Source organism: Micromonospora sp. WMMC250, assembly GCF_027460215.1.
Lineage (GTDB): Bacteria > Actinomycetota > Actinomycetes > Mycobacteriales > Micromonosporaceae > Micromonospora > Micromonospora taraxaci.
The window spans coordinates 1542027-1772712 of record NZ_JAPZBJ010000002.1 but is presented as its reverse complement, the minus strand read 5'-3'; the positions used below and the strand labels follow the sequence as shown (position 1 = coordinate 1772712).

General features: G+C 71.8%; 208 protein-coding genes and 1 pseudogene (2 of these 209 only partly in view). 118 read left to right on the top strand and 91 right to left on the bottom strand.

Translation table 11 applies throughout. The features are described from left to right. The 4 genes from O3438_RS07685 to O3438_RS07670 all read left to right on the top strand — a co-directional run. Positions 1-482, top strand: the 3' end of a protein-coding gene (locus tag O3438_RS07685; protein ID WP_269679277.1) for an N-acetylglutaminylglutamine amidotransferase. It extends 1297 nt beyond the left edge of the window; 482 of the gene's 1779 nt are visible here — the last part of the coding sequence; its start codon lies off the left edge, out of view; the stop codon is at positions 480-482. Next, positions 483-2324, top strand: a complete 1842-nt coding sequence (locus tag O3438_RS07680) for a S9 family peptidase (RefSeq protein ID WP_269679276.1) — start codon at positions 483-485, stop codon at positions 2322-2324. It abuts the gene before it with no gap. A gap of 17 nt (positions 2325-2341) precedes the next feature. Next, on the top strand, positions 2342-2896 hold the full coding sequence (locus O3438_RS07675; protein WP_269679275.1) for a hypothetical protein: 555 nt from the start codon (positions 2342-2344) through the stop codon (positions 2894-2896). 75 nt (positions 2897-2971) lie between these two features. Then, a complete protein-coding gene (locus O3438_RS07670) occupies positions 2972-3526 on the top strand; it encodes a dihydrofolate reductase family protein (protein ID WP_269679274.1) in 555 nt (184 codons plus the stop codon). Positions 3527-3533: 7 nt separating this feature from the next. Here the strand turns inward: O3438_RS07670 and O3438_RS07665 are convergent, their stop codons facing one another. Both O3438_RS07665 and O3438_RS07660 read right to left on the bottom strand, forming a co-directional pair. Beyond that, positions 3534-6575 (bottom strand): BTAD domain-containing putative transcriptional regulator, encoded by a 3042-nt coding sequence (locus O3438_RS07665; RefSeq protein ID WP_269679273.1) that lies wholly within the window; start codon positions 6573-6575, stop codon positions 3534-3536. A 66-nt stretch (positions 6576-6641) separates the two neighbouring features. Next, positions 6642-7586 (bottom strand): GlxA family transcriptional regulator, encoded by a 945-nt coding sequence (locus O3438_RS07660; protein WP_269679272.1) that lies wholly within the window; start codon positions 7584-7586, stop codon positions 6642-6644. A gap of 53 nt (positions 7587-7639) precedes the next feature. On the opposite strand from O3438_RS07660, the gene O3438_RS07655 reads away from it, so the two are divergent. Next, a complete protein-coding gene (locus O3438_RS07655) occupies positions 7640-8233 on the top strand; it encodes a DJ-1/PfpI family protein (protein WP_269679271.1) in 594 nt (197 codons plus the stop codon). Positions 8234-8257: 24 nt separating this feature from the next. Here the strand turns inward: O3438_RS07655 and O3438_RS07650 are convergent, their stop codons facing one another. After that, entirely contained in the window at positions 8258-8716 is a 459-nt protein-coding gene (locus O3438_RS07650) for a hypothetical protein (protein WP_269679270.1), read from the bottom strand. A gap of 165 nt (positions 8717-8881) precedes the next feature. Between O3438_RS07650 and O3438_RS07645 the strand changes: the two genes are divergently transcribed. From O3438_RS07645 to O3438_RS07635, 3 genes are all read left to right on the top strand, one after another. Beyond that, positions 8882-10735, top strand: a complete 1854-nt coding sequence (locus O3438_RS07645; RefSeq protein ID WP_269679269.1) for an adenylyl cyclase — start codon at positions 8882-8884, stop codon at positions 10733-10735. Positions 10736-10913: 178 nt separating this feature from the next. Beyond that, a complete protein-coding gene (locus O3438_RS07640) occupies positions 10914-13301 on the top strand; it encodes a galactose-binding domain-containing protein (RefSeq protein ID WP_269679268.1) in 2388 nt (795 codons plus the stop codon). Between the two features lie 758 nt (positions 13302-14059). Beyond that, a complete protein-coding gene (locus O3438_RS07635; RefSeq protein WP_269679267.1) occupies positions 14060-14911 on the top strand; it encodes an alpha/beta fold hydrolase in 852 nt (283 codons plus the stop codon). A 90-nt stretch (positions 14912-15001) separates the two neighbouring features. Here O3438_RS07635 and O3438_RS07630 read toward each other — a convergent pair whose 3' ends face one another. Together O3438_RS07630 and O3438_RS07625 are read right to left on the bottom strand one after the other, a co-directional pair. Beyond that, positions 15002-16018: a methyltransferase gene (locus O3438_RS07630; protein ID WP_269679266.1), complete on the bottom strand. Its 1017-nt coding sequence runs from the start codon at positions 16016-16018 to the stop codon at positions 15002-15004. A gap of 89 nt (positions 16019-16107) precedes the next feature. After that, positions 16108-16503, bottom strand: coding sequence for a hypothetical protein (locus O3438_RS07625; protein ID WP_269679265.1), 396 nt, complete (start codon positions 16501-16503; stop codon positions 16108-16110). A gap of 318 nt (positions 16504-16821) precedes the next feature. Between O3438_RS07625 and O3438_RS07620 the strand changes: the two genes are divergently transcribed. From O3438_RS07620 to O3438_RS07590, 7 genes are all read left to right on the top strand, one after another. After that, complete coding sequence (locus O3438_RS07620; protein ID WP_269683596.1) at positions 16822-17124, top strand: urease subunit gamma; 303 nt, start codon at positions 16822-16824, stop codon at positions 17122-17124. After that, entirely contained in the window at positions 17121-17456 is a 336-nt protein-coding gene (locus O3438_RS07615) for an urease subunit beta (RefSeq protein WP_332367452.1), read from the top strand. Before O3438_RS07620 ends, O3438_RS07615 begins: the two co-directional genes overlap by 4 nt. Further along, positions 17453-19156 (top strand): urease subunit alpha, encoded by a 1704-nt coding sequence (locus O3438_RS07610; protein ID WP_269679264.1) that lies wholly within the window; start codon positions 17453-17455, stop codon positions 19154-19156. The genes O3438_RS07615 and O3438_RS07610 overlap by 4 nt, the downstream gene beginning before the upstream one ends. Further along, complete coding sequence (locus tag O3438_RS07605) at positions 19156-19941, top strand: urease accessory protein UreF (RefSeq protein WP_269679263.1); 786 nt, start codon at positions 19156-19158, stop codon at positions 19939-19941. The genes O3438_RS07610 and O3438_RS07605 overlap by 1 nt, the downstream gene beginning before the upstream one ends. Beyond that, positions 19931-20704, top strand: coding sequence for an urease accessory protein UreG (ureG, locus tag O3438_RS07600; RefSeq protein ID WP_442929576.1), 774 nt, complete (start codon positions 19931-19933; stop codon positions 20702-20704). The genes O3438_RS07605 and ureG overlap by 11 nt, the downstream gene beginning before the upstream one ends. Continuing rightward, entirely contained in the window at positions 20704-21420 is a 717-nt protein-coding gene (locus tag O3438_RS07595; RefSeq protein WP_269679262.1) for an urease accessory protein UreD, read from the top strand. Before ureG ends, O3438_RS07595 begins: the two co-directional genes overlap by 1 nt. Before the next feature lie 118 nt (positions 21421-21538). After that, positions 21539-21913, top strand: a complete 375-nt coding sequence (locus O3438_RS07590; protein ID WP_269679261.1) for a cupin domain-containing protein — start codon at positions 21539-21541, stop codon at positions 21911-21913. A 21-nt stretch (positions 21914-21934) separates the two neighbouring features. Here the strand turns inward: O3438_RS07590 and O3438_RS07585 are convergent, their stop codons facing one another. Further along, a complete protein-coding gene (locus tag O3438_RS07585; protein WP_269679260.1) occupies positions 21935-22396 on the bottom strand; it encodes a MarR family winged helix-turn-helix transcriptional regulator in 462 nt (153 codons plus the stop codon). Between the two features lie 96 nt (positions 22397-22492). On the opposite strand from O3438_RS07585, the gene O3438_RS07580 reads away from it, so the two are divergent. The 6 genes from O3438_RS07580 (at position 22493) to urtE (ending at position 28863) form a co-directional block, all read left to right on the top strand. Then, positions 22493-23575: a substrate-binding domain-containing protein gene (locus O3438_RS07580; RefSeq protein WP_269679259.1), complete on the top strand. Its 1083-nt coding sequence runs from the start codon at positions 22493-22495 to the stop codon at positions 23573-23575. A 434-nt stretch (positions 23576-24009) separates the two neighbouring features. After that, entirely contained in the window at positions 24010-25254 is a 1245-nt protein-coding gene (gene urtA, locus O3438_RS07575) for an urea ABC transporter substrate-binding protein (RefSeq protein WP_269679258.1), read from the top strand. Between the two features lie 75 nt (positions 25255-25329). Continuing rightward, positions 25330-26217 (top strand): urea ABC transporter permease subunit UrtB, encoded by an 888-nt coding sequence (urtB, locus tag O3438_RS07570; protein WP_269679257.1) that lies wholly within the window; start codon positions 25330-25332, stop codon positions 26215-26217. Beyond that, complete coding sequence (urtC, locus tag O3438_RS07565; RefSeq protein WP_269679256.1) at positions 26214-27398, top strand: urea ABC transporter permease subunit UrtC; 1185 nt, start codon at positions 26214-26216, stop codon at positions 27396-27398. Before urtB ends, urtC begins: the two co-directional genes overlap by 4 nt. Next, on the top strand, positions 27395-28171 hold the full coding sequence (urtD, locus tag O3438_RS07560) for an urea ABC transporter ATP-binding protein UrtD (protein WP_269679255.1): 777 nt from the start codon (positions 27395-27397) through the stop codon (positions 28169-28171). The genes urtC and urtD overlap by 4 nt, the downstream gene beginning before the upstream one ends. Beyond that, positions 28171-28863, top strand: a complete 693-nt coding sequence (gene urtE, locus O3438_RS07555; RefSeq protein WP_269679254.1) for an urea ABC transporter ATP-binding subunit UrtE — start codon at positions 28171-28173, stop codon at positions 28861-28863. The genes urtD and urtE overlap by 1 nt, the downstream gene beginning before the upstream one ends. A 15-nt stretch (positions 28864-28878) precedes the next feature. Here urtE and O3438_RS07550 read toward each other — a convergent pair whose 3' ends face one another. Further along, positions 28879-29913, bottom strand: a complete 1035-nt coding sequence (locus O3438_RS07550) for a LacI family DNA-binding transcriptional regulator (protein ID WP_269679253.1) — start codon at positions 29911-29913, stop codon at positions 28879-28881. 134 nt (positions 29914-30047) lie between these two features. Here O3438_RS07550 and O3438_RS07545 point away from each other — a divergent pair, with 134 nt between their 5' ends. The 3 genes from O3438_RS07545 (at position 30048) to O3438_RS07535 (ending at position 33811) form a co-directional block, all read left to right on the top strand. Continuing rightward, positions 30048-30995, top strand: a complete 948-nt coding sequence (locus O3438_RS07545; RefSeq protein WP_269679252.1) for a LamG-like jellyroll fold domain-containing protein — start codon at positions 30048-30050, stop codon at positions 30993-30995. Between the two features lie 37 nt (positions 30996-31032). Then, positions 31033-33120, top strand: coding sequence for a PQQ-dependent sugar dehydrogenase (locus O3438_RS07540; protein ID WP_269679251.1), 2088 nt, complete (start codon positions 31033-31035; stop codon positions 33118-33120). 208 nt (positions 33121-33328) lie between these two features. Continuing rightward, positions 33329-33811 (top strand): molybdenum cofactor biosysynthesis protein, encoded by a 483-nt coding sequence (locus O3438_RS07535; RefSeq protein WP_269679250.1) that lies wholly within the window; start codon positions 33329-33331, stop codon positions 33809-33811. 42 nt (positions 33812-33853) lie between these two features. Here the strand turns inward: O3438_RS07535 and O3438_RS07530 are convergent, their stop codons facing one another. The 4 genes from O3438_RS07530 to O3438_RS07515 all read right to left on the bottom strand — a co-directional run bounded on the left by O3438_RS07530 (position 33854) and on the right by O3438_RS07515 (position 36274). Next, complete coding sequence (locus O3438_RS07530) at positions 33854-34231, bottom strand: nuclear transport factor 2 family protein (protein WP_145781014.1); 378 nt, start codon at positions 34229-34231, stop codon at positions 33854-33856. A gap of 103 nt (positions 34232-34334) precedes the next feature. Continuing rightward, the gene (locus O3438_RS07525) at positions 34335-34754 is read right to left on the bottom strand and encodes an ATP-binding protein (RefSeq protein ID WP_269679249.1); all 420 of its coding nucleotides are present in this window, start codon (positions 34752-34754) and stop codon (positions 34335-34337) included. Between the two features lie 214 nt (positions 34755-34968). Then, entirely contained in the window at positions 34969-35805 is an 837-nt protein-coding gene (locus O3438_RS07520; protein WP_269679248.1) for an oxidoreductase, read from the bottom strand. Between the two features lie 31 nt (positions 35806-35836). Then, entirely contained in the window at positions 35837-36274 is a 438-nt protein-coding gene (locus O3438_RS07515) for a nuclear transport factor 2 family protein (protein WP_269679247.1), read from the bottom strand. 73 nt (positions 36275-36347) lie between these two features. Between O3438_RS07515 and O3438_RS07510 the strand changes: the two genes are divergently transcribed. After that, positions 36348-36734, top strand: coding sequence for a DUF2267 domain-containing protein (locus O3438_RS07510; protein ID WP_145781023.1), 387 nt, complete (start codon positions 36348-36350; stop codon positions 36732-36734). 119 nt (positions 36735-36853) lie between these two features. Here the strand turns inward: O3438_RS07510 and O3438_RS07505 are convergent, their stop codons facing one another. Continuing rightward, positions 36854-39259, bottom strand: coding sequence for a ricin-type beta-trefoil lectin domain protein (locus tag O3438_RS07505; RefSeq protein WP_269679246.1), 2406 nt, complete (start codon positions 39257-39259; stop codon positions 36854-36856). A 297-nt stretch (positions 39260-39556) separates the two neighbouring features. Between O3438_RS07505 and O3438_RS07500 the strand changes: the two genes are divergently transcribed. Next, positions 39557-40324 (top strand): nucleotidyltransferase domain-containing protein, encoded by a 768-nt coding sequence (locus tag O3438_RS07500; RefSeq protein ID WP_269679245.1) that lies wholly within the window; start codon positions 39557-39559, stop codon positions 40322-40324. Positions 40325-40331: 7 nt separating this feature from the next. Here the strand turns inward: O3438_RS07500 and O3438_RS07495 are convergent, their stop codons facing one another. The 3 genes from O3438_RS07495 to O3438_RS07485 all read right to left on the bottom strand — a co-directional run bounded on the left by O3438_RS07495 (position 40332) and on the right by O3438_RS07485 (position 45537). Next, complete coding sequence (locus tag O3438_RS07495; RefSeq protein WP_269679244.1) at positions 40332-41726, bottom strand: FAD-dependent oxidoreductase; 1395 nt, start codon at positions 41724-41726, stop codon at positions 40332-40334. Positions 41727-42014: 288 nt separating this feature from the next. Continuing rightward, entirely contained in the window at positions 42015-43685 is a 1671-nt protein-coding gene (locus O3438_RS07490; RefSeq protein ID WP_269679243.1) for a DivIVA domain-containing protein, read from the bottom strand. A gap of 241 nt (positions 43686-43926) precedes the next feature. Beyond that, entirely contained in the window at positions 43927-45537 is a 1611-nt protein-coding gene (locus O3438_RS07485; RefSeq protein ID WP_442929575.1) for an FAD-dependent oxidoreductase, read from the bottom strand. A gap of 38 nt (positions 45538-45575) precedes the next feature. Between O3438_RS07485 and O3438_RS07480 the strand changes: the two genes are divergently transcribed. The 12 genes from O3438_RS07480 (at position 45576) to O3438_RS07425 (ending at position 54624) form a co-directional block, all read left to right on the top strand. Next, on the top strand, positions 45576-46172 hold the full coding sequence (locus O3438_RS07480; protein ID WP_269679241.1) for a helix-turn-helix domain-containing protein: 597 nt from the start codon (positions 45576-45578) through the stop codon (positions 46170-46172). A gap of 107 nt (positions 46173-46279) precedes the next feature. Further along, the gene (locus O3438_RS07475) at positions 46280-47143 is read left to right on the top strand and encodes an alpha/beta hydrolase (RefSeq protein ID WP_269679240.1); all 864 of its coding nucleotides are present in this window, start codon (positions 46280-46282) and stop codon (positions 47141-47143) included. 253 nt (positions 47144-47396) lie between these two features. After that, on the top strand, positions 47397-47687 hold the full coding sequence (locus tag O3438_RS07470) for a hypothetical protein (protein ID WP_269679239.1): 291 nt from the start codon (positions 47397-47399) through the stop codon (positions 47685-47687). A gap of 194 nt (positions 47688-47881) precedes the next feature. Then, on the top strand, positions 47882-48865 hold the full coding sequence (locus tag O3438_RS07465) for a zinc-dependent alcohol dehydrogenase (protein ID WP_088991627.1): 984 nt from the start codon (positions 47882-47884) through the stop codon (positions 48863-48865). A 2-nt stretch (positions 48866-48867) separates the two neighbouring features. Continuing rightward, entirely contained in the window at positions 48868-49266 is a 399-nt protein-coding gene (locus tag O3438_RS07460; protein WP_269679238.1) for a 6-pyruvoyl trahydropterin synthase family protein, read from the top strand. Then, a complete protein-coding gene (locus O3438_RS07455) occupies positions 49266-50345 on the top strand; it encodes a glycosyltransferase family 4 protein (RefSeq protein WP_442929710.1) in 1080 nt (359 codons plus the stop codon). The genes O3438_RS07460 and O3438_RS07455 overlap by 1 nt, the downstream gene beginning before the upstream one ends. After that, positions 50342-51160: a class I SAM-dependent methyltransferase gene (locus O3438_RS07450; RefSeq protein ID WP_269679236.1), complete on the top strand. Its 819-nt coding sequence runs from the start codon at positions 50342-50344 to the stop codon at positions 51158-51160. The genes O3438_RS07455 and O3438_RS07450 overlap by 4 nt, the downstream gene beginning before the upstream one ends. Before the next feature lie 66 nt (positions 51161-51226). After that, complete coding sequence (locus tag O3438_RS07445; protein ID WP_269679235.1) at positions 51227-52165, top strand: lysylphosphatidylglycerol synthase transmembrane domain-containing protein; 939 nt, start codon at positions 51227-51229, stop codon at positions 52163-52165. Positions 52166-52222: 57 nt separating this feature from the next. After that, positions 52223-52906, top strand: coding sequence for a GTP cyclohydrolase II (locus O3438_RS07440; RefSeq protein WP_269679234.1), 684 nt, complete (start codon positions 52223-52225; stop codon positions 52904-52906). Beyond that, positions 52903-53619 carry a RibD family protein gene (locus O3438_RS07435; RefSeq protein WP_269679233.1) on the top strand — a complete coding sequence of 239 codons (717 nt, stop codon included), beginning with the start codon at positions 52903-52905 and terminating at the stop codon, positions 53617-53619. The genes O3438_RS07440 and O3438_RS07435 overlap by 4 nt, the downstream gene beginning before the upstream one ends. Positions 53620-53755: 136 nt before the next feature. Then, complete coding sequence (locus tag O3438_RS07430) at positions 53756-54310, top strand: DinB family protein (protein ID WP_269679232.1); 555 nt, start codon at positions 53756-53758, stop codon at positions 54308-54310. Continuing rightward, positions 54310-54624 carry a hypothetical protein gene (locus O3438_RS07425; protein ID WP_269679231.1) on the top strand — a complete coding sequence of 105 codons (315 nt, stop codon included), beginning with the start codon at positions 54310-54312 and terminating at the stop codon, positions 54622-54624. The genes O3438_RS07430 and O3438_RS07425 overlap by 1 nt, the downstream gene beginning before the upstream one ends. A 221-nt stretch (positions 54625-54845) precedes the next feature. Here the strand turns inward: O3438_RS07425 and O3438_RS07420 are convergent, their stop codons facing one another. Beyond that, a complete protein-coding gene (locus O3438_RS07420) occupies positions 54846-56375 on the bottom strand; it encodes an FAD-binding oxidoreductase (RefSeq protein WP_269679230.1) in 1530 nt (509 codons plus the stop codon). Between the two features lie 83 nt (positions 56376-56458). Here O3438_RS07420 and O3438_RS07415 point away from each other — a divergent pair, with 83 nt between their 5' ends. The 4 genes from O3438_RS07415 (at position 56459) to O3438_RS07400 (ending at position 61182) form a co-directional block, all read left to right on the top strand. Continuing rightward, positions 56459-57304, top strand: coding sequence for a TetR/AcrR family transcriptional regulator (locus tag O3438_RS07415; protein ID WP_269679229.1), 846 nt, complete (start codon positions 56459-56461; stop codon positions 57302-57304). Then, positions 57279-57731 carry a GNAT family N-acetyltransferase gene (locus O3438_RS07410; RefSeq protein WP_269679228.1) on the top strand — a complete coding sequence of 151 codons (453 nt, stop codon included), beginning with the start codon at positions 57279-57281 and terminating at the stop codon, positions 57729-57731. Before O3438_RS07415 ends, O3438_RS07410 begins: the two co-directional genes overlap by 26 nt. 102 nt (positions 57732-57833) lie before the next feature. Next, complete coding sequence (locus O3438_RS07405) at positions 57834-60572, top strand: Hsp70 family protein (protein WP_269679227.1); 2739 nt, start codon at positions 57834-57836, stop codon at positions 60570-60572. Between the two features lie 37 nt (positions 60573-60609). Continuing rightward, the gene (locus tag O3438_RS07400) at positions 60610-61182 is read left to right on the top strand and encodes a nucleosidase (RefSeq protein WP_269679226.1); all 573 of its coding nucleotides are present in this window, start codon (positions 60610-60612) and stop codon (positions 61180-61182) included. Positions 61183-61185: 3 nt separating this feature from the next. On the opposite strand, the gene O3438_RS07395 is transcribed toward O3438_RS07400, so the two are convergent. After that, positions 61186-62370, bottom strand: coding sequence for a low temperature requirement protein A (locus O3438_RS07395; protein ID WP_269679225.1), 1185 nt, complete (start codon positions 62368-62370; stop codon positions 61186-61188). A 121-nt stretch (positions 62371-62491) separates the two neighbouring features. After that, on the bottom strand, positions 62492-63673 hold the full coding sequence (locus O3438_RS07390; RefSeq protein WP_269679224.1) for a low temperature requirement protein A: 1182 nt from the start codon (positions 63671-63673) through the stop codon (positions 62492-62494). Positions 63674-63845: 172 nt separating this feature from the next. Here O3438_RS07390 and O3438_RS07385 point away from each other — a divergent pair, with 172 nt between their 5' ends. The 4 genes from O3438_RS07385 to O3438_RS07370 all read left to right on the top strand — a co-directional run bounded on the left by O3438_RS07385 (position 63846) and on the right by O3438_RS07370 (position 70322). Next, positions 63846-64700 carry a S1 family peptidase gene (locus tag O3438_RS07385; protein WP_269679223.1) on the top strand — a complete coding sequence of 285 codons (855 nt, stop codon included), beginning with the start codon at positions 63846-63848 and terminating at the stop codon, positions 64698-64700. 84 nt (positions 64701-64784) lie between these two features. After that, positions 64785-65810, top strand: coding sequence for a sugar kinase (locus tag O3438_RS07380; protein ID WP_269679222.1), 1026 nt, complete (start codon positions 64785-64787; stop codon positions 65808-65810). A gap of 63 nt (positions 65811-65873) precedes the next feature. Continuing rightward, positions 65874-66491, top strand: coding sequence for a bifunctional 4-hydroxy-2-oxoglutarate aldolase/2-dehydro-3-deoxy-phosphogluconate aldolase (locus tag O3438_RS07375; RefSeq protein ID WP_269679221.1), 618 nt, complete (start codon positions 65874-65876; stop codon positions 66489-66491). A gap of 117 nt (positions 66492-66608) precedes the next feature. After that, positions 66609-70322 (top strand): S8 family serine peptidase, encoded by a 3714-nt coding sequence (locus O3438_RS07370; RefSeq protein WP_269679220.1) that lies wholly within the window; start codon positions 66609-66611, stop codon positions 70320-70322. 62 nt (positions 70323-70384) lie between these two features. On the opposite strand, the gene O3438_RS07365 is transcribed toward O3438_RS07370, so the two are convergent. From O3438_RS07365 to O3438_RS07345, 5 genes are read right to left on the bottom strand one after another with little or no spacing between them, the layout of a single operon-like run. Then, complete coding sequence (locus O3438_RS07365) at positions 70385-70936, bottom strand: GNAT family N-acetyltransferase (RefSeq protein ID WP_269679219.1); 552 nt, start codon at positions 70934-70936, stop codon at positions 70385-70387. Beyond that, complete coding sequence (locus O3438_RS07360; protein ID WP_269679218.1) at positions 70926-72980, bottom strand: penicillin acylase family protein; 2055 nt, start codon at positions 72978-72980, stop codon at positions 70926-70928. Before O3438_RS07360 ends, O3438_RS07365 begins: the two co-directional genes overlap by 11 nt. Beyond that, positions 72977-73789 carry an ABC transporter ATP-binding protein gene (locus O3438_RS07355; RefSeq protein WP_269679217.1) on the bottom strand — a complete coding sequence of 271 codons (813 nt, stop codon included), beginning with the start codon at positions 73787-73789 and terminating at the stop codon, positions 72977-72979. Before O3438_RS07355 ends, O3438_RS07360 begins: the two co-directional genes overlap by 4 nt. Before the next feature lie 29 nt (positions 73790-73818). Further along, a complete protein-coding gene (locus tag O3438_RS07350; protein WP_269679216.1) occupies positions 73819-74877 on the bottom strand; it encodes a FecCD family ABC transporter permease in 1059 nt (352 codons plus the stop codon). Next, entirely contained in the window at positions 74874-75824 is a 951-nt protein-coding gene (locus O3438_RS07345) for a FecCD family ABC transporter permease (protein ID WP_442929709.1), read from the bottom strand. The genes O3438_RS07350 and O3438_RS07345 overlap by 4 nt, the downstream gene beginning before the upstream one ends. Before the next feature lie 236 nt (positions 75825-76060). Between O3438_RS07345 and O3438_RS07340 the strand changes: the two genes are divergently transcribed. The 6 genes from O3438_RS07340 (at position 76061) to O3438_RS07315 (ending at position 83037) form a co-directional block, all read left to right on the top strand. After that, positions 76061-77092: an ABC transporter substrate-binding protein gene (locus O3438_RS07340; protein WP_269679215.1), complete on the top strand. Its 1032-nt coding sequence runs from the start codon at positions 76061-76063 to the stop codon at positions 77090-77092. 80 nt (positions 77093-77172) lie between these two features. Next, entirely contained in the window at positions 77173-78711 is a 1539-nt protein-coding gene (locus O3438_RS07335; RefSeq protein ID WP_269679214.1) for a pyridoxal phosphate-dependent decarboxylase family protein, read from the top strand. A 52-nt stretch (positions 78712-78763) separates the two neighbouring features. Further along, positions 78764-80041, top strand: coding sequence for a lysine N(6)-hydroxylase/L-ornithine N(5)-oxygenase family protein (locus O3438_RS07330; protein ID WP_269679213.1), 1278 nt, complete (start codon positions 78764-78766; stop codon positions 80039-80041). Next, positions 80038-80646, top strand: a complete 609-nt coding sequence (locus O3438_RS07325) for a GNAT family N-acetyltransferase (protein WP_269679212.1) — start codon at positions 80038-80040, stop codon at positions 80644-80646. The genes O3438_RS07330 and O3438_RS07325 overlap by 4 nt, the downstream gene beginning before the upstream one ends. Beyond that, positions 80643-82487 (top strand): IucA/IucC family protein, encoded by a 1845-nt coding sequence (locus O3438_RS07320; protein WP_442929574.1) that lies wholly within the window; start codon positions 80643-80645, stop codon positions 82485-82487. Before O3438_RS07325 ends, O3438_RS07320 begins: the two co-directional genes overlap by 4 nt. Before the next feature lie 49 nt (positions 82488-82536). Beyond that, positions 82537-83037: an anthrone oxygenase family protein gene (locus tag O3438_RS07315; protein ID WP_332367450.1), complete on the top strand. Its 501-nt coding sequence runs from the start codon at positions 82537-82539 to the stop codon at positions 83035-83037. Positions 83038-83049: 12 nt separating this feature from the next. On the opposite strand, the gene O3438_RS07310 is transcribed toward O3438_RS07315, so the two are convergent. Further along, on the bottom strand, positions 83050-83523 hold the full coding sequence (locus O3438_RS07310) for a MarR family winged helix-turn-helix transcriptional regulator (RefSeq protein ID WP_269679210.1): 474 nt from the start codon (positions 83521-83523) through the stop codon (positions 83050-83052). A gap of 138 nt (positions 83524-83661) precedes the next feature. On the opposite strand from O3438_RS07310, the gene O3438_RS07305 reads away from it, so the two are divergent. Continuing rightward, the gene (locus tag O3438_RS07305) at positions 83662-84222 is read left to right on the top strand and encodes an NADPH-dependent FMN reductase (protein ID WP_269679209.1); all 561 of its coding nucleotides are present in this window, start codon (positions 83662-83664) and stop codon (positions 84220-84222) included. A gap of 82 nt (positions 84223-84304) precedes the next feature. After that, positions 84305-85612, top strand: coding sequence for an MFS transporter (locus O3438_RS07300; protein WP_269679208.1), 1308 nt, complete (start codon positions 84305-84307; stop codon positions 85610-85612). A gap of 155 nt (positions 85613-85767) precedes the next feature. On the opposite strand, the gene O3438_RS07295 is transcribed toward O3438_RS07300, so the two are convergent. Genes O3438_RS07295 through O3438_RS07285 form a run of 3 tightly spaced genes read right to left on the bottom strand, consistent with a single transcriptional unit; the run spans position 85768 to position 88393 of the window. Then, positions 85768-86253 (bottom strand): GNAT family N-acetyltransferase, encoded by a 486-nt coding sequence (locus O3438_RS07295; protein WP_269679207.1) that lies wholly within the window; start codon positions 86251-86253, stop codon positions 85768-85770. 53 nt (positions 86254-86306) lie between these two features. Continuing rightward, a complete protein-coding gene (locus O3438_RS07290) occupies positions 86307-87323 on the bottom strand; it encodes a phosphotransferase family protein (protein ID WP_269679206.1) in 1017 nt (338 codons plus the stop codon). After that, positions 87320-88393, bottom strand: coding sequence for a LacI family DNA-binding transcriptional regulator (locus O3438_RS07285; RefSeq protein ID WP_269679205.1), 1074 nt, complete (start codon positions 88391-88393; stop codon positions 87320-87322). The genes O3438_RS07290 and O3438_RS07285 overlap by 4 nt, the downstream gene beginning before the upstream one ends. Positions 88394-88486: 93 nt before the next feature. Between O3438_RS07285 and O3438_RS07280 the strand changes: the two genes are divergently transcribed. The 9 genes from O3438_RS07280 to O3438_RS07240 all read left to right on the top strand — a co-directional run bounded on the left by O3438_RS07280 (position 88487) and on the right by O3438_RS07240 (position 97098). Further along, positions 88487-88831, top strand: a complete 345-nt coding sequence (locus O3438_RS07280; protein WP_269679204.1) for a cupin domain-containing protein — start codon at positions 88487-88489, stop codon at positions 88829-88831. Continuing rightward, on the top strand, positions 88824-89540 hold the full coding sequence (locus O3438_RS07275; RefSeq protein WP_269679203.1) for a cupin domain-containing protein: 717 nt from the start codon (positions 88824-88826) through the stop codon (positions 89538-89540). Before O3438_RS07280 ends, O3438_RS07275 begins: the two co-directional genes overlap by 8 nt. 276 nt (positions 89541-89816) lie before the next feature. Beyond that, positions 89817-90776 (top strand): ABC transporter permease, encoded by a 960-nt coding sequence (locus O3438_RS07270; protein WP_269679202.1) that lies wholly within the window; start codon positions 89817-89819, stop codon positions 90774-90776. 23 nt (positions 90777-90799) lie between these two features. Next, positions 90800-91804, top strand: a complete 1005-nt coding sequence (locus O3438_RS07265) for an ABC transporter substrate-binding protein (protein ID WP_269679201.1) — start codon at positions 90800-90802, stop codon at positions 91802-91804. Positions 91805-91847: 43 nt separating this feature from the next. After that, on the top strand, positions 91848-92603 hold the full coding sequence (locus O3438_RS07260; RefSeq protein ID WP_442929708.1) for an ABC transporter ATP-binding protein: 756 nt from the start codon (positions 91848-91850) through the stop codon (positions 92601-92603). 38 nt (positions 92604-92641) lie between these two features. Next, complete coding sequence (locus O3438_RS07255) at positions 92642-93793, top strand: Gfo/Idh/MocA family protein (RefSeq protein ID WP_269679199.1); 1152 nt, start codon at positions 92642-92644, stop codon at positions 93791-93793. Continuing rightward, positions 93790-94965 carry a dihydrodipicolinate synthase family protein gene (locus tag O3438_RS07250; RefSeq protein WP_269679198.1) on the top strand — a complete coding sequence of 392 codons (1176 nt, stop codon included), beginning with the start codon at positions 93790-93792 and terminating at the stop codon, positions 94963-94965. Before O3438_RS07255 ends, O3438_RS07250 begins: the two co-directional genes overlap by 4 nt. A 140-nt stretch (positions 94966-95105) precedes the next feature. After that, positions 95106-95945: a sugar phosphate isomerase/epimerase family protein gene (locus O3438_RS07245; RefSeq protein WP_269679197.1), complete on the top strand. Its 840-nt coding sequence runs from the start codon at positions 95106-95108 to the stop codon at positions 95943-95945. Further along, positions 95938-97098: a hypothetical protein gene (locus tag O3438_RS07240; RefSeq protein WP_269679196.1), complete on the top strand. Its 1161-nt coding sequence runs from the start codon at positions 95938-95940 to the stop codon at positions 97096-97098. Before O3438_RS07245 ends, O3438_RS07240 begins: the two co-directional genes overlap by 8 nt. A gap of 6 nt (positions 97099-97104) precedes the next feature. Here O3438_RS07240 and O3438_RS07235 read toward each other — a convergent pair whose 3' ends face one another. Both O3438_RS07235 and O3438_RS07230 read right to left on the bottom strand, forming a co-directional pair. Beyond that, complete coding sequence (locus O3438_RS07235; RefSeq protein WP_269679195.1) at positions 97105-97686, bottom strand: GNAT family N-acetyltransferase; 582 nt, start codon at positions 97684-97686, stop codon at positions 97105-97107. Positions 97687-97856: 170 nt separating this feature from the next. Next, positions 97857-98819: a DUF4034 domain-containing protein gene (locus O3438_RS07230; protein ID WP_269679194.1), complete on the bottom strand. Its 963-nt coding sequence runs from the start codon at positions 98817-98819 to the stop codon at positions 97857-97859. A 286-nt stretch (positions 98820-99105) separates the two neighbouring features. On the opposite strand from O3438_RS07230, the gene O3438_RS07225 reads away from it, so the two are divergent. Beyond that, positions 99106-102186, top strand: coding sequence for a S8 family peptidase (locus O3438_RS07225; RefSeq protein WP_269679193.1), 3081 nt, complete (start codon positions 99106-99108; stop codon positions 102184-102186). A 184-nt stretch (positions 102187-102370) separates the two neighbouring features. On the opposite strand, the gene O3438_RS07220 is transcribed toward O3438_RS07225, so the two are convergent. The 3 genes from O3438_RS07220 to O3438_RS07210 form a co-directional block, all read right to left on the bottom strand. Next, the gene (locus O3438_RS07220; protein WP_269679192.1) at positions 102371-105613 is read right to left on the bottom strand and encodes a caspase, EACC1-associated type; all 3243 of its coding nucleotides are present in this window, start codon (positions 105611-105613) and stop codon (positions 102371-102373) included. A gap of 5 nt (positions 105614-105618) precedes the next feature. Further along, complete coding sequence (locus O3438_RS07215; RefSeq protein ID WP_269679191.1) at positions 105619-105999, bottom strand: hypothetical protein; 381 nt, start codon at positions 105997-105999, stop codon at positions 105619-105621. 458 nt (positions 106000-106457) lie between these two features. Continuing rightward, entirely contained in the window at positions 106458-109919 is a 3462-nt protein-coding gene (locus O3438_RS07210; protein WP_269679190.1) for a ThuA domain-containing protein, read from the bottom strand. Positions 109920-110088: 169 nt separating this feature from the next. On the opposite strand from O3438_RS07210, the gene O3438_RS07205 reads away from it, so the two are divergent. The 3 genes from O3438_RS07205 (at position 110089) to O3438_RS07195 (ending at position 111809) form a co-directional block, all read left to right on the top strand. Continuing rightward, positions 110089-110325 carry a hypothetical protein gene (locus tag O3438_RS07205; protein ID WP_269679189.1) on the top strand — a complete coding sequence of 79 codons (237 nt, stop codon included), beginning with the start codon at positions 110089-110091 and terminating at the stop codon, positions 110323-110325. A gap of 101 nt (positions 110326-110426) precedes the next feature. Then, entirely contained in the window at positions 110427-111248 is an 822-nt protein-coding gene (locus O3438_RS07200; protein WP_269679188.1) for an SAM-dependent methyltransferase, read from the top strand. Between the two features lie 84 nt (positions 111249-111332). Further along, positions 111333-111809 (top strand): hypothetical protein, encoded by a 477-nt coding sequence (locus O3438_RS07195; protein ID WP_269679187.1) that lies wholly within the window; start codon positions 111333-111335, stop codon positions 111807-111809. Between the two features lie 48 nt (positions 111810-111857). On the opposite strand, the gene O3438_RS07190 is transcribed toward O3438_RS07195, so the two are convergent. The 3 genes from O3438_RS07190 to O3438_RS07180 all read right to left on the bottom strand — a co-directional run bounded on the left by O3438_RS07190 (position 111858) and on the right by O3438_RS07180 (position 115387). Beyond that, positions 111858-112853 carry a DUF1152 domain-containing protein gene (locus tag O3438_RS07190; protein ID WP_269679186.1) on the bottom strand — a complete coding sequence of 332 codons (996 nt, stop codon included), beginning with the start codon at positions 112851-112853 and terminating at the stop codon, positions 111858-111860. Positions 112854-113056: 203 nt separating this feature from the next. Next, positions 113057-114274 carry a cellulose binding domain-containing protein gene (locus O3438_RS07185; RefSeq protein WP_269679185.1) on the bottom strand — a complete coding sequence of 406 codons (1218 nt, stop codon included), beginning with the start codon at positions 114272-114274 and terminating at the stop codon, positions 113057-113059. A 171-nt stretch (positions 114275-114445) separates the two neighbouring features. Beyond that, the gene (locus tag O3438_RS07180; protein WP_269679184.1) at positions 114446-115387 is read right to left on the bottom strand and encodes a PaaX family transcriptional regulator; all 942 of its coding nucleotides are present in this window, start codon (positions 115385-115387) and stop codon (positions 114446-114448) included. Positions 115388-115475: 88 nt separating this feature from the next. Here O3438_RS07180 and O3438_RS07175 point away from each other — a divergent pair, with 88 nt between their 5' ends. Further along, the gene (locus O3438_RS07175; protein WP_269679183.1) at positions 115476-115973 is read left to right on the top strand and encodes a YcxB family protein; all 498 of its coding nucleotides are present in this window, start codon (positions 115476-115478) and stop codon (positions 115971-115973) included. A 4-nt stretch (positions 115974-115977) separates the two neighbouring features. Here the strand turns inward: O3438_RS07175 and O3438_RS07170 are convergent, their stop codons facing one another. The 3 genes from O3438_RS07170 to O3438_RS07160 form a co-directional block, all read right to left on the bottom strand. Continuing rightward, a complete protein-coding gene (locus O3438_RS07170; RefSeq protein WP_269679182.1) occupies positions 115978-116445 on the bottom strand; it encodes a hypothetical protein in 468 nt (155 codons plus the stop codon). Next, positions 116442-116960 carry an RNA polymerase sigma factor gene (locus O3438_RS07165; protein ID WP_269679181.1) on the bottom strand — a complete coding sequence of 173 codons (519 nt, stop codon included), beginning with the start codon at positions 116958-116960 and terminating at the stop codon, positions 116442-116444. Before O3438_RS07165 ends, O3438_RS07170 begins: the two co-directional genes overlap by 4 nt. A 118-nt stretch (positions 116961-117078) precedes the next feature. Beyond that, positions 117079-118638, bottom strand: coding sequence for an NAD(P)/FAD-dependent oxidoreductase (locus tag O3438_RS07160; RefSeq protein WP_269679180.1), 1560 nt, complete (start codon positions 118636-118638; stop codon positions 117079-117081). 175 nt (positions 118639-118813) lie between these two features. On the opposite strand from O3438_RS07160, the gene O3438_RS07155 reads away from it, so the two are divergent. The 4 genes from O3438_RS07155 (at position 118814) to O3438_RS07140 (ending at position 121620) form a co-directional block, all read left to right on the top strand. Beyond that, positions 118814-120040 carry a hypothetical protein gene (locus O3438_RS07155; RefSeq protein WP_269679179.1) on the top strand — a complete coding sequence of 409 codons (1227 nt, stop codon included), beginning with the start codon at positions 118814-118816 and terminating at the stop codon, positions 120038-120040. A 33-nt stretch (positions 120041-120073) separates the two neighbouring features. After that, a complete protein-coding gene (locus tag O3438_RS07150; RefSeq protein ID WP_269679178.1) occupies positions 120074-120514 on the top strand; it encodes a hypothetical protein in 441 nt (146 codons plus the stop codon). An 80-nt stretch (positions 120515-120594) separates the two neighbouring features. After that, entirely contained in the window at positions 120595-121167 is a 573-nt protein-coding gene (locus O3438_RS07145) for a GNAT family N-acetyltransferase (RefSeq protein ID WP_269679177.1), read from the top strand. A gap of 39 nt (positions 121168-121206) precedes the next feature. Next, positions 121207-121620, top strand: coding sequence for a type II toxin-antitoxin system Phd/YefM family antitoxin (locus O3438_RS07140; protein ID WP_269679176.1), 414 nt, complete (start codon positions 121207-121209; stop codon positions 121618-121620). Positions 121621-121702: 82 nt separating this feature from the next. On the opposite strand, the gene O3438_RS07135 is transcribed toward O3438_RS07140, so the two are convergent. The 5 genes from O3438_RS07135 to O3438_RS07115 form a co-directional block, all read right to left on the bottom strand. After that, complete coding sequence (locus tag O3438_RS07135; RefSeq protein ID WP_269679175.1) at positions 121703-122770, bottom strand: ABC transporter ATP-binding protein; 1068 nt, start codon at positions 122768-122770, stop codon at positions 121703-121705. Beyond that, positions 122767-123594 carry an ABC transporter permease gene (locus O3438_RS07130; protein WP_269679174.1) on the bottom strand — a complete coding sequence of 276 codons (828 nt, stop codon included), beginning with the start codon at positions 123592-123594 and terminating at the stop codon, positions 122767-122769. The genes O3438_RS07135 and O3438_RS07130 overlap by 4 nt, the downstream gene beginning before the upstream one ends. Positions 123595-123641: 47 nt before the next feature. Next, entirely contained in the window at positions 123642-124421 is a 780-nt protein-coding gene (gene modA, locus O3438_RS07125) for a molybdate ABC transporter substrate-binding protein (protein ID WP_269679173.1), read from the bottom strand. Beyond that, positions 124421-124840: a TOBE domain-containing protein gene (locus O3438_RS07120; RefSeq protein WP_269679172.1), complete on the bottom strand. Its 420-nt coding sequence runs from the start codon at positions 124838-124840 to the stop codon at positions 124421-124423. Before O3438_RS07120 ends, modA begins: the two co-directional genes overlap by 1 nt. 163 nt (positions 124841-125003) lie before the next feature. Beyond that, positions 125004-125444, bottom strand: coding sequence for a winged helix-turn-helix transcriptional regulator (locus O3438_RS07115; RefSeq protein ID WP_269679171.1), 441 nt, complete (start codon positions 125442-125444; stop codon positions 125004-125006). A gap of 141 nt (positions 125445-125585) precedes the next feature. Here O3438_RS07115 and O3438_RS07110 point away from each other — a divergent pair, with 141 nt between their 5' ends. Beyond that, positions 125586-126452 carry an aldo/keto reductase family oxidoreductase gene (locus O3438_RS07110; RefSeq protein ID WP_269679170.1) on the top strand — a complete coding sequence of 289 codons (867 nt, stop codon included), beginning with the start codon at positions 125586-125588 and terminating at the stop codon, positions 126450-126452. A 47-nt stretch (positions 126453-126499) separates the two neighbouring features. Here the strand turns inward: O3438_RS07110 and O3438_RS07105 are convergent, their stop codons facing one another. The 3 genes from O3438_RS07105 to O3438_RS07095 form a co-directional block, all read right to left on the bottom strand. After that, positions 126500-126892 carry an SCO5389 family protein gene (locus O3438_RS07105; protein ID WP_269679169.1) on the bottom strand — a complete coding sequence of 131 codons (393 nt, stop codon included), beginning with the start codon at positions 126890-126892 and terminating at the stop codon, positions 126500-126502. 213 nt (positions 126893-127105) lie between these two features. Beyond that, positions 127106-127597, bottom strand: a complete 492-nt coding sequence (smpB, locus tag O3438_RS07100; protein WP_269679168.1) for an SsrA-binding protein SmpB — start codon at positions 127595-127597, stop codon at positions 127106-127108. Positions 127598-127640: 43 nt separating this feature from the next. Beyond that, positions 127641-129878 carry a hypothetical protein gene (locus O3438_RS07095; RefSeq protein WP_269679167.1) on the bottom strand — a complete coding sequence of 746 codons (2238 nt, stop codon included), beginning with the start codon at positions 129876-129878 and terminating at the stop codon, positions 127641-127643. A 148-nt stretch (positions 129879-130026) separates the two neighbouring features. On the opposite strand from O3438_RS07095, the gene O3438_RS07090 reads away from it, so the two are divergent. The 3 genes from O3438_RS07090 to O3438_RS07080 all read left to right on the top strand — a co-directional run bounded on the left by O3438_RS07090 (position 130027) and on the right by O3438_RS07080 (position 135220). Continuing rightward, on the top strand, positions 130027-131685 hold the full coding sequence (locus O3438_RS07090) for an FAD-dependent oxidoreductase (RefSeq protein ID WP_269679166.1): 1659 nt from the start codon (positions 130027-130029) through the stop codon (positions 131683-131685). 58 nt (positions 131686-131743) lie between these two features. Further along, positions 131744-133201, top strand: coding sequence for an ATP-binding protein (locus O3438_RS07085; protein WP_269679165.1), 1458 nt, complete (start codon positions 131744-131746; stop codon positions 133199-133201). Positions 133202-133276: 75 nt separating this feature from the next. Then, on the top strand, positions 133277-135220 hold the full coding sequence (locus O3438_RS07080; RefSeq protein ID WP_269683591.1) for an ABC transporter ATP-binding protein: 1944 nt from the start codon (positions 133277-133279) through the stop codon (positions 135218-135220). Between the two features lie 23 nt (positions 135221-135243). Here O3438_RS07080 and O3438_RS07075 read toward each other — a convergent pair whose 3' ends face one another. From O3438_RS07075 to O3438_RS07050, 6 genes are read right to left on the bottom strand one after another with little or no spacing between them, the layout of a single operon-like run. After that, entirely contained in the window at positions 135244-135759 is a 516-nt protein-coding gene (locus O3438_RS07075; RefSeq protein WP_269679164.1) for an NUDIX domain-containing protein, read from the bottom strand. Positions 135760-135812: 53 nt separating this feature from the next. Next, positions 135813-136454 carry an SRPBCC family protein gene (locus tag O3438_RS07070; protein WP_269679163.1) on the bottom strand — a complete coding sequence of 214 codons (642 nt, stop codon included), beginning with the start codon at positions 136452-136454 and terminating at the stop codon, positions 135813-135815. Further along, complete coding sequence (locus O3438_RS07065; RefSeq protein ID WP_269679162.1) at positions 136454-136819, bottom strand: ArsR/SmtB family transcription factor; 366 nt, start codon at positions 136817-136819, stop codon at positions 136454-136456. Before O3438_RS07065 ends, O3438_RS07070 begins: the two co-directional genes overlap by 1 nt. A 28-nt stretch (positions 136820-136847) precedes the next feature. Further along, entirely contained in the window at positions 136848-138929 is a 2082-nt protein-coding gene (locus tag O3438_RS07060) for a xanthine dehydrogenase family protein molybdopterin-binding subunit (RefSeq protein WP_269679161.1), read from the bottom strand. A 50-nt stretch (positions 138930-138979) separates the two neighbouring features. Then, a complete protein-coding gene (locus tag O3438_RS07055; RefSeq protein WP_269679160.1) occupies positions 138980-139963 on the bottom strand; it encodes an FAD binding domain-containing protein in 984 nt (327 codons plus the stop codon). Then, positions 139960-140457, bottom strand: a complete 498-nt coding sequence (locus O3438_RS07050; RefSeq protein ID WP_269683590.1) for a 2Fe-2S iron-sulfur cluster-binding protein — start codon at positions 140455-140457, stop codon at positions 139960-139962. The genes O3438_RS07055 and O3438_RS07050 overlap by 4 nt, the downstream gene beginning before the upstream one ends. A 108-nt stretch (positions 140458-140565) precedes the next feature. Here O3438_RS07050 and O3438_RS07045 point away from each other — a divergent pair, with 108 nt between their 5' ends. Next, complete coding sequence (locus O3438_RS07045) at positions 140566-141174, top strand: nucleotidyltransferase family protein (RefSeq protein WP_269679159.1); 609 nt, start codon at positions 140566-140568, stop codon at positions 141172-141174. On the opposite strand, the gene O3438_RS07040 is transcribed toward O3438_RS07045, so the two are convergent. From O3438_RS07040 to O3438_RS07020, 5 genes are all read right to left on the bottom strand, one after another. Next, a complete protein-coding gene (locus O3438_RS07040; RefSeq protein WP_269679158.1) occupies positions 141148-141816 on the bottom strand; it encodes a TMEM175 family protein in 669 nt (222 codons plus the stop codon). The genes O3438_RS07045 and O3438_RS07040 overlap by 27 nt on opposite strands. A gap of 103 nt (positions 141817-141919) precedes the next feature. Next, a complete protein-coding gene (locus tag O3438_RS07035) occupies positions 141920-143287 on the bottom strand; it encodes a GH1 family beta-glucosidase (RefSeq protein ID WP_269679157.1) in 1368 nt (455 codons plus the stop codon). A 29-nt stretch (positions 143288-143316) separates the two neighbouring features. Continuing rightward, on the bottom strand, positions 143317-144156 hold the full coding sequence (locus tag O3438_RS07030; RefSeq protein ID WP_088989328.1) for a carbohydrate ABC transporter permease: 840 nt from the start codon (positions 144154-144156) through the stop codon (positions 143317-143319). Beyond that, positions 144149-145141, bottom strand: coding sequence for a carbohydrate ABC transporter permease (locus O3438_RS07025; RefSeq protein ID WP_145781200.1), 993 nt, complete (start codon positions 145139-145141; stop codon positions 144149-144151). Before O3438_RS07025 ends, O3438_RS07030 begins: the two co-directional genes overlap by 8 nt. A 70-nt stretch (positions 145142-145211) precedes the next feature. After that, the gene (locus tag O3438_RS07020) at positions 145212-146510 is read right to left on the bottom strand and encodes an ABC transporter substrate-binding protein (RefSeq protein ID WP_269679156.1); all 1299 of its coding nucleotides are present in this window, start codon (positions 146508-146510) and stop codon (positions 145212-145214) included. Positions 146511-146746: 236 nt separating this feature from the next. Here O3438_RS07020 and O3438_RS07015 point away from each other — a divergent pair, with 236 nt between their 5' ends. Then, positions 146747-147949 carry an ROK family transcriptional regulator gene (locus O3438_RS07015; protein ID WP_269679155.1) on the top strand — a complete coding sequence of 401 codons (1203 nt, stop codon included), beginning with the start codon at positions 146747-146749 and terminating at the stop codon, positions 147947-147949. Positions 147950-148523: 574 nt separating this feature from the next. Next, on the top strand, positions 148524-150749 hold the full coding sequence (locus O3438_RS07010; protein ID WP_269679154.1) for a discoidin domain-containing protein: 2226 nt from the start codon (positions 148524-148526) through the stop codon (positions 150747-150749). A gap of 98 nt (positions 150750-150847) precedes the next feature. Here the strand turns inward: O3438_RS07010 and O3438_RS07005 are convergent, their stop codons facing one another. Further along, positions 150848-152173, bottom strand: a complete 1326-nt coding sequence (locus tag O3438_RS07005) for a flavin monoamine oxidase family protein (RefSeq protein ID WP_269679153.1) — start codon at positions 152171-152173, stop codon at positions 150848-150850. A 531-nt stretch (positions 152174-152704) separates the two neighbouring features. On the opposite strand from O3438_RS07005, the gene O3438_RS07000 reads away from it, so the two are divergent. Beyond that, a complete protein-coding gene (locus tag O3438_RS07000) occupies positions 152705-153064 on the top strand; it encodes a YciI family protein (RefSeq protein WP_145781211.1) in 360 nt (119 codons plus the stop codon). 2 nt (positions 153065-153066) lie between these two features. Beyond that, entirely contained in the window at positions 153067-154275 is a 1209-nt protein-coding gene (locus O3438_RS06995; RefSeq protein ID WP_269679152.1) for an RNA polymerase sigma factor, read from the top strand. A 12-nt stretch (positions 154276-154287) separates the two neighbouring features. Here O3438_RS06995 and O3438_RS06990 read toward each other — a convergent pair whose 3' ends face one another. Beyond that, positions 154288-155016: a hypothetical protein gene (locus O3438_RS06990; RefSeq protein ID WP_269679151.1), complete on the bottom strand. Its 729-nt coding sequence runs from the start codon at positions 155014-155016 to the stop codon at positions 154288-154290. Between the two features lie 165 nt (positions 155017-155181). On the opposite strand from O3438_RS06990, the gene O3438_RS06985 reads away from it, so the two are divergent. Then, positions 155182-156315, top strand: coding sequence for a carboxylate-amine ligase (locus O3438_RS06985; RefSeq protein ID WP_269679150.1), 1134 nt, complete (start codon positions 155182-155184; stop codon positions 156313-156315). A gap of 22 nt (positions 156316-156337) precedes the next feature. Here the strand turns inward: O3438_RS06985 and O3438_RS06980 are convergent, their stop codons facing one another. Together O3438_RS06980 and O3438_RS06975 are read right to left on the bottom strand one after the other, a co-directional pair. Further along, complete coding sequence (locus O3438_RS06980) at positions 156338-158122, bottom strand: N-acetylglutaminylglutamine amidotransferase (RefSeq protein WP_269679149.1); 1785 nt, start codon at positions 158120-158122, stop codon at positions 156338-156340. A gap of 145 nt (positions 158123-158267) precedes the next feature. Next, complete coding sequence (locus O3438_RS06975) at positions 158268-158687, bottom strand: MarR family winged helix-turn-helix transcriptional regulator (protein WP_269679148.1); 420 nt, start codon at positions 158685-158687, stop codon at positions 158268-158270. A 98-nt stretch (positions 158688-158785) separates the two neighbouring features. Here O3438_RS06975 and O3438_RS06970 point away from each other — a divergent pair, with 98 nt between their 5' ends. Then, complete coding sequence (locus O3438_RS06970; protein WP_269683589.1) at positions 158786-160564, top strand: ABC transporter ATP-binding protein; 1779 nt, start codon at positions 158786-158788, stop codon at positions 160562-160564. 46 nt (positions 160565-160610) lie between these two features. Here O3438_RS06970 and O3438_RS06965 read toward each other — a convergent pair whose 3' ends face one another. Next, positions 160611-161387: a TetR family transcriptional regulator gene (locus O3438_RS06965; RefSeq protein WP_269679147.1), complete on the bottom strand. Its 777-nt coding sequence runs from the start codon at positions 161385-161387 to the stop codon at positions 160611-160613. Positions 161388-161496: 109 nt separating this feature from the next. Between O3438_RS06965 and O3438_RS06960 the strand changes: the two are divergent. The 4 genes and pseudogenes from O3438_RS06960 to O3438_RS06945 all read left to right on the top strand — a co-directional run. Then, positions 161497-162405 (top strand): annotated as a pseudogene (locus O3438_RS06960) (ABC transporter ATP-binding protein); the annotation flags it as partial. 125 nt (positions 162406-162530) lie between these two features. After that, on the top strand, positions 162531-164156 hold the full coding sequence (locus tag O3438_RS06955; RefSeq protein WP_269679146.1) for an ABC transporter permease: 1626 nt from the start codon (positions 162531-162533) through the stop codon (positions 164154-164156). A 132-nt stretch (positions 164157-164288) separates the two neighbouring features. Then, a complete protein-coding gene (locus O3438_RS06950; protein ID WP_269679145.1) occupies positions 164289-165806 on the top strand; it encodes a hypothetical protein in 1518 nt (505 codons plus the stop codon). A gap of 51 nt (positions 165807-165857) precedes the next feature. Beyond that, positions 165858-166196, top strand: a complete 339-nt coding sequence (locus tag O3438_RS06945) for a hypothetical protein (protein ID WP_269679144.1) — start codon at positions 165858-165860, stop codon at positions 166194-166196. A 122-nt stretch (positions 166197-166318) separates the two neighbouring features. On the opposite strand, the gene O3438_RS06940 is transcribed toward O3438_RS06945, so the two are convergent. Further along, positions 166319-167059: a Crp/Fnr family transcriptional regulator gene (locus tag O3438_RS06940; RefSeq protein WP_269679143.1), complete on the bottom strand. Its 741-nt coding sequence runs from the start codon at positions 167057-167059 to the stop codon at positions 166319-166321. 114 nt (positions 167060-167173) lie between these two features. Beyond that, complete coding sequence (locus O3438_RS06935; protein WP_269679142.1) at positions 167174-167701, bottom strand: hypothetical protein; 528 nt, start codon at positions 167699-167701, stop codon at positions 167174-167176. A gap of 170 nt (positions 167702-167871) precedes the next feature. Here O3438_RS06935 and O3438_RS06930 point away from each other — a divergent pair, with 170 nt between their 5' ends. The 7 genes from O3438_RS06930 to O3438_RS06905 all read left to right on the top strand — a co-directional run bounded on the left by O3438_RS06930 (position 167872) and on the right by O3438_RS06905 (position 174446). Further along, on the top strand, positions 167872-168660 hold the full coding sequence (locus tag O3438_RS06930) for a hypothetical protein (protein WP_269679141.1): 789 nt from the start codon (positions 167872-167874) through the stop codon (positions 168658-168660). Between the two features lie 146 nt (positions 168661-168806). Continuing rightward, a complete protein-coding gene (locus tag O3438_RS06925; protein ID WP_269679140.1) occupies positions 168807-170927 on the top strand; it encodes a hypothetical protein in 2121 nt (706 codons plus the stop codon). A gap of 13 nt (positions 170928-170940) precedes the next feature. Further along, the gene (locus tag O3438_RS06920) at positions 170941-171816 is read left to right on the top strand and encodes a hypothetical protein (protein ID WP_269679139.1); all 876 of its coding nucleotides are present in this window, start codon (positions 170941-170943) and stop codon (positions 171814-171816) included. A 75-nt stretch (positions 171817-171891) separates the two neighbouring features. Beyond that, positions 171892-172152 carry a hypothetical protein gene (locus tag O3438_RS06915; protein ID WP_269679138.1) on the top strand — a complete coding sequence of 87 codons (261 nt, stop codon included), beginning with the start codon at positions 171892-171894 and terminating at the stop codon, positions 172150-172152. Between the two features lie 32 nt (positions 172153-172184). Continuing rightward, a complete protein-coding gene (locus O3438_RS34310; RefSeq protein WP_442929573.1) occupies positions 172185-172535 on the top strand; it encodes a DUF3024 domain-containing protein in 351 nt (116 codons plus the stop codon). Positions 172536-172651: 116 nt separating this feature from the next. Continuing rightward, on the top strand, positions 172652-173176 hold the full coding sequence (locus tag O3438_RS06910) for a peroxidase (protein WP_269679137.1): 525 nt from the start codon (positions 172652-172654) through the stop codon (positions 173174-173176). Positions 173177-173486: 310 nt separating this feature from the next. Beyond that, positions 173487-174446 (top strand): DUF559 domain-containing protein, encoded by a 960-nt coding sequence (locus O3438_RS06905; protein WP_269679136.1) that lies wholly within the window; start codon positions 173487-173489, stop codon positions 174444-174446. 48 nt (positions 174447-174494) lie between these two features. On the opposite strand, the gene O3438_RS06900 is transcribed toward O3438_RS06905, so the two are convergent. Next, the gene (locus O3438_RS06900; RefSeq protein ID WP_269679135.1) at positions 174495-175319 is read right to left on the bottom strand and encodes a hypothetical protein; all 825 of its coding nucleotides are present in this window, start codon (positions 175317-175319) and stop codon (positions 174495-174497) included. A gap of 448 nt (positions 175320-175767) precedes the next feature. Here O3438_RS06900 and O3438_RS06895 point away from each other — a divergent pair, with 448 nt between their 5' ends. The 15 genes from O3438_RS06895 to O3438_RS06825 all read left to right on the top strand — a co-directional run bounded on the left by O3438_RS06895 (position 175768) and on the right by O3438_RS06825 (position 193244). After that, a complete protein-coding gene (locus O3438_RS06895; RefSeq protein ID WP_269679134.1) occupies positions 175768-176733 on the top strand; it encodes a hypothetical protein in 966 nt (321 codons plus the stop codon). Between the two features lie 33 nt (positions 176734-176766). Continuing rightward, the gene (locus O3438_RS06890) at positions 176767-177936 is read left to right on the top strand and encodes a hypothetical protein (RefSeq protein WP_269679133.1); all 1170 of its coding nucleotides are present in this window, start codon (positions 176767-176769) and stop codon (positions 177934-177936) included. 17 nt (positions 177937-177953) lie between these two features. Continuing rightward, positions 177954-178382 carry a hypothetical protein gene (locus O3438_RS06885; protein ID WP_269679132.1) on the top strand — a complete coding sequence of 143 codons (429 nt, stop codon included), beginning with the start codon at positions 177954-177956 and terminating at the stop codon, positions 178380-178382. 28 nt (positions 178383-178410) lie between these two features. Continuing rightward, positions 178411-178665, top strand: coding sequence for a hypothetical protein (locus O3438_RS06880; protein ID WP_269679131.1), 255 nt, complete (start codon positions 178411-178413; stop codon positions 178663-178665). Positions 178666-178667: 2 nt separating this feature from the next. Further along, entirely contained in the window at positions 178668-181907 is a 3240-nt protein-coding gene (locus O3438_RS06875) for a hypothetical protein (RefSeq protein ID WP_269679130.1), read from the top strand. After that, entirely contained in the window at positions 181904-183382 is a 1479-nt protein-coding gene (locus O3438_RS06870) for a hypothetical protein (protein WP_269679129.1), read from the top strand. The genes O3438_RS06875 and O3438_RS06870 overlap by 4 nt, the downstream gene beginning before the upstream one ends. A 2-nt stretch (positions 183383-183384) precedes the next feature. Continuing rightward, a complete protein-coding gene (locus tag O3438_RS06865; protein WP_053659787.1) occupies positions 183385-183885 on the top strand; it encodes a hypothetical protein in 501 nt (166 codons plus the stop codon). Then, complete coding sequence (locus tag O3438_RS06860) at positions 183885-184535, top strand: hypothetical protein (RefSeq protein WP_269679128.1); 651 nt, start codon at positions 183885-183887, stop codon at positions 184533-184535. The genes O3438_RS06865 and O3438_RS06860 overlap by 1 nt, the downstream gene beginning before the upstream one ends. Then, positions 184532-186559 (top strand): hypothetical protein, encoded by a 2028-nt coding sequence (locus O3438_RS06855; protein WP_269679127.1) that lies wholly within the window; start codon positions 184532-184534, stop codon positions 186557-186559. The genes O3438_RS06860 and O3438_RS06855 overlap by 4 nt, the downstream gene beginning before the upstream one ends. A gap of 10 nt (positions 186560-186569) precedes the next feature. After that, positions 186570-186893 (top strand): hypothetical protein, encoded by a 324-nt coding sequence (locus O3438_RS06850; protein WP_269679126.1) that lies wholly within the window; start codon positions 186570-186572, stop codon positions 186891-186893. 1 nt (position 186894) lies between these two features. Continuing rightward, positions 186895-187398 carry a hypothetical protein gene (locus O3438_RS06845; protein WP_269679125.1) on the top strand — a complete coding sequence of 168 codons (504 nt, stop codon included), beginning with the start codon at positions 186895-186897 and terminating at the stop codon, positions 187396-187398. Continuing rightward, positions 187391-188827: a baseplate J/gp47 family protein gene (locus O3438_RS06840; RefSeq protein WP_269679124.1), complete on the top strand. Its 1437-nt coding sequence runs from the start codon at positions 187391-187393 to the stop codon at positions 188825-188827. Before O3438_RS06845 ends, O3438_RS06840 begins: the two co-directional genes overlap by 8 nt. An 11-nt stretch (positions 188828-188838) precedes the next feature. Continuing rightward, positions 188839-191184: a hypothetical protein gene (locus O3438_RS06835; RefSeq protein ID WP_269679123.1), complete on the top strand. Its 2346-nt coding sequence runs from the start codon at positions 188839-188841 to the stop codon at positions 191182-191184. Between the two features lie 13 nt (positions 191185-191197). Further along, positions 191198-192325: a hypothetical protein gene (locus tag O3438_RS06830; protein WP_269679122.1), complete on the top strand. Its 1128-nt coding sequence runs from the start codon at positions 191198-191200 to the stop codon at positions 192323-192325. A gap of 136 nt (positions 192326-192461) precedes the next feature. Then, positions 192462-193244 (top strand): AfsR/SARP family transcriptional regulator, encoded by a 783-nt coding sequence (locus tag O3438_RS06825; protein WP_269679121.1) that lies wholly within the window; start codon positions 192462-192464, stop codon positions 193242-193244. Positions 193245-193481: 237 nt separating this feature from the next. Here the strand turns inward: O3438_RS06825 and O3438_RS06820 are convergent, their stop codons facing one another. The 8 genes from O3438_RS06820 to O3438_RS06785 all read right to left on the bottom strand — a co-directional run bounded on the left by O3438_RS06820 (position 193482) and on the right by O3438_RS06785 (position 204136). After that, entirely contained in the window at positions 193482-194969 is a 1488-nt protein-coding gene (locus tag O3438_RS06820; RefSeq protein ID WP_269679120.1) for an FAD-binding oxidoreductase, read from the bottom strand. Positions 194970-195115: 146 nt separating this feature from the next. Further along, positions 195116-195841 (bottom strand): HD domain-containing protein, encoded by a 726-nt coding sequence (locus O3438_RS06815; RefSeq protein ID WP_269679119.1) that lies wholly within the window; start codon positions 195839-195841, stop codon positions 195116-195118. An 82-nt stretch (positions 195842-195923) separates the two neighbouring features. Next, positions 195924-197267 (bottom strand): pectate lyase family protein, encoded by a 1344-nt coding sequence (locus tag O3438_RS06810; protein WP_269679118.1) that lies wholly within the window; start codon positions 197265-197267, stop codon positions 195924-195926. Positions 197268-197316: 49 nt separating this feature from the next. Further along, positions 197317-198495 carry a Gfo/Idh/MocA family protein gene (locus tag O3438_RS06805; protein WP_269683588.1) on the bottom strand — a complete coding sequence of 393 codons (1179 nt, stop codon included), beginning with the start codon at positions 198493-198495 and terminating at the stop codon, positions 197317-197319. Between the two features lie 69 nt (positions 198496-198564). Further along, positions 198565-200058, bottom strand: a complete 1494-nt coding sequence (locus O3438_RS06800) for a mannitol dehydrogenase family protein (RefSeq protein ID WP_269679117.1) — start codon at positions 200056-200058, stop codon at positions 198565-198567. After that, on the bottom strand, positions 200049-201353 hold the full coding sequence (locus O3438_RS06795; protein ID WP_269679116.1) for an enolase C-terminal domain-like protein: 1305 nt from the start codon (positions 201351-201353) through the stop codon (positions 200049-200051). The genes O3438_RS06800 and O3438_RS06795 overlap by 10 nt, the downstream gene beginning before the upstream one ends. Further along, positions 201350-202783 carry a glucuronate isomerase gene (gene uxaC, locus O3438_RS06790; RefSeq protein WP_269679115.1) on the bottom strand — a complete coding sequence of 478 codons (1434 nt, stop codon included), beginning with the start codon at positions 202781-202783 and terminating at the stop codon, positions 201350-201352. Before uxaC ends, O3438_RS06795 begins: the two co-directional genes overlap by 4 nt. Positions 202784-202807: 24 nt before the next feature. After that, positions 202808-204136, bottom strand: coding sequence for a Gfo/Idh/MocA family protein (locus tag O3438_RS06785; protein ID WP_269679114.1), 1329 nt, complete (start codon positions 204134-204136; stop codon positions 202808-202810). Positions 204137-204373: 237 nt separating this feature from the next. On the opposite strand from O3438_RS06785, the gene O3438_RS06780 reads away from it, so the two are divergent. The 6 genes from O3438_RS06780 to O3438_RS06755 all read left to right on the top strand — a co-directional run bounded on the left by O3438_RS06780 (position 204374) and on the right by O3438_RS06755 (position 210364). Further along, positions 204374-205504 carry a LacI family DNA-binding transcriptional regulator gene (locus tag O3438_RS06780; RefSeq protein WP_269679113.1) on the top strand — a complete coding sequence of 377 codons (1131 nt, stop codon included), beginning with the start codon at positions 204374-204376 and terminating at the stop codon, positions 205502-205504. 19 nt (positions 205505-205523) lie between these two features. After that, positions 205524-206873 carry an ABC transporter substrate-binding protein gene (locus O3438_RS06775; protein WP_269679112.1) on the top strand — a complete coding sequence of 450 codons (1350 nt, stop codon included), beginning with the start codon at positions 205524-205526 and terminating at the stop codon, positions 206871-206873. A 72-nt stretch (positions 206874-206945) separates the two neighbouring features. After that, positions 206946-207929 carry a carbohydrate ABC transporter permease gene (locus O3438_RS06770; protein WP_269679111.1) on the top strand — a complete coding sequence of 328 codons (984 nt, stop codon included), beginning with the start codon at positions 206946-206948 and terminating at the stop codon, positions 207927-207929. Continuing rightward, complete coding sequence (locus tag O3438_RS06765; protein WP_269679110.1) at positions 207929-208810, top strand: carbohydrate ABC transporter permease; 882 nt, start codon at positions 207929-207931, stop codon at positions 208808-208810. The genes O3438_RS06770 and O3438_RS06765 overlap by 1 nt, the downstream gene beginning before the upstream one ends. Continuing rightward, complete coding sequence (locus O3438_RS06760; RefSeq protein ID WP_269679109.1) at positions 208794-209516, top strand: hypothetical protein; 723 nt, start codon at positions 208794-208796, stop codon at positions 209514-209516. The genes O3438_RS06765 and O3438_RS06760 overlap by 17 nt, the downstream gene beginning before the upstream one ends. Beyond that, a complete protein-coding gene (locus O3438_RS06755; RefSeq protein ID WP_269679108.1) occupies positions 209513-210364 on the top strand; it encodes a PmoA family protein in 852 nt (283 codons plus the stop codon). The genes O3438_RS06760 and O3438_RS06755 overlap by 4 nt, the downstream gene beginning before the upstream one ends. Positions 210365-210377: 13 nt before the next feature. Here O3438_RS06755 and O3438_RS06750 read toward each other — a convergent pair whose 3' ends face one another. From O3438_RS06750 to O3438_RS06670, 17 genes are all read right to left on the bottom strand, one after another. Beyond that, positions 210378-212594, bottom strand: coding sequence for a hypothetical protein (locus tag O3438_RS06750; RefSeq protein ID WP_269679107.1), 2217 nt, complete (start codon positions 212592-212594; stop codon positions 210378-210380). 50 nt (positions 212595-212644) lie between these two features. Then, positions 212645-213400 carry a hypothetical protein gene (locus O3438_RS06745; RefSeq protein WP_269679106.1) on the bottom strand — a complete coding sequence of 252 codons (756 nt, stop codon included), beginning with the start codon at positions 213398-213400 and terminating at the stop codon, positions 212645-212647. 20 nt (positions 213401-213420) lie between these two features. Further along, the gene (locus tag O3438_RS06740; protein ID WP_269679105.1) at positions 213421-213882 is read right to left on the bottom strand and encodes a hypothetical protein; all 462 of its coding nucleotides are present in this window, start codon (positions 213880-213882) and stop codon (positions 213421-213423) included. Then, positions 213879-214802 carry a hypothetical protein gene (locus tag O3438_RS06735; RefSeq protein WP_269679104.1) on the bottom strand — a complete coding sequence of 308 codons (924 nt, stop codon included), beginning with the start codon at positions 214800-214802 and terminating at the stop codon, positions 213879-213881. The genes O3438_RS06740 and O3438_RS06735 overlap by 4 nt, the downstream gene beginning before the upstream one ends. Beyond that, positions 214799-215314, bottom strand: a complete 516-nt coding sequence (locus O3438_RS06730; RefSeq protein ID WP_269679103.1) for a phage tail protein — start codon at positions 215312-215314, stop codon at positions 214799-214801. The genes O3438_RS06735 and O3438_RS06730 overlap by 4 nt, the downstream gene beginning before the upstream one ends. Beyond that, positions 215295-217955, bottom strand: coding sequence for a putative baseplate assembly protein (locus tag O3438_RS06725; protein WP_269679102.1), 2661 nt, complete (start codon positions 217953-217955; stop codon positions 215295-215297). Before O3438_RS06725 ends, O3438_RS06730 begins: the two co-directional genes overlap by 20 nt. Then, the gene (locus O3438_RS06720) at positions 217952-218386 is read right to left on the bottom strand and encodes a GPW/gp25 family protein (protein ID WP_269679101.1); all 435 of its coding nucleotides are present in this window, start codon (positions 218384-218386) and stop codon (positions 217952-217954) included. The genes O3438_RS06725 and O3438_RS06720 overlap by 4 nt, the downstream gene beginning before the upstream one ends. Then, the gene (locus O3438_RS06715) at positions 218383-218721 is read right to left on the bottom strand and encodes a hypothetical protein (protein WP_269679100.1); all 339 of its coding nucleotides are present in this window, start codon (positions 218719-218721) and stop codon (positions 218383-218385) included. Before O3438_RS06715 ends, O3438_RS06720 begins: the two co-directional genes overlap by 4 nt. Beyond that, on the bottom strand, positions 218721-220313 hold the full coding sequence (locus O3438_RS06710) for a contractile injection system protein, VgrG/Pvc8 family (RefSeq protein WP_269679099.1): 1593 nt from the start codon (positions 220311-220313) through the stop codon (positions 218721-218723). The genes O3438_RS06715 and O3438_RS06710 overlap by 1 nt, the downstream gene beginning before the upstream one ends. Then, positions 220310-221197 (bottom strand): CIS tube protein, encoded by an 888-nt coding sequence (locus tag O3438_RS06705; protein WP_269679098.1) that lies wholly within the window; start codon positions 221195-221197, stop codon positions 220310-220312. The genes O3438_RS06710 and O3438_RS06705 overlap by 4 nt, the downstream gene beginning before the upstream one ends. Next, on the bottom strand, positions 221197-222705 hold the full coding sequence (locus O3438_RS06700; RefSeq protein ID WP_269679097.1) for a hypothetical protein: 1509 nt from the start codon (positions 222703-222705) through the stop codon (positions 221197-221199). Before O3438_RS06700 ends, O3438_RS06705 begins: the two co-directional genes overlap by 1 nt. Next, positions 222680-223165, bottom strand: a complete 486-nt coding sequence (locus O3438_RS06695) for a phage tail protein (protein ID WP_269679096.1) — start codon at positions 223163-223165, stop codon at positions 222680-222682. The genes O3438_RS06700 and O3438_RS06695 overlap by 26 nt, the downstream gene beginning before the upstream one ends. A 1-nt stretch (position 223166) precedes the next feature. Beyond that, positions 223167-224414, bottom strand: coding sequence for a phage tail sheath family protein (locus O3438_RS06690; RefSeq protein WP_269679095.1), 1248 nt, complete (start codon positions 224412-224414; stop codon positions 223167-223169). A gap of 23 nt (positions 224415-224437) precedes the next feature. Next, positions 224438-225136 (bottom strand): carboxypeptidase-like regulatory domain-containing protein, encoded by a 699-nt coding sequence (locus tag O3438_RS06685; RefSeq protein WP_269679094.1) that lies wholly within the window; start codon positions 225134-225136, stop codon positions 224438-224440. Further along, on the bottom strand, positions 225133-225741 hold the full coding sequence (locus tag O3438_RS06680; RefSeq protein WP_269679093.1) for a glycine zipper family protein: 609 nt from the start codon (positions 225739-225741) through the stop codon (positions 225133-225135). The genes O3438_RS06685 and O3438_RS06680 overlap by 4 nt, the downstream gene beginning before the upstream one ends. 11 nt (positions 225742-225752) lie before the next feature. Then, positions 225753-226097 carry a hypothetical protein gene (locus O3438_RS06675; RefSeq protein WP_269679092.1) on the bottom strand — a complete coding sequence of 115 codons (345 nt, stop codon included), beginning with the start codon at positions 226095-226097 and terminating at the stop codon, positions 225753-225755. A 146-nt stretch (positions 226098-226243) separates the two neighbouring features. Next, positions 226244-227020: an LppM family (lipo)protein gene (locus tag O3438_RS06670; protein ID WP_269679091.1), complete on the bottom strand. Its 777-nt coding sequence runs from the start codon at positions 227018-227020 to the stop codon at positions 226244-226246. Between the two features lie 168 nt (positions 227021-227188). On the opposite strand from O3438_RS06670, the gene O3438_RS06665 reads away from it, so the two are divergent. Further along, positions 227189-227653 carry an NUDIX domain-containing protein gene (locus O3438_RS06665; protein WP_269679090.1) on the top strand — a complete coding sequence of 155 codons (465 nt, stop codon included), beginning with the start codon at positions 227189-227191 and terminating at the stop codon, positions 227651-227653. Here the strand turns inward: O3438_RS06665 and O3438_RS06660 are convergent. Beyond that, positions 227623-228786 carry an FAD-dependent oxidoreductase gene (locus O3438_RS06660; RefSeq protein ID WP_269679089.1) on the bottom strand — a complete coding sequence of 388 codons (1164 nt, stop codon included), beginning with the start codon at positions 228784-228786 and terminating at the stop codon, positions 227623-227625. The genes O3438_RS06665 and O3438_RS06660 overlap by 31 nt on opposite strands. Positions 228787-228853: 67 nt before the next feature. Here O3438_RS06660 and O3438_RS06655 point away from each other — a divergent pair, with 67 nt between their 5' ends. Next, positions 228854-229483 carry a TetR/AcrR family transcriptional regulator gene (locus O3438_RS06655; RefSeq protein ID WP_269679088.1) on the top strand — a complete coding sequence of 210 codons (630 nt, stop codon included), beginning with the start codon at positions 228854-228856 and terminating at the stop codon, positions 229481-229483. Between the two features lie 423 nt (positions 229484-229906). Next, on the top strand, positions 229907-230686 hold the 5' portion of the coding sequence (locus O3438_RS06650; RefSeq protein ID WP_269683587.1) for an FUSC family protein. 342 nt of this gene lie beyond the right edge of the window; the window shows 780 of its 1122 coding nt (coding positions 1-780); the start codon lies at positions 229907-229909; its stop codon lies beyond the right edge, outside the window.

The window sequence follows — 230686 nt, the reverse complement described above, 5'->3', positions numbered from 1 at the left end:
GCGCACCCGGCGCGGACACCGCCCTGGACGCGGCGCTGCGTCAGGACAGCCTGGTGATGCTCGTCGACGACCCGGTCAAGCGGGTCGACAACATGACCATGGCGTGGGGGTTGGAGGCCCGGGTGCCGTTCCTCGACCACGAGGTCGTCGAGCTGGCCGCTGCCTGCCCACCCGCGCTGAAGTTGGCGCACGGGGGCAAGGGCGTGCTGAAGGCCGCGAGTCGGGGGATCGTGCCCGACGAGGTGATCGACAGGCCGAAGGGCTACTTCCCGGTGCCCGCCATCCGGCACCTCTCCGGGCCGCTGCTCGACGACGTCCGTGACGCGTTGACCGCCCAGTCGGCCCGCGAACGGGGTCTGTTCCGCAAGGATTACCTGGAGGAGTTGCTGGACGCGCCGAACGCCCGGCGGACCACGCTGGGCTCCAACGCGCTCTGGCAGCTCGGGCTGCTGGAGCTCTGGTTGCAGCGGATCGGGGTTTAGATGAGCGTACGGATCGAGGCGCCGCGGACCACCCGTCGGACCCGCCTCGCCGGTCGTCCGCCGGCGCCGATGCCCGTCGTCGAGGATTTCGCGCCCGCGCCGTCCCCGGACGGCACTCGGGTGGCGTACCTCTCCGACCGGTCCGGGACGCCCGGCATCTGGATCCGCCAGGTCGGCGCGGACGACGCCATCGCGCTGCCCACCGGTGACGATCCGGTGCTGGCGGTGAGCTGGTCCCCGGACGGGCGGTGGCTGGCCTGCGTCATCGCTCCCGGCGGCGCGCCCCGCACCGAGGTGTGGCTGCTCCGACCGGACGGCAGCGCACGTCACCAGGTCGCCGGCTTCGGACGCCACAGCGCGACACCGGCCGGTTGGCTGGCGGCCGGCGCGGTCCTGATGGTCACCGAGACCGCCGAGCGTGGTGCCGCCCTCCTGGTCGACGCGGACACCGGCCACCGGCGGGTACTCGCCGAGGGTGACCTGCTCACAGTGCTGGACGTCAGCCCGGACGCCCGCAGCGCCCTGCTGCGCCGTGGCCCCCGAAACGCCCGCTGGCTGGAACTGCTCGACGTGGCGACCGGGGAGCGGCGGCGGTTGTCGCCGGACACCGGGCGGGGCAGCACCGACCAGGGCTGGTTCGGCCCCGGCGGGACGAGCGTGCTGGCCCGCACCGACGCGTACTCGGAGCTCGCCGCGCTGGTGCGGATCGACCCGGCTCGCCCGGACGTGCCGCCGACCCGGCTCGCCTGGCGGCCCGACGCCGAGCTGGAGCAGGCCGCGCCGAGCGCCGACGGACGCCGGGCCGCCCTGCTGTGGAACACCTACGGGGGCCGCAGCGAGGTCAGCCTGCTCGACCTCGCCAGCGGAGTGCAGCGGGCCGTCGCCGCCCCCGGTGAGGTGCTCGACGACGCCGTCTTCGCCGCCGGTGGTGACCTGCTCTGCCTCACCGCGCAGGGGCCGGTGCAACCCCGGGAGGTCTGGCTGGTCGACCCGGCGACCGGGGCGGCGCGTCCGCTGCGGCCGGACAGCGGCGTCGCGCGTACGGGCGGTGGCGGTGTCGCCCCGCAACTGGTCGACCTGCGTGCCCGCGACGGTCTGCCGCTGTCCGGTTGGCTCTACCGCCCGGCCGGGCCGGGGCCCTGGCCCACCGCCATCAGCCTGCATGGCGGCCCGGAGGCGCAGGAGCGTCCCCGCTACAACCCGCTGTTCCAGGCTCTCGTGGCGCAGGGCGTCGCGGTGTTCGCGCCGAACGTGCGGGGCTCCTCGGGCTTCGGTCGGTCCTTCGTCACCGCCGACAACCTGGCCGGCCGGTACGGGGCCATCGCCGACGTCGCGGCGTGCGCCGACCACCTGATCGACAGCGGCGTGGCACGCCCCGGGCAGGTCGGCTGCCTCGGCCGCTCCTACGGCGGTTACCTGGTGCTCGCGGTGCTGGTGAACTTCCCCGGGTTGTTCGCCACCGGGGTGGCCGAGTGCGGGATCTCCGACTTCCACACCTTCTTCGCCGGCACCGAGCCGTGGATCGCCGCCGCCGCCGTCAGCAAGTACGGCCACCCGGTACGCGACGCCGACCTGCTGCGTGACCTGTCGCCGATGACCCACCTCGACCGGCTCGACGTGCCGGTTCTGCTCATCCACGGCGCCAACGACACGAACGTGCCGGCGGGCGAGTCGGCGCAGGTCGCGCAGGCCCTGGCGGCCCGCGACGCCCCGTACGCCCACCTCGTCCTGACCGGTGAGGGGCACGACTTCCTGGCCCGCGACAACGCCGAGGCGGCGCGCTCGGCCACCGCCGCCTGGCTCACCCGGCACCTCGCCGCGACCGCGGCCACCGTCGGCTGAGGCGCTATCCTGCGCCGGTGGACGTGACGGCGCAGGGCGAGCGGTTGGCCGCCGACCTGGGCCGCTGGCTGACCGACCTGACCTTCGTCGACCTGAGCACCGACGAGGTCACCGCACTGGTGATCGACGCCGTGGTGCGGTGGGCGGAGGCCCAGGGTTGGCGGGTCTACCGGCGCGCGCCCAGCGTGCTGCCGTTGCCGCCGCCACTGCAGCAACGACACTCGGTCCTCGACGTGGCGTGCGCCCGCCCGGACGGCCCACCGGTCGTCGTCGAGGTCGACCACACCGACCGCGCCCGTACGGTGCAGAAGCTGGGCGCGGAGGCGGACGCCGGCCGGATCCCGATCTGGGTGCGGTGGGGTGTCGGGCGCTTCACCGCGCCGCCACCACCGGTGCGGATGGTGACCGTCGAGGTGACCAGGCGTGCCGGGCCGGCCGGGCAGGGACGGTTGCACAGCCGCACCGGTGACCGCCCCGCCCCGGCGCACTCGACCGGAGGGGGCGCGGTGGCCGCGCAGGCACTGCCCATCCCGCTGACCGACCCGCTTTCGGGGCCGGGCAAGAGCACCTGAAGCGGATCGTAAGCGGCAGTCGGCAGAGTTCTGGGTGTCACCGAAGCACCTGACCCACACACCCAGGAGATTCCGATGCGCAAGATCATCAACTCGACCTACGTCACCCTCGACGGCGTCATCGAGAACCCGATGTGGACCTCGCCGTACTTCGACGAGGAGGCGATGGGCCTCGCCGGCGAGCAGACCGACGAGGCGGACGCGATGCTGATGGGCCGGGCCACCTACGACGGCATGTCGGTCGCCTGGCCGAGCATGGACGAGAGCGACCCGAACACCGGCGCCGCGTACTTCAACAACGTCAAGAAGTACGTCGCCTCGACCACCCTCACCGACCCCACCTGGAAGAACACCGAGGTGCTCCAGGGTGACCTGGTCGAGGCGGTCACCGCGCTCAAGGCCCAGCCGGGCAAGAACATCATCCAGTACGGCTTCGGCTCGGTCACCGCGCAGCTGATCCGGGCCGGGCTGGTGGACGAGGTCCGGTTCTGGATCCACCCCGTCCTGGAGGGTGCCGCGAACCTGACGGCACCGCTGACCGACTTCAAGGCGTCGTTCGACCTGGTCGACACCCGGGTGCACAAGAGCGGCGTGATCGTCGCCTCGTACCGGCCGAAGACGACGGCCTGACCGACACTCAGAGCTGGGCTCGGGCCTCGCCCGGGCTCAGCTTCGCGCCCTCGGCGAGCAGCGCCTCGAACCGCTCCGACCCGAGTTCGGCCCGCAGGCGTCCGGCCACCCGTTCCACGTCGTCGCGTTCGGCCGGCGCGGCCGGGGACTGCGTGGCGAGCCGGGCGGCGGCCGCGGCACCGAGCAGCCGGGCGGCGACCTCGGGGGAGCGCACCGCCGCGGCCATCCCCTCCAGGGGGCCGACCGCGTCGCGCATCGTGGCCATCGCCTCGGCGGCCTCGAACGCCTCGATGTGCAGGGCCAGCGCGGCGTCCGGGTCTCCGCCCTGTTCGACCGCGTAGCCCAGCTCGACCAGGACCATCGGCAGGTACAGCGCCGGCTGGCTCTCGCCCCGGCCCAGCTCGACGAGGTGACTGAGGTGGGTGACGGCCAGGTCGAGTTTCCCGTCGCGGCGGGCGGCCAGCCCGAGGCTCATCTCCGCGAAGACCAGCGCACCGGGCGAGCCCTGCTCCACCGCCAGGCCGTACGCCCGTTCGGCCAGTTCCCGGCCCTGGGTGTAGTCGCGGGTCTGCACCGCGAGCCAGGCCAGCCAGGACAGCTCGGCGCAGACCTGCGGCCACAGCGCCAGCTCCTCGGCCCAGCGCAGCCCTTCCCGGTGCAGCGCGGCCGCGCGCTCGTGCTCGCCGCGCATGTCGGCCAGCCCGCCCACCCACTCGGTCGCCCGGAGCCGGCCCCACCGGTCGCCGATCTCGGCGAACAGCGCCGCGCCGCGCGTCGCGGTGCGTTCCAGGGTGGCCTGGTCACCGTTCGCGTGCGCGATGTGGGCCAGGGAGGTGAGCACCGCGGCCTCGGTCCACCTGTCGACGGGTGCGGTGGGCAGCAACTCCGACGCCAGGGCCAGGTCGCCGTGTTCGATCACCGCGTTGGCCGCGAACCAGGCGGCGTGGCCGTTCGGGTCGGCGGCCACCGCCGCGCGTACGTCGTCCGGGGCGACCGACTCACCCAGCGACAGGGCGAAGCCGACCCGCCACGGGGCCGCCCGGGACTCCTGCTCCGGCTCGCCGGGCACGGCCAGGGCCCGCCGTGCCTCGGTGAGCCGGCCGCGTAGGTGCCAGTACCAGCTCAGCGCGACCGCCAGACGCAGCCCACCACCGTGATCGAGCGCCGACCGCAGGTTCGCCATCTCGGCGTCCAGCAACGCCAACCACCGTTGCTGGTCGGCCCCGCGCAGCCCGGGGTCGGCACGCTCGGCCAGCTCGGTGTAGTAGGCGGCGTGCCGTGCGCGTACCTCGTCGGCGTCGGTCAGGCGGTCCAGGCCGAAGGCGGCGACCGATTCGAGCAGCCGGTAGCGGGGGTCGGGGCCGGAGTCGTCGAGCACCACCAGCGACCGGTCCACCAGTCGGGCGAGGGTGTCCAGATCGGTGCCGCAGACGTGCTCGGCGGCCTCCGGGCTGCAACCGTCGCGGAACACCGCCAGCCGGGCCAGCACCGCCCGGTCGGTCTCGTCAAGGAGGTCCCAGCTCCAGCCGATGACCGCGGTGAGGGTCCGTTGGCGGGGTGGCACGTCGCGCTGCTGGGTGGTGAGCAGCCGGAAACGGTCGTCGAGCCGGTCGACCACCCCGCGTACGCCCAGCGCCCGCACCCGCGTCGCGGCCAGCTCCAGCGCCAGCGGCAGGCCGTCGAGGCGACGGCAGAGCTGGGCGATCGCCGCGGCGGTGTCCCGGTCGAGGCGGAAACCGCGCTGCTGCGCGGCGGCGCGGGCGGCGAACAACCGGGCCGCCGCCGAGCGCCGGACCGCGTCCAGGTCGCCGTCGTCCGGCACCGACAGCGGGGGTACCTCCCAGAGCAGTTCACCGGTCAGCCCGAGTGGCTCCCTGCTGGTGGCCAGCACCCGCAGCCCGGGTACGTCGCGCAGCAGCCGGGCGACCAGCGTGGCCACCGGCTCGATGACGTGTTCGCAGTTGTCCAGCACCAGCAGGAGCTGACGGTGTCGCAGGGCCGCGACCAGCCGGTCGGCGGGGGACAGGCTCGTGCCGGCGGTCTCGTAGGTGCCCAGAGCGGCGAGCACCGACTCGGCGACGAGCGTGTCTCCGGCCGGTAGCGGGGCCAGTTCGACCAGCTGGACGCCGTCCGGAACGGACTGTGCGCGGGCGGTCTCGACGGCCAGCCGGGTCTTTCCGACGCCACCGGGCCCGACCAGCGTGACCAGCCGCTGCCGCGGCAGCAGCGCGCCCAACTCGGCCAACGCCTCGCCCCGCCCGACCAACTCGTCGAGCGGGGCGGGGAGGCTGGTGCGGGCGACCGCGGCCCTTGGTGGGGCGCTCAGGCCGGCGTCCTGTTCGAGGATCCGGCGGTGCAGCGCGACCAACTCCGGCCCGGGGTCGAGGCCCAATTCGTCGGCGAGCCGGTCGCGCAGATCCGCGTAGCTGTCCAGGGCCTCGGACTGGCGCCCCGCCGCGTACAGGGCGCGTAGCTGCACCGCGCGCAGGCCTTCGTGCAGCGGATGCCGGGTGACCAGGTCGGCCAGGTCGGCGGCGACCAGGTCGTGTTCACCCCGGGCGACGCGCGCCTCGGCCAACCGCTCGTGTACGGCGAGGCGCTGCTCGGCGAGGCGGGTCGCCTCGGCGCGGACGAACTCGGCGTCGGCCACGTCGGCGTACGCCTCGCCGCGCCACAACGCCAGGGCCTCGCGCAGCCGGTCGACGTCGGTGCTGAGCGCCAACTCGCCGAACCGGTCCGCGTCGACGGCATCGGCCCGCAGCAGGTAACCGGGCGGGCGGGACTCCACCAGGTCCCGGGCACCCGGCTCGGCGTCGTTGAGCGCCTTGCGTAGTTGCGACACTCGCACCTGGAGGGCCCCGGCGGGATTGGCGGGGGAGTCCTCGCCCCACAGGTCGTCGATGAGGCGGTCCGCGGAGACCACCAGGTTGCGGTTGGTCAGCAGGTCGGCCAGCAACGCGCGGACCTTCGTGCCGGGCACGACCACCGGCTCGCCGGCGTCCGTGGTCACGGCGAGCGGCCCGAGCACCCCGAACTGCACGGCGGCCATCCTATCGCCGGTCGGGCGACCGGACGCCGACCGTGAACGTGGCGGCGCGCGAGCGACGCGACGCGGTCAGGGGTTGAACGCCCTGCGGTAGGCGGTCGGGGTGGTGGCGAAGGCGCGGCGGAAGTGGGCTCGCAGGTTGGTGGCGGTGCCCAGTCCGGTTCGCCGGGCGACCTCGTCGATGGTGACGGCGTCGTCCTCGAGCAGGGTGCACGCGGCACGGAGTCGTTGCTGGGTCAGCCATGCCTGCGGGCTCATCCCGAACTGGTGCCGGAAGTTGCGGTGCAGCGTACGGGTGGATTGCAGGCCCTGCCGGGCGAGGTCCGCGACGGTGATCGGCAGGTGCAGTTGAGCGACCGCCCACCCGGTGACAGCGGCGAGGTCGGCGTCGTCGGTGACCCCCTGGACGGGGATGAACTGGGCCTGGCCCCCGGCGCGGTGCAGTGGGGTGACCATGACGCGGGCGCGTTCGATGGCTGCGGTCTGGCCGTGGTCCCGGCCGATCAGGTAGAGGCACAGGTCGAGGCCCGCGGCCAGTCCGGCGCTGGTCAGCACCCGTCCCTCATCGATGTACAACGCGTTCGCGTCCACGGTGACCTGGGGGTGTTCGCGGGCCAGCGCCTCGGCGTGGATCCAGTGGGTGGTGGCCCGTCGGCCGTCGAGCAGCCCGGCCTGGGCGAGCGCGAACGCGCCGGTGCAGATCGACGCGACACGCGCGCCCCGGCGGTACGCGTCGACCAGGGCGTCGAGCGCTCGGACCGGCGCGGGTCCACGGGCGAAGCCGGGCACGATCACGGTGTCGGCGCGGCTCACGGCGTTGAGGGTGGCGTCGACGGTCACGCCGAGTCCGGGGGTGGTGGTCGGGACGGGGCCGCCGTCGGGGGAGCAGACGGTCGTTGCGTACCGGCCCTGGCCCTCGTGACCGAAGACGTGCGTCGCGATGGTCAGGTCGAAGGCGACGACAGGTGGCAGGGCGAGGACGGCGACCCGGTGCGTGGCGGATTGCTTGTGCACAGTGGCAAGAATGCCACTCGTGATGCCCGTTGACCGGGCGAGATCCTGACCGGGTGCGAATAGAGATCGTGGTTTTCGACGGCTTCGACGAGTTGGACGTGTTCGGACCCTTCGAGGTGTTGGCGATGGCGGGCTTCGCCGTCGAGCTGGTCGCGGTCGAGCGGCCGGGACCGGTACGCAGCATGCGCGGCGTCCAGCTGCACGTGCCGGCGGTACTCGGACAGGCCGACGGTGTCGTCGTACCGGGCGGGGGTTGGCTGAACCGGGCCGCGGCGGGGACGTGGGCGCAGGCGCAGCACGGGGTGCTGCCTGCCCGACTGGCCGAGCTGGCACCGTCGACGCGGTGGCTGGCCTCGGTGTGCACCGGCAGTCTCCTGCTCGCCGCCGCCGGGCTGTTGACCGGCCGTCGTGCGACGACCAACCGCAACGCGTACGAGGAGCTGCGAGCGTACGGGGTAACCGTCCTCGACGAGCGGGTGGTCGACGACGGTGACCGCATCACCGCGGGTGCGCTCTCCGCCGGGCTGGACCTGGGCCTGTGGATCACGGAACGCGAAGTCGGCGCGGCGGCCGCCGAAACAGTCGCCGCGACGATCGAGTACCCGCGCTCCACCGGACCCGACCGGCGCGCTGACGGTGGACGGTGACCGTCGGCTCAGCGGCGGGGACGGTCAGCGTTGTCGTTCGGCGCTGCGGCGGACCGCCGCGAGCATCCGTCGTACGCCGAGCACGTGACCGCCGGACCGGAGGAGCAGCTGTCGGTAGAGGCCGCCGGCCAGGCCGGGGAAGACCGCCCGGGTCTCCGCCCGGAGGCGGGATCGGCCCGGCCCGGCCTGTTCGAGCCGGAAGACCAGCGCGTAGGTCGAGAACCGGTGACTGCCCCGCAGTGTCAGCTCCCGTCCGGGGATCGCGGTGGCCACCCGGAACCCGGGGATCGTGGACCCTTCGGTGAGCGGTCGGTGCCCGGACGCGACGGTGTCGGCGGCGCCGACCAGGCGGGCGTAGGCGCCGGTGCCGGGGCCGCCGAACGTGGTCTCGGCGACGCGCACGAGGTGCGGCCAGGCTTCCTCGGGCTCGGCCTCGATGACGGTGACGTGTTCGTCCACGTGCGGCAGTGCGTCGATTCGCATGGGTGCCTCCCCGTTCTGCGCTCCATTCTCACCGACCGACCGAAGTTCGCCGATCCCGGCAATGGCGTGGGGCCGGTTCGCCAGGTAGAAACAGGGGCGAGAGAGCGCTCTCACCGCCCTAGACTGCGCCGGAGTCCGCTCCGGCCAGCGGAGAGGACGAACCGCATGTCAACCCCGTCCCGTCGTACCCTCATATTCGCTCTGGTGGTGGCCACGACCGTCACCGTGAGCGGCACGGCGGCAAGCGCCGGCCGCCCCACGTACGGCGCACCCGACTTCGGCCCGAACGTGACGATCTTCGACCCGTCCATGCCGGTCGGTGCGATCCAGCAGACCCTCGACGCGGCACACGCCCGCCAGGTCGACAACGAGATGGGCACCCAGCGGCACGCCTACCTGTTCAAGCCGGGCACGTACGGCACCGCGGAGCAGCCGTTGCAGGCCAAGGTCGGCTACTACACCGAGGTGTCCGGCCTGGGCGCCTCGCCCACCGACGTCACCGTCAACGGCAAGCTGGAGGTCTACAACCGCTGCCTCGCCGACGGCGGCACCGGCAACTGCCTGGCCCTGGTGAACTTCTGGCGCACCCTGTCCAACCTGTCGCTCACCATCAACGCCGCCGGCCAGGACGACTGCCGGTCGTCGGCGAACTTCTGGGCGGTGTCGCAGGCGGTGTCGATGCGCCGACTGAACATCGGCGGCGGCGGTCTGTCGCTGATGGACTACTGCACCGCCGGCCCGCAGTACGCCAGCGGTGGCTTCATCGCCGACTCCCGGCTGCCCGCCACCACCAACGGCTCACAGCAGCAGTGGCTGACCCGCAACAGCGAGGTCGGCGGCTGGTCCAACGCGGTGTGGAACCAGGTCTTCGCGGGAGTCGAGGGCGCACCGGACGACGCCGCGTTCCCCGACCCGCCGTACACCACGCTGGAGACCACTCCGCTCAGCCGGGAGAAGCCGTACCTCTTCGTCGACGGCAAGGGTCGTTACCAGGTGCGGGTGCCCGCCGCGCAGCGGGACAGCCGGGGTGTCTCCTGGGCGGACGGCATCACGCCGGGTCGGACCATCCCGATCGGCGACTTCTTCGTGGCGAAGCCCTCCGACCCGGTACGCGTCATCAACGCCCAGCTCGCCCGCGGCAAGCACCTGCTGCTCACCCCCGGCGTGTACGACGTGGCGCGCAGCATCGAGATCCGGCGTGCCGACACCGTCGTGCTCGGCATCGGGCACGCCACCCTCACCGCGGTGAACGGCGCCGTTCCGCTGGACGTCGCCGGTGTCCCCGGTGTGATCGTCGCCGGTGTCACCATCGACGCTGGCACCGTCGAGTCGCCGGTCCTGCTGCGGGTGGGTCGAGAGCACGGCCACAACACCAGCAGCCGGCACAACCCGACCACCCTGTCCGACGTCTACTTCCGCGTCGGTGGCCCGCACATCGGCCGGACGGACACGGCGCTGGAGGTCAACAGCGACAACGTGCTCATCGACCACACCTGGGTCTGGCGTGGTGACCACGGCGTCGAAGGCTTCACCGAGGGCGTCAACGGCGACACCGACCGCTGGCGGACCAACACCGGTCGCTACGGCGCCGTCATCAACGGCGACCACGTGACAGCGACCGGCCTGTTCGTCGAGCACTTCCAGCGCTACAACACGGTCTGGAACGGCGAGCACGGCACCACGATCCTCTACCAGAACGAGCTGCCGTACGACCCGCCGACGCAGGCCGACTGGATGAACGGCCCGGTCGAGGGCTGGGCCGGGTACAAGGTGGGTGACCGGGTGCGGCACCACACCCTGCACGGCGGCGGGGTGTACGTCTTCAACCAGAACAACCCGTCGATCCACACCGAGAACGGCTTCGAGGTGCCGAACCGGCCGGGTGTGAAGCTGCACCACATCATGACCGTGAACCTCAGTGCCGGGACCATCGACCACGTGGTCAACGGCGTCGGCGACGCGGCCGACATGACCAAGGTCGGCGCACCGGTCTACCTGAAGCAGTACCCGACCCCGTAGGGATTTCGGGCGTACCGGCGGGGCCGGAGCCGACTGTGGCTCCGGCCCCGCCGTCCGTTGCGCGACTCCTTCCGATTCACTGGCAAATATTTCCATTGATCAGTCGCACTCTTGCGGGCTGGCATCCACTGCTGCCACGATGGCCGTCAATGCCTTCCGTCCCGAAGGAGTGGTCGTCATGGCGGTCTCCCGCCGCAGGTTCGTCACGTCCGTGATGGCGGGGTCCGCCCTCGCCGCCGCCTCCAGCACCGAACTGCTCGCCAGCATGTCCAGCCCCGCACACGCCGCCAGCCCCCCCGGGGACGTGGTCGGCAAGGTGACGGTCGGCTACCAGGGCTGGTTCAGCGCCCCCGGCGACTCCGCGCCGATCGGGGGCTGGTGGCACTGGAGCCGCGACAGGTTCCAGCCGCCGTCGCCCGCCAACACCACCATCGTGTCCTGGCCGGACATGCGCGAGTACACCCGCACCTATCCCACCGCGTACCCCAACCTCGGCAACGGCCAACCGGCCACCCTGTTCTCCTCCTACGACCAGCAGACGGTCGACACCCACTTCCGGTGGATGCAGGAGTATGGCTGCGACACCGCTGCGCTGCAACGGTTCAACCCGACGGGCGACGAGGGCCCGACCCGCGACGCGATGACGCAGAAGGTGCGCTCCGCCGCCGAGCGCTACAACCGCAAGTTCTACATCATGTACGACGTCACCGACTGGCTGACGTTCCAGTCGGACATCAAGACCGACTGGACGACGAAGATGGCCGCGCACACCGCGTCCAGCGCGTACGCCCGACAGAACGGCAAGCCGGTCGTCTGCATCTGGGGCTTCGGCTTCAGTGAGCCCAGCCGTCCCTTCACCCCGGGCCCCTGCCTGGAGGTCGTCAACTGGTTCAAGGCGCAGGGCTGCTACGTCATCGGTGGTGTCCCCACCTGGTGGCGGCAGGGCATCGAGGACTCCCGCCCCGGCTTCCTCGACGTCTACCACGCGTTCCACGCGATCTCGCCGTGGATGGTCTACCGGGCCAGGACCGTCGAGGAGTTGGACTCGTACTACAACAACGTCAACGTCGGCGACATGGCCGACTGCGCGGCACGGGGCATCGACTACCTGCCCTGCGTCATGCCCGGCGACCTGGCCGGGGGGCACCGCAAGCACGGCGACTTCTACTGGCGGCACATCTACAACATGGTCCGGCTCGGCTCCCAGGGCCTGTACGTGTCCATGTACGACGAGTACAACGAGGGCAACCAGATCGCCAAGACGTCCGAGACCCAGGCCACCACCCCGGCCGGCGCGAACATCCGGGCATTGGACGAGGACGGCGTCGCCTGCTCCTCCGACTACTACCTGCGGATCACCGCCGACGGCGGTCGGATGCTCAAGGGGCAGCTCGCGCTCACAGCGGTCCGGCCCACCCCGCCGATGGTCGGCACCCCACCCCCGACCGGCGGCGACCTGGCGGCCGGCCGGTCCACCTCGGCCAGCAGCCAGAACGGCCCGTTCGTCGCGTCCAACGCGGTGGACTCCGACGCCGGCAGCTACTGGGAGAGCGGCGGCGGCGCGTTCCCGCACTGGTGGCAGGTCGACCTCGGCGCAAGCCAGCAGGTCAGCCGGCTCGTGGTGCGGCTACCCGCCGGCTGGGGTGCGCGTACCCAGACCATCACCGTGCAGGGCAGCGCCGACGGCAGCTCCTTCTCGACCATCGCCGCGGCCTCCGCGTTCACCTTCGACCCGGCCACCGGCAACACCGTCACCCGCACCCTGACGACCACCACGGCCCGCCACATCCGGCTCAGCATCGCCGGTAACACCGGCTGGCCGGCGGGCCAGCTCGCCAAGGTCGAGGTGTACGGCGCCAGCGGCACCACTGACACCCCGCCGACCGCCCCGAGTGGTCTCACGGTGACCGGCAAGACGTCGAGCAGCGTGTCGCTGGCCTGGACGGCGTCGACCGACGACAAGGGGGTGACCGGCTACCAGGTGCGCCAGGGCGGCACCGTGGTCTCCACCGTCACGGGCACCACGGCGACGGTCAGCGGGCTGAGTCCGTCCACCGCGTACACCTTCACGGTCGTCGCCCGCGATGCCGGCGGCAACACCTCCGGCGCGTCTTCGGCGGTCACCGTCACCACTGACGCCGCAGCGAATTCGGACCTCGCCCGGGGTCGACCCACGTCGGAGAGCGGCCACGTCCAGAGCTACGGGTCGGGCAACGTGGTCGACGGTGACGCGAACAGCTACTGGGAGAGCGCCAACAACGCGTTCCCGCAGTGGGTTCAGGTCGATTTGGGTTCCTCGCGCACGGTCGGGAGGGTGGTGTTGAAGCTTCCGCCGTCGTCTGCCTGGGGGACCCGGACGCAGACGCTCTCCGTGCAGGGCAGTGTCGACGGGTCGAGCTTCGGCACGCTGGTCGGATCGGCGGGGAGGGTCTTCGACCCGGCCAGCGGCAACCAGGTGAGTCTCACCTTCACCGCTGCTCAGGCCCGTTTCGTGCGGATTACCGTCACCGGCAACACCGGCTGGCCGGCCGGGCAACTGTCGACCCTGGAGGTCTACGCCAGCTGACAGCGGCGGAGGGTAGCCAGCGCAAGACGTGCGCTGGCTGCCCGGGTTGGCCTCTGCCTGGGTTTGGCGTCTGTCTGGGTTGGCGTCTGCCCGGTGCGACCGCTATCGGGTTGGCCTCTGCCCGGTGCGATGGCTATTCCGGTGCGATGGCTATCCGGTGCGGGCGGCTGTCTGGTGCGGCCGCTGCTCGATTCTGTGGTTGCTCGTACGGTGGCTGCCTGTCCGACGGCCCTGCCTGTTCGCTGCCCGCTCCCTGATTGCCCGACGTCTAATCCCGTTATTCGGAATTCTCCTCCTGCCAGACGGGATTCCGGGGGTGATCGACTCGGTTTTGGCGAAGTGGGGGTATCAACCCCAACGGGATACCGCGACTTCGCCGAACTGGTGTTGATCATCGGATGGCGCGGCGCGGCGCGGCGCGGCGCGGTGCGGTGCGGTGCGGTGCGGTGCGATGCGGCGCGATGCGGTGCGGTGCGGCGCGGTGCGGTGCGGCGCGATGCGGTGCGGTGCGGCGCGGTGCGGTGCGGCGCGGTGCGGTGCGGTGCGGTGCGGTGTGCCCGCCCCGGCGCGGGGGGCGGCTTGCGTCGTGTGGGCGGTGGGGCGGCTTGCGTCGTGTGGGCGGTGGGGCGTGGCGGGCTGGGCTCGGCTGATCAGTGGCTTGGTCATGGGTCGCGGGGGAGGTTGACGACCGGCATATCCCGCGACCGGGCGGGAAAGCGCGGGGCGTCCGACAGCCCAGACCGGAGCAGGAGTCAAACATGCCTTTCATCACCGTGGGTACGGAAAACTCCGCGCCCATCGACCTGTACTACGAGGATCACGGTTCTGGTAAGCCGGTGGTGTTGATCCACGGCTTCCCGTTCAACGGCGCGACCTGGGAGAAGGAGACCACCGCGCTGCTCAACGCCGGATACCGGACGATCACCCTTGATCGACGCGGTTACGGCAACTCCGCCCAGCCGGCGTTCGGGTACGACTACAACACGTTCGCCGCGGACCTGGACGTGTTGATGACCGAGCTGGACCTGAACGATGCGACCCTGATCGGTCACTCGATGGGCACCGGCGAGGTGGTCCGCTACCTGGGTAACTACGGCTCGCAACGGGTCAGTCGAGCGGTGCTGCTCAGCCCGCTGCAACCCATGCTGGCCAAGGCGAACGACAACCCGGAGGGCGTCGAGCGGAGCCTCTTCAAGGGCTTCCAGGACGCCATCCTCAAGGACCGCTTCGCCTACCTGACGTCCTTCTGCGACGCGTTCTTCAACCCGGACCAGAACATGGGTAAGCGGGTCAGCGAGGAGGCGTACCGGGCGCACTGGCAGATCGGCGCGATGGCCTCCGGCAAGGCCACCCACGACAGTGTGGACGCCTGGCAGGAGGACTTCCGCCAGGACCTGCCGAAGATCAACATTCCGGTGTTGATCGTCCAGGGTGACCAGGACCGGGTGCTGCCCTACCCGGTGACCGGTCAGCGGCTCGGGCCGATGATGCCGACCGCCCAGCTCGTCACGCTCAAGGGCGCGCCGCACGGCATCCCGTGGACCCACGCCGACGAGGTCAACAAGGCGATCATGGACTTCATGAAGCAGCCGGCCAAGGCTCGCGCCTGACCCGTCCCGGTAGCCGATCGGACGCCAGCGCCAGCACGGCGCTGCGACACCCGGCCCACGGTTCGCACCGGGGCCGGGTGTCGTCCGCGTTCAGGCCCGGCGGGCCACCACAGCGCCGTTCGCCCCCGGCGCGTCGAACGGCACGGTACGCACGTCGACGAAGCCGGCGTCGGTGAGCCAGGCGGCGTACTCGGCGCCCGAGTAGTTCCGGCCGCCCTCGGTCTCGACCAGCATGTTCATCCCCATCAGGGCCGCCTCGGGTGGCCCGGTGCGCTCGTCGTTGAGCAGCAGCTCGCAGACGACGATCGCCCCGCCCGGTGGCAACGCCGCGTGGCACCGCGCCAGCAGAGCCCGGTTCGTCGGCTCGTCCCAGTCGTGCAGGATCATGCTGAGCAGGATGACGTCGTGCCCGTCCGGCAGCGCCGGGTCGGCGAGAAAATCACCGGCCACCGCGTCGATCCGCCCGGTCAGGCCGGCCTCCGCGATCCGCTCCCGGGCCCGTACGCACACGTGGGGCAGGTCCAGGACGGTGGCCCGCAGGTCCGGCAGGCGGCGGCAGAACTCGATCGGAAACGCGCCGGCCCCGCCGCCGACGTCGAGCAGCCGGCGGTACGCCGAGAAGTCGTACGCGTCGGCCAACGCGCTGGCGGTGAAGCTGGACGTGGAGAACATGGCGTCCCAGAACTGCGCCAGCATCTCCGGGTCGGCGGTGTCGAACATCGACTGCTGGGCCTCCGGGTCCCAGGTCAACGGCCGATCCGTGCGCAGCGCCTCGCCGATGCGGTGCCAGGGAAGGTAGGTACGCAGGTCCGAGTAGCGCACCTGGGCTCCGAAGTAGTACGGGCGACCCTCGACCAGGAACTGCTCGGCCAACTCGGAGTTGCGGTAACCGTCGCCGGCCTTCTCCAACAGGCCGAGCGATGCGCTGGCAGCCAGCAGCAGGTCCGCGGGCCGGTCGGGCAGCCCGAACTCGGCGGAGGCTTCCTCGACGGTCATCGTCCGCCCGCCGGCCAGCCGGGTGAACAAGCCCAGCTCGACGCCGACCGCGAGGGTCTTGAAACCCCACACACCGGCCACCAGACGCATGAGGGGAGTCGGAGAGATCATACGGTCATCAGATCACGATTCGTGTCCGTCCACGATGGTCGGTCACGCCCACAGCAGGCTGATTTGCCCTACGGTCGGCGCTATCCGGGTCAGGCGGCGGGCCGTCGGCCGACCCGCCGTGCGGCGAGGCTCACCGCCGTGCTGCCGGCCGCCGTCCCGACCAGCACCAGGACCGCCCCGACAGCCCACAGGCCGCTGTCGTCGGTGGACGCCGCCTGCCACGTCCAGGCCGCCGTGAAGGCGACTGTCATCACCGGCACCACCAGCCACGGGCTGAGTCGTCTACCGGCGAGCGCGGCCAGCAGGACGAGCGTCAACACACAACCGATCACCTGCCATGCCTCGTACGGGCCGCTCGTCGCACCGGTCTCCGCGTCGACCGTGTACCCGTTGTCCCAGCCCAGCCAGAGCAGCCAGGCCCCGACCGTGGCCGCCGCCAGGAACAGGACACCGAGCAGTGCGCGCGTACCCCTCGTCGCCGTCATCGGACGATCATGCCCGGCGCGGCGCGGCAGCGGAATGAGCCCCGGTACCCAGACCCCGGCGCGATTCCGGTCGGACTGTTGCCCCGGCCGGTGGTGATCCTCTACGGTCGGCTCAGCGGTGGGCGGTGCGGTCCGCATCCGACCGGACACCGCCGGTTGCCCGTCGCGCGGGCCGGGATGGTGGAGTCCCGGGTCGCCCCGTCGGCGGGAGACTCGGCGGTCGTGTGACTCCAGCTCGTACCCCGGGTGTTGCTGCCCGGCGCGGCTCCCTGCGGGGCCGACGGCGAGCCGGGCACGCCGATCCACCGGGAGAAGCCCGTGTTCCTCAGCCCGCACGAGCAGGACCGTCTGCTCGTCCATGTGGCGGCCGATGTCGCCCGCGCCCGCCGCGAGCGCGGCCTGCGCCTCAACTACCCCGAAGCCGTCGCGATCATCACCGCGTTCCTGCTCGAAGGGGCCCGCGACGGCCGGTCCGTGGTCGAACTGATGGCGGCCGGCCGGACCGTGCTCGGCCGCGACGACGTCCAGGACGGCATCCCCGAGCTGCTGAGGGAGGTGCAGGTGGAGGCGACGTTCCCGGACGGCACCAAGCTGGTGACGGTGCACCACCCGATCCCGTGATCCCGGGGGAGATCCTGCCGGCGTCCGACCCGGTCGAGATCAACGTGGGCCGCCCGGTGACCACGGTGCTCGTCGTCAACACCGCCGACCGGCCGGTGCAGGTGGGCTCGCACTACCACTTCGCCGAGGCCAACCCGGCGTTGTCGTTCGACCGGGGCGTCGCCTGGGGGCAGCGGCTCGCCGTGCCGGCGGGCACCTCGGTCCGGTTCGAGCCGGGCATCAGCCGCAGCGTCGACCTCGTCCCGTTCGGCGGAGCCCGCGTCGTGCCGGGGCTGCGCGGCGAGTGCGCCGGCCCGCTGGACCGGTCACCGGCCGAGGGGTCGTCGCGGTGAGCGCCGTGCGGCGCGACCGCTACATCGACCTGTACGGGCCCACGACCGGTGACCGGATCCGGCTGGCCGACACCAACCTGCTGATCGAGGTGGAGACGGACCACTGTGTGGGCGGCGACGAGGCGGTCTTCGGCGGCGGGAAGGTGATCCGCGAGTCGATGGGTCAGTCCCGGGCCACCCGCGCCGAGGGGGCGCTGGACACCGTCATCACCGGTGCGGTGGTGCTCGACCACTGGGGTGTGGTCAAGGCCGACGTCGGGTTGCGCGATGGACGCATCGTGGCGCTCGGTCGGGCCGGCAACCCGGACACCATGCCCGGTGTCCACCCCGACCTGGTGATCGGCCCGGCGACCGAGGTGATCGCCGGCAACGGTCGGATCCTCACCGCCGGCGCGGTGGACACCCACGTGCACTTCATCTGCCCGCAGATCGTCACCGAGGCCCTGGCCAGCGGCATCACGACACTCGTTGGCGGCGGCACCGGGCCGGCCGAGGGGACGCGGGCGACCACCGTCACGCCGAACGGCTGGCACCTGGCCCGGATGCACGAGGCGCTGGACACGATGCCGGTGAACGTGCTGCTGCTCGGCAAGGGCAACACCGTCTCGGAGGAGGCGCTGTGGGAGCAGTTGCGGGCCGGCGCGGGCGGTTTCAAGCTGCACGAGGACTGGGGCACCACACCGGCGGCGATCGACGCCTGCCTCCGGGTGGCGGACGCGTCCGGGGTGCAGGTGTCGATCCACACCGACACGCTCAACGAGGCCGGTTTCGTCGCCGACACCCTGCGCGCGATCGGCGGCCGGGCCATCCACTCGTACCACACCGAGGGGGCCGGCGGCGGGCACGCGCCGGACATCATCACAGTCGCCGGCGAGCCGAACGTGTTGCCGTCGTCGACCAACCCGACCCGGCCGTACACCGCCAACACCCTCGCCGAGCACCTGGACATGCTGATGGTCTGCCACCACCTCAACCCGTCCGTGCCGGAGGACCTGGCCTTCGCGGAGAGCCGGATCCGGCCGTCCACGATGGCCGCCGAGGACCTGCTGCACGACCTCGGCGCGATCTCCATCATCGGCTCGGACGCGCAGGCGATGGGCCGGGTCGGCGAGGTGATCCTGCGGACCTGGCAGAGCGCGCACGTGATGAAGGACCGGGTGGGCGCGCTGCCCGGCGACGGCGCCGCCGACAACCACCGGGCCCGGAGGTACGTGGCGAAGTACACCATCTGCGCAGCCATGGCGAACGGGCTGGAACGGGAGATCGGCTCGGTCGAGCCGGGCAAACTCGCCGACCTGGTGCTCTGGGATCCGGCGTTCTTCGGCGTACGACCACACCTGGTGATCAAGGGCGGCATGATCGCGTACGCCCAGATGGGTGACGCGAACGCCTCGATCCCCACGCCGCAGCCGATGCTGCCCCGGCCGATGTTCGGGGCGTACGGTGCCGCGGCGGCGGCCACCAGCCTGGCGTTCGTGGCACCCGCGGCACTCGACGCGGGGCTGCGCCTGGACGTACGACGGCGGGTCGTGCCGGTCAACGACGTGCGCTCGCGGGGCAAGGCCGACCTGCCGGAGAACAACGCCATGCCGCGCATCGAGGTGGAACCGGACACCTTCACCGTGCGGATCGACGGTGTGGTGGTGGAGCCGGACCCGGTGACCCGCCTGCCGATGGCCCAGCGGTACTTCCTGTTCTGATGGCGACGCCGAGCCTGCTGTTGCTGGTGGCCGACGGGCGCTTCCCGGCCGGGGCGCACGCGCACTCCGGAGGTCTGGAGGCGGCCGTCGCCGCCGGACGCGTCACCGACCTGCCGACGCTGGAGGAGTTCCTCGCCGGACGGCTGGCCACCGCCGGCCTGGTCGGTGCGGCGTTCGCGGCCGCCGCGCACCGCGCCGCCGTGGCCGGAAGCGCCGGCGCGGACAAGGCAGCCGGGAGCGCCGGCGCGGACAAGGCAGCCGGGAGCGCCGGCGCGGACAAGGCAGCCGGGAGCGCCGGCGCGGACGAGGCGACCCGGTCGCGCACGTTGGCCCGGCTCGACGCGGAGCTGGACGCGCGTACCGCCGCACCGACCCTGCGGGAGGTCTCCCGCCGGCAGGGCCGGGCGCTGCTGCGTGCCGGCCGGACCATCTGGCCGGACGCCGGGTTCGGGGACCTGCCCACGACACCGTGCGGGGTGCACCAACCGTTGGTGCTCGGGCTGCTCTGCGCCGCGGCCGGGCTATCCCGCCTCGACACCGCCACGGTCGCCGCCTACGGGACGGTGACCGGGGCGGCCAGCGCCGGCGTACGTCTGCTCGGCCTCGACCCGTACCGCGTCCAAGCCCTGCTGGTCGGCCTCGCCGACGCCTGCGACGGCACCGCCGCCGACGCGGCGCGGGCCGCCGACGGTCCACCGGAGCGGCTGCCGGCCGCCGCCGCTCCACTCGCCGACATCCATGCCGAAATCCATGCCACCTGGGAGGTGCGTCTCTTTGCGTCCTGACACCGCTGTGCCCACCGCCGAGTCGACCACACTGCTGTCGACCGCCGCGCCGCACGACGAGACCGTTCCACACACCCATCCCGAGCCGGGGGTGGATCCACACCCGCCGCTGCCGCGTCCAGGCCGTGCCCTGCGCGTCGGCATCGGCGGCCCGGTCGGGTCCGGCAAGACGGCCCTGGTGGCCGCGCTCTGCCGTGCCTTCGCCGACGAGCTGCGGCTCGGGGTGGTGACCAACGACATCTACACCACCGAGGACGCCGACTTCCTCCGACGGGCCGGAGTGCTGGACCCGGCGCGCATCCGCGCGGTGGAGACCGGCTGCTGCCCGCACACGGCGATCCGTGACGACATCGGCGCGAACCTGGACGCCGTCGACGAGCTGGCCGAGGCGGTCGGCCCGTTGGACCTGGTCCTGGTGGAGAGCGGTGGGGACAACCTGACCGCGACGTTCAGCAGAGGGCTCGTCGACCGGCAGATCTTCGTGGTGGACGTGGCCGGAGGGGACAAGGTGCCCCGCAAGGGTGGCCCGGGCGTCACCGCCGCCGACCTCCTCGTCATCAACAAGACCGATCTGGCGCCGCTGGTGGGCGCCGACCTCGCCGTGATGGACCGGGACGCCCGGGCGCGGCGCGGCGACCTGCCGACCGTCTTCCTGTCCATCGTGGGAGACCCGACGGCGAGCCGCGTCGCCGACTGGATCCGGCACGAGTTGGCCCACCACGCCGCCCTGCACCCGCTCGCCGTGCCGGCGGAGCCGGTCTGATGCGTGCGCTCGCCCGGCTGGTCGCCCAGGCCGACGGCCGGGGCGGCACGACACTGGTCGAGCTGCGCGGCGAGACACCGCTCCTGCTGCGGCAGACCCCCGCCGACGGTGGTGTCGCCACTGTGCACCTCGTCGGCGGGGCGGCCGGCCCCCTCGCCGGGGACGATCTGCGGCTGGAGATCGAGGTGGGAGCGGGCGCTGCGGTGCGGGTGCACACCGTCGCCGCGGCGATCGCCCTGCCGGGCCGACCGGGTGCGGTGTCAAGGATGACGGTACGGGCGGTGGTGCACGCCGGTGCCACCCTGCACTGGCTTCCCGAGCAGCTGGTCGCGGCGGCCGGCTGCGCGCACCTCGCCGAATCCCGGGTCGAACTGGCCGCCGGGTCGCGCCTGCGGTGGCGCGACGAGCTGGTCTGCGGTCGGTACGGCGAGTCGCCCGGCGGCGCGGTCGTGCACACGCAGGTCGACTACGCGGATCGGCCGCTGCTGCGTCAGTCCCTGGCGGTGGGACCGCACGCGCCCGGTTGGGCCGGCCCCGCGGTGCTCGGTGGGGCGGCGGCCACCGGTTCGTTGCTGGTGGTCGACGAATCGTTGCCCGTCGAGCCGGCGGCGGTGGACGGGACCGTCGCCCGACTGCCGCTGGCCGGCGGACCGGCGACCCTCTGGACCGCCACCGCCCCGGACGCGCACACCCTGCGTGCCCATCTCACCCCGTAGAGGGTGCGGTTCCGGGCCTTCGTGTTCGGCATCCTTGCCCGGGACGGGTCTGCCGCCCCATATGGTCGAAAACACCCGGCGACTGCCGGTCGCGCGCGACGGCGCACAGGAGGCCGTGATGAGTGGAGACGATCGACCCGCGGGCATCAGTCCGACGGCGGTGGAGGGAGCGCCGGGCCTGTGGCGCGTCGACCTGCAGAGGCACGACCTCAGCATTCCAGGGCGTGAGGTCGTGCAGAGTCGGGTGGAGTTCACGCCGGACTCACCGCCGTTCAAGCACTTCCACCCGGGCGAGGAGATCATCTGCGTGCTCCAGGGATCACTGGAGTACACGCTCGAGGGTCAGCCACCCGTGGTGTGCAACGTGGGTGACGCCCTCACCGTGCCGTACGGGGTTCACCACCAGGCGAAGAACGTCGGCGACGGTGTCGCCGTCGAACTGGCCACGTACGTCGTGGAGAAGGGCAAGCCGCTGCTCACCAAGGTCGAGTGAGCCGACGAACCGGTGCGCGGGTCAGCGGCGTGAGCCGGCGTCGGCCCGGTCGCCACGACGCGCCGGGTCGAGGCGGTCGACCAGGTCGTCGAGCCGCTCGACCAGGCCGGTGCCCGTCGGAATGCCCAGCTCGGCCAGGCTGGCCCGGACCCGCTGGTCGAGGCGTTCGTGCTCGCGTCGGCCGCGCGTCGTGAGGTACGCCCGGATCCGTCGACGGTCCAGTGGGTCGATCCGGCGGAAGACGAGGTTGCGGTCGACGAGGTGGTCGACAAGTTTGGTGAGGGTGCCCGGAGGCAGCGACGCCTCGGCGGACACTTCGCTCATCGGGTGACCCTGGCCGTCGGCGAGGAGGCAGAGCACCCGCCACGCCTCGATGGTCAGCGCGTCGTCGGCCAGCACGGCGCCCAGGCGGCGGGAGAGCAGCCGTTCGGCGCGGGTAAGCGAGCGCAGCAGGTCGGCTGGCGCCCCGGGCACGTCTGACATGCGACTCCTTGGTCCGGTGGCCCCGCCATGGTACCGAGGCGTCCCGGTCCGTGGTGAGCTCTGGCCTTCGGTCGTGGGTCGGGCAATCATGTGCTCATGTCTGCTCCGGCTCCGCCGTGGCTGACCGTCGACAGTGCCGTGGTCAGCATCGCGCTGGTCTATCCCATGCGCGGGCCGGGCGGGATGTTCGGCCCCACCTGCGAACTGTGCGCGCAGCTCGCGGTTGAGGAGATCAACAGCTGTGGCGGGGTGCTGGGTCGTGAGCTGCGGCTGGTGCCGGTCGACGGAGGTGCGCCTCCGGCCGAGGTGGCCGCCGAGGTCGAGGCGTTGGTGTCGGTGGGGGCCGTGCAGGGGGTGACGGGGTGGCACATCTCGTCGGTGCGCCAAGCGCTGGCGCCCCGCGTCGCGCACCGGGTGCCGTACGTATACACCGCACTCTACGAGGGCGGTGAGCGTACCGAAGGGGTCTTCCTGACCAGCGAGACGCCGGACGCCCAACTGTGGCCCGCGATGCGGCTGCTCGCGGGGGAGCAGCGGGTGCGTCGGTGGTTCGTGGTCGGCAACGACTACGTCTGGCCCCGCCGGACGGCACGGGCGGCGGCGCGGTACGCGGTGCGGGGCGGCGGGCAGGTGGTGGGCCAGCACTTCCTGCCGTTGGACGCGCACGACTTCGGCGAGGTGCTGCGGCGCATCGAGCACAGCGACGCGGACGCGGTGCTGATGCTGCTGGTCGGGGCGGACGCGGTGCGGTTCAACCGGGCGTTCGCCCGCTCCGGGCTGGACCAGCGCTGCCTGCGCCTGAGCACGCTGATGGACGAGAACATGTTGCTGGCCAGCGGGGCCGGCGCGACGCGTCGGTTGTACAGCACGGCGGGTTTCTTCGCCGGTCTGGTGACCCAGGAGAACCTGGACTTCCACGGCGACTTCGCCCGCCGCTTCGGGGTGGAGGCGCCGCCGCTGGGCAGCCTGGGGGAGTCCTGCTACGAGGGCGTGATGCTGCTCGCCGCGCTGATCGGCCGGGCCCGCACCCTCGACGTACGGGCCATCGAGACGGCGGCGGACACCGTGGCGTACCACGGGCCGCGCGGGCGGTTGCGGCTGCGCGGTCGGCACGTCCGTCAGCGCATCTATCTGGCCGAGGCCGACGGGCTCGACTTCACTGTGCTCGCCCAACTCTGACGCACCTCGCCCCGGAGCGGCCCGGTCCGGGTCGACCGGACCCTTGACAGCCGCACCCGACCCGGACCTAAGATACTTCCTGCGTGAAGGATCTGCCCTCGGGGTCGGATTCCGCCAATGCACGTCCCCGGTCGGTGAAATCGTCTCCCGGCCATTGTGGTGATTCTTTTTCCCAGCCTCTCTGAACGGCCGTAACCGTTTCTCCGACGGTGCCGGACGTCTTTTCGTGTGCGCCCGGCCGTCGGCGCGGAAACAGTCAATTAAGGACCGGGAAACACTCGCGCAATGATGCCGGTCGACGCTTTCGGTGCCCATATCCGAGTCGATGCCCCGGGTCGACGTCCACCCGTCTGCCCGGCATCGCCCACGTGAGCTCCACCGGACCGCACCGACCGTCCTTTCGCCACTTCCTCAGTGCACCGCAGGGAGAGTAGATGTCACTGTTCCCCGGCCGCCGCATCCTGGCGGGTGCCATGACCCTTTTCGCCGCAGCCGCGTTGACCGCGTGCGGCAGCAAGACCAGCGACGCGGGCACCGCGTCGGGCGTCACCGCCGACGTCTCCGGCGACACCGTCAAGGTGGGCCTGCTCAACTCGCTCTCCGGCACCATGGCGATCAGCGAGGTCACCGTCCGCGACTCCATCATGCTCGCCGTCGAGGAGATCAACGCGGCCGGCGGCGTCCTCGGCAAGAAGATCCAGCCGGTCGGTGAGGACGGTGCCTCCGACTGGCCCACCTTCGCCGAGAAGGCCGAGAAGCTCATCTCCGAGGACCGGGTCGCCGCTGTCTTCGGCTGCTGGACGTCGGCCAGCCGCAAGGCGGTCAAGCCGGTGTTCGAGAAGAACAAGGCGCTGCTGTTCTACCCCGTTCAGTACGAGGGGCTCGAACAGTCTCCCTACATCTTCTACACCGGCGCGACGACCAACCAGCAGATCGTTCCCGGGCTCGACTACCTCAAGGCGCAGGGTGTCAAATCGGTCTATCTGGTAGGCAGCGACTACGTCTTTCCCCGCACCGCCAACAAAATCATCAAGGCGTACGCGACCGCGAACGGGATGACGGTTCTCGGTGAGGACTACGCGCCGCTCGGATCCACCGAGTTCGGCACCATCGTCAACAAGGTCAAGTCGTCCGGGGCCGCCGCCGTGTTCAACACGCTCAACGGTGACAGCAACGTCGCGTTCTTCAAGGAGTACAAGTCCGCCGGCCTGACCGCCACCGCCATGCCCGTGGTATCGGTGTCGATCGCCGAGGAGGAGGTCAAGGGCATCGGCACCCAGTACCTGGAGGGTCAGCTGACCGCCTGGAACTACTACCAGACCACCCCAGGGGCGGCGAACTCGACGTTCGTGGCCGCGTACAAGGCGAAGTACGGCGCGGACAAGCCGACCAGCGACCCGATGGAGGCCGCGTACGTCGCCGTGTACCTGTGGAAGGCGATGGTCGAGAAGGCCGGCGCGTTCGACGTGGAGAAGGTCCGCGCCGCGTCCGACGGGATCACCTTTGACGCACCGGAGGGCCTGGTCACTGTGGACGGGAAGACCCAGCACATCGCCAAGACCGCCCGGATCGGCAAGATCGGCGCGGACGGTCTGATCACCGAGGTGTGGAACTCCGGCAAGCCTGTCGTACCGGACCCGTACCTCAAGACCTATCCGTGGGCGAGTGGCCTGAGCTGACGACGCCGGCCCGGGCGGGGCGTGTCGCCGCGCGCCCTACCCGGGTCACCCGACCAGCAGTTCGGAGACCCCACAGTGACAGTCCTCTTCGGTCAACTCTTCACCGGTATCAGCATCGGCGCGGTGCTGCTGCTCATCGCGCTCGGCCTCGCACTGACCTTCGGCCAGATGAACGTGATCAACATGGCGCACGGTGAGTTCATCATGGCCGGCGCGTACACCACCTACGTCCTCCAGCAGAGCATCACCGGGGCCGGCTGGTCGCTGGTGGTCGCGCTGCCGGTGGCGTTCGTGGTCGCCGGCACCATGGGCGCGCTCCTGGAGCTGCTGCTCATCCGCCGGCTGTACGCCCGACCGCTGGACACCCTGCTGGTCACCTGGGGTGTGTCGCTGATGCTGCAACAGCTGGCCCGGGACATCTTCGGCAGCCCGAACGTGCAGACCCGAGCACCGGAGCTGCTCACCGGCAACGTGGCGCTCCCCGGTGGGCTGACCATCGCCAACAACCGGCTGTTCATCCTGGCCCTCGCGGTGGCCGCCGTCGCGGCCCTCACGCTGGCGCTGCGGCTCACCCCCCTCGGGCGTCGCATCCGCGCGGTGGTGCAGAACCGGGACCTCGCCGCGGTGTCCGGCATCGCCACCTCCCGGGTCGACCGCACGACCTTCTTCGTCGGGTCCGGGCTGGCCGGGCTCGCCGGGGTGGCGCTGACCCTGCTCGGCCCGATCGGCCCGACGATGGGCACCAACCTGATCATCGATGCCTTCCTGGTGGTCGTGGTCGGCGGGATCGGCCAGCTCAAGGGCAGCGTGATCGTCGCCTTCGCCCTCGGCGTCCTCCAGGCCACCGGGGAGTACCTCACCACCCTCAGCGTCGCCAAGGTGATCGTGTTCGTGGCGATCGTCGCGTTCCTCCAGTGGCGGCCACAGGGCCTGTTCACCCTGCGGACCAGGAGCCTCGCATGACCGCCGTCACCCCCGCGCCGCCCAGCACCGCCGTCCGCCCCGCGCCCGCCGGCGCCGCACCACCGAACCCGCCGCGACAGCGGTCGCGGCTGCGCGCGGCGGCCGGCTTCGCGTTCGGCGCGGCGCTGCTGTTCGCCGTCGCGCCCCTGGTGCTGTCGGACTTCCGGCTGTCCCTGCTTGCCAAGTACCTCTGCGTCGCCATGGTCGCCGTCGGCATCGGGATCGCCTGGGGCAGGGGCGGCATGCTCACCCTCGGCCAGGGAGTCTTCTTCGGCCTCGGCGGCTACGCGATGGCCATGCACCTCAAGCTCGCCGACGCGGGCCCGGGTGGGATGCCCGACTTCATGCAGCTCTACGGGCAACTCGACGAACTGCCGCTGTGGTGGCGACCGTTCGCCAGCCCGTGGTTCGCGTTGCCCGCCACGGTGCTGCTGCCGATGGCGGTCGCCTTCGGGTTGGGCTCGCTGGTCTTCCGCCGCCGTGTCCGGGGCGCGTACTTCGCCATCCTCAGCCAGGCGCTCGCCGCCGCCATGGTGATCCTGCTGATCGGCCAGCAGGGCACCACCGGTGGCACCAACGGCCTCACCGACATCAAGGGCTTCTTCGGGTACGACCTGGACGACCCGGTCAACCAACGGATGGTCTACTTCGTCATCGCCGGCACCCTGTTGGCGTTGCTCGCGCTGGCCCGTCAGCTCATCCACAGTCGCTACGGCGAGCTGCTGGTGGCGGTCCGCGACGGTGAGGAACGGGTCCGCTTCCTCGGGTACGACCCGGCGTCGGTCAAACTCGTGGCGTACGTGGTCGCGGCCGGTATGGCCGGGCTGGCCGGAGCGCTGTTCGTGCCGGCCGTGGGCATCATCTCGCCGGCGCTGATCGGCATCGTCCCGTCGATCGAGTTCGTCATCGGCGTCGCGGTGGGCGGCCGGGCCACCCTGCTCGGCCCGGTGCTCGGCGCGGTGGCGGTGGCGTGGGCGCGTACCGCCCTCTCGGAACGGTTCCCGGGCACCTGGACGTACCTCCAGGGGCTGCTCTTCGTGGTCGTGGTGGCGTTCCTTCCCGGCGGCCTGGCGTCGCTGTGGGCGCTGGCCCGCCGCCGTGACGGCGCCGACGCACCAGCGCGGCGGTGGTGGTCACCACCGCGCCGACGACGCGCCGAGCGGGAGGTGACGACGGCATGAGCGGTGAACGGTTGGACGGGTTGTCCGTCCGTGACGTGCGGGTCAGCTTCGACGGTTTCACCGCCGTGGATGGCGTGTCCCTGGAGGTGCCCGCCGGTGACATCCGGTTCCTGATCGGCCCGAACGGAGCCGGCAAGACCACCCTCGTGGACGCGATCACCGGCCTGGTCCGGGCCACCGGTTCGGTCCGCTTCGGCGACGACGAGCTGTTGGGCCGCCCGGTGCACCGGATCAGTCGCCTGGGCATCGGACGGACGTTCCAGACGTCGGCGGTCTTCGAGGAACTGTCGGTGTTGCAGAACCTCGACATCGCGGCGGGCGCGCGGCGCGGCTGGACGACCCTGGCCCGCCGTCGGCGGGGTGTCCCCGACGACGTGGCGGCCGCGCTGGAGACCATCGGACTGGTCGACCGGGCCGACCACCTCGCCGGGACGCTCGCGCACGGCCAGAAGCAGTGGCTGGAGATCGGGATGCTGCTGGTGCAGGACGCGCGACTGCTGCTGCTCGACGAGCCGGTCGCCGGCATGAGCCACGAGGAACGCGACGCCACCGGGACGCTGCTGGAAACGGTGAGCCGGGACCGCACGGTGGTCGTGATCGAGCACGACATGGACTTCCTGCGCCGGTTCGCCCGCAGCGTCACGGTGCTGCACGCCGGACGCGTGCTCAGCGAGGGCACCGTGGCGCAGGTCCAGGCGGATCCGCGCGTGCAGGAGGTCTACCTTGGCCACCCGGTCGACGCCGGGTCGGCCCCCACCGGCCTGGAGGCATGATGCTGACGTTGCGTGCGGTGCACGCCGGTTACGGCCGCAGTCGGGTGCTGCACGGCGTCGACCTGGCCGTCCCGCCGGACGGGGTGGCGGCGGTGCTCGGGCACAACGGCGCCGGCAAGAGCACCCTGCTGCGGGTCGCCGCCGGGCTGCTGCGCCCGAGCGCCGGCACCGTCGAGCTGGACGGTGAGGACGTCACCCGCCTCGGGCCGCACGAGCGGGTGGCGCGGGGGATGGCGTACGTCCCGCAGGGCCAGCAGTGCTTCCCGCACCTGACCGCCGCGGAGAACCTGCGGTTGGTCGCCGACGGCCGGCGCGACGGCACGGTGGCCACCGCCGAGGTGCTGGACCTGTTCCCGGCGTTGCGTCCGCTGCTGCGGCGTCGGGCCGGGCTGCTCTCCGGAGGCCAGCGTCAGCAACTGGCCATCGCCCGCGCACTGATCACCCGGCCGAGACTGCTGATGCTCGACGAGCCGACCGAGGGCATCCAACCGTCGGTGGTCGCGGAGATCCAGGAACGGATCGTCGAGCTGACCCGGCAGTCCGGGTTCAGCGTGCTGCTCGTGGAACAGCACCTGGGTTTCGCGCTGCGCGTGGCGAACCGCTACCAGGTGCTGGAGTCCGGCCGGGTCACCTCGCACGGCGACGGGGGTGTCACGGCGGAACGCGAGGTCCGGGCGGCCCTGGCGGTGTGAGCCGGCGTCGACCGGTCAGATCCGCGCGGCGGGGCCGGTCGAGTCGCGCACGACGAGCAGGTGCCCGGTGGGGCGGCGACGGGGGCGTGTCGAGCGGGGTTTGAGGGCCAGGCCGAGTGCGGTACGGCCCATCTCGGTCATCGGCAGGCGGATGGTGGTGAGGCTGGGCGCGAGGTCGGCCGCCACGGACACGTCGTCGAAGCCGACGACGGACATCCGGGCGGGCACCGGCACCCGGCGGGACCGCAGCGTCGACAGAACACCCATGGCCATCGCGTCGTTGAGCGCGATGATCGCTGTCGTCTCCGGGTGCTCGCTGAGGATCTGCTCGGCGGCTGCCCGACCGCCACCGCGGGTGAAGTCGCTGTGCACCACGGCGAGGTCGTCCGGGGAACGTCCGCGCTGCCGCACTGCCGACGACACTCCGGCCAGCCGGTCGGCGACAGTGGTGAGACCGGCGCTGCCCGCGGCGACAGCGATCCGCCGATGGCCGAGATCCATCAGGTGCTGGGCGAGCGCGTGACCGCCGGCCTCGTTGTCCGGCAGGACGGCGTCGATGCCGAGCGCGTGCCGTCCGATGGCGGCGGCCCGCCCGCCGTGGTCTTGGAACGCGGCCAGCTCGGCGCGGGCGGCCACCTCCGTGCGGGGGTCGTCGTAGCCCGACCCGCTGATCAGGACGATGCCGACCCGCTGGGCGATCAGGTGCCGTAGCTGCTGCAACTCGTAGCCGGGGTCGCGGCCGGACTGGCAGATCTGCACGAGCAGCCCCTGTTCGGCAGCGAACTGGATGACCCCGGCGGAGATCTCGGCGAAGTACGGGTCGTCGATCTGGTGGACGATCAGCCCGACTGTGGAGCTGGCCCCGCTGGCCAGCGTGCGGGCGTACGGGTTGGCGACGTATCCCAGGTCGTGGGCGATCTGCCGGATCCGGTCGGCCACCTCGGCGCTGACGCCCTCGCGGCCGGCGAGAGCCCGGGACGCGGTCGCCAGCGAGACGGCGGCGTGTGCGGCGACGTCCACGAGGCGCGGCCGCTGGCTGGCCCTGGGCATCGGCAAACCCTCCGAGAACATTCATGTCACCCGATCTATTGCGAGTGACATTCATCGAAGCCTAGGGTACGTAAGCGCTTACGTAAGCGCTTACGTGACCGGCATCCGGCATGCCGCGAAACGAGGTGACAGCGATGTCCAGGGCTCGACGAGCGGCGGTCTCCCTCCTGGCGATCGGCGCACTGACCGGCGCCGGGGCGCCACCGGCGCAGGCGGAGCGCACCATCTCGCACGACGTCCACCCGGCGCTGCGCGCGCACCTGGTCGCCGCGTACGACTTCGACCACCCGGTGCTCGGCGACCCCGCGCTGGAACGTGACCAGGGCCGCTCCGGCACCGAGATCGAGCTGGTCAACGGCGGGGCCGCCATGCGGGTGCCCGACCGTGCCTACCGGGGCAGCCGCAACGCGCTACAGACCAGGCAGGTCGACCCGGCCGTGGCCGGCAACGACGACTGGAAGGCGGGCACCTGGTCGGCGAGCGGAGTGCGGACCCTGCGCGCCTTCAGCGGCACGGCGGGCACCAGCGTGCTGGGCTGGTTCAAGCTCGCCATGGACAGCCCGCTGCCCAACTCCACGACCGCCGACCCGGACGACCGGTACAACGCCATCGGGCTGGCCGGCGTCCTGACCGGCGACTCCGACGGCCACGGCGTCCGGGCCCTGCTGGAGCTGATCGACGTCGACGGGCGACTGCGCCTGGTGGCACTCGGGCGGCGACTCGACGGCGGCAACTCGCAGACCTTCGCCGCCAACAGCGACTGGCGCGAGCTGCTGCCGGTGGGGGAGTGGGTGCACCTGGCGGCCACCTTCGACTTCGACACCGGCGCCCTCGCCCTCTACCGCAACGGCGAACCGGTGGACGGCTTCTACACGCGCACCGACGACCCGTGGCTGGTGTCGGGGCCCGGCCCACACGTGACCACCGCCTCCGACCCGCGCGGCATCAAGATCGGCGGGAGCTTCCCCCAGAACACAGTGGAACGTAACCCCTGTGACTGCCGCATGGACGGCCTGATGTTCCTCGACACCGTGGTCTCCGCGAGCGACGTGCGGAGGCAGTATCGCCACCTGGCCCGCTGACCACCCTCGGCACCGTCCCACCGAGAAGGAGACACGCGTGCTCATCACCCACCGCCGTCGATCCGGGCTGACCGCCGGCCTCACCGCGCTTGCGCTGGTCCTGTCCACTCTCCTCGCGCCACCCGCCCGCGCCGCCGACGCCGTCGACGACCCGATCCCCGAGACGCCGATCCAGTCCCGGATCGGGCTGGTCCTCAGCGAGTACGCCAGCCTCCCGCAGTCGTACCCCACTCCGGCCCCGACCGACCCGCGGCTCATGCGGACCGCCCGGATCAACACGGTCATGGAGCTGCCCGACGGCTCCGGCCGGCGGGCGGTGCCCGACCTCAACGGCAACCTCTACCTGGTCGAGAACGGTGTGCCGCGCGTCTACCTGGACGTGGCCGCGACGTTCGCGCCGCAGTTCTTCTCCGGCCGGGGCCTGGGCCAGGGCTTCGGGTACGTGGCCTTCCACCCGGAGTTCGGCGTCAACGGCCGGTTCTACACCATCCACACCGAGTTGGCCTCGACGACGACCGCCACACCGGACTTCGCCCAGCCCAACACGCTCTTCCACGGCGTCATCACCGAGTGGACGGCTAGCGATCCGGCCGCTCCGGCCTTCGCCGGCACCCACCGTGAGGTCCTGCGCATCGGCTTCGGCGGCCAGGTGCACGGCATCCAGGAGATCAACTTCAACCCCACGGCCAAGCGCCACGACCGCGACTACGGGCTGCTCTACCTCGCCGTCGGCGACGGCGGCCAGGGCGCCCGCAACACCGACCCACAGAACCTGGCCCTCCCGCACGGCAAGCTGCTGCGGATCGACCCCCGGGGCACCAACGCGGCCAACGGGCGCTACGGCATCCCACCCCGGAACCCGTTCGTCGGCACCGCCGGGGCCCTCGGCGAGATCTACGCCCTGGGCTTCCGTGACCCGCACCGGTTCAGCTGGGATCGGGCCACCGGCCGCATGTACCTCGGGCACATCGGCGAGCACGCCGTCGAAGCGATCTACGAGGTCCGCGCCGGCGACAACTTCGGCTGGAGCGAGCGCGAGGGCTCCTTCGTCTTCGACAAGTCGGCCACGAGCCCCTGCGACCGACTGCTGCCGTTGCCCGCCGACGACGACAGGTACGGCTACACGTACCCCGTCGCCGCGTACGACCACGACCCCGCCCCGGGCTGGAACTGCACCGACGACGTCGGCGTCGCGGTGGCCGGCGGCTTCGTCTACCGGGGACGGACGCTGCCCGCGCTGCGCGGCAAGTACGTCTTCGGTGACCTGGTCGACGGTCGGGTGCTCTACACCGAGGCGAACGAGATGCGGCGCGGACGCGGCCTGGCCCCGATCCACCAACTCGCGCTCTTCGACGCCGCCGGCAACGCGGTCCGGATGCGCGACCTCGCCGGGCCGGGCGCGCCCGGCGACCCCAACCGGGTGGACCTGCGCTTCGGCACCGACGCCGCCGGTGAGCTCTACCTGGTAGCCAAGGCCAATGGGAAGATCTGGAAGGTGACCGGCACTCGGGAGTTCGCCGGCGGCGACGTCGGCGACACCACTGTGCGCCGCACCGCCGGTGCTTCCAACTGGGCCCCGGTGACCCCGTCGAAGTGGCAGTTCACGGGCGACCAGGTCATCCTGGCCGAGGCCGGGGAGAGCCGGCCGGGCCCGCGCCGGCCGTTCGAGTACGCAGTGCTGACCGCCGGCCCGGCGTGGTCGTCGGTGCAGGTCGACGCTCGGGTGCGCCTCGACACGCCGGTGGAGGTCACCAACCGCGACGTGATCGTCGTCTTCGGGTGGCGCTCGGACACCGAGTTCTACTACGCCCACCTCTCCACCGACAACACCATCTACCCGCACAACGGCATCTTCAAGGTGGACAACGCCGACCGGGAGCGCATCGACCACCAGTGGAACGGTCGGTCACGGGGCGCCAACCCGGCGATCACCGATGCCGACTGGCACCGCGTACGGGTGGTGCACCTGCCGTCCACCGGCGAGATCGCCGTCTACGTCGACGGGCACAAGGACCCGCTGCTGACCGCGAAGGACACCACCTTCGGCTCCGGGCGGGTCGGCTTCGGCTCGTTCGACAACGTGGGTCGGCTGCGCAACCTCACCGTCACCGGCACACCAGCCTGAACGGAGTCGCGGTCGGGTCGGCCCGCCAGGTCGATGTGCTGTCGAGCGGTATACCGCAGAGGTATGAATATGACTCTGCGGTATACCGCTCGCTACCTGACCCCGCCCCCGGCTGAGGTGACCGACGGTGACCGGCCGCCGCGTCCGACGGCCCGGTCGTCCGTCGACCTGCCCCGCGGCGCCCTGTCCGCTTCGTACAATTCCTGCCATGCCGGAGATCGTCGAGTTGCTGGCCTCGCCCGTGCACCGCTTCCTGGGCCGGCCCGCCGACGGTCCGGCGCCGGCACCGCCCGGTGAGGTGGTCGACGCGGTGCGGATCCGGGCCGGCCTCGGCATCGTCGGCGATCGGTACTTCGGCCAGCAGGCACACCGCGACGCCAGCGTCACGGTCATCGCCCAGGAGTCGCTGCCGGCCGGCATCGGCCTGGCCGAGGTCCGCCGCAACATCCTCACCACCGGGATAGCCGTGGACGAGCTGATCGGCAGGGTGCTGGTGCTGGACTCCGGAGACGGCCCGGTCAGTCTGCGGGTCAACCGGGCGGCCCGACCCTGCGCCTGGATGGACGTCACCGTCGGACCGGGCACGTGGAAGGCACTGCGCACCACCGGCGGCATCCGCTGTACCCCACTCAACGACGGCACCCTGCGCGTCGGGCCGATCGAGGTCAGCATCGAGCGGGTGACCGCCTGAAGTCAGCCGTCGACGTGGTCGAGGAGGTGACGACGGCCCGGGTCAGACCGGGCTGATGTGCGCGGCGAGGACCCGCCAGCCGTGCGGGTCGTCGTGGATCCAGGTGCGGGTGTAGCGCAGGCGAGCCGCGAACGGCGCGCCGTCGACGGTCCCGGCCACCCGACCCAGGAAGAACGTCACCCCGGTCGACCCGACGACGAGAAGGTCCAGCTCCTCCTCGACCAGCTCCCGCACCACCGAGCGGCGCTCCCGGTGGGCCGTCAGGTCATCCTGCTTGGTGTACGTGCGGCCGTCCGGGCCGACGCAGATCAGCTGGTCGACAAGCAACTGGTCGAGGGCGTCGGCGTCGCCGGCCCGCTGGGCGGCCTGCAGGGTGCGCTCGGCGTCGAGCAGCTCTGCCTCGCGTGCGCTGTCCGGCATCGTGGCGTCCTCCCGGTCGGGCCGACCCGGTCCCCAGTCGGGCCGGTCTGTCCGCATTGTGGCAGCTCCCCACGCGAAGGAGGGCGTGGATCGCCGCCGACGTTCACAGGGCCAGGCGAATCCGTACGACGGTCTCCCCGGCGCTGGTGAGCACGGCGACCTCGTCGCAGATCTGCTCCACGATCGCCAGCCCACGCCCTCGTACCGCGTCGGTGGCCGGCATGCTGCGGCCGAACGTCCGCGTCGGGCCCTGGTCGACGACGTCGCAGAACAGGTGGCCCGACTCGGCCCAGAGCAGGACCCGGCCCCCGCCGGTGGTGTGCTGCAACGTGTTGGAGGCCAGCTCGCTGACCGCCAGCGTCAACACCTCCACCCGGTCCGGTGGCAGCCCTCGGGCCAGCGCGGTGGCGCTGACGAACGCGCGTAGAGCCCGCACGTCGGTCGCCACCCGGTACGTCATGGTGTCCGCGAACTGGGCGGGGGCGCTCTGCTCGATCACGGTGTCCCGTCGTTCGGCCGGCATCAGCCCTCCGGTCGCGGGTCGCCGGCCAGCGCCACCACGATCGGGCCGATCGCCCTGGACGTGCGAGCCCCGAAGTGCGCCATCGGACAGCAGCAACCCTTCTCGTGCCGGAGCCGTTGTCGCCACATCATGTCATCCGCGACGCCGCGCCCGTTCGTCCGTTCGGCGGTCGCTCACCTGCGGGCCGGCCCGAACCACCTCATCGGTCCGGTACTCAGGGGGCCGCGTCGAAGGCGACGGACTCGCTCAGCTCCCGCCACCGCGCGTCGGACGCCGCGAGGGCCTCGGCGGCCGCCGAGGCGGCCGCCACCGCGTCGGTGCCGAGCAGCAACCGCAGGGGCGGGTCGTCGACGGTGGTGATCCGGATGATCGCCTGGGCGGCGCGTGCCGGGTCGCCCGGCTGGTTGCCGCTGCCCTGACGCAGCCGCTGCACGGCCGGGTCGATGACCGGGCGGTACGGTTCGCTGATCGGGAGCTCACTCATCGACGAGCCCGCCCAGTCGGTGCGCAGCCCGCCCGGCTCGACGCTGGTGATCCGGATGCCGAACGGCGCGACCTCCCTGGCGAGCACTGCGGAGAAGCCGCTGACCGCCCACTTGGCGGCCTGGTACGCCCCCAGCCCGATGCTGGCGACCCGGCTGCCGACGCTGGAGACCTGCACGATGTGCCCGCGCCCCTGCTCCCGCATCGTCGGCAGCGCGGCGCGGGACAGGTTGACCACCCCGTAGAAGTTCGCGTCGATCTGCGCGCGGAAGTCCTCCTCCGAGATGTCCTCGATCGCGGCGACGTCGGCGTACCCGGCGTTGTTCACCAGGACGTCCAGGCGCCCGAACCCGTCCACGGCGGTGCGGACCGCGTCGCGCGCGGCGGCCGGGTCGGTGACGTCGAGAGCTATCGGTTGGGCCTGGTCGCCGTACTGGTCGCTGAGGGCATTCAGCTGGCTGGGGTTCCGTGCGGTGGCTACCAGTTGGTCGCCGTCGGCCAGCACGGCCTCGGCGAGGGCCCGGCCGAGACCTCGGGTGCAACCGGTGATGAGCCATACTCGCGGCACGTCGTTTCTCCCGTCGGGCGATCTCCAGCGGCTACTGGCGGATGTCCAGGGCGCCGATCAGGCCGTCACGCAGTGTGAACCGGTACCGCAGCTCGACAGGGCTGCCGGGGAAGTCGCCGGAGAGCCGGGTGAGAGCCAGGTATGAGTCACCCGCCTGCGATGTCACCCGGACCGGCTCGGCGGTGTACGAGTAGGCGTCCATCGCCTTCTGCCGCCACGCGCGGATCGAGGCCCGCCCGTCGTACACCCGGTCCTCGTCGGCGACACTCGCGGTGTCCGCGAAGCAGGCGACGAAGGCGTCCAGGTCCCGGTCGTTGACGGCCCGGAAGTACCTGTCGATCACATCGGGTAGGTCGACGGCCATCTGCTCCTCCTGCGGCACGGGCCGCCGTCGGCAGCCGTCGGGTTCCCGGTCGACCTCACCGTACGAGACGTGAACCGTGCCGCGCGGAGCAACAACCAGAACCATCCCACTGCGGCTGCCGGGGTTTGCCGACGGGGGGCCCGGGTAGCCACGCGTCTCCGGGACGAAGGGCGGGGGAATGGCCGAGCTGGGGTTCGTCGACAAGGTCGCGGCACGGGCGGGGGTTCCGCCGGAGCAGGCGCGCCCACTGACCGAGGCCGTTCTGCGGACCCTCACCGAGCGGCTCAGCGGCGGTGAGGCGGGCGCGTTGGCACCGCACCTGGCCGACGAGCTGAGCCCGCTGCTGGTCAAGGCCGCCGAGCCGCCGGAGGCGTTCGGCTTCGACGAGTTCCTGCGCCGGGTCGCCGACCGGGCCGGAATCGACCGCCCGGCCGCCGAGCGGGGCACCCGGGCGGTGCTCCAGACGATGCACCGGGTGGTCGGACACCGCGAGTTCGAGGACGCGCTGGCCCAGCTCCCGGCGGATCTGCGGGCACTGGCGCAGCCGCTGCCGCACGGCCCCTGACCGACGCGCGCCTCATGCGTCGCTGACCGGTCGGTCCCTGGCGCGCCGCCACAACATCTTGCCGTGGACGGGCGGGGCGTGGCCTCACCCGTCGGTCAGACCACGCCCCTCGTCCGAGGTCAGCCGGTTACCCCGCTACTGACCACCCACTTCTGGTGGGCGCTGCCCCCGTACGTGCCGAGCTGGATCTGGGTGCCGTCGCCGGTGTTGCCGCCAGCGGCCTCCATGATCTTGCCGGACTGGGGGTTGCGGATCGACCCGTCGCTCTGCGGCTGCCAGACCTGCGCGCCGGTGCCGTTGCAGGTCCAGAGCTGGATCTTCGTGCCGTTCGCGGTACCGGCGTTGTCCACGTCCAGGCACTTGCCCAGCACCCGGTACGTGTCGCCGACCCGCGTCCAGGACTGGGCGGCGGTGCCGTTGCAGGTCCAGAGCTGGATCTTCGTGCCGTCGGCGAGACCGGAGTTGTCGACGTCCAGGCACTTGCCGCCGACGCCGGTGATGGTGCCGCCGGTGGGCGGTGGCGGGCTGCCCGGGATGGAGTTGAGCGTGTACCACGCCTCGGTGCTCCACAGTGACTGGCCGCTGGTGGAGGTGAACGGACGGGGCGAGCGCAGATGCACCACCCGACCGGCCTTTCGACCCGCCACCACGAGGCTGACCTTCTTCCCGTCCGCCGACAGGGTGGCCGAGGTGACGGTCAACGTCTCCTCGTCGACCTTCGGCCCGCCGTAGGCCGACGTCGCCACGTACCGCCATTGCTTGATCTTGTAGTGCGACGCCAGTTCGGCGGCGGTTGCCGCCGAGACGGGCTGGGTGTACTCCACCTCGAAGCCGGCGGTGGTGGCTCGCATGGCGAGCATCTCGAACGTCGTGGTGCTGTTCGGGGTGAGTTTCTGCAGGCCGTACGCCAGCTTGCCGGTCTGGCCCCAGTTGCCGCCCGCGCCGAGCCCGCCGACGTAGATCGCGCCGTCCGGGCCGATGTTGACCTCGGAGACGCCCGCCTCCAGGCCCTGGGTGAGCCGGAACAGGGCGCCCTGGTACTCGCCGTTGACCTTCTCCACGTTGGCCCGTTGCAGGCCGCCGTACGTCACGTCGCCGATGACGAACTGGCCGGCGTACCGGCCGCTGGTCAGGTACAGCGGGGTGCTGGGGGAGTTCGCGATCTCGTTCTGCGGCATCCACAGCACCGGCGGGGTGACCAGGGCCTTGTCGAACGGGCCGGCCGGGTTCGTGTAGTGGTTGAAGAACCGGCCCTGCTTGATGTGCACGAGCTTGGACGAGGGCAGCCAACCGCCCTGGTTGTCGGTGACGAAGATGCCGCCCTCCGGGCCCCAGCCGATGCCGTGCGGGGTACGCAGACCACCGGCGACGTAGCTGATCGCGCCGGTGTCCTTGTTGACCTTGAGGGTGGTGCCCCGGTTGGTGGCGGGCTGCGGGTTGGTGGTGGCGCCGCCGGAGTTGATCGACACCGACAGGTTCAGGTAGAAGAACCCGTCGGCGTAGAGCAGGCCGAAGGCGAACTCGTGGAAGTTGCCCCCGTACGGCCAGGTGGCGACCGTCTCCAGGCGTTCGGCCACCTCGTCGCCGCCGGTGTTCACCAGCCGGGTGAGCCGCTGCTTCTCCGAGACGTAGACCACCCCGTCGACGATCTTCAGCCCCATCGGCTCCTTCAGCCCACCGGCGATCTTCTTGGTGGTCACCGCGCCCGGAGTGGTCGCGCCGCCGGTGTTGCCGAGGATCCAGACCTCACCGTCCTGGGAGGTGCCGGACTGGTCGCTGCCACCCCAGGTGGAGACGACCAGTCGGCCGTCGGCCAGCCAGTCCATTCCGGTGACCTTCGGCTGGAACCCGCTGGGCCGCAGGTTGGTCAGCGTGTACCCGGGGTGCACCCCGGTCAGCGGCAGGCCGTCGCCGGGAGTGTCGGCGATGCCCTCGCACTCCTTGCGGCCCGGCGCGGTCACCCGCACCACGCCGGCGTCGGTGCTCAGCGCCGAGTTCGGTACGACCACGAAGGACGACGAGCCGGGTGTCTTCCATTCCAGGGTGATCTGCTGCCCACCTCCTCGCTCGAAGTGGTCGATGCGCAGTGCGTGCAACCCGGCGGTGAGGGTGACGGTGCCCTCCTTGGGTGGGGTCGCGCCGTGCAACCCGTCGTGGTTGATCACCACGCTGTTGTCGATGGACAGTTTGGAACCGTCGTCGCTGCTGAGCCGGAACGTGTAGCTTCCGGCCTGGGTGGCGGTGATGTTGCCGAGCACCTGCGAGACGAAGTTGTCCTCGAAGCCGAAGTCGGCCGCCGAGGTCCAGTTGATCGTGGACATCAGCTTGTCCACGTTGGGGGTCTGCGCCGGCTTGAGGGTGCAGATCTCGGAGAGCGGCACCTGCACGTCGAAGACGCGAAGCGTGACGCCCGGTTCCTGTGCGGGGGCGGCGGCGGCCGGAGCGGCCCAGGCGCTGGCGGTGAGGACGAGTGCGAGCGTACCCAGGACGGGTGGGCGGAGTCGGCGTAGCAGGGGTGTGCCCATCGTTCCTCCAGGAGGCGGTGGAGTGTCCGGCGGCCGGGCGAGGATCAGCGGTGAGGAGAGGCCGTCGGGCCCGGCGCCGTAACGTCCTCGACGCCGACGAGTGACGTTGCGGAAACACCGGGTGGATGGGTCGAGACATTAAGGTGTTTCGATCGAGCTGTCCATGTCTTCGCCTCAATTCATCAAAAGTTGCTGATGTCCCTACGAAAGTTCGTGATGGTTGACGCGGAATGCCCGGTACCGAGGTTTCACGGCCCCGCCGTCGGGCCGCCGCCGTCCGCCCGTCACGATGGGCGCGTGGACTCCGCACTCCAGCGCTACCTCGACGACCTTGTCGCCGCCGCCCGGGGCGTGCTCGGCGCCGATCTGGTCGGCGCGTACGCGGCCGGCTCGGTGGGGCTCGGCGCCTACCAACCCGGCCGCAGCGACGTGGACGTGGCGCTGGTCAGCGCCGGGTCGCTCACCGAGGCAGCCAGACGGGAGGTGGTGGCGCGGCTGCGACACGAGGCGCTGCCCTGCCCGGCACGGGGACTGGAGCTGGTGGCCTACGACCGGGCCGTGGCCGCGTCCGGAACACCGGAGCCCGGCTTCGAGGTCGAACTGAACACGGGTGCCGCCATGCCGTTCCGGTGCACACTCGACCCCGCCGACCGACCGTCCGCCGACGGACGCTTCTGGTACGGGCTGGACCGCAGCATCCTGCACCAGAGCGGACTGCCGCTGCTCGGCCCGCCCGCCGGGCAGGTCTTCGCCGACCTCACGGCGGCCGACCTGCGTCGGCTGCTCGTCGAGGCGCTGTCCTGGTGGCTCGCCCTGCCGACACCACCGGACGACCAGCCCGCGCCCGGCACCGAGGACGCCGTACTTGGCGCCTGCCGATCGCTGGTACGGCACCGCGACGGCGTCTGGCTCGCCAAGGTAGCGGCCGGTCAGCGGCTGGCCGACGCCGGCGACCCGGCCGAGGTGATCCACCGCGCGATCGCCGCGCGGCACGGCGGGCCGCCACCCACCGGCGGGCAGGCCCGCGCCTTCCAGCAGCGGGTACGCGACGAGATCGCCGGTTAGCCGGTGGTCAGCGGACCGGGCGGGACTGCAACGAGGCGAAGAGCAGGTTGAGACCCTCGGTCATCGTCGGATGGGTGATGACCGCGTCGCGCAGAGCGGTCCACGGCATCCCGGCGAGCATGGCCAACTGCACCGACGTGATCACCTCGCCGGCCTCGGGCCCGAGCAGCGCCGCGCCGAGGATCCGGTCGCTGCCGGCGTCGACGACCGCCTTCCACATGCCCTGGGTCTGACGCAGGGTGCGTGCCCGGGGGATCGCGGCGACCGGTAGGCGGGCGACCTCGACGTCGTACCCGGCGCGACGCGCCTCGGTCTCGGTGAGCCCGACCCGCGCCAGCTCCGGGGTGGTGAAGACGGTGTACGGGACGAGCCGGTCGGCGGTGCTGCGCTGTCCACCCGCGAGGTTCGCCCGGATGATCCGGTAGTCGTCCAACGAGACGTGGGTGAACTGCGGGCTGCCGGCGACGTCCCCGGCCGCCCAGGTGTGCTCGGCGGTGGTGCGAAGGTGCTCGTCGACCTCCACGAAGCCCCGCTCGCTGAGACGTACGCCGGCCACGTCCAGGCCGAGGGAGTCGGTGACCGGTTCCCGTCCGGCGGCCACCAGCACGTCGTCCCCGGTCACCAGGCTGCCGTCGTCGAGCGTCACCCGGATCGCGCCGTCGACGTCCCGGTCGACCCGCGCCACCGCGACACCCACCCGTACGTCGATGCCGTCGTCGACGAAGACCCGCATCACCGCGTCACTGACGTCGGGATCCTCGCGGGTGAGCAGCCGCGGCCCGCCCTCGACCAGCGTCACCGCGCTGCCGAACGACGCGAACATCTGCGCGAACTCCACCCCGACTGTGCCACCGCCGAGCACCACCAGCCGGGCCGGGAGCCGATCCAGGCGCAGCAGGGTGTCGCTGGTCAGCACCCCCGCCTCGGCCATCCCGGGGACCGAGGGCAGGTGTGGACGCGTACCCGTGTTGATCACCACGTCCGCGCCGCGCAGCAGCCGCTCGCCGCCGTCGGCGAGCGAGACCCGTACCGTCCGGGGGCCGACGAACCGGGCCTCCCCGATGACCAGGTGCAGGCCGGAGTCGAGGAACTGCTGCCGGTTGGCGGCCACCATCCCCTCGACCACGTCCTGCTTGTGCGCACGCAGCAGATCGACGTCGACCTGGCCGCCCTGTACCACCAGGCCGAGCGCGCCCGCGTCGCGCAGGTGGCGGGCCGCCCGGGCGCTGGTCACCAGCGCCTTCGTCGGGATGCACGCGACGTTGATGCAACTGCCGCCGATCATGCCGCGTTCGACCATCGCGACCCGTTGCCCGGAGCGGGCGACGTCCATGCTCAACGTCTTGCCGGCCTTTCCGCCGCCCACGACGAGCAGGTCGAACTCCTCCGGTCGGTCGGTCACCGACTGCTCCTCTCGGCGGGCGGCGCTGCGGGCGACCCGGTGGCGCGTGGCCGGGGCGGCTGGCCCACCGGTGGCGTGTGGTCCGGGCGGGTCGCCGTCGTGCTGCGGGACGGCCTGCCAAGCCTGTCAGGTCGGCAGATCTCGGCGACCCGGTTCCGCGCAGAATCCGCCCCCTGCCCTGATCAAGTGATGGAAAGAAGGTCTTCCGGCCCATTCCGAGCTACTTTTCATCACTTGATCAGCGCTGGTCACCGGGGTGTCCGGGGGTGGAACCAACCGCCGTGACGATCAGTGGCGGGCGGCGCCGTTCTCGCTGACCGGCTGCCCGAAGGCGAGGAACGGTACGGGCGTCGGCGCGTCCGTGCCGATGTGCCGGGGGAAGGTCGGCTCGGGGCGTACCTCCTGGGTGGCCGGACGGTCCGCGACTGGTTCGTCCGTCGGCTCTGACGCATCGACAGGTTCGGCGCTGGTCGGCTCGGGCTCGGGTTCGGCCGCGACCGCATCGGAAGAGTGATCGGGGGAGTACGCCGATGCCTGGTCGTGGGACCGGTCGGCCGACGCCGGGTTGGTGCCCGCGTCCTGGTTGGTGGGCCGCTCCGCGACGACGGGCGGCACGCCGTTGCGCTCGACGATGAGCCGCTCGACCCCCGACCGCTCGGGAGCGGGTCGGTCGGTGCCGGAACGGGAGCCCACCATCGGGTACTCGGCGGTTTCCGTCCCGCCGGCAGCCGCGGCCATGACCGCGGCGGCGGCGAGGTCGGCCACCCGCTTCGCCTCCCGTTGCACCCGGGCGCGAACCTCCTTGGCGTGTCGCTCGGCGGAGTCCCCGGCCCGCCGGGCCTCCTCCAACCGGGTGCTCTCGGCGGTGAGGTCCCGGCGGACCTCGCTGAGGCGCTGCTGCATCCGCGACAGCTCGTCCTCCAGCGTCTCGCCCTCCTGGCGGATCTCGGCGAGCTGCTGACGGGCGGTGTCCAACTCGGCGTGCAGCTCGGCGGACTCCTGCTGGCGCTCCGCGATCTCCTGCTGAAGGGCGGTGAGCTGCTCCTGGTGGACGGCGGCCTGCTCGTCGGCGCGGTTACGCAGCTCGGTCACGTGCTGCTGCGCCTCGGCCAGCAGCGCGGCGATCTGCTGCTCGGTCGCGCTGCTCTGCTCGGCGAGCTCCTGCTCGGCGGCGGCCTGCTGCTCGGCGATGTCCCGCTCGGCGGCGGCCCGCCGTTCGTTGACCTCCCGCTCCACGCTGGCCTGCCACTGGGCCATCTCCTGCTGGTTCTTCGCCCGGGCCGACTGGAGTTCCTGCTGGATCTGGGTGCGGGCCGACTTCATCAGCGCGTCGGCGGCGACCCGGGTCTGGTTGAGCTGCTGCGCGCTCTGCTCGGTGATCCGCTTCGCCTCGTGCTGGGCGCGCTCGTGCGCCGCCTCACCGTCGGCGCGCAACTGCTCCGCGTGCTCGCGGATCGCTGTCAGCTCGGCCTCGGCCAGCGTGCGCCGCTCCTCGTGCGCCTGCTCCTGCTCGGCCCGCCGGGTCGTCAACTCCTCGGCCAGATCCTGGCGTGCCTGCGTCGCGCGTTCCCTGGTGTCGGCGAGGATCTGTTCCGCCTCGCTGCGCAGTTCGTTCGCGCGGTCGGTGGCCGACTCGGTGATCATCGTGGCCTGCTTGTCGGCGAGAGCCATGATCTCGGCGACCATCGGGCCCAGGTCGTGGATCGTCGCGCGGTCCACCTGCACCGGTTTCTCCTGAAGGTCGGCTAGTTCGGTCCGTAGGCGCTCCACCTCGGCGGTCAACTCGCGGACGCGGACGGCGGAGCGCCCGTGCTCCCCACTGAGCATCGCGATCTGGCCGTCGAGTTGCTCCAGGTGCCGGTCCACCTGGCGTTTGTCGTAGCCGCGCAGGGTGACATCGAAGTCCGGCCGTGAGGCCGCATCGTCGCGTCCTGCGCGCGACTCGGCGCCGATGGACATGCACCATCCTCCGTACGATTCGGGGGCGTGAGGGTCGGCGGTCGCCTGCCCCGCGGGCCGTCAGTGTGGCGCAACGCTACCGCCGAGCCGAGCTGATGCGAAGTCCCGCCCCACCACGTCTCACGTTGTCGCCCCGCGCCCCGCCCGCTCCCGCGCCGATCATGGATGTGTGGTGCCGGAAAGCTGTGGACTCACCACCTTTGTCAGCCCGTACCACTCCATGATCGACGCAGGTCGCCGGCTATCGGCGGCGCGCCAGGAGGACCGCGTCGTGGATCGTCACGTCGTTGCCGTCCGGGTCGGTGGCCGGGCGGGGACGGGCCTCGGCCGTGAGCACCTCCCAGTGCGACGGGTCCAGGCCGGCGGCCACGTCCTGCGCGGTGTACATCATGTCCGGCATGTGCATCCGACGAGCCGTCGTCCACAGGTCCGACGGGTGGTGCCCGACGATCAGCAGAACGCCGCCGGGAGCCACCGCCGCGGCCAACCGGGCGAACAACTCCCGCCGCTGCTCCGGCGGCAGGTGCATGAACTGCGCGGACACCAGGTCGTACGCCTCCTCGGCCGGCGGCTTGTCGCGCAGGTCGGCGTGCGTGAACTCGATCCGGTCGCCGACGCCGACGGTGTCGGCGTTGGCGGCGGCCCGGGTCAGCGCGGTGGCGGAGATGTCCACGGCAGTGACCTGCCAGCCGCGCTCCGCCAGCCACACCGCGTCGGCGCCCTCCCCGCTGCCCACGTCCAGCGCGCGCCCCGGGGCCAGGTCGGCGACCTCGGCGACCAGCTGCGGGTTCGGCCGCCCACTCCATACCGCCGGTCGCGACTGGTAGCGCTCCTCCCACGCCGGCTCCTCGAACGCGGTGGCCACCACCTGCCGGTACTCGGCGACCGCGACACGGGTGTCCTCGGCGATCAGGTCGGCGTTGATCGCCGCCGCCGCGTTCAGGCCGGCCCCCGCGGACGTGATCACCTGAGCGCGGAGATCGGCCACGTTGCCGGCCACCCAGACACCCGCAACGGTCGTCGCGCCGGTGGCGTCGGCCGGGATCTGGGCACCGATGACGTGCTCACCCATCATCACCTCCTCCGGGGCCAGACCCAGCCCCACCAGCAACCCGGCGCGAGGGGTCAGCCGCGTCGCCACCACGACCGCGTCGAGCGCCACCACCCGGCCGTCGGCGAGCCGTACACCGCTCAACGCGTCGTCGGTCACCTCGACCTCGGCGACCGGCCCCGGCACCACCGCGATGCCCCGGGCGGCGAGCCGCTCGGCGACCTCCGCGTCCGGTGCGGGGGAGCCGTGCAGCAGGAGCAGCACGTTGGGGCTCCACTGTCGCCACATCTCCGCCTGGTGCACTGCCAACGGGCCGGTCGCCAGGACGCCGATGCGCTGGTCCCGGACCTCCCAGCCGTGGCAGTACGGGCAGTGCAGCACGTCGCGCCCCCACCGCTGCGCCAGGCCCGGCACGTCGGGCAGTTCGTCGGTCAGGCCGGTGGTCACCAGCAGCCGCCGGGCCCGCACCGAATCCCCGCCGTCGAGGCTCAGCAGGAACCCGTCGTCGTCCCGGGTCGCGGCCTCCACCCGCCCGGTGCGGAACTGCCCGCCGTACCCGGCCACCTCGGCCCGACCGGTCGCGAGCAACTCGCCCGGCGGCGTCCCCTCCCGGCCCAGGTAGTTGTGAATCCGGTCGGCGGGCGCGTTGCGTGGTTCCCCGGAGTCGACCACCAGCACCGACCGTCGGGCCCGGCTCAGCGCCAGGGCTCCGCTGAGCCCAGCGGCGCCGCCACCCACCACCACCACGTCGTATGTCTCGTCCACTGGTCTCTCCTCTTGCTTGTCGTCTGGGACCACCATCCGTCGCCACCAGCCGGGTGGCAACTATCCTTGCCGTTGTGGCAAAAGACGACGCCGTCGCGCTGGCCGGGGTCGGTCCCCGGCTGCGCGCCCTGCGCACCCGACGCGGGATCACGCTCACCCAGCTAGCCGACCTCACCGGCATCTCGGTGAGCACCCTGTCCCGGCTGGAGTCGGGTAACCGCCGGCCCACCCTGGAGCTGCTGCTCCCGCTGGCCCGGGCCTATCAGGTGGCGCTGGACGAACTGGTCGACGCACCGGACACCGGCGACCCCCGGGTACGCCCCAAACCGATGGTCAGGCACGGCATCACGTTCCTGCCGCTGACCCGCCGACCGGGGGGTCTCCAGGCGTTCAAGGTGATCTTCCCGCCGGATGCCCCCACCGGCGATCGGAGCCAGCAGACGCACGAGGGGTACGAGTGGCTCTACGTGCTCTCCGGGCGGCTGCGTCTGCTCCTCGGCGAGAACGACCTGATCCTGACGTCGGGCGAGGTGGCGGAGTTCGACACCCGGGTCCCGCACCGCGTCCTCAACCCCGGCCCCGGCCCCGCCGAGGCCCTGATCCTGTTCGGGCCGCAGGGGGAGCGGCTGCACGTCCGCGCCCGCCCCGCCACGTCCGACGCGAAAGCTTGATCAACTCGGGTTCGCCGACATCGGGGTATCCGAGCCACCGGGACACCCCCACGTCGGCGATCTCGTGTCGATCAATCGCGGCCCCGGACTGGTGCGAGGATGGGCCGATGATCGATGCGGCATCCCGGCGGTGGCCCGACCGGATCGAGCACTGTGACATCGTCGTCAACGAGGTCCCGGGCTTCCGCCCGCTGACGTTGGACCTTGTCGTGCCGGTGGCGGCACCCCGACCGGTCCCGGTCCTGGTGTGGATCCACGGCGGCGCGTGGCTGTTCGGCTCGCCCAAGCGCCCGCCGGACTGGCTCATGGAGGCGGATCCGTTCACCGCCGCCATCCGGGCCGGGTTCGCCGTCGCCTCCGCCCAGTATCGACTGAGCGGCGAGGCGCCCTTTCCCGCCCAACTCGACGACGTCAAGGCGGCGGTGCGCTGGCTGCGCCGACACGGCGACACGGTGGGCGTGGACCGCGAGCGGATCGGGGTGTGGGGTGAGTCGGCCGGAGGGCACTTGGCCTCGATGCTCGCCCTGACCGGAGACGACCGGGACGACAGCGGCGTCCAGGCGGCGGTCTGCTGGTACGCGCCGTCGAACCTGCTGACGATGCAGTCGCAGGCGCACCCGTCCGGAACGATCGACCACGACGCGGCCGACTCGCCCGAGTCACTGCTGATCGGCGCCCCGCTGGCCGACAACCCGGAGTTGGGTCGGGCGGCCAGTCCGGTCACCTACGTCACCGACCAGGCCCCACCCATGCTGCTGATCCACGGCGACCAGGACCTCGTCGTACCGGTGGGGCAGAGCGAGGAGCTTGCCGCGGCATTGACAGCGGCGGGTGCCGAGGTCGAGTTGTCGGTGGCGCGGGGCGCCGACCACTGCTTCGGCGGAGTGCCGCTGGAGCCGCTGATCCGCGACACCCTGGCGTTCTTCATCCGGGCCCTCGCCCCCGAGTCGGGGGTGCTGCCGCATCACTAGGGTGACCCGGTGAACGCACACGAGGTCGCCGCCAGGCTCCCCGCCATCGAGCGGCTACGGCAGCGCTGCACAGCATTGGCCGTACTCGAGCGCGTCATCGACGGTGGAGACCCCTACTACACCTACACCTCGACCTGGGGCACGGACGAGGCGGCGCTGATGAGCAACGGCAGCGGGGACGAGTGGGCTGTCGTGTTCACCGCCGACGGCGCATTCATCCGGCTCTTCGACCACGAGTCGGCGATGTCGCCGTATGGTCGTCCGGATCACGCGTTGTGGCCGGGACTGGTGGACGGTCGACGACATCGTCGACCGTTTCGTCGAGTTCGCCGTCGACTACTACGAGATGACGGTCGACCGGGCGGCAGTGGAGCACATCGTCGCCCACCGACCGCTCACCGACACCGTGACACAGGCGCTGAATCCTCAGCCGACCATCGCCGACCTGCGGGAAGACGTCGCCGCGATCGGCTACCCGATCGCCGGGGACGACGCCGCGACGGTCGAAGTCCGACCTGACGGCCCGAGCGCATCGACGAGATGACCGTCGTCATCGGAGCGGCCACGTACGACGATAGGGCAAAAGCGAGGCTGTCCATTTTTGTCCGGATTGGAGATCACTGGGGACGGCTTCGAACCGCGTACACCGTAGCGCCGTGTTTATGATCGACGACCCCGACCGGGGCACGGAAGCCGGACCGTCGGGTCTGGCCGGAGCAGGAGACGAGGTGTGCGACGGTGAACCGCGAGGCGTACGCCTGCTGGGTGCGCGAGCCCGGCGCGGCGGAGATCCGCCGGGTGACGCTGCCCGTCCCCGGGCCCGACGAGGTCCTGGTCCGAGCCCGCTACTCCGGCGTCAGCCGGGGCACCGAGACGCTGGTCTTCGCCGGCCGGGTGCCCCCCGACCAGTACGCCGCGATGCGCGCGCCCTTTCAGGACGGCGACTTCCCCGGCCCGGTGAAGTACGGCTACCTCAGCGTCGGCGTGGTCGAGCAGGGCCCCGCCGACCTGCTCGGGCGGACGGTGTTCTGCCTGCACCCGCACCAGAGCGCGTACGTCGTGCCGGCCACCGCCGTGGTGCCCGTGCCGGACAGCGTGCCTCCCGCCCGGGCGGTGCTCGCCGGCACTGTGGAGACCGCCGTCAACGCGCTGTGGGACGCCGCGCCGCTGATCGGCGACCGCGTCACCGTCATCGGCGCGGGCATGGTGGGCTGCTGCGTCGCCGCGCTGCTCGCCCGGTACCCGGGCGTGGACGTCCAGCTGGTCGACACCGACGCCCGCCGGGCCGGGGTGGCCGGCGCGCTCGGCGTCGAGTTCGCCCAACCGGCCGACGCGCGCGGCGACCGTGACCTCGTCGTGCACGCCAGCGCCACCGGCGCCGGCCTGCAACGCTCGCTGGACCTGCTCGCGCCGGAGGGCACAGTGGTCGAGCTGAGCTGGTACGGCGACCGCCCGGTGCAGGTGTCGCTGGGTGGGTCGTTCCACTCGGGCCGGCTGACCGTACGCAGCAGTCAGGTCGGCATGGTCGCGCCCGCCCGGCGGGGACGGCGCAGCTACGCCGACCGGCTGGCACTCGCCCTGGACCTGCTCGACGACCCGGCCTTCGACGCCCTGATCACCGGGGCGTCCCGGTTCACGGAGCTGCCCGACGTGCTTGCCCGACTGAGCACGGGCGACCTGCCCGCGCTCTGCCACCTCATCACCTACGACGACGGGGAGTGACAGTGTTCAGCGTGACCGTTCGGGATCACATCATGATCGCCCACAGTTTCCAGGGCGAGGTGTTCGGCCCGGCCCAACGTCTGCACGGGGCGACGTTCGTGGTGGACGCGACGTTCCGCCGGCCCGACCTGGACGCCGACGGGATCGTCGTCGACATCGGCCTGGCCACCGAGCAGCTGAAGGCCGTGCTGGGCGACCTGACCTACCGCAACCTGGACGACGAGCCGGCCTTCGCCGGGGTGAACACCACCACCGAGGTGCTGGCCCGCACGATCGCGGACCGGCTGGTCGAGCGCGTGCACGCCGGCGACCTGGGCGCGGGAGCGCGGGACCTCACCGGCATCACCGTCACCCTGCACGAGTCGCACATCGCCTGGGCCAGCTACGAGCGGTCGCTGTGATCGATGCCGGGCGGGCGGCGCCCGCCGACGGGTCGGACACGACCGGCCGTTCGGTGCACGTCGTCCTGCCCGGCGACATCGACGATCCGGCAGCTCCCAGCGGTGGCAACACCTACGACCGGCGGATCTGCGCCGGGCTCGGGGAGCAGGGCTGGTCGGTGCGCGAGCACCCGGTGTCCGGCGCGTGGCCGGACCCCGACCCGGTCGACCGGGCGAAGCTGGCCGAGGTCCTCGCCGCCCTGCCCGACGACGGCGTGGTGCTGCTCGACGGCCTGATCGCCTCGACGGTGCCGGACCTGCTCGTTCCGCACGCCCGCCGGCTGCGCCTGGTCGTCCTGGTGCATCTGCCGCTCGACGACGAGGCGGAGGCCCGGGCGCTGGCCACCGCCCGGGCCGTGGTGACCACCAGCGAGTGGACCCGCCGCCACCTCGTCACCCGCCACCGGACCCTCGCCGACCGCGTCCGGGCCGCGCCGCCCGGGGTGCGACCGGCGCCGGCGGCACCCGGCTCGGTCACCGGCAAACGGTTGCTCTGCGTCGCGGCGGTCACCCATCACAAGGGGTACGACGTACTCGTCGACGCCTTGTCCACGGTGGTCGGGCTGCCCTGGACGATGGTGTGCGCGGGCACCCTGCACCGGGAGCCGGATCTGGTGCGACGGCTGCGCGAGCGGCTCACCGGCGCGGGCCTCACCGAACGGGTGCGATTCGTCGGCCCGCTGACCGGTGCGGCGCTGGACGCCGCGTACGACGACGCCGACCTGCTGGTGTTGCCGTCCAGGGGTGAGACGTACGGCATGGTCGTCACGGAGGCGCTGGCCCGCGGCCTGCCGGTGCTGACCACCGACGTCGGCGGGCTTCCGGAGGCGCTCGGGTACGCGCCCGACGGGGACCGGCCGGGCCTGCTGGTCGCGCCCGACGACGCGGCCGCGCTGGCCGGGGCGTTGATCGGTTGGCTGACCGACGACGCGCTACGCGCCCGGCTGCGGCGGGCCGCCCTGGCCCGGCGCGACACCCTGACCGACTGGCCGGTGACCACCGCGTTGCTGGCCGCCGCGCTGGAGGAGGTGGCGGGATGACCGTCGAGGAGACCCTGTCGTTCGCCGACTGGCTGCGCCTGCGCGAGCCGGCAGACGCGGCGGCGCGTGCCGAGGACCTGCTGGACGCCGTCCGCCCCCGGCTGGCCGGCGCGTCCCCGACGGTGATCCACGACCTGGGCAGCGGCACCGGCTCGATGAGCCGCTGGGTGGCGGCCCGCCTACCCGGTCCGCAGCACTGGGTGCTGCACGACCGGGACGCAGAGCTGCTGGCCCGGGTCGCCGAGGGCATGACCGGGGTGGTCGCCGCCGACGGCGCCCCGGTGACCGTCAGCACCCGCTGCGGTGACCTCACCCGGCTCGACGCCGCCGACCTGGCCGACGCTTCCCTGGTCACCGCGTCCGCGCTGCTGGACATGCTCACCGCCGACGAGATCGACCGGGTGGTGGCCGCCTGTGTCGGCCGGCCCACCCTCTTCGCCGTCTCGGTGACCGGACGGGTCCTGCTCACCCCGGCCGACCCGCTGGACGCGGAGGTCGAGGCCGCGTTCAACGAGCACCAGCGACGTACCGTCGACGGTCGACGACTGCTCGGCCCGGACGCCGTGGCCGCCACCGTCGCCGCGTTCGCCCGCCACGGCGTCGACGTGCGGGAACGGCCCAGCCCGTGGCGGCTCGGCCCGGAGCAGGCCGACCTGGCCGCCGAGTGGCTGCGGGGTTGGCTGGGCGCGGCGTGCGAGCAGCGCCCCGAGCTGGCCGGCCCGGCCCGGGCGTACGCCCGTCGCCGGTTGGACGAGGCAGCGGCCGGACAGCTCACCGTGCTGGTCGAACACAGCGACCTCCTCGCCGGTGGATGAACCGTTCACGCCCTGGGTACGTGGACTAGGGCAAGTGGACGATCTTCAAGGGGAGGGCCGACGCCGATGTTCTGGGCCTGGGCACGAGTGGTCGGTGGGGTGGGTCTGCTCGCCGTCCTGTTGTGGCAGGTGGGCAGCGGCCCGTTCCTCGCCGGGGTGCGGCTGATCGACGCGCCCGCGTTGGGCGCGGCGCTGGCCATCGGGGTGCTCACCACTGTCTGCGCGGCCTGGCGGTGGAGCCTGGTCGCCGGCGGCCTCGGCGTACGGCTGCCGCTGGCGACAGCTGTGGCGCACTGCTACCGGGCGGTGTTCCTCAACGCCACTCTGCCGGGCGGGATGCTCGGCGACGTGCACCGGGCGGTACGCCACGGCCGGGACGCCGGTGACGTGAGCCGGGGCATCCGCGCGGTGGTGTGGGAACGTACCGCCGGGCAGGTGGTCCTGGTCGGCGTCGCGCTGGTGGTGCTCGCGGCCTTCCCGTCGCCGGTGCGGCAGTATCTGCCGCTCGCCGCCGCGTTGCTGGTCGCAGGCGGGCTGGTCGCCGTGCTGGTGGCCCGGGTCGTGCCGAACGCCGGCCCGTCCCGGTGGGCGCGGGCACTACGTACCGCCGTGGCGGACGTGCGCTCCGGCCTGCTGGCCCGGCGCACCTGGCTCGGCGTGCTGATCGCCTCCGCGGTCATGGTCGCCGGTCACCTCGCCACCTTCCTGGTGGCGGCACGGACCGCCGGGTCGGACGCCCCCCTGTCGCGGCTGCTGCCGTTGACACTGCTGGCCCTGCTCGCCATGGGCCTGCCGCTGAACGTCGCCGGCTTCGGACCCCGCGAGGGGGTGGCCGCGTGGGTGTTCGGCGCGGCCGGGCTCAGCGCGGCCGAGGGAGTCGCGACCGCCACTGTCTACGGTGCACTGGTGTTGGTCGCCAGCCTGCCCGGAGCCGCCGTGCTGCTGGCCCGGCGTTCCCGGACCCCGGCCCCCGCCCGGGAAGCCGCCTCCGCCGGCGGGTGTTGAGTGGGTGGTGAGACGTACGCGTCGCCGTGTGTCGGTGACGCCGGACAGAGGAGTCCCATGCCCGAAGCATTGCCGGTAGCCACGATCCGTACGCAGGTCACTGTGCCGCTGACGTTTCCCAACGGCTACGCCACGACCGTCCGGGTGTTCACGTTCAAGGGTCTGGTGGACGGCCGGGAGCACCTGGCGTTCGGCCTGGGCGACTGGGCGGGCGCGCTGGACCGGCTCGCCGCCGGCGGAGAACCCCCGCTGGTCCGCCCCCACAGCGAGTGCCTGACCGGCGACGTGTTCGGCAGCCAACGCTGCGACTGCGGGCCGCAGTTGCACGAGGCGGTGCAGAGGATCGCCGAGACCGGCGGGTTCCTGCTCTACCTGCGGCAGGAGGGCCGGGGCATCGGCCTGTACGCCAAACTCGACGCGTACGCGTTGCAGGACGCCGGTCTGGACACCTACCAGGCCAACGTGGCGCTGGGGCGCGGCGAGGACGAGCGGGACTACACGGTCGCCGCGCAGATGCTGGCCACGCTGGGAGTGCCGCGAGTCCGACTGCTCAGCAGCAACCCCGACAAGGCCGAGCAGCTGACGCGGTTGGGCGTGGACGTCGCCGAACGGGTGCCCACCAGTGTGTTCCTCTCCCCGGCCAACGCCGGCTACCTGGCGGCCAAGGCGGCCAAGGCGGCGGAGACCGAGGCGGCGGAAGCCCTCACGACCCGCACCTCCGACCGGCCCGCCTCCCGATGAGCGGCCGGTCGGAGTCCACGCGGCCGTACGTGCTGCTCAGTTGCGCCGCGTCGATCGACGGGTACATCGACGACGCCTCCGACCAACGGCTACTGCTCTCCAACGCCGACGACCTGGACCGGGTCGACGCGGTCCGGGCCAGCTGCGACGCGATCCTGGTCGGCGCCGGCACGGTCCGCCGTGACAATCCTCGGCTGCTGGTGCGGTCGGCGGACCGACGCGCCGAGCGGGTGGCGGGTGGCCGACCCGAGTCGCCTGCCAAGGTCACGGTGACCGCCCAGGGTGACCTCGACCCCAGCGCCCGGTTCTTCACCGCCGGCGAGTCGACCCGACTCGTCTACTGCGCCACCGGCGCGGCTGAGAAGACCCGGGAACGCCTCGGCCGCCTGGCCACGGTTGTCGACGCGGGAGAGCCGGTCGACCCCGACTGGATGTTGACCGACCTCGCCGCGCGGGGCGTACGGCGGCTGATGGTGGAGGGCGGTGGGACGGTCCACGCGCAGTTCCTCGCCGCCGGTCTCGCCGACGAGCTGCACCTGGTGGTCGCCCCGTTCTTCGTCGGCGACGGGCGGGCGCCCCGGTTTGTCGGCGAGGGTCGTTTCCCCTGGCACCCCGGCCGTCGTGCCCGGCTCGCCGAGGCCCGTCAGATCGGCGACGTGGTCCTGCTCCGCTACGCCCTCTCGGATCGGTGCCCCGCCGACGACGCCCCCTGATCGTTCGCGCCCGGCTCGCAGCGATTGTCCCTGTCGACGGCGACGCCGTCGCGAGATCTTGGACAGTTTCCGTCTTCGCGGCCCGCCGCGTGAACGGAAACTGTCCAAGATCTGCGGTGTCCGGCAGGATTGCCGGATGTCCGTGCCTTCCCTTGCCCTCCTGCGCTGGCAGTTCGACCTGGCCTGGTCGCTGTTCGAGTACCACCTCGACCGACTCGCGCCCGACGACTTCCTCTGGGAACCTGCCGCACACTGTTGGTCCGTGCGGCGTGGCGCTGACGGCAGTTGGACCCCGGACTGGGCCGACACCGAGCCCGACCCGATTCCGGTGCCGACGATCGGTTGGCTGACCTGGCACATGGGCTGGTGGTGGACGGTCACCATCGATCATCTTCGGGGCCGACCGCCGCGGGAGCGCGCGGATGTCGCGTGGCCGGGCGCGGGGGAGCCGACGGTCGTCTGGCTGCGGGGGATGCGTACCGAGTGGTTGGGTGTTCTCGACAGTCTCACCGAGGCGGACCTCGACAGCGTCGCCACGTTTCCGTGGCAGAACGACACCGACCACACTGTCACGCACACGATCGGTTGGGTCAACGCCGAGTTGATGAAGAACGTCGCGGAGATCGGTCAGCTCCGGCTGATACGCGCCGCGCAGCCCATCTCTGATCACCAGATTCCCGGGAGGCTCTGATGGGCGCGGGTGGCTTCTCGTTGCGGGGCGGTGTCCGGGTCGTCCCCAAGAGTGGTGGGGGTTTCCGCGCCGACTCGGGCTGGCCGATGGCCCGGCTCCGAGCGGACCGGGACTCCATCGTGCTGCGGGAGATCTGGGCGGGCACTCTGGTGATCACCGCCGACAACGTGATCGCCATCCGACGCCACGGAAACACGGGTGTGCAGTTCGAGGTCACTGATCACGATGAGCTGTGGCTGTTCACGGCACTTCGCGTCGATCGGTTGACCAGCGGGTTGAACGCGCTCGGATGGCGCATCGGACCGTCCGGCTGAACGCTCTTCGACAGCGGTGACCGCCGGTCACCGCTGTCGGGGCGGATGCGGTGATGACCGATATACCTCAGAGGTATAAGTATGACTCTGAGGTATATCGCTGCTCGGTAGGTCGACCTGGTCGGCCTGCCGAGTGCACGCTGGATGTCGGCGGCGGTGGGTTGCGGACGGCCCGCGTGCGGCAGCGCAGGCGGGTGCCCGCAGCGGCGGTGCCGGGTCGGTCAACGGCCGGGTGGCCTCACCGACAGGGCGTGGTGGAAGACGTTACGGGGATCCCAGCGGGCCTTGACCTGTTGCAGCCGGGGGTAGTTGGCGCCGTGGTAGAGGTCCGGCCACGGGCGGGCCGCGCTGACGAGGTCGACGTCGGGGTAGTTGATGTAGGCGCCGCCCGGGGGCACGCCGTCGGTGTCGGCGTACATCTCGCCGTAGAACTCGCGGATCCAGGCCAGGTGCCGGGTGTCGGCGGTCGGGTCCGCCCAGCCGGCCAGGTAGAACAGCAGCATCGACGCGTCCCGGCGCACGCTGGCGGTGGCGGTCGGTGACACCGCGTTCGTCGCTCCGCCGTAGGTGTTCAGGCTCAACGAGCCGGCCGGCAGGTCACCGTCGCGGGTGAGGTGCCGGTAGGCGACCTGCGACTGCCGTTCGGTCAGCGGCGCGCGATGGTAGGCGGACTTGACCTTCAGTCGCCACCCCTTGCCGTCGTCGCTCTCACCACCGAGTGTGGCGGCCAGCCAGGGCCGCGTCTCCGACGTGACGGTGGGGGTGACGCCGACGCCGTCACCGAGAGCCGCGAGGAGTTCGTCGAACAGGTGTCGGCTGTCGTGCGGCACCTGCCCGGTGAGAGTGTGGCCGCCGGCCTGGGGGCGGGAGAGGACGAGCTCCGCGTACAGGTGTCTGCCTCGGGAGCCGGGTGCGCTGTGGCTGGCGCACCAGCGGCCGAAGGTGCCGACGAGCCGGCGGAAACCCCGCTCGGTCAGGCCGGCCCACGGCCAGGTGACGGTGAAGTCGAGCACCCGCGCGGGTGGTGTGGGCAGCGTGCGGAACCAGTACCTGGTGACGACCCCGAAGGTGCCGCCGCCCCCGCCGGTGTGCGCCCACCACAGGTCGCGGTGCGGATCGGTCGGCTCCCGGGTGGCGACCACGGCGCGGGCGGTGCCGGCGCGGTCCACCACGACCACCTCGACCGCGTACAGGTGGTCGACCACGAGTCCGTGCAGCCGGGAGAGCCGACCGTAGCCGCCACCGGCGATGTGGCCGCCGACGCCCACTCCCGGGCACGATCCACCCGGGACGGTCACCCCCCAACCCAGGAAGAGCCGGCGGTACGCCTCACCGAGCGTCGCGCCCGCCTCGACGGCGAAGCCGAACCGGCGCGGATCGTGGTACACGTCGGTCAGCCCTGACATGTCGATCACCATCCGGACCGCCGGATCGTCCACGAACCCCTCGAAGCAGTGCCCGCCGCCGCGTACCGCCACCCGCCGGCCGGTGCGGACCGCGTCCTGCACGGCCGAGACGACCTGGTCGGTCGAGCCGACCACACGTACCTCGTCGGGTGTGCCCACGAAGCGTCGGTTACCGCGACGGACGAGGTCCTCGTACCGGGGATCGTCAGGCAGCACCCGGACCGGGCCGAGTGCTGGTGCGCAGCCCTCCGACGGCGCAGAGGCGGAGACCGGGGACGGACAGAGGACGGCGGCGGAGGCGACTGCGCCGGCCCGGAGCAGATCCCTGCGGCTGGGCGGATTCATGCCGTCGATCCTGTCGTCGCAGGCAGACCGGTTGGAGTACTTTCGTCACACGACGTGCCGTGACGAAAATGGAGGCGGCTTTGGTGACCGTCCGGTGTGTCGAGTGCGGAGCAGACCTGCCCACCGGCCCGGACCGTGGTCGTCCCCGCCGCTACTGCTCCCGGCGATGTCAGGCCCGCGCGTACCGCAGACGTCGCGAGCACGGCCCGTCCGCGACGCCGCGTCGCATCCCCGACCTGCCCGCCCCCGCCGAAGGCGACCCCCGCGACCGGTTGATCGGCCTCGCGGTGGAGCTGGCCGACTCCGGCGGCCTGGACGCCGTCTCCATGCGGGTGCTCGCCCAACGGACCGGCATGCCCGCCCACACCGTGTACCGGCACGTCCGCAACCGGGCCGAACTGCTCGGAGCGATGGCCGAGCGGATCACCGCCACCAGCGCGCCGCGCGCCACGCCACCGCCTCGGGAACCACGCCAGCAGCTCGAACGTCTGGCGGACGACGAGTGGGCGATGTACCGCCGCCACCCCTGGCTGCTGGCCGTCCTCGCGACCGACCGGCCACCGACCGGCCCGGCGGTCCTCGCCATGGTCGACCGCGTCGTGGCAGCCTTCACCAGCGCCGGATACGACCCCGCCGACGCGTTCCGCGCCTATCTGGCGTTCAGCGGCTACATCCAGGGCATGGCCCTGCTCATCCGACGGGATCCCGACGACACCACCTACCCGGCGTGGTGGTCGGCGACCCGCCGGCGGCTGGAGCGGACCGGCCGCACCCGGACACGGCCCTGGCTCGCCGCGGCCGGGCAGACCAGCCCCGACACCGACCTCGACACCTGGTTCCACTTCGGACTGCGCGGGCTGCTCGACGGCCTGCTGACGGGTCCCGCTCGGTATGGTGGCGAGCGTGCCCGCACTGGTGACAATCACTGAACACAACGTGGAAGCCGCGTGCCGGCTGACCGTACGACCCGACCAGGAGAAGTACTCGTCGCCGGTCGCCTGGTCCCTCGCCGAGGCGTACGCGCAACCCGAGGTCGCCTGGCCACGTCTGATCGTGGAGGGTGACGAGATCGTCGGCTTCCTGATGGGCTTCTTCGACATCGAGTGGGACCGACCGGACGACCGGCGCTCGGGCCTGTGGCGGCTGAACATCGCCGCCGAGCAGCAGGGCCGGGGGTACGGCCGCTACGCCGTGGACGCCGTCCGCGCGGAGGCCCGCCGGCGAGGGCACGACCGGGTCTACACGACCTGGGAAGCGGGGGAGGACGGCCCGGAGGGGTTCTACCTCACGCTCGGGTTCCAGCCGACGGGGGAGACCAGCGGAGGCCAGATCGTCGCCGCCCGCTCCGCCCACTGAGCCGGGATCACCGCTTTCCCTGACCGAGTGATCAGTGGGGCGGCGCGGCCTGCGTACGATGCGCTCGCGAATTCCCCTCGTCTCGGCGGAGGTAACGGGCAGATGGCAGGCCAGCACGAGGGTTTCGCCCTCGGCGTCGACCTCGGTACGTCCAACACGGTCGCGGTGCTGCGCTGGCCGGACGGGCGGACCCGTCCGCTGCTGATGGACGGTCAACCGCTCAGCCCCTCCGCCGTGTACGCCGCCCCGGACGGCACCCTGCACACCGGCTGGGACGCCCGACGGTTGGCGCAGACCGACCCGGCCCGTTTCGAGGCGAACCCGAAGCGTCGGGTGGACGAGCCGACGGTGCTGCTCGGCGACCGCCCGTACCCGCCGGCCGACCTGCTCGCCGCGGTGCTGGCGGCGGTGGGGCGGGCCGCGGTCGGTGCCGTCGGCTTCCTGCCCCCGGCCGTCCTCACCTGCCCGGCCGCCTGGGACGCGACGCGCCGGCAGGTGCTCGCCGACGCGTTGCTGCTCGCGGGCTGGCCGCAGGTCGCCGAGCACACCCTCGCCGGGCCGACGCCGCCGGGCACCCGGCTGCTGCGGGAGCCGGTGGCCGCCGCCCGCTACTACACGCAGGTGTTGCAGAGGCCGGTGGCGGTGGGCGGCGCGATCGCCGTGTTCGACTTCGGCGGCGGGACGCTCGACGTCGCGGTGCTGCGCAACGAGGGCGCCGACCCGTGGGGCGACTCCGGCTTCCGCGTCGTCGCCGACGGTGGCCTGCCCGACCTGGGCGGCCTCGACCTCGACGCCGCGTTGGTGCGGCGGGTCGGCGAGGTGGTCGGTGAGCGGCACGCCGCGCAGTGGGCGAGGCTGGTCCGACCGGCGGACCCGGCGCAGCGCCGCGACCAGGTGCGGCTCTGGGACGAGGTACGGGGTGCGAAGGAGACGCTGTCCCGGTCCACCGTCGCACCGGTGGCGGTGCCGGGGGTGGCCGAGACGGTCCAGCTGACCCGCGCCGACGTCGAGCGGGTGGCCACGCCGTTGCTGCGTCGGGCGGTCGAGCGTGCCCGGGAGGTGATCGCCGAGGCCGGCCTGCGCCCCGATCAGCTCGCCGGGTTGTTCCTCGTCGGTGGCTCGTCCCGGATTCCGCTGGTGGCCCGGATGCTGCACGCCGAGTTGGGGATCGCCCCGACGGTGCTGGACCAGCCCGAGTTGCCGGTGGCCGAGGGCGCGCTGACCGACCTGCCACTGCGCAAGCCGGTCCCGGCCTACGCGGGGCCGCCGAGCCCATTGAGCCCGCCCGCGCCGAGCCCATTGAGCCCGCCCGCGCCGAGCCCTGGAAGCCCGCCCGCGCCGAGCCCTATGAGCCCACCCGCGCCGGCCGGGGCCGCGCCGCCGGCCGTACCGTCGCCGCCCTGGCCCGGGTCGACCCCGCTGGTGAGCCCTCCGCCCGGTCCGGACCGGGCCGGCGTCACGGTCCCCTCGGCCGGCGGCGCGACACGCTGGCACCGGGCGCGCTGGCTGGTGTTCGCGGCGGTGCTGGCAGTGGTCGGGGTGGGTGCCGCGACGGCTCTCTACCTGACCCGTGACCGCTACCCCGACCTGGAGTTCCGGTCGTTGCGCGAGCTGTCGCGGCCGGCGGCGGGCGCGGAGCGGCCGGCCGGCATGTGGACGGCGATCCTCGGCGACCGGGCCTACCTGGGGTTCTCGCTTCCCGACGATCGGCTGGAGGTGGTGGCCGTCGACGCGAGAACCGGCGACGAGGTGTGGCGCGAGCAGGCCGACGTCCGGGCCGCCGACTGGGAGGCGATCATCGCCGTACCGGGTGGGGTCGCCGTGCTGGCCGACGCCCCCGGCGACAGCACCCTGCGGCCGCTGGCCCTGCTCGACGGTCGCGACGGCAGGCAGCGGTGGCAGCGCGCGGTCCGCGGTGACGACGACGTCTTCTTCGCCGACGACACGGCGGTGCTCGTGGACCGGGAGGCCGCCCAACTCGTCGGTCTGCGGCTGGGGGACGGCGCGCAGAAGTGGACCCAGGCCAACCCCGGCGACCAGTACGGCGGTAACCGCACAGTGGTCCGGCCGGTCGGCAGTGCCGAGGCGGCGGGCGGGCCGGCCTTCCTCGACGGCACGCCCCGCGACCCGTGGGCGGGCTCGGGGCGGCGACTCGTCCAGGTCGGTGCGGACCGGTCGGTGCGGCTGGTCGACATGGTCTCCGGTCGGGTGCTGCGCCAGTGGGGGAGCGTCGCCGACCTCGACGACCTGGTGGTCGCCGACGGGGACCGCCTGTACGTGGCCGCCAACGAGGGCGGGTACCAGTTGCTGGCGTACGACCTGGGTTCCGACGCGGAGCCGGTGGTGCTGCACCGGGCCGGCAACGACGAGTACCGCCCGAAGGAGTTGATCGCCTGCGGCGAGCGGCGGGCCTGCCTGTTGCAGGTGCCCGACAACGACGCCGAGCGCACCGAGGTGGTGGCGGCGACCGAGGGCAAGCCCACGAGACGCTTCCCGGCGCCGGGCGCAACCGGCCTGGTCGCGGTAGGTGAGCAGGTGCTCGCCCAGCGGGAGTACCCGGAGCCGGCCCTCACTCTCTTCGACAGCGCCGGTAAGCCGGTGCTGCGGGACCGCGACGGTGTGGGGGTGCGGCTCGACGCGGGCAACCTGCTGGTGTTCGCCGAGGCGCCCAGCACGGTCACCGACAACCGCGCGCTGGCCGGCGTGTGGGCCGAGTCCGGCGAACCCGACGAGTTGGGTGAGCTGAAGGACGTCCGGAGCGCGTCCTGCTCGTGGAGCACCCACGTGATCGCCTGCGGCGCGGAGAAGGACTTCGTCCTGTACCGCTTCGCCGACGACTGATGTCGGCGACCGAGGAGCCGGCCCGTACGATGCTCCGGTGAATCTTCGGGGTACGGTCCGGGCCGATCGTCCGCTGGTGGTGCTCGCCGTCGGGGAGGAGGCCCGCTACCTGCCGTCCGACCTGCCGGTCCTGCTCACCGGCATGGGCAAGGTGAACGCCGCCAGCGCGGTGGCCGCGGTGCTGGCCGCCGGGCCGCGCCCCTCCCTGCTGCTCAACCTGGGCACGGCCGGGGCGTTGCGGCCCGGGCTGGCCGGCATCCACGAGGTGGCCACCGTCCTCCAGCACGACCTGGACACCGACCTGCTGCGGTCGCTGACCGGCGAGACCTACGGTGCGCCGCTGTCGCTGGCCACCGACGGCGCGGTGCTGGCCACCGGTGACACGTTCGTGGCCGACGACGCGGCCCGGGACCGGTTGGCGCAGCGCGCCGACCTGGTCGACATGGAGGGGTACGCGGTGGCGTGGGCCGCCGCGCAGGCCGGCGTGCCGTGCCGGCTGGTCAAGCAGGTCAGTGACGAGGCGGGCGACGGCGCGGCCCGGACCTGGCGGGAGTCGGTCGACGCCTGCGCCCGGGACCTCGCCGAGTGGGCCGGTCGGCACCTCGGCTGAGGCTCACCCGAGCGGTCGCCGCACCTGTAGCCCCGGCCTGGTCTCCCGGACCGCCCCGGGGATCATCACGTGACCTGCCAGCCCCAGCGCGACGGCCACGACGACCAGCACCGGCGGCCAACCACCGGCCCAGGGGAGCACGAGCAGTGGCACGACCAGACAGGAAATGCGCCACCACGGCACGTTCGTGGACACCAGCAGGGTGAACAACGCGCGGCCCAGCACGAACAGCACCGGGCCCCCCACGAGCAGCACGAGCCACCGGACCGGCGTCGTCCCGGTCGGCTGGGAGACGACCAGGTCGAACGACGCCGCCGTGGCGACCACGCCGGCCAACATCACCAGATGGGTGTACGGGGCCACCCGGGCCGGTCGGCCCGACTGTGGTCCGGCCCCGGCCTCCAGTAACTCGCCCGCCCGGAAGACGTAGACCTGCCAGAGCAGCAGCATGACGGCGAACGCGAAGAACAGCGCGACGATCCGGTCACCATCGAGGTCGGTACGGCTGACCCGCATGGTGGGCACCAGGATGATGTCGCCGAGGGCCAGGATGACGAACTGCTGGTACCGCTCGCCCAGGTGCCCGGTCGTGCGTTCGTACTGGTCGATGGGCACCCGGCCCAGCCAGGGCGTGGGATAGCGGGCCGCCGCGGACAGCAGGTCGATCACGATGGCGATGGTCCAGAGCGCCCAGTTCACGTCGCCGGTCGCCGCACCGGTGAGCCAGAAGACGCTGGACACCACGAACCAGAACAGGAACCGGGTGGCCCGGATGGTGGCCGCCCGGTGGCGCTGCTGATACAGCGACGTGATCAGGATCATGCCGCGGAGCACGTGCGTGCCGACGTACGAGACCGCGAAGATCAACGCGTGCCCGTCGGTGACCATGGGCAGCGACGCGGCCATCCCCACCGACCCGACCATGGCGATCATCAGGATGGCCTGGATGGGACGTTGCTGCGGGTCGTAGAACTCGGTCGTGGTGGAGGTGACCGACCAGGTCCACCAGATGGCCGTCAACATCAGCAGCACCTTCGCGCCGCCGGACCAGGAGATGTTCTCGGTCAGCAGCGTCGAGGTCAGCGCGAGGGCGGCCACGAAGACCACGTCGAAGAGCAACTCCAGCAGCGTGGCCCGGGTCGACCCGTCCGGCCGGCGTACCAGCGCCGCGGTTCCTGCGGTGGTCATGCCCGGCCTCCCGCCGCCGTCTTCGAGGATTATCGGCGGCGGCGACGCGGGCCGTCCCCGGATCGGCGATTCCCGCGAACCGGGGACGAGGGCGGCCGGACACGTCGGCTGACCGGGGAGGTCAGTCGCCGGGTTGCCGCATTCGCAGGCCCGGAGTGGTCTCCCGGGCCGCTCCGGGAAACAGGATGTGGCCGGCCAACCCGAGCGCCACGATCGTGGCCACCAGCACCGGCGGCCAGCCGCCGGCCCACGGCAGCACCAGCAGCGGCAGGAGCTGCCAGGCAACTCGCCGCCACGGTATGACCGACGACACCGCCAGGGTGAAGAGGGCGCGGCCGACCACGAACAGCGTCGGGCCGGTGATGATCAGCACGAGCCACGGCACCGGCGTCGTTCCGGTCGGCCTGGTGACTACCAGGTCGAAGGTGGCGGCAGTGCCGGCGACGCCGGCCAGCATGACCAGGTGGGTGAACGGGGCCAGTCGTGTCGCCCGACTCCCCTGGGACTCGGCCTCCACCAACAGCTCGCCGGCGCGGAAGACGTAGACCTGCCAGAGCAGCAGCATGGTGGCAAAGGCACAGAGCAGGGAACCGAGCCGGAGGTGATCGAGATGGCCCCGGCTGACCTGCAGCGTCGGCAACAGGACGATGTCGCCGAGGGCCAGGATGATGAACTGCTGGTACCGCTCGCCCAGGTGCTCGGTGGTCCGCCCGTACTGCACGAGCGGCACCCGGCCCAGCCGGGGTGTGGGGTAGCGGGCCGCCCCGGCGACCAGGTCGATCGTTATGGCTATCGTCCAGAGCGCCCAGTTCGGGGTGTCCGACAGCGCGCCGGTGACCCAGAAGACGCCGGACACCGTGAACCAGAAGAGAAACCGGGTGGCCCGCTCCCTGGCCGTCCGGTGCCCCTGCCGGTGCAGGGCGGCGACCAGGATGACGCAGCGGATCACGTGCGTGCCGACGTAGGAGGTCACGAAGAGCAGTTGGTGCCCGATGGTGACCATCGGCAGTGATGCCGCCATCCCCACCGACCCGACCATGGCGATCATCAGGATGGCCTGGATGGGGCGTTGCTGCGGATCGTAGAACTCGGTAGTGGTCGTGGTGACCGACCACGTCCACCAGACGGCGGTCAGCATCAACAGCAGCTTGGCGCCGCCGGGCCAGGAGAGCTCTTCGGACAGCAGTTTCGATGTCAGTGCGAGGGCGGCCACGAAGACCACGTCGAAGAGCAACTCCAGCAGTGTCGCCCGGGTCGACCCCTCCAGCCGGCGTACCAGCGCCGCATTCCCTTTGGTGGTCATGCCTGGCCTCCCGCCGTGTCTCCCGAGGAATTATCGGTGGGCCCGACACGGGTCGTCCCCGGATCGACGATTCCCGCCGGTCGGGGAAGTGGGCGGCGGGAGGTTGCCACGGCGTCGGGCACCGGACGATGCTTGACCGCATCTACCGATCTCGATCTACTTGGAGGTTCGGATGCGCCGCTCCCCGCTCGCCGCCCTCGTCCTGACCGTTCTCCTGCTCGTCGCGCCCGGCGCTGCGCAGGCCGCCGTCCCCGACCGGGCCACGCCTGCCGACCCGGCGGCCGTGCTGGCACAGGTGCGCACCGCTGGCACCTCCTGGGGCCACGACCCGGCCAGCGATCGGATGACCCTCACCGTCGACGACACCGTGGCCCCCGCCGAGCTGAGGGCACTTCGGGCGGTGGCCGACCGGGCCGGGGCGCTGCTACGCCGCGAGCCCGGAACGCTGCGCCCCCTGATCGCGGCCGGGCAGGGCATCTACGGCGGCGGGGCGCGCTGCTCGCTCGGTGCGAACGTGCGCAGCGGCAGCACGTACTACGTGGTCACGGCAGGGCACTGCACCAACGCCGCCAGCACCTGGTACACCGACAGCGCCCAGACCACGGTGCTCGGCACCCGCACCGCCACCAGCTACCCGACCAACGACTACGGCCTGGTCCGCTACACCGGTCGGATCGCCCACCCGAGCGCCGTCTACACCTATCCCGGTCTGCTGACCATCTACGGTGCCGGCAACGCGTACATCGGGCAGGCGGTGTGCCGCAGTGGTGTCACCACCGGGGTGCGCTGCGGCACTGTCACCGGACTCAACCAGACCGTCAACTACGCCACCGGCGTGATCTACGGCCTGATCCGCACCAACATCTGCGCCGAGCCGGGAGACAGCGGCGGACCGCTCTACGTGGCGTCCACCGGCACTATCCTCGGCATCCTCTCCGGCGGCACCGGCAACTGCACCGCCGGCGGCACCACCTTCTACCAGCCGATCTCGGAGGTGCTGGCCGCGTACGGGCTGACGTTGCCCTGACCGGCGACGCGACGGGTTGCCCGTCTCGCACCTGACACCTAGGCTCGGCGACGCCCAGGACCCCGCCGCGAGGACGTGTGCCCGATGCCGACCGACCCCCGACAGGTTCGCCCGACCAGCCCGGCCGGCCATACGCCGGTCGAGGTCGCCGCGGTGGGGGAGACGATGGTGGTGCTCTGCCCCGCCCCCGGTGAGCCGTTGGAGGACGCCGAACGGGTCGCCGTCTCGGTGGGAGGCGCGGAGTCCAACGTGGCCGGTTACCTGGCCCGACTGGGGCACCAGGTCACCTGGGTGAGCCGCGTCGGCGACGACCCCTTCGGCCGGGCCGTGGTCCGGCACGTCGCCGCCGCCGGCGTCCGGGTGGACCAGGTGGTCGTCGACCCCACCGCCCCCACCGGCCTGTACCTCAAGGACCCCGGCCCGGAGAGCACCGCCGTGCACTACTACCGGGCCGGGTCGGCGGCCTCCCGGATGGACCCGGGCACGCTAGCCGACCCGGGGTTGACCGGCGCCCGTGTGCTGCACCTGTCCGGGATCACCCCGGCGCTCTCCGCCTCCTGCCGGGCGCTCGTCGAGCACGCGGTGGCCGCCCGCCCGCTGGCCGGCTCACTGGTCAGCTTCGACGTCAACCACCGGGCCCGGCTGTGGTCCGCCGAGCAGGCCGCACCGGTGCTGCGTGACCTCGCCGACCGGTGCGACCTGGTCTTCGTCGGTCAGGACGAGGCGCAGACGCTGTGGGGCACCACCGATCCGGCAGCCGTACGCCGGTTGTTGCCCACCCCGGAGACGGTGGTGGTCAAGGACGGCGCGGTGGGCGCCACCGCGTTGCGCCGCGACGCCGAGCCGGTCTTCGTACCCGCGCCCCGGGTGACTGTGGTCGAGCCGGTCGGCGCGGGAGACGCGTTCGCCGCCGGCTACCTGGCGGGTCTGCTGCGCGACCTCGACCCCGTGCGGCGGTTGCGCCTCGGCCACCTGATGGCGGCGCAGGCGTTGACCAGCAGCGGCGACAACGCTCCCGTCCCGCCGTGGGCCTGGTTCGAGGATCTGCTCGCCGCCCCCGTCGACGCCTGGTCACCGCTCGACCTGACCGCCACCCCGACGCCGGTCTGAGTCGTCGGGTTCCGGCCGGACCACCAGGCAACCGTTTCACCGCGACATCGGATGGAGTGCACCATGACCACAGCGGATTTCGACCACATCTTCGGCGGGGCCCGGGTGATGGCCATCCTGCGCGGCCTGCCGGTCGCGGAGACCGTCCGGCTCGCCGAGCGTGCCTGGGACCTCGGCATCGACGTGGTGGAGGTCCCGGTGGCCACCGCCGACGCGGTGCCCGCGCTGCGGGCCGCCGTCGAGGCCGGCGCCGCGCGTGGCCGCATCGTCGGCGCGGGCACGGTGCTCGACGTCGAGCAGGTGACCGCCTCGGCCGACGCGGGCGCCGCGTTCACCGTCGCGCCCGGCCTGGACCTGGCGATCGCCGACGCCGCCGCCGCGCGGGGCCTGCCGCACCTGCCCGGTGTGGCCACCCCGACGGAGGCCCAGCAGGCGCTGCGGCACGGCCTCACCTGGCTCAAGGCGTTCCCCGCGATCACCCTCGGCCCGGCCTGGTTCAAGGCCCTCGCCGGCCCGCTGCCCCAGTTGCGCTTCGTCGCGACCGGCGGCCTCGACGCGGGCAACGCCGCCCCGTTCCTGCAAGCCGGCGTACGGGTGGTGGCGGTCGGGTCGGCCCTGTCCGACCCGAGCCAGCTCGACCGGCTCGCCGAACTGGCCACCGCGGGCGCGTCCGCGAGGTGAACCAGCGGTGGCGGGTTTGTGCCATGGCTCAAACGCGCCGCGGTTCGGTGGGGGACGAGAGGTGGGCGTGGCATCGATGCTGTGCTGCGTACCACTTCTCGACACAAAGAGGTCATCTTGGCTCTGTCTCGCCGGCGTCGCCGATCCGGGCTGATCGCCCTCGGCGCCGCCCTCACCCTGGCGGCCGGGTTCACCCCACCCGCCGCGGGGGCGTCCGCCGCCCCGCCCACCAGCCCCGAACGCCCGCTCGGAACTCCTCCCGCCGCAGCCGGACGCGCGTCGACCGTCACCCTGATCACCGGTGACACGGTCACCGTCACCACCGGCGCGGACGGCAGCACCGTCTCGACAGTGCGCCGGCCGGACGGCAGCACGCCGAGCTTCCACCGCACCGTGCTCGACGGCGACACCTACGTCTACCCGGATACGGCGCTGTCGTACGTCACGAGCGGCGTGTTGGACCGGCAGTTGTTCAACGTCACCGACCTCATCGCCGACGGGTACGACGACGCGCACACCGACCAGTTGCCGCTGATCGTCACCATGACCGACGCGGCGGCCCGGGCCCGCACCCGTCCCACAGTGGACGGCGCCACGCTGGTCCGACCGTTGGACAGCGTGCGGGGCGCGGCGCTGACCCGCGAGCGTTCCACCGCCGGCCGGTTCTGGGCCGCGCTGACGGCCGGCTCGGCCCGCCGTACGGGCGACGCCCCGGTCCTGGCCAACGGCATCGCCAAGGTGTGGCTGGACGGTCGGGTGCACGCCGACCTGGCCGAGTCCACGGCGCAGATCGGCGCGCCGAAGCTGTGGGCCGAGGGCAACACCGCGGCCGGTGTCGACGTCGCGGTGCTCGACTCCGGTGCGGACGCCGAGCATCCGGACCTCGCCGGCCAGATCGCGGAGTCCAGCAGCTTCGTGCCGTCGGAGCCCGACATCCTCGACTACAAGGGCCACGGCACCCACGTCGCCTCGACGATCGCCGGCACCGGCGCGGCCTCCGGCGGTGTCGAGAAGGGCGTCGCCCCCGGTGCCCGGCTGCACATCGGCAAGGTCCTCAACAGCGAGGGCAGCGGCCAGGACTCCTGGATCATCGCCGGCATGGAGTGGGCGGCCCGGGAGCAGAAGGCCCGGGTCGTCAGCATGAGCCTGGGCGGTGAGGCCACCGACGGCAGCGACCCGATGAGCCAGGCCGTCGACCGCCTCAGCGCCGAGACCGGCGCGCTCTTCGTGATCGCGGCCGGCAACAGCGGCCCGGCGAGCATCGGCAGCCCCGGTGCCGCCGACTCCGCGCTGACCGTCGGTGCGGTAGACGCCACCGACCACCTGGCTGACTTCTCCAGCCAGGGCCCGCGTGCGGGCGACGGCGGCCTCAAGCCCGAGGTCACCGCCCCCGGTGTGGACATCCTGGCGGCCCGCTCGCACCTGGTGCGCGGCGGCTCGGGGGACTACACGCTGATGAGCGGCACGTCGATGGCCACTCCGCACGTGGCCGGCACGGCCGCGTTGGTCGCCGCCGCGCACCCCGACTGGACCGGTCAGCGGATCAAGGAGGCGCTGGTCAGTACGGTCAAGGCCACCCCCGGGTACACCCCGTACCAGGCCGGTGCCGGCCGGGTGGACGCGGTCGCCGCCGCGCACGCCACCGTCTTCGCCACCCCGAGCGCCTACTCCGGCTTCCAGGGCTGGCCGCAGCAGCCGGGTTCGACCGTCGACCGGACGGTCGCCTACACCAACGTCGGCGGCACGCCGGTCACCCTGAAGCTGGCCGTCGACGCGGCCACCGCGCCGGCCGGCCTCTTCGCCCTCTCCGCCGACACGGTCACCGTGCCCGCCGGCGGCACCGCCACCGTGACGGTGACCGCGGCGTACGACAAGCTGCCGGTGGAGAAGCAGGTCAGTGGCATGATCGTCGCCATCGACGACACCGGGACGGTCCGTGGCCGCACCCTGATCGGGGCGGGCAAGGAAGGCCAGCGGCAGAACCTGACGCTCGTCGCGAAGGACCGCGACGGCAAGCCACTCGTCGGCAAGGTCATCCTCACCACCGACGGTCTGTTCACCGCCGTGGACCTGCCCGAGAGCGGCACCGCGACACTGCGGCTGCCGGTGGCCACCTGGTCCGGCTGGATCTCCGCGGACGTGCGCGGTGTGCACGGGCCGCGCTCCAAGGGCATGGCGATGCTCGGCTTCACCGACGTCACACTGGACCGCGACCGCACCGTCACCCTCGACGCGCGGGCCGCCCGGCAGGTGCGGGCCGTCGTGCCGCAGGAGGCCACCGCCACGTCGTTGCGGATGGACATCCACCGGTCCTCCGGGGCCAGCCTCACCGAGAGCCAGGTGCTGCCCGACGACTCGTACGACAGCATGTGGGCGTTGCCGACGGGCCGTAAGGTCAGCGACGGCGAGTTCGAGTTCGGTGCCCGGTGGCGGTTGGAACAGCCGGCGTTGACCGTCTCGGCCGGCGGCCGCTCGTACGACGATCTGCTGGTGAAGCGGTCGACCCCGGCGCTGCCGGCCGGTCGTCACCAGCTGGACGCGGTCTACGTCGCCGACACGTCGGCGGCCGGGCTGGCGAAGCGGCCGGTCCGGGGCCGGGCCGTGGTGGTCCGGCGTAGCGACACCGTGGACATCGCCACCCAGGCGCAGGCCGCCGCCGCGGCCGGAGCCAAGCTGCTGCTGGTCGTCAACGACGGTGTCGGGCGCCTCCAGCCGTGGGACGAGTTCGCGTGGAGCCCGGAGAGCCCCGCCCCGGTGACCGTCGCCACAGTGGGCGCCGACGAGGGCGACCAGCTCATCGCCTCGGTGGAGCGCGGCGCGGTGCGGCTGACCGTCGAGTCGCACCCGGAGACCAGCTACCTGTACGACGTGGCGCACCACTGGACCGGCGCGGTGCCGGGCGACGTCACCTACCGGCCGACGAAGCGGGACCTGGCCCGAGTGGATGTGGAGTTCCGCAACTACCGGCAGGGCAAGGCGTTGGAGTTCCGCACCGACATCTGGCGGGGCTGGGCGTCGAGCAACCAGGAGGCCGCCCCGGCGCAGGGCCGGCGCACCGACTGGGTGAGCGCCGACCAGCGGTGGGTCGACGACGCGTTCATCGCCGGCGAGATGGGCCAGCACCTGATGGGGGTGACCGCGTACCCGGCCGGCAAGCCGAGCGCTGTCACCTGGTTCGGGCCGATCCAGCGCCCCCGGATGGGTGGGAGTTACACGCCCGTGCGGTACCTGGACACCGTCTACCTGCCCGCTCCCGGCTGGGGCGACGGTGGTGGCCACATCGGTGACGCGTACGCGAACTTCGACATGGTCAACAGGACCACCCTCTACCAGGGGGACAAGGAGCTGAGGTGGGGCAACGCCGAGTACCTCCAGGTCGCCGGCCTGGCTGAGCAGCGGCTGCCGTACCGGCTGGTGGTGGAGAACGACCGGGCCGCCTGGACCAACCCGTACTCCCGGAAGACCCGCACCGAGTGGGGCTTCAGCTCGGCGGTCACCGGCGAGGAGTCGGCGGAGGTGCTGCCGATGATCCAGCTGGACTACCAGGTGGACATCGACCGGGAGGGGAAGGCGTCGCGGCGCGCGCCGCTCACCGTTGTCGCGTCGCACCTGCCCGAGGTCTCCGGCACGGTCGGCGCGGTCACCGTCGAGGTGTCCTACGACGACGGCGCGACCTGGCAGAAGCCACGTCTGACCCGGCACGGCGACGGGTGGCGTCTGGCGCTGGCAGCCCCGGCGAAGGCCAGCTTCGTCAGCCTGCGGACCACCGCGCGCGACGCCGCCGGCAACACCGTGGACCAGAGCATCACGCGGGCGTTCGGCCTGCGCTGACGCCACGGTCACCGGCCGTCGGTCGGGCTGCCACGCGCAGCCCGACCGGCGGCCGGTCCGTTTCAGCCCGCCGGTCGATCCAGGAAGAGCAGGCGGGCGCGCTTCTCCGGCAGGTCGATCAGGGGTCCGGGCCGGGGCCCGGTACGCAGGAACCGGTTGATGGCCCGCTCGTTGCGGGCGTCCGGCTCGATCACGACCCGTCGCCGGCCCGGGTCGGCGAGGACGAAGTCGAGGATCGCGCCGAACACCGCGCCGGTGAACCCGCGTTCGACAGTTGTCGGGGGTCCGATGAGCAGGTGGACCCCGACGTCGCCGGGGCGTACGTCGTAGCACTCGCCGACCGGGTCCGCCTCGGGCTGGTAGGTCTGCGCCAACGCGGCCGGCACCCCGTCGCGGTGCACCAGGTACGCGTGGTGCGTGGCCAGCGAGTCCAGGTACGCGTAGATCTCGTGCACCCGTTCGCGGCTCGCCTCCCGCATCCCCCAGAAGCGGGCGCGTTCCTGGGTGACCCAGCCGTGCAGCAGGTCGACGTCCTCGTCCGGCCGCACCGGGCGGATGGTGACCGTCCCGAATCCGTCGACCTCGCTGTGGTGGTGGTGTCGATCAATGCTCATCCGGCTCCTCGACGAGTCGGTCCCAGTCGGTGACGATCGGCAGCAGCTCGCCCGCCAACCACGCGGGGCCCTGGTCGGCGTGGTGCGTGTCGCCGGGCACTCCGCACGCCCCGAGCGGCACCACCCAGAGGCTGTCCTCGCGCCGCGCCAGATCCCAGACGAAACGCGCCGCCGGGCCCCGGAAACACCAGTGGGTGACCCCGGGGACGCTGGACGTGGACAGCACACAGTCATGGTCGCCGTCGAGGCGGGGGCCGGGGCCGGCGTCCGGGTCGGGCAGCGCCCGCCAGGCCGCCAGCCGGTGCAGGTCGCCCCAACGCGCCGGCCCGGCCGTCGCCTCGGCGACCTCCTCGGCCGCCGCGCGCACCACCGCCGCCGGGTCCACGCCGGGCAGCGGACGTCCGCCGAGCAGGTGCTCCAGTGCGTAAGCGACGCGCGGCGTCACCGCCAACCAGGGCGCGAACACCGCGGGGTACGCGGGCGGCCCGGCCAGCGCGGTCAGCGCCGGGTGCGCGGCGATCCGCCGTACGACAGCCGCCCGCAGTGTGGCGAAGGCGGCTGCGTCGGCGCTGTCGGCGGTCATCCGTCGGTCCCAGCGCAGCAGCCGGTCGCGCAGCGCGGCAGCCTGCGGGCTGAGCCCGTCGGACTCGGCCAGCACCGTCAGCAGCGGCCCGGCCGAGCCCAGGTACGTGTCGGTGTGCACGGCGGCCATCTCGTCGGCGGTCCAGCCCTGCCCGGCGTCGAGCAGCTCGGCGATGCGGCGCGCCCGGTGCGGCGCGGCGAACTCCACCCCCAACGGCGTCGCCAGGCCACGCTCGTTGGCCATCACCGCCCGACCGGCCACCCCGGCGCGGGGCATCGGCGCGTACCACCCCTGCCAGGTGTACGCGTCGTCCCACGCGGGGACGATCCGCCGGCCGTTGTCCGGGTGCCGTACCGGAACCGCTCCGGCGACCCGGTGCAGCAGCCCGCCGACGGTGTCCGCCGCCTGCACCACGTTGACCGGCTCCACCCAGTGCCGCAGCGCGTGGTCCACATCGGTCACGGTACGGGCGCGCAGCAGCTCCGGCAGCGCCGCGAAACCCAGCTCGGCGCGGACCCGGGGCGGGTAGCGCAGGCTGATCGCCGTCTCGTCGCCGCACCCGCCGACGATCACCGGACCCCGGTCGGTCTCCAGCACCTCGACCTCGACCGGGTCCGCCCCGGCCACCTCGATCGTCTCGACGTGGCAGTGCACGGACTGCCAACCGTCCGGGCCGAGGGCCTGCACCTGCCCGTCGTGGCGGCGCAGCCGCTCGGCGTACAGGTCCTGGTAGTCGGCCATCGCGTTGGTGATCCCCCAGGCCACCGCGCCGGCGTGCCCGAAGTGCGCGATGCCCGGGACACCGGGCACCGCCAGCCCGACGACGTCGTACTCCGGGCAGGCCAACCGGATCTGCTGGTAGACGCCCGGGTCCTCGATGAACCGGTGCGGGTCGCCGGCGAGCAGCGCGCCCCCGGTGCCGGTGCGGTCGGCGGCGAGCAGCCACCCGTTGCTGCCGGCGACGGCCGGACCGTCGGTGGCGAACGCCTCGACCAGGTCCGGGCCGAGCCGCTGCGCCACGTGTTCCCGCCAGAGCTTGCCCGGGAACCCGGCGAACAGGATGTGATGGCCCAGCCAGACCGCGAGGGGGGTCCACGGTTCCCACCGGCCGGGGCTCAGCCCGGTGGCGGCGAACTCCGGCGCGCGGGCCGCCCCGGCGGCGAGGCCCTCGTTGACCCCGTCGACGTACGCGCCCACCCACGCGGCGGTCGCCGGGTCGAGCGCGGCGTGGCAGCGACGCGCGGTGTCGTCGAGTCGTACCCGTCGGGCGAACCGGTCCCAGTCGAGCGCTTCGACGCCGAGGAACGCCGCGCTGGTGCCCTGCGACCGGTGCCGTTCCACCTCGATCTGCCACGCCCGGTCGTACGCTGTCACCCGCCCCTGGGCCGCCGCCAGCGCCAGGGGGCCGTCGGCACGCAGGTGCGGAACGCCCCAGGGGTCGCGGAAACGCCTGGCGTTCACGCGGGCTCGACGGCGCGACGACGGGCGGCGGGAACGACCAGCGGGGTGCCGGTCTCCGGGTCGTCGATGACCCGGCAGGGCAGCCCGAACACCTCGGCCACCAGGTCGGCGGTGACCACCGACGCCGGTTCTCCGGCGGCCACCACGTGACCGTCGCGCATGGCGATCAGGTGGGTGGCGTAGCGGGCCGCGTGGTTCAGGTCGTGCAGCACCGCGACCAGGGTGCGTCCCTGCTCCTCGTGCAGTCGGGCGCACAGGTCCAGGATCTCGATCTGGTGGGCGATGTCGAGGAACGTGGTCGGTTCGTCGAGCAGCAGCAACGGGGTCTGCTGGGCCAACGCCATGGCGATCCACACCCGCTGCCGTTGCCCGCCGGAGAGTTCGTCCACCGATCGGTCGGCGAGGTCGTCGACGCCGGTCGCGGCCATCGACTCCTCGACCACCCGCTCGTCCTCGCGTGACCACTGCCGCAGCAGCCCCTGGTGGGGGTAGCGACCGCGGGCGACCAACTCGGCGACGCTGATGCCGTCCGGCGCGATCGACGACTGGGGGAGCAGGCCGAGCGTGCGGGCGACGGCGCGGGCTGGCTGGTCGTGGATGTCGCGCCCGTCCAGCAGCACGGTGCCGACGCTCGGGCGCAGCATCCGGGACAGCGCGCGGAGAAGTGTCGACTTGCCGCACGCGTTCGGACCGATGATCACCGTGAACGAGTTGTCCGGCACCGCGACGGTCAGGTTCTCCGCGATGGTGCGCTGGTCGTAGGCGAGGGTCAGCGCGGTGCCGCCGAGCCGGGAGGTGCCGGGGTGCATGGGTGCTCCTTCGAGGGCGTCGCGGGTGTTCACAGCCGACCCGCCCGGCGTTCCAGCGCGAGCAGCCAGACGAGGTAGCCGCCGCCGATCACTCCGGTCACCACACCGACCGGAAGCTGGTGCCCGGGGAACGCGCGTTGGGCCAGCAGGTCCGCGCCGACCAGCAGCGCCGCTCCGACGGCCATCGACGGCAGCAGGTTCGGGCCGGGCGCCCGGGTCAGCCGTTTCGTCACGTGGGGGGCGACCAGCGCCACGAAGGACACCGGCCCGGCGGCGGCCGCCGCGAACGAGACCAGCAGCACCGCCGCCGTGAGCAGCACCAGGCGCAGCCGGCGCACCGGCACACCGAGGGCGCCGGCCGTGTCGTCACCCAACTCCATCATCCGCAGCGCCGGGCCGCAGACGACGAGGACCACCGGCGTCACCACGACCAGGACGGCGAGCAGCGGCCCGGCGTTGGCCCAGCCCCGCCCGTCCAGGCTGCCGGTGAGCCAGAGCACCGCGCGCGCGGCGTCCATCAGGGGAGCCCGGGTCAGCAGGTAGCCGTTGACTCCGGTCAGGATCGCGGCGATGCCGATGCCGACCAGGATGAGCCGGTACCCGTGTACGCCGCGTCGCCAGGCGAGGGCGTAGATCACCAGGCCGGTGGCGAGCCCACCGGCGACCGCCGCGCCCGCGAGGGCCAGGCTGCTGCCGCCGAGGACGACCACCACCAGCGCGCCGGCCGACGCGCCCTGGGTGAAGCCGAGGATGTCCGGGCTGCCCAGCGGGTTGCGGACCAGCGACTGGAAGACCGTGCCGGCCAGCGACAGCGCCGCGCCGACCAGCAGGGCGGTGACCAGGCGGGGCAGTCGCAGCTCGTGCACGATGAACTGCTCCGCGGGTGTGCCGCCGCCGACGAGCGTGCGCAGCACGTCGGCCGGGCCCATCGGATAGTCACCGCTGCCCAGGGCGACAAGGCCGAGACCGACCGCGAGCAGCGCCGCCGCGGTGCCGACGGCCAGCGCGCGGGGGCGGTACCGCAGCGACAACCCACCGGGGGTACGGAGGACGGCCGCGGTGCTGAGCCTGCCGGTCCGCCCGCTCACGGGTGGGCCACCTTCGCGCGGGTGACCAGCCACAGGAAGAGCGGACCGCCCAGCACGGCGGTCACCATGCCGACCTGGAGTTCTCCCGGTCGACCGAGCACCCGGCCGAGCACGTCAGCGCCGAGCAGCAGGGCGGGCGCCAGCACCGCGCAGTACGGCAGCAGCCACCGCAGGTCCGGGCCGGTCAGGGCGCGGACCAGGTGCGGCACCAGCAGCCCGACGAAGACGATCGGGCCGCAGGCGGCGGTCGCCGCGCCGCACAGCAGCGTGACCGCCACGATCACGGCGGCGCGGATCAGCACGGGTCGGGCGCCCAGGGCACGCGCGGCGTCGTCGCCGAGGGCGAGCGCGTTCAGCGGGCGGGCGGCACAGAGCGCGACCAGCAGGCCGATGAGGATGAACGGCAGCACCCGCCGCACTGTCGCGGTGTCCGCGCTGGCCAGCGAGCCGACCGTCCAGAACCGCAGCCGGTCCAGCGAGGCGGTGTCCAGCAGCATCACCGCGCTCACGTAGGAGTAGAGGGTCGCGTTGAGCGCCGCTCCGGCCAGTGCGAGGCGGGCCGGGGTGGCCCCACGTCCACCGCCGACGGCGTAGACGAGGGCGGTCACGACCGCCGCGCCGGCCAGCGCGAACCAGACGTACCCGCCGACGGCGCTGACGCCCAGGAAGGCGGCGGCGGTGGCGACCGCCGCGGACGCTCCGGCGTTGATGCCGAGCAGGCCGGGGTCGGCGAGAGGGTTGCGGGTGAGGGCCTGCATGACCGCGCCGGCCACGCCGAGCGCGGCGCCGGCGAGGAGCCCGAGGAGGGTACGCGGCAGGCGCATCCGGTGCACCACCGCGTACTCGGCGGCGTCGCGGTGCAGCAGGCCGGACCAGACGTCGCTGAGCGGCATGGCTTTCGCCCCGACCGCGATGCTGAGCAGCACGATCACTCCGAGCAGTGTCACGGCGGCGATGAGGCCGGCGGCGCGGACCGCGTGGCGACCGCGACGAACCGGGATGACGGCCGAGCCCCGGTCCGGCACACGTGGTGCCTGCCTGGTGACGGTGGGTGTGGCGTCCAGTGTGGGCTCCGGGGTGGTGGCGGCGCGACGAACCGCTGTTGACAATGACCGAGGTTAGGCTAACCTAACCCCGCTGCCCTGGTCGAGTCCGGCCAAACCCTTGATCGAAAGACAACACCATGCCCGATGCCCTGTCCGCACGTCGTCTCTCCCGCCGTGGCCTCCTGGCCGCCGGTGGGGCCGCCACGTTGGCCACCCTGCTCGCCGCCTGCGGCACTGACGACACCGCGAAGCCCGCCACCGGCAACGGAAGCGGCCCCTGGTCGTTCACCGACGACCGGGCCACGAAGGTCGAGGCAAAGGCCCGGCCGACGCGCGTGGTGGCCTTCACCGGCGTGGCGGCAGCACTGATCGATTTCGGTCTCGACACGCAGCTCGTGGGCGTGTTCGGTGAGACGAAGCGTGCGGACGGCAGCGCCGACCCGCAGGCCGGTGACCTCAACGTCGAGGCCGTCGAGATCCTCGGCAACGTGTGGGGCGAGTTCAGCCTGGAGAAGTACGCGGCGCTGCGTCCCGAGCTGCTGGTCACCCACATGTACGACCCGGACGCGCTCTGGTACGTGCCGGACGAGAGCAAGGCCAAGATCCTCCCGCTGGCACCCAGCGTGGCGATCACCACCGCCCGGGTGCCGATGACCAAGCCGATCGAGCGCTACGCCGCGCTGGCCGAGTCGCTCGGCGCGGACCTGTCCGCCAAGAAGGTCACCGACGCGAAGGCCCGCTTCGACGCCGCCGCCGAGTCGGTACGGCAGGCGGTCAAGGCCAACCCCGGCATCAAGGTGATGGCCTGCTCCGGCAGCCCCGACCTCTTCTACGTCTCCAACCCGAAGGTCAGCACCGACCTGATGTACTTCGCCGAGCTGGGCGTCGACATCGTGGTCCCCACCAAGCTCGAAGCCGGCGACTACTTCGAGGCGCTGAGCTGGGAGAACACCGCCAAGTTCCCGGCCGACCTGATCCTGCTGGACAACCGCAGCACTGCCCTTCAGCCCAAGGACCTCGCCGCCAAGCCGACCTGGCAGCAACTGCCGGCGGTCAAGGCCAACCAGGTCACCCCGTGGGACGCGGTGCCCCGCTTCTCGTACGCCGGCTCCGCGCCGTTGCTGGAGAACCTCGCCACCGCCATCCGGAACGCGAAGAAGGTCAGCTGAACCACCCATCGCCCCCGGGCGCACCGCCGCGCCCGGGGTGGGTCCTCGCTGCCCTCGTCGAGAACGTGGAAGGACATCCCGTGACCGTGCCGACGTACCCCGTCGAGACCACCGCGCCGTCACCGACGCCCGCCGTCGCGCGGGCCCACCTGTTGCACGACGGTTCGGTCGACCAGTACCGGCGGACCATCGCCGACGGCGTCGACCGGGTCGCCCGCCGGGTCGCCACCGTCGACCGTCCCGTCACCGGGATCACCCCGGCCGAGCTGTCCCCCCTGGTCGACCGGGTGGACCTGGACCGGCCGTTGGGCGATGCCGGCGCCGCGCTGGACGAGTTGGAGGACGTCTACCTGCGCGACGCCGTCTGGTTCCACCACCCCCGCTACCTCGCCCACCTCAACTGCCCGGTGGCCATCCCGGCGCTGCTCGGCGAGGCCGTGCTCACCGCAGTGAACTCCTCACTGGACACCTGGGACCAGAGCGCGGGGGCGACCCTCATCGAGCGGCGGCTGATCGACTGGACCGCCGCGCGGATCGGCCTCGGCCCCAGCGCCGACGGTGTCTTCACCAGCGGCGGCAGCCAGTCCAACCTCCAGGCGCTGCTGCTGGCCCGCGAGGAGGCGTGCGTCGACGCGATCGGCCCGGCGGCCCGTGCCGAACTGCTGCCCCGGCTGCGGGTGCTCACCTCCGCCGCCGGTCACTTCAGCGTGCAGAAGTCGGCCAAACTGCTGGGGCTCTCCCCGGACGCGGTGATCGCGGTCCCCACCGACAGCCGTCGACGGATCCGGTCGGCAGCCGTGAGCGCGGAGATCGCGCGGTGCCGGGAGGCCGGACTCGTGGTGATGGCCGTCGTCGCCACCGCCGGCACCACCGACTTCGGCTCCATCGACCCGTTGACGGAACTCGCCGCGATCTGCGCGGCGACCGGCGTGTGGCTGCACGTGGACGCCGCGTACGGCTGCGGTCTGCTCGTCTCGCCGACGCGCCGGCACCTGCTCGACGGCATCGAGCGGGCCGACTCGGTCACCGTCGACTTCCACAAGTCGTTCTTCCAGCCGGTCAGCTCCAGCGCGCTGCTCGTCCGCGACCGGCGGACCCTGCGGCACGCCACGTACCACGCCGACTACCTCAACCCGGCCCGGATGGTCGAGCAGCGCATCCCCAACCAGGTCGACAAGAGCCTCCAGACGACCCGCCGCTTCGACGCGTTGAAGCTCTGGCTGACGCTGCGGGTGATGGGCCCGGACACGCTCGGCGCGCTCTTCGACGAGGTGGTCGACCGGGCCGCCGACGCCTGGCAGCTGGTCAGCGAGGACCCCCGGTTCGAGGTGGTCACCCGCTCGGAGCTGAGCACAGTGGTCTTCCGCTACCTGCCCACCGGCCCGGGCCGGGAGCTGGCCGACGCGGCGAACCTGCACGCCCGTGAGGCCCTCGCGGCGTCCGGCCTCGCCGTGGTCGCCGGAACCCGGGTGGACGGGCACCACTTCCTGAAGTTCACACTGCTCAACCCGGCGACCACCGTCGACGACGTCGACCACGTGCTCGAACTGATCGCCCACCACGCCGGCCGGTACGTGCGCGAGCACACCGCCGCCGACCTGACCTGCCACGTCGGCTGACGCCGACCAGACCCGCAACGTCGGCTGACGCCGACCGCGCCTGGAGACTCGCATGTCCACCCACGACTTCGTCGCCATCGGGCTGGGCCCGTACAACCTGGGCCTGGCCTGCCTCACCGCGCCGATCGACGACCTGGACGGGGTGTTCCTGGAGGCCCGTCCCAGCCTGGCCTGGCACCCCGGCATGCTGCTGGAGTCGGCCCGGTTGCAGACCCCGTTCATCGCCGACCTGGTCAGCCTCGCCGACCCGACGTCGCCGTACTCCTTCCTCAACTACCTCAAGGAGATCGGCCGGCTCTACCCGTTCTACATCCGGGAGAGCTTCTACCCGTTGCGCAGCGAGTACGACGCGTACTGCCGGTGGGCGGCGGCGAAGCTGCCGAACCTGCGCTTCGGTCAGACGGTGACCACAGTGGAGTTCGACTCCACCGACGAGCGGTACGTGGTGCGGGCCCGCACCGGCACGGGGGAGACCGTCCAGTACCGGGCCCGGCACCTGGTGCTCGGCACCGGCACCCCGCCATACCTGCCCGACGCCGTGGCCGCGCTGCCCGGGGACGCCGTGCACAACTCCCGCTACCTGGAGCACCGGGCGGCGTTGCGCACCAAGCGCAGCATCACTGTGGTGGGCAGTGGGCAGAGCGCCGCCGAGATCTACCACGACCTGCTCGGCGACATCGACCGGTACGGCTACCAGCTCAACTGGGTGACCCGATCACCGCGGTTCTTCCCGCTCGAATACACCAAGCTGACGCTGGAGATGACCTCACCGGACTACGTGGACTACTTCCACGCGCTGCCCGAGGCGACCCGCTACCGGTTGGAGACCGAGCAGAAGGGGCTGTTCAAGGGGATCAACTCGGACCTCATCAACGACATCTTCGACCTGCTGTACGCGCACAGCGTCGACGGACCGGTGAACACCCGCCTACTCACCAACACCGAGTTGGTTGGCGCCGACCACCAGGACGGGACGTACACCCTCCGGTTGCGTCAGGTGGAGCAGGAGCGCGACTTCACGCTGCGGACCGAGGGGCTCGTCTTCGCCACCGGCTACCACTACCGGGTGCCGGAGTTCCTCGACCCGGTGCGCGAGCGGATCCGCTGGGACGCGCACGGCCGCTTCGACGTGGCCCGTAACTACAGCATCGACCACAGCGGGCGGGGCATCTTCCTGCAGAACGCGGGCACCCACACGCACAGCATCACGTCGCCGGACCTGGGCATGGGCCCCTACCGCAACTCCTGGATCATCCGGGAGCTGCTCGGCCGGGAGCACTACCCGATCGAGAAAAGCATCACGTTCCAGGAGTTCGGGGTGCCGTCGTGACAGTCGTCTTCGCCCGCGTGGACGACCGGCTCGGCGAGTTCGCGGTGCGTACGCTCGATCCGGACGCCGACGCCGCGCTGCTGCACCAGTGGGTGACCCACCCGAAGGCGGCGTTCTGGCTGATGCAGGACGCCGATGAGGCCCGGGTGGCCGAGGAGTACCAGCGGATCGCCGCGCACCCGCACCACGACGCGTACCTCGGGCTCTGGCGGGGGAGTCCCGCCTTCCTCGCCGAACGCTACGACCCGGCCCACGTCGAGCTGGTCGGCCTCTACGACCACCAACCCGGCGACGTGGGCATGCACTTCCTCTGCGCCCCGGCCGGCACGCCGGTGCACGGCTTCACCCGGGCGGTGCTGACCACCGTCATGGCGTGGCTCTTCACCGACCCGACGACCCGGCGGGTGGTGGTCGAACCGGACGTCCGCAACACCGCCGTACACGCGTTGAACGCCGCCGTCGGCTTCGAGGTCGTCGGGCCGATCGCCAAGCCGGAGAAGGACGCCCTGCTCAGCGTCTGCACCCGCGCCCAGTTCGAAGCTGCGGTCAACAGCGCCGCCGTCGACCGCGCTGCCACCACCCGAACCGAAGGAGCCCCGGCGTGACCGCCACCGCCGTCCCCACCCCGACGTCCGCCACCACCGGGCACGCCGCCGGCAGTCCGGTCGGCCACCTCACCCCGGAGCGCTGGGCCCGGGCCAACCGGCTGCTGGTCCGCAAGGCGCTCGCCGAGTTCACCCACGAGCGCCTGCTCACCCCGGAGCCCGTGCCGGGCAGCGACGACCGCCAGTGGTACGAGGTCAGCAGCGACGACGGCACCGTCACCTACCGGTTCGCCGCGCGGGTGCTCGCCCTGGAGCACTGGCAGATCGACGCGGACAGCATCACCCGGCACCGCGACGGCACGTCGACGCCACCCGACGCGGTGGACCTCGTCATCGAGCTGCGTGACACCCTCGGGCTCTCCGCGCGGGTGCTCCCGGTCTACCTGGAGGAGATCACCTCGACGCTGGCGGGCACCGCGTACAAGCTGGCCCAGGCCGCGCCGAGCGCCGCCGAGCTGGCCGAGGCCGACTTCCAGACCATCGAGACGTCGATGACCGAGGGCCACCCGTGTTTCGTGGCCAACAACGGCCGGCTCGGCTTCGGCGTCGACGAGTACCACAGCTACGCCCCGGAGGTCGCCGCACCGATCCGGCTGGAGTGGCTGGCCGCGCACCGGGACCACTCGACGTTCAGCAGCGCCGCCGACCTCGACTACGACAGGCTCGTCGAGGGCGAACTGGACGCGGAAACCCGGGCCCGGTTCGCGGCCACGATGATCGATCTCGGGCTGGACCTGGCCGACTACCACCTGATCCCCGCCCACCCGTGGCAGTGGTGGAACAAGCTGGCGGTCACCTTCGCCGGAGAGTTGGCCGAGCGCCGGCTGGTGCACCTCGGCCCCGGACCGGACGTGTACCTGGCCCAGCAGTCCATCCGAACGTTCTTCAACGTCAGCGAACCGAGCCGGCACTACGTCAAGACCGCGCTGTCGGTGCTGAACATGGGCTTCATGCGGGGGTTGTCGGCCGCGTACATGGCGGCGACCCCGGCGATCAACGACTGGCTGGCCGACCTGATCGCGGGCGACGAGGTGCTGACCGGCACCGGCCTGACCGTGATCCGGGAGCGGGCCGCTGTGGGTTACCGGCACCGGCAGTACGAGGCGGCGACCGACCGCACCTCCCCGTACCGCAAGATGTTGGCCGCCCTGTGGCGGGAGAGCCCGGTGCCCGCACTGGCGCCGGGGCGTCGACTGTCCACCATGGCCGCGCTGCTGCACGTGGACAGCGACGGCGGGTCGCTGGCGGCGGCGCTGATCGCCCGGTCCGGGTTGACGCCCCAGGTGTGGCTGCGCCGTTACCTGGACGCCTACCTCACCCCGTTGCTGCACAGCTTCTACGCCCACGACCTGGCGTTCATGCCGCACGGCGAGAACGTCATCCTCGTCCTCGACGAGCAGGACACCGTGGAGCGGGTGATCTTCAAGGACATCGCCGAGGAGATCGCGGTGATGAGCGCCGACGTCGAGTTGCCCGAGGCGGTCGAGCGGATCCGGGTCGAGGTGCCCGACGACACCAAGCTGCTGACCATCTTCACCGACGTGGTGGACTGCTTCCTGCGCCACCTCAACGCGGTCCTGGTCGAGGCCGGCGTGATCGGCGAGGACGACCTCTGGCGTACGGTCGCGGCCTGCGCCGCCGACTACTTCGACCGGGTACCGCACCTGGCCGAGCGGGTCCGCCACTACGACCTGTTCGCACCGGAGTTCACGCTGTCCTGCCTCAACCGGCTCCAACTGCGCGACAACCAGCAGATGATCGACCTGGCCGACCCGTCGGCGGCTCTCCAGTTCGTTGGCACCCTCGCCAACCCCCTCGCCGCCCACGCCCCGACCCGGTGACCGTAGCCGGGTCTGGTCAGGGGGCGCGCCAACGGGTGCAATGGGGCCCATGGGATTCCTGAGCACCGTGAGCCTGTTCGCCGCCACAGTGACCACCGGCCTGACCGCCGGGCTGTTCGCCGCCTTCGCGTACGCGGTCATGCCGGGGTTGGGTCGTGCCGACGACCGGACGTTGGTGCTCGCCATGCAACGGATCAACGAGTCGATCCTGAACGGCTGGTTCGCGGTCTGCTTCGGTGGCGCGCTGCTGTTCACGCTGCTGGCGGCGGCGCTGCACCTGGGCGCCGACCGCCGGGCGGCGCTGCCGTGGATCGTCGCCGGGCTGCTGGCCTACCTGGTGGTGCTCGGCGTCACGGCGGTGGTCAACGTGCCGCTGAACAACGCGCTGGCCCGCGCCGGCGACGTCGACCAGGTCACCGACCTCGCGGCAGCGCGGGAGCGCTTCGAGACCACCTGGGTACGCGGCAACGTGGTCCGGGCCGTCGCGTCGACCGGCGCGTTCGGCCTGCTGGCCTGGGCCCTGGTGGTGGCGGGGCGGCACTCCGGCTGAGCCGATCGCCGGTCAGTCGGTCGTCTCCGCCGCACCGGCCTGCCGGAACGCGCGGGCCAACCGGGCCAGGTCGTGGCCCTCGAAGTGCTGGAGGAACCGGCGGCGTACGGCGGCCAGGTGGCTGGGCCAGGACTCTTCCAGGCGGGCGAAGCCCGCGTCGGTGAGGACGGCGTTCCAGCCCCGGGCGTCCTCCTCGCAGCGTTCCCGCTTGACCAGGCCCTGGGTCTCCAACCTGATGATCGTCCGGGTCATGCCGCTGAGCGAGAGGTAGCAGAGCGCGGCGAGTTCGTGCATGCGCAGCCGGCGGTCCGGTGCCTCGGAGAGGTTCATCAGGGCTGTGTACTCGGTGAGTGGTAGCTGACGGTCACCGACCATGTCCGCGTCGATCGTGCGGGGCAGCACGTACATCACCTGGCCCAGGGCACGGACCAGGGCCTCTTCATCAGTGGTGAGGGGTTGCGGAGTCTCCGCGGAGGGGTTGGACATCCTCATATCATACTTGTTTGACTGAGCAAATGGTTACCCTCCGTGTGACAACGACCATAGGTAGAGTATTTGCTTGACCAATCAAGCACCGGTTAGCGTTCTCGCCGTCAGGTAAGGACCCTCTGAAAGGCGCCACACATGACCAGGATCGGGATCATCCTCGGAAGCACCCGTCCGGGGCGTAACGGGGAAGCCGTCGCCCGCTGGGTGCTCGAGATCGCCAAGCAGCGCACCGACGCGGAGTACGAGCTGATCGACCTGCTCGACTACCAGCTGCCGCACCTCGACGAGGCGTACCCGCCCTCGATGGGCCAGTACTCGCAGCCGCACACCAAGCGGTGGGCCGAGACGATCGCCTCGTTCGACGGCTTCGTCATCGTCACCCCCGAGTACAACCACTCCACCTCGGGTGCCCTGAAGAACGCCATCGACTTCCTGTACGCCGAGTGGAACAACAAGGCCGTCGGCTTCGTCAGCTACGGCTCGGTGGGCGGCGCGCGCGCCGTGGAGCACCTGCGGCTCATCTCCGGTGAGCTGCAGATGGCCGACGTACGCTCGCAGGTCGCGCTGTCGCTCTTCACCGACTTCGAGAACTTCAGCACCTTCAAGCCCGGCCCGTTCCAGCAGGACGCGCTGACCACCACGCTCGACCAGGTGGTCTCCTGGAGCGCCGCGCTCGCTCCGCTGCGCAAGAGCTGACCGCTCTGCGTTTCCCGGAAACGGCCGTGGGATCCCCACGGCCGTTTCCGTGCGCTCCGCAGTCGTGCCACCATCCACTGCGATGAGTACACCGACTGCGGGTCACGACGTACGCCCTCCGCTGTGGCGGGACCGCACCTTCGGCACGTACTGGGTCGCGCAGTCGCTCTCGGCGGCCGGTGACTCGTTCGCCTACCTCGCGGTGCCGCTGCTGGTGCTCCAGGCGACCGGGTCGGTGGCGCAGATGGGCCTCCTCACCGCCGTCGCGGGTGCGGCGTCCGTCGCCGCCGGGGTCTTCGGCGGGGTGCTGGTCGACAGGTACGACCGGCGCACGCTGATGATCGTGGCGGACCTGACCCGGCTGGTGCTCTACGGCCTGGTGCCGTTGGTGTGGCTCGCCGGCCCGCAGGTCTGGCTGCTCTTCGTCGTGCTGCCGATCTGCGAGGCGGCCGGCATGGTGTTCCAGGTCGCGGCGGTGACCGCTGTCCGTAACCTCGTCGACCGGGATCGGATCACCGAGGCCAACGGCCGGTTGCAGGCGACGTACGCGGCTGCCGCCGTTCTCGGACCGCTGCTCGCCGGTGTGGTGGCGGCGCGCTTCGGCCCGGCGACCGCCATCGCCGTCAACGCGGCGAGCTTCGCGCTCTCCGCGGCCGGCCTGTGGTTGATCCGTCTGCGACCCGCGCCCGCCGACGCCGCCCCGGTAGCCCGGGAACGCCCGTTGGCCGAGTTCCTCGCCGGGGCGCGGTTCCTGTGGGGACAGCCCGTCCTGCGCGCGCTGACCGTCCTGTTGTCGGTCTTCATCTTCCTGACCTACGGCTTCGTCGACGTGCTGATCTACCACGTCACCCATGACCTGGGCGGCTCCGAGGGCACCGTCGGCACGGTCCTCGGTCTGGCGGCGCTGGGCACTGTCGCCGGTGCGCTGCTGGTGGCCCCGCTGCGCCGGCGACGCGGATTCGGCGCGACCTGGATCGGCGCGCACGCCGTCTGCGGTTTCGCGGTGGCCGGCGTCGGCATCGCGACGAGCGTGCCGGCGGTCACCGCGCTGACAGCGGTGTACCTGTGCTGTCTCAGCATCGGCGGGATCTGTTCGATGTCGCTGCGCCAGGAGATCACCCCCGACCACCTGCTCGGCCGGGTGACGTCGGCGTTCTGGAGCACGCACTACGCCCTCGGTCCCGCCGGTGCTGTCGTGCTGACCTGGGCCGCCGCCCGGTTCGGGGTCGCAGCCGTCACGCTCGCGGCCGGAGCGGGGTGCCTACTGGTAGCTGTCGCCGGCCTCTTCAGCCCGGTCCGCCGCGCCGGCGCGGAGCCGCCTTGTCCGCCTGCTTCGGCCCTGGTGAATCAGGTTGGTGAGCCACCGGCCGGCCATCCCTCGACGGTCTGAGCTGGCGTCGCGCCTGGGCGGGGCTTCCGCCCGTATGTTCCGCCGTGCCTGTCGAGCTGCCCCACATCTGGGGCAGCTCGACAGGCATCCAACAACACGCGGCATCCGCCCGCCGCGAACCAGCGTGCGTGAGATCGCCCAGGCCCGAATTCCGGTCAGAACTCCTGGTACATGACGTGTAGGCCGACCCGGCCGAGGGTGGGGTGACGGAACGCCCCCGGCACCGTGCCGATCACCGCGAAGCCCTCCCGCCGGTACAGCTCCACCGCCGATTGGTTGCTCTCCGCGACGGCGTTGAACTGCATGCCCGCGTACCCCTGCTCGCGAGCCCAGGTCAGGGCGTCGCGGCACAGCGCGGTGCCGACGCCCCGGCCCCGGGCGTCGGCGGCGACCATGAAACTCGCGGTGGAGACGTGCGCTCCCGGCCCCGGTTTGTTGGTGCCCATCTTCGCGGTGCCGAGCACCCGCCCGCCGTTCACCGCGACGACGGTGCGCCCCGGCGAGGCCTCGACCCACACGGCGTACGACTGCTCGGCGGTCATCGCCGGGTCGTAGGTGAAGGTCTCCTGAGCCCCGATCACCTCCTGGATGATCGGCCACACCTGCGACCAGTCCTGGTCGACGAACTCCCGAATCAGCACCGGGGGAGGTTAAGCCCACGACGAGCCGCGAACAATCGGTTATCCCCGGGCGCCTACAAGGCGAGCGCGGCGATCTCCGCGTCCAGCAGTTCCGCCAGTCGGGCGTGCCGCCCGGGGTGGGTCTGTGCCGTCATGCCGCGGCTGGGCATCTCCACTGTCATCAGCAGGTAGAGGTGCAACCGGTACAGACCCAGGCGGGTACGCGCCGAGGTGTCCAGCAGCAGCGGCTCCGCGGCGGCGGCGCGGTAGCCGCGCAGCAACGGATGCTCCGGCGTGTCCTCGACGCGCCGGAAGAGCAGCGGCGAGACCAGGTCCAGCAGCGGATCGCCGTAGAGGAACCGCTCGCCGTCCACCAGGCCACGCAGCCGCAGCCGGCCGTCCGCGTCGGGCGCGGCCAGCACGTTGCCGTCCCAGCAGTCGAAGTGCAGCAGCGCCGGGCGACGCACCTCGTCCAGCACGTCGGCGTGCCGCTCCACCAGCGCGTGCAGGCGCTCGGGCGGGAACGGCAGCCGGACGTCCCAGTCGGACGCGTCGGCGAGCAGCGCGTCGAGCATCGCCGTGAACGCGGCCCGCCAGGTTGGCCCGGAAGGCCGGTCGCCGTCGTAGCCGAACCGGTCGCCGGTGACCCTGTGCAACGCGGCGAGGGCCGCCCCGAGGTCGTGGCGTGCCGGGCCGTCGTCGACCACGGCGCCGCCGTCGGCCAGGTCGGACAGCGACCGGCCGGGCAGCATCGTGGTGACCAACCACTCGCCGTACGCCGGGTCGACGCCGTGATGCAGCACGACGGGCGTCGGCACCTGAGGGGCACGCTCGGCGACGAGCCGGAAGTAGTCGGCCTCGGCCACGCAGAGCCCACGCTCGTAGCGCAGCAGCGGCGTCCCGGCCGGCGGCGCCAGCTTCAGAACCACCCGGCGGTCGTCGTCGAGCAACGCCCACCAGACCGTCGCGTATCCACCTCCGGTCAGTGGACCGGTGTCCCGCACCCGGGCGCGTGGCCCGAACGACGCGCCGACCAGATGCCGCACGTCGGCGCTGGTGATGCGCCGTTGGGTCGGGCTGCCCCCGGTCACGTCGCCGCGTCCCCCCGCCGCGGGTGCGGCGTCGAGCCGGCGGTGGCACGGACGGAGGGTGGGACGGGCCCGGCGGTGTCCCGGCGGATCAACTCGGCGGGGAGCACCTCGACCCGGGGCGTCGGTGCCCCGACACCGAGCACCAGGGACATCGCGCGCGCCCCCATGTCGACGAGAGGCAGTCGCACTGTGGTCAGCGCCGGCGTCACGTCCCGGGCGATCGGCATGTCGTCGAAGCCCACCACCGAGGTCTGCTGCGGCACGGCCAGCCCGCGCGCTCGCAGGGTGGCGAGCGCGCCGATGGCCATCGAGTCGTTGAGCGCCACGATCGCGGTCAGCTCCGGGTCGGCGTCGAGGAGTCGGGCGGTCGCCTCCGCGCCCCCGTCGCGGTCGAACTCCGCGTACCGGATGCGCCGTTCGGGCAGCTCGCGGCCCTGTTCGGTGAGGGCCTGGCGGAGACCGGCCAACCGGTCGGTCGTGGTTGTCAGGATCCGTGGGCCGGCGACGACGCCGATCGCCCGGTGCCCCAGCCCGCACAGCTCCCGGCCGGCCAGGTAGCCGCCGGTCCGGTTGTCCGGCATCACCGCGTCGCCGGAGTGCTCGTGCCGGCCGATCACCGCGACCCGCCCGCCGGTGGCCTCGTACGCGGCGAGCTTCTCGTTGAGCTGCCGGGTGAACGCCTCGTCGTGGTAGCCGGAGCCGGCCAGGATCAACGCCGCCACCTGGTGGCCGCGCAGCAGCTCCACGTACTCCAACTCACGGTCCGGGTCCCGGTAGCTGTTGCAGATCATCAGCAGTCGGCCCTGGTCGGTGGCGACGCGTTGCAGACCGCGGGTGATCTCGGCGAAGTACGGGTCGGAGACGTCGTGCACGATCACGCCCACCGCGCTGCGGTGTGAGCGGGCCAGCAGTTGGGCGTGCGCGTTCGGCACGTACTGCAACTCGGCGACGGCGGCGAGCACCCGCTCGCGCAGCTCGTCGGTGACCGGTTTGCTGCTGCCGTTGATGACACGGGAGGCGGTGGCGGGTGAGACGCCCGCCCGGCGCGCCACATCGGACAGGGTCGCCATGGCCCGCCCCCTCGATCTGTTGACGGCGTTTCGTCGTGCCGGCTAGCGTCACGGTACCGCAGAGAAAGCCCTTTCCCGCAGGGAGGCCCGGCCGTGTCCGACAGCTTCGCGGTACTCCAACTCGACGAACTTCCCGCCAGACGCTGCTCGTGTGGGACCACCCGCCGAGGCTTCATCGCCGAGAGCGACGGCCAGGCCAGCGTGCACCTGCTCCAGGTGCAGGACGCGGTCACCCACCACCACCGGGTCGCCACCGAGTACTACATCGTGCTCGCCGGTGAGGGCGAGGTCGAGTTGGACGGCGTTCGCCATCCGGCCCGACCGATGTCCGCGTTCCTGATCAAGCCGGGATGCCGGCACCGGGCCATCGGCGACCTGACCGTGCTGCTGGTGTCGCTGCCGGCGGCGGACGACACCGACGAGTACTTCGATGAATGACCGGTCGGCCCCGCTGCCCGGTGGGATCGGGGTTTCCCGGCTGCGCGTCTACGACACGCTCGCCCCGGACGGGCTGGTCGGCGGCACCCCGCACGTGCACCTGTGCTGCACCGAGGGGTACGTGGTGACCGGCGGCGAGGGCGCGGTGCAGACAGTGACCGCCGCCGGCTTCCGGGAGACGCCACTGCGGCCGGGGGCTGTGGTCTGGTTCGAGCCCGGCACCGTGCACCGCCTGGTCAACGGGGGAGGGCTGACCATCGTGGTGCTCATGCAGAACAGCGGGTTACCCGAGGCCGGTGACGCGATCCTGACCTTCCCGCCCGACGTGCTGGCCGACCCGGCCGCGTACGCCGCCGCGGCGGCACTTCCCGACGGGGGAGCGCCGGGCGCGGACGTGCGGGCCGCGTACCGCCGACGTGATCTGGCGGTGACCGGGTTCCAGGCGCTGCGGTCCGGCGGGCCGACGGCGTTGGCCGCCTTCCACGCCGCGGCGGTCGCGCTACGCGAGCCGCTGCTGGCGCGATGGCGGCAGCGTTGGGAGTCCGGCGCGGGCCGGGCGGCCGCCGACACCGGCGCCCACCTCGACGCTCTGGAGCGGGGGGATCCCCGGCACCTGGGCGAGGCCGGCGTGTACGCGGTGGACGAGCCGGTCGAGCGGGGTCGGCTGGGCATGTGCGGCCTGCTCGACACCTACCCGGCGGCCTCCTGACGGTCGGCTCGCGCCACCGAGTCCAGGTTGGACCGGTGGGTGATCCACTCGGTTTCACTGCGATCGGGGTGTCCGAAGGTCGCTGACAGCCCGGTTCGCAGGAAGCCGAGTCGATCTCGGGGCGGCGGGAGCCGACTGGCTCGGCAATCGACGAATAGATCGAGGAAAGGCCTTGCCTGGCATCGAGGTGCCCGCCTACGCTCCAGGAAAGCGTTTGCCTGATCCGCCGACCGGCCCACCCCCGCGTGCCGTGCCGGGCCCCCGAGGAGGTTCCGCGTGACCGAGAACTCTCTGGACACGGCGGGCCGGCACGCCGCCGCCGACCAGGCGGGTGGTGAACGGGCGGCCGATTCTCCGTCGTCGCCCGGGTCGGCCGACGCCGGCAGCGCGCGACCGTCCAGCATGGTCGGCACGGCCGCTGGCCGTCCACCACGACCCACGCTGGGTCGCCGGGCGGCGGCCTTCGCCGACTCTCTCTGGCGTCCGGCGCTGGTGCTCGCGGTCCTGTTCGCCGCCTGGTGGTTCGTGGCCGCCCAGGAGTACGTCCCGAACTACCTGGTGCCCACACCCGGCCAGGTCTGGGAGACGATGACCGGGCAGTGGTCCGAACTGGCCCGACACACACTGGTCACCCTGTACGAGACGGTGCTCGGCTTCGTGCTGGCCGCCGCGCTGGGCCTGGCGACCGCTGTCGCCATCGCGTACTCCCGCACCCTGGACAAGGCGCTCTACCCGATCGTCCTGTTCGCACAGGTCATCCCGAAGATCGCCATCGCGCCACTGCTGGTGGTCTGGTTCGGCCTCGGCCTCACCCCGAAGATCATCCTGGCGGTGCTCATCGCGTTCTTCCCGGTGGTCATCTCCGGCGTGGCCGGCCTGCGCTCCACCGACCCTGAGCTGCTCGACCTGGCCGCCACGATGGGTGCCGGGCCGTGGCGCACCTTCCGCAAGATCCGCTTCCCGAACGCGTTGCCGCACCTCATGGCCGGTCTCAAGGTGGCGGTCACCCTCGCGGTGGTCGGTGCCGTGGTCGGCGAGTTCGTCGGCGCCAGCGAAGGGCTCGGCTACGTCCTGTTGCTGGCCAACGGCAACCTCGACGCCCCGCTGCTGTTCGCCGACCTGATCCTGATGTCCGCCATCGGCATCGTCCTGTTCGTCCTGGTCGAGATCGCCGAGGCACTGCTCATCCCGTGGCACGCCAGCCGCCGCGCCGGCGTGTCCCTGACCACCTCCTGACCGACCCCATCACGGAGGCACCGATGAAACGCACCGCCACCACCATCCTGGTCACCGCCGCCCTCCTGTTCGCCGCCACCGGCTGCGGTGGGGACGACTCCGCCGGCACCACCGGCGCGGACGGCAAGAAGCAGGTCACCCTGACCCTGAACTGGGTGCCCTACGGCGAGCACGCGCCGTTCTACTACGGCCTGCAGAACGGCTACTACTCCGCCGAGGGCATCGACCTGAAGATCCTGCCGGGCAACGGCTCGGGTAACACGGTCAAGCAGGTCGCCCAGAAGCAGACCGACTTCGGCTGGGCGGACAGCCCCGTGCTACTCAAGTCGGTGGCCACCGGCATGCCGGTGCGCAGCCTCGGCGCGTACCTGGAGAAGGGGCCCTCCTCGGTGGAGTTCTTCTCCGAGGAGACCATCAAGACCCCGGCGGATCTCAAGGGCAAGACCGTCGGGGGCACTCCCGGCGACGCCCTCTACGCGACCTTCCCGGCCTGGCTGGAGAAGAACGGCCTGAAGAAGGACGACGTCAAGGTCGTCAACGTCGACGCCGCCGGCAAGATCGCCGCCCTGGCCGAGGGCAAGGTCGACGCCATCATGGGCTTCTTCCACGACCAGGCGCCCACCATCGAGAGCAAGACCGGCAAGAAGGTCGACGTCCTGCTCTTCGCCGACTACGGGATGAACCTGCTCGGCACCGGCCTGATCGCCAACACCCAGACCCTGCAGAAGGACCCGGAGTTGGCCCGCAAGTTCGTCAAGGCCACCCAGAAGTCCTGGGCCGAAGCCGCCCGCGACCCGGCCGGCGCGGTGACCGCGATGGCAGCGCTCGCCGAGAACGAGCCGGCGCCCGAGGTGCTCACCAAGCAACTCACCCTCGTGTTGCCTCTGCTCGGCGGTGAAGGACCGCCCGGGGTGAACACCGAGGAACAGTGGACCGAGACCATCGACCTGATGTCCCGCTACGCGGAGCTGAAGGACCCGGGCGCGCCAAACGCGTACTGGGATTCCTCGTACGCGAAGCAGGGGTGACCCGGTGACCGCCGCGCCGGCAGCCACCGGCACCGCCATCGGGATGTCCGGGGTGACCGTACGGTTCACGTCCCGGCGGTCCCAGACCACCGCCCTGGACGACGTGTCGCTGGACATCGAGCCCGGCGAGTTCGTGACGATCGTCGGCCCGTCCGGCTGCGGCAAGTCCACCCTCCTGAAGATCGTCGCCGGGTTGGTCACTCCGACCAGCGGCGCGGTGTCGCTGTTGCGGCGCCCGGTCCGGGGCCCGCAGAAGGAGATCGGCTTCGTCTTCCAGAAGGCCGCGCTGCTGGAGTGGCGCGGCGCCCGGGCCAACATCCTGCTCCAGGCCGAGATGCGCGGCATGGATCGGGCCCAGGCGTCCCGCCGGGCTGACGAGCTGATCGAGATGACCGGCCTGACCGGCTTCGAGAAGGCACTGCCACACGAGTTGTCCGGCGGCATGCAGCAGCGGGTGGCGCTCTGTCGCGCGCTGCTGCACTCCCCGCCGGTGCTGCTGATGGACGAGCCGTTCGGCGCGCTGGACGCGTTGACCCGGGAGCAGATGAACGCCGAACTGCACCGGATCTGGCGGGAGACCGGCACCACCGTCGTGCTGGTCACCCACTCCATCGCCGAGGCGGTCTTCCTCGGCACCCGGGTCGTGGTGATGAGCCCCCGGCCCGGCCGGATCATCCGCACCTTCCCGGTCGACCTGCCGGCGCACCGCGACTACGCGTCGGTGATGTCGGATCCCCGTTTCGACCGGCTCGCCACCGACCTGCGTGGGTTGCTCGGCAGCGCGGCCGCCAACCACTGAGCGCGGATCGGCACGACCAGCACGACGGAAGGAACACCATGACCCGCAGGTCGATCGGCATCATCGTCAACGGTGTGACCGGAAGGATGGGTTACCGCCAGCACCTCGTCCGGTCCTTGCTGGCCATCCGTGAGTCCGGCGGCGTGACGCTGGCCGACGGCACGACCGTCTGGCCGGAGCCGGTCCTGGTCGGGCGTAACGAGACGAAGCTCCGCGAGATCGCCGAGCGGCACGGGCTCACCGACTGGACCACCGACCTGACCTCCGCGCTGGCCCGCGACGACCTCGAGATCTACTTCGACGCGCAGGTCACCCAGCAGCGCGAGAAGGCGATCCGGCAGGCAATTGAGGCCGGCAAGCACATCTACACGGAGAAGCCCCTCGCCGAGGACACCGCTGCGGCGCTCGACCTGGCCCGGGCGGCGGACGCGGCCGGCGTACGCACCGGCGTCGTGCAGGACAAGCTCTTCCTGCCGGGTCTGCGCAAGCTCAAGCGCCTCGTCGACGGCGGCTTCTTCGGCCGGATCCTCTCCGTTCGCGGCGAGTTCGGCTACTGGGTGTTCGAAGGTGACTGGCAGCCCGCCCAGCGGCCGTCGTGGAACTACCGGGCCGAGGACGGCGGCGGCATCGTGGTCGACATGTTCCCGCACTGGCACTACGTGCTGGAGGAACTGTTCGGCCGGGTGCGGGCGGTGTCCTGCGTGACCGCCACCCACGTCCCCGAGCGCGTCGACGAGGCCGGTCAGGCGTATCCGGCCACCGCCGACGACGCCGCGTACGCCGTCTTCGAACTCGACGGCGGGATCATCGCGCAGATCAACTCGTCCTGGAACGTGCGGGTGTACCGCGACGAGCTGGTGGAGTTCCAGGTCGACGGCACCGAGGGCAGCGCGGTGGCCGGGCTGCGCAACTGCCGGGTGCAGCACCGGGCGGTCACGCCGAAGCCGGTGTGGAACCCGGACCTGCCCGCCACCGAGGACTTCCGGGCCCAGTGGGCCGAGGTGCCCGACAACGAGGAGTTCGACAACGGCTTCAAGGTGCAGTGGGAGGCGTACCTGCGGCACGTCGTCGCCGGTGAGCCGTTCCGCTGGGACTTCCTGGCCGGGGCGCGCGGCGTCCAACTCGCCGAGTTGGGGCTGCGCTCCGCCCGCGAGGGTGCTCGGGTCGAGGTGCCGGAGGTGCGCTCATGACGGCCGAGGTGGTGCCACCGGTGACGGCCGAGGTGGTGCTGCCGGGCGGCCGGCGGCACCGGCTCACCGGAGGCGGCGGCTTCGCCCGTCCGGCCGCGCCGGCGACCAGCCGGATCGCGTACGCCGCCGCGCACGTGGTCGCCGACCCGACGGCGGAGAACGTGCCGGGTGCCCCGGCGGCCGTCGACTGGGACACCACCCTCGCCTTCCGGCGGCACCTCTGGTCGTACGGGCTGGGGGTCGCCGAGGCGATGGACACCGCGCAGCGGGGGATGGGGCTGGACTACCCGGCCACCCGGGAGTTGATCCGCCGCAGCGCCGCCGAGGCCCGAGCGGTGGGCGGCCGGATCGTCGCCGGGGTCGGCACGGACCAGCTGCCGGCCGGTCCGGCGACACTGGCGGCGGTCACCGCCGCGTACCTCGAACAGCTCGCCGACGTCCGCGCGGCCGGCGCCCGCCCGGTGCTGATGTGCAGCCGGCACCTGGCCGCCGCGGCGCGCGGGCCGGAAGACTACCTCCGGGTGTACGACCAGCTGCTGAGCGCCGTCGACGAGCCGGTGGTGCTGCACTGGCTGGGCCCGATGTTCGACCCGGCGTTGACCGGGTACTGGGGTGCCGCCGACCTGGACCTGGCCGCCGACACGGTCGTGGAGCTGATCAAGGCCCACCAGTCGAGTGTGGACGGCATCAAGGTGTCGCTGCTGGACGCCGACCGGGAGGTCGCGCTGCGCCGCCGGCTCCCCGCCGGGGTGCGCCTCTACACGGGTGACGACTTCCACTACCCGGAGCTGATCCGGGGCGACGAGGTGGGTCACTCCGACGCGCTGCTCGGGGTGTTCGCGGCCATCGCGCCGGCCGCCGCCGCCGCGTTCGCGGCCCTGGACCGGGGGGACCTGGCCGCGTACGACGAGATCTTCGCACCGACCGTGCCGCTGGCCCGGCAGCTGTTCGCGGCCCCGACCTGGCACTACAAGACGGGGATCGTGTTCCTGGCCTGGCTGGCCGGGCACCAGGACCACTTCACCATGGTCGGCGGAGCGCAGTCCGGCCGGTCCCCGGCGCACCTGGCGACCCTGCTCACCCTGGCCGACGCGGCCGGGCTGCTGCCGGACGCCGACCTGGCGGCGGCCCGGGCGCGGGCGTTCTTCACAGTCGCGGGGGTGGCCCAGTGAGCGCGAGGAGTGAGCCGGGTTTGCGAGCCCCGCAGTCGGGAGCGAAGACCAGCTCAGTGAGCGCGAGGAGTGAGCCGGGTTTGCGAGCCCCGCAGTCGGGAGCGAAGACCAGCTCAGTGAGCGCGAGGAGTGAGCCGGGTTTGCGAGCCCCGCAGTCGGGAGCGAAGACCAGCTCGGCGGGTCTCGCGCGCTTCTCGTTCAACCAGGCCACCGCCCAGCGTTGGCCGCTGCCGGACGTGGTGGCCGGCTGCGTGGCGGCCGGGGTGCCGGGCATCGGGTTGTGGCGCGAGCCGGTCGCCGAGTACGGGTTGGCCCGGTCGGCGAAGCTGGTCCGCGACGCGGGTCTCACCGTCACCTCGCTGTGCCGGGGTGGTTTCTTCTCCGCCGACGGCTGGCGCGCGGAGAACCTGCGGGCCATCGAGGAGGCGGCCACACTGGGCGCCCCGGAGTTGGTGCTGGTGTCCGGTGGGCTGCCGCCCGGCAGCCGGGATATCGACGGCGCCCGGCAGCGGGTCGCCGACGCGATCGGGGAGTTGGCCCCGCACGCCGAGGCCGCCGGGGTGCGGCTGGCGATCGAGCCGCTGCACCCGATGTTCGCCGCCGACCGCTGCGTGATCGCCACCCTGGGCCAGGCGCTCGACATCGCCGAGCGGTTCGACCCGTCGGTGGTCGGCGTTGTCGTGGACGCGTACCACGTCTGGTGGGACGACACGGTGTACGCGCAGATCGCGCGGGCCGGCGAGTGGATCGCCGCGTTCCAGGTCTGCGACTGGGTGACGCCGCTGCCGGAGGGGGTGCTGCTCGGCCGGGCGCTGCCGGGCGACGGGTGCATCGAGTTGCGCCGGTTGCGCGAGGCGGTGGACGCGGCCGGTTACGTCGGCCCGATCGAGGTGGAGGTCTTCTCCGCCGAGGTGTGGGCGCGCCCGGGTGCCGAGGTGCTGGACGCGGCGGTGGCCGGCTACCTGCGCCACGTTGTCTGAAACTGCCGAACGGCGCTGGCCGGCGGCGGTCGGCGCGTGGCTGGGCATCGGCACCGCACCTGCCACGCTGGTGCTCGGCGCGGCGATGGCCGCCCGGCACGGCGGGGCGGTGCCGGTGGCGGGTCTGCTGGTCGGCGGAGCGCTGATGGCGGCACTGCTCTGGGGGCAGGGCCGCATCGGTCTGCGTCGGCCGCTCGGCGACGGTGGGACGCTGACCGCGGTGCTGCCCGCGTACCTGGGGAACACCTCGCGGGTGCTGCTGGCGGCGGTGCTGACCGTGTCGATGGTCGGGTGGAACGGGTTCAACGTCGGGCTCGGCGGTGCATCGCTGGCGGCGTTGACGCACCTGCCGGGCTGGGCCGGGCCGGCCCTGTTGGAGGTGGCGGTCCTCGCCGTCTCCTGGGCGCCGGCCCGACTCGGCAACCGGATCGCGGTGGTCACCACGCTCAGCGCGGTGGTGCTGGTCGGTTGGTGCCTGGCCGTGCTGCCGCCGCCCGGCGCGCCCGTCCGGCTCGCCTTCGGTGGGTTCGCGGACGCCGCCGCGCTGATCGGCTACGCGGCGGTGTTCGCGTTGCGTGCACCCGACTTCAGCGTCGGCCTCGCCCGCCGGCGGGACCTGCTCTGGTGCGTGGGGCTGCTGATCGGGCCGGCGCTGCTCGGGGTGATCGCCGGTGCCGGCCTGTGGCTGCGCACCGGCGAGGCCGACGTGGTCGCGCTGCTCGCCGCCGGATCGGGCCTGGCCGCGTACGCGAATCTGTTCGTCGCGGTGGCGGTCTTCGCCGCCGCGCTGACCACCACGTACTCCGGTTCGTTGGCGTTGCGCGGCCTGGTGCCCCGGGTGCCGGCGCGGGCGGCGATGCTCGCCGTCGCGGTGCTCGGTGGGCTGCTGGCGGTGGCGCGCTTCGACCGCCTGGTGTTGCCCTGGCTGACGCTGCTGGCCGCCGCGCTGCCGGTGCTGGTGGTGCCGATGGCGACCGAGGCCGCCGCCCGTCGGCGCGGTCGCGCGCCGCGGACCGTGCCGGCCTGGTGCTGGGTGCCGCCGGCGCTGTCGGCGGTGGCCTGCACGGTCGCCGGTGTGGGTGTAGCGCCGCTGCTCGGGCTGGGCCTGGCCGGGGTGTGCACGGTGGTCTGGCGGTGCCGGGGCGCTCGGTGATGTCGGTCAGGAGTTGCCGCGGTGGTCAGCCCACTCGTGCTCCAGGATGGACATGTCGTGGGCGTCGACCCAGTCGCCGTCGAAGCACAGGGCGTGGCGTCGGGTGCCCTCGTGGACGAAGCCGATCTTCTCGTAGACGTGTCGGGCGCGGGGATTGAAGTCGAAGACCTCCAACCCCACCCGATGCATCCCCACCTGGTCGAAGGCGTAGCCGAGCACGAGCCGGGCGGCCTCGGTGCCCAGTCCACGACCGCGGCCCTCCGGCCCGACCATGGTGCGGAAGTTGACGCTGCGGGCGTCGGGGTCCCACGAGTTGAGCACGACCTCGCCGACGACGCGATCGGTGGCCTTGTCCACGACGACCAGGTCGAGTCGGTCGTCGGCGGCGCCCCGTGAGCCGTACCAGTCGCGGCTGCGCTCCAACGGTGGGGGCACTCCCAGATCCGCGCTGCTGGTCACACTGCCGGTCAGACGGGCCACGTCGGGATCAGCCATGACCGCGGTCATGGCTTCGGCGTCGTCGGCGGTCGGCGGCCGCAGCGTGACCAGGTTGCCGGTCAGGGTCGGCTTGTGGCTGAGATCGATCATCGGGTTCTCCCCGTGGACTCCCGGATGTCACGGCCTGGCCGCCTGACCCTAGCCGGTCGAGGTCGGTGGTGAGCAACCACATATCTGCCGGCGCGGGCGGTCGCCCGGTCGCCGACCGAGACACCGGTCGGGGTCGTTGAAGTGGCGGGCGCAGGTCAGGCACCACTCGCTCAGGCGGCACCTCGGTTCGTGGCCACCCAGTCGCGGGAGGCGGTGAACTTCTCCACCGGATCGCCGAGGACCTGCCACGGCCACTCGGTGACCATCCCGTCGAGCAACGCGAACGCGTGCGCGGCCGCGTCGAACTCCTCCGCCAGCTCGAAGGTCAGGGCGAAGATGGCCAGCCGAGGCGCCCAGCCGGGACCGGCGGGAACGTAGTCTGGGTGGAAGATCGAGCTCTCCGCCGCGGCGAGAAGCTCGGCGCGGACCTCGTCCGAATCGAAGTAGGCGTTGCCGTCCTCGATGTCGGTGGCCTCCCACCTCTCGAAGTGGGCGACGGCCACCAACTCGTGCAGGAGGCTGAAAGGCCCGGCCGCAGCCGCCGCACCCCGGGCGAAGTCGAACATCTCCTCGTGACTGCCGGACCACTTGGCGCACAGATACTGCAACCGCTGCTCGTGCGCGACCACGTGCCCCGGGTGGAGTCGAGTCACCGCCTCGAAGCGCTCTCGGGCCTCCGCCGCCCCGACTCCCAGGCCGCGGGCGCTGGTGACCAGCCAGGCCCGGGCGGTCACGTTGTCGGGTTCGCGGGCGAGCACCTTCTCCAACAACGATTCGGCGTAGTGCAGCCGCTCGTGGAACCCCTTGAACTGCTCAGCGGTGGTGTACTTCGCCCGCTTACCGCCGCGCGCGTCCCACGCCCAGTGCACCGCGTGACAGCCGGCGACCAGCACCGGCAACGTCGAGTCGGGCTCGGCGTCGATCCATTCGCCGATCCAGTCCTGAATCCCGTCGACACCGCCGACCGCCTCCATGAGGAAGGCCATCTCGTCCGGGTCGGCGGCCATGGTGAGCAGTTCCCGCGCGAACTTCCACCGGCGCTTCTCCAACGCGCGGATCAGGGCCTTGCGGTGCGGGTCACCGTAGGTCGGGTCCAGGGCCGGTGCCTTGGACCGCTTCAGGAATCCCCACATGCCACCAAACCTCCGTGTCACACGTCACGATGGACGCCGATACTAAATGATCATGAGTGACCACTGCGGAGCGCGGGTGGGCGCCGTCGGCGGGGGGCGCTGCTCAGGCGGCATCGGCAAAACATGATCTAGGCGTGGCCGGCGGAACGTGATCTTATACGCACCAGCGATCCGAAACACTCTCCGAATCCCCGATTAACCGTCGGCGGCTTAGGTGGGGGAGCGCTCCCATGAGCGGGTCGCGATCGGAACAGTGCTCCACAAAGGAGCCATCGAAAGGAGCCTCGTGGCAACCAGCACGAGCGGAAACAGGGTGCGAAGACTAGCAATACCGACGCTGGTCCTCGCCCTGGTCACCGGAACCACCGGCGTCGCGGGATCGGCGTCGGCGGCACCCGCAGGACCGTCAGGTGGCGGCAGCGCCGGCTACTTCACCGCCGGGTCCGACAAGAAGGTCACCCTGACCGACGGCGCCGACCGCCGGCCGGGTGGTAGGAAGGCTGCCGACCCAAAGGCCGCTGGGGACGAGACCCGTCCCGGCATGTACATCGTCGAGCTGGCCGAGGAGCCCCTGACCTCGTACGCCGGCGGCTCGGCCGGGCTGGCGCGGACCCGCCCGCAGGCGGGTGACCGGCTGGACGTGACCTCGGCACCGGCACGGGCCTACCGCGGTCACCTCGACGCCCAGCGCAGCGCCGTCGCCGCCGCCGCGAAGGTGCAGGTCACCGCCTCGTACACCACCGCGTTCAACGGGTTCTCCGCGAAGCTGACCGCCCAGCAGGTGACCGCGTTGCGGGCGGACAAGCGCGTCCGCGCCGTCACCGCCTCACGGGCGCTCGGCACCCCGACGCCTCCGCCGACCGCCCCGGCCCCCGGCGCCCCGGCCCTGCCGACTCCTGGCGAGTCGGACCAACCGGCAGGAGTGGATGCCGCCGGCAAGCCGGACAAGCCCGGTAAGCCCGGCAAGCCCGGCCCCGGTACCGGCGCGGGCATGGTCATCGGTGTCCTGGACACCGGCATCTGGCCGGAGAGCGCGTCGTTCGCCAAGAAGATGCCCGCACCGGCGAACTGGCGCGGCACCTGCCAGACCGGTGTGGCCTTCGTCGCCGAGCACTGCAACGGCAAGATCGTCGGCGCGCGGTACTTCGCCGACTCGTGGCTGGCGTACGGCGGCACGGTGCCCGACGGTGAGTTCCTGTCCCCCCGCGACCTGTCCGGGCACGGCACGCACACCGCCTCCACCGCCGCCGGTCTGCCGCTGCCGAACGTCACGATCGACGGCCGCCGCTTCGGCCCGGTCTCCGGGGTTGCCCCGGACGCCCAGATCGCCGTCTACAAGGTGCTCTGGGGTGGCATGGGCTACGACGCCGACATCATCGCCGGCATCGACGCCGCTGTGGCCGACGGTGTGCAGGTCATCAACTTCTCGATCGGCTCCCAGCTCGGCGACTGGGAGGCCAACACGCCCATCGGCATCGCGTTCCTCAACGCCACGCTGGCCGGGGTCTTCGTGGCGGCGTCGGCGGGTAACACCGGCATCGTGAGCGGGGCGATCAGCAACGCGGCGCCGTGGGTGACCACCGTCGGGGCGGCGGTGACGAAGCTCGACGAGGCGACGGTCAAGCTGGGCGACGGCACGAAGCTCGTCGGCGGTTCGCTGGACGCCCTGCCCGGCGGCGACTCGCGGCCGATGGTCTTCGGCGATCAGGCCGGCTCGCCCGATCTGGGCGCTGTCTACTGTGAGCCCGGCAGCCTCGACCCGGCCAAGATCAAGGGCAAGGTCGTCGCCTGCGCGCTGTCCGACATGTTCGGCTCCGCCGCCGAGATCAAGGGCAAGGGCGGCGCGGCGATGGTGGTGTTCGACCCGGTCGGCAACTACCGGATCAACTCCATCTTCAACTTCCCGGTGGTCTACCTGCCGACCGAGAAGCAGGCCGGCTCGCTCTTCAACTACCTGATGCGCCACCCCACCGACGCGAAGGTCTCCCTGCGCAGCGGCGGTGACGGATCCAGCGTCCCCGGCCTGCCCAGCGTGGCGGACTTCTCCTCCACCGGCCCGGACAAGGTCACCCTCGGCGTCTTCAAGCCGGACCTCGTCGCGCCGGGGTCGAACATCATCGCCGCGGTCTCGCCGGCGGGCAACTTCGGGCGGAACTACGACGCGTACTCCGGCACCTCGATGGCCTCGCCGTACGTGGCCGGCGCAGCAGCGATCCTGCGCGCCACCCACCCGGAGTGGTCACCCGGCACCGTCGCCTCCGCGCTGCGGACCACCGCCACCGACACCGTCGGTACCAGCGACCCCCTGGAGCAGGGCAGCGGGTTCATCAACCTGGCCAAGGCCACCGACCCAGGCCTGGTCATCCAACCGACGGCGGCGGAACTGGTCACGTTCAGCGAGACGACCCAGCCCGACGGCCAGGAACTCAACCTGCCGGCCATCTCGTTGCGCGAGTACGACGGCACCCGGCCGGTGACCGTCACCCGCACCCTGACCAACGTCGGTAAGGCGAAGGAGACCTACCGTTCGTCGGTGTCCGGCCTGCCCGGCATGAAGGTCACCGTGTCCCCGGCATCGGTGACGCTCGCGCCCGGTCAGTCCGCGACGGTGACCATCACCGTGCGTCGGGGCAGCGCACCCTGGGACCGCTACGTGACCGGCTCGATCACCTGGCAGGGCAAGGCGCACAGCGCCCGGATCCCAGTCGCCGCCCGCCCGTGGGGCATCACCCCCCGGCCGTACGCCGACGACGGCGAGGAGTTCGGCCGGATGACCAACGGTGCGTTCGGCTCGCTCCAGCCCGGCTTCACCGGACCGTTCGCCGGCCGCAGCACCGGTTACACGCCGATGCGGCGGACGTCGTACTCGATGCCGGCCGGCGTCTACGGCGGCGTGTTCGACCCGAAGGCCACCGGAGTGAAGACTGTCGACTTCACGGTGCCGGCGAACACCGCAGGCATCGTGGTCGAGACCACCACCGACGACCCGAACACGAACCTCGACCTGTACCTGTACAAGGGCGACGAGCTGATCTACAGCAGCGACAGGTACTGGACCAGCGCGGAGCAGGCCTACAAGTTCCTGCCCGAGCCGGGGCGCTACACCGCGTACGTGTTCGCGCAGTACCCCGGTGGTCCGGTCGTCGACTTCCAGCTCGGGCACGCCGTCATCAGCCGAAACGCCACGTACGCGGGTGCCACGCTGGAGGCACCCGCCACCGTGGAGCGCGGGATGACGTACGGGTTCACGCTGAAGCCGAAGAAGCCGCTGGCCGACGGCGACTTCTGGGCGTACACCGAGTGGAACACCAACGGCGCCGTCATTCCCGGCAACCTCGTCTACACGCAGCAGAGTTCCTGGGAGTAAGCGTTCGACCGGGCGGGGGCGGTGCCGATGGGGCACCGCCCCCGCCCGGCACCACCGGCCCCGGGAGGCGGTAGGGCGGTGTCCGGACACGCCGACGAGCGGGTTTCTGGTGTCGAATGCGTCAGGCATCAACCGCCACGGGATTGTCGGGCTGGCGTTGCGACGGCCTCTGGTAGGTGGGTGGTTACGACCTGGTCTCGGCGAGATACGCGGCGACGGCCTCGGCCGCCTGGCGTTCCCAGTCCTCTACCGGGTGGTTGGCCGCGGCGTAGGGCGGCAGGTTCGGCGGTTGGACGCCGAGGATCCGCAGGAGCGCTTCAGCCTGGGTGAGCCCGTAGCGATCAACGTAGGGTTCACCTTCCGCCCAGGCCTGGGCGTACGCGGCATGGGCGTGAGTGATCGCTTGAGCGGTGTCGCCGAGCGTGTGCCTGAGCTCGGCCAGCGTCTGGTGCGGAGGTTTGCTGACCGATGACAGCCGGTGGGCGACCGCACGGGCATCGTCGTGGCGACCGGACCGGGCGCGTACCTGAGCCAGGGCGAGGAGCGCTTCGGCACCGACGTCTGGGAAGCCGGACTCCCGGGCCATGCGGACCGCTTCTTGTAACGCTTCGGCTGCTTCGGCGGTCTCACCACGTTGCAGGAGCCACTGCCCGCGCAGGTGGTGCAGTTGGCGAACGCCTTTTCGGTTCCGTCCCCGGGCGGCTATGCGCTCGGCCTGGGACAGTGCCTCGCTCGTGAGTTTGCCCTGCGGGAACGCAACGTGTGCAAGGTAGTGGATGTCCGGGGCGCCTGGTCGCATGAGTTTGATGTCTACCTCCCGGTTCATCGGTTCGAGGAGACGCCAGTACCGCTCGGCCTCGGCCCAACGTCCCAGCAGGCCGAGATAAGCCATGGCCATCACTCGAGAGGTCAGCAGTTGCTCCTCTCGGCTCTCGATCGCTCCGGCGAGCTCAAGCGTCAGATTGAAGCAGCGTCCAGCGATGGTGAAGCGGCGCATACGCGTGAGGGCGATGGCAATACTTCTCAAGTCCGTACACATATTGAAGTGGTCGCCAAGTTCGGTCCTGAGTGTCAGGGACACCTTGATGCTTTCTGCTGACTCGTGCTCCAGGCCGAGTTCGCCTAGTGCTATCCCGGCCGACGTCGCGAGACTTGCCAGGAGGGGGGCGCGTACCACCTCCGCCGCCCGGTCCATGGTGAGTATGGGGCGGGTCAGGGCGACCAGTTCGGGATAGGCTTCCAACCGGAACGCCAAGGTCTCGGTCAAGTCGCGAATCAGCTCGGCGGCGTTGTTGAATTGTTCGATCTGGACCGTTGTCCGCGCGACGGTGAGTGCGTCGCGGAGGTCGTCGAGGCTGGTCGCATGCTCGTAGGTGTTGGGTGACTGTTGCGAGAAGTGATCGATGATCTGCTGACCGATGCGGTCCCGTTCGCCTGGCAGCAGGCGGTCCCGGGCGGTGGCGCGCACGACGGGATGCAGGTCCCAACGCCGCGCGTTGCGCTCATACTGCAGCAGCCCGCGACGTTCCAGATCGGTGACGGTCGCGGCCAGGGCCGTCGACGACTGCCGTTTCGGCATTGGTATGGGGTCGTCGGGCCACGCGCCCCCGGTCGGTGGCGGCCGGTGGTCCGAATGCAGCGCCGCCATGGTGGGGTAGTCCACCGCATCGGTGAGGATGCTCAGTGCGGACAGCAGGCGGCGGCTCGCCTCCGGCAACGCGTCGAGCGCTGCTGTGAGGATGTGGTTGCGCTTCCACGGCAGGTCGGGGTCGCCGAGATTGAGCCGGCCACCGAACTCCGGATCGGTCGCCCACCGGTCGAAGTCTCCGCGCGCCGGGAGGTAGTTGTTCACGAGACCGGCGATGATGCCGGCGACCAATGGATGGCAGTCGCAGTGCCGTTGCAGATAGTCCTGGATCCGGTGGCTGTCACCGGTAACGCCACAGCCGCGCAGCATGGCTTCCGCATCGGCCGGACGCAGGCCGGGCAGACGCTCGACGAGCACGCCAGGGATCGGCTGGTTCGCGGCGTTGAGCAGTATCTGTGGCGTCAGCCGGGAGGTGACCAGCACCTTGGACGGCGTGGCGTCGGTCAATTGCTGGAGCAGTTCGTCGTCGACCGGCCGGATCGCGCTGCACGGGTCGCGGTCAGCGAACTCCTCGGAGGTTCCGGCCAGATCGTCCGGAAGTTGGCTGGCGTCATGGCGGTGATAGGCCACCAGAAGCCGTTCCACACCGTCCAGCACCAGAAGCCACGGCCGCGATCGCAGCTGCTCCAGCAGCAACTCGGTCAGCTTCGTCACCTTCATGCCACGGAGGTCGGCGAGAGGGCGGCCGGTCATGTAAGCCACTGCGTGGCGGCAGAAGTCGGCCATCGTGGCGCCGCTGTCGTAGAACGAGTACCAGATCCGGCCCGCCAGGTCCGGGCGCACGATCGGGGCGTACCTGGTGACCCACTGCCAGGTCAGCATGCTCTTGCCGGTGCCGCCGATCGCCTCGAACAACAGGACGGGGTGGGGCTGCGCCGCAGAGGCCCAGTCGTCGAGTGTCTCCAGCTGACCGGCCCGGCCCACGAACGCGTGGGAGCCGAGGTACCGCGGTACCGCGTACAGCTCGGGCGGCGCCGCAATCGCGTCGGCATCTCCGATGCGGGCGGTCGGTGCGTGGGCGCGGCGCGGTCGTGGCAGCCAACGGCGATTGCGGACCCATGGCTGCCGGTCGGCCCACGCCAGGTCGTTGTGGACCGGTTGATGGTCAGGTGGCAGTTGGACGGCGGTCGCCCGCCACACGTGCGCGGGGGTGAACCACTCCGGCCCGTCGGACAGGCCGTCGAGGGCCTGGACGAGCCGGTCAGTGAACAATGTCAGCTCGCCGTCCGGGGGAACGGACGCCTCGGTCGACCCGTCGGCCGCACCGATGAAGTACCAGCCGGCAGCTTCGCCGATCTTTACCGACGCCCCGGGCAGCGCCGCTGCGGCCCGCCCGGAGAAGCAGCAGTCCAGTACCAGCATGCGCTTGTCGGCGCGCGATCCGCCCGCGGCGGCGACCAGCTCGGACACCGGCACCATGGTGGCGCGGGGATGTTGCCGATCGGCGTCGCGCATCGCCAGACACAGCTCGCCACCGGCGGGCTCCGCGTGGCCGACGAAGTACACCAGCAGCATGCCTTGCCGCTTGACCAACTGTCCGGCGTCTGCCACCGTGCGCAGTACGGCGGCCCGGTCAGGATCGATCAGCTCGAACAGCCGCGTTGGTCGAGACACACCCCACACCGACGTGTCCGCCAATTCGGCGGCAAGGCGTCGCACCGACTCCCGGGCCTGCGGCACGGACGGAAAATCCGAGCGTGGATAGTCCGTCACGCCGATGAGGACAGCCACTGACTGGCCCGGATCGAGCCGGCCAACGTCGGCGTCCCACGATGACACCTGAGTCATCGTCGCGGCCAGTCGTCGCCGAGCGCGTCGCGCACGATCTGTTCGACATTCGCGACCGGCCCGGAATACTCAATGTCGACCTGACGGACGCCGTCAGGGAGATCGATCCGGGTCAGCCGCAACTTCGCGTTGCTCTCGGGAAGGCCAGCGCGCACCCGCTGCCGCAGATAGCCGTACAGCGCATTCGCCACGATCCCGAGGCCGACGTTCGTAGCGACGAGTTCCAGCACCTCCGCGGCGCCCAGAGTATGTCTCGGGACGACCGGCCGCCCACGGGCGATCGGCACGTCATCGAAACGCGGATCCTGCCCGAGACTCCTTTCAAGATCGCTCAAGCCCTCATGAACTTCATCGACCCACGACACTTCAATGCGCATGCGCCCTCCGCGTCCTCGATGAATCCTCGCCTGCCGAGCCCGCCACAACGATCGGCCCGTCGCATGGTAAAGACTGACTCCAGGACAGCGACGGTAGCCCATTCGCGGCGAGCGCCCGACCATTCTGACGGTCCGCTCGAGTCGGCTCCGCCGGTGTCGGCCGACATCGCTCACCAATGAGCAGCCACTCGATGCCGGTCCCAGGCGCTGCGCCCTCCGCCGTGGTTACGCCTGGACCGCAAGATGCCCGAGCTTGCGGAGTACCAGCAGTTGGCCGCCCGCCCGTGGGCCCCGGCCCGCCGCCCGCCCGCACGACCAGGCCGCCGCGCACGGCGCCGATGTGTAGAAGCTCCTGTCCGAGGCCGAGGTCAGCTTCCCCTGAGCGCCCGGCTGCGACGCGACCCGCCCTGCGCAGCGGCGACGGGCGGGGTGGACCCCCGCGCGCCGCCGCTCCGCGATCAGTTGACCGTGACGGTCAGGTTGATCGAGCGGGTTTCCCCGCTCGTGTAGGTGGTCGTCACCCGGGCGGTGTAGACGCCCTTGCGGGGGTACGTGTGAGCGATCGACCGCAGCGTCGCCCCGTGGGTGATGGCGCTGTTGTCACCGAAGTCCCACGCGTAGTCGGTGATGCTCTGCCCGGACGGGGCTGTCGCGGTGGCGGTGAGCGTGGTGTTCAGCGTCCCGGTGCCGCTGGCCGGGTTCGCCGCCAGGGACAGCGACCCGCCCGGTTCCTGTTTGACCCCGGCGCCGTTGAACCGCAGCCAGTCCAGTGCGACCAGGTCGGGGGTGCCGCCGGTCTGGGCGGTGTTGACGAACTTCGCGTACAGGGTGGTGGTGCCCGTCGGCTTGTTGGTCAGCGTGACGGTGGGGGAGACCAGGTTGTCCCACCCGCCGGTCGAGGCGATGGCGGCCGTGCCGATCAGCGTGCCGGTCGGTGAGCCGGTGCGCAGTTCGATGGTGCCACCGAGACCGCCGTTGGTCAGCCCGAGGGTCACCGAGCCGATGTTGCGCAGGTCCACCGGCCCGTACGCGACCCAGTCGTTGTGGTCGACGTCGCCGAGCCGCTTGCCGGCGCGGGCGGTGGCCCGCTCGTTGACAGTGACGCCGGACTGGGCGCTGAAGTGCTCGGCCTCCTTGCTCTTGGGCTGCAACTGCACGCGGGTCGAGCCGGTCAGCGCCGGTGCGCCGGCCGCGCCCCCATCGGTGTACTGGGCGGTGATCAGGGTGTAGAGGTTCTGCCCCGGCCCGTGCCCGTCACCGGCGTCCGCCTCGGTGGAGAGCAGCCCCGAGCAGCCGGTGTAGACGTCCAACGGGTGGGCGTGCGAGTCGTGGCCGAGCTGCGTCTGCACGGTCACCTTGCTGCAGTCGACTGTGGTGTCCTCCGGGTCGGTGACCGTCACCGTGAACGGGATCTTGTCGCCGAAGTCGAAGAACCCGCCGTCGGGCACGCTGAGGGTCACCGTGGGTCGGGTGTTGCCGACCACCACGTCGGTGACGGCGGTCGCGGTCAACCCGTTGCCGCTGTTGCGGACGGTCAACCGGGCCGTGTACCTGCCGGCGTTGCTGTAGGTGAAGCTCGGGTTCGCGGCGGTCGAGTCGGTGGTGCCGTCGTTGGTGAAGTCCCAGGCGTAGCTGAGCGCCGTGCCGTCACCCGCCGTCGTGCCCGCCGATGAGAAGCTCACGGTGAGCGGCGCGCGTCCGCTGTCCGGGGTGGCGGCGATCTTCGCGGTCGGTGGTCGGCCGTTCGCCACGTAGTCGATCCGGTAGATGCCCGCCCCGGCGTTGCTGCCGCCGCGACCGCTACCGGTGCCCTCGCCGAAGTCGATGACGTAGAGCGAACCGTCCGGGCCGAACTCCGCCTCGAAGGGCTGGATCCAGCTCATGGTGTCGAAGATGCCGTTGATCGACTGGAGGTCGCCGACGGCGGTCGGCCCGAAGCGCGCGTTGCTGAACGTCTGCGCCGTCTTGTGGAGGGAGAGCGTCTTGAACCACCTGCGCGTCAGCTCATACGTGATCCACTTGCCCTCGAAGTACTCCGGGAACTTGGTGGTGCGGGTGTTGGCCGGGTCGTAGTCGTAGACCGGGCCGCTCATCGGCCCGCCACCGCCGGTGCCCAGCTCCGGGAACTGGGTGGACGCGGAGTACGCGTACCACACCAGCGCCGACTTCGACGCCGGCAGGTTGGTCAGGCCGGTGTTGTTGGGGGAGTTGTTGACCGGTGCTCCGCAGTTGAACTTCGCGCCCGAGGTGTTGGTGGCGAAGTTGTAGTCGTTGAACGGGATGTTGTTGCCCACGCAGTACGGCCAACCGTAGTTGCCAGCCGCGGTGATCCGGTTGAACTCGACGGTCCCCTCCGGGCCGCGGTTGGCGTCGGCGACGCGCGCGTCCGGGCCGTAGTCGGCTACGAGCACCGCGTTGGTCTGCGGCTCGACGGTGATCCGGAACGGGTTGCGCATGCCCATCGCGTAGATCTCCGGCCGGGTCCTCGCGGTGCCGGGGGCGAAGAGGTTGCCGGTGGGCACTGTGTACGTACCGTCGGACTGCGGGGTGATCCGCAGGATCTTGCCGCGCAGGTCGTTGGTGTTGCCGGCGGTGCCCTGGGCGTCCCAGGCGGCGCGGCCGGAGCGCTCGTCGATCGGGGTATAGCCGCTGGAGGCGAACGGGTCGGTGTTGTCGCCGATCGCCGCGTAGAGCCGCCCGGCCCCGTCCATGGCCAGCGAGCCGCCCATGTGCGAGTTGGCCCGGCCCTCACCCCGGTAGGTGGGGATGGTCAGCAGGCGTTTCTCCGAGGAGAGCGCGACGCTGTTGTTGGCGACCGTGAAGCGGGACAGGTTGAGCTGTTTGAGGGTCTTGTCCGACCAGAGGAGGTAGATCCAGCCGTTGCTGGCGAAGTTGCGGTCCAGGGTCATCCCGAGCAGCCCGTCGGACTGGTCGGTCATCGCCGAGGTGTACGCGAAGTCGAGCAGCGTGGTGACCTGGAGCGTGTCCTGGTTGACGACCTTCAACGCGCCGGTGCGCTGGATGTAGTAGACCTTCCGGTCCGGGGCGACGGCCAGTTCGAACGGGTCGGCCAGGTTCTCGGTGACCAGACCCACCCGTTCGAAGTTGCTGGTCTTCGTGGCCGAGCAGTCGCCGGCTACCGCGCCGGCGGCCCACTCGATGCCGTAGCGCAGGTGCTCCAGGAAGGTCGCGCTGCTGAACTGCGAGCTGGCGTGCCCGCCGGCGGTGAACCAGGACCGGCCGCCGTCGTAGCGCTGGCACCAGGAGTACGCGTGGTCGACGCCCTCGTCCAGCCCGTTGATCCCGTCGCGCACCTTGATCTGCGCGAGGGTGTGCACCTTGCCGGTCGGGTTGGTCCGCCAGTTGTACCACTCCTCGCTCTGCTCCCAGAGCTCCGGCAGGTTGCGGGTGGAGGGGTGCGCACGGTCGAGCACCTTGACGCGGCCGGGGAACGTGCCGCCGGTCGAGGAGAAGTCCGGGTGGTAGTCGAAGATCGTGCCGACCAGGCCCTCGTACCACTGCCAGTCGCGTTCGCTGGCCGAGGCGGCGTGCAGGCCGGCCCAGCCGCCGCCGTTGCGGATGAAGGTCTGCAACGCGGCCCGCTGGCTGGCGTTGAGCAGGTCACCCGAGGTGGGGAGCGAGTTGGTGTTGTTGAAGACCAGGGCGTCGAAGGTGGCGAGGTTGGCGTCGGTGAACGCGGCGGCGTCGGTGGTGGCGACGACCTCGAAGTTGTGTGTGGCGCCGAGTTGCTGGATGGCGGCGATGCCAGCCGGGATCGAGTCATGGTAGAAGTTCGTGATCTTGGAGAAGACCAGCACCCGGAAGCGGGGCGCGGCCTCGGCGGGCAGGGCGGTGGTGGTGCTCACCACGGCGACGACGGCGAGCAGGATGAGGCAGAGCGAACGGAGGTTTCGGGGCATGGGGGCGCTCCCTGTCGGACGGTGAGGGTCGGAAAGCGCTTTCTCGCTGCCCGTACCACGCTACTGACAGCCAGTGACGAGCGTCAATAGCAGGCGGGTAAGCGGTTTCCTGGTGCAGCCCCACGAGGAGAGGAGTGTCTGCGTGCCGCCATCGGGGTACCGGTCGGACATGACCCTCGACGAGAGCCACACTCACACGGAGCCGGCCCGGTCACGAGGCGCCGGCCGACCCGCGCTCGCGATCGCCATCGGCTTGGCCACCGGTGCCGCGATGGGTGCCTTCATCTACGCGAACGGCCTCGGCCATACCAGTTCCCTCGGCGAGGGATCGGTTCCGATCGCGGTCCTCCTCGGGCTGGTGGTGACCGCCGGCGCGGCGTGGACGATGTTCCACAAGGGCTGGTAGGCCGAGGACGCGCGTGCATCGCGCGCCGACCGGGTTGGCGAGGGGTCACCACAGCGGAGTTCTTCCCCTACGATCGGTGGCGGTCGACCTGGGGAGGTCACGTGACGACACCATCACCGTCGGACCGGATCGACACGAGCGTGGTGCACCCGGCCCGCCGCTACAACTACTGGCTCGGCGGCAAGGACAACTTCGCCGTCGACCGGGAGTCCGGCGACCAGATCGCCGCCGTCTACCCCGGGGTACGCACCCTCGCCCGGGAGAATCGGGCCTTCCTCGGCCGGGCGGTGCGGTTCCTCGCCCGGGAGGCCGGCGTCCGACAGTTCCTCGACATCGGCACGGGCATCCCGAGCGCGGACAACACCCACGAGGCGGCGCAGTCCGTCGCCCCCGAGGCCCGGGTGGTCTACGTCGACAACGACCCGATGGTGCTGGTCCACGCCCGCGCGTTGCTGACCAGCGATCCGTCCGGTGCCACCGCCTACCTCGACGCCGACCTGCGCGACCCGGAGAAGATCCTCGCCGACCCGCAGTTGCACGCCACACTGGACCTGTCCCAGCCGGTGGCCCTGGTGCTGATTGCCGTGACGCACTTCCTCACCGACGCCGACCGCCCGCACGAGCAGGTCGCCCGGCTGCTCGACGCGCTGCCGTCGGGGAGTTGGCTCGCCCTGACCCACTTCACCACCGACCACGTTCCCGTCGAGATCGTCAGACGGATGGAGGCCGAGTTCGCCGCCGGCCGGATGAAGCAGGACGCCGTGCCCCGCGACCGCGCCGAGTTCGCCCGCTTCTTCAGCGGCCTGGAGGTGGCCGAGCCGGGCATCGTCCCGGTCACCGAATGGCGGCCGCAGGTGCCACCGGAGCAGCGGCCGCCACTGGCCGACGCCTCCATCTACGGCGCGGTTGCCCGCAAGCCCTGACGGGGGCCAAGATCCCCCTGCGGGGGGAGTCGGCACCACCGACGGCGGGAGGCGTCATCGCGCCGGCCGAGCGAAGGTGCTCCCATGCCCCTTGTCACGAGCCGCCGGTGGGCGTACGGCGCCCTCGCCTGGTTGATCTTCTTCGTGGTGTCCCATGTGGTCCTGCTGTTCTTCCCCGGCGACGATCCGAGCGCCGACAGCCCCGGCGGCACGACGACCTACATAGTCTTCAACGCCGTACTCATCGTGATGTCGACCGCCGGCGCGGCCGTCGTCGTCGCGACGGCGCGTCCACGGGCTCGATCCCTGCCCCGGTGGTTGATCCTGACGCCGCTGTGGTTCGGAAGTGTCCTGCTCGTCGTCCGGGGTGTTCCGGGGATGGTCGAGAACCTGCTGATGGTGACGGGTGTCCGTCGTGGTGGGTTCGTGGGGGCCCAGGACATCTCCACTGGTGAGTTCTGGGCCGGCCTGGCCATCAACACCTACTTCTTCGTCGGCGCGGTGCTGCTGGTCGGGGCAATGGTCTCCTACGTCCGCCGCTCGGCGGGCCCGGCGGAGTGATGCGTCAGGGCCGGGCGGCCCTCACCCACGGCCGACGCGCCCCGGCGTTCAGTGCGGGAACGCGCGGGGGATGCGGGTGTTCAGGAACTCCTCGCGGAAGGCCTGGATGCGCGTGATGACCTGCCGTCTGCCGACGGTGTTCTCGATACGGTCGAGGTACAGGCATCGGGCGGCGAGTTCGTCGAGGTCGACAGTGAAGTACATCGCCATCAGCGGGTTGACGAACAGGTCTCCGCCGCCGGTACGCCGACTGAACCGGACGTCTCCGAACGCGCCGCTGGTGGCGGCGGCGATCTGTCCCTGCACGATGCTCGGCCGGTCCGGGGTGGCGGCCTGGGCGTCGGCGACCGCGTCGCGGTAGAGCGCGGCCTCCCGGCTGGAACCGGGGATGGACAGGGCGCCGAGGTACCCGCCGTCGCGGTCGAGCGCGGCGAGGTTCTCCAGCACCTCGACGTGGTTGACGCCGTCGTAGGCGTCGATGCCGAAGCCGAGGCTGGTCACCAGCTTGATCGGGACGTCCAACGCGGTCACCGCCGCCAGGCTGGTGATGTCCTCCACCGGTGTGCCGAGGTTGCTCTCGTCGCCGTGCAGCAGGATGTCGGTGCCGCCGTCGACAAGCACGACCGCGTCGATGTCGAGTTTCTCGACCAGGTGCCGGTACGCGGCCCGGAGCGGTTGGACACCGAGCGGTGGGAAGGCGTACACGGTCGACGGCAGATCCTGGGCCGCCAGCCACCGGGCGAGCGTCCGTTCGGGGAAGTACCAGTCCGGGCTGGTGGTGCCCGGCTGCACGGCGGCGACGTGCTCCGCGGTCCACGCCTCCTGGTCGATCAGTTCGAGTTCCGAGAAGGACAGACTGGCCAGATGCACCTGCGCGCCGCCGCGCCACAGGGCGAGTGCCAACGGCAGGCCCGCGTACACGTCGAAGCCACCGCCCGCCCCGGCGATGAGGACGTTCCGCGCCGGAGCCAGCGCGGCGAACAGTGGGGGTACGGCCAGCGAGAACACACCGAGATCGGTGGGCAGTGCGGCAGAGGTCGTCACCGCTCAATGATGAGGGGTCGCGTCCGACAGGCCGAAGCCCGGAGCGGTGGACCTGACGCTCCGATGACGGACGATGCCTCGGTCGCCCACTGCACGCGTTGGCGCGCTGAGAGTCGGCGAGCAGGGTCCGTCCCTGACCTCCATCGGCAGGGAAGGAACCTGCTCGGCGGGCCGGCGTCGATGCGCCGGCCCGCCGAGCGGTGTCAGCTTCCGGTGCAGGTGGCGGTGGTGCCGCTCCCGTTTCCGGTGCCCTGGAATCCGAAGCTGGTGCCCTGACCGGCGGCCAGGCGTCCGTTGTAGCTCTGGTTGGCGACGGTGACAGTGCCGCTGGTGCCGCTGGCGACGCCGTTCCACAGCGAGGTGACGGCCGCCCCGCTCGGCAGGGTGAGGGTGACCCGCCAGCCGGTCAGGGCGGCGGTGCCGGCGGTGACGCTGACGTTGGCGACGAATCCGCCGTTCCACTGGTCCTGGACGGCGTAGACCGCGGTGCAGGCACCACCGCTGGGCGGCGGGGTCGTCGGCGGCGGGGTGGTGGGCGGCGGGGTGGTCGGCGGAGGCGTCGTGGGCGGCGGGGTGTCGTCGAGCGTCAGGTTCTTCTGCTGGACGGTCCACTGGGTGCGGCACAGCCCGCAGTTGGCGCCGACGAAGTTGGCGCCGGCGGTGTTGTCACCCTTGAGGCGCCACTTGAGGTACAGCGTCGCGACCCGGCCGAACTCGCCGCCGTTGGTCTGGTCGTAGGTGCCGCCGTGTCCGACGTTCAGGTTGCCCATGAACGCGGGCAGGCCGGCCGGCAGTTTGCCCCAGTCGTCCATGGCGTTCGGGTAGGCGATGTCGCTGGGCCCGCCGACGAAGTAGGCGATCGGCTTGGTCAGCCTCCGGAGCTGGTAGTCGTCGGCGTCGTTCAGCAGACCGCTGCTGAAGATGCCGGTCGTGGTGACGCGCGGGTCGTTGGAGACGGCGTACGCCTCCAGGCCTCCGCAGGAGAAGCCCGCGACGGCGACCTTCGTGGTGTCGATCTTGTTGTAGTACTTGCTGCCCTGCCGGGAGTTCTCCGCGAACGCCCAGTCGATGGACTGGGTGAGCATCTGCGAGGTGGTGGAGCCGGAGCCGTTCGGTGCTCCGTTGGCGATGGCGAGGAAACCGTGGGAGGCGATCTCGCGGAGGAAGTTGCCCTGGGAGAGCCCATTGCCCGAGCAGCCGCCGTTGCCCCACGCGACGATGGGGAGGCGCTCGGTCGGGAGGTTCTGAGGCCGGAAGATGGTGTGGTTGGCCAGGCTGGCCGACGTCTCGTAGTCGGCGGGATAGGGACCGGATCCACCGATCGCGGCGTTGGCCGGCGTCACGCCGACCGCCATGATCATCGAGGTGACCGGGACGAGGATGGCCGCCAGGCCCACGGAGATCTTCGACGTTCTTCTCATTCGCCCTCCAGCGGATGTCGCGACGGTGCTCCCGGCCGCGGCGGACGTCCGTTTACGTCCGACCAGGGGTGGTGGCGTTGGCCGCGGGCCGGGTGGAGGTGGGCGGGGTCCACCACCCGGCGGCGCGGCGGGAGCTGTGTGCAGTTACTATCACCGGCGCAACGATAAGTGTCAATGTGAAGGGTCTGTGGTCGGCTCGTCCCTCGAAGCCTGGAAGTGCGTGACCCACGAGGCGGCGTCGGGCCAGTGCGGGGTGGCCACCTCGACGAGACGCGCCTGGGCCAGCGAACCGAGCGCGCAGTGGATGTCCAGGAAGGTCTCCCTGGCCCGCCGGCGAGGCCAGGGCTGCGGCAGTAGATGCTCGGGCAGGTCCGGGTCGATGTCCGCGAACCGGCGCCAGGAATCCATCGCCGACGTCCGCGCCACCAACGCCCCGGCGGGGTCGAGCGTGCCGTCGCGGGCGGCCACCCGCAGGTCCGCGTACCGCTCGATGAAATCCGAGTACGCCGACGCGAGGCTGGTCAGGTCGTACGCGGCAGCCGGACCGTGCGGCCCGGACTCCTCGTCGAACCGGACGTGCAGGACCGACCACCGGGCTCCCGCGACGTGGTGCAACAGGCCGTCGAGCGCCTCCCGCGCCGGAGCGGCGTCGGACCCCGGCCGGATCCACACGCTGTCGTACAGGCCCACGAACCCGAGTGCGCCCAACGACCTGCGGACCGCGTGCCGGGCGGCCTGGCCGGAGCTCGGGATCGAGAAGGACGCCTGCACCCATGCGCCGGTCCACTGCGGCGGGTGGGCGCCGAAGGTCAGGAAGTGCCGCATCCGGGAGCGGTGCCGGGCGATCGCCCACGGTGTGAGGTGGTAGACCGGCGGCCGTCCGTTCCCCCGGGTCGCGATGAGACCACGCTTCACCAGCCGGGACAGGGCGGAGCGGGCACTGGGTTCGCTGATCCCGAACTCCCGCAGGATCGCGATGACCGCCGCCGACGGCAGGTCGGCGTCCGAGGAGTCGAGATACTCGCCGAGCACTGTCGCCAGCAGATGCTGCGGACTGGACCCGACCTGGGCCCGGGGCACCCGGAAATCGTCGGCGGGCTCGTGGACGTTCACCATCCCAGACTGCCTCACCCGGTTGTCAGGATGCGGCCGGCGGGTGTCTGAGAACGTCGGGCGCGGGCGGGGGCACTATCGTTCTGGCGTGCACATCCGTTTCGACGTACCCGCCGATCCCGCCTATCCCGGCCGGGTGGCCGCCGCGCTCGGCGGGGTCCGCCTGCGCCGGTTCCTCTATGTCGGCGCGGTGCTGGCGGCGGTCGGGGTGATCGGTTTCGCCGTCTCGCGGGGTTCGGCGGCCGGCGAGCGCATCACCGGGCTGTGGACGACTCTGGTCCTGGCCGGCGTGCTGTCGATGCTGTTCCTGCCCTGGGTGCGCTGGCGCGCCCGCCGCCGGTCCGGTGGTTACGCCGTCGACGGCGCCTACGACATCACCGACGACAACATCATGATGCGCAGCGGCTCGGAGTCCGGCGGCATCGCCTGGGACGGGGTCACGCGGGTGAAGGACACCCCGGACTTCTGGATCGTGTACGTCGACCGGATGCCGGCGACCGTGATCCCCCGTTGGCTGATGACCGCCGAGGACGCCGAGACGCTGCGGACCTACATGACCGAGCGTGGCCTGCTCGAACGGCGCTGACGGGTCACCCGTCGCGCGTCGCCGCCCCGGCCAACGCGTCCCGGCGGCGCAGCAGTGCCGCTCTCGCCCGGCGAGCCGCCCACAGGTTCACCACCGCCACCGCGCCCAGCGTGAGCACGACGGCCAGCAGCGACGGTTCGAGCGTGTGTCGCGGCATTGTGATGACCGCCGCGCCGGCCGTGAACACCAGCCACGCGCCGAGGCCGAGCCATCCGGCGACCACCCGATCCTGGGCGAACAACGAGGTCCGTCGGGTCACGGCCCAGCCGCCGAACACCGCCCAGCACAGGCCGATCGCCACCAGGACCGCGAAGGCCGCGGCCGTGCGGGGCGGCAACCCGGGCTCGGTTGCCCAGAGCAGACCGATGAGGGCGCTCCCGGTCAGACCGGCGAGAGCCACGGCCAGGTAACCGACCCGCCTGCGCAGCGACAGCGGCGCGTCGAGTCGTGCCAGCACCTCTTCCGGCGTCATGCCTCGTACCCCTTCCGTACCAGTTCGGTGCGTAACATCCTGCGGGCCCGGTTGAGCCGCGACTTGACGGTGCCGACGGGTACCGCGCAAATCTGCGCGCAAGCGTCCAGCGGCAGATCCTCCAGGTAGAAGAGGAAGAGCACCTCCCGTTCCCGGACGGGCAGCGCCGCCAGCGCGCCGGCCAACGTCTCCCGGTTGACGATCTCCTCCGCCTCGTCGTCGCCCGGCAGGTCGTCGATCGGCTCGGGATCTGGACGCGCGTACGCGGCCCGCAGCCGGTTCATCACCGCCCGACGGGCGATGGCGAACAACCACGGGGTGAACCGGTCCGGCTGCCGCAGTTTCGGCAACCCCCGGAACACCGCCAACCAGATCTCCTGCACCACGTCGTCGTCGGATCCGCCGAGCATCCGCCCGACGTACCGCTCGACCGCCGGATGCCAGCCCTGCACCAGCTCGGCGAACGCCTCCCGCTCACCGAGCTGACAGCGGACCACCAGCAACTCATCGCTCATCGGCCCTCCTTCGCCTGTTCAGTCGGCGTGAGGGCCCGGCAGGTTCACGTCCGGCCACCACCATCGCAGGGCGGCGTGTCGACGACCCGGGCAGGACCGGCCGGAGGCGTACCCCTCGTCAGACCAGCGGCGCCTGCGCGGACCGGTCGCCGTCGTCGGCGGCGCGGACCCCGACGGGTGCCGTGATCGGGGCGGCGACGATGCGACTGGGCAGCACCGGGGCGTCCCGGCCGGTGCCCCGCCGACCGTCGCCGCCGGCGGATTCCTCGTGGTAGTCCTGCTCCACGTTGACCGACCAGACGTCGTGCGTACTGCCGGTGGCGATGTTCTCGGCGGTGAGCATCGCGGTGAGCATCGAGTGGTCCTGGTTGTTGTAGCGGTGCATGCCGTTGCGGCCCACCGGGTGCACGTTCGGGACCGCCTCGGCCAGCCACTCCCGGATCACGTCCACGTTGTGCTGGTAGCGCTCGTCGTACACCGGGTAGGCCTTCGGCATGCGCACGACGTAGCCGGCCTCCACCACACCGGGTCGGACCAACCCCAACCGCTCCAGCTCCGCGGTCGCCAACGCCACGAGGTCGGCATCGGGGGTACGCCACATCTCGTCGCCCTCGAACACGAAGTACTCCAGGCCCAGGCAGGTGCGGCCGTCCTTGACGAGGTACGGCGACCAGGAGCCGAAGTTCTGGATCCGGCCCACCCGTACCCCCGGGTCGTGCACGTAGATCCAGTTGTCCGGGAACGAGAACTCCGCCGGCACCACCAGCGCGACGGTCAGGAAGTCGCGGTAGCGCAGGTCGGCGGCGCAGGCCAGCACCTCCGGGGGCGCCGGCGGGCGCAGCGCGGCCACCAGTTCCGAGATCGGCATGGACGAGATGACGTGGTCGGCCGGCTGGGTGCGCTGCCCGCCCGCGCCGCCGACGGTCACGCTGATGGCCCGCCGTCGTTCCGGGTCACGGTGCACGGCGGTGACCCAGCTGCCGGTCGACAGCTGACCGCCACGCTCGCGGACCTGCTCGGCGCAGCGTTCCCACATCATGCCCGGCCCGTACTTCGGGTACTGGAACTGTTCGATCAGGCTGGTCACGTCGGTGCGCCGGCGGCTGGGCAGCAGCGCGTTGCGGATGGCAGCGGCCAGCGACAGGTTCTTGATCCGCTGCGCGGCCCAGTCGGCCTGCAACCGGTCCGCCGGCATACCCCAGACCTTCTCGGTGTAGGTCTTGAAGAAGATCGAGTACAGCCGCCAGCCGAAGCGGGCCGACACCCAGCCCTCGAAGTGCGACTGGTCCCGGGGCGGGCGTAGTCGGGCCCGGGCGTACGAGCCGAGGCAGCGGGCCGCCTCCGGCAGCCCCAGGTTGCGCAGCGCGTTCATGGCGCTGAGCGGGTAGTTGAACAACGCGCCCCGGTAGAAGATCCTGCTCATCCGGGGTCGGGTCAGGAAGTCCTCGTCCGGCAGGATCTCGTGCCAGAACGCCTCCACCCGGGGCACCTTCGTGAAGAACCGGTGCCCGCCGATGTCGAACCGCCACCCGTCGCGTTCCACGGTCCGGCTGATCCCACCGACCACCTCGTCGGCCTCGAACACCTGGACCGGCAGGCCGTGCCGGAGCAGTTCGTACGCGGCCGTGAGCCCCGCCGGCCCCGCGCCGATGACCACCGTGCCGTGCTGCTCGCTCATGGTGCCGCGCTCCCTGCCCACCGTCATGGTTGAGATGCGGCGCGTACCCGTTCTGCACCGATTGTCACCCTTGTCCTGGGTGATTTCCGCTTCGGCCTGGCATGCGGCGGCGTACAACGGGAGGGGCGACACCCGCGCTAGACGAGCGGGCCGGCGGACCGGGGGAGCGGGGCGGATGCACCGGTGGCGAGGCGGCGCGGCGAGGCTGGCCGCGCGCACTGCCGCGGCCAGCCACAGCGCAGCCCGCCTGGCCCGTCGGGTGCCGACGCCCTGGGCGTACGTGATCGGCCTGTTCCTCGGCGCGAAGCTGCTCCTGACCGTGCTCGGTCTGCTGGTCCTGCACGCCTGGGACGGCATCCCCGGCGCGCCCCCGGCGGACGAGGCGCTGATGTGGGCCCAGCAGCGCGACATCTCCGGGCACCGGTGGATCTCCTTCTGGTTCGCCTGGGACTCGCTGCTCTACCTGCGGCTGGCCGAGCTGCCCCTGACCGGACCGTGGCGGGACTTCGGCTTCCCCCTGCTGTACCCGTTCCTGGCCCGCCCGGTCGGCGCGCTGCTCGGCGGCGACACGGCGCTCGCCCTGCTGCTGATCAGCAACGTCGCCTTCCTGCTGGCCCTCTGGTACGGCTACCGACTCGCCGAACTGCTGCTCGGCGACGCGGAATCCGCCCGCCGGTTCACCAGGTACCTGGTGTTGCTGCCGACGGCCTTCCTGTTCCAGGCCGCGCTGACCGAGTCGCTCTTCGTCTGTCTCGCGCTGGCCGCCTTCTACCACGCCGAGCGGAGCCGCTGGCTGCTCGTCGGCGTCATCGGCTACTTCCTGGCGATGAGCCGGTCCGTCGGCCTGCTCCTGGCGCTGCCGTTGGCCCTCGTACTGCTCCGTCAGCACGACTGGCGGCTCGGCCCCCGCGCCCTGCTCGGCTACCTACGGGTCGGCTGGCCGCTGCTGCTCCTGCCCGCCGGATGGTTCACCTTCATGGCGTACTGCCGGTGGCGCGGCGGAGACTGGTTCGCCTACCAGCACGCCCAGGAGACCGGGTGGGGAATCAGGGTGCAGAACCCGCTGCCGGTGCTGTGGCACGGGCTGGTCGGTGAGCCCCGCGACGCCGCCCGGGTCTGGTTCGCCGTGGTCGTGCTGGTCGTGCTGGCCGCCGGGTTCCGCCGTCGGGAACTGCCCTACCTGGTGTACGGCGTACTCATGGTGCTCGTGCCGCTGTCCATGGGCCCGGCGGTGTACAAGAGTCTGCTGCGCTACCTGCTCGCCGCGTTCCCGGTGGCGCTGGTCCTGGCTCGCTGGGCTCGCCACGCCGGCGTCGACGTCTGGCTGACCGCGACACTCGCCGTCGTGCAGGGGGTGCTGTTCGTGCTCTGGCTTAGCTACTGGACCCACATGATCATCTGATTGCGTCGGCTGTGGCCGGGGCAGGATAGGCGGATGACCGAGCCGCTGGTACGCCTCGACGACCTGGGAGCCTGGCTGATCAAGGGCAACGCCGACGGTGTCGACCTCGCCGACCGCTTCGCCCGAGACCCGCTGGTGACCTCCTGGTGCGTACGCCCCGGCTACCGGACGCGGATGATGAGCGCCGGGCAGGCCGTGGTCTTCTGGGCCAGCGGCAGCCGCCAACGGTTGCGCTACGGGGTGTGGGGGATCGGCCGGCTCACCGGTGCCGCCGAGCCGGGCCCACCCGGGCAACAGTGGTCGGTGCCCCTGGACCTGCGCATCCTCCCCGAACACGACCGACTGCCCCGGCAGCTGGTGCGCGCCGACGACCGGCTCGCCGGCCTGGAGGTTCTGCGCCAGCCACAGGCGGCCAACCCGTCGTACCTGACCGTGGCCCAGTTCGCCGCCCTGCGTACCCACCTGCCGGAGTGAGCGGCCCCGGGCCGCGACCGAATCGCGGCCCTGTGCGAGTCTGCTACCCGTCGTTGCCCACTCACCTTCGCGGAGGCCCGGTGTTCGCCCTGCCGCTGACCGAGGATGTCGAGCTCCGCCCACTGGAGCCGTGGCGGGCCGAGGAGTTCCTCGCCCACATGGACCGCGCCCGCGAGCACATCCAGCCCTGGGTGTCGCCGTCCTTCGCCGCCACCGACCTGGCCTCGGCCCGAGCGGTGTTGCAGCGGTACGCCGACCGCTGGGCCAGCGACAGCGGAGGCATGTGGGGCCTGTGGTGGCAGGGCACCCTCGTCGGCGGGGTCATCTTCGTGTCGTTCGACGCGGCCAGCGGCGCCTGCGAGGTCGGATGCTGGGTGGAGCCGGCAGCCGAGGGCAGGGGCATGGTCGCGCCAGCCATCCGCCGGATCGTCGACTGGGCGGTCCGCGAGCGCGGCATCCACCGGGTGGAGTGGCGGACCAACGCCGACAACGTCCGCAGCAAGGCCCTCGCCCGTCGACTCGGTCTACGCCTCGACGGCACACTCCGCCAGCTCAGGCCCGGTCCGCACGGGCGGATCGACCTCGAAATCTGGTCGGTGCTGGCCGACGAGTGGCTGGGCGGGGCGAGCGGATCGCCGGCCACCGTCCACTGACGACGGAATTCTGTCGTACCCGGGCGACACCATGCATTCATGGCCGTCCCCGCGCTCACCCCTCACTCCGACCCGCCGCGTTCCGTGCCGCTGCGCGAGGCGCGCACCCGGTTCAGCCAGCTCGTCGCGCTGGCCGAGCTGACCGACGCGGTCACCGTCGTCACCCGCGACGGCGACCCCCGCCCGGTCGCCGCGATCGTCCCCGCCGCGGCCGCCCGCAGCGGCGCACAGGCCCGCGCCGACGCCGACCGGCTCGCCACCGTCACCGCCGGTTGGGCCCGACGCCTCGACGATCAGCACCGACGCAGCAGTCAACGACACGCCGCAGAGTTGAGTGCGGTCCGCGCGGCGCTGGCCGAGGCCTGGGCCGAGCTGGATCGCCGCGTCATTCCGGGCAGCGACCCCGCGCTGGCCCGACTGCGTGCCGCGCACACCGATCTGCTCGCCGGCTGAAGGCTTCCTGGCACTGCGGTCCGTGCACGCCGCGTGATCCCTTGGGCCTTGGTCCACTCGGTGGGCTGAGGTCGGAGCGCGATCAGCCGGTGGCCGGGTAGGCGTGCGTCTCGGCTGCCTTGACGGCCACCCACACGCGCTGACCAGGGACCAGCCGCAACTGGGCGACAGCGGCCGGCGTGACGTCGGCGGCCACCTCGATCGGCCCGTCCACCTGCACCCGAAGGTTGTCGCCGTGCCGCTGGACACCGGCCACCGTCCCCGCCCAGGTGTTGCGCGGGCTGCCCTCCGGTCGGCTCCGGTGCAGGGCCACCGCCGCCGGCCGGAACGCCACGAACGCCTCACCGTCCAGCCGGTCCGCGACGGCGAGGGTCAGCTCCGGCGCGACCCGTACCCCGAGACCGTCGGCCCTGCCCCGGTAAAGGTTCAGCCCCACCAGCCTGGCGACGTAGTCGGTGCGCGGGCGGGCGGTGACGCTCGGCCCGTCACCCTCCTGGACCACCCGCCCGCCCTCGACGATGACCAGCCGGTCCGCCAAGGCAAGGGCGTCCAACGGGTCGTGGGTGACCAGCAGCGTCGCGCCCGGGTGCGCGGCCAGATGGCGGTGCAGCTCGGCGCGCGTCTCCAGCCGGGTGCGGGCGTCCAGGGCCGCGAGCGGCTCGTCCAACAGCAACAGCGACGGCGCGAGCGCCAACGCGCGTGCCAGCGCCACCCGTTGTGCCTGACCACCGGAGAGCTGCCGAGGGCGACGGTGCGCCTGACCGTCGAGCCCCACCCGGTCGAGCCAGTCCCGGGCCGTCGCGCGGGCCGTGCGCCGGTCGACACCGTGCCGACGCGGCCCGAACGCCACGTTGTCCAGTGCGCTCAGGTGCGGAAAGAGCAGGTAGTCCTGGAAGACCACACCGATCGACCGGCGTTCGGTGGGCACCCAACCCCGCGTCGCCGGACGGTCCAGGTCGACGCCGTCGAGCGTGACGTGGCCGTCGGTGAGGGGGTGCAGCCCGGCCAGGGCACGAAGCGCGGTGGTCTTGCCGGCACCGTTGGGGCCGAGCAGCGCGACGACCTCGCCGGGAGCGACCCGTAACGGCACGTCGAGTCGGAACGTACCCCGGTCGACGACGAGCCGGGCGTCGAGCAGCGGGGCGGTCATGCGCTGGTCATCCAGCGGTCGCGCAACGCGACCAGGATCCCGACCGACACGACGAGCAACACCAGGCTGAGCACGATCGCGGACTCCAGGTCGGTCTCCAACGCCAGGTAGACGGCGAGTGGCATGGTCTGCGTCCGGCCGGGATAGTTGCCGGCGAAGGTGATGGTGGCACCGAACTCGCCGAGCGCCCGCGCCCAGCAGAGCACCGCGCCGGCGGCCAGTCCGGGCGCCACCAGCGGCAGCGTCACATGGGTGAAGGTGGTCCACCGGCTGGCACCCAACGTCGCGGCGGCCTCCTCGAACCTGTGGTCGGCGGCACGGAGGGCTCCCTCCACGGCGATGACCAGGAACGGCATGGCCACGAACGACTCGGCCAGCACGACACCCGTTGTGGTGAAGGGCAGGGTGATGCCGAAGGTGGCGTCGAGCCAACCGCCGAGCAGCCCACGCCGACCGAAGACCAACAACAGTGCCACCCCACCGACCACCGGCGGCAGCACCAGCGGCACGGTGACCAGCGCGCGTACCAGCCGGCGGCCGGGGAAGTCGACCCGGGCCAGCATCCAGGCCAGCGGCACCCCGAGCACCAGACAGAGCACTGTGGCGAGGGTCGCGGTCTGCACCGACAGCCGCAGAGCGGTCAGCGCGCCCGGCTCGGTGAGCCGCCCCGGCAGGGTCGTCCACGGTGCCCGGATCACCAGCCCGGCCAACGGTAGGACGAGGAACAGCAGCCCCAGCCCGGCGGGGACCAGCAGCGCCGCCGGCACCCGCCCCCGCCGCCGGGACGGGTGAGAACCGCGCTCCGCGCACGACGAGCCGCTCATTTCGCGAGCTGGCCGTCCGCCCCGGCGGGCGCGATCGAGGAACCGGCTCACGGCGCCTGGAAGCCGGCCTCGACGAGGACCGCCTGCGCCGCCGCCGAGCGGACGTACGCGACGAAGGCCCGTGCGCCGGACGGGTTCGGCGCGTCCTTCAGCGCGACGATCGGGTAGTCGTTGACCGCCCGCGCCGACTCGGGGAACTCCACAGCGGTCACGTCGGCGCTCGCCGCCCGCGCGTCCGTGCGGTAGACCAGTGCCGCGTCGACCTCACCCAGCTTCACCTTGGCGAGCGCGCCCTTGACGTCCTGCTCAAGGGTGGCCGGCGTCAGCGTGATGCCGGCCGAATCCAGGGCGGTACGCGCCGCCGCGCCGCACGGCACCTGCTGCGCGCACAGTGCCACCTTCACGTCGGGCTTGCCGAGGTCGGCCAGCCCCTTGACCCCCTCCGGGTTGCCCCGGGGCACCGCGATGACCAACTGGTTGCGGGCGAAGATGCTCGGCGTGCCATCGGCGTTGCCGGCCCCGGTGACGGTGGCCATGTTCGCCGGGGCGGCCGAGGCGAACACGTCGGCCGGCGCGCCCTGGTTGATCTGGTTGGCCAGGGCCGAGCTGCCCGCGACGTTGAGGGTGACCGTGCTGCCCGGGTTGGCGGCCTCGAAGTCCTTCCCGATCCGGGTGAACGACTCGGTCAGCGAGGCGGCCGCGAACACCGTCACCGCGCCGACGCCCCGACCGTCCGCGGCACCGCCGGAGGTCCGGTCGTCGCCCGCGCCGCAACCGGCGACAGTCACCACGAAGGCCATCGCCGTGAGCATCGCGCGCGCATTCATCAGTTTTGCCTTCCCCTGCTCGCGGCCGGTGCGGCCCGCTCCACCACGACCGTCGTCGACTTGATCACCGCGACGGCCACCGAACCGACGCGCAGGTCGAGCTCGTCGACCGCCTCCCGGCTCATCAGCGAGACGACGCGGAACGGGCCGGCCTGGATGTCGACCTGGGCCATCACCGTGTCCTTGCGGACGTCCACGACGATGCCGCGCAGCCGGTTGCGGGCCGACGAGAACTCGGCGCCCGCGTCCGGGTCGGCGGCCTGCGCGCGGGCAAAGGCGGCCAGGTCGACGCCGTCGATCACCCGGTGGCCGTGCTCGTCGCGCCCGGCCGTCAGCCGCCCGGCGTCCACCCAGCGGCGGATCGTGTCGCTGCTGACACCGAGCAGGTCGGCCGCTTCACCGATCCGGAATATCGTCACCGGTCCACCCTAATTGCCGCACCTGCGAGCGCGAAAGGCCGGAACGGGCCGTGTCTGCGGACTCCTGAGGGGTTCTGTGCCCGCAGGTGCGCACCTGGTGGTGCGTTCGGCCTGGTCGTTGCGTCCCGCGGTGCGGAGCCGCTGGCCGGCGTCGTGGCCGCGCTCAGGTCTGCTGGTTGTCGTACGCCGCCCGGTTGGCGAGCACGTCGTCCACGTGCGTCTCGGCCCAGCCCTTCAGACCGCGGATCACCTGGTGCAGGGAGACGCCGAGCTCGGTCAGCTCGTAGGTGACGGTGACGGGCACGGTCGGCACCACGGTGCGGGTGACCAGACCGTCGCGTTCCAGGGAGCGCAGCGTCTGGGTCAGCATCTTCTGACTGACTCCGGCCAGCAGGCGCGACAACTCCGAGTACCGCAGCGGCCGGGGATCGCCAGCGCAGTCGGCGCCGAACTGGTGCGAGCCGTCGGTGCGTAACGCGGCCAGAACCAGGGTGACCCACTTGTCCGCGATGCGGTCGAGCAGCTTGCGACTCGGGCACTGGGCCAGGAACGTGTCGTATTCCACCTTGGCCTGAGCTCTCTTCTGCGCCGCCGTCGTCGTCATCGAACCGCTCCTCCTGCTGCTGAGGGAGTTACGCACTTTCAGGTGCCTACTTCCTGTAGTGAAGTTACCCCCCGATAGTGGAGCAGGTAGGACGAGGCACCGGCACCGCTCGGTGCGACACGAGAGTCAGGGGTAAGAAAAATGCTCTCCACCTCCCTTCCCGGCGGCACCTGGACGATGGGAGACCTGACGGTCACCCGGTTCGGCTACGGCGCTATGCAGCTGGCCGGCCCCTGGGTCATGGGACCGCCGGCCGACCACGACGGCGCACTCGCCGTCCTGCGCGCGGCTGTCGAGCATGGCATCACCCACATCGACACCTCCGAGGCGTACGGGCCGCACGTCACCAACCAGCTGATCCGGGAAGCGCTGCACCCGTACCCCGATTCGCTGCACATCGTGACCAAGGTCGGCGCGAACCGCGACCAGCAGGGCGGCTGGCCTCCGGCCCGTGACCCGGAGAGCCTGCGCCGGTCCGTGCACGAGAACCTCGAGACCCTCGGTCTCGACGTGCTCGACCTCGTCAACCTCCGGCTCGGCGACGCCGCCGGACCTCAACCCGGTTCGGTCGCCGAGGCGTTCGAGACGCTCGCCGTCCTTCAGCAGCAGGGCCTGATCCGGCATCTCGGAGTGAGCAATGCCTTGCCGGAACAGGTTGTCGAGGCGCAGGCGATCGCACCGATCGTCTGTGTGCAGAACATGTACAACCTCGCGCACCGCCAGGACGACGAGCTGATCGACGCGCTCGCCGAGCAGGGCGTCGCCTACGTGCCGTTCTTTCCTCTCGGCGGCTTCAGCCCCCTGCAGTCCTCGGTGCTCTCGACAGTGGCCGCCCGGCTGGCGGCGGCACCGATGTCGGTGGCCCTGGCCTGGTTGCTGCGCCGTTCGCCGAACATCCTGCTCATCCCGGGCACCTCTTCCGTGGCACACCTGCACGAGAACATCGCGGGCGCCGCCCTTCCGCTCTCCGGCGACGACCTCGCCGAGTTGGACAAGATCGGCCGATAGCGAACGGGTGGACCCGTCGGCGTTCCCGGCGGGTCCACCCTGTGCCGTCAGCAGTTGCGCAACTCCGGCGACTGGTTGAGCAGTTGGCCACGGGTCGACACGAAGCGGCGGTAGCGCTCGCCGTTGACGGCCGATGGGCGGAACGCGGCGACGCGGTGGCAGTTCTGGAAGGCCAGGCGTACGCGGAAGTGTCGTTCCAGGCCGGCGCGGATGGCGTCGCTGGCCAGTGCCCGGAGCAGTTGCCCCCGGTCGGCGTCGCTGGGCGGCGGCAGGACGTTGTCGGCCAGTTCGGCGTCGCCCGACTCGAGTTCGGCCACCACCCGGCTGACGGTGGCCCAGGCGTACGGGAGCGAGTCGCGGACGCAGGCGATGAACGCCTCGTCGTCGACGGGGCCGCGCTCGGCGGCGTCGAGCAGGGCGGGCGGGACGGTGAGTGACATGGTTCTCCTCCGTATCGCTAACGAAAACCGTTGTCGTTAACGGTTCAGGGCTGAGCACACCACGTCATCGGTCGAACGTCAACGATGTCCGGACGCGCCGCGCCGCGAGCCGCACGAAAGCCGCGCCGCGACCCGCACGCGCAACGACCCGCACGGCCCCGTGCCCCCGCGCGACCCCGCGCCCCCGCGCGACCCGGATGGAACGAAGGACGGTCAGGGGCGGCGGGGGTGGCCCTTGAGGTGTCGGCCCAACTCGCGGGCGATCTCCCGGTTGGCGTCCCGCTCGGCCAGCGTCTGCCGCTTGTCGTAGGAGCGCTTGCCCTTCGCCAGCGCAAGCTCGACCTTGGCGTAACCGTTCTCGAAGTACATGGACAGCGGGACCATGGTCACCCCGCCCTCGCGGACCTTGTCGAGGATCCGGTCGATTTCGGCCCGGTGCAGCAGCAGCTTGCGGTTGCGCCGGGGTGCGTGGTTGGTCCACGTGCCGTAGGTGTACTCGGCGATGTGCAGGCCGTACAGCACGATCTCGCCGTCTCGTTCGTGCGCGAACGCGTCCACCAGCGAGGCCCGTCCCTCGCGGAGCGACTTCACCTCGGTCCCGACCAGCACGATGCCCGCCTCGTACGTGCGCAGCACCTCGTACTCGTGCCGGGCCTTCTTGTTCGAGGCGATCAGCCGACGTTCGGGTCGCTTGGACGGAGTCACCCCGCGACGATATCCGGCCGCCGGAGCTGTGGTGTGGGTCGGCTCAGTCGCGCCGGAGGGGGGCGGGGCGCAGCCGCGCGATGAGGTCCCGCTCCGCCTCGGTGAACGCGTCCTGCGACTCGCACGGCCAGTGCCCGAGGATCGGGGGCGGCACGCTGTCGCTGGGGGCGGGCACCACGTCCGCTGGGTCGACCAGGCGGCGATCCACTGTCGCCGCCGGCCCGGTCAGCTTCTCCGCCCGCCCGGGTCGCTGGGAGGCGAAGATCCAGCCGCCGATCGGGTCGGTGTCGCGCCACAGGTTGAGCCACCGCCAGCCGACGCGCTCGCCGATCTCCCGCAACGCCGGGTCGTCGGTGTACGCCGGGAACAGCCGTGAATACAGCCGTCCGAGTGGGGACCCGTAGGTCAGCAGGGCAACGCGATCGGTGATCCTCCGAGGCAGCTGTAGCACGGTCGCGGCGAGCAGCACCGAACCGTGGCTGTGCCCGGCGAGCAGCACCCCGTGACCCTGCTCGACCAGGTAGCTGACCCGTTTGGCGAGCTCCGGCACGGCCCGCTCGGCGTAGCAGGGCGGGGCGAAGGGGTGCGCGGCCCGGGGCCAGAAGGTGCCCAGGTCCCACAGCACGCCCACGTACCGCCGGAACCCGGCCGTCCGGTAGGCGAAGATGCCGCCGATGACCAGCCCGAGTACGACCGCCGCGATGAGGTAGCTGCCGAACCCGATGAGGAAGTCGACCATGCTCTCCGGTATCCCCACGTAGCGCTGCGCCACGTCGCCGGGGAGCAGTTGGAGCAGGCCGAGCACGCTGGTGGACAGGCCGAGAGCCGCCAGGCCGGCGTACACCACCGAGAGCGGTTCCACCCGTTCGGTGAAGCGTGCCCGGGCCACCGCCTGTTCGACGCGGCGCAGCCGGCTCGCCGCCGACGGCGGCGCGTCCGGGAAATCGGCGGCCACGATCGCCCGCGCGGCCCGCCGCCGTCCGGGTCTGGTCAGCCGCGTGACCAGGCCGGCGATCAACAGGGCGGCCATCGCCGCCAGGAAAAACCCGAAGATCGCCCATTTGTACGCCAGGGGAGGGCTGGTTTCCAGGCTGTCCGCCGTCGTCCCGTTGCGGTCGAGCAGGTCCGCGCCCCGGTAGACCAACTCGGCGGAGAAGGCCACGGCCAGCTCGGCGGCGATCGTGATGAAGACCGGGGCGCCCAACGCCCGCAGCGGTGCGCGTCGCTGCCCGCCACCGCGCCGCCAGAGCACCAGCGCGGCGAGGCTGACCACCAGCACGGTCTGGCTGACGAACACCCAGGCGACGATGGCGCTGTAGCCGGGCAGCACGCCGCCCTGCGGCCACGGCGCCGGGCTGATGGCGATGTGAACGATTACCAGGATGGTCAGGCCGCAGGCGAGGGTGCGCAGGGTGCGGAAGAGGGCGTCGACGCGGGGTGACGGATTGGGCCGGTCGATGCTCGGCACCATCGTGACCATGACCAGGCAGGCCAGCAGCACCGCACCGGTGGCCGTCAGGAGGATCATCATCGTCCACGAACGGTGCTGGCTGGCTCGCGCGGCCAGCAGACTGCCGTCCAGCGTGGCGAACGCTGCCGCGACGTGGACCGAGCGCAGTCGACCCACCAGTGGGGCGCCGTCCCACTGGCCGACCGCGCTCAACCGGTGCTTCGACACCGGCGTGGAGGGGGTCCGGAACGCGTCGAAGGAGTGGCTCGGGCGGGAACCCAGCCGCCAGACGATCCCGATGGCGGCGACCGGGACCAACGCCAGGAGAGCGAGGCGCAGCCCGGTCGGTCGCCCGCCGAGCCAGGACAACCAGCTCCGGCCGGCCAGGCACGCCGGGGTGCCCATGCACCGCCAGGCGATGAGATCCAGCGCCACGCCGACGATGGAGAGCACGTAGAGCATGGTGAGGGTGAGGGCGAGCACCCGGCACAGCGCCATGAAACCACTCTTCGAGGCGGTGTTCGCCGGGCGCATCCACAACGCCACGTTGCAGAGCATGAACGGCAGCAGGAACACCAGCGACAGCGTCCGGACGGCCGTGCCGGAGGGCAGGTCACTCCAGCGGTACGCCTCCAGCGTCACCCCGTCGGTCCCGGCCGAGTCCGGGTAGCCGGGACGCGGTCGGTAGAACCCGCCGCTGCGGTCTCCGGCGACCTGGTGCACGTGCGGTCGGTCCAACACCTGGTCCGCCCCCGCGCCGGAGACGCCGTGCACCCGCAGCTCCACGATCGAGCCCGACGTCGATCCTCGGGTCGGTGTCGCGTCCGCCATAGGCCCCCCGAAGTGTGCGCGGCAACCGGGCGATGGCCGGGGTGCGGCCCGCGCGGCTCCCCGGCTTACCCGTCCCGAGCCCGGTCAACCGTGCGGTGTACCGCACGCCCCGGTGCGGCGGACCCACGGCAGGTGGTTTCATGGCGCCATGGCTAACCCGGTGATCCTGACCGTCGACGACGACCCCGTGGTGTCCCGGGCGGTGGCCCGGGACGTCCGGCGCCGCTACGGCGACCGCTACCGGGTGCTGCGGGCCTCGTCGGGGCCGGAGGCGCTGGACGCGCTGCGGGAGGTCAAGCTGCGCGGTGAACAGGTGGCGCTGCTGCTGGCCGACCACCGGATGCCGGAGATGACCGGCGTGGAGTTCCTCGAGGCGGCCATGGACATCTTCCCGGCGGCGCGCCGGGTGCTCCTCACCGCGTACGCGGACACCGACGCCGCGATCGAGGCGATCAACGTGGTGGACCTGGACCACTACCTGCTCAAGCCGTGGCATCCGCCGGAGGAGAAGCTGTACCCGGTGGTCGACGGGCTGCTGGAGGCGTGGGCGGCCACGCCGGACGCGGCGAGTGCCGAGATCCGGGTCGTCGGGCACCGGTGGTCGGCGCCGTCGTTCAAGGTTCGAGACTTCCTGGCCCGCAACCTGGTGCCGTACCGCTGGATGCTGTCGGACGACCCGGAGGGCGTCCGGTTGCTCGACGCGGCCGGTGCCACCGAGGCGGACGTGCCGCTGGTGGTGACGCCCGAGGGCAAGGCGTTGATCGCCCCCAGTGAGGCCGAGCTGGCCGCGCTGGCCGGGTTGACAGTGGTGCCGGCGTCCGACTTCTACGACCTGGTGGTGATCGGCGGCGGTCCGGCGGGCCTCGGCTCGGCCGTGTACGGGGCGTCGGAGGGGCTGCGGACCGTGCTCGTCGAGCGGCGGGCGACCGGCGGGCAGGCCGGGCAGAGCAGCCGGATCGAGAACTACCTGGGTTTCCCGGACGGTGTCTCCGGTGCGCAGTTGACCGATCGGGCCCGGCGGCAGGCGGTGAAGTTCGGCGCGGAGCTGCTCAGCGCCCGTGAGGTGGTCGGTCTCAGCGAGGCGGGTGGTGCCCGGCTGCTGCGCTTCGGCGACGGCAGCGAGATCGCGGCGCACACCGTGGTGCTGGCGACGGGGGTGTCGTACCGGGTGCTCGACGCTCCCGGGCTGGCGGACCTCACCGGCCGGGGGGTGTTCTACGGCGCCGCCGCCACCGAGGCGCCGAGCTGCGTCGAGCAGGACGTCTACATCGTCGGCGGGGCCAACTCGGCCGGGCAGGCTGCGGTGCACTTCTCCCGGTACGCGTCGAGGGTGCACCTGTTGATCCGTGGCGCGGACCTGACCGCCTCGATGTCGCGGTACCTGATCGACCAGTTGGAACGGATCGACTCGATCACCGTGCACCCGCACACTGCGGTGGTCGGCGGGGCCGGTGAGGGTCACCTGGAACGGCTGACGCTCTGTGACACCCGCACCGGGGAGTCCCGTTCGGTGGACACCTCGTGGCTGTTCATCTTCATCGGCGCGGAGCCGCGTACCGACTGGCTGGACGGGGTGCTGGTCCGCGACGAGCGCGGCTTCATCGTCACCGGCCCGGATCTGCTGGCCGGGGGGCGGCGGCCGGCGGGCTGGTCGTTGTCACGCGACCCGTACCACCTGGAGACCAGCGTGCCGGGCGTGTTCGCCGCCGGCGACGTGCGGGCCGAGTCGGTCAAGCGGGTCGCCTCGGCCGTCGGCGAGGGTGCGATGGCCGTGTCGCTCGTGCACCGCTACCTGGAAGCCCAATGAGCCGGTTCGGCGAGCTCTGCCCGATTCGGCGAGCCCTGCCGCGAGCGAAGGAGTCCCAGTGACCACCGAGTCTGATCGGTTGACACCTGCGGAGCTGCGTACCCTTTTCCTGTTCGAGGCCCTCGACGACGCGCAGCTCGACTGGTTGGCCGAGCATGGCCGGGTCGAGCAGCGGGCCGGCGGCACCCTCGTGTACGCCGAGGGCGAGGCGGCGACCTGCTTCTTCGTGCTGGTGCGCGGCGCGGTGGCGTTGAGCCGTCTGGTGCGCGGCGACGACGTGGAGGTCAGCCGGACCGACCAGCGCGGCGTGTACGGCGGGGCCACCCAGGCGTACCTGGGTGAGCAGGTCGACCAGGTCTACCGCAACAGCCTGCGGGCGGTGACCGACGCGGACTTCTTCGTGCTGCCGGCGGAGGACTTCGCGCACGCCCTGCGGTCCTGGTTCCCGATGCCCATGCACCTGCTGGAGGGGCTGTTCTTCGGGATGCGGGACTCGCAGACCATCGTCGGTGAACGGGAGCGGCTGCTGGCGCTCGGCTCGTTGTCGGCGGGGCTGACCCACGAGCTGAACAATCCGGCCGCGGCGGCGGTGCGGGCGACGTCGGTGTTGCGGGACCGGGTTGCCGGGATGCGGCACAAGCTCGCCATGATCGCCGATGGTCGGCTGGACGGCACCGCCCTGCACGGTCTGGTGGCGTTGCAGGAGGAGGCGGTGGCCCGGGTGGCCACCGCGCCGACGCTGACGCCGATGGCGACCGCCGACGCCGAGGACGCCCTCACCGACTGGCTGGAGGAGCACGGGGTCGACGGTGCCTGGGACCTGGCGCCGATCCTGGTGGGCGGCGGTCTCGACGTGGCCTGGTTGGCGCAGGTGAAGGCCGCCGTCGGTGCCGCGGATCTGGAGGCGGCGGTGCGCTGGCTCACCTACACGGTGGACACCGAGTTGCTGATGCGCGAGATCGGGGACTCGGTCACCCGGATCTCCGGCCTCGTCGGCGCCGCCAAGCAGTACTCGCAGCTGGACCGGGCACCGCACCGGGTGGTGGACGTGCACGACCTGCTCGACGCCACGCTGGTGATGTTCAAGGGGAAGATCCCCGCCGAGGTCAAGCTGGTCCGCGAGTACGACCGTGGCCTTCCGCCGGTCCCGGCGTACGCGGCCGAGCTGAACCAGGTGTGGACCAACCTGATCGACAACGCGTTGGGCGCGATGGGCGAGAAGGGTGTGTTGACCGTCCGCACCGGACTCGTCGGCGACCTGCTGGCGGTGGAGATCACGGACACCGGCCCGGGTATCCCGCCGGAGGTGCGGCCGCGCATCTTCGAGCCGTTCTTCACCACCAAGCCGGTGGGCGCGGGCACCGGGTTGGGGCTGGACATCTCGTACCGGATCGTCGTGCACAAGCACCACGGCGACATCCGGGTGGAGACCGAGCCGGGGCGGACCACCTTCCGGGTGCTGCTACCGATCGCGGAGGGCGTACCGGACGCGCCAGGCGACGCGCCGACTACCTAGAGACAGCGGTCGGTGGCCGGCAGTAGTCTCGGGCAGCGTTGGTGATCCCGCCCCCGAGGAGGGTCCGTGGAGTCGATGGCCCGCCAGCGCACCGCCGCCGAGGACGCCGACCAGCCGGGCGATCCGCCGGCCGGCACGATGTTGCCGGAGTTGGAGGACCCGGACTGGTTGCACCACGCGCACGAGTTCGCCCACACGGGTTTCTGGGCGGTGGCCCGCCGGCTGCCCCGACTGGTCCGCGAGGCGGTCGGGCTGGCCTGGGCCACCAACCGTCGGGACACGCTCGCCTCCATCGGTCTGAACGTCGCCGCCGGTGTGATGACCACGTTCGGCCTGCTGGCCACGACGAGCGTGCTGAGCGAGTTGTTCGCCGCCGGTCCCACACCGGACCGGGTCCGGGCGGCCCTGCCGGCGCTGGTCGTGGCGGCTGCGGCCGTGTCCGCGCGCGGGGGTCTGGCGATCGCGGCCGGATGGGCCCAGGCCCGGCTGACCCCGCAGATCAACTATCAGGTGGAGTTGCGCCTGTTCGAGGCCACCACGGCGGTGGAGCTGGCCGCCTTCGACGACGCCGGCTTCGCCGAGGAGATGGACCGGGCCCGGGACCGGGGGATGGCGGAGGCCGCGTACATCGTCGACCACACTGTCGACCTGGTCACCGGCGTGGTCGGCATGCTGGCCACCGCCGTCGCGGTGACCGTCATCCAACCGCTGCTGCTGCCCTGTCTGCTGCTCGCCGCGGTGCCCCAGGCGATCACCGCGGTGCGGATGGCCCGCCGTGAGTACCTGGCGATGCTGGCCCGGATCACCCGGCAGCGGCGGATGTGGATGCTGGCCCACCTGATGGCCAACCGACACACCGCCGCCGAGGTGCGCGCGTACCAGATGCGCGACTTTCTGCTCGCCGAGTATCGCGGCGTGATGGCCGTCGAGACGCGGGCCCAACTGCGGTTGGTCCGCGCCCAGACCGGCACGCGGGTCGGCGGCGCGACCGTCGCGGGCCTGGCCACCTTCGGGGTGTACGCGGTGCTCGGCGGCCTCCTGCTGGCCGGAATGGTGGCCCTCGCCGCCGCGGCCACCGCCCTGCTCGCCCTTCAGTCGGCGCGGAACAGCCTGGGTGTGGCGGTCATCGCCACGAACTCGCTCTACGAGGATGCCCTCTACTACCAGGACTACCGGGACTTCCTGTCCCGCGCCCACGCGCGGGTGCCGATCGGCGGCGACCGCGTGGTCGACGGCGTCCAGGTGATCGAGCTGGACGAGGTGAGCCTGAGGTATCCAGACACCGACACGCCGGCCGTGGACCGGGTGAGTCTGACAGTGCGCCGGGGGGAGGTGGTCGCCCTGGTCGGCGAGAACGGCTCCGGCAAGACCACACTGGCCAAGCTGATCGCCGGGCTCTACCGGCCGACCGGTGGGGTGATCCGCTGGGACGGCGTCGACGCCGTCGAGCTGGACCCACGCGGCCTCGGTGGCCAGGTGGCCGTGATGACCCAGGAGTACTGGAAGTTTCCGTTCACCGCCGGGCAGAACATCCGCGTGGGGCGGCACGACCGCGCACCCGGGCGATCCGGCCCGAGCGTGCAGGAGGCGGCCGGCGCGGCTGCCGCCCACGACATGATCGTCGGCCTGCCCAACAGCTACGACACGCTGCTCGACCGGGAGTTCAAGGATGGCCATGAACTCTCCGGTGGGCAGTGGCAACGGTTGGTCGCCGCCCGCGGCCTGTACCGGGACGCCGCCCTGCTGATCTGTGACGAACCCTCGGCGGCCCTGGACGCCCGCGCCGAACACGCCCTGTTCCAGCACCTCCGCCGCAGCCCCGACCGGGCTGTCGTCCTGATCACCCACCGGTTGGCCAACGTCCGGCACGCCGACCGGATCTTCGTGATGGAGCGGGGCCGACTGGTCCAGCAGGGCAACCACGACGAGCTGATGGCGTCCGGTGGCCTCTACCGGGAACTGTTCGAGTTGCAGGCCAGCGGTTACCTGACCGGCACCGACGACGCCCTGCCCCGCTGACCGTCCACCCCGTCGTGGTGGGGTCAGGCGGTCCGTTCCGCCGCGAGGAAGTCGGCCAGCACCCGGGTGTGGGTGGAGAACGCCAGCTCGACCGGGTCGGTGAGCACCAGCCACTCGGTCGCCTCTTCGGTCGGCGCCGACGGTGGCAGGTCCTCGGCCCGCTGCTCGGGCAGCACCCCGAAGACCATCATGGTGCCGCCCGCCGGGGCGCCCTGCACGGCGAACAGTCGGGCGTCCTCGGCCGCCGCGACCAGGCCGGTCTCCTCCCGCAGCTCACGGACGAGCGCGTCGGACCACTCCTCGCCGTACTCGACGAAGCCGCCGGGCAGCGCGAGCAGGCCGCGGGCCGGTTCGATGTCCCGGCGGACCACCACCACGCCCAGGCCCTCGGCCGTGCGGACCGGCAGCACCGCGACCGCCACCGGCACCGGGTTGCGCCAGACGGTCTCGCCGCAGGCCGCGCAGACGCGGGGCCAGCCGGCGGCCGGCGGGTAGGCGGCGCCACAGTAGGAGCAGTGCGAGTACGGCGTGCCGGTCATGCCGCAGCACGCTACTCCGACAGCCCCGACGTCTGCCGCGCCGCCGCCCGCGCTCAGACCTCCGGAGTGCCGGTGTAGAACGCTGTGGTGCGTTCGGCGGCGGCCTTCGCCTCGTCAGCGTCGGTGCCGGCGGCGATGCTGGCCTCACCCCACAGGTGGCTGCTCAGTTCCATGGCCCGTCGGCCCTCGGGGGAGGCGGTCCACTCGGCGGCCTGGTCCGGGGTGATCCCGCTGCCGTCGCCGGCCAGGTGCGAGGCGAGCCCGAGCAGGCCCAGGTCCCAGCCGACCCCGACGGCGCCGGGCCCGAACTGCGCCCACCGGTCCTGGTCGACGTGCGCGATGTGGTCCAGGTCGAGGCGGGCCTGCTCGTCGCCGACAGCCGTGACGCGCACCTCGATCCAGCTCACCTCGTCGCCGTACTCCCAGGTGGCGGTGAAGCGGTGCGGCGGCTCGCAGGTCTCGATGGTGCCGTGGGCGTTGCCCTGCAACTGGTACGTGCCGTGCAGCCGCAGGTCGCCGGAGATCGGCAGGAACCAGCGGGGGATGCGCTCGGCGCTGGTGCAGGCGTCCCAGAGATCATCGACCGTCGCCTGGTAGGTCTGGCTGATCGTGGTCACCCGAGCCTCGCCGGCCTCCAGGGTGCGGCTGCCGACCTTCCGCTGGACGGCGTTGATCTGCTCGGTCGCGTCGAACATCAGGTGTTCCTCTCGTCGGGTGAGTCGGCGGGCCCGTGGAGCCGACGTTCGCGTCGACCTCGGGCCAGCTCCGTGGCGAGTGCCGCCAGGGGTGGGGTCCAGAACCGGCGGAAGTGCTCCAGCCAGCCGTCGACCTCGCGCAGTGGGCGGGGGTCGACCGCGTACAGCCGCCGGGTGCCTTCCGGCCGCACGGTGGCGAAGCCGTTGTCCCGTAACACCTTGAGGTGCTGGGACACGGCGGGTTGGGAGATGCCGAACTCGTCGCGGATCACCGCGTTGACCGCGCCGGCGGTCTGCTCGCCGTCGGCGAGCAGCTCCAGGATGCGGCGCCGGACCGGATCGCCCAGCACGTCGAAGGCGTGCACGACGACAGTTCTATCACTGCTGACTTATTTAAGCCAGTTCTGATGATCCGATGAGCTTGTCGAGTCGGATCGGCAGCTCCCGGATCCGTACACCGGTCGCGTGGTGCACGGCGTTGGCGATCGCCGCCGCGGCGCCGACGATGCCGATCTCACCGATGCCCTTCACCCCGGCCGGGTTCAGCTCGTCGTCGCGCTCGTCGAGCCAGTACGCCTCGACGGACTCCACGTCCGCGCAGCCGGCGATGTGGTACGTGGCCAGGTCGTGGTTGACCCAGTCGCCGTACCGCTCGTCGAGCAGCCCCTCCTCGTGCAGCGCCATCGACAGGCCCATCGTCATACCGCCGATGAGCTGGCTGCGCGCCGTCGTCGGGTTCACCACCCGGCCGGCGGCGAACACCCCGAGCATGCGGTTCACGCGGACCTCGCCGGTGTCGGCGTCCACCCGCACCTCGGCGAACTGCGCCCCGTACGCGTACCGGGGGAGCGCGGGCTGTCCGCCCACCTCGTCGGTGGTGTCCGCCTCGGCGGTCACCTCGCCGGGGTTGTCACGCCGCTTCTCCCGCAACGCCTGGCAGGCGCGGATGACCGCCCAGCTCCAGCTCGCGGTGCCCATCGATCCGCCGGCCAACGGGGCGGTCGGCAGCGCACTGTCCCCGATGTGGATCTCCACCTGCTCGGGCGGCACCCCGAGCGCGTCGGCGGCCACCTGCCAGATCGCCGTACGGGCGCCGGTGCCGATGTCGGTGGCGTTGATCCGGACCAGGAAGCTTCCGTCGGGCCGGGCGGTGACGCTGGCCGTCGACGGCCTGGCCCGGGCCGGGTAGCTCGACCCCGCCACCCCCGTGCCGACCAGCCAGCGCCCGTCGCGCCGGGCGCGCGGCGTAGGGTCCCGGTCGGTCCAGCCGAACCGCTGGGCGCCCTCACGCAGGCACGCCACCAGGTTGCGGCTGGTGAACGGCCGCGCCTGGTCCGGATCGACAGCTGTGTCGTTGCGGACGCGCAGCTCCACCGGGTCGATGCCGACGGCGACGGCCAACTCGTCCATCGCGGACTCCAGCGCGTACGCGCCCGGGCACTCGCCGGGGGCGCGCATCCAGAACGGTGTGGGCACGTCGAGGCGGACCAGCCGGTGTGTGGTGCGGCGGTGCGGCGCGGCGTACATGCTGCGGGTGTAGACCGCGGTCTGCTCGGCGAACTCCCGGATGGTCGACGTCTGGCTGATCGCGTCGTGGCAGATCGCGGTGAGCCGTCCGTCCGCGTCGGCGGCAAGGCGTACCCGCTGGATGGTGGGCGTGCGGTAGCCGATCGGCCCGAACAGTTGCTGCCGGGTCAACGCCAGCTTGACCGGCCGGTCCACGTGTCGGGCCGCGAGGGCGGTCAGCACCACCGCGGCCTTGGCGTACCCCTTGCTGCCGAAACCGCCACCGACGTGCTCGGCGACGACCCGCACCGAGTCCGGAGGCACCTCGAACAGCTCTGCGAGGGTGGCCCGCACCGACGACGCGCCCTGGTTGGAGTCGTGCACCAGCAGCCGCCCGTCGCGCCACTGCGCCGTCGTGGCGTGCGGCTCCATCGGGTTGTTGTGGTACGCCGGAGTGCGGTACGTGGCGTCCACCCGCACCGGGGCGGCCGCGTACCCGGCGTCGAAGTCGCCCTCGGCGGTGTCGGTCGGGTAGCTGGGGTTGACGTGGTCGGGCTTGTACAGGCCAGGGTGGTCGTCGGCGAGCACAGTGCTGTGCGGGCCGGCGTCGTAGTCGATCCGGACCAGTCGGGCGCCCTCGCGGGCCGCCTCCAAGCTGGTGGCCACCACCACGGCGACGTACTGCCCCCGGTAGTGGACCACCGGCTCCTGCAACAGCCACAACTCCCGCTCCGGGCCGGGCGCGAGTCGGGGCGCGTTGCCGTGGTGCAGCACGGCCAGCACGCCCGGCGACGCCAGCGCCTGGGCCGTGTCCACCCGCGTGATCCGGCCCCGGACCACCGCCGACGGCACCGCCCAGCCGTAGGTGACCCCGTCCACCGGGTACTCCACCGCGTACCGGGCCGTGCCGGTGACCTTCTCCGGGCCCTCCAACCGGGGGTACGCGCGCCCGACCGCCTCGCCGCTCACGACCCGGCTGGGTTCGCCGCCGCTCACGACCCGGCCGGGTTCACCGCCGCTCACGAGGCGGCCAGTTCGCTGAGCACCCGCACGGTGATGGCCCGGGTCAGCGGCAGCTTGAAACCGTTGTGCCGCAGTGGGCGCGCCTCGGCCAGCTCCGCGTCGGCGGCCTGCCCGGCGAGTTCCGGGCTGAACGGACGCCCCCGCAGTTCCTCCTCGGCCCGGTACGCCCGCCACGGCCGGTGCGCCACCGCCCCGTACGCCAACCGCACGTCGCGGACGGTGTCGCCGTCGAGGTCCAGGACGGCGGCCACCGAGCCGGCGGCGAAGGCGAACGACGCCCGGTCGCGCACCTTGAGGTACGTCGAGCGGCGCGCGGCCGGCAGCGGTGGCAACCGGACGGCGGTGATCAGCGCGCCCCGGGTCAGGGTGGTCTCGCGTTCCGGGTGGGTGCCGGGGGAGCGGTACAGGGCGGTGATCGGGATGTCGCGGCGGCCGTCGGTCTCGTGTACCTCCACCACGCTGTCGAGGGCGGCCAGCGCCACGGCCAGGTCGGACGGGTGGGTGGCGACGCACTGCTCGGACCAGTCCAGCACCGCGAGGTCGCGGTTCTGGCCGTGCAGGGCGGCGCAGCCGCTGCCCGGTTCCCGCTTGTTGCAGGCCTTGCCGGTGTCCTGGAAGTAGACGCAGCGGGTGCGCTGCAACAGGTTGCCGCCGGTGGTGGCCATGTTGCGCAACTGGCCGGAGGCGGCAGCGAGCAGGGCGCGGGCCAGCACCGGGTAGTCCCGGCGTACCACCGGGTGGGCCGCGAGGTCGCTGTTGCGCACCGTCGCGCCGACGCGCAGCCCGCCGTCGGGCAACTCCTCGACGGTGTCCAGGGGGAGGCCTGTCACGTCCACCAGCACGTCCGGGCGTTGCACACCGAGTTTCATCAGGTCCACCAGGTTGGTGCCGCCACCCAGGTACGCGGCCTGCGGCTCGGCCGCCAGCACGGCGACCGCGTCCGCCACGTCGGCGGGCCGGTGGTAGCGGAACGCCCTCACGTCGCCGCCGCCGTCTCCCGCACGGCCGCGACGATGTGGGGGTACGCGGCGCAGCGGCAGAGGTTGCCGGCCATCCGCTCGCGGATCTCCGCGTCGGTCAGCTCGGCGGGCGCGACGAGGTCGTCGGTGACCGCGCTGGGCCACCCCTGGGCGACCTCGTCGAGCATGCCCCGGGCGGAGCAGAGTTGCCCGGGGGTGCAGTAGCCGCACTGGAACGCGTCGTGGGCGACGAACGCTGCCTGCAACGGGGACAGCTCGCCCGGTCCGGCCAGACCCTCGACGGTGACCACCGACCGGCCGTCCACGGTGACCGCGAAGACCAGGCAGCTCTTCACCCGGCGGCCGTCGAGCAGGACGGTGCAGGAACCGCACTGGCCGTGGTCGCAGCCCTTCTTCGCCCCGGTCAGGCCGAGGTGCTCGCGCAGCGTGTCGAGCAGCGTGGTGCGGTTGTCCACCGTCACGTCCCTGGACGCGCCGTTGACGTCGAACGTCAACCGGGACGAGTGCCGTTCGTCGGTCGTCGTCGCGTTCTGCGGTTCGTCAGGCACCGGCCCAGATTAGCCTTATCGGCATATGTCGGCGCGAATAACGCAAAGCTCTTCATGCCCGAGGGGACGACGGTGATCGCCGGACTGCTCCTGGCCGCCGGAGCCGGACGGCGGTACGGCCGCCCGAAGGCTCTTGTCGAGCTGAACGGCGAACCGCTGGTGCGCAGCGGGGTCCGGCTGCTCACCGAGGGTGGTTGCGCACCTGTGCACGTGGTCCTCGGCGCGGGCGCCGACGAGGTGCCCGAGCTGCCCGCAGCGGTGCCGGTGCGCCACGACAGCTGGTCCGACGGACTGGGCTCGTCGCTGCGCCGGGGCCTCGCCTCGCTACCGGCCGACGTGCCGGGCGCGGTCGTGGTCCTTGTCGACCAGCCGCTCCTCAGCCCGGTCGCCGTCCGGCGGGTACGCGAGGCGTACACAGGTGGAGCGCTGGTTGTCGCCACCTACGCCGGCCGGCCAGGCCACCCGATCCTGCTGTGCCGACGGACCTGGCCGCTGCTGGACAGGTACGCCGTCGGCGACCGGGGTGCCCGCGACCTGCTGCGCGAGCGGCCGGAGCTGGTGATCGAGGTGCCCTGCGACGACGCCGGCGCACCTGTCGACGTGGACACCCCGGCCGACCTGCTCCGGCTGCGCCGCTCAGCCGCGCACGAGCCACCGGGGTAGTCCCTGGCTGGTCAGCGCGTGATAGCCGATCATCACGATGACGGCGATCAGGCCCAGTAGGGGGTTGACGAACCAGCCGAGCAGGCCGCCGATCCCGTACAGGACGAGGCCGGTGATCGGTCGGAGCCGCTGCGCCCGCACGTACCCGGGGCTGACCCGGTTCTCGAGCAGCGCCGGGTGGCGGTGCAGGTAGCCGAAGAACACCAGCCAGGGGGCCGACATCAACGCCGCCGACAACGCGTACAGGGCGACCGCCGCGCGCTGGTCGTCGATGTCGCCCTGGGTGAACGCGGACGCCAGCACGGCGGTGGGGAACGGGATGATCACCGCGCCGAAGAGCACGCCCAGGTTGATCCAGCTCAACGCGAGGGTGGTCCGGCGGATCAGCCGCAGCAGCGCGTGGTGGTTGAGCCAGAGCACCCCGATGTAGACGAAGGACACCACGAAGGCGAGGTACGAGGGGCCCTCGTCGAGCAGACCGGTCAGCAGCTCACCCTCGTGGTACTCCGGCACCCGCAGGTCGATGACCAGCAGCGTGATGACGATGGCGAAGACACCGTCGCTGAACGCCGTCATCCGGTCCGTGCCGGAGACCCGCCCGGTGGGCTCGGGATGGTCGACCTCGTTGGGCGCTGCGGACATTGCCGCAGGCTAGCCACTCGGCGCGGTGGCTCGTGGCGGTTTCGTCGACCCGAACACGAACGGCCGCCCAGGGTCACCCCCGGGCGGCCGTCCCCACCGTGTCTCAGGCCACCGGCGTGGCGCTGTTGGCCGCCGCCTGGTGGGCGCGGACCACCTCGGCGTAGCGCAGACCGCTCGCCTTCATCGTCCGCCGCTGGGTGGCGTAGTCCACGTGCACCAACCCGAAGCGCTTGTCGTAGCCGTACGCCCACTCGAAGTTGTCCAGCAACGACCAGACGAAGTAGCCGGCCAGCGGCACGCCCCGGGCCACCGCCGACGCGCACGCCGCCAGGTGCTGCTCCAGGTGGTCGGTGCGCTCCTTGTCCTCCACCGTGCCGTCCGCGGTGACCTCGTCCGGCCAGGCCGAACCGCTCTCGGTGACGATGATCCGTCCCGGTCGGTACTCCTCGTGCACGTCGACAAGCAGCCGCTCCAGCCCCGCCGGAAACACCTCCCAGCCCATCGCGGTCTCCACCGAGCCGGGCACCGGCACCTGCCGGGCGAACGGCGCCGCGCCGGTCGGGTCGTCGACCACCAGCTGCCGGAAGTAGTAGTTCACCCCGAGGAAGTCCGTCGGCGTGGCGATCACCGCCAGGTCGTCACCGCGTACCGGCGGCTCGACGCCGTAGGTGGCGATCATGTCGGCGGGGTAGCCGCGCCCGTGGATCGGGTCCAGCCACCACCTGTTGACGTGCCCGTCCGCCCGGCGGGCCGCCGCGACGTCCTCCGGTCGGTCGGTCGCCGCCTCGATCGGGCTGAGGTTGAGCACCAGGCCCACCGAGGCCGGCCGGGCGGCGTTGGCGCGGATCGCCTGGGTGGCCAGGCCGTGCCCGAGCAGCACGTGGTGCGAGGCGTGCACCGCGCGGGTCAGGTCGCGCTCACCGGGGGCCATCCGCCCCTCCAGGTGCCCGATCCAGCACACGCAGAGCGGCTCGTTGACGGTGTTCCAGTCGGCCACCCGGTCACCGAGGCGGCTGGCCACCACCGCCGCGTACTCGGCGAACGCCTCGGCGGTGGCACGCTCCGGCCAACCGCCGCGGTCCTGCAGGGCCTGCGGCAGATCCCAGTGGTACAGCGTGACGAACGGCCGGATCCCGTCGGCGAGCAGCGTGTCGACGAGCCGGTCGTAGAAGTCCAGCCCGGCCGGGTTGACCCGCCCGACGCCGTCGGGCATGACCCGGGGCCAGGCCACCGAGAAGCGGTACGCGTCCACGCCGAGCCGGCGCAGCAGCGCCAGGTCCTCCGGCCACCGGTGGTAGTGGTCGCAGGCCACCGCGCCGGTGTCGCCGTTGTCGACGTTGCCGGGTGTCGCCGAGAAGGTGTCCCAGATGGACGGCGCCCGGCCGTCGACGTCGACGGCCCCCTCGATCTGGTACGCCGCCGTGGCGACGCCCCAGAGGAAGTCGGGTGGCAGCTTGGACAGGTCGGGCACGGGATGGTTCTCCTCTGGGATCGGATGACTCACTTGACAGCGCCAGCGGTGAGGCCGGCGACGAAGTACCGCTGCAGGGCCAGGAACCCGACGACGACCGGGATGCTGACCACCAGCGAGGCGGCCATGATCTGGTTCCAGTAGACGTTGAACTGGGTGGAGTAGCCCTGCAGGCCCACGGCCAGGGTGCGGCTGCCCTCGTCGGTCATCACCGACGCGAACAGCACCTCACCCCAGGCGGTCATGAACGCGTACACGGTGACCGCGACGACGCCGGGCACGGCGGCCGGCAGGATGACCTGGAACAGGGTGCGCAGCGGCCCCGCGCCGTCGACCTGCGCCGCCTCGTCCAACCCCCGGGGGATCGAGTCGAAGTAACCGACCAGCATCCAGATCGAGAAAGGCAACGAGAACGTCAGGTACGTGATCACCAGGCCGGTGCGGCTGGCGTACAGCTCGATGCCGGTGGCGTTACCCAGGTTGACGTAGATGAGGAACAGCGGCAGCAGGAACAGGATGCCGGGAAACATCTGGGTGGACAGCACCGTCACCGAGAAGACTCCCCGGCCACGGAACCGGTACCGGCTCACCGCGAACGCGGCGAAGATGGCCACCGCCACCGAGCAGACCGCCGCGATGCTCGACACCACAAGGCTGTTCACCAGGTACCGGGCCAGCGGCACGGTGCTCCACATGTCGACGAACGGTTGCAGGGTGGGCCGGCTGGGCCACCAGGTGAAGCCGTTCTGCACGTCCTGCAACGGCTTCGCGGCCGAGGTCACCATCACGTAGAGCGGGATGACGACGAAGAGGGTGAGCAGGGTCAGCACGATGCGCCGGCCCCAGCGCTCACCGGCGGTCTCACGCATGGTCGTCCCTCCGACGGTTGGTGATCAGCAGGTACACGGCCGACACGACGAGCAGGAACAGCAGCAGCGCCACGGACATCGCCGAGCCGGAGCCGAAGTCCCAGGTCTTGAAGGAGCTGCGGTAGATGTGGATGGAGATCAGGTCGGCCTGCTCCGGAGCGGAACCCCCGAACAGCACGAACGGGGTGTTGAAGTCGTTGAACGTCCACAGGAACAGCACCAGCAGCAGCACCAGGTTCACCGGCCGCAGCATGGGCAGGGTGACCGAGCGCAGCCGACGCCAGAACCCGGCGCCGTCGATCGCGGCGGCCTCGTACAGCTCGCCGGGCACGTTCTGCAGCCCGGCCATCAGGCACAGGAACGCGAACGGCCAGTTGCGCCACACCGACACCACGAGCAGCGACCAGAAGCTGTTGTCGCCGATCAACCAGAACGGTCGCTCGCCCAGCAGCCCGAGCTGGTCGACGAGGACGTGGTTGACCAGGCCGGTGTCGCGTTGCAGCAGGAAACTCCAGGTGATCACCGCGGCGTAGACCGGCAGGGCGTACGGGGTGAGGAAGAGCGCCCGCAGGATCGCCCGGCCCCGGAACGGCCGTTGGAGGACGACGGCCGCCGAGATGCCGAGCAGCCAGGCGAACCCGACCGAGAGCACGCTGTAGGCCAGGGTGATCCAGAACGAGTGCAGCAGTTCCTTGCCGGCGGCGCTGTTCAGGTCGAGCGTCGCCCGGTAGTTCTCCCACCCCACGAACGGTGCGGTGGACCAGTCGCGGATGTGGAACTGGGTCAGCTCCAGCATGCTCATCCAGACCCCGACCACCATCGGGATCACGTGGATGCCGAGTTCCAGCAGGATGGCCGGGGCGAGCAGCAGATACGGCAGGAGCGAGCGGCGCGGGCCGCGGGGCCGGCGGGCCGGCTTCCGTGCCGGTGACCCGGCCCGGGGTTCGCGTCGGTCGGCGTCCGGCGCGGTGGTGCTGGTTGCCATCGGGGTCCTCTCGGAGTCGGTGGCCGTGGTCGGGCTCAGCACCCGACCACGGCCACCGGTGACGCCTGGGTCAGCGCATCTTCTGCTGCGCGTCGGTCAGCTTCGCCTTCACCGAGGCCTCGGTGACCGGCTTGCCGCTGGCCGCGTCCGCGAACAGCTCCTTCATCGCGGTGCCGACCAGGGTCTCGAAGGTGCTCTCCTCGGGCACCTGCGGCAGCGGCGCCGCCGTGGTGACCAGGGTCTCCTGGATGGTCTTCTGCTCCGGGGCGCTGAACGCCGGGTCGGCGCCCGCGGTCTTCACCGCCGGCAGCGAGCCGTACGTCTTGTTGAGGAGCGTCTGCTCCTCGTCGCTGGTCATGAACTTGACGAAGCTCAGCGCGCCGTCCTTGTTCTTGGTGTGCTTGAAGACCGCCATGTTGATCCCGGCGACCATGCTGTTGACCTTCTTGCCGCCGGCCGGCGGGCTGGCCAGGAACGGCACCGGGGCCACCCCGTACGCGTCGGCGGGCATGTTCTGCGTCTTCAGGTTCGAGCCGGCGGACTGCCAGAGCAGCATGGCGGCCTTGCCGTTGGCGAAGTCGGAGACCGACTGGTTCTGCGCGTACTCGGCGTTGCTCGGGTTGGTGATCTTGTCGGCGGCCATGAAGTCGATGTACCGCTTGATCGCCGACACGTTCTGCGGGGTGTCGAAGGTCGGCTTGCCGGCCGAGTCGAACCACTCACCGCCGTACTGCTGGCTGAAGGTGAAGGCGTGGTGCGCGTTCTCCGACGGGTTCGCGCCCTCGATCGCCAGGCCCCACTTGCCGCCGGTGCTCAGCTTCTTGCCGTACTCGACGACCTGCTCCCAGGTCGTCGGCGGGGCGGTGATGCCCGCGTCGGCGAACATCTTCTTGTTGTAGTACAGGCTGTACGCCATGGAGTAGAGCGGCACGGCGGCCGGCGGCTTGCCGGGGGCCCCGGCGGCGGCGAGCGCGGCCGGCACGATCCGGTCCTTGCCGCCGACGGCCTGCAGGGTGGCGTCGTCGAACTCGACGAGAGCGCCGGTGGCCTGCAGCGACGCCGACCAGGTGTTGCCGATGTTGACCACGTCCGGGCCCTTGCCCGAGGTGGCGGCCGCGAGCAGACGGTTGAGCAGGTCCGACCAGGGGACCACCTCGACGGTGACCTTGATCCCGGTCTGCTTCTCGAACTTGTCCAGCTCCGGCTGGAGGATGGTCTTGTCGGCCTCCAGGCTGGCGCCCTGGTTGCTGGCCCAGTACGTCAGCGTCTTGGGCGACGCTGCGGAGTCGTCGCCGGAGCCGCCGCAGGCGGTCAGCGATGCGGCGGCCAGTACGGCGGCGGTGAATATCCCGAGGTGTCGTCTCGACACGGTCAGCCCTTCCGGTGCGTGGTGGGGGTCCGCCGAGCGTCGTCGCCGATAGGGGTCGGGCGACGGGTGGCCGGCTGCGGACAGGGTTCGGGGGTGCGCCGTCGGGGGTCCGTCGGCGTTTCCCGGGAGTTACATCACGGCTTAAATTATGTCGTCATTAAAGTTGTTGGCCGGTGGGTCGTCAAGCACGAGGCGGTTACAGTCGCCTCGAACGGCCGACGGGAACGAGGTGACGAGTGGAGCTGGCGCGTGCCACCAACCGCAGCGTGCGGCTGCGCAACAGGTCCGCCCTGCTGACCAAGCTCTTCCTCGACGGTCCGCTCACCCGGCAGGACCTGGTGCGCAGCACCGGGCTGAGTCAGCCGGCGGTCAGCAACGTGGTGGCCGACCTGATCGACGAGGGATTGGTCGTCGAGGCGGGGGCCGCCGAGTCCGACGGCGGCCGGCCCAGCATGCTGCTGCGCATCGCGCCCCGCTTCGCGTTCCTGGTCGGCGTGGACGTCGGCGAGACCCGGGTCCGGGTGGAGCTGTTCGACTTCGCGATGACCCTGCTGGCGAGCATCGAGTACCCGCTCGACCCGGCCCGTACCGAGCCGGACCTGGTGGCAGGGCACGTCCTGGCCGGGATCGACGCGGTCACCGGTCGGGCCGGCGTGGCCACCGGCGACGTGCTCGGCGTCGGCATCGGCGTCTCCGGCGTGGTCGAGCAGGGCACCGAGGCCGTCGTGCACGCCCAGGCCCTCGGTTGGGACCGGGTGCCGCTGGAGCGACTGATCGGCGCCGGCACCGACCTGCCGCTGCACATCGACAACGGCGCCAAGACCCTCGGCCAGGCCGAGATGTGGTTCGGCGCCGGTCGGGGCGCCCGGCACGCCGTCTTCGCGCTGGTCGGCTCCGGTGTCGGCGCGTCGGTGGTGACCAACGGCGCCACCTACCGGGGCGCGTCCAGCAGCGCGGGGGAGTGGGGACACACCACCCTCGTGTACGGCGGGCGGGCCTGTCGGTGCGGCGCGCGCGGCTGCCTGGAGGCGTACGTGGGCGCGGAGGCGATCATCGACCGCTACCGGGAGGCGCGCCGGGGTCGACCGGTGCCCGGTGAGGACGAGGAGTCGCAGATCGCCGCTCTGGTCGACGCCGCCGCGACCTCGGCCACCGCCCGACGGGTCCTCGACGACACCGCCGGCTACCTCGGGGCCGGGGTGGCCAACCTGATCAACCTGTTCAACCCGGAGCGGGTGGTGCTCGGCGGCTGGGCGGCGATGGCGTTGGGCGACCTGCTGCCGGCCGTCCGGGAGGCCGCCGGCCGGCAGGCGCTGCGCCAGCCGTTCGACCAGGCGTCGATCGAGCTGTGTCAGCTCGGGGTGGACGCGGTGGCGCTCGGCGCGGCCACCCTCCCGATCGCCCGCTTCCTCACCGAGGGCGGCGTCCGGCGAACCTGACCCCCCATGTCCCGACCGCGCGTTGCGTGTGCGTTGCCCGCGCGTCCCGTGCCCGCCGCGCGTCCCGGCCTTGCATGATCGTGCTCGATCCTTGTCGTAGTGGTCTCCTGGCGCTTGGAAGGCCCTCGTTCCTGGATGGAGCACGATCTTGGCGGCTGGCTCGGGCCGGCTACGGCTGGGCGGGCGGTGGACGGCGCGTGATCGACTCGGTTTCCGGGAAGGCGGGCCATCCAGGCGCCTCGGATAGCCCGGTATCACGGAAACCGAGTCGATCAAACCCCGACTGGACCGCAGGCGGGTCGATCACGGGCGGGTCGGCTGCGGCGGTGGGTTGACGGTCGGGCGCGGCGGATGACCGGCGTGGAGGATCGGGAATTACACAAAAACCGGCGCTCGGGATAAATAACGAAGTTATAGATCGATGTCTTGACGCCGTCGCAATCTCGCCGCAACACTCCTACGAGAGCGCTCTCCATCCCGCGGCGTCGCCTCGGCGGCACCACCCCCGGCGCTACGGGCAAGCCTGACCCCCATCCGTGCGGCAACCCGTAGCCCCCTATCGACAGGCGATGTCATGACATCTCGCGCTACATCCGTACGCCCGCGTCCCCGGGTCGTGCGGCACCTGCTCGCCGGGCTCACCGTGGCCCTGGTCGCGGCGCTCACCCCGACCGGCACCACGGCACCCGCGCAGGCCGCCCCCGTCCTGCTCTCCCAGGGCCGCACGGCCACCGCCTCGTCCACCGAGAACGGCGGAACCCCCGCCGCCGCCGCGGTCGACGGCAACACCGGCACCCGCTGGTCCAGCGCGTTCAGCGACCCGCAGTGGCTCCAGGTCGACCTGGGCGCCCGCGCCACCATCACCCAGGTCAACCTGCTCTGGGAGGCCGCCCACGGCCGGGCCTTCCAGCTCCAGACCTCCGACAACGGGTCCACCTGGACCACGATCTACTCGACCACCACCAGCACCGGCGGCACCCAGAACCTCACCGTCTCCGGCGCCGGCCGCTACGTCCGCATGTACGGCACCGCCCGGGGCACCGGCTACGGCTACTCCCTCTGGGAGTTCCAGGTCTACGGCGAGACCGGCGGCGGCACCAACGAGCCCCCGGTGACACCCACCGACCCGTACAACCCCAACCTCGGGTCGAACACGTTCGTCTTCGACCCGAGCACGCCCACGTCGACGATCCAGAGTCGACTGAACACCCTCTTCACCCAGCAGGAGACCAACCAGTTCGGCCCGCAGCGCTACGCGGTGCTGTTCAAGCCCGGCACCTACACCGCCGACGTCAACCTCGGCTTCTTCACCCAGGTCGCCGGCCTCGGAATGAGCCCGGACGACGTCAACCTCAACGGCCACGTCCGCACCGAGGCGTTCTGGTTCGGCGGCAACGCCACCCAGAACTTCTGGCGGGCCGCCGAGAACCTCTCCGTCACCTTGCCCGCCGGGCAGACCGTGGAGCGCTGGGCGGTGTCCCAGGCCGCCCCGTACCGGCGGATGCACCTGCGCGGCGCGCAGAACCAGATCCAGCTCTGGAACGGCGGCGACGGCTGGTCCAGCGGCGGTCTGATGGCCGACACCCGCGTCGACGGGCTGGTCGTCTCCGGCTCGCAGCAGCAGTGGTACTCCCGCAACAGCGAGTTCGGCAACGGCTGGACCGGCTCGGTGTGGAACATGGTCTTCCAGGGCGTCACCGGTGCCCCCGCGCCGAGTTTCCCCAACCCGTCGCACACCGTCATCGGTCAGACCCCGCAGGTCCGGGAGAAGCCGTTCCTCTACGTGACGAGCAGCGGCGAGTACCGGGTGTTCGTGCCCGCCCTGCGCACCAACTCCACGGGCACCAGCTGGTACAACAAGACCCCGGCCGGTTCGTCAGTGTCGCTGTCGCAGTTCTTCGTCGTCCAGCCCGGCACCAGCGCCGCCACCATCAACGCGGCCCTCGCCCAGGGCAAGCACCTGCTCTTCACCCCGGGCGTGCACCGCATCACCGAGCCGATCCAGGTCAACCGGGCCGACACGGTGATCCTCGGCCTCGGCCTGGCCACCATCCAGGCCGACAACGGCACCGTGGGGATGCGGGTGGCCGATGTGGACGGCGTCAAGGTCGCCGGCATCATGTTCGAGGCCGGCACCACCAACTCGCCGGTGCTCATGGAGGTCGGGCCGTCCGGTTCGTCCGCGAGCCACGCCTCGAACCCGACCTCGCTGCACGACGTGTTCTTCCGCATCGGCGGGCCACACGTCGGCAAGGCCACCAACACGTTGACCGTCAACAGCGACAACGTGATCGGCGACCACATGTGGCTGTGGCGGGCCGACCACGCCGCCAGCGGCGTACCCACTGGGTGGACGCTGAACACCGCCGACACCGGGCTCACCGTCAACGGCGACAACGTCACCATGTACGGCCTTTTCGTCGAGCACTACCAGAAGTACCAGACCATCTGGAACGGCAACGGCGGCCGGACGTACTTCTACCAGAACGAACTGCCGTACGACCCGCCCAACCAGGCCGCCTGGATGAACGGGTCGACCCGGGGCTACGCCGCGTACAAGGTGGCCGACTCGGTGACCAGCCACCAGGCGTGGGGGTTGGGTAGCTACAGCTACTTCAACGTCAACCCCGCGGTGGTGGCGGAACGCTCCTTCGAGGTACCCACCAACCCGAACGTGCGCTTCACGAACATGGTCACCGTCTCGCTCGGTGGCGTCGGCACCATCAACCGGGTGATCAACAACGCCGGTGGCACCGCGAACGCGGCCAACCAGACGGTGTACCTGACCACCTACCCCTGACCGGGGCACCCGCGCCGACCCGGTCGTCTCATCGGATCGGGCCGGTACGGGTAGCACCCAGGGCCGAGGCCGGCCCGGTCCCGCCGAGACCGGGCCGGCTACGGTCGTGCCAGCACCTCCGCCGCCGCTCGCTCACCGGCCCGCACCGCGCCCTCCAGGTAGCCGGTCCAGCGGGTCGCCGTCTCGGTACCCGCCCAGTACACCCGGCCCACCGGGGTCCGCAGGTGCGGGCCGTACGCGCCCCAGGCCCCCGGGGTGAGCGCGCCGGAGAAGCAGCCCCGCGTCCACTCCTCGGCCGACCAGTCGTACTCGATCAGATCCACCGGATCACCGGCCTGCGGCCCGACCACCGTGGCGAACGCGTCCAGCAGGCACCGCCGACGTCGCTCGGGGGACATCTCCCGCAGCGCGGCGGCGTCCGAGGCGTAACTGAACCCGGTCAACACCCCGAGCGGCGAGGTCGGGGTGGAGTTGTCGACCGTCTCGGTGAGCGGACCGGCGCTGCTCGTGGACACCCCGGACAACCCGTCGGCGCGCCAGAACGGTTCCGGGTAGACGGCGTGCACCTTGAGCGCCGAACCCATCGGCATCCGCTGGGTCAGCCCGTCGCGCAACGGAGGCAGCGGTGGGGCGTACCGGATGCGGCCCGCCAGAGCCGGGGCCAGCGCGACCACCAGGGCGTCGCCGTCCACGCGCCCGGTGTCGGTCCACGCCGTCACCCCGTCGACGTTCTGCTCCACGGCCCGCACCGGCGCGGCCAGCGTCAGTGCCCCCGGCGGCAGGGCGGCGGCCATCCGCTCGGCCAGCGCCGGGGGCCCGCCCACGATCCGGTCCTGCTGCGCGCCGCCCGCCATTCCCAGCAGAGGCCCGGTCCCACCGGCGCTGCGCAGGTAGAACAGCAGGTGCAACAACGACACCTCGTCCGCGCCGGTGGCCAGCAAGCCGCCGGCGAGCAGCCGCCCCAGGTAGTCGGCGGTGTCGTCGTCCCCGGCGGTGGCGCGCAACCAGCCGCCGAGGACCGTCCGGTCCCAGTGCGCGGCCTCCGGCGCCTGCCACGGCGCGGTCGGGTCCAGGCGGGCGGCGTACTCGTCGAGCAGACCGAGAACCCGGGCGGCCCGCGCCGGAGGCTCGGCCCGACGCTCCCCGGCCCACAGCACTGTGGGCGCGCCGAGCGCCGCCGACGGGAACGTGGCCAACCCGTGCTCGGCGACCAGCGCGTACATCCGATCCTGGGTCGGGCCGATCCACTGCGCGCCCAGGTCGAGTTGCGTGACGTCGGGCAGCCAGCGGGTCAACACCCGACCGCCCACCCGGTCGCGGGCCTCCAGCAACCGCACCTGCGCGCCGGCACGGGTGAGCGCCAGCGCGGCGGCGAGCCCGGAGAAACCGGCGCCGACCACGACCACCCGCAAGCCGTCGGCCACACCGGGGTCTACCCACAACCGCCGAAGGCATGACTACCGGCCTCGGTCCCGGCTGCCTGTCCCGGCTGCCCGTCGCGGCTGCTTGCTCCGGCCTGCCGCTTGCTCCGGCCTGCCGCTTGCTCCGGCGGGCTGCTTGCTCCGGCCGCGACCGCGGCTCGTGCTCCGGCTGCGGCCACCGGCGGACCGTGCCCCTGTCCTCCGTCCTTTGCTCTGCACCTGCGGAGGCACCACCCGGGCCTGCGCCCCCGTCGCACCCGTGGGTGCAGAGCAAAGGGCACAGCACCACCGGCCGGCCCGGGTGGCCTGGCCGGCCCGGGCAGGCCGGTGGTCTGGACGGTCCGGGTGGTCTGGGCAGGACGGGTGGCCTGGGCGGGCAGGGTCGCCTGGGTGGTCCGGGTGGTCGAGCCGGCCTGGCCGGGCCGTCCCGGTCGGCCGCCGAGGATTTTTGCCGGGCCTGTCGATCGGGGCGGTCGCCGATCGTGTGGAGGATGAGAGGTCGGTGTACGGCCGGCCACCCCGCGAGGAGGAACGATGACGTTGTACCTGCTCAGCCTTCACCAGCCCCAGGGTGAGCTGCCACCGGACCCGGAGTTCCTGGCCGGGGTGATGCGTCAGCTCGCCGATTTCCGCGACGAGTTGGCGTCGACCGGGTCGTGGGTGTTCGGGCACGGTCTGCACGGCCCGGAGACCGCCACCGTGCTGCGGGCCCGCGAGGGCGGAGAAGTGCTGGTCACGGACGGGCCGTTCGTCGAGGGCAAGGAGTACCTGGGCGGCATCACCATCATCGACGTACCGGACCTGGATGTCGCCCTGGACTGGGGCCGCCGCTACGCGGTGGCCACCACGCTGCCGATCGAGGTCCGCCCCTTCCACGACGGGGCCGGAGACTGATCGTGTCAGACGTCGAGGCGGTGTTCCGCGCGGAGTACGGGCGCGCGGTCGCCGTCCTGGTTCGCCTCCTCGGCGACATCGACCTCGCCGAGGAGGCCGTCCAGGAGGCTTTCGTCATCGCGGTGGCGAAGTGGCCGACGACCGGCCCGCCACCCAGCCCGGCCGGTTGGATCATCACCACCGCCCGGAACCGGGCGTACGACCGGCTACGCCGCGAGGCGTCGCGGGTCCACCGGCACGCCCAGGCGTCCCTGCTGTTCGCCACCGACGGCCCTGTCGAGGCGGGACCCGTGCGCGACGACCGGCTACGGCTGATCTTCACCTGCTGTCATCCGGCGCTCGCCCCGACCGCCCGGGTCGCCCTCACCCTGCGCCTGCTCGGCGGACTGAGCACCGCCGAGATCGCCCGAGCGTTCCTGGTGCCGGAGCCGACCATGGCGCAGCGGCTGGTCCGCGCCAAGTCGAAGATCCGTCACGCCCGGATCCCGTACCGCATACCCCGCGACGCCGACCTGCCCGACCGGCTGTACGCCGTCCTCGCGGTGCTCTACCTGATCTTCAACGAGGGGTACACGGCCAGCGCCGGGCGGCATCTGGTCCGCGCCGAGCTGTGCGTCGAGGCCATCCGGCTGACCCGTCTGCTGGTCGAGCTGATGCCGGACGAACCCGAGGCGCTCGGCCTGCTCGCACTGATGCTGCTCACCGAGTCGCGTCGCGTCGCGCGGACCACCGCCGACGGCGACCTCGTGCCGCTGCCCCGGCAGGACCGGGGCAGGTGGGACGCCGAACTGGTGGCCGAGGGGCAGACGCTGGTCCGCCGCTGTCTGCGTCGCGACCAGCCCGGGCCGTACCAGATCCAGGCCGCGATCGCCGCCGTGCACAGCGCCGCACCGCGTGCCGCCGACACCGACTGGGGGCAGATCCTCCAGCTGTACGACCACCTTTCGAGGATCGCCCCCAGCCCGGTGGTAGCGCTGAACCGTGCGGTCGCCCTCGCCGAGGTGGCCGGACCGACCGTCGCGCTCGCCGAGGTGGACCGTCTCGACCTGGCCGGTTACCACCCGCACCATGCGGTCCGCGCTGACCTGCTGGCCCGGCTCGGCCGTAACGCCGAGGCCGTCGACGCGTACCGGACCGCCGTCGCGCTGACGGACAACGCGGCGGAACGGGCCTTCCTCACCGCCCGCGCGGCGGCCCTGACGCCGCAGTGACCCGGGCCGACGCTACTGGTCCGCCACCGCCGACCGTCGTGTCGGCTGACCGGGAACTGTCGGTGGTTCGGCGATGATGCCGCCCATCACGTCCTCGACGTTGGGGACCTGGGCGAGCTCGCCCAGCCCCTCGACGTAGCGCAGCAACCGGAGCTGCATCGCCGCCAGCTCCGCGCGGCACTGCGCGTCGTCGGGCCAGGCCGACTCGGGCCCGTCGGGGTTGGCCAGCTCCCACGCTCTCAGGCGCGGATGCCACGTGGACAGGAAGGGCCGAAGCTCGTTGTTGAGCATGGCGATCCCGAGGTGTTCGACGGTCGGGCGACCGGTGGTCCGGATGGTCGGCGCCGCCTGGCTCAGCACCTCCCGGGTGATCGCGAACAGCTGGTAGAGCGACGTCAACGCCTCCCGGACGAGACCCGTGCCGGTCGCCAGCGGTTGACCGGACACCCGGGTGACCGCCTCGACGAACAGGCGCCAGGCGGTCTGCTTGTTGTCCCTGGTGACGGCGAACCTCAGCTCGCTGAACTGCGGAACCGAGACGGTCACCTCCGCCAGCTGGAAGAACCGCGAATAGGCCGACGCCACCACGGCCGCCACGCCACCCGCCGTCGTGCCGCAGAGCACGAAGAGGGCGGGCCCGGTCAGTCGACTGGCCAGGTACACCGCCAGTCCCACGGCGGCACCGGCCACCAGACCCAGGGCGATGTGGAACCAGCGGGAACCACGCCAACGCATCAGCATCCCTGCATCGTCCCAGACATTTTCCACTGTGTGCCGTCGGTGTCCGGTTCGCTCGACGGCGGGGGGAGAACCCCGGGTGGGCGTGTTTGCCGCCGGGTGCGCCGGGAACCCGAGCCGCCCCGGCCATGGGTCCACCCGTGGCCGCAGCAGTGGATGGAGGCGGCCATGGCATACCGTCCGACCGTCGCCGACACCGCACCCGACCTGTCCACCCTCACGCTCGGCGTGGAGGAGGAGTTCCTGCTGCTCGACCCGGACAACGGGCGCAACCTGCCGGTGGCGGACCAGGTGCTGGACGCGCTGCGTGGCCACGCCCGCGACCAGAGCCGCCAGGAGTTCCGGCACAGCATGGTGGAGATGGTCACACCGGTCTGCGCCGACCTCAACGAACTGCGCACGCACCTCGTGTCGCTGCGTCACTCCGCCGCCGAGGCCGCCACGGCGGCCGGGGCCCGACTGGTGGCCGTCGGCGCGACCCCCGTGGCCGAGCCGCACCTGACCGTGCCCGACCGGCCCCGCTACCACGCGATGTCGCGCCGGTACGGTCCGGTGGCGCACGACCCGGCGGTCTGCGGCTGTCACGTGCACGTCGGGCTGCCCGACCGGGAACTGGCCGTGCAGGTCTGCAACCACCTGCGCACGTGGCTGCCGGTGATCCAGGCGATCACCACCAACTCGCCGCTGCACGACGGGCGCGACACCGGCCACGCGAGTTGGCGGTCGATGCAGCTGGAACGATGGCCCAGCATCGGCCCGACGCCGTACTTCGACTCCGCCGCCGACTACGACCGGACCGTGGACGAGCTGATCGCCGCGGGCATCATGCTCGACGCCGCGATGGTCTACTGGTACGCCCGGCCGTCGTCGGCGTACCCGACCGTGGAGGTGCGGGTGGGCGACGTCTGCTCCGACGTGGACGACACGGTGCTGGTCGCCGCGCTGGTCCGGTCCCTCGTCGCCACCCTGGCCGACGACGTACGCGCCGGGGTGACCGCACCGCACACCCGGGACTGTCTGGTCGCCGCCGCGCACTGGCGGGCCGCCCACGAGGGCCTCGACGGCGAGCTGATCGACCTGCGCGCCGGCGGCACCCGACCGGCCTGGGCAATGGTCGACGATCTGATGGCCGTGATCGCCCCGGCCCTGCTGCGCCACGGCGACCTCGGGTACGTGCTGGCGCACCTGGCCCGGCTACGCCGCGACGGGACCGGCGCGACACGGCAGCGCCGGGTGCTGGAGCGTACCGGTGACCTGCGCGCCGTCATCGACGACCTGGCCGACCGCACGGCCGCGACCTGAGTTCGCGGGGAGTGGCGAGGGCTCAGCGGATGTCGTGCGTCTGCAACCACAGCTCCAGCAGGCCGAGCTGCCACAGCTTGTTACTGCCAGCCGCCGCCTCGGCCCGGTCCGGCTCGGCGAGCAGGTGTGCCACGTACTCCGGTCGGAACAGCCCTCGCTCGCGCGCGGCCGGCGCCTGCAACGCCTCGGCGACCAGCTCCCGCACCGGGCCGTCCACGTTGCGCAACGCCGGAACGGGGAAGTACCCCTTGCGACGGTCGATCACCTCGGCGGACAGCACCTCCCGGGCGACCTCCTTGAGGACGCCCTTGCCGCCCTGCGCGACCTTGTGCTCCGGCGGGCAGTGCGCGGCCAGGGTGACCAGGTCCTGGTCGAGGAAGGGTGTACGCACCTCCAGGCCCCACGCCATGCTCATGCTGTCCACCCGCTTGACCGGGTCGTCGGGGAGCATCAGGTGGGTGTCCAGGCGCAGCACGGCGTCCAGCGCGGTCTGCGCCCCCGGCGCGGCGAGGTGCCCGGCGAGCAGTTCCCGGCTGGCGTCGTGCTCCAGCGCGTACTCCGGGCCGACGAGACTGCGCAGCTCGTCGTGGTCGCGGTCGAAGAACGCGGCGGCGAACGTCTCGGCGGCGCTGTGTCGGGGCGCCTCGGTGAGCGGCTGGTGGTAGCCGTAGCCGGCGAACACCTCGTCGGCGCCCTGCCCGGACTGCGCCACCTTCACGTGGCGCGCCACCTGCTCGGACAGCAGGTGGAAGGCGACCACGTCGTGGCTGCCCATCGGCTCGGTCATCGCCAGCACCGCACGCCGTACGGCGGGCACCAGGTCGTCGTCGGCCAGCCGGATCCGGTGGTGGTCGGTGTCGAACGCGCGGGCCACCAGGTCGGAGTAGTGGAACTCGTCGCCGGACTCGCCGCCGCGGCTGTCGAAGCCGATGCTGAACGTCCGCAGGTGCTGCTGGCCGGCCTCGGCGAGGAGCGCCACGATGAGGCTGGAGTCCAGACCACCGGACAGCAGCACACCGACCGGTACGTCGGCGACCAGCCGTCGGCGTACCGCCGCGCGCAGCGCGTCTCCGATGGCGGCCCGCCAGTCGGCGGCGTCCATGCCCGTGTCGGCGGGCTCCCGCACGTAGTCGGGTCGCCAGTACACCTCCTCGCGGCTGCGCCCGTCCGCCTCGATCACCCGCAGGGTGGCCGGCGGCAGCTTGCGCACACCGCGCAGCACCGTCCGGGGCGCGGGCACGATGGAGTGCCAGGACAGGTAGTGGTGCAGCGCCACCGGGTCGATGCCGGTGTCGACGTCGCCGGCGGCAAGCAGCGCGGGTAGGGTGGAGGCGAACCGCAGCCGCCCGGGGGTCTCGGCGAGGTAGAGCGGCTTGATGCCGAGCCGGTCGCGGGCCAGCACCAACCGTTGCCGGGCCCGGTCCACCAGGCCGATCGCGAACATGCCGACCAGGTGGTCGACGAAACGCTCACCCCAGTGCGCGTACGCCACCAGGATCACCTCGGTGTCGCTGGTGGAGTGGAACGCGTACCCGGCGTTGCGCAACTCCTCGCGCAGCTCCGGGTAGTTGTAGATGCAGCCGTTGAAGACCAGCGCGAGGCCCAGGTCGTCACGGACCATCGGCTGCCCGCCCGCGTCGGACAGGTCGATGATGGTCAACCGGCGGTGCCCGAGGGTCACCCAGCCGTCGGCGAACAGGCCCTCGTCGTCCGGGCCACGGGAGCGCATCGCCTCGGTCATCCGGGTGACCGCCGCCGCGTCGGGGGACCGGCCGTCGAACCGTGCCTCCCCGCTGATCCCGCACATCAGGCGGGGCGGTGCTGGTCCAGGGCAGACATGGCCCCTCCTGTCAGGTCTCCCCGACTGGTGGTGGCGGGGCCCGCGGTGGGAACGGGGCCGCTGGCTACCCGGGCAGCGGGTGGGCAAACCCGCAGGTGGTCCCGTGTCCGGCTCAGTCGAGCAGGGTGCGCAGGATGCGGGCCAGTTCGGCACGGTCGGTGTCGTCGAGGTGCCCGAAGAAGCGGTCGGCCTCGGCCCGACGGGCGGCCCGGATGGCGGTGCCGACCCGGTTGCCCTCGTCGGTGAGGGCGACAAGTGTGGCCCGCCGGTCGGCCGGGTCGGGGCGGCGCTCGACGAGCCCACGGGTCTGCAGGTCGTCGATGACCTCGGTCGCCGAGCGGGGCGCGATGCGCAGGTGTTCGGCGAGTGTGCCGGGGCGTACCTCGCCGTGGCGGCCCAGGACACCGAGCGCCCGGGACTGGCTGGGGGTGATGTCCCACGGTGCCAACGACTCCCGGGACTGGCGCCGTAAACGGGACGCCACCGCCCAGAACGTCTCGGCCAGGCTGTCGTCGGCGGTGTCCTCGGTCACCGGAATACGGTAGCAGGAGATGTGGTTGTTCCCTCATGTTGAGGTAACCTCAGTAATGTCGTCGACCGAAAGGCAGTTGCTCCTTGGAACCCACCCCCATGGGCCGCGACCGCGGCCACCGCAGCGTCAGCGCCGAAGAGAAGACGCAGGCCCGCCAGGTCTCCCTACGCCGGATCGGCCGCCTGTTCACCAGCCACCGGCCCGCGCTCGCCGCCGTCACCGCGATCATCGTGCTCTCCTCGATCATCGCGATGGCCAGCCCGTTCCTGCTGCGTGCCGTCATCGACCGCGCGCTACCGCAGGGCGACGTGACACTGCTGGTCTGGCTGGTCCTCGGCATGGTCGCCGTGGCGGCTGTGACCTCCGCCCTCGGCGTCGTGCAGACGTGGATCTCCACCCAGGTCGGCCAGCAGGTCATGCACCGGCTGCGCACCGACGTCTTCAGTCACCTCCAGCGCCAGTCGCTGGGCTTCTTCACCCGCACCCGCACCGGCGAGGTGCAGTCCCGGATCACCAACGACATCGGCGGCATGCAGTCGGTCGTCACCTCCACCGCCACCGCCGTCGCGGCCAACCTCACCACCGTGGTCGCCACCGCGGTCGCCATGGTGGCCCTCTCCTGGCAGCTCTCCCTCGTCTCGCTCGTGGTGCTGCCGCCCGCCGTCTGGCTGACCCGCCGGGTCGCCCGGATGCGCCGGGAGATCACCGCCCAGCGGCAACGCGAACTCGCCGACCTCAACGTCACTGTCGAGGAAGGGCTCTCGATCAGCGGCATCCAGTTGGCAAAGACCCTCGGCACCGGGCCGGCGCTCATCGAGCGGTTCAGCGCCTCCTCGGCCCGCCTGGTCGACCTGGAGCTGCGCAGCGAGCTGGCCGGCCGCTGGCGGATGGCCTCGATGAGCATCATCTTCGCCGCCGTGCCGGCGGTCATCTACCTCGCCGCCGGGCTGCCCGGCACCGCCGGGACGTTGAGCATCGGCACCCTGGTCGCCTTCACCGCCCTGCAGGGCGGCCTGTTCCGGCCGCTGATGGGTCTGCTCAACGTGGGTGTCTCGCTCACCGCGTCGCTGGCGCTGTTCGCCCGGATCTTCGAATACCTGGACCTCCCTGTCGACGTGGCCGACCCCGCCGAGCCGGTCCGCCTCGACCCCGCCCGAGTGCGCGGCCACCTGCGCCTGGAGGACGTCACCTTCGGCTACCCCGGTAACGACACCGCCGCCCTCGCCGGGATCACACTGGACGTGCCCGCCGGCACCAGCCTCGCCCTGGTCGGGGAGACCGGATCCGGCAAGAGCACCCTCGCCGGGCTGGTCAGCCGGCTGCACGACCCGACCGCCGGCCGGATCACCGTCGACGGCGTCGACCTGCGCGACCTGCGCCTGGCCGACCTGGCCGCGATCGTCGGCGTGGTCAGCCAGGAGACGTACCTGCTGCACACCACCGTCCGGGAGAACCTGCGCTACGCCCGGCCGGACGCCACCGACGCGGAGATCGAGGACGCCGCCCGCGCGGCCCAGATCCACGACCTGATCGCCGGACTGCCCGACGGGTACGACACCATGGTCGGCTCCCGCGGCCACCGCTTCTCCGGCGGCGAGAAGCAGCGGCTCGCCATCGCCCGCACCCTGCTGCGCGACCCGCGCATCCTCGTCCTCGACGAGGCCACCAGCGCGCTGGACACCGAGACCGAGCGCGCCGTGCAACGCGCCTTCGACGTGCTCGCCGAAGGCCGGACCACGATCACCATCGCCCACCGGCTCTCCACCGTCCGGGACGCCGACCAGATCGCGGTGCTCGACCACGGCCGCATCGTCGAGGCCGGCACCCACGACAGCCTGCTGGACCGCAACGGCCGCTACGCCACACTGGCCGCCTGACCGGTCCGCTCACAACCGTCTCGAAATCGTCGCTAAAACCGTCTCATTATTCCGATTCGAGGTGTCGGTAGACGGTGGCCCGCGAGATACCCAGCGTGGCGGCGATGGCATCCACCGAGTGGGTGCCCGCCGCGTGCATCCGCCGGGCCGTCTCCACCTGCTCCCGACCCAGCGCCCGCGGTCGTCCCGGCCGCCGCCGGCTCCCGCTCGTCGGGGCCGCGCCCAGTGCGGTGCCGCGCGCCGGCGCCGCCGTGGTCCCGTCCCGCTCGGGTACGGCGGCGGCCGGCGTCAGCAGTCGGCGTACGCCGTCGAGCATGTCGGCGCGCAGCACCTCGTCGGGCACGTCGACAAAGAAGACGATCGGATCGCTGCACGCCGCCACCGCCTGCGTCGCCAGGACCCGCTCCCGCCGTCCGGCGTCCGGCCCGGCGATGAGGTCGTTGGCCCGCATCGCGATCTCCATCAGGCGGTGGTACGTGTCACCGCGACCGACCAGCGCGATGTCGTGGAACAGCATGCCGAGGGGTCGGCGGTGGGCGAGCATGACATCCACCCAACCCTCCAGCACCGTCCACCGCGCCTGCTCCACGGGCTGCGCCCGCGCGGTGTCGAGCAACGCCTCCAGATCGGCCAACAACGGCTCGACCAGCGCGGAGAGAAGGTGTTCCTTGGCCGGGAAGTGGTACAGGATCGCGGCCTTGGTCAGCCGTAACCGTTCGGCGATCTGCCGCAGCGAGGTGCGCTGGTAACCGTGCTCGGCGAACAGGTCGAGCGCGGCGCGCAGGATCCGGGTGTGGGTGTCGTCCCCGGGCTCGGCGGTCATGCCGGCCAGCCTAGCCACGTCCTGACCGGTGGGCGACATCCCCGTTGAATCGACTGACCATCGGTCAGTACAGTGGTGATGGTCGACGCAGCCAACGGCAGGAGGGGCGATGCCCGTCATCTCGATCGGCAACCTGGTCAAGACCTTCGGCGCGATCCGGGCACTCGACGGGCTGGATCTGCGCGTCGAGCAGGGGGAGGTGCACGGTTTCCTCGGGCCCAACGGCTCCGGTAAGTCCACCACCATCCGGATCCTGCTCGGGCTGCTCCGCCGCGACTCCGGAGACGCCCAGGTGCTCGGGGCCGACCCGTGGCGCGACGCGGTCCGCCTGCACCGCCGGCTGGCGTACGTGCCGGGCGACGTCAGCCTCTGGCCCAACCTCACCGGCGGAGAAGCCATCGACCTGTTCGGTCGGCTCCGCGGCGGCCTCGACCGGCGACGCCGCGACGAGCTGCTGCAACGCTTCGACCTGGACCCGACCCGCCGCTGCCGCACGTACTCCAAGGGCAACCGGCAGAAGGTCGCCATCGTCGCCGCCTTCGCCTCGGCGGTGGAGCTGTACGTGCTCGACGAGCCCACCTCCGGCCTCGACCCCCTGATGGAGGCGGTGTTCCAGGACGAGGTCCGACGGGTCAAGCAGGCCGGCGCGACAGTGCTGCTCTCCAGCCACGTACTCGCCGAGGTCGAAGCCCTCTGCGACCGGGTCAGCATCATCCGCGAGGGCCGCACCGTCGAGTCCGGCACCCTCGCCGAGCTGCGCCACCTCACCCGCACGGCGGTCACCGTCGAGACCGCACGTCCGCTCACCGGCCTCGACGCGCTGCCCGGTGTGCACGACGTGCACGAGGTCGACGGGCGTACCCACCTGGAGGTCGAGCCGGCGCACCTCGACGAGCTGCTCGGTCAGCTCGTCCGCTCCGGCGTCCGCGCCCTGACCAGCACCCCGCCCACGCTGGAACAGCTCTTCCTGCGCCACTACGGTGACGACCCCGCGGCCGGTGCCGGGCCGGTCGATGCTGCTGGTCCGGTCGATGCTGCTGGGCCGGTCGCCGGTCCGGCCGCCGCTGCCGCGTCGCCTGGTGCTCCGGCCGTTGGTGCCTCCGACACCGACTCGCCGGCTGACGCCCCGCAGGCCGGTGCCCGATGAGCGCCCTCACCGGCACGGCCCTGCTGGCCCGGCTCGTGCTGCGCCGCGACCGGATCCGGCTCGCCATCTGGGTCCTCGGCACGCCGCTGCTCGGCTACGCCCTGGCCGGCAGCGTCGCCGGCATCTACCCGGACGAGACAGCGCGCCAGGGCTACGCCGCCACCTCCGCGTCCAGCCTCGTCGCCCGCGCGTTCAACGGTCCGATCGCCGGCACCGACCTCGGTGCCGTCGTGGTCGCCGAGACGTACGTGACGCTGGCCCTGATCGTCGCCCTGCTGAGCACCTTCGCGGTGACCCGGCACACCCGGCAGAACGAGGAGACCGGCCGGGCGGAGCTGCTCGGCGCCTCGGTGGTCGGCCGGTACGCGCCGCTCACCGCCGCGCTGCTCGTCATCGTCGCGGCGAACACCCTCGCTGCCGTACTGCTGGTGTTCGCGCTGGTCGGCGCCGGCCTGCCGCTCGCCGGTTCCGTCGCGGCGGCCGGCGCGATCGGCGGCGTCGGTGTCGCCTTCACCGCGATCGCCGCGGTCACCGCCCAGCTCTCCGTCACCTCCCGGGGCGCCAACGCGCTCGCCGCCGCCACCGTCGGGATCTCCTTCGTCCTGCGCGCCGCCGGTGACGTACTCGGCGAACAGAGCGCCGACGGCACCCGCGTGCAGAGCGCCTGGCCCTCGTGGATCTCCCCGCTCGGCTGGGGCAACCAGGTGCGGGCCTTCGGCGGTGAACGCTGGTGGGTGCTCGCTCTCCCGGTCGCGCTGCTGCTCGCCGGCGTGGCCGTGGCGTACGCCCTCGCGGAGCGCCGCGACCAGGGCGCCGGGCTGATCGCACCCCGACGCGGACCGGCAAACGCCGCGCCGCGACTGCTCAGCCCCGCCGGCCTGGCCTGGCGCATGCAACGCGGCACGCTGCTCGGCTGGGCGGTCGGCCTGGCCGTACTCGGGTTCTCCATGGGCATCGCCGCCGACGAGTTCAACGCCATGATCGACCAGAACCCGGCCGCCGCCGACGCCATCAACGCGATGGGCGGCGGCGGAGCTCTGGTCGACGCGTACCTGGCAGCGATGCTCGGGCTCTTCGCGCTGACCATCGGGGCGTACGTGGTGCAGGCGCTCCTGCGGGTACGCGGCGACGAAGCCGACGGTGTCCTGGAAGCCGTGCTCGCCACCGCCGTCAGCCGTACCCGCTGGCTCGGCACCCAGGTGCTCGCCGCGACCCTCGGCGCGGTCGCGCTGCTGCTGCTCGCCGGCCTGACCACCGGGCTCGGCTACGGCCTCGTCACCGACGACCCGCTCGGCCAGGCCCTCGGCCTGGGCGGTGCCGCGCTGCTGCGACTGCCCGCCCTGCTCGTGGTGGCCGGGGTGGTGACCACCCTGTTCGGGCTGCTGCCCCGCTGGTCGGTGGTGCTGTCCTGGACGGTCCTGCTGGTCTTCCTGCTGCTCGGGCAACTCGGTGCGGTGCTGAAGCTGCCCCAGGCCGCGCTCGACCTCTCGCCGTACACCCATGTGCCGTCCGTGCCCGCGGTCGACCCGGCGGCGCTGCCCCTGGTGGTGCTGACGGCGGTCGCCGCGGTGCTCCTCGCCGTCGGAGTGGCAGCCTTCCGCCGTCGCGACGTGCCGAGCTGAGGCGCGCCTGACGCAGCTTCCGGGTGGACGCCCTCCGCCGCGAGGCCGGACATACTCGCGAATGGAGGCTGACGACCGGGCACTGCAAGATTACGGACAGCGAATTGACGGCGCGGGAACTACGGTCCCGGCATGGCATCGTCAATCTCCAGAAGTGTCAGTGCGAAAGGCGTTGCCGACAGGGTGAGCAACCGTTCCAGTGGGGGGTCGGCGCTGCCCTCGGTGCCGAAAGACCTGGCCAGCCGGGAGTTGTGCTGCGCCATGCACCTGCGTCCGCCGCTGGCTGCGCACGTGTTGCTGCATTACAGCATCGACAACCCCAAGGCGTGGTGTCCTCCTTTCGGGGTGGATGCGGTTGCGGTGGTGCGGCACGCCCAGGCGGCCGACACCCATTGGCGAAAGCTGTACGGCTCGGTCGCGATGACGCGTTATTCGTTGCTCGGCCTGGTCGCGATCGGCCTCTTCCTCCTCTGGCGCGACGGTCCGGTGACGTCGATGCTCTCGCTGCCTCTCATAGCTGTCGCGTGCGGAGTCGGATGGCGCACGACGTTCCTCAGTCTTCAGGAAACCCGCGCGGCGGCGATCGCCACCATGGTGGAGGGAAAGGCTCTGGCCGCCCAGGTGCCAGAGGTCGAATCCGACCTGGAAGAGGAGCTTGCCGCCCTGCAGGACGCCAACATGATCGTCTTCGACGGTGCCGCGGGCAGCCCGTTCGTCGGCAGCGGCACCGAGATCGGCCGATGGGCCCTGCCACCCGTCGACGTCAGCCGCAGCAGGGAAAAAGACGATACGAAACCACCAGCGACCTTCTCCATCCGAGAGCTGCACGACGATCTGATACGGCTCGCTCGGTCACGGCTCGGCCTGAGCGGCATCGAGGTGACCAAGCGGATCTATGTGCGGGGGGACGTCCTGCCGGATTGTGAGGGCCTGTTCCATCCCGACGAGGTACGCCCGCCCTCCCGGCTGGACAAGACCTGGGTCGATCTGGGCAGCGACGCGCCCGGAGAGCAGGCCAGGACGTATGTGTGCCTGGCCAAGAGCCTTGTTGGTGGCGAGATAGTCGTCACCCTCTTCGTCCGCTACACCCTCGAACAGGGCATTCTGTCCTGCGAGTTCGCCGCGTTCGTCCTGCCGCCCATCCTCCGCGGCTCAGCGCCCGCCACAGGGTTCTACGGGCTGTTCGACGATGATCTGAGCCCGTTGCACGGGCGCTCCACCACGTCGGCCCTCGCCGTCGCGGCGTGGCGCACCTACGTTGCCGAGCTGTTCCTGCGCTCGTACCGGGGCATCGATCTGGACGAGGCGCACGATGACCGGACCCGGCATCACTACGAGGCGCTCCAGGAGGGTCGACGCTACGACTACGGGGCGGCGTTCAGCGTCCGGGAACTGGCGGCGACCACGAGCATCGAGAACTATTTCGAAGTCGCGGATGTGCGTGACTGTCTGTTGCGAATGCAACGAGGCGTGATCGACTGCCTGGTCGGTTTTCTGCGGGACAAGGGAATCGACACGTCCGAGCTGGTCGCCGGACGACAGCGGATCATCAACAACATCACCAACATCGGGGAAGTGTCCGGCCGGGGGAACATCTTCGGGAACCACGGGCGGGTGTCGAATGTCGATCGCTTTGACGAGTCGGATTGATCGCTTGGTGTTCTGCTTTGGTTCTGCGGATCCGGCCGGAAGGATGAGTAGATGAGCCAGTTCAACTTCAGCGGTGACATCAGCGGCGAGGCGAACGTCTTCGGGGACCACGCGCAGGTGCACAACCGGAGCAACGACTTCAGCCGAGGCTCGGACCTCGCCGGGCTCGTCGCCGCCCTGATCGAGGAGATCGCGAAGCACCGGACGGAAGTCCGCGAGGCCGACCGGCTGACACAGTTGGCGGGCACGGCAGCGGCTTACGCCGCCGAGCCGCGACCCAACGTGGAGGGCATCCGCAGCCTGCTACCGGCTCTGCTGGCCGGTGCCGGAACGGTGACCGCCGTCGCCGATGCCGTTCTGCGCGTCTCCCAAGCCGTCAACAGCCTGTGATGCAAGTGCGCGTTGACCCGCGAGTACGGGGGACGCGCGCCCAGTTGACATGAGCTCGTGGTTCGACTGGACCGGATCGCCTGGTTGGATGCGCGGGTCGGTGACTGCGAGCCACACGGGCGTCAGTTGGCACTGGCGGACCAATGCTGACCGCTGTTTCCCAAGCGGCCGACTCGTTGTAGGTGTGCCAGATCGTGGACGACGATCTGACGGTAGCCGGTTCGGATGACTCCCGCCCGCCTTAGTTCACGGAGAGCCTTTTCGACCGTCGGCTCCGCAGCACCGCAGAGTGACGCCAACTCTGGCTGAGTCAGCGTCACGCCGACGGTGCGTCCGTCGCCGACGGCCTCACCGTGCGCCGCCGAGAGTTCAGCGAGAACACGTGCCAGGCGGATCTTTGCCGGGTAGGCGGTGAAGTCGACTCGGCGGCGGTTTGCCCACCGGAAGCGCGCGGCGGTGGTCCTCGCCAGGGCAAGCGCCGCCTCCGGTTGGTCGTGTAGGAACGGATGCCACTCTCGCTTGTGAATAACGGTAACTAATCCCGCACCGCAAGCTGTGACCGTCGCGGTTCGCGGGGTGTCATTGAGCGCGGAGATCTCGCCGACAAGGTCACCGGAGACCCGGATGGCCAGGAGCGTCTGGCGGCCATCCGCCATGTTGACGGTTACCTTCGTTACGGCTTCCCTGAGCAGTATCAGGTGACTGCCGGTGGTGCCTTCCCGCAGGATGTGGTCTCCGGCCTTAACCGAGACGCTTGTTCCCAGCGCGAGAAGGCTGGCTCTTGTCTTCGGGCTGAGGCAGCCGAGCAGAGTGCCAGGAGGCCATCGAAGGCTCTTAGGCGGCTGCTCTTCGTTGCGTCGCACCTCAACACCCCGTTCGTCAGCGGCGACCCTGCCCATCTCGGATGAAGCACGGGCACTCAGCGGCTGCAAGTATTTCCGATTCGAGATCGTGGGAGAAGCCCTGCACTGCTCCTTTCAAGCAATCAGCATGCCAAGGGCCAGCCAAACAGTGGCGGCGCAACTCGCCGCCGCGCTCCATGGCATCGCCGCCTGCACCCGCCGGTGCTTCTCGAGTGCGACGTTTGCGAGGACCTTCACCAGAAACCATGCTTCGGTAGCCTCCCGAGCAGCGTTGAGTCTTGGCGGCGCGATGCGGGCGGCCCGCAGCGTCGGGAATCCGAACCTGTTGGGCGAGCGAGGCCCGGACGTCTGTGGTCTGAAGCCGATGGCGAGGTGCCGGGCCGCGATCAGGAGAGTGATCACGAAGAGCAATGCGACTCCGTGGACGACCATGGAGAGGACGGAGGAACCCGCGATGCCGTGGAAGACCACCGGTGCCTTGCTGACAAGGAGAGCCACCACCGAGCCGTGGAAGGCGAACAGCCGAGAGATCTTGGCATCGGCATGTCGGATGGCGTCCTGGTGTAGGCGGATCGTGGCGAGTGCGCGCTCCACATCCATGTCGGACCGTCGGCATTTCGCCTGGCGCGATGAGATGGTCATGCATCCAGTGAACGAAACATGGTGCGGACGATGTCCGTAAGAGTATGGGATCTCGCCAATCTGACAGAGGCTCATCTACTTCCTGACAACCCGTACTTCGACGGGTTTCCCGCCGCCGGCCATCGCTATAAGTGACATGACCAGGACCCGCCGAGCGTGAGGGACGCAAGATGGCAACGTTGCAGCCAGACCGCAGATTGATCATGTTCGTCGACATGGAGAGCTACAGCCGGCACGACGACGCTGGCCAGGTCAACGCCCAGACGAACTTTCGCCCACTCATGCGGCGGGCGGCCGAGCAGTGCGGCCTTGATCGGGACGGCTGGGAGATCCAATCTTCCGGCGATGGGGAGCTCGCGCTCTTCCCCCTCGGGACGGCTGAACCTCGGCTTATTGCCGACCTGGTACCAGCGATGGACAGGATCCTCCGCGACCACAACCGCAATGCCGGTGCGCACGCGCAGGTGCGGATGCGGGTTGCGTTCCATCAGGGACTTGTGACCAGGACCGAGAACGGCTACGCCGGATCAGCAGTGGTGACTGCGGCTCGTCTGGTTGAGGCACCCGCACTGAAGGATGCGCTAGCGTCATTCCCCGCGGCGGCGGCAGCGATGATCGTGTCCTCGACGATCTACCGGGACGTGGTGAGTCAGTCGTACAGCGGGATACGACGGGAGCGTTACGGTCGCGTCAGCGTTCGCGTCAAATCGTTCGACGACGAGGCTTGGATTTTCGTCCCCGATGAGAATGTCAACGCGGCGACGGCCGCCTCCGTGGATTTCTCCACTCCGGCCCCTCGGCCTGCCTCGGGCGGTGCTGAGCGAGCGCAAGTCGACCCGCCGGGTGGAAGCCGCTTCGCCTTCGGCTCGGTAGTCAACCACGGCCCGACCATCTTCGGCGATCATGGCCGGGCATGGGGTGCGGAGAGTGACCGCGCGGATGGGCAGGGGCGGCAGTGAACCCAGATTCCGCAACCGGGCCGGGCCGGGCGGGTGCGCCTGCACCCGAGCCAGCCGCCGATCCGGCTGGACCCGCTGTGCCGCGCAGCCCAGATCCTGCGGAGTCGCCGCCTGTTCTGAAGCAGGGCACGCGGCGAGAGGTAAACGTGGATGACAGAGGCCATCGCGATCCGGAGGAACCGTCAGACGTATCCGACGAACGAAATGATGATCGCGACTCGGCCGACGACTTCATCCGCTCCAATCCCACCCTCCGCTCTTTCACGTCGCGCAGGGGGAGCGAGTTCCGTTTCGAGGACCTGACTAACGCTGGCCCCAGTGCCTTCGGTGATCGCGCAACCGTCATCGGAAATTTGAATTTCGCGCAGGGCAGCTCGAAGCCCAGGTTCTTCGCCGACCGAATCAGTGATCTGACGGCTAGGCGCAACACCTTCGTACGGCCAGCCCACTTCAGTGAGTTGCAGGATCGGTTGCGTCGTTATCCGGTAGTGGGACTTGCCGGCCCGGTGGGCAGCGGTCGTTCGACGGCGGCGTGTGTCGCCCTCGCAGAGCATCTCGGATCTGAGGAGGTCATGGAGATTGTGGTACCTCCCGGCGTGGATGATGTTCGGTTAATCCGAGAGCAGCCCGAATTTCTGAAGAAAGGTGTCGGTTACATCGTCAAGGTTGGCGGTCGGCAAGTCCGAACCGCTGTCCGGTCCGTCGAGGCGGTGTTTCACGAGAACGAATGTAGTGGGATCATCATCCGGGACGCAGAGGAACCCGAGGCTTCCCGCCACCGAGCGGAGGTGTTCCATCACTCACCAGTCTCGCGTGTTGACGTCTTCCGCCAGCACCTCTTGTATTACCTGCGAGAAAAATGTGTTGGGAACTGCGTCGATTGTGATCGCAGTTGCGGGAGAGCGTACACCGTCCGGATGCTCACACCAGAGGTGTGCAGGTTAATCGATCTGCTGACCAGGCCCAGTGAGTGCGTTCTGCATGCGGAGACAATCGCGCGTGAAATCCCCGCAGACGCTCGTGGCCTTGTGGCTCTTTTGCCGTCTGAGAACAAGCGGTACCGGGATAAGGCGCGCCAGATTCTCTTGCTGCCCGAGGACAAGGAGGCGGTGTTTCAGAACAGGCCCGTACAGCATCGACGAGCCCTGCGGATCGCCTATGCCGTGTTTGCTGGCCAATCCATGGCGCGGGTTTCAGAGGGCGCTGGTCTGCTACTCGGAAAGCTCGATCGGCTCTTCAATGAGCCGACTATCGGTCGGCCCGCGCTGCTCAACGACATGCCGGCTCTTCTGGGCCAGGAACTCGGGGCGGACTGGCACGACAGAGCCACGGATGGGGAGTCTCCGCATACGACGGCGCGAGTGGCCCACATCAAGCCCGAGATGGTGAGGGCGATCCTCGACGTTGCCTGGAACGATTTCGACAACACCCGCCCTGCTCTCATCGAGTGGGTCGACGAACTCGCCGCACATCCTGCCCCAGGTTTCAGCAATTGCGCTGCAGTCGCCGCCGCGATCTTTGCCACTCATGACTTCGAGCAGGTCTACGAGGAAGTGATTCGGCGATGGGCGAGGGATCGGAAGCGTGGAAGACGGAAGGCAGCCGCAGCCGCCATGGCTTCCGCCGCAAACCTGGACGGTGCGGTGGCGGTTGGTTTGACGTTGAGCTCTCAGGTCAGGGCAGACGTGGGTAGGAAGCTCGAATGGCTCGCCCACTCCAGGTCGGCGCTCGAACGGGACACCGCAGCGATGGTGTGGGGGATGGGTTATACACCACGTCACCCCTCCCAGACCGCGCGGGCCCTCACTGCCGTGGCAGCGAATGCCAACGCATCGTCCATTTGGACCGTCACGGACGCGATCGAAAATCTGTCGCGAAAGTACGGCAGCGCATGGACGATCAACGTCCTTGCCTGGTGGCTCGACAGCCACGACGTGACTCTCCGCGCGGGAGCCACCCATGCCTTCCTGAACTGGTTGGAGGAGCCACTCACCGAGCGAGTTGATCAGCTCGTGGCTCTCCTGGAGTCCCAACCATCCATGGTCGATCGGGTGGCCACACTGTGGCAAGTAGTACTCCTCGATCCTGGGTGCTCCGTCGCCGCGTGGCGGCGTCTGGCGGCCTGGTTACGCAGCGGTGCCAGCGACGCCCGGCTCAGGGAGCCGGTCCGAGCGCTCGCGATGAGGCTTGCCGCTGAGCCCGCGATCCGCTCCCGGCTGAACTACTGGCTGTCCAAGGCCTCAACGACATCCCCTTCCCTCGCCTGATCCAGGAGCCACCATGACCGTCGAGAACCAGGTCTCCCCGAAGTCGGAACCGCACCAGGGTGCGAGCGCTTTTCGCCGGCTGCTGACCCGATTTGGAGCGGCGTTTGACTATTGGGACCGACCGCCGGCACCCGACCTGACTCAACGCCGCCGTCACCCCAGGCCGGTCATCGTGTCAGCTCGGGGCTATGTCTTCTCGTTTGAAATACATGTGATTCTCACCTGGTACTCGGAGGGTTTGAGGGAGGATCAGCTCGGTGCGTGGTCGCTCCAGTTCGCGGACCTCGCCCGTCGGGACGTCGAACACAAGGCGGCGGATCTCGCTCGGCATTTCCATCCTCACCAGGCAGGCGCCCTGGAGGTTCAGCTCAACCGTGAGCTGTCTCGCGCTCGCCGACGTTACGAGCGCCAGGGTGTCGTGTTGCACTGCAGGCCAGAGGTGCGGGTGAAACTCGACGACGACGTGAAGACCGAACTCCGGCACCTCCACCTGCAGCGGCTCAGGGAGGAGAGCGAGCACGAGTTGCGGGTTCGACGGATCCAACTGACCGACCAACTGACTCAACGCTGGATCGCCCTGATCGATCGCCTACGCCCGAGCCCACTGGCGCACGCCGCCCTCCGCCTCACCGATCAGGACCTCGCCAACGTCCTCGACGCATTCGTCCTCAAGGAGGAGCGGTCGAACGTCGAGCGCCTGGCCGTACTGCTGGAGGAAGCCCTGCGCCGCAGCGGCCGAGTCGGGCAGCCCCTGGAAGAGCACGAAGCCGCTGAGATCATCAAGCTTCTCGACGACATCCTCAGGGACGAGGCGACCGCACCGTCACCTGAGACTTCCGGGATGAACGGAGACGGTCGGTATGCGGCACCGCCAGCGGGTAAACCGTGACGAGAGGTCGGACCGAAACCCCGAAGTAGGTGGCGGGCCGCCCTCCAGCAAACAACTCGCCCTAGGACCTCTGGGATGCAGGAGGGCTGGTGGATGACGGTCACGCCGTCGCAGTTCGCGCACGAGCGGGAGGCGCTGGCGCACGTCGTCGACCGGGTCACCGCGCGCTTCCCGGAGCTGCACCCGCTGCCAGGTCACCCCAAACTGGATCGACTGCTGCCTGCGATGCTGCCCAAGCTGGACGATGCGATGGTGCGTGTGGGTGACAACGATTGGTTTCCGTTGCCGGACACCTGGGTGGTCAACGCCCATCGAAGTTCGCCGGCAGCCTCCTGACCCGGTTGCCGTTTGATTGGCGGGAGGTCACAGTGGCGGCACCTCAAGGGTTACCGGAAGCGGACACGGCTCGTGTGCGCCGGTGGTGCGATCAGCGGATCCCAGAGCGGGTCCGTGACCAGGTACGCATCGTGTGTGAGGAGGCGGCCCGTCACCTGACGATCGTCGAGTGTCGGGCCCTTTGGCATGACGACTCGGAGTCAGAGGGAACTCGTCTCCCTGTCGCGCGCCTCGGGTACACCAGGACCACTGGCACCTGGACGCGGTACTACCGGGACCGTAGCCTCCGGTTCCGTCGATACGACCTGATGCCGCCGACAGCCAACGTGGGGGAACTTCTCGACGAAATCGATCGGGACCCTACAGCGATCTTCTGGGGCTGACCGCCCGATTTCCCGACAGCGTTCGCAGTCCCAACCGCGTACCGTCCGGGTCCATCCATGGGAGGAGCCGAATGAGTTTCTTACAGCAGGCAGAGCAGTTCCCGGACACCGAGCGGATGTTCGACAGCGACGCGAAGGCGATGGGCTATTTGCCCAACTACACCAGGTTGTTCGCCCACAGCCCGGCCGTGTACCTGGCATGGCAGCAGCTCAACGGTACGGTGAAGGACGGGATGGAACTGCGCCGCTACGAGTTGGCGACCCTCGCCGCAGCCCGGGCCCTGAAATCCTCCTACTGCGGTCTGGCACATGGGAAGGTCCTACGCGACAAGTTCTTCGACGCGCCGACCGTGGCCGCCATCGCGTCAGACCACGGAAGCGCCGGTCTCTCCGCGCAGGAGGTCGCAGTCGTCAACTTCGCCGGCAAGGTCGCGGCCGATGCGAACTCCGTCACCGAAGCCGACATCGCGGACCTGCGGGGCCACGGTCTCGATGACACGGACATCTTCCACGTGATCCTCGCGGTCGGCGCCCGATGCTTTTTCAGCACCGTCCTCAGCGCTGGTGGGGCTGAGCCCGATCCGCAGTACAACGAGAGCCTGGACGTCAATCTGCGGCAGGCGCTGCGCTTCGGCGGTTAGACCTGGCGAAAACGCACGGCAGGCTGTCCGAGCGCCACCGGAGAGCGCGGAGGTTGGCGTTCGTCTCTCGCGACGCCCTTCACGACGGATCACGTGACGTGTGCGCCGAACAGGTTCGGCAGGGCCGTCTGCTCAGGCGTCAGACGTAGCAGGGGTGTTGCGTCAGTGCCGGGGAAGATCCGAGCCCGGTCAAGGCCTACCCTGCGAATGCTCCTACCACAACCTGCAGCGGCCTGGGTGACTGTCCACACATGCGTTCGCTGTCCACAGCGGCCCTCGCCCTGACAGAGGTCAGAGGCACGGTGGGCTCGTGGACGCGCGCTTGCAAGCCCTGCTCGATCGACGCGGTGGCCTGGTGGCACGGCACGAGATGCTCAGCGTGGTGCCTCCCTGGACGCTTCAGGGTGCCTGCCGGGCAGGTCGGATGGTCCGGGTGCTCCCCGGGATCTACGTTGACGCCGCGCTGGTTCGTGAAGCGGACCCCAACCTGCCGCTGCTGGCCCGAGTCGGACCCGACATCGCCCGACGGGCGGCGCTGGCGTACGCCGGCGGGCGAGCGGCTCTGAGTCGGCTCACCGCGCTCGACGTGTGGGGACTACGCCGCCAACCGCCTGACGAGCCGGTGTATCTGGACCTGCCCAGAGGGGCAGGCCTGCGGGATCGCCCCCAACTCGTGGTGCGCCACCGGTCCGACTTCGCGGTGGCGCCACCGTACGTCGTTACCCGAAACGGATTGCCGGTCACCCGGCTTGACCGAACCTTGGTGGACTGCTGGCCACTGCTGCCGTCGGTCGACCGGTCGGGGCCGCTCATCCGTGCGGTCAACGACCGGCTGACCACGCCGCAGCGCCTGGTCGCCGCTCTTTCCGAGGTGCCTCGGATGCCTGATCGCGGAGAATTTAGCGGTCTGCTGGACCGACTCGTTGCTGGTTGTCGCAGCGTGCTGGAGATCTGGGGCCATGACCACGTCTTCACCGGCCCGGGCATGCCCGCGTTCGTGCGGCAGGCGCGGGTGCGGGTGGAGGCGCGGACGTTCTACCTGGACATGTTCGCCGAGGCGGAGCGGGTCAACATCGAGCTGGACGGCGCTACCAGCCACGGCGATCCGGCTGAACGCGAGATCGACCTGCGCCGGGACGCACTGCTCGCCACCGTCGGAATCCTCGTCGTCCGCTTCACGCATCGTCGCCTCACCGCGAATCCGCTCCAGGTTCGTCAGGAAACCCTCGCCATCCTCGCGGCCCGACACCGTCTAACCATGATCAAGTGATGAGAAATAGCTCTGAGGGCGGCCCAGAAGCTACTTTTCATCACTTGATCATGGGGGAGTCGGTGCCACGCTGCTGTCGTGCGCCGGCCTGGCCGCCGGGGCGCTGTCCGTTGGTTGGTCGCCGTTGCGGCGGAGGAGGTCGGTGATCCAGCGGGCGGCTTCCCGCTGTGCGGTGAGCATCTGGTCGCGGGCGTCGGCTACGTCCTGGTCGTCGGCGTCGTCGTTGAGGATCGTCGCCCACTGGCGGCTCAGGTGTTCGGCGTACCGGGCTTTGCGGAGCTGCTCCTCGAACTGGTACTCGAGTTCCACCATGCGGTCGACGTGCGGTTGGAGCGCCGGCAGGATCCGCTCGTCGAGGCGGACTGTGGCGTCGGGCCGGCAGGTGAGCGTGATGTCGCCCCGATGGTAGTGCCACCGGGGGTCTTCGGCCAGCGCCTGCTGCAACGCCACCTCCAGGTCGGCGGCCCGGTGCGGTGGCAGGTCCCGGGCGGCGTCGGCGGCGAGGCGGGTCAGCCGCTGGATCGCGTTGGGCTGGAAGTACTGCACGTACCAGCTCAGCACCTCGGCCCGCAGGCTCGCCGGTGACGACCAGGCGAAGGTGGCGCGGACGTAGAACGAGTACACGTAGCCCCGGGCGGGGACGGCGATCAGCCGGGGCGCGTCGCGTTGCTCGACGAGGGGGCCGGAGGGTGCCGGGGCGGCACCGGATCCGACAGGCGCCTCGTCCTGGAGTGCGGCGACCAGTCGATCCCAGTTGCGCGCCCACCACCGCCAACCGCGGACACCGCCGTCGCGGGCGGTGACCAGCGCACGAGTGCCCCGACGTCGCCACAGCTCCGCAGGCCTCGGCCTCCCGTCGGGGGCGTCCGTCATGGCACCCCTCCACGGCCTCGGATCCGCGTTTCACGCTAACAACCAGTGCCCGAAATGCCCGTAGCCACGCCGGCACGGGAGCGCCGCTGGCGACGAAGCCGGCGAGACAGTCACGCCGGCACGGGACCTGCCGACCACCTGACCGCGCTCGCCGCCAGATGGTGAGTCGTTGCCGGCCACAGGGGTCGACGACGGCTCACGGCGAGTGAGGGAGTCCGGCGGCGGATGGTCCGCCGAGCGATATGACTCAGAGGTATGAATATGACTCTGAGGTATATCGCTCGGCAGTAACTCCGCCCACCGGCTGCCTGTCCGCCTCGGCCCGCGCCTGCGTGGGTGATCAGTTCCCGACAGTCGGGGCGGCACCCGGGCGCGGTGACGGTGGCGGTGACGGTCGGGTGACGGGCGCTTCGCGATCCTCGTGCCGAGCCGGGCACCGTGCACCGGCGTGGGGCAACGGGGAGGCCGGGCGGTGGACTTCGTCGACGGGGTGCTGGTGCGGCTGGCCGACCCGGGCACCCGCGCGTCGCTCTTCGACGACGCGTCGCTGGCGCACCTGGTCGAAGCCGCGTACGACACCGAGGCGATGCCTGTCGCGCCGCCGTACGCTGCGGTCTTCGACGAGCTGACCCTCGGCTTCGCCGCCGCCCCCGTCACGGTGGCCGAGGGGGAGTGGCTGGGTTCGGGCGGGACCAGCCGTACCGAACTGCGGGTCCGCCTGCACGGCCTGGGCGGCTCGGCGTTGCGCATCGACGCGTTGTGGCGGGGCAGCCTCGTGGTGCGTACCAGCGTCGCCCGGGACCGGGTCGAGGACTTGGACGTGGCGGTGCCCGCCTTCGACGTGGACCCGCAGATCATCGCCGACCTGGGCGCGTTGCCGGCCGACCCGGCGCAGTTGGAGACCGAACGCCGCACCCGGCTGGTGACCCGACTGCGGGCCGGGCTGCACCAACCGGCCGCGTTCACCGACGCGCACCTGGACCGGCTGCTCGCGGGTGTCGGCGCCACGAACGCCGGTGACCTGGTGACGCGGATGCGCGGACAGGCCGCCGGGGCCACCGTGAAGCTGCGCTACGCCGCGCCGTCGGCCGCCCCACCCACACCGCGCCCACTGCCGTTCGCCGCCGCCGTGCTGGTCCGCGACAAGGGCTTCTCCCTGGCCGACCTGCTCGTCGAGACCCGCCTGGTACGGGCCCGCGCCGAGGAGTTGGGGCTGGACGTGCCGGCACCTGACGACGTCCGGCGACGACACCGGGTGGTCGCCGTCTGGGTGGTCCCCGTCGACACGTTCGACGACGACGGTTGGCCCGGCGGTGACACCGGCACCGACGCACAGAAGCGGGCCGCCCGGTTCGCGAGGGCCGGCCAGTGGCTCGCCCGCAGCGGCATCGGACTCGCCGCCGTCTCGACCTGAGAACTCAGACCAGTAGCACCTTCGGGAGGACCCGTGGCACCGACAGCAGCATTCCCGTTCATCGAGGTCCGGATCGTGCCACCACCGGCCCCGCTGGCGCAGCGTTCTCCGGGCGTCATCGCCGTGGTGGGCAAGGCGCCGTCCACTGCCGACGGGGGTTCGGCGCCGGCGAACACGCCGGTCCGGATCGAGACCCTCGACGACGCGGTCACCAACTTCGCCCGCCGGCAGACCGGCAACGTGGTCCGCAACGCCCTCTACAACTCGTTGGAGTTGGCGTTCCTGCAGGACCCGCGCCCGGCCAAGGTGTACGGGGTCAAGGTCGCCGGTGACGACTACGCCGCCGCGCTCGGCGGTCTGGAAGCCGCCGACGACGTGACGATGGTGTCGCTGGCCAACGAGTCGAGCGTCGGCAACCCCGCGGGCGCGGGCGCGCCCACCGGACTGCACGCCCTCAAGGCCCATGTGGAGACGATGTCCGCAGCCGGCCAACGGCGGATCGGGTTCGCCATGGTCAACCCGACTACCGACAAGAGCCCCACCTACGTCGCGGACATCACCGCCACCGCGAACCCGCTCAAGAGCAGCACCAGCCGGATGGTGATGATCGCCGCCCGGGGCGCGGACGGTGACGCGGCCACCGCCGCGATGGCCGCCGTGGCCGGACTTCCCGTGCACCACAGCATCGTGCTCAAGAAGATCCGCGGAGTGGCCATCCCGGTGGCCAAGCAGTACAGCCCGGCCGAGATCAAGGGGCTCTCCGAGGCGAACCTCACCCCGATCATCGACCCGACCCTGATCACCGGGGAGAGCCTGCACTTCGCCGACGGGCGGCTGTTCACCTCCGACGCCAGCCTGCTGCACGTCGACCTGGTACGCACCCTCGACCAGATCGAGTTCATGCTCCGCGCCGGCCTGATCGGCCTGGTCGGCGACGCCCGCATCACCAAGCCCGGCATGACGCTGCTGAAGACCCAGGTCGACGGCATCCTCGGCCCCCTCAAGCGGCAGGCGGTGATCGACGACTACACCATCGAGATCCCGGTGCTGGACATCCTCGCCATCCCCGAGGTCGCGCGCACCGCCACCGACACCTCGATCGTCACCGCCGCCCGGGCCGACCGCACCGTCGACCTGGTCGTCACCGTCACGTACGGCCCGGCCGTGAGCCGCCTGCTGGTCACGCTCGTGGCCAAGTTCTGACCCGGAGGAACCAGACCATGGAGTGGAAGACCCGCCTGGCGGTGCAGTACACCAAGGGCACCGAGACGGTGCTGATCAGCCCCATCGACTCGTTCAGCCCGTCCTTCTCGCTCAACGTCGAGGCGCTGCACTCGTGCGAGGTGACCCACATGGGTGTCATCCACGCGCCGGTGTCGATGAACTTCACGATGACCGTCAAGGCGATCGGGGACGTCGCCGGCCGGCTCACCAAACTGGCGCTCGACGGGGAGTTGTTCGACATCGCGCTGCTGGAGCACACCGGCGACGACTGGGCGTTCTCGTCCTTCGTCCTGCGGGACTGCCTGATCACCAGCGCCACCCCGACCACCGCCACCATCTCCGGCGCTCCCGCGGCGACCTTCAGCGGTTTCAGCCTGGCCGCCACCGTCGACCCGAAGACCGGCGACCAGTCCGTCCTGCCGTAACCCCACGAGGATCAACCGGAGGTAGCGAATGGCGACCGGTGCTGGCCGTGCCGCCCGGGTCACCCGAACCGGGCTGGCCCTGGTGCACGCGGGTGAGTTGGTGCTGCCGGCGGCCGGTAGCGAGGCGGAGGCCGCGCAGGTCGCCGAGGACGATCGCGCGGTCATCGCGTACCACTTCCCGGTGGAGATCGAGGTGGTCGCGGCCGGCGGCGCCCTCGACGCCGACGCGCTCGCCGACCTGGCGTTGGCCCGCCTCGCCGAGCACCTGGACGGGCGGTTCTGACGGTGGCCATCTCGGTGCACGTGCCGGTGCGGATCCGGCTGGACGCCCGGTCGGTGACCGAACGGCCGGAGGCCGTGACCGAGGCGCTCGGCGCGGCAGTGGCCCGCGCGTTGGAACGTTCCCGCCGCGAGGTGGTCGCGCCCCGCGGCGGCTACCTGGAGGTACGCGCGGGCGCGCCGGAGTTCGGCTGGACCGGCGCGGGCGTGCGGGGGGTGTCCCCGGACGACCGGCGCGCGTTCGAGGCCCGGCTGCGCCGGCGCATCGACGAGGTGGTCACCGCGGCGCGGCTGGACCCGGGGCTGCCCGCCGGGGTGGCCGTGCCGCTGAGCCGACCAGCGGCCGAGCTGTTCGACGCGTCTCGGATGCGGCACCTGCTCGCGGTCTACCGGGTGCCGTCCTACGACGACGGTGGGGACGCCGCCGAGGTGCCGGTGGACGGCGACGAACCACCGCCGGTGACCTACCAGTGGCTGCTGCGCCCCGCCGCCTACCTGGCCAGTCACCTCGGCGAACTGGGTCAGGAGGCGGTACGCCAGCACGGTGGCCTGCCGTCGGGCACCCCGCAGGGGGTGATCGCGCGGGTGATCGGCACCGACGGTCGTCAGGTCTGGGCGGTCATGGTGAACACCACGCCGTGGTCGGTCCTCACCTTCGAGCGGTTCGGCGAGACGGTGTTCCGGCCCACGCCGCAGCCGCACTTCGAGGTGGAGGAGCGGATCCCCAGCCCGCAGCCCGGCACTGTGACGCGGCGGCCGGTGGCCGGGCGCAGCGCCCTGGTGTCGATGGTGGACGAGGAGTTGAGCGCCGACATCCGGCAACGGTTGCGGATCGCCCAGCCGCGTGGCGAGACCACGAGTGTGGACGAGTACCAGGCGCAGATCGAACGGGCCGTCGACGCCGAGGTGACCCGGCGGGTCGACGCGATCCTCGCCTCGGTGGGCGGGGCCACCCCGACCAGCCTCGTGGTGGTCAGCATCGGTGGGGTCTCCCTGCTGCTGGTGGGCACCGAGGAGACCGACAGCACGCTGCACTGGACCGGCACGGCCAACCTGTTGCCGATCAGCGTCGAGCACCGACCGGCCACCCCGCCGGATCCGAACGCGCCGCCCGGCGGGGGCATCGGCGACGGCACGGGCACCGGCAGCGGCGCGGGCAGCGGATCCGGCAACGGCAACGGCAGCGGACCGGGGGGCAGCGGACCGGGCGGCAGCGGACCGGGCGGCAGCGGCTCGGGCGGTCTGGGCACCGGGCCCGGTGGGGGTGCCGGCGGCAGCGGCGGGGACGGCGCCGGCGGGGCCCGGCGGGGAGGGTTCGTCTTCGACCCGAGCAGCCCCAGCACCCCACCCGGCACCGACGGCCGACGGTTCCCCGCCGTCACCGGCGAGCACTCCGAGATGCGGGCCTGTGCCCCCTTCAACGGCGAACCGGAGCTGGCCGCCCTCGGCCCGGACGGCGACGAGCTGCGCCGACTGATGGACGACATCGCGTTCCGCCTGCAGATGGGCGAGCCGTGCCGCTATCCGGCGAACTTCTGCCTCCAGGCCGCCGCCATGCTGCGCGGTCGGGCCGCGGCGATCAGCCTGCTGGTCGGCTCGGCCGAGCGGGAGGCGTTCACCCGACCCGTACCGGAGGGCAGCGGGCGGCTCGGTCCGCTGGACTTCCGGCCGGTCGCCTCGCCGGCTGTGCAGTTCCTACGCCACCTGGCCGGGGTGGTGCCCCGACTGGACCGCCTCGCCCAACTGGTCATGGGCCGCTACAGCCAGCCCGAGCACTTCGCCCGAATCCAGGGCGGCTGGATCGACACGTCCGCGTCCTGGAACCTGCACTTCGTCCAGGCGTTCAGCTCGGCCGTGAAGGGCGCCGTCGGGCAGCTCTTCGTCGTCGGCAGCCAGGCCATGCTGGTGCAACTGCTGCTCAGCTCACGTACCGGCATCGACGCCCGGATCACCAACTTCGACAGGTACGCCCCGATCTTCGAGCGGCTGATCGTCTCCCAGCTCACCGACTACGCCGAGCTTCAGGGGTTGCGGGAACGGCTGCGCCGCCACGAGGCCGCCCGCTGGACGCAAGCGCACACCGACCTGGGCGGCGGCACCGTCGCCACGCTGAGCATGGCCAACCCGTCCACCGCCTGGTACGGGGCCGCCCGTGCCATCTCCAGCGCGTTCCTCGCCACCGAAGCCGCCCTGAGCAGCCCCGGCGCGGCCGGCGAGATCGTCGAACGCGACGGCACCACCCGGATCCGTGACTCCCACGCGGTGCTCTGGACCCTCGCCGAGATCGAACAGGCGCTGGTCATCCAACGCGGCGAGGCCGAGGGCGTCGACCCGCTGGTCAAGCAGATCACCGACCTGCCCGACATGCTGGCCCGCTTCGCCGGTAACCGCGCGGCGATCCGCGACGAGCTGTGGCGGGTGCTGCAGGACATGCGGCGCAACAACACCGAGATGCTCGGCCGCGCCCGCACCGACGCCCGGTTCGCGTTCCGGTCCAGCCGGATCAGCGAACACATCCCGTCGGCGACGATCCCCCGGGGACGGTACGCGCTGCAGGGCATCCACCTGGTGACCCACCAGCAGATCGGCGAGTTCTTCGGCGGCAACCTCTACTACGCCACCGGCGTCGACGACCTGTTCAGCACCGAACTGGGCCGGGAGGCGCTGAGCGCCTTCGCCACCATGGTGGGGATCATCGCGCTGTCCGTCCTCTGCCCACCGCTGGGCTTCGTCGTCGGGGTGGCCGTCGCCGCCGTCGACGTGGCACACGCCCACCAACGAGAGCGCCTCTACGGCTCCATGCTCGACCCGGAGCTGGTGCTCACCCGCACCGAGGTCGAGGTCGAGCTGTTCGCCGCGTACCTCGGGCTGGCGATGTCGTTGATCCCGGAGGCCGGGACCATCGGCGGTGCGGCCGTGCGCGGCGGCCGGGTCGCCCTGCGCTTCGGCGTCCGCGCGGGGCTGCGCGCCGCCCGGGGGTACGTGGTACGCCGGGTCACCCGGCAGATCGTCGAAGCCGCGTCGCGTGACCTGCTCCAGGCCTTCCTCACCGAGATCCTGCTCAACGAGGTGCTGGAACGGGTCGTGCAGAAGCTGATGGAGCCGATCCTCGCGTACGTGGAACGCGAGGCGATGCTCAGCGGCGCGGTCGGCGGCCCGGAGGGCGCCCGGTTCATCCTCATGGTGCTCGACTCCCAACCCGGTGGTGCCGCCGCCGGGCCGCGCGTACCGGTGGTGCGGCCGTGACCGGGCCACGGCGGTTCCGCGCCGGCCGGTTCCTCGACGCCGCCGCCGTGCACGCCGCCGCCGACGCGAACCCCCGGCTGCGCCGCTTCATGCGGACCGTCGCCGAGCACAGCGAAGCCGGCGAGGTGCGCTCGCGGCGGTTGCTGGAACACCTCATCCGCCGCATCGTCGACGACGTCGGTGACCTGCACCTGGGCAACGCGCTCAACCGGTTGGAACGCATCGCCGTGCTGCGCGACAACATCGCCGCGATCCTCGACCACGTGCTGGAGGGCGGCACCCTTCCCGAAGGGGTGCGGGTGGCCACCCTCGGCGAGTACTTCGACCAGCTCAGCACGGAGATGCGCGAGCTGAGCCGACCCCGCGACGGCATCGTCGGCGACGCGCCGCTGCGGTTGGCCGACGACGCCGCCGCGTACGCCGACTCGCTGCTGCGCGAGTTCGACGCCGGCAGCGGCGCGGCGGGCCGGCACGTCGAGCCCGCCGCGATGGTCGGCGACGCGTTCCGGGCCATGCCGGCGGACCGGCAGGCCGCGCTGCGCCGCGCCGCCGAGCTGGAACCGGCCGCGCTGTGGCGCACGGTGGCCGCCGAGACCGAGAGTGGCAAACGGGCCGCCGTCGCGGACCTGGAGACTCGCCTCGGCGGACGACTGACGCCCGACGAGGTGGCCCGGCTGCGGACCGCCGTCGACGACCTCGGGCGGGCCCGCTCCCGCGCCCTGCAGGTGAACGAGGCCCGACTCACCGAGGCCCTCGCCCGGATCGGTGACGCGGACCTGCGGGCCGTGGTGGCCGGCGGCGACGTCTGGCTCACCCAGCAGCTCGCCCTGCACAACCCGGAGGCGCTGACCACCCTGTGGCGGCGTTTCCGGGACCGGGGTGGCCGCGCCGACGACGGCCCCGGCTTCCGCGCCTACCTGCGCCACGACATGGTCACCTACGGCCGGGGGGTCCTCGGCGAGTACAGCGCCGCGTTCTCGCTGAGCAGCATCGAGCTGTTCCTCAAGGGCCCGGACGCCAACGTCAAGGTCGCCGGCACCGACCTGGTCGGCATCGGCCACGACGGCTGGGTGTGGTTGATCGACGACAAGTCGCACCGGGCCACCAGCGTCGCCGGGGTCAGTGCGCTCACCGACAACCTGGTCGCCAACCTGCGCCGCGACGCCGCCGACTTCCGTGACGCCATCGCCCGGCTGCGCCGCGACGACCCCGGCTTCACCCCTGACCCGCGGATCCTCGACGCGATCTCCCGGATGGAGGACGCCGCCGCCGAGATCGACCGGATCAACCGGCGCGGCTCCGCGTCCACCCGGCCCGCGCGGATCAGCGCAGCACTGGAGGAGCGCCGGCTGCGGCTGCGCGTCACCAGCGCCGCCGGCGAGGTCCGCGAGATCACCCAGGCCCTGCGCGACCTGGGCCTGGCCGTCGAACCCACCGGTACGCCGGTGCCGCTGCCACCCGTCGGAGGGCGCTGAGCATGGCCATCACCAGCAGCTTCATGCGGTACGGCACGGTGCCGTCGGCGATCATCAGCGACGGGGTGCTGCCGATCCCCCTGTGGGCGGTCACCGCCATCTCCCTCGCCCAGACGTACCACCTGCCGCCGATCGGCTCCACCGCGCACAAGGCCATCGTGGCCACCCACGACGACACCATCACCTTGACCGGGGTGCTCGTCGGCGCGGAACGCTACGCCTGGAAGTTCGCCCTGGAGACGATGGCCGAGGCGAGCAAACGCGGCACGGCCCTCGCCGCGTACTCCGGGGGGAAGTTCGGCGGCCTGATCCTGGTCACCTCGATGACCATCCGCACCGACATGCAGGTGCAGTCGTTGACCTTCAACGCCTCCGCCGCCCGCCGCGACGTCCTGGACACCACCATCACCCTCGTCCACGTGCCCCGTCCCAGCCTGCTCGGCAAGCTGCTCGACGTGGCCAGCATCGGAGTCGGCGCGCTCGCCGACGGGTTGGGCAACTGATGCCACAGTTCCCGATCGACCGCTACCTGCTGCCGGAGACACCCGTCGAGGTGCCCGAGGGGTTCACCGAGGTGCGGCAGAGCCTCACCGCCGGCCTCCCGCACCGCGTCGAGCTGGGCGCCGGTGTCCACGCGGTGCTGATCCTGCCCACCGGGCTGGCCCGGCAGTGGCTGGCCACCGACCCCCTTGCCGTGGTGAGCAGCTCCGCCGACGACCTGGCACCCCGACCCGCCCCGCCGTCCGCACCCCCGCCCCCGGCGCTGGTCGGCCGGGTGCCGCTGCGCCTCGTCGTCCGCCAGGGCACCCGGATCCTCGGCTCCGTGCCGCTCGCCGCCGGCCTGCGCCGGGTCTGCCCCGACGCCGGCACGCCCGCCGACCCCACCGGGTCCGCCCCGGTCGCCGTCGAGTTGCTGGTGCTGACCTGGCTGCTGCACGCCGGGACGGTACGCGGATCCGGCGACTACGGCTCGTCCATCGTGCTGGCCTGGCGTCGGGCCGACCGCGCGGTGGACCAGTTCGGGCCACCTCCGATCAATCAGTTCGTCTGGCGTCGCCGCCCACCCGCGCAACGGGTCGAATCCGAGCTGGGCCCGGCCCGCCTGCGCTACCGGTACCTGCTCGACAAGAAGCTGCGGAGGGTGCTGCCATGACGCTCACGCCGTTCCAGACCGGTCAGGTCCGCCAGGGCGCGGTCGGCAACGACGCCGGCTGGACCATCACCTTCCACCGGGAGACCCCGACCGGGCTCAGCCCTGACGTGGCGCTCACGCTGACCAGCGCCGACTACTACGCGGCCATCGACGCCGCCCTGCCCGACGGGCTGGGCCCCGGCGCGTACACGGTCACCGTGCAGGGGCTGATCGACGAGCACTTCGCCGCGCTGCGCACCGCCGAGGGGCAACCGCCGCTGGTGGCAAAGCTGCACCTGTACTGGCGCGACGCCAACACCTCGGTCGGCGCGTTCTTCACCAACCTCGTCGGCGTCAACGCCGGCCCCACACCGGCCGAGCTGACCCAGGCGCTGGTCGCCGTGCTGCGGGTGACGAAGGTCCGCCGGCTCACCGGCGAGCGGACGTACGACACCGAGCTGACCCTCGTCGAGCAGGCGTACGCCCGACTCGGGCAGCGGGTCGCGCAACGGTTCGAGGCGGCCACGTTCAGCGCCGCGGTCCAGACCATCGCCCAACGAACCGGAGTGGACGTCACCACCTGGGGCGCCAACCCGGACGGCACGATGACCTCCGGCGCCACCGAGGCCGCCGGCGACGAGCGGGCCGCCTTCGGCGCCGGGCTGCTCTACCGTGCCGCGCTGGAGCGGATCGGTGGCGCGGTGCAGCAGTCGCTCAACGCGTACGGGCGGGGGATGCTGCTGATCCGCGACGGCACCGTGCACGTCGGCAAGCGACCGATCCCGTACCCGGAGGGCGAACCGAAGCCGCTCACCCTCGCCACCGGCCTGCTGGCGTGCATCGAGAACGGCAGCCAGGACACCGACCCGTACGCGGCCACCGAGGCCGGCGGCACCGCCGCGCCCCGCCGTCGGGCGTGGACGCTGACGCTCAAGGGTCGCCCGGACCTGAAGCCCGGTGACCTGGTGTGCTTCGACCCGCCGGCGGTGGACGAGGCCACCACGCTGGGCAGCGTCGGCGCGGCGCTGCTCGGCTCGTTCGCCGCGCCGTTCGCCCCGTCGACCGGGGAGTTGGGCGCGGGGGCGAAACTGCTCTACCTCAGCGCCGCCCGGCACACACTGTCGCGTACCGCCGGTTTCGTCACTGTGGTGCAGGGCGTCGAGGTCGCCTCCGGCGCGCAGGCCTGGGACAGCTGGAGCGACGCCTCCGGTGTGGCCGCCGCCGAGCCGGCCGGCCCCACGTCGTCGCCCGGTGTGGCCGCCGCCGAGGCGGTGCGCCGCGCGGCCCGGGCGGCCCGGGGCGAGACCCGTGGCCTGGAGATCGGCGAGGTACGCGCGGCGGCCACCAACGCCAGCGGCGCGGTCGAACCACCGGCGCAGACCGAGACGGTGTGGGAGGGCCTCGTTCGCCCGGACGGCCGACCCAACGCCGCCCGCCGCCTTCCGGTCCGCCGGGAACAACCCGCGCCGCTGCCCGGGGTGACCTACCTGACCCCGTTCGCCTGGGGTGGGTGCGGCCTGATTCTGCCCCGCTACCCGGGCACCCGGGTGGCGCTGGCCTACCGCAACGGGGCGCCGGACGACCCGGTCGACGTCGGCGCGCTCTGGCCCACCGGGCACGCGCCGGTGTCCGAGCCGGGGGACTGGTGGCTCTCCCTGCCGGTGGGGGTGGCCAGCACCAGCCGCTCGTCGATCGGTGACACGGTGGTGCCCGCCGACCACGACGGCAAGGTGGCGCACGACCTCACCGACGGCGACGGCAACCGGGTCATCGAGCTGGGTGAGCTGACAGTGCGCGTGGGCCGGGCCCAGTTGAAGGGTCGCGGTCAGCGCCCGGCCCGCGCCGACGAGGCCGACAGCATCACCATCGAACACGCCGCCGGCGGGTCGTCGATCGTGATGAAACAGGACGGCTCGATCACCATCACCGCCACCCAGATCGACCTGGACGCGGGCAACGGCGCGGTGAACATCAGCGGCGGCACGGTCAGCATCGCCGCCGACGACGTCGACGTCCAGGTCAGCAACGCGATGAACGTCCACTGAGGGGAACGACATGGCATTCGTGCTCACCACGTCGAGCGACGTGCACTGCCCCAGCCAGGGCACCGTCACCCCGGCCGGGCAATCGAAGCTGATCGTGGCCGGCGACGAGGTGACCCGCCTCGACGGCATCACCGGCAAGTCGGTGTCCGGGTGCACGATCACCGACAGCAACTCCACCATGCAGTGCAAGAAGGTGATGTCGGCGACCGGCGCCGCCCAGAAGCTCGTCGTCAGCGGGGCCGGAGTCGCGCTGAGCACCCTCACGGGCGCCACCAACGGCAGCACCTCCGGCCTGGCGGCGAACGCCGGGCAGACCAAGCTGAAGGCGGTGTGACATGGACCGCACCGAACGGGAACGGCAGGCCGCCCAGCGCCGCTACCTCGGCTGGGGGCTCGCCTTCGAACCCACCATGCCCGGCGTGGACCTGGCCCGCGACGTCGTCTTCGACGACGGCCCCAACGGTCGGGTGCTGGCCCTGGTCGCCGGCACCGACAACGTGGCCCAGAGCCTCGCGGTGGCACTGACCACGCTGCGCGGCTCGAACGTCTTCGACGCCACCTTCGGCTTCGACGGTCTCAACGCCCTCGCCGAGCAGATCGAGCCGAACCTGATCCGCGAACAGGTCCGCATCGGCATCATCACCCTGCTCGACCGCGACCCGCGCGTCCGCAAGATCGTCGACGTGAACCTCGACGACGGGCGGCTCGGCGCGGGCACCCCCGACGACACGGCGCGGGCCGCGCTGCGCTCGTCGCGCACCCTCCAGGTCCAGGTCCAGTTCGAAACCATCACCGACGACCGGCTCTCGGTGCGTCTCGGGGAGCTGCCGAATGTCTGATCCGACCCTCCCGGCCGAGCTGGCCGACGTCCTGGCCGTCGACGCCGCCGCCCTGCGGTCCACCGGCTCGACCGGCTTCGGCATCGTCGAGAGTGGATTCGTGCCGAAGTCCTTCGCCCGGCTGCTCGCCGAGAAGCTGGCCACCGCCCGGCTGCTCTTCGGCGACGACATCGACCTGACCAGCGGCGCGGTGCTACGCAAGGTCCTCGAACTGGCCGCGCTGGAGGACGCCCGACTCTGGGCGGCACTCGGGGCCGTCTACGACAACTCGTACGTGGTGTCGGCGACCGCCGACGCGCTGACCCGCCTCGGCGAGGAACTCGGCATACCCCGGCCATACCTGCCGGCGCGGGGCACCGTGAAGCTGAAGTTGAAAGCCGCGCTGCCCACCGGCCGTACCCAGCTCACGCTGCCCCGGGGCGCTCGACTGTCCACCCCCGGCGGGCACCACGTCGCCCTGGACGAGACGGTGGTGCTCTCCGCCGCCGTGGGCGAACGCGTGCCGGCCGTCGCCGCCTTCTACCCCGGCCCCGCGCACAACCTCGACCCCACGCAGCCCAACCAGAAGATCGACAGGTGGAACCGGGCCGACACCCTGCTGGCCGACCTGGACGACGCCGAGCAGGCCGCCGGCAAGGAGCTGGTGGAGATTACCCACACCGTCGCGCTGACCGGGGGTGAACAGCAGGTCCCCGACGCCCGCTACCGGCAACTGCTGCTGGCCGCGCCCCGCTCCATCTGGACGGCCGAGGCGATCGGGCTGGCCGTGGCGACAGTGCCCGGCGTACGTCAAGTGCAGGTCTTCGACGGCCGGGGCGGGCTGGACCTCAACCAGTCCATCTTCGGCAACTTCACCTTCATCGAGCGGGTCTTCAGCACCGAACGCGACCTGGGCAACCCGTACTACGTCACGGTCCTCGTCGCGCCGACCGCCGCCGCCATCTGGGACGGCCCGGACGGTCTGCACGCCGCCGTCGAGTCGGTCATCGAGGACCTCCGCCCGGTGGGCATCTTCGCCTCGGTGGACCGCGCCGACGAGGTGGGCATCGGCGTCGAGGCGGACCTGGTGATCCGGGGCCTGCCCCTGCCCACCGGCTCGAAGGAGACGGTGAACGCGTCCACCGCCGCCACCGATCTGCGCGCCCGACTGCACGCCCGGCTGCGCCGCTACGTCGACGAGTTGCCCTTCGGCGAGCCGGTCCGCGCCGCCGAGGTGATCTGGACGCTGATGAACGAGCCCGGCGTCGCGGACGTCCGCGAACTGCGCCTGGTCCGCTTCCCGGCCGACTCGGCGGTGGTGGTCACCGGCAGCGCACCCACCGGCGACGGCGTACAGCGACTGCCGGTCGGCGACAACGCGGTGCTCGCCGCGAACCAGGTTCCCGTCTACGTCGACCGGGACGACCCCCGGCCGTTCCGGATCGTCTGAGCGGGGGCCCGATGACCGACATCCGGGTACCGGTGGACGGCGCCGACCCGTCCGTCGAACGTAACCTCGTCGACCAGTTGGAAGGCCCGTACCCGGGCACGGTCCGGCGGGTCGTGGTGCCGCTCGCCGGCACCGGCGCGGCGGTGGTGGACTGGACCAGCCGGCACCCGCTGCTCACCGTCGTGCTGCGCCGCGACCTGGCCGAGGAGACCGTGCGGGTGACCGTCACCGTCGACCCGGGCGGCGCGGGGGAGCGGGCGCTGCCGCCCGTGGTCTTCGCGCCCTGGTCGGCCGTCGGGGCGTCGGTGCCGGCGTACGTGCCGGACACCGCCGACGAGCCCCTGGTCGCCTCGTTCGCCGTCGCCGTCACGGCCGAGCGCGCTGTCGACGGCGCGGCCGCCACGGCGGTCACCGGTGCCGCGCTCACCGGGCTGGTCGAGCTGGCGGTGCTGGAGGGCAACCTGGGTCGGCTGCTCTACCTGGTGTCGTACGAGAAGCACCGGCTGCGCCGTGCGGCCCGGGAGGTGCACGCCTACCGCACTCTGGCGCACGCCCGGCGGGACGCGCTGGACCGCATCGGCGCGGACGTCGGGGTGGCCCGCTTCGTCGACGAGCTGGTGCACGAGCCGACCAACGGCGAGGTGTACGCGCGCCGCCTGGCCCCGCCGGCCCGCGAGCCGGACGCCGCGTACGCCCACCGGATCGGGCTCTACCGGCGGTTCTTGCTGCCCACGCCGGGCGCGGTACGACTACTGCTCAACGGCCCCGGCGCGGACACCGACCCGAACGCCGGACTCTTCGCCGACCTGCCCGGCGGCGCGCGGTTCACGCTGCGCGAGGACGACGACCGGTTCGCGGTGGCGATCCGGCTGGTCGCCGCCGGCGATCCGCAGCACCGCACGAACTTCCTCGCCCAACTGCGCCGCGACCGTCTCGTGCTGCCCGCGAACACTCCGCCGAACAACACGGTGCACGCCGGCCGGGCGCTGCCGGCCAACCGGTTGACCGAGATCACCGCGCTGCGGGCCAGCCTGCGCCAGTCGTACACCTTCGAGAGCACGCACGGCATCGCGCCGCCGCTGGCCGCCGCCCTGGACCGGGCGGGGCGGGTCTGTCGGGCGCTCGGCTCGTCCATTGTGTGGCAGGTGACCCGGGCCCAGGACGACGCCGGCGGCAGCCGCTACGAGCTGGGTCTCGGCGTGGACGTCAGTTGGCCGACCCCCGCGCAGGCGACCGACCTGCGCAACCGGGTGCTGGACACCGGGCGCACGGTCACCGCCGACCGGACCGCCGAGGCGCTGATCGCCGCCGCCCGTGCCGCCGGTGTGCCCACGGCGGCGGCCGACGGCGAGGTGGCGTGGCTGTGGCGGGTGTGCGGCCTGCCGACCACGCACCGGATCAGCACCACCCGGATGTACCTGTCGCACCTGCCCACCCGAGGGCTGGCGGTGACCGCGCCGCTGAGCGCGGCGGTCGGCGCGGACACGAACGTGGAGGCGCAGTTCCACGCGCCGGGTGACCCGGGCGGCAACGCGTTGCTGCTGGCCGGGTTGGCCGCCGCCAGGACGGCCTGGACGAACGCCGGTGAGCCGGCGTGGAACCCGTTGACCGACGCGGTGGCGCGCACCCGGTGGGCGGCCGTGCCGACCCGGCCGGCCGGGCAACCGGTCGATGCGGTCCTGGCCGCCGCCGGGCTGCCGGCGGTACGGGACCCGGCGCCGGTGGTGGCCGCGCTGAACCGCCTGCCCGACGAGCTGGTGGAGACCCTCGAACTGCCGGCGGCGTTGGCCGCCGCGTTGATCGCCGGGCAGCCGGCCGCCGGTGATCGGCTGGCCCGGCTGGTCGGGCTGCTGCGCGACCAGCACCTCGCCGCCGCGCTGCCACTCGTCGAGACGGGCAACCGGGTACTGCTGGTGTGCAGCGTGATCGGCCTGCCGCAGGCCGGGCTGAACCTGGCCGAGCGCCGAGCCACCGGGTTCCGCTGGTACACCGTCGGGCTCGGCGGCGGCACCGCGGAGATCAAGGCGGTCGGCGCGCGGACCGTGCTGCGACCCACCCACACGGGGTTGGTCGCCGTGGTGGCGCTCTCCTACGTGCGGACCGGTCTGACCGACCCGTACGAGTTCCGGGTGGAGCTGCCCGACGGGGTGACGGTGAACCTGGAGCAGTACGAGCGGCTGATGAACGCGCTGTCGCGGGTTTGCCCGCTCGGCGTGGAGGTCAACACGTTCGGCATTCGTCGCGACCACGTCGACCTCGACGACGACGGCACCGCCGAGCCGCTGCGCCCGGCGGTGGCCCGGACCTTCCGCACCTTCCAGCAGCGCCGGCACCGCGGCGTGTACGACCAGCTCTGAGAGGGACACCACCATGGCGAGTGAGATCAACTACGACGGGGTGACCGTCACCGAGCTGTACGAGGCGTTCACCAAGCACGGCATTCCGGCCTCGGACGCCAGCGTGCTGGTCTCGTCCTGGATCTACGAGAACGTGGGCACCGCGAAGCGGGTGTTCAGTTACGCCGAGGCGTTCCCCGCCGTGGAGCCGGGCTGCGCGCCGCCACCGTTCGCCCGCACCTTCGCGCACACGGACTGGGTCGACGGGGAGGACGTGGTGCAGGCCGGGCAGACCCCGGGCGAGCAGGGCTTCAACGAGCGGTTCCACCGCATCGAGCACGACCTGGACCACCTCGGGGCCGACCTGGCCAAGGCGTTCTCCTGCATGGCGGCGATGCGGGTCAGCCTGCGCCGGCTGCTCGACGAGATCCGCGCGGAGATCAACCGGCTGCACTCCACGGTGCACGAGAACAAGATCGTGCCCGGCCCGTACACCTTCGAGCAGATCCCCAATTACATCGGCGCGCTGGACTTCGGTAAGTACATGGGCACCACGATGTTCATGGACAAGAAGGTCAGCATCTGGCAGACCAAGGCCGGCACCATCGTGCTGCCCGCCGTGGAGACCCTCGGCGTGGACGTGGTCGTCGGTCCGAAGGTCCGCGGTGCCGCCCAGCTCGCCCGTCACGCCGCCGAGCACGGCGACGTCCGGGAGCGTTTCCCCCGCGAGGTGAAGCTGGTGGAGTTCGTCCGGTTCTTCGGCGAGGACGAGTTGGCCGACGGCCGGACGATCCGCGACGTGCTCAAGGTGCTGCCGGCCGACACCAGCTACCCGAGCCTGGACGCGATGTTCGGCGAGGTGAGTGAGCGTGAGGCGGCGATCGTCCGGACCACCGTCGGCGCCCAGTCGGCGGTCTCGGCGGCGCTCGGCATCGAGGCCGAGCTGGAGAATGTCGCGGACGCCGACATCGCCATGCTCGCCGGGGTGCCCACCAAGGCTCGCGCGGCGCTGACCCGCGCTGGGATCAGCACCCTCGGCAAGCTGGCCGACGCGAAGCCCGAGCAGGTGCTCGGCATCATGAAGGACGCCGGGGTACGCGCCGACGTCGGCGACGCCGCCGAATGGACCGGGTACGCCCAGACGCTGAGCAAGCTGCGCTGAACGGCCGGCACCGACTCCGGCGAACGGTTGATCCACGCCGCTCGCCGGGTCGGTGTGACGACACTGCGCTGGCGTGACGATCGTCCACACCCGACCGTGGAACTCCCACGGGGCGATCGGTGCGAAGGGCGCAGGCATGGCTGTTCACGAGGTGACGCGGGACGATCGCACCGGGACACCCGAGACCGACACGGGGCTGCCTCCTCGGTACGTGCTACGACTGCTCGGCGGGTTCGGGTTGGAACGCGACGGACGGGCGGTGGCGGTGCCGCAGGGCGCGCGCCGACTGCTGGCCTATCTCGGCGTTCGGCAGCACTGTGCCCGGTCCGAGGCCGCCGGCACACTCTGGCCGGGCTCCCACGAGGAGCGCGCCCGTGCCAACCTGCGCACCATGCTCTGGCGGTTGCACCGGGTGACCCCCGAGCCGCTCGTGCAGGAGGATGATCGGCTGGCCCTGGCCCCCGGGGTGACCAGCGACGTGGCCGCCCTGGGCGCGGCGGCCACCGCGTTCCTGGCCGGCGGGTCACCGGTGGTGGGTGTCGGCCCCGGCGTGCCGGCACTGGCGACCGGCGAGTTGCTGCCCGGCTGGTACGACGACTGGGTGCTGACCGAGCGGGAGCGTCTGCGCCAGACCCGGCTGTACGCGCTGGAGGCGCTGGCCGAGCGACTCACCACGCAGGGCCGCTACAGCGAGGCGGTGCAGGTGGCGCTGACCGCCGTCCATTTGGAGCCGCTGCGGGAGAGCGCCACCCGGGCGTTGATCGCCGTGCACCTGGCGGAGCGCAACATCAACGAGGCGGTACGGCGGTTCGAGCTGTTCCGGGCCGACCTGGGCCGGGAGTTGGGCGTCGCGCCGACACCCTGGCTGGAGCAACTCGTGCGCGCCGGTGTGACCGGTGTGACCGTTCCGTCTCCGTAAGCGGCCCCTTCCCGGCCCTCGCCGGCCCCACACCCTCACCCTCACCCTCACCCTCACCCTCTTTCGTCCACAGCCGCCGCCCCCGGACACCTGTCTTTCGTCCTTTGCTCTGCACCCACGGGCGCGACACTCACGCTCTGTAGCTGGTGCATGCGTGGGTGCAGAGCAAAGGACGCCCATGAGGTGAGGTGAGGTGGGGTGAACGAGGCGCGGTGGGGTGGGGCGCGGTGGGGCCGGTCAGTGTGTCGCGGGTGGGATGCTCTGCTCGTACTGGAAGACGTTGTGAGGGTCGTACTTCGCCTTGATCCGGCGCAGTCGGTCGAAGTTGCGTCCCCAGTAGGCGGTCTCCCACTCGGCCATCCCGACGTTGGGCACGTTGATGTACGCCCCGTCCACATAGGGCCGCAGTGCCTGGCTGAACTCGGCGATCCACGCCTGGGCGACCGGGGTGAGGGCGTCGCCGCTGTCGGGCTCGCCGCGGGTGCCCCAACCCGCTCCTGGCTCGGAGTAGAAGAGCGCGTCGCGGTGCGGGAAGGCCGCACCACCGAACGGCTCGTGTCGCTGCGCCCCGGTGCCGAAGGCCTGGGTGAAGAAGTTGCTGTCGTCGGTGGGTGCGTCTCGCATGAACGCGCGGATCACGCTGATCGCCTTCTCCGGGAACGGCTCCCTGGTGAACTGGGAGAAGAACTTCCAGTTCGCGGGTTCGTCCTCGGTGGGGATCTGGAACCCGGCGTAGGTGTCGCCCCAGCCGCCGATCTGCACGGTGACCGTGGGATCGCCGATCGACAGGATCGACGCCAACAGCTTCCTGACCTCGGCCTCCGACCCTTCCGCGAGCACCCCGAACAGCAGGATCTCGTTTCGGTGGATCTCCAGTTGGGTGCCGAGGCGAGGATCGGTGAACGGTGCGGTGCGCTGCCACGTGTCGAAGACCCCGTGCAGGTCGTCGAGGCCCGGCCAGGTCGCCTGCAGGTAGGCGACGCTCTTGAGCGGGGCGACCTTGTAGGTCAGTGCGGTGACGATCCCGAAGTTGCCGTTTCCGGCGCCGCGGAGCGCCCAGAGCAGGTCCGAGTGGTTCCACGGGTCCACCTCGAGCACCTTCGCGCCGTCCGCGCCCGCCGCTACGACGATCTCCGCCCCGATCAGGTTGTCGCAGGCCATCCCGAGGTAGCGGGTGAGGAAGCCGAAGCCGCCGCCGAGGGTCGCGCCGGACAGGCCGACAGTCCCCTCCGTGCCGGTGGTAGCAGCCAGGTCGTGCTCCCCGAGCGCGGTCACCGCCTCCAACTGGTTCAGCCCTGCGCCGACCTTCGCGATGCGACCGGCGGGATCGATGTGGCTGGCCTTCAGTTCGCTGACGTCGATCACGATGCCGTTGTCGACGTTCGACCAGCCCTCAAGGCTGTGGCGTCCACTGCGCACCCGCAGCGCGACGTTGTGCTGCCGTGCCCAGGTGAGGGCGTTGACCACGTCCCGGGTCTCCTGGGCGAAGACGATGACCAGCGGATAGTGCACGAACAACTCGTCCCAGCCGAGGCTCGCGTCCGCGTAGTCGGGGTTGTGGGGACGGACGATGCGGCCGGTCAGTTCGGCCGGCGGGAACCTGTCATCGGAGGACGGGCCGTCGGCCGCGATCGCCGAACTGCCGGCGATCACGCTCGGAAGAACGACAGCGCCGGCGCCGGCGGCCGTCGCCCTGAGCAGATCGCGACGGGACAGGTCGCGCATGGTCCGAGTCCTCTCGATCGGGGTACGCCAGGAATCGGAAATGAGAGGGCGAATGCCTCATCTGGCGCAGACCAACCGTACGGTCGAGGACGTGAACGCGGCTCCGAGAATGTGTCGCGGAACCCGGTCGGGTGACGCGGCGAGCGTCAGTTCGGGGCCGGCTGGTCCAGGATGGCGCTGAAACGCTCCTCGGCGAGGTCGAGCTGGGCGAAGATGTGCCGCTTCACCGCGGGCGACAGTGGTGTGTCCGGCCGGCCGATCAGGTCCCGGAAGAGCGGCACCAGCGGCCGGTACTTCCGCGCCGACGAGACGACCTTCGGCCCGACCGTGTGGATGACCCCCACACCGTTGTCGGTGAAGTCCGACACCTTGATCACCCGAGCCCAGGGCTCCCGGTCCAGGCTGACCGCCAGGTGCTCCCGGTACTGCGTGTTGCGATCGCGCTCGGGGTCGTACACCGGGTTGGTGACGGCGGCGACCAGGGTGGCCACCCGCGGCCCGAACCGGGCGGCGAGCGCGCCCAACGCGGCAGCGGTCGGGTCGGCCCCCGGGTCACCGTCGGCCAACTCGGACGGGTGGTCCTCGACCGCGTCGTGCAGCAGACCGGCGACGATCACCTCCACGTCCCGCACCTGGTAGTGGTGCATCAACCGGATCGCCACCCGCAACAGGTGGTTCAGGTATGGCTCACGGACGCGTCGGTCGTCGCGGTGCAGGTCGGCGGCGAGATCGAGCGCGGCGGTCAACCGTGCCCGGGAGGTGTCGTCGAACTGCTGGACCTCCAACCGGAAGCGCTCCAGCAGGCCCGGTTCGCCGTGGATCTCGGTGATCGCGTGCATCGGCATGCTGCCCAGGTGCGGCGGGAAGTCCATGCGTCACTTATAGCCGATCTTCTCCATATCGATGAGCCCGTACGTCGCCGACCCGACCACGAGTTTCACCCGGCCCGGGTGGTCAGAGGGGTAGGCGGTTGGCGCCGGCCAGCGGGCCTACCAGGAGGGGGACCAGGGGGGTCGGGAGGACCGGGTCGCGGCGCAGGGTCGGCGTCCAGCCCGCGTCGGCGGCGAGGTCGGGGTCGTGGGTCGCGTTGTACGCCGCCAGCAGGTCTGCCGGCCGCGCCGGCCCGTCGCCCTGACGCACCCAGGAGCCGCGCTCGGTCAACGCCGTGCCGCCCCAGTCGTAGAGCAGGTCGGCCGGGTCCACCGACGCGTCCACGGTGAAGAAGTTGTTCTGCGCGTAGATCGCCGACTGCACGCCGACGCCGAGCGCGTACTGGAAGTCGTCCCCACCGAGCCGGTAGTGGTTGTTGTAGACGTCGACCTGCCCGAAGCGCACCCTCGGCAGCCGTTGCAGGACACCGTCGAAGAGGTTGTGGTGCAGCGTGACCTTCAGCCGTCCCACGTCCGGGCCGACGGTGTTGGACGAGCCGATCAGCAGCAGTTTGTCCCGGCCGGTGAAACGGTTCCACGACGCGGTGACCAGGCTGGCCGTGTGCGTGACGTCCAGCGAGCCGTCGTGCACCTGGTACGGCCGACCGAAGTGGACGGGTTGGGCGCTGTCCGGGTTGTCGCCGTCGGTGAACGTGTTGTGGTCGACCCAGACGTTCTCGCTGCGGCGTACCGAGATCTGGTCGTACTGGCTGTTCCAGTTGCCGGACTCACCGTCGGTCGGTGACCAGGCGGGGAAACAGTCCCGGGCGTCGACGAGGGTCAGGTTGCGGACGATCACGTTCGACGTCCGGTCGATCATCAACGTCAGGCCGGTCAACCGTGCGCCGCGCAGACCGACGATCGTGGTGTTCGGGCCGACGTTGATCTGGGTCTGCCGGGTCTGGTTGGCCACCGAACGCACGCGGGCCTCCTCCAGCGGTCCGCTCGGGGCGACCCGCCCCCACACCGCCGGGTCGTAGGCCTCCAGATAGGCGTCCAACCGGTACGCCGGGTCCGCCAGGTCGGCGCAGCTCAGCAAAGCGCCGTCGGGTCCTTCGAAACCGTCGACGACGCCGTCGACGTAGACGAGTTTCGGCGTCGCGTCGGTGGCGTTGGTGGCGTTGTCGCCGCCGAGCGCGGCGACCAACTCGGCCCGGCTGTGCACCACTGTGGTCCGCTCCGGGGTCGCCGCCGAACCGCCGGTGGTGCCGGTGCCCTCGGCCGCCCAGCCGTCGCGCGCGGGCAGCGCCTGCCGACCGAGCTGGCGGGCCGACCAGGAGAGTCGGTCGTCCGGGCGGGCAGCGGCGGCGGCCGGGGCGGCACCGAGCAGGAGGGCGACCACCGTCGCGCCGGTGAGGGCTCTGCGCATGACTGTCTCCATTCACTGGAGGTGGGGGTGTGTGGGGTTCGTTGTCCGGCTATCTCGTCAACTCGGCGCGGTACGCGGCGACCGCCCAGGGCACCGCCAGCTCACTCGGGAGCGCCCCCCGCTCGGCCGCCCGGCGCAGCACGTCGACCACGCCCCGCAGGTGACGGACCCGATCCCCGCCCTCGCCGACGGTGGTCACCAGGTCACCGTCGAGCAGCCGGGGCTCCGGGGCGGCCCGCAACGCGTCCAGCAGCGCGGTGAACGGCGCGGTACGGGCCAGCGGCGCGACCAGCGGCACCCCGGCCGGGTCGGCCCGGTGCGCGAGCAGGTTCTCCAGCAGTCCCGACCGCCCCGGCACCCGCCGGGTCACCACGTCGCCGGGCAGCCGCAACCGGTCCGTCGGGTACTCGAGCACCGCTCGCCCGGCCGTCCCGGTCACCACGACCTCGCCCGCCACGAACTCCTCGGCGGCCAGGGTCACCGCCACCAGCACCGGCGGGCCGGCGCGGAACAGGACCCGTAGCACGGCGGTGTCCTCCACCTCGATCGGGCGGACCCGGTAACGCTCCACCTCGATCGCCACCGGCCAGGGCGTTGCCCCGCCGAGCGCCTCGGCGACAGCCAGGCACTGCATGACCGCGTGCGCGAGCGGGTTGACCAGGGCGCCGTCCAGCATCGGCCGTCCGTTCAGGCTTCGCCGGCCGGCCCAGGGGGAGCGGGCGTAGTAGGCGTCCGGTCGTTGCCACGCGGCGACGGTGGAGATGCCGGTGACGGTGCCCAGTCGACCGGCGGCCAACGCGTCGGTCAACGCGGTGAGGGCCGCCGAACCGAGCGCCTGGAAGCCGACCTGGGCGACCCGTCCGGCGGCGGCGAGGGCCCAGGTCAGCTCCTCGTGCTCGGCCAGCGACAGCACCGGGGGTTTCTCCACCAGCAGGTCCGCGCCGGTGGCCAGGGCGTCGCGGGCGATCGCCAGGTGCGTGTGCGGTGGCGTGCAGATCACCACCACGTCCGGCCGGGTGGCGGCGAGCATCGCCCGGTGGTCGGTGAACACCTGGACGCCGGGGGGCACCGGCGCCGCCGGGTCGTCCTCCACCGGCCGGACGTCGACCAGGGCGACCAGTCGCAGCCGGCCGTCGGCGTGCAGCGGCGCGATCACCCGCCGATGCCACCGGCCGTGCCCGTTCGCCCCGATCACCGCCACCCGCGGTGGCGGCGTCGTCCCGTTCACCACCCACCGGCCAGCGTCGGCCCGCTCATCGGGCGCCGGCCGGTTCACGCCCGGCCACCGTCGGCTTGGTCACCGGGCACCGGCCACTGTCGCCTCGACGCCGTGCCGTTCCAGCGCCGTCAACCAGGCGACCACGTCGGCGCGGACCTCGTCGTCCTCGGCGACCTCCACCGGGATGACCTCACGTAGCGCGAAGAGCGCGTCGACAACGCCCGCCGGGCTCTGCCCGCCAGCGCTGAGCGCGGCGCGGATCGGCCCGGCGAGAGGGTCCTGGAACGGCAACGGCTGGCCGTCGTCGGCGTACCCCAGCGCGAAGCGCAACCAGGACGCCACGACCAGCGCGCCCCAGCGCGCGGACCGACCGGTCGCCCGCAGGTCGGCGATGGTGTGCAGGACGCGCTGCGGCAGCTTCTGCGAGCCGTCCATCGCCACCTGGAGGGTGCGGTGGCGGATCGCCGGGTTACCGAACCGGGCGAGGACCTGCTCGCCGTAGTCGACCACCCGGACCCCGTCCGGCGGGGTGAAGCTGGCGGCGACGTCCTCGGCGATCAACCGGCGCAGCACGTCGGCCAGGTGCGGGATCTCCAGCGCCTCGGCGACGGTCTCCCGACCGGCCAGCGCCCCCAGGTAGGCGGTGGCCGAGTGGACGCCGTTGAGGGCGCGCAACTTCAGCCGCTCCCACGGGCCGGCGTCGTCGGTGAGCACCGCCCCGGCGTGCTCCCAGCCCGGCCGGCCGCCGGGGAAGTCGTCCTCGATGACCCACTGCGCGTACGGTTCGGCGGCGACCGCCGCCAGGTCGGTGACGCCGAGCGCCTGGCGTACCGCCTCGATCGTCTCCGGGGTGCTGGCCGGGACGATCCGGTCCACCATGGTGCCCGGGCAGGAGACGTTGGCGGCCACCCAGTCGACCAGCCCGGTGGGCACCCCGACGGCACGACCGACCGTCTGGTCGAGCATGCCCCGCAGCCGACGGCCGTTGGCCGGCAGGTTGTCACAGCTGACCAGGGCCACCGGCCCGGCGTCCGCGGCGGCCCGGGCGGCCAGCCCGCGCAGCAGCAGCCCCGGCACCGTGCTCGGCGGACGGCCGCCGGCCAGGTCCGCGGCGAGCGCCGAGTCCGGGGACAGGTGGCCGGTCACCGGGTCGAGTTGGTACGCCTTCTCGGTGACGGTCAGGGTCACCACGCGCACCGCCGGGTCGGCGAGCAACGCCACCACGGCGTCCGGGTCGCTGGCCGCGTGCCGGACGCCACTCAGGGCGCCCACCACCCGGGTGGCGCTGCCGGTCGGGGAGAGGGCGCTGACGGTGAACAGGTTGTCCTGAGCGGTGAGCGCCTCGACCACCGCGGTGCTGCGCGGCGCGACAGCCACGATGCCCCAGTCGCCGCCGGCCGCGCCGACCGCCGCCTCGGTGAAGACCGCCTGGTGGGCGCGGTGGAACGCGCCCAATCCCAGGTGGACGACGCCGGTGGGCACCGTCCCGGGCCGGATCAGGGGGCGGGCCTCGACGGGTAGATGGCGCACCATGCCCAGGCCGAGCCGGGACGCGCCGACGGTCACCGCCACGCCGGACCGTCCGGGAAGCGGAACTCGGCGATCGACGCCGGTTTCATCGTGGCGCTGTATCCGGGCCGTTCGGGCAGGAGGTAACGGCCACCACGGGTACGCACCGGGTCCACGAAGTGCTCGTGCAGGTGGTCGACGTACTCGATCATCCGCCCGTCGAGCGCGGTGCCCACCCGCAGGTAGTCGAAGATCGCCAGGTGTTGGACGTACTCGCAGAGGCCGACCCCACCGGCGTGCGGGCAGACCGGCACACCGAACTTCGCGGCCAGCAGCAGCTCGGCCAGGACCTCGTTGACACCGCCGACCCGGCACGCGTCGATCTGCATCACGCCGATCGCCTCGGCCTGCAACAGCTGCTTGAAGATCACCCGGTTGGCGGCCACCTCACCGGTCGCGACCCGGCACCGGCCGCCGGTCAGCTCGGTCACCGCCCGCGCGATCCGGGCGTGACCGAGGATGTCGTCGGCGTGGGTCGGCTCCTCGATCCAGTACGGGTCGACCTCGGCGAGGGTGGCCATCGCGGTGATCGCCTCGTCGACGTCCCAGACCTGGTTGGCGTCCATCATCAGCAGCGCGTCCCGGCCGATCTCCTCCCGAATGATCCGGGCCCGCCGCAGGTCGTCGGCGAGCGGGCCGCCGACCTTCATCTTCATCGCCCGCCAGCCGTCGTCGTACGCCTGCCGGGTCAGCGTGCGCACCTTGTCGTCCGGGTAGCCGAGCCAGCCGACCGAGGTGGTGTACGAAGCGAAACCACTCTGCTTGAGCTCGGCGAGCCGGCCATCCCCTCCGACCAATCCCTTGTCGAGGATCGCCGCCGCGTCGTCGGGGGTCAGCGCGTCGCTGATGTGCTTGAAGTCGACGCTGGCGACGAGGTCGTCGGTGGGCAGTTCGGCGAGGAACCGCCACATCGGTTTGCCAGCCAGTGCGGCTCGCAGGTCCCACACCGCGTTGACCAGCGCCCCGGTCGCCATGTGGATGACGCCCTTCTCCGGGCCCAGCCAGCGCAGCTGCACGTCGGCGCTGAGCGAGCGCCAGAACGCCACCGGCTCGGCCACGATCTCCTCGACCGTGCGTCCCCGTACGTGGTGGGCCAGCGCGCGGACCGCCGCGCAGGTGATCTCGTTGCCCCGGCCGTTGGTGAAGGTGAACCCCGCGCCGGTCGCCCCGACGTCGGTGCCCAACTCCACGTACGTCGCCGAGTAGTCGCCGCGGTTGATCGCGTCGGAGCCGTCGCCGCGCGCGGCGGTCGGGAACCGCACGTCGTGCACCTCGACGGAGGTGATGGTGGTGGTCACTGGTGTGCGCCTCCGAAGTTGAAGACCCGCCTGGGCAGCCGGTACGCCAGGTCGACGATGGTCTCGGCGGCCTCGTCCATCGGCAGCCGGTGCTCGGCCACCAGCCGGGCCAGGAAGCCGGCGTCGACCCGGCGGGCCACGTCGTGGCGTACCGGGATGGAGCAGAACGCCCGGGTGTCGTCCACGAACCCGGCGGTGTTGTAGAAGCCGGCGCTCTCGGTGACCGTCTCCCGGAACCGGCGCAGCACCTCCGGGGAGTCCAGGAACCACCAGGGTGCGCCGAGCAGCAGCGCCGCGTACCCGCCGGCGAGGGGCGCCAGCTCGCGGGTGAAGGTGTCCTCGTCCAGGGTGTAGAGCACGAGCCGCAGCCGGGGGTCGTTGCCGTAGCGCTCCAACAGTGGGGCGAGCGCGTGCACGTACTCGGTGGCCTGCGGGACGTCGCCGCCGACGTCGCGGCCGTGCCGGGCGTGCAACCAGCGGTTGTGGTTGCGCACCGCACCGGGGTGCAGCTGCATGACCAGCCCGTCGTCGAGCGACATCCGGGCGAACTCCACCAGCATGTGCGCCCGGAACGCCTCGGCGTCGGCGGCGTCGGCCTGGCCGCGCCGGCCCCGGTCGTAGAGCCGCTCGGCCTCCTCCGGGGTCAGGTCCAGGGTGCGCGCGGTGGGGTGTCCGTGGTCGGAGGACGTCGCGCCGGCGGCGATGAACGCCGCCCGTCGGGCCCGCAGCGCGGCCAGGTAACCGGCGTACGTGCCGGTGTCCTCCCCGGCCCGCTCGCCGAGCCGCTCCACGTTCGTCGACCAGCCCTCGAACTCCATGTCCACCACGTCGTCCGGACGGAAGGTGGTGACGACCCGGCCGCCCGGACCGCCCCAGCCGTCGGCGGCGAGCTTGGCGTGCTGGCCGAGGTCGTCGAGCGGCGACTCGGTGGTCGCGAGGACCTCGATGCCGAAGCGCTCGAACAGCGCCCGGGGCCGGAAGTCCGGCTCGGCGAGCCGGGCCGCGATCTCGTCGTAGAGGGTGTCGGCGGTGGCCGGGCCGAGCGGGGTGTGCACACCGAACACGGTGCGGAAGGTCTGCTCCAGCCAGAGCCGCGACGGGGTGCCCCGGAACAGGTGCCAGTGCGCGGCGAAACGTCGCCAGATCACCCGCCCGTCGGTCTCCACCGGGCTGCCGTCGCGGGTGGGCACACCGAGGTCCGACGGGGGTACGCCCTGACTGAGCAGCATCCGGGTCAGGTAGTGGTCGGGCACGATGAGCAGCTGCGCCGGGTCTCCGAAGGGCCGGTCCTCGGCCAGCAGGGCCGGGTCGACGTGCCCGTGCGGCGAGATGATGGGTTGCTCCGCCGCGAGGGCGTACAGCTCCCGGGCCAGCGCGCGCTGGCCCGGTTCGGGCGGCAGGAGCAGGTCGGTGTGGTCGAACGTCGGCACGGGGATGGGCTCCTCGTCTCCTGGTCAGCGGGGGGTGAGCAGGTCGGCGACCCGGACCGGTCGACCGGTCTCGAAGGACCGGTTGGCCGCCAGGCCGGTGAGCAGGGCCAACGCGCCGTCGTCGGCGGTCGCGGCGCGCTCCAGCGGGTCGGGTTGCCCGCCGAAGAGCACACCTGTCATCCGGGCGTCCGCGCCGCCGTGACCGTGCCGGCTGCGCCTCTCGACGGGGATCTGCCGGGGCGGCTGCCAGAACGGACGCACCGTGAGGGTCGCGCCACCACCCTCGGGCGGGGCTTCGACACCGTGTAGGGCGGCGCCCTTGACCGCGCCGGCGGTGCCCCGGTCGACGAAGTCGTTCTCGGTGACCTCCAACTCCAGCCGGCCCCGGCTGCCGTTGACCATCACCCGGTAACCCTCCCAGGGGGCGTACGCGGTGAGGTGGTAGGTCATCGTGGCGCCGGTGGAGTAGCGGGCGAGCACCGCCATGTCGTCCTCGATGCTGACTCCGGGGGCGAAGACGTTGCGGTCGCGCTGGTAGCCGTCCTCGGCCTCGGCGTCGAGGTACAGCTCGCGCAGCCGGGGGTGCGCGTCGAGTCGCAGGGCGAACGGGTCGTCGGCGGCGGCGGGGGAGCCGTACGCCCGGTCGTAGTCGCGGGCGTAGCCGTGCCGGCGGCCGTCCTCGCCGTAGAAGAAGAGCCTCCCGGCCGCGTACACCTCGACGGGCGTGGCGGCCAGCCACCAGTTGACCAGGTCGAAGTGGTGGCTGGCCTTGTGCACCATCAGCCCGCCGGAGCTGGCCTTGTCGCGGTGCCAGCGGCGGAAGTAGTCGGCGCCGTGGCGCACGTCGAGCAACCACTCGAAGTGCACCGAGCCGATCTCGCCGACCGCGCCCTCGGCGAGCAGCCGGCGGACCTGTTCGTGCAGCGGGTTGTAGCGGTAGTTGAACGCCACTGTCACCTGGCCACCGGTCTCGGCCACCGTGTCCAGGATGCGCTGGCAGCGCGGCACGTCGACCGTCATCGGCTTCTCGGTGACGACCTGCCGGCCGGCGCGCAACGCGGCCACCACGTACTCGTCGTGGGTGACGTCGACGCTGGTGACCAGGACGACGTCGACGTGTTCGGCGTCCAGCATGGCCGCGAAGTCACCGGCCGGGTACGTGGGCACCGGACGGTGGCCCAGCTCGGTCAACCAGCGGTTGTGCGCATCCATCCGGGCCTGGTTGACGTCGGCGAAGGCGACCAGCTCGGTGGTGTCGGCGTGGTCGAGCACCAGGGCGCGGACGAACATCTCGGCGCGCGCGCCGGTGCCCACGACGGCGTACCGGACCCGGCCGTCGGCTCTCGGTGACATGCGGTCGCCCTCCGGTGATCCTGCAAAGGTTTGCAGTGAAGTAATCACGATCGATGTGATCGCGTCAACGGCGACGATACAAACGGCGGTGAATGTCCGTGTTTGCGAAGCGTTAGTTCACCAGGAGGAGTCCGAATGCAACAAGGCTGTAGCCATTGACCGTTGACACTGGCGCAACCGTTTGCATTAATGGGCCACACCCACGTGACCGCCACCACATCGGACGAAGGGGCCGCCGTGCCAGTCACCATCCGGGACGTCGCCCGGGCGTCCGGTGTGCACATCTCCACCGTGTCCCGCACCTTCTCCGCTCCGCACCTGGTCAACCCGGAGACCCGGGTCCGGGTGCTGGCCTGCGCGGAGGACCTGGGCTACCGGCCGAACCGGGCCGCGCGGGCGCTGATCACCGGGCGTACACACAACATCGGGCTGATCATCGCGGACATCGCGAACCCGTTCTTCCCGCCGCTGATCAAGGCGGCGGAGAGTCAGGCCCGGCACCGCGACTACCACGTGTTCGTCGCCGACACCAACGAGGACCCGACCGCGGAGGAGGAACTGGTCCACGCGTTGGCCAAGCAGGTCGACGGTGTGCTGCTCTGCAGCCCACGGATGAGCAACAGCCTGATCGAACAGCTCAGCCGTGAGGTGCCGCTGGTGGTCGTGAACCGCCAGGTGACCGGCCTGCCCTGCGTGCTGATGGACGTCGGGCAGGGTGCCCGGTCGGCGATCGAGCACCTGGTCGGCCTCGGGCACCGCAGCATCGCGTTGCTCGGGGGCCCGCGCAGCTCGTGGACCAACCGGGAGATGCGCCGGGCCGCCGGCGCGGCCGCCCGGGCGGGCGGCGCGGACCTGACGGTGCTCGGCCCAAACGCGCCCACCGAGACCGGCGGATCCGCCGTCGCCGAGCAGGTGCGGCGCAGCGGTGTGTCGGCCGTGCTCGCCTACAACGACCTGATGGCGATCGGCCTCATCGAAGGGCTGGACGCGCTCGGGGTCCGGGTGCCGCAGGAGGTGAGTGTCGTCGGGGTCGACGACATCACCCTGAGCCGACTCACCCGACCCAAACTGACGACGGTGGCCACACCCACCGGGGCCGCCGGCCGGACGGCCGTCGACATGCTGCTGCAACAGGACACCGAGTCACCGCGCGGCGCGCGAGGGCTGGGTGCCGGCACGGCGCTCGGCGTCCGTCGTACCACCGCACAGGTAATGCTCCAGACCGACCTGGTCATCCGCGACTCGACCGGCCCGGGCCCGCACGCCCGACCGGCACGTCCCCCGGCCGCGCCGCAGGGCCCGGACCCGCATTGCCCTGCGGGCCCGGGCATCCCGACCGCGGCCACCGGTGACGCCGTCGCCTCCTAATGCCGAGGAGTGAGCGCACATGCACCCCGCAACGCCCCCCACCACTGACGCGCCCGTCGGGCGCGCTCACCGTACCGCGCTGCCCCGGCGGCGCCTGCTGCGTGGCCTGCTCGCCGTGACGGTCGCCGCGCCGCTCATGTTCGGGGCTGCCGCCTGCGGCGGAGACGACGAGCCCTCCGCCGATCCGAACGCCCCGGTCAAGCTCTCCATCTTCTGGTGGGGCGGTGACGCCCGGGCCAAGCTGACCGAGGACGCGCTGGCTCTCTACACCAAGAAACACCCGAACGTGACCTTCGAGAAGACCTGGCAGGCCAACCAGGGCTACTTCGACAAGCTGGCCACGCTCACCGCCGGCGGCAACCCGCCGGACCTGTTCCAGATCGACGACAACTACCTGGCCGAGTACGCGGCCCGCAACACCACGTTGGACCTGACCTCCTACCAGAAGTCCGGCAAGCTGGACACCTCCAAGTTCCCCGAGAGCCTCTGGCAGTACGGCGTCGTCGACGGCAAACTCGCCGGCCTGGCCGCCGGCGAGAACACCCAGGGTCTGGTCTACAACAAGACGCTGCTGACCACTAACAACCTGCCCGAGCCGACCACCGGGATGACCTGGGAGCAGCACATCGCCTGGGCCGAGGAGGTGTCGAAGAAGACCGGTGTGCCCGGCACCCAGGACCCGAGCGCCGACTACAAGGCCCTCTGGGTCTGGCTGCGGCAGCAGGGCAAGGATCTCTACAAGGGCAAGGAGCTGGGCTTCACCGCCGAGGACGTGACCAAGTGGTTCGACCTGTGGAAGGGCGCCCGCGACCGCAAGGCCACCCCGACCGCCGACGTGATCCACGAGGGCAACTCCAGCGACGTCACCAAGCAGTTGGTGGTCACCGGCAAGTCGGCGACCTCCTGGGTCTGGGCCAACCAGATGCCGGACCTGAAGAAGAACACCAAGGACGAGCTGGGCGTGATCGCCTACCCCGGTGACCCCAGCGCGCAGTGGGCCCGGGCCTCGATGTACTGGTCGGTGTTCAAGGGCAGCAAGAACAAGGACGTCGCGGTCGACGTGATCAACTTCCTGAACAACGACATGGAGGCCGTCAAACTGCTCGGTACCGACCGGGGCCTGCCGTCCAACCTGGACCTCCGCCGGGTGGTCAGCGACGACACCACCGACCCGGCCATGAAGCAGTCCATCGCCGTGGAGGCGGAGCTGACCCAGAAGTTCGGCACGTCGCCGCAGGTGCCGATCAAGGGACACAGCAAGGTCAAGTCGGAGCTGATCAAGGCGGCCGAGAACGCGCAGTACGGCCGCGCCACCCCCGCCGAGGCCGCCGCCCAGTTCGTCGAGGCGTGCAAGTCCGCCATCGCCTGACCCCAGGGTCTGTGTCGACGTCACCCGCCCGGGGACTTCGACACAGACCCACCGCGAGGAGAGGAGCTGTTCGTGGCGTTGACCACGGCGCCCGACCCGACCCGACGCGGCGCCGGAACCGACCGGGCCCACACCGGCAGGCGTGGGCCCGGCCGTCTCCGGCACAGCGAAGGTCTGGCGGGGTACGTCTTCCTGTCGCCGTGGCTCATCGGGCTGATGGGTGTCACGGCGGTCCCCATGCTGTTGTCGCTCTACCTGAGCTTCACCAACTACGACATCCTCACCCCGTTCTCCGAGGTGGAGTGGGTGGGGCTGGCCAACTACGAGCGGATGTTCACCGCCGACCCGTCGTACTGGCACGCGGTGCGGGTGACACTGACGTTCGCGCTGGTCGCCGTGCCGTTGAAGCTCGCCGCCGCCCTCGGCGTGGCCCTGCTGCTCAACCGCGCCTGGCGGGGCGTCGGGCTGTTCCGAGGGCTGTTCTACCTGCCGTCGCTGCTCGGCGGCAGCGTCGCGCTGGCCATCGTCTGGGTCAACATGTTCAACCGCGACGGCGCGTTCAACTCGTTGTTGAGCCTCTTCGGCATCACCGGCAAGCCGTGGGTCAACGACCCGGACTGGGCCCTGGAGACGCTGATGGTGCTCGCCATCTGGCAGTTCGGCGCGCCGATGGTGATCTTCCTGGCCGGGCTCAAGCAGGTGCCCACCGAACTCTACGAGGCGGCCTCGGTCGACGGGGCCGGCCGGTTCCGCCAGTTCCGCAACGTCACACTGCCGATGCTCTCCCCGGTCATCTTCTTCAACCTGGTGCTGGAGACCATCAACGGGTTCCAGGGCTTCACCGCCGCGTTCGTGCTCAGCAACGGCACCGGCGGCCCGGTCGACTCCACCCTGATGTACACGCTGAACCTCTACATCACCGGCTTCACCGAGCTCGACATGGGTTACGCCTCGGCGATGGCCTGGGTGTTCCTGCTCGCCATCGCGGTGATCACCGCGGTCTTCTTCAGCACCGGACGATTCTGGGTGCACTACTCCGACGGTGAGGACCGGTGATGGCGACCCCGACGGCCGTAGCGCCACCGAACCCACGCCGACGCCCCGGCGGTCGGCCCGTGCTGCGGCTGCTGATCCTGGTGGCGATCGTCGCCGTGGTGCTCTACCCGTTGATCTGGATGATCGGCACCTCGGTGAAGTCCCAGGAGGAGATCGTCAACAACCTCGGGCTGCTGCCCGAGCGGTTCACCCCGGGCAACTACACCGCCGGGTGGTCCAACTTCGACGTCAGCTTCGGCCGGTTCTTCCTCAACAGCGCGATGGTCAGCCTGCTCACCGTGGTCGGCAACGGGCTCTCCTGCCTGCTGGCCGCGTACGCCTTCGCCCGGCTGCGGTTCCGGCTGCGCGGCATGTGGTTCGCCGTCATGATCGGCACGCTGCTGCTGCCCCAGCACGTCCTGATCGTGCCGCAGTACATCCTCTTCCGGACCCTCGGGCTGGTCGGCGGCGACTGGCCCTACCTGCCGCTGCTCATCCCGCAGTTCCTGGCCACCGAGGCGTTCTTCGTCTTCCTGATGGTGCAGTTCATGCGCGGGGTGCCGCGTGAGCTGGACGAGGCAGCCCGGATCGACGGTGCCGGCCCGTTCGGCATCTTCCGGCACATCATCCTGCCGCTGAGCCGCCCGGCGCTGGTCACCACGGCGATCTTCTCGTTCATCTGGACCTGGAACGACTTCTTCCGGCAACTGGTCTTCCTGTCCCAACTGGAGGACTACACGGTGCCGGTGGCGCTGACCCTGTTCATCGACTCGACCAGCCAGAGCGCTGTCGGGCCGATGTTCGCCATGTCGGTGCTGTCGTTGCTGCCGGTCTTCCTGTTCTTCGTCGCCTTCCAGCGGATGCTCGTCGAGGGGATCAACACCAGTGGCATCAAGGGCTGAACCGGCGTCCAGGGCCGAACCTGTCGACGCCGCCGAACGGCGCGACTGGCGCGACGTCGTCCGCGACGCCGCCGACCTCGCGCTGCTCGGCATCCTGCTGACCCTCTCCGCCCTGCCGTTGCTCACCGTCGCCGCGGCGATGGGCACGGCCAGCGCGGCAGTGCACGACTGGACGCGTACCGGCGGTTGGCCGTCCGCGCGGACCACACTGCGCCGCTTCGGCCGTGCGGTGCTGCCCGGGGTGCCGGTCAGCCTGCTCGTGTTCGCCGTGGCCGGGCTGCTCGCCGCCGACCTGGCGGCGCTGGCCACCGGCCGGGTGCCCGGCGGGCCGGTGGCGCTGCTGGTGACGGTGCTGGTAGCGGCTGGCCTGGCCGGGTACGCCGGGCTGGTCGTCGTCGAGGTGGGCGGGGGTGGACGGTGGCGGGAGGCGGCAGGCTCGGCGGCGCGGGCCTGCCTCGACGCACCCACCCGCTGGGCCGCGCCCACCGGGGTCGTCGCGCTCGCCGGGCTGCTCGCCATCCTGGTCACCCCGGTCGCGGTGCCGATCCTCGCCGGATACACGCTGGCCGCCCTGCACGCCGTCGCCAACCGCCGGCCGATCGCCGCAGGCGTCACCTCCCGAGGGGGAGGCCGCGCCGCCGGCCGACTGGTGGCCGTCGACCCCGCCGGCGGCCGGTCGGTGCCGGCGCACCCGGAGCTGCCGTGAGCGGCACACCGGAGCCGGTGCGGCTGCTGGCCGGCGGGGCCGAGGTGGCCCGGTACGTCATCGGCCCGACGCTGGACGCGCGGCACGGCCCCCGGCCGTACCTGCACCCGGTACGCACCCTCGGCGGCACTGTCGTCACCGACGCGCTCCCCGCCGACCACGTGTGGCACCTCGGCGCGTCCCTGGCGGTGCAGGACGTCAACGGCAGCAACCTCTGGGGCGGGCGCACCTACGTGCGCGACGTCGGCTACACCTGGCGCGACGACCACGGCGTCATCGCCCACACCGGCGAGGTCGAGCGGTCCCCGGGCGGGTACGTCCACGACCTCCAGTGGCGCGACCGCGCCGGTGGGGTCCTGTTGACCGAGCGTCGGTGGCTCGCCGCGTCGGCGCTGACGCCGGACGTCTGGCGGCTCGACCTGGAGACCGTGCTCGTGGCACCGGACGACCGGGAGGTGCGTCTGGGCAGCCCGGCCACCAACGGCCGCCCGGGCGGGGCCGGGTACGGCGGGTTCTTCTGGCGGGCCGTCGCCGACGGCGAGCCGGAGGTGTTCACCGCCGACGCCGCCGGGGAGGCGACCGTCAACGGCAGCGCGGCGCCGTGGCTCGCGCTGACCGGCGTCGGGCCGGGCGGCGGGGCGTACACCCTGGTCTTCGCGGGTCTTGGGCGGGGCGACAGGTGGTTCGTGCGGACCGCGATGTATCCGGGGGTCTGCGTGGCGTTCGCCTTCGACCGCCCGGCGGTGCTGCCGGTCGGTGGGAGCCGGCACGGGCGGTACCGGGTGTGGGTGGTCGACGGAACCCTCGACCGGAACGGTGTCGCCGGCCTGGTCGCGATGGTGCCCTGACCGCTGTGCGACGTCAGGGGGACCGGTCGATCAATTCGTGCGCGGCACGCTGGTACGCGGCCTGCGTGTGGTACGGCCAGTGCCGTTCGATCGGGGGCGGCACCGTGTCCGCCAGGTCGATGGTCAGGCTGGAGGGATCACGCAGTCGACTGTCGACCTCTCCGAGCGGTCCGTCCGCGTCGTGCGGGAAGATCGGTCCGCCGATCGGGTCGGTGTCCCGCCAGAGGTTGCGCCACCGCCACCCGACCCGACCGCCCAGGTCGCGGAGCGTCTCCGGCCCGAAGTACGCCGGATAGAGCCGGGCGTAGGTGCGCCGCAGCGGTGAACCGTAGGTCAGCAGAGAGACCCGGGCCAGCACGGACGGAGGTAGTTGCAGGATCGTGGCGGCGGCGAGCACCGAGCCCTGGCTGTGTCCGGAGATGACCACCGGCCCCCGCGCGGTGAGGCCGGTGACCCGTTTCGCCAGCTCGGGGACGGCACGGGCGGCGTAGCAGGGCGGCGCGAACGGGTGGACCGTTCGGGGCCAGAAGGTGCCGAGGTCCCACAGCACCGCCACCACCCGCCGGGTCTGGGAGGACCGGTACGCGCGGAACCCGAGGACCAGGAGGCAGATCACCAGCAGACTGATCACCCACACGCCGGCGTCGGTGACGTACGCGGCGAGCACGGCGAAGGCGCCCCCGTGTCCACCGAGGCGGGCCGCGAGCTGGGTGGGTCCGATTCCGATCACGTCGAAGGTGACGGTGGCCAGCCCGAGCGACGCGATCACCAGGAACGCGACCAGCACCGGTCCCAGCTCCTCCGTCACCCGGGAGCGGGCGATGGTCTCCTGGACCAGGTGCAACCGGTGCGCGTCAGCCGCCGGCACGTCCGGGTAGTCCCGCTGCACGATCCGCGCTGCCAGCCGTCGTCGCCGTCGCCTGCTCAGCAGGAGGGTGGCCGAGGTGACGGCCGCGCCGATCAGCAGTGCGGCGAGCCCGGCGAGCGCGGCCCACCAGTAGGCCACCGGCGGCTCCAGCGGGCCGACGATCGGCGGGTTGGGCCGGATCGGGTCGGGGATCGCGCCATGGTCGAGGGCGTCCGCGACGCGGTAGACCAGGGTCGCGGTGAAGGCCGCACCGACGCTCACCGCCGCCGCTGCCATGATCGGGCTGCCGAGCCCGCGCAGGACGGGGCGTTCGTCGCGGTGGCCGCCACGGTGGCGCAGGTACGTGACGACGGTGAGCACGACGAGCAGGACACCCTGCGTGGCGACCACTCCGGCGGCGGTGCCCTCGTAGCCGGGCAGCTTGCCCGAACCAGACGGTGCCCCGCCCGCCAGCGTGGCCGAAGCCAGGCACGACACTGTCACCACCACGGTGGCCGCCCACAGCGGGCGCAGGAGCCGTCGGGCCCCCGTCGGGCTGACCGGCGCCGGCCGGACCAGGAGGACCACGCCGGACCCGAGCAGCCCGAGCGCGATGCCGAACAGCGCGACGTGACCGGCAGCGCCGACCCCGCCGGGCGAGACGCCGGCGATCAGGGCGACGTCCACCGTCGCGACGCCGAGCACCACGTGGACCTGTCGCAGCCAACCCGTGGTCTGTGCGTCCTGCCAGAAGCCGGCGTCGGTGAGGCTCTCGTCCCGGTTGCCGGACCGGGGTTGCGCCGACGACGGGCCGAACCCCTCGAAGGCCCTCGCCGAACGTGTGCCGATGGCCCAGACGACCCACAGCGCCAGCAGGGAGACGACCGCCAGCAGGGCCAGCCTGGGCCCGGCCGGGAGGGTGTGCAACCAGGCCAGGTAGGGGCGACTGGCGCGACACCCGGGGTACGGCACGCACTGCCAGCCGACCAGGTCCAGCGTGACGCCCACCGCCGCCAACATGAACGTGACAGTGAGGGTGCCGGCGAGCAGCCGGCACAGCACGCCGAGCAGCCCCCGCCGGTCGTGCTGCGGCGGTCGGAGCCAGATCGCCAGGTTGCTCAGCATGAAGGGCAGCAGCAGCAGCATCGAGGCGGTCCGCACGGCCGCGCCGGCGGTCAACGAACCCCAGCGGTACGCCTCGACGGCGACGCCGTCGGTGGCCCCGCCCGCGGTGCCACTGCCCGGTCGGGGCCGGAAGAAACCCGCGTGCCTGTTCCCGGCGACGCGGACCACGATCGGGTGATCGAGGATCCGTTCCGCCGTGACACCCGAGATGCCGTGCACGCGCAGCTCCACGGCCTCGCGTCCCGGCGTCCTGTCCACGCCGTCAGGGTCACAGACAATCCTGAGGGGCGCTGCCGATACCGTAAACGTCAGCGGCTGGGCAGCGCGGCGGTGACCCGGATGGCCTTGACGATCGCCGGGATCGAGCCGATCAGCAGGACCAGCCCCCAGATGATCGCGATGATCGCGAAGACCAGCGCCGCCACGTCGTCGACGATGCTGACCAGGATCACCGGCACCAGGTTGTGCAGGAACTCCAGCACGACGGTGCACAGCAGGGTGGTGAGGATCAGCAGGACGAGGCCCTTGTTCTGCAGGAACCGGGGCTGGGCCAGCACCAGCAGCCCGGCCCACACGAGCTTGAGCAGCAGCACCAGCCCGAGCAACACCGCCGCGTCGCCGACCGGGAAGAACCCCCACAGGGCCAGGTACGCCAGTGTGCCGAACGGGACGGCCAGGAACAACGACACCATGATCATGAGTTCGACGAAGGCGATGAGCAACGCGATCAGCCCCACGATGATCAGGATGATCGAGAAGATCAGGCTGGCGACACCCTGTACCCGGCCCTGGACCCGCTCCGGCAGCAGCAGACCCAGGCAGAACAGCCCGGTGCTCCAGACCGCCACCGCGTCGATCAGCGCCAGGTAGCCGGTGCCCCGGCCGGACGGCTCGCTGACCCCGGACACGTCGTCGATCTGGACGTCCAACGCTCCGGCGCTGTCCGCGAGCGCCGCCCCGGCGTCACCGCCGCCGATCAGCAGCCCGGCGCCCAGCTCCACCCCGATCGCCAGGACGATGGCGAGCATGGCCAGCAGCAGGAATGGTTTGCGCAGGTCACCCACGTCGGAACCCTCCACTCAGCTCAGGACGTCGCCACGACGACAGTGCAGGAACCGAGGCCGGGACAGCGCACGCCGACCACAGTGGCCTCGTCGACCGCCACCTTCGCCACGGCTCCGGTGCCGTCGGCGGCCGGTTCGACCTCGTCGCGGATGGTCAGGTCGGCGTCGCCCGGGGCGGGCGCGGTGACCGTGAACCGCGCCGCGCTGCGCAGCACCAGGGTGCGCAATCCACCGGGGTCGGCGACCCGCAGCTCACAGCTACCCGAGAAGACCAGCCGGCCGGGCTCCTCGAAGCAGTCGGCGCTGACCGTGCCCGGGTCCACTGCGGCGCGTTCGCCGCCCAGTGCCCCCAACCGGTCGACCAGACCGTGTGGGGCGCCCGGGTCACCCCGGTCGTCGCGACCCGCCCCGATCGCGACCACGAACAGCGCCACCAGCAGACCGGCGAGCACGCCCAGCAGCGCCTTCTGCCGGCCGCTCATCGCGCGGCGGCCGGTGACACGACCTCGCTGAACCGGAGCACGTCGACGCCGGCGAAGTAGCGGTTGGTGCCCTGCGTCTTGCCGACCACCAGCAGGGTGACCTGGTGCGCGCCCCTGGTGAGCTGGACCGTGCCGACGTCCAGGAACTCCGTCTTGCGCACCGTCGGTGTGAAGCCGAGGAAGGTGCCGCCGACCTGGTTGCCGTCGATGGCGAAGACGGTGTTGGCGTAGTCGAGGGCGGTGGTGCGCACCGCGGCGAACCGCCAGGTGCCGTCGGCCGGGATCTGCACCGTCACCGTCACCTTGTCGCCGATGGCCAGGCCCTGGAAGAACAGTTGCTCGCCGCCGGACCAGGTCACCTCACAGCAGTCCGGCTGCGCCACCACCGTCGCCTTGCTCTTGTTCGGCGACTCCACCACCGCGCCGTCGACCAGGCTCTCCGCCTCGACGGTGACCACCCGCGGATCGTCCGGACCCGAGTCACGGGTCAGCAGGACCACTCCCACGGTCACCACCACCAACACCAACGCCGCCGCGGCGGCGATCCACAACCAGGGGGTACGCCGCGGCGGCGCGACCGCCCGCACCTCGTAGGTGACCCGACCGCTGGAACGGGAACTCTCCTCCGGCGCGGTGTTCGCCGAGTACGCGAACCCGGTCATGTCGTAGCGCCGGGGGGCGGTGCCGGCCGGCACGGCGAGTTTGACCAGGAACGACACCGAGCCCTGCCCGGGCACCACCCGTTGCGGCTCGGCCACGGTGAACCACGCCCGCTGGGAACCGTCACCGGGAGCCACGTCGAACACGACGGTGTCCGGCGCGTTGCCCGGGTTGGAGACGGTGAACGTCAGCTCACCGCCGTTGCGCGGGTCGAGCGTGAACTGTTCGGCGGCGGCGACGACCGCCCACTCGGTGGTCATGACGACTCCTCTTCCAGGACGATCTCGACGGTGGTCGAGGCGGGCTTCTCCGCCTCGACGATGCGGGTGATCACGGCCAGCTGACCGGCGGCGGCCGCCGGCACCCGCACCACCACGTGGAACGGCTGCTCGGCGGGTTCGTCGATCGCGAAGCCCGCCATACCGGTGGCCAGTTCGAGAGCGCGGCGTAACCCGTACGGGGTGCCGCGCCAGCGGGCCAGCAGCGCCGCGTTGGCCACCAGGTCACGCAGCCGGCCCACCGGCAACGGCAGCGGGGTGTCCGGCCGGGGTGACGCCACCACGTGGTCCATCGCCACCCAGCGCGTCAACCCCACGACCAGCCCGTCCGGCGCCCGGTACGGGTCGAACAGGGCGTCCACCTCGGCGAGGATCGCCTCGTCCGGGGCGTGCAGCGCCTCCATGACGTCCAGCAGCGTCCAGAGCACACTGCCGGGCACGCACGCCCGCTGGTAGGCGGCGGGCAGCAGCCGCTCAATCGCCGAGCGTCGCATCCTGGCGCACCACCTCGATGTCGTGCTCGCCGGAGCAGAGCAGCCAGGTATCCGGGACGGTCACCACGTCGGCGGTGGCCTGGTTGGCGCTGGGTGTCCAGTCGACAGCTGTGGCGCTGCGGAACACGCCGCGTTCGCCGCCGGCCAGGATGAGCCGCTCCGCCGCGCCGGAACCGCCGGCGCTCCCGCCGGTCGCGGCACCGCCGCCTCCGCCGGTCGCCGGGCCGTTCACGGCGATGGCGTCGACCGGCACGAACCGGGTCCGGTCCCGTAGCGGCAACCCGCAGTTGACCGACACCGGCTGCCACTGCGGCTGCGTGGCCAGGGTGTCCAGCCGCAGCACGCCGCCGCTCTGTGTGGCCGCCACCGCCAGCGACCCGGCGAACGCCAGGTCCCGGCAGGTGCCCCCGATCCACCCGGACTGCGTCGACTGCCACTTCACGTCGGACTCGAACAGCCGGGTGCGATGGCAGCCCTGGCCGGGCTTCTTCGGGTCCGGCTCACCGGCCCCGCTCCACAGCAGCGTGGCCGGCCCGTCGTACTGCACGGCGAGGACCCGGTTGTCCACGTTCGACAACCCGACGTGGGTGAAGCTGCCTGGCCGGCCACCGGCGGTCGACAGGTACACCCCGAAACTCGCCTGCGCGGCCACCGCGACGCCCGGCGCGCCCCGCTCCGAGACGAACGTGCGCACCGCGTAGAACCCCCGGTCGGCGTCGGACGGGTCGACCAGGATCTGCAACGGCACCGCCCCGGGCAGCAGCGACACCTCGTACAGGCCGGTGTCGGTGGCCACCAGCAGCGCACCGGCGCCGTCGCGGTCCAGCCACGCCACGTCGGAGATCCGCGAGTCCAGGTCGGTGAGCAGGGACCAGGTCTCGCCGAGGTCGGTGCTCAGGTGCACCCGGGAGCCGCCGGAGGCGCGCACCGTCACCACTGCCACCGAGCCGGGACGTGCCACGATGCCCGGCCGTACGGGGGCGGGGGCGGGTGCCACCCGCAGCACCGTCTCGTCCTCGAAGCGGCCGGCCGGCTCCCAGCCGGCGCCGCCGTTGCTGGAGCGGAACACCACCGGTCCGCGCCCGGCGTACCAGGTGCGGGGCTGGTACTGGTCCACGGCTAGGGCGCGGACCTCCGCGTCGGGCGCCTCGTCGACCACGAACCGGACCGACTCGACGTAGCGCACGCCCGGCTCGGCGTGCTCCAGCAACCGGTACACGTTGGACGCCCGCAGCGGCTCCCCGAACGGCCAACCGGTCGGGTTGAGCGCCGTCGGCAGCGGACTCAGCGTCTGGTGCAGCCGGTCGTGGATGCGGCTCCGGACGGCGTCCACGTCCTCCTCACGCCGGACCACCACCCGGGCCCGCACCGACACCGCCTTGAAGCGGGCCCAGGTCGCCCGGGACCGGATGCCTACCATCCGGCGTTCCTCCAGGTCCGCCTCGACGCGGTGCCGCGCCTCGGGCACCTCGTGCTCGCGCAGCACCGCCACCGGCAGCCGGCCGTCGGGGCGGGCGGTCGGCGGCACGTACGGCACCAGCACCACCTCGACCTCACCCGGCCGGGCGAAGCTGTACACCGCCGCGCGGGTGAACGCCCGCGCCCTCGCCACCGCACCGGAGCTGGTGGCGAGCACCTCGAAGTCGCGGGCGGTCACCGCCCGCTGCTGTGCGAAGAACTCGTACGGGCCGCGCAGCAGCACCGACTCCAGCGCCTCCATGTCGCGGCCACCGGCGGCCGGCGCGGGGTTGTCCACCTTCACCCCGGGCAGGGGGTCGCGCAGGCTGGTCAGGGTGCCCGCCGCCACGTTGCCGGTGGGCCCACCACCGGAGCGGTACCAGAGCCGGACCTGCCGCCCGGCCGGCGGCACCGCCGCGACGGTGACCGGCGTCGGGGTCCCCGCCGAGGGCTGCGCGGCGGCGGGTCGCAGGTCGAGAGCCGGGGCGAAGGTGACGGTGCCCGAGCAGCGGTCGACCAGGTACGCCTTGGACTGGGGGCCGAGCCCCGCGAAGCTGTCCACCGGCTGCCAGATCTCGAACGTGCGGCCGTCGTGCTCGCGGGCCGCCGCGCCCAACTCCACGGTGCCGTTCGGCACCTCCACGCCGAGCAGGAGGTCCAAGGGTTCGGCGGTGTGCGCCAGTGGCGCGTGGGCGGCCCGCAGCACCTGACCCGGCTGGCCGGTCCCCACACCGAGCAGTTCCGCCTCGACCGTCTCGCAGTGGTGCATCCGTACCGTCACCGACGTCTCGTCGGCGGGCAGCACCGCCGGTTCGGTCGTGACGAACACGACCGGCCGCGGGTCCGCGCCGCGAGCGGCCGCGACCCGCAGGCCGGCCGGGATCCGGACCGCCGCGCGGTCGGTGCCGGTACGGGTGAAGAGGACGTCCGCCCAGGCCGCTGTGGGCGCGTGCCGGGCGACCCCGAGCAGGTTCAGGAACGAGACGTACGCCTTCTCCGGCAACTGGTTCAACCGGTAGATCATGACCTCGGTCAGGTGCGCGAACGCCTCCACCAGCGCCATGCCGGGGTCGTGCGCCGACAGGTCGGTCCACGCCGGGCAGGACTGCCGGATCCGTTCCCGGGCCTCGGTGACCAAGTCGAGGAAGCCGCGATCGTCCAGGTGCGGCACGGGCAGTGTCATGAGGGTCCTCCCTGGGCGGGATCGTCGACCGGGAGCAGATCCACGGAGAAGACCAGCTGCCCGGGTGTGAGGCTGGTCCGCACCCGGTAGTCCAACCTGATCACCAGCCGCCACGCGTCGTCCGGGTCGGGCCCGGCGTCCACGTCGATCACCTCGACCCGGGGCTCCCAGCGGTTGATCGCCTGCCGGACGTAGTGGATGGCCAGGCCGGCCGTGGTGTCGTCGTTGGGCGCGAAGACCAGGCGGTGCAGCCGGGACCCGTACCCGGGTCGCATCAGCCGCTCGCCCGGCGTGGTCGACAGGAGCAGGAACAGCGCCTGGCGTACGCTCTCGTCGCCCTCGGTCATCGCCAGGCCACCGGCAGCGGTGAGCGCCAACCCGCCGGTCCGGCCGGCGTCGAAGCCGGCGCCGACGAAGCGGAAGGCCCTCACCGGTCCGCTCCCAGGAACTGCTGGCGCGGGTCCCGCACCGTGTGCTTGACCAGCCCCGGCGGCGTGCCGTTGGTGAACCCCGACAGGTGCGAGAGCACCACCCGGTGCCCGTCGACGCGAATCCAGTCGCTGTAGCCGACCCGGACGGTCAGCGTCGTCGTACACGGCTTGACGGTCGGCCCGTAGTTCGGGCAGGCGACGATGTCGCGTCCCTCCGGGTCGTCGTCCACCAGCACGGGCACGCCGGTGACGCTCACCCACTCCCGTGACGGCCGGTTCTCGACCCGGCCGTCGTGGTCGCAGGTGATCACGGAGTCCCTGTGGATCCAGCGCATCAGCCGCCTCCTTCGTGGTGGGCGCGAGCGAGGGAACGGGCCTGCTCCGCCGCCGTCGTCTGGTCCTCGGTCGACTCGGCGTGCAGGAAATCCACGCTGCGGGCGCGCACCACCATCGCCCGGCCGGGTGCGGAGATCACCAGGTCGGACGCCGCGTGCAGCGTGGCCAGATCCGGCGTCAGCTCCAGGAAGCTGCCGCCCTCGGTGGCGAGGCGCAGGCTGCGGTTCACGTCGTCGACGACGATCGACTGCCCGCCGGCGGTCCGCATCGTCCAGCGTCGTGCCCGCCCGCCGTCGATGCCCGCGTCGTACGGTTCGACAGCGCCGAACAGCGAACCGAGCACGATGCCCGACGCCGGCTCGCCGCCGGGCAGCACCACCAGCACCGTGTCGTCCGGGTCGGGCAGCGCCACCAGACCCTTGCCCCGCCCCGCGCCGGGGCAGAGCACGGCGAGCCAACCGGCGTCCAGGTCCCCGTACGCGGGCAGGGTCAGCCGAACCCGTCCCAGCCCGTCCGGGTCGGCGACGTCGGTGACCGAGCCCAGGGTGACCACCGCGCCGCCGGTCGGGGCCGGTGGGGTGACCGGTGGCACCGTGGAGAACCGGGTCAGGTGCCCGTCGCCGTCCACCGTGTGCACCACCTCGGTCAGCACGTACGCCCCGGCCACCGGGTCGGGCACACCGCCCAGGTCGATCCGCCGGCCCGGTCGCAGCGCCGGGTCGCCCTCGGCCACCCCCTCGGCGGTCACCAGCGCCGCCGCCCGGGTGTCCAGGCGAGCCTGGGCCAACGCCGCCAACTCGTCGTCGCTGCGGCCGGGCTGGTCAACGGCGGTTCGCACCCCATCGGCGCCCACGTCGGCCGGGTCCGGGCGGTCGTCGGCCGGTCGACAGCAGCGCGCCTCGTCGGCCTGCTGGCTGATGACCTCGGCCCGCTGCGGGTGCCAGCCCAGGGCCACGCTCGCACCGCCGGCCTGGTCGGTGTTCGTGGACAGGCGCACCGTGTGCAGGCCCGCGCCGAGGGTCAACGCGACGGGCTCCCCGTGACCGGCGAGGGTGACCAACCGGACGCCGTCACCGTCGGCGGCGAGGTGCAGCCCGGCCCGCCCGGCCACCTCCCGCAGCAACTCCAGGTCGCTGTGCCGGTGCTGCGACACCCGTTCCACACGTGGCCCGTCGACGTCGGCGGTCACCGCCAACCCCACCTCGCCGCACAGCTCCCGGGCCAGCTCCACGGCGGTGACCGCTGTGAACACCCGCAACCCCTGCCGCTTACGCAACCGGTGCAGCGGGTCGTACGCGCGCAGCCGCAGCAGCGCGGCACCGTCGGCGGCGTACTCGACCTCCACGGCGGTGACCTCCCCGTCGAACAGGGCGTCGGCATGATCGGCCAGCCGTACGCCGAGGGTCGCGCCGGGGCGGACCGCCGGGTCGAACGCGCCGGCGCCGGCGGTGGTGGCGAGCACCAGCTCGGCCTGGGTGGGCTGGTCGAGGCGGGCCGCCACGCGCAGCGAGCGGATCCGCTGACGGGCCGCGCCGGTCAGCTCGACGCCGTCGAGCAGGACGGTCAGCGCCCGGGGCGCGACGCTCGTCACGGCGTACCCCCGGGGCCGGCGGGTGTGCTCGTCGGCGCGGGTCCGGTCGCCGCGCCCCAGGCGGCGGGGGCGGTGGCGATCGACGCTCCGACGAACGCCGCACCGGCACCCACCGCTCCGGCGAGCGCCCGCGCGGCTGCGGTCAGCGCACCCGTCGTCGGGCCGCCGGCCGGTGCCGGTGGTGGGACCGCCAGTGTGGTGCCGGCCGGCACGGCGAGGGGGTCGGTGATCCGGTTGTGTTCGGCGAGGAGACGCCAGCGCAACGGTGAGCCGAGCGCGTCGTTGGCCAACAGGTCGAAGCGCACCCCGGATCGGCCCGGCTCGGCCGCGCCGTCGCCGGCGGCGATCACCGCGCTGCCCGGCGCGGCGGTCGGCGTGGTCGCCGCGGCCAGTTCCTCCTCGAAGCCGGCCTGCGCCTGGTCGGCCGTCTCGGCGGCCCGGACCAGCTTCAGCCGCAACCAGGATCGCCGGGGTGACCCGGTGCCGGTGAACGCGTCGAACCGTTCCGCCACCGCGACGATCACGCCCGGCACGTTCCAGGTCTTGCCCCACACCAACCGCACCAGCGGAGGCCGGAGCCAGCCATGCTCGACAGCGGAGTTCTCCGCCAGCATCCACAGCGGACGGGTCAGCACCCGCACGTCGGTCGGGCGGACCTGCGCCTCCACGAAGTCGACGTCGAAGAGCAGGTCGAGCACCAGTTCGGTCCGGCCGCCACCGGTGAAGACGAGCGGGTCGTCGGCCAGCCCGGACCCGGTGAGCTGACCGCCGGCGGCACCCCGTCGGCGTACGCCGGCGAGCCGGGTCACCTGCACGGTCTCCGGGTTGAGCAGGCAGTCCACCCGAACGCCCGAGGAGTCGATGAGGAAGGCGACGCGTTCCATCAGTCGCCCGCCTGTTCCCGGTCCAGCCGACCCAGGTGGGCGGCGTCCAGCCCGTCGCCGGGCACGGTCCACACCGCCGCGTCGTCCGGTAGCGCCGGCCACGGGTCGGCGGCCGGCGACCCGATCTCGGTCGACGGGAACTCGATGCCGGCCGGCCAGCGCCCGCCGACCCGGTCACGTGGGGCTCCGCCGACCGAAACCCCGACCGTCCCGATGTCGCTGCCCCGCCACCCGCCCGACCGGCCGACGTACTGGTCCGCGCGTCGGTGGTCGGGCCACGCCCGTTCGTCCGGTAGGGCGGGCCACGAGCCGTCGACCTCGACCGCCGCCCGCCCGTCCCACCCGGCGTCGCCGGGTGCGGCGGCGGGGGCGGATCCCTGACGGAGACTGCGCCCGGAGGGGGCGAGGACCCCGCCGGGAGCGCCGGGTGCGGGGGTGGGGGAGGAGGTCGCCGTGTCCCGCCCGTAGGCCGAGTCGAGCCGACCAGGCCGTGTCGGGCGTGGCCGCCCCGCGTGCCCGTGGGGTGTGCCCCGACCGCCGGGGGCGTCGGCAGGGTCGCCGATCGGCGAACCGCCGGGCTCGCCGGCCGCGCCGATCGACTCGGCGGTCTCACGCGGGGACCGCGACGCGTCCGACCATCCGGACCCGCTCGGGTGGGACGTGTCGCCGCCGTACGACCGCGCGCTGGCATCGTGGACGTCGGACGCGTCGGACCTGCCGACACCCCCGATGCCCGCCGTCCCGTGTCCGCCAGACGTCGTCGGCAAGCCCGCGGTGCCGTGCAGGCCGTCCGGTGCGGGGTAGCCGGCCGTACGGTCAGCGCCGGCCGCCGGGGGGAAGCCCGCCCTTGCGGGGGAGCCCGCGCTTGCGTGGACGCCCGCGCATCCGTGGACGCCTGCCGCTCCGAGGAGGCCGGCCGTCGCAGGGGTGGCCACGGTTTCGGGGATATCCACCGCACCGTCGTCGGTCACCGGGTCGGGACCGCCCCGGATCCCGGTGCCATCCGCCGTCGCGAAGACGTCAGGTGTGCCGAGAACGCCCCGCCCACCGGACAGCCCGCGGCGACCACCGGTCTGGGCCGAGCCCGTGCCGGCGGTGTCGCCGAACCCGGTGCCGACGGCCGGAAACCCGACCGATCCGGTGGACGGCCGGGAAGACTCCCCGACCCATCCGCCGCGTCGATCCACCGCGGACGATCGCATCGACCCGTCCGGCGGGCCCGGAACCGCGCCATCGGTTCCGGGCCCGTCCGGTCGGTCGTCGCGGGGCCGCCCGGCGTCCGCCGGAGAGGTGTCGAGCTCCAGGTCGCGCAGCAGGCCGGGGGCGTGCGAGGCCACCACGTCCAACCAGTGCTGCGGCGGTTCCCCGAAGCGGCGTGGCGGGTCCGACGGCGGCTCCTGCCGGGGTTGCCCGACGGGCTCGACCCGCCCGGCGAGACGTTCGACCGCCCCGGCGGCCGAGCGCAGCCGGGCGGCCAACCAGTTACGCGGGCGCTGGCGCGGCGGCACCGCCGGTCTCCAGCTCCAGGCCCTCGTAGCGCAGGGTCAACGAGGCGATGGCGATCTCGTGGCTGAGGGTGTTGAGGTGCGCGCCACGCCACCGGGTCGGCCACGCACCGATCAGGTTCCAGCGCAGCACCTCCGTGGAGCCGACCGAGTCGAGCAGCACCACCGAGACGTTGCGGCGGTTGAGGGTGCCCTGCGCGGTGGCGTTCACCCAGTCCCACAGCTCACGGGAGGCGGTGAGGCCGAAGTGCAACGTCACCGGCTCGTACTCGGCCTGGCCGGGCACCATCCGCATCCGGCCCAGGCCGTGCTCGCGGTACGGCTGCCCGGGGATGGTCACCTCCAGGCCGGTCATCTCCGTGAAGTGGCCGTTGGTGACGCCGTTGATGAGCAGCCGGAAGTTGTACGCCCGGTACGGGTCGACCGGCGCGCCGGGCTGTTGCGGGGTGGCTGGGGTGGGCATGTCAGCCTCCGATCGTCTCGGTCTCGGTGCCGCCGGCCCACTGGCTCAGCTTGAACACCACGAACTCGGCGGGCTTGACGACGGCGATGCCGATGTGGGCGATCACCATGCCGGCGTCACGTACGTCCGGCGGGTTGGTCTCCTCGTCGCACTTGACGAAGAACGCCTCCTCGGGGCTGCGCCCCAGCAGCGCGCCGTCGCGCCACACCCGGGTGAGGAACGCCCCGATGTCGCGTCGGATCGAGCGCCACAGGGTGAAGTCGTTGGGCTCGAACACCATCCACCGGGTGCCGTTGGCGATGGCCTGTTCGATGGCGATGCTGAGCCGCCGCACGTTGAGGTAACGCCACTCGCTGGCCTCGGCGGCGAGCGTACGGGCGCCCCAGACGCGGATGCCCTCCCCGGCGAAGTACCGGATCACGTTGACGCCCTTGGGGTTGAGCACGTCGTGTTCCGGTCGGGTGACCAGGTAGCCCAGGTCGACGGCGCCGCGTACGGGTTCGTTGGCCGGTGCCTTGTGCACGCCGCGCAGGGCGTCGGTGCGGGCCCAGATGCCCGCCAGGTGCCCGCTGGGCGGGGTGAGTTCCAACTCGCCGCTGATCGGGTCGCGTACCCGCAGCCAGGGGTAGTAGAAGGCCCCGAACTCGGACTGCCGTGGCCGGTAGGCGGCGCCCTCGTGCCCGCCGGAGCCGCCCGGCTGGCTCGGGCCGCCCGAGCCGCCGCCCGTACCCCCGTCGGGCTTGGGGGGTTTGCCGGAGGACGGTGTGGCGACGCGAGTCAACGCGGAGATGTCGTCGATGTCCGGCGCCGGGTCGCAGATCGCAACCATGGTGCGGGTGCGTTCGGCCATGCTGAGCAGCGCCTCATGCGACACCGGGTCGTGGAAGCCGGGGGCGGCGATGATGGAGATCTCGTCGACGGCTTCCAGGAGTTGCAGGCCACCGCGTCGCTGCCCGGTGCCGGTGATCGCGCCGCCCTCGCCGACGTTGACGACCCAGCAGCGGGCGCCCCCGTTGTCGAGGAATCCGAAGACCGCCCGGGCGAGCGGGGTGCTCTCCACCCGCTCACCGCCGGCGAAGAGCCGCAGGAACTCCGTCCAGTTGTTGACCGGCACCGCCTTTCCCAGGTGGGCGGAGCGGTCCGGGGCGACGCCGACGAACGCGGCGATGCTGGTGCTCGCCGGGCCGATCGGTCGAGCGCCGCTGGGGACCTCCTCGACATAGATGCCGGGGGAGAAGTAGCTGGGCATCGGTCCTCCTGTGCGGGTGGGCGTCAGTGGGTCGGTGGCGCGCAGACGATGACGAGGTCGGGTTCGGTGGGGTCGACGTCGGCGGTGAGGACGAGCCCGCGACCGGTCAGCCGGAGCCGGACCGGACCCGGGTGGTCGGGGTCGTGCGGGACGCCGGCGATCACGAACCGGCCGTCGGGGTCGGTGCGGGTCGCGGATCCCGTGGCGGGAAGCTCGACCCGCATCGCGGCGAGCGGTTGGTCCTCGGGGCCGACCACCCGACCGGCGAGGGCGCGCACCCCGAGTTGCCGCAGCCGCAACGGTTGCAGGACCGGGGGCGCGGCCGGGGTGGGGTGGTCCACCTGCGCGGCCACGTCGATCAGCAGCGCCGGGCGCGGCACCGCACCGAACGCGGTCCAGAGTGGCGGGTCACCGGCCTCCAGGACGACCGGATACCTGCCGTCGGTGGTCGCGGCGGTGAGCACCCGGTCCAGCCGGGGCAACCCGGCCGGACCGGTCACGCAGAGCAGATAGCGGACCGTGAACCGGTACGGTTCGCGGACCGCGCCGCTGGAGCGGGTCTGCCGGGCCGGGCGCAACTCCAGCGGCCAGAGGGTGAGGCCGGCGGCGTCGCCGTCGGTGCGGGGCGGACCGACCGGGACGGGTTCCCCCACCGCGCCGGTCAGCCAGGAGGCCAACTCGGCGGTGGCCGTCTCGATCGGGCCGCGCCCATCGGTGGTCATCGCGGCGGCGTCCCCTGGATCCGGTACGCGATGGCCTCGTTCCACACGTGCGGGTAGACGCCGATCTCGAAGTACCTGGTGAACCGGTTGATCGGGGCGTTGGTGTGGTCGTGGTACAGCAACCACACCGGGGCGATGGTGAACAGCACGTAGTTCGCCAGCACCAGCGGGATGTAGAGCGGTCCGAGCAGGCGGCCCTGGAAGATGTGCACGTCCTCGTGCCGTTGGATGCCCGAGCTGGCGCCGGCGCAGACGGTGCCGATGGTGGTGGCGTAGCGGGGCGAGACCCCCTCCACCACGCAGACCCGCCCGCTGCCGGCCGAGGTGGGCCGGTCCAGCGAGTGCCCGAAGATCAGGTGTACGGCCAGGTAGATGGCCCCGACGACGGTGTTGAGCAGGCTCCAGGTGTGGTCGACGACGAAGAGGAAGATGCCGCGCGCGTCCGGCGCGTACACCCCGGCGGAGGTCACCGCCCAGCCGAAGACCGCGCCGACCACCAGGCCGACGACGGCGCCGATCAGCAGGCCGATCGTGCCGCCGGCGAGGAAGCCGAACAGGGCGCCGAGGACGACCTGGATCGCCGCGCTGAGAATTCCGAAGACCATGACGTCACCCCTCAGACCCAGGAGCGGACAAAACGGGGTTCGCGGCCCTGCGCGACCTGAGTCGGCGACGCCTGGGTCGCCTGCCGGTTACCGGGTGGGATCTGGTTGATGCCGAGCGCGGCGGAGAAGATGACCAGCGCGTTGAGGAACGCGATGACCCACTTCTCGCCGCCGGCCTCGTCGGCGAACGCCGCTGTCACGTACGACAGCAGGAGCGCGATGCCGATGGCGATCCACTTGCGGGCCTTGTCGCCGCTGGGGCCGATGAGCCCGCCGATGACGTTCGTGGCCAGGAGGGTGGCGGCGCTGGCACCGGCGATGCTGCCCAGGGCTGCCCAGGTGAAGAGATCGTTCACGGCGATCCCCCTTTTCTGCGATGGTGCGACCGGGATGTGGTGGTGGTGAGGTTCGGTGCTCCCAGCGGGGAACACCGGGGCCGGTCGCCGTCGTCTCGGGGGCGGCCGGAGCCGGGCGCGGCCGGCGGCGCCGGCCACCAGGTGGATCAGCCGGGCCCCGGTGCGCCGGCGGGCGGGCCCGCCGGGGTCGGGCCGGGCGCAGCCGGCGCGGTGGGCTGACGGCGGCGCAGCAGGAGTACGCCCACCACGGCGAGCAGCAGCAGAAGGAGTACGCCGCCGCCGACCAGCAACCAGGGGAAGCCGCCTCCGTCGTCACCTGCGGCAGCCGGCGAGGCGGACGGTCGAGGTGGCGCCTCGGCCACGGCCCGCAGCTCGGTCGGCTTGTCCTGGTTGGCGTCGACCTTCCAGCTCACCGAACGGCCGTTGACGGTGCCATTGCTGTCGATCACGCGGCCGGGGAATGTCACCGAGATCTCGAACGACATGAGCTTGAGGAACGCCTGCTGTTGCTGCGGATTCTGCTGCGTGACCTTTCCGCCGTATTTCTTCGGGTCCAGCGGCAGTGTGAAACGGTAGAGATCGCCGTCCCGGACCAGCTTCACGCTCTCCGTGTCGAAACCGGCCAGCGGCGCCTTCCGGTAACTGATCTGGGAGCCGTAGAAAGTGTCGTCCTGGTAAAGGGTCTCCTCACCGGCGGGCAGCGCGGGAATGCTCTGCCGCAGCTCCGCGAAGGCGGCGGGGACGTTCTTGTTCCGGGCGCTCAACACGTTCTTCTGGGCCGTCAGCAGCAGTTGACCGTCGACTGTGTCGTCGGCGTTGACGGTGAGGCCCATGTTGAGTTGCATGCAACCGCTGAGCGCGGCGAGAAGAATGAGACACACCGCGACGCGGAGTGCCTTACCGCGGTTGACTCTCCTGTTCATGGGCTCAGTGTGTGTGATCGCTTTCACACCAGCAGTCAGCGATCGGTCACAAGACAGTCGCCGATTGTACGGGCGCGCTGTCGCCTTCGAACGAGTCCGCCCCCAGCTTCGATAAATACTCTGGAGTGTTGGCCTCGAACCGTTGATCGTCGACCGTAGGCTGACCCGATGATCGTCGTGGCGTGCGTACTCCTGGTGGACCCGGACGGGCGGCTGCTGCTGCAACTACGCGACGGCAACGCGGAACACCATCCGAACGTCTGGGGACTGCCCGGCGGCCACGGCGACCCGGGGGAGACGCCGGAGCAGACCGCCGAGCGGGAGCTGTGGGAGGAGACCGGTCTGCGCGCCGACGGGCCGCTGCGCTCGATCGCCGTGCAACCGCTGCCCGAGTGGAACAGGGTGAAGCACTACTTCCTCGGTTTCACCCGGGCCCGCCAGGAGGACGTGGTGCTCGGTGAGGGCGCCGCGATGGTCTTCGTGCCCGGCGACGAGGTGCTCGACGGCCGACCCTGGACACCGGGCGCCGTCGAGGTGCTGACCAGTTTCCTCACTTCACCCGAGTACGCCGCGCTGACCGGCCACAGTGCCGAGGGGCCGGCTCAGCCCACCGGGGGTCTCCAGTCCGCGTAGCGGGCCATGCTCCGCAGGGCGGCCCGGGCCGGGGTGAGGCGCAACGCGTTGTCCCGCATCGCCACGGCAATCGGGTTGCGCAGTTGCTGGCCGAAACGGCCGGCGACGAAGGAGGCCCGGGCAACGGCCTGGCTGCGTGGTCGACGCTGCTCGTCGTACGCGGCCAGCGCGGCGGGCACCGCTGTGGCACCGGCCGCGCAGGCGGCGCCCAGCACCACCGCGTCCTCGATGGCCTGCCCGGCGCCCTGCCCCAGGTTGGGTGTCATCGCGTGGGCGGCGTCGCCGAGCAGCGCGACCCGTCCCCGCACGTACGTGGGCAGCGGCACGGCCAGGTGGTGGATGTCGTTGCGCAGGACGACTCCGGGTGGGGTCGCCGCCATCAGCGCCGGAATGGGGTCATGCCAGTCGCCGAAGCGCTCCCGCAGGGCCGCCAGTTCGTCGGGGGCGTGGCCGCCGGGTGGCGCGTTCAGCGCGGCGTACCAGTAAAGCTGGCCGTCGCCGATCGGCACCATGCCGAACTCGGCGCCCGGTCCCCAGGTGATCGCGGCCGGGACCGGGTCGGGAAACTCGATCGCCGCCCGCCAGGCCGTCGATCCCGCGTACACCGGGCCGGGGTGTCGCGGCCAGAGCTGGGCGCGGACCCGGCTGCGCAGGCCGTCGGCACCGACCACCAGGTCGGCGCGGAGGGTGTGCGGTCCGTCAGGGCCCTGGTAGCGCACGTCGGCGTGGTCGGGGCCGGACTCGACGTGCTCCACGGCGGCGTCGGTGTGCAGGGAGGAGGCGGGCAGGGCCTCGCGCAGGGTGCGGTGCAGGGTGGCCCGGTGCACACCGAGGGCGGTGGTGCCCAGCTGCCGGACCATCTCGGTGGCGTCCACCCGGGACAGCCACCGCCCGTGCCGGTCGCGGATACCGCCGGGTGCCTCGCCGTGCCCGCCGTCGCGAAGGGCCGGGCCGAGGCCGAGGGCGTCCAGCCCGCGCACCGCGTTGGCCATCAGGCTCAGGCCGGCACCGACCTCGCGCAGCTCGGCGGCGCGTTCCAGCACGGTGACCCGCCAGCCGTGCCGGTGCAGGGCGAGCGCCGCGCTCAGCCCTCCGATGCCGCCGCCCACGATCACCGCGTGTGAGTCACCCATCTCGATCCACCCTTCTACACCTGTAGAAAGAGGATACTACCTGCGGACCTCGGAGAGGGGGAGTGCCGTGACGGCCCGGACGAACCGGATCGCGCTGCTGACCGACGCCGCCATCGAGCTGATCGCCGACGGTGGCATGCGAGCGTTGACGCACCGGGCGGTCGACGGCCGCGCTGGAATGCCTCCCGGCACCACCTCCGCGTACCTGCGGACCCGCCAGGCGCTGATCGAGGCCGTGGTGGGACGACTCGCCGACCGGGACCGCGCCGACCTGGCGGCGTACGACCTGCCGACCGGGCCACCGCCCCCCACCCCGGCTCCCCGGCTCGACGGCACCGACCTCGCCCTGCTGGCCGCCGGCATCGCCGAGGTGCTCGACAGGTGGTTGAGCACCGGGCGTAGCCGGACCCTGGCCCGGTACGCCTGCCTGCTGGAGGCGGTACACCGGCCCGAGCTGCGGGGCATCCTGCACCACGGCACCGGTTTGCGGGTGCAGGCCCGGGACCTGCTGGCCCGCGCCGGGGCCACCGATCCCGACCGGCAGGGCGACCAGTTCGTCGCGTTCGTGGACGGGCTCCTCTTCGACCGGCTGGTCGGCGCGGGCGCGCTCACCGCCCCACCGCCCGGCAGCCCGGCCAGCCGCACCGACCTGAGCGTCGCGGTCCGCACGCTGCTTCGTGCCCTGACCGGAAACTGAAGAACCGCCCGCGCAGGCGTGGCTGTGCGGGCGTGGCGGGTGTGCGCGGCCGTGGCTGCGCGGCCCGCCAGGTACGCCCGGCGCACGGCCGGGTCGCGTGGACCCGGTAAGAACATCGGAATGCTGGCGTCGGCGGGCGCGCCGTGGGGCCCGGTGAGCAGGTCTGACGCGGGCTGGGAGACGATCACCCACGTGGGTCGTGGGGCCGGGGTGTGGTGCTGAATCGTTTACGACATCGCGCCTGATGCGTTCACGGCACGTGCCCGATTCGTTTGCGGCATCAGCTCCAAAGGGGGAGCGGGCGGCACGGGGCCGACCGGCGGCAGAGGGCGGGCCGGCGGCAGCGTGCCGTTCGGTGACGACGTGCTGTTCAGGCCAGGGTGCGGCGGACCGGTCGGCGCGGGTAGGAGAGATTGGGTGATCATGCGGTTCAGCGGCTTGCGGACGGCCGGCGGGCGGCTCCGGCACGGCTGGCGGCCGGTGCTGGAGGCCACCGTCGCCGCGACAGTGGCCTGGCTGCTGGCCACCCGGTTGCTCGGGCATCCGCAACCCTTCTTCGCGCCGGCCGCCGCGCTGATCGTCCTCGGTCAGACCCGGGGTCAACGCATCCGTCGGGCCGTCGAGGTCGTCCTCGGCGTCGCCGCCGGGGTGCTCGTCGCGGACCTGGTGGTACAGGCGCTCGGCCCGGGAAGCACCTGGACGGTCTTCACCGTCATCCTGCTCACCGTCCTGCTCGCGGTGGCCTTCGGTGCCACCGGCGTGACGCTCGTGCAGGCTGCGGTCTCGGCGCTCTACCTGGTGGTGGTCGCCCCACCGGACGGGACGTTGGTGCCGTTCCGCTTCGTCGACGCCCTCATCGGGGGTGTGGTCGCGCTCGCGGCCAGCCTGCTGGTCGACGCCCGTCGCCCGCTGGCTCCGCTGGTCGCAGAGGTCCGGCGGACCTTCGACGACTTGGCCGGGCTGCTCGGCGGGATCGCGGACGCCCTCGACCGCCGAGACGAGGACGCCGCGGTCACCGCGTTGACCCGAGCCCGGGGGATGGACGCCCGCGTGGACGGGTTACGCGACGGGGTGCTCGCCGCCGGCGAAGCGCTGCGGCTCAACGTCCGTCGACGCCGCCACATCGGTCGGCTGCGCTCGGTGGACCAGTCGATCCGGCAGACCGACTACGCCGTCCGCAACGTCCGGGTGCTGGCCCGCGCC

Bases quoted from the DNA above. Each gene is read 5' to 3' on its own strand.
- O3438_RS07680 (WP_269679276.1), top strand. From the start codon at position 483: ATGAGCGTACGGATCGAGGCGCCGCGGACCACCCGTCGGACCCGCCTC.
- O3438_RS07670 (WP_269679274.1), top strand. From the start codon at position 2,972: ATGCGCAAGATCATCAACTCGACCTACGTCACCCTCGACGGCGTCATC.
- O3438_RS07665 (WP_269679273.1), bottom strand. From the start codon at position 6,575: ATGGCCGCCGTGCAGTTCGGGGTGCTCGGGCCGCTCGCCGTGACCACG.
- O3438_RS07650 (WP_269679270.1), bottom strand. From the start codon at position 8,716: ATGCGAATCGACGCACTGCCGCACGTGGACGAACACGTCACCGTCATC.
- O3438_RS07645 (WP_269679269.1), top strand. From the start codon at position 8,882: ATGTCAACCCCGTCCCGTCGTACCCTCATATTCGCTCTGGTGGTGGCC.
- O3438_RS07640 (WP_269679268.1), top strand. From the start codon at position 10,914: ATGGCGGTCTCCCGCCGCAGGTTCGTCACGTCCGTGATGGCGGGGTCC.
- O3438_RS07635 (WP_269679267.1), top strand. From the start codon at position 14,060: ATGCCTTTCATCACCGTGGGTACGGAAAACTCCGCGCCCATCGACCTG.
- O3438_RS07630 (WP_269679266.1), bottom strand. From the start codon at position 16,018: ATGATCTCTCCGACTCCCCTCATGCGTCTGGTGGCCGGTGTGTGGGGT.
- O3438_RS07625 (WP_269679265.1), bottom strand. From the start codon at position 16,503: ATGACGGCGACGAGGGGTACGCGCGCACTGCTCGGTGTCCTGTTCCTG.
- O3438_RS07605 (WP_269679263.1), top strand. From the start codon at position 19,156: ATGGCGACGCCGAGCCTGCTGTTGCTGGTGGCCGACGGGCGCTTCCCG.
- O3438_RS07595 (WP_269679262.1), top strand. From the start codon at position 20,704: ATGCGTGCGCTCGCCCGGCTGGTCGCCCAGGCCGACGGCCGGGGCGGC.
- O3438_RS07590 (WP_269679261.1), top strand. From the start codon at position 21,539: ATGAGTGGAGACGATCGACCCGCGGGCATCAGTCCGACGGCGGTGGAG.
- O3438_RS07585 (WP_269679260.1), bottom strand. From the start codon at position 22,396: ATGTCAGACGTGCCCGGGGCGCCAGCCGACCTGCTGCGCTCGCTTACC.
- O3438_RS07580 (WP_269679259.1), top strand. From the start codon at position 22,493: ATGTCTGCTCCGGCTCCGCCGTGGCTGACCGTCGACAGTGCCGTGGTC.
- urtA (WP_269679258.1), top strand. From the start codon at position 24,010: ATGTCACTGTTCCCCGGCCGCCGCATCCTGGCGGGTGCCATGACCCTT.
- urtC (WP_269679256.1), top strand. From the start codon at position 26,214: ATGACCGCCGTCACCCCCGCGCCGCCCAGCACCGCCGTCCGCCCCGCG.
- urtD (WP_269679255.1), top strand. From the start codon at position 27,395: ATGAGCGGTGAACGGTTGGACGGGTTGTCCGTCCGTGACGTGCGGGTC.
- urtE (WP_269679254.1), top strand. From the start codon at position 28,171: ATGCTGACGTTGCGTGCGGTGCACGCCGGTTACGGCCGCAGTCGGGTG.
- O3438_RS07550 (WP_269679253.1), bottom strand. From the start codon at position 29,913: ATGCCCAGGGCCAGCCAGCGGCCGCGCCTCGTGGACGTCGCCGCACAC.
- O3438_RS07545 (WP_269679252.1), top strand. From the start codon at position 30,048: ATGTCCAGGGCTCGACGAGCGGCGGTCTCCCTCCTGGCGATCGGCGCA.
- O3438_RS07535 (WP_269679250.1), top strand. From the start codon at position 33,329: ATGCCGGAGATCGTCGAGTTGCTGGCCTCGCCCGTGCACCGCTTCCTG.
- O3438_RS07530 (WP_145781014.1), bottom strand. From the start codon at position 34,231: ATGCCGGACAGCGCACGCGAGGCAGAGCTGCTCGACGCCGAGCGCACC.
- O3438_RS07525 (WP_269679249.1), bottom strand. From the start codon at position 34,754: ATGCCGGCCGAACGACGGGACACCGTGATCGAGCAGAGCGCCCCCGCC.
- O3438_RS07515 (WP_269679247.1), bottom strand. From the start codon at position 36,274: ATGGTTCTGGTTGTTGCTCCGCGCGGCACGGTTCACGTCTCGTACGGT.
- O3438_RS07510 (WP_145781023.1), top strand. From the start codon at position 36,348: ATGGCCGAGCTGGGGTTCGTCGACAAGGTCGCGGCACGGGCGGGGGTT.
- O3438_RS07505 (WP_269679246.1), bottom strand. From the start codon at position 39,259: ATGGGCACACCCCTGCTACGCCGACTCCGCCCACCCGTCCTGGGTACG.
- O3438_RS07490 (WP_269679243.1), bottom strand. From the start codon at position 43,685: ATGTCCATCGGCGCCGAGTCGCGCGCAGGACGCGACGATGCGGCCTCA.
- O3438_RS07485 (WP_442929575.1), bottom strand. From the start codon at position 45,537: ATGGTGGTCCCAGACGACAAGCAAGAGGAGAGACCAGTGGACGAGACA.
- O3438_RS07475 (WP_269679240.1), top strand. From the start codon at position 46,280: ATGATCGATGCGGCATCCCGGCGGTGGCCCGACCGGATCGAGCACTGT.
- O3438_RS07470 (WP_269679239.1), top strand. From the start codon at position 47,397: ATGGTCGTCCGGATCACGCGTTGTGGCCGGGACTGGTGGACGGTCGAC.
- O3438_RS07450 (WP_269679236.1), top strand. From the start codon at position 50,342: ATGACCGTCGAGGAGACCCTGTCGTTCGCCGACTGGCTGCGCCTGCGC.
- O3438_RS07445 (WP_269679235.1), top strand. From the start codon at position 51,227: ATGTTCTGGGCCTGGGCACGAGTGGTCGGTGGGGTGGGTCTGCTCGCC.
- O3438_RS07440 (WP_269679234.1), top strand. From the start codon at position 52,223: ATGCCCGAAGCATTGCCGGTAGCCACGATCCGTACGCAGGTCACTGTG.
- O3438_RS07435 (WP_269679233.1), top strand. From the start codon at position 52,903: ATGAGCGGCCGGTCGGAGTCCACGCGGCCGTACGTGCTGCTCAGTTGC.
- O3438_RS07430 (WP_269679232.1), top strand. From the start codon at position 53,756: ATGTCCGTGCCTTCCCTTGCCCTCCTGCGCTGGCAGTTCGACCTGGCC.
- O3438_RS07425 (WP_269679231.1), top strand. From the start codon at position 54,310: ATGGGCGCGGGTGGCTTCTCGTTGCGGGGCGGTGTCCGGGTCGTCCCC.
- O3438_RS07420 (WP_269679230.1), bottom strand. From the start codon at position 56,375: ATGAATCCGCCCAGCCGCAGGGATCTGCTCCGGGCCGGCGCAGTCGCC.
- O3438_RS07405 (WP_269679227.1), top strand. From the start codon at position 57,834: ATGGCAGGCCAGCACGAGGGTTTCGCCCTCGGCGTCGACCTCGGTACG.
- O3438_RS07395 (WP_269679225.1), bottom strand. From the start codon at position 62,370: ATGACCACCGCAGGAACCGCGGCGCTGGTACGCCGGCCGGACGGGTCG.
- O3438_RS07390 (WP_269679224.1), bottom strand. From the start codon at position 63,673: ATGACCACCAAAGGGAATGCGGCGCTGGTACGCCGGCTGGAGGGGTCG.
- O3438_RS07385 (WP_269679223.1), top strand. From the start codon at position 63,846: ATGCGCCGCTCCCCGCTCGCCGCCCTCGTCCTGACCGTTCTCCTGCTC.
- O3438_RS07380 (WP_269679222.1), top strand. From the start codon at position 64,785: ATGCCGACCGACCCCCGACAGGTTCGCCCGACCAGCCCGGCCGGCCAT.
- O3438_RS07375 (WP_269679221.1), top strand. From the start codon at position 65,874: ATGACCACAGCGGATTTCGACCACATCTTCGGCGGGGCCCGGGTGATG.
- O3438_RS07365 (WP_269679219.1), bottom strand. From the start codon at position 70,936: ATGAGCATTGATCGACACCACCACCACAGCGAGGTCGACGGATTCGGG.
- O3438_RS07355 (WP_269679217.1), bottom strand. From the start codon at position 73,789: ATGCACCCCGGCACCTCCCGGCTCGGCGGCACCGCGCTGACCCTCGCC.
- O3438_RS07340 (WP_269679215.1), top strand. From the start codon at position 76,061: ATGCCCGATGCCCTGTCCGCACGTCGTCTCTCCCGCCGTGGCCTCCTG.
- O3438_RS07330 (WP_269679213.1), top strand. From the start codon at position 78,764: ATGTCCACCCACGACTTCGTCGCCATCGGGCTGGGCCCGTACAACCTG.
- O3438_RS07315 (WP_332367450.1), top strand. From the start codon at position 82,537: ATGGGATTCCTGAGCACCGTGAGCCTGTTCGCCGCCACAGTGACCACC.
- O3438_RS07310 (WP_269679210.1), bottom strand. From the start codon at position 83,523: ATGTCCAACCCCTCCGCGGAGACTCCGCAACCCCTCACCACTGATGAA.
- O3438_RS07305 (WP_269679209.1), top strand. From the start codon at position 83,662: ATGACCAGGATCGGGATCATCCTCGGAAGCACCCGTCCGGGGCGTAAC.
- O3438_RS07300 (WP_269679208.1), top strand. From the start codon at position 84,305: ATGAGTACACCGACTGCGGGTCACGACGTACGCCCTCCGCTGTGGCGG.
- O3438_RS07285 (WP_269679205.1), bottom strand. From the start codon at position 88,393: ATGGCGACCCTGTCCGATGTGGCGCGCCGGGCGGGCGTCTCACCCGCC.
- O3438_RS07275 (WP_269679203.1), top strand. From the start codon at position 88,824: ATGAATGACCGGTCGGCCCCGCTGCCCGGTGGGATCGGGGTTTCCCGG.
- O3438_RS07265 (WP_269679201.1), top strand. From the start codon at position 90,800: ATGAAACGCACCGCCACCACCATCCTGGTCACCGCCGCCCTCCTGTTC.
- O3438_RS07260 (WP_442929708.1), top strand. From the start codon at position 91,848: ATGTCCGGGGTGACCGTACGGTTCACGTCCCGGCGGTCCCAGACCACC.
- O3438_RS07255 (WP_269679199.1), top strand. From the start codon at position 92,642: ATGACCCGCAGGTCGATCGGCATCATCGTCAACGGTGTGACCGGAAGG.
- O3438_RS07250 (WP_269679198.1), top strand. From the start codon at position 93,790: ATGACGGCCGAGGTGGTGCCACCGGTGACGGCCGAGGTGGTGCTGCCG.
- O3438_RS07235 (WP_269679195.1), bottom strand. From the start codon at position 97,686: ATGATCGATCTCAGCCACAAGCCGACCCTGACCGGCAACCTGGTCACG.
- O3438_RS07230 (WP_269679194.1), bottom strand. From the start codon at position 98,819: ATGTGGGGATTCCTGAAGCGGTCCAAGGCACCGGCCCTGGACCCGACC.
- O3438_RS07215 (WP_269679191.1), bottom strand. From the start codon at position 105,999: ATGCGCATTGAAGTGTCGTGGGTCGATGAAGTTCATGAGGGCTTGAGC.
- O3438_RS07210 (WP_269679190.1), bottom strand. From the start codon at position 109,919: ATGCCCCGAAACCTCCGTTCGCTCTGCCTCATCCTGCTCGCCGTCGTC.
- O3438_RS07205 (WP_269679189.1), top strand. From the start codon at position 110,089: ATGACCCTCGACGAGAGCCACACTCACACGGAGCCGGCCCGGTCACGA.
- O3438_RS07195 (WP_269679187.1), top strand. From the start codon at position 111,333: ATGCCCCTTGTCACGAGCCGCCGGTGGGCGTACGGCGCCCTCGCCTGG.
- O3438_RS07185 (WP_269679185.1), bottom strand. From the start codon at position 114,274: ATGAGAAGAACGTCGAAGATCTCCGTGGGCCTGGCGGCCATCCTCGTC.
- O3438_RS07170 (WP_269679182.1), bottom strand. From the start codon at position 116,445: ATGACGCCGGAAGAGGTGCTGGCACGACTCGACGCGCCGCTGTCGCTG.
- O3438_RS07165 (WP_269679181.1), bottom strand. From the start codon at position 116,960: ATGAGCGATGAGTTGCTGGTGGTCCGCTGTCAGCTCGGTGAGCGGGAG.
- O3438_RS07160 (WP_269679180.1), bottom strand. From the start codon at position 118,638: ATGAGCGAGCAGCACGGCACGGTGGTCATCGGCGCGGGGCCGGCGGGG.
- O3438_RS07155 (WP_269679179.1), top strand. From the start codon at position 118,814: ATGCACCGGTGGCGAGGCGGCGCGGCGAGGCTGGCCGCGCGCACTGCC.
- O3438_RS07150 (WP_269679178.1), top strand. From the start codon at position 120,074: ATGACCGAGCCGCTGGTACGCCTCGACGACCTGGGAGCCTGGCTGATC.
- O3438_RS07140 (WP_269679176.1), top strand. From the start codon at position 121,207: ATGGCCGTCCCCGCGCTCACCCCTCACTCCGACCCGCCGCGTTCCGTG.
- O3438_RS07135 (WP_269679175.1), bottom strand. From the start codon at position 122,770: ATGACCGCCCCGCTGCTCGACGCCCGGCTCGTCGTCGACCGGGGTACG.
- O3438_RS07130 (WP_269679174.1), bottom strand. From the start codon at position 123,594: ATGAGCGGCTCGTCGTGCGCGGAGCGCGGTTCTCACCCGTCCCGGCGG.
- modA (WP_269679173.1), bottom strand. From the start codon at position 124,421: ATGAATGCGCGCGCGATGCTCACGGCGATGGCCTTCGTGGTGACTGTC.
- O3438_RS07115 (WP_269679171.1), bottom strand. From the start codon at position 125,444: ATGACGACGACGGCGGCGCAGAAGAGAGCTCAGGCCAAGGTGGAATAC.
- O3438_RS07110 (WP_269679170.1), top strand. From the start codon at position 125,586: ATGCTCTCCACCTCCCTTCCCGGCGGCACCTGGACGATGGGAGACCTG.
- O3438_RS07105 (WP_269679169.1), bottom strand. From the start codon at position 126,892: ATGTCACTCACCGTCCCGCCCGCCCTGCTCGACGCCGCCGAGCGCGGC.
- O3438_RS07095 (WP_269679167.1), bottom strand. From the start codon at position 129,878: ATGGCGGACGCGACACCGACCCGAGGATCGACGTCGGGCTCGATCGTG.
- O3438_RS07090 (WP_269679166.1), top strand. From the start codon at position 130,027: ATGGCTAACCCGGTGATCCTGACCGTCGACGACGACCCCGTGGTGTCC.
- O3438_RS07080 (WP_269683591.1), top strand. From the start codon at position 133,277: ATGGCCCGCCAGCGCACCGCCGCCGAGGACGCCGACCAGCCGGGCGAT.
- O3438_RS07075 (WP_269679164.1), bottom strand. From the start codon at position 135,759: ATGACCGGCACGCCGTACTCGCACTGCTCCTACTGTGGCGCCGCCTAC.
- O3438_RS07070 (WP_269679163.1), bottom strand. From the start codon at position 136,454: ATGTTCGACGCGACCGAGCAGATCAACGCCGTCCAGCGGAAGGTCGGC.
- O3438_RS07045 (WP_269679159.1), top strand. From the start codon at position 140,566: ATGCCCGAGGGGACGACGGTGATCGCCGGACTGCTCCTGGCCGCCGGA.
- O3438_RS07040 (WP_269679158.1), bottom strand. From the start codon at position 141,816: ATGTCCGCAGCGCCCAACGAGGTCGACCATCCCGAGCCCACCGGGCGG.
- O3438_RS07030 (WP_088989328.1), bottom strand. From the start codon at position 144,156: ATGCGTGAGACCGCCGGTGAGCGCTGGGGCCGGCGCATCGTGCTGACC.
- O3438_RS07025 (WP_145781200.1), bottom strand. From the start codon at position 145,141: ATGGCAACCAGCACCACCGCGCCGGACGCCGACCGACGCGAACCCCGG.
- O3438_RS07010 (WP_269679154.1), top strand. From the start codon at position 148,524: ATGACATCTCGCGCTACATCCGTACGCCCGCGTCCCCGGGTCGTGCGG.
- O3438_RS07000 (WP_145781211.1), top strand. From the start codon at position 152,705: ATGACGTTGTACCTGCTCAGCCTTCACCAGCCCCAGGGTGAGCTGCCA.
- O3438_RS06990 (WP_269679151.1), bottom strand. From the start codon at position 155,016: ATGCTGATGCGTTGGCGTGGTTCCCGCTGGTTCCACATCGCCCTGGGT.
- O3438_RS06985 (WP_269679150.1), top strand. From the start codon at position 155,182: ATGGCATACCGTCCGACCGTCGCCGACACCGCACCCGACCTGTCCACC.
- O3438_RS06980 (WP_269679149.1), bottom strand. From the start codon at position 158,122: ATGTGCGGGATCAGCGGGGAGGCACGGTTCGACGGCCGGTCCCCCGAC.
- O3438_RS06970 (WP_269683589.1), top strand. From the start codon at position 158,786: ATGGGCCGCGACCGCGGCCACCGCAGCGTCAGCGCCGAAGAGAAGACG.
- O3438_RS06965 (WP_269679147.1), bottom strand. From the start codon at position 161,387: ATGACCGCCGAGCCCGGGGACGACACCCACACCCGGATCCTGCGCGCC.
- O3438_RS06955 (WP_269679146.1), top strand. From the start codon at position 162,531: ATGAGCGCCCTCACCGGCACGGCCCTGCTGGCCCGGCTCGTGCTGCGC.
- O3438_RS06950 (WP_269679145.1), top strand. From the start codon at position 164,289: ATGGCATCGTCAATCTCCAGAAGTGTCAGTGCGAAAGGCGTTGCCGAC.
- O3438_RS06945 (WP_269679144.1), top strand. From the start codon at position 165,858: ATGAGCCAGTTCAACTTCAGCGGTGACATCAGCGGCGAGGCGAACGTC.
- O3438_RS06935 (WP_269679142.1), bottom strand. From the start codon at position 167,701: ATGACCATCTCATCGCGCCAGGCGAAATGCCGACGGTCCGACATGGAT.
- O3438_RS06930 (WP_269679141.1), top strand. From the start codon at position 167,872: ATGGCAACGTTGCAGCCAGACCGCAGATTGATCATGTTCGTCGACATG.
- O3438_RS06920 (WP_269679139.1), top strand. From the start codon at position 170,941: ATGACCGTCGAGAACCAGGTCTCCCCGAAGTCGGAACCGCACCAGGGT.
- O3438_RS06915 (WP_269679138.1), top strand. From the start codon at position 171,892: ATGCAGGAGGGCTGGTGGATGACGGTCACGCCGTCGCAGTTCGCGCAC.
- O3438_RS06910 (WP_269679137.1), top strand. From the start codon at position 172,652: ATGTTCGACAGCGACGCGAAGGCGATGGGCTATTTGCCCAACTACACC.
- O3438_RS06900 (WP_269679135.1), bottom strand. From the start codon at position 175,319: ATGACGGACGCCCCCGACGGGAGGCCGAGGCCTGCGGAGCTGTGGCGA.
- O3438_RS06885 (WP_269679132.1), top strand. From the start codon at position 177,954: ATGGAGTGGAAGACCCGCCTGGCGGTGCAGTACACCAAGGGCACCGAG.
- O3438_RS06880 (WP_269679131.1), top strand. From the start codon at position 178,411: ATGGCGACCGGTGCTGGCCGTGCCGCCCGGGTCACCCGAACCGGGCTG.
- O3438_RS06865 (WP_053659787.1), top strand. From the start codon at position 183,385: ATGGCCATCACCAGCAGCTTCATGCGGTACGGCACGGTGCCGTCGGCG.
- O3438_RS06860 (WP_269679128.1), top strand. From the start codon at position 183,885: ATGCCACAGTTCCCGATCGACCGCTACCTGCTGCCGGAGACACCCGTC.
- O3438_RS06855 (WP_269679127.1), top strand. From the start codon at position 184,532: ATGACGCTCACGCCGTTCCAGACCGGTCAGGTCCGCCAGGGCGCGGTC.
- O3438_RS06850 (WP_269679126.1), top strand. From the start codon at position 186,570: ATGGCATTCGTGCTCACCACGTCGAGCGACGTGCACTGCCCCAGCCAG.
- O3438_RS06845 (WP_269679125.1), top strand. From the start codon at position 186,895: ATGGACCGCACCGAACGGGAACGGCAGGCCGCCCAGCGCCGCTACCTC.
- O3438_RS06840 (WP_269679124.1), top strand. From the start codon at position 187,391: ATGTCTGATCCGACCCTCCCGGCCGAGCTGGCCGACGTCCTGGCCGTC.
- O3438_RS06835 (WP_269679123.1), top strand. From the start codon at position 188,839: ATGACCGACATCCGGGTACCGGTGGACGGCGCCGACCCGTCCGTCGAA.
- O3438_RS06830 (WP_269679122.1), top strand. From the start codon at position 191,198: ATGGCGAGTGAGATCAACTACGACGGGGTGACCGTCACCGAGCTGTAC.
- O3438_RS06825 (WP_269679121.1), top strand. From the start codon at position 192,462: ATGGCTGTTCACGAGGTGACGCGGGACGATCGCACCGGGACACCCGAG.
- O3438_RS06820 (WP_269679120.1), bottom strand. From the start codon at position 194,969: ATGCGCGACCTGTCCCGTCGCGATCTGCTCAGGGCGACGGCCGCCGGC.
- O3438_RS06815 (WP_269679119.1), bottom strand. From the start codon at position 195,841: ATGGACTTCCCGCCGCACCTGGGCAGCATGCCGATGCACGCGATCACC.
- O3438_RS06810 (WP_269679118.1), bottom strand. From the start codon at position 197,267: ATGCGCAGAGCCCTCACCGGCGCGACGGTGGTCGCCCTCCTGCTCGGT.
- O3438_RS06785 (WP_269679114.1), bottom strand. From the start codon at position 204,136: ATGTCACCGAGAGCCGACGGCCGGGTCCGGTACGCCGTCGTGGGCACC.
- O3438_RS06775 (WP_269679112.1), top strand. From the start codon at position 205,524: ATGCACCCCGCAACGCCCCCCACCACTGACGCGCCCGTCGGGCGCGCT.
- O3438_RS06765 (WP_269679110.1), top strand. From the start codon at position 207,929: ATGGCGACCCCGACGGCCGTAGCGCCACCGAACCCACGCCGACGCCCC.
- O3438_RS06740 (WP_269679105.1), bottom strand. From the start codon at position 213,882: ATGAGCGGCCGGCAGAAGGCGCTGCTGGGCGTGCTCGCCGGTCTGCTG.
- O3438_RS06735 (WP_269679104.1), bottom strand. From the start codon at position 214,802: ATGACCACCGAGTGGGCGGTCGTCGCCGCCGCCGAACAGTTCACGCTC.
- O3438_RS06730 (WP_269679103.1), bottom strand. From the start codon at position 215,314: ATGCGACGCTCGGCGATTGAGCGGCTGCTGCCCGCCGCCTACCAGCGG.
- O3438_RS06725 (WP_269679102.1), bottom strand. From the start codon at position 217,955: ATGACACTGCCCGTGCCGCACCTGGACGATCGCGGCTTCCTCGACTTG.
- O3438_RS06715 (WP_269679100.1), bottom strand. From the start codon at position 218,721: ATGCGCTGGATCCACAGGGACTCCGTGATCACCTGCGACCACGACGGC.
- O3438_RS06705 (WP_269679098.1), bottom strand. From the start codon at position 221,197: ATGGAACGCGTCGCCTTCCTCATCGACTCCTCGGGCGTTCGGGTGGAC.
- O3438_RS06695 (WP_269679096.1), bottom strand. From the start codon at position 223,165: ATGCCCACCCCAGCCACCCCGCAACAGCCCGGCGCGCCGGTCGACCCG.
- O3438_RS06690 (WP_269679095.1), bottom strand. From the start codon at position 224,414: ATGCCCAGCTACTTCTCCCCCGGCATCTATGTCGAGGAGGTCCCCAGC.
- O3438_RS06685 (WP_269679094.1), bottom strand. From the start codon at position 225,136: ATGACCACCGATGGGCGCGGCCCGATCGAGACGGCCACCGCCGAGTTG.
- O3438_RS06680 (WP_269679093.1), bottom strand. From the start codon at position 225,741: ATGGTCTTCGGAATTCTCAGCGCGGCGATCCAGGTCGTCCTCGGCGCC.
- O3438_RS06670 (WP_269679091.1), bottom strand. From the start codon at position 227,020: ATGAACAGGAGAGTCAACCGCGGTAAGGCACTCCGCGTCGCGGTGTGT.
- O3438_RS06665 (WP_269679090.1), top strand. From the start codon at position 227,189: ATGATCGTCGTGGCGTGCGTACTCCTGGTGGACCCGGACGGGCGGCTG.
- O3438_RS06660 (WP_269679089.1), bottom strand. From the start codon at position 228,786: ATGGGTGACTCACACGCGGTGATCGTGGGCGGCGGCATCGGAGGGCTG.